The 230,686-nt window shown below is 34.2% G+C and carries 211 protein-coding genes and 9 tRNA genes (2 of these 220 only partly in view); 131 read left to right on the forward strand and 89 right to left on the reverse strand.

What is annotated here, in order from left to right:
- From E0H99_RS04765 to E0H99_RS04795, 7 genes are all read right to left on the reverse strand, one after another.
- On the reverse strand, positions 1-310 hold the 5' end (the start) of the coding sequence (locus tag E0H99_RS04765; protein ID WP_131991783.1) for a TolC family protein. Its footprint begins 1,079 nt before the window's first position; the window shows 310 of its 1,389 coding nt (coding positions 1-310); it begins with the start codon at positions 308-310; its stop codon lies off the left edge, out of view.
- A complete protein-coding gene (locus E0H99_RS04770; RefSeq protein WP_131991786.1) occupies positions 310-1,656 on the reverse strand; it encodes an HlyD family secretion protein in 1,347 nt (448 codons plus the stop codon). The genes E0H99_RS04765 and E0H99_RS04770 overlap by 1 nt, the downstream gene beginning before the upstream one ends.
- 2 nt (positions 1,657-1,658) lie before the next feature.
- Positions 1,659-3,320 (reverse strand): peptidase domain-containing ABC transporter, encoded by a 1,662-nt coding sequence (locus E0H99_RS04775; protein ID WP_131991789.1) that lies wholly within the window; start codon positions 3,318-3,320, stop codon positions 1,659-1,661.
- A gap of 15 nt (positions 3,321-3,335) precedes the next feature.
- Positions 3,336-4,007 (reverse strand): TetR/AcrR family transcriptional regulator, encoded by a 672-nt coding sequence (locus tag E0H99_RS04780; RefSeq protein WP_131991792.1) that lies wholly within the window; start codon positions 4,005-4,007, stop codon positions 3,336-3,338.
- Positions 4,008-4,130: 123 nt separating this feature from the next.
- The gene (gene gpmI / locus E0H99_RS04785; RefSeq protein ID WP_131991795.1) at positions 4,131-5,648 is read right to left on the reverse strand and encodes a 2,3-bisphosphoglycerate-independent phosphoglycerate mutase; all 1,518 of its coding nucleotides are present in this window, start codon (positions 5,646-5,648) and stop codon (positions 4,131-4,133) included.
- A gap of 141 nt (positions 5,649-5,789) precedes the next feature.
- Complete coding sequence (locus tag E0H99_RS04790) at positions 5,790-8,207, reverse strand: DUF5916 domain-containing protein (protein WP_131991798.1); 2,418 nt, start codon at positions 8,205-8,207, stop codon at positions 5,790-5,792.
- Between the two features lie 135 nt (positions 8,208-8,342).
- Positions 8,343-10,736 carry a DUF5916 domain-containing protein gene (locus E0H99_RS04795; RefSeq protein WP_131991800.1) on the reverse strand — a complete coding sequence of 798 codons (2,394 nt, stop codon included), beginning with the start codon at positions 10,734-10,736 and terminating at the stop codon, positions 8,343-8,345.
- Positions 10,737-10,923: 187 nt separating this feature from the next.
- On the opposite strand from E0H99_RS04795, the gene E0H99_RS04800 reads away from it, so the two are divergent.
- Positions 10,924-11,646: a murein L,D-transpeptidase catalytic domain family protein gene (locus E0H99_RS04800; protein ID WP_131991803.1), complete on the forward strand. Its 723-nt coding sequence runs from the start codon at positions 10,924-10,926 to the stop codon at positions 11,644-11,646.
- Here the strand turns inward: E0H99_RS04800 and E0H99_RS04805 are convergent.
- Both E0H99_RS04805 and E0H99_RS04810 read right to left on the reverse strand, forming a co-directional pair.
- Positions 11,635-13,224 carry a murein L,D-transpeptidase gene (locus E0H99_RS04805; protein WP_240723441.1) on the reverse strand — a complete coding sequence of 530 codons (1,590 nt, stop codon included), beginning with the start codon at positions 13,222-13,224 and terminating at the stop codon, positions 11,635-11,637. The genes E0H99_RS04800 and E0H99_RS04805 overlap by 12 nt on opposite strands.
- Positions 13,221-13,709 (reverse strand): GNAT family N-acetyltransferase, encoded by a 489-nt coding sequence (locus E0H99_RS04810; RefSeq protein WP_240723442.1) that lies wholly within the window; start codon positions 13,707-13,709, stop codon positions 13,221-13,223. Before E0H99_RS04810 ends, E0H99_RS04805 begins: the two co-directional genes overlap by 4 nt.
- A gap of 123 nt (positions 13,710-13,832) precedes the next feature.
- Between E0H99_RS04810 and E0H99_RS04815 the strand changes: the two genes are divergently transcribed.
- Together E0H99_RS04815 and E0H99_RS04820 are read left to right on the forward strand one after the other, a co-directional pair.
- Positions 13,833-13,905, forward strand: a tRNA-Gly gene (locus E0H99_RS04815).
- Positions 13,906-13,952: 47 nt separating this feature from the next.
- A tRNA-Gly gene (locus tag E0H99_RS04820) sits at positions 13,953-14,025 on the forward strand.
- Between the two features lie 53 nt (positions 14,026-14,078).
- Here the strand turns inward: E0H99_RS04820 and pepE are convergent.
- Entirely contained in the window at positions 14,079-14,786 is a 708-nt protein-coding gene (pepE, locus tag E0H99_RS04825) for a dipeptidase PepE (RefSeq protein WP_131991806.1), read from the reverse strand.
- A gap of 147 nt (positions 14,787-14,933) precedes the next feature.
- On the opposite strand from pepE, the gene E0H99_RS04830 reads away from it, so the two are divergent.
- From E0H99_RS04830 to E0H99_RS04865, 8 genes are all read left to right on the forward strand, one after another.
- Positions 14,934-15,689 carry a hypothetical protein gene (locus tag E0H99_RS04830; RefSeq protein ID WP_131991809.1) on the forward strand — a complete coding sequence of 252 codons (756 nt, stop codon included), beginning with the start codon at positions 14,934-14,936 and terminating at the stop codon, positions 15,687-15,689.
- Positions 15,679-16,407 carry a hypothetical protein gene (locus E0H99_RS04835; protein WP_240723443.1) on the forward strand — a complete coding sequence of 243 codons (729 nt, stop codon included), beginning with the start codon at positions 15,679-15,681 and terminating at the stop codon, positions 16,405-16,407. Before E0H99_RS04830 ends, E0H99_RS04835 begins: the two co-directional genes overlap by 11 nt.
- Before the next feature lie 25 nt (positions 16,408-16,432).
- Positions 16,433-17,158 (forward strand): hypothetical protein, encoded by a 726-nt coding sequence (locus E0H99_RS04840; RefSeq protein WP_131991812.1) that lies wholly within the window; start codon positions 16,433-16,435, stop codon positions 17,156-17,158.
- An 85-nt stretch (positions 17,159-17,243) separates the two neighbouring features.
- Positions 17,244-17,999 carry a hypothetical protein gene (locus tag E0H99_RS04845; protein ID WP_131991815.1) on the forward strand — a complete coding sequence of 252 codons (756 nt, stop codon included), beginning with the start codon at positions 17,244-17,246 and terminating at the stop codon, positions 17,997-17,999.
- Positions 17,996-18,502 carry a DUF6702 family protein gene (locus tag E0H99_RS04850; protein ID WP_131991818.1) on the forward strand — a complete coding sequence of 169 codons (507 nt, stop codon included), beginning with the start codon at positions 17,996-17,998 and terminating at the stop codon, positions 18,500-18,502. Before E0H99_RS04845 ends, E0H99_RS04850 begins: the two co-directional genes overlap by 4 nt.
- A 60-nt stretch (positions 18,503-18,562) precedes the next feature.
- Positions 18,563-20,806 (forward strand): M1 family metallopeptidase, encoded by a 2,244-nt coding sequence (locus tag E0H99_RS04855; protein ID WP_131991821.1) that lies wholly within the window; start codon positions 18,563-18,565, stop codon positions 20,804-20,806.
- 110 nt (positions 20,807-20,916) lie between these two features.
- Positions 20,917-21,318: a twin-arginine translocase TatA/TatE family subunit gene (locus E0H99_RS04860; RefSeq protein ID WP_131991824.1), complete on the forward strand. Its 402-nt coding sequence runs from the start codon at positions 20,917-20,919 to the stop codon at positions 21,316-21,318.
- Positions 21,318-21,881, forward strand: coding sequence for a phosphatase PAP2 family protein (locus E0H99_RS04865; RefSeq protein WP_131991827.1), 564 nt, complete (start codon positions 21,318-21,320; stop codon positions 21,879-21,881). The genes E0H99_RS04860 and E0H99_RS04865 overlap by 1 nt, the downstream gene beginning before the upstream one ends.
- Before the next feature lie 144 nt (positions 21,882-22,025).
- Here the strand turns inward: E0H99_RS04865 and E0H99_RS04870 are convergent, their stop codons facing one another.
- The 3 genes from E0H99_RS04870 to E0H99_RS04880 are packed head-to-tail and all read right to left on the reverse strand — an operon-like array spanning position 22,026 to position 23,210.
- Positions 22,026-22,667 carry an O-methyltransferase gene (locus E0H99_RS04870; RefSeq protein ID WP_131991830.1) on the reverse strand — a complete coding sequence of 214 codons (642 nt, stop codon included), beginning with the start codon at positions 22,665-22,667 and terminating at the stop codon, positions 22,026-22,028.
- Positions 22,667-22,966 carry a type II toxin-antitoxin system RelE/ParE family toxin gene (locus E0H99_RS04875; RefSeq protein ID WP_131991833.1) on the reverse strand — a complete coding sequence of 100 codons (300 nt, stop codon included), beginning with the start codon at positions 22,964-22,966 and terminating at the stop codon, positions 22,667-22,669. The genes E0H99_RS04870 and E0H99_RS04875 overlap by 1 nt, the downstream gene beginning before the upstream one ends.
- A complete protein-coding gene (locus E0H99_RS04880; RefSeq protein ID WP_131991836.1) occupies positions 22,959-23,210 on the reverse strand; it encodes a hypothetical protein in 252 nt (83 codons plus the stop codon). Before E0H99_RS04880 ends, E0H99_RS04875 begins: the two co-directional genes overlap by 8 nt.
- A 209-nt stretch (positions 23,211-23,419) precedes the next feature.
- On the opposite strand from E0H99_RS04880, the gene rlmN reads away from it, so the two are divergent.
- Complete coding sequence (rlmN, locus tag E0H99_RS04885) at positions 23,420-24,463, forward strand: 23S rRNA (adenine(2503)-C(2))-methyltransferase RlmN (RefSeq protein WP_131991839.1); 1,044 nt, start codon at positions 23,420-23,422, stop codon at positions 24,461-24,463.
- 72 nt (positions 24,464-24,535) lie between these two features.
- On the opposite strand, the gene E0H99_RS04890 is transcribed toward rlmN, so the two are convergent.
- Positions 24,536-25,414: a hypothetical protein gene (locus E0H99_RS04890; protein WP_131991842.1), complete on the reverse strand. Its 879-nt coding sequence runs from the start codon at positions 25,412-25,414 to the stop codon at positions 24,536-24,538.
- 257 nt (positions 25,415-25,671) lie between these two features.
- Here E0H99_RS04890 and E0H99_RS04895 point away from each other — a divergent pair, with 257 nt between their 5' ends.
- From E0H99_RS04895 to dnaG, 5 genes are all read left to right on the forward strand, one after another.
- The gene (locus tag E0H99_RS04895; RefSeq protein WP_131991845.1) at positions 25,672-26,649 is read left to right on the forward strand and encodes a polyprenyl synthetase family protein; all 978 of its coding nucleotides are present in this window, start codon (positions 25,672-25,674) and stop codon (positions 26,647-26,649) included.
- 149 nt (positions 26,650-26,798) lie between these two features.
- Complete coding sequence (locus E0H99_RS04900) at positions 26,799-27,359, forward strand: RNA polymerase sigma factor (protein ID WP_131991848.1); 561 nt, start codon at positions 26,799-26,801, stop codon at positions 27,357-27,359.
- Entirely contained in the window at positions 27,346-28,065 is a 720-nt protein-coding gene (locus E0H99_RS04905; RefSeq protein WP_131991851.1) for a hypothetical protein, read from the forward strand. The genes E0H99_RS04900 and E0H99_RS04905 overlap by 14 nt, the downstream gene beginning before the upstream one ends.
- Positions 28,066-28,106: 41 nt before the next feature.
- On the forward strand, positions 28,107-29,699 hold the full coding sequence (locus tag E0H99_RS04910; protein WP_131991854.1) for a hypothetical protein: 1,593 nt from the start codon (positions 28,107-28,109) through the stop codon (positions 29,697-29,699).
- Between the two features lie 123 nt (positions 29,700-29,822).
- Positions 29,823-31,805: a DNA primase gene (gene dnaG, locus E0H99_RS04915; protein WP_131991857.1), complete on the forward strand. Its 1,983-nt coding sequence runs from the start codon at positions 29,823-29,825 to the stop codon at positions 31,803-31,805.
- 158 nt (positions 31,806-31,963) lie between these two features.
- Here dnaG and E0H99_RS04920 read toward each other — a convergent pair whose 3' ends face one another.
- Together E0H99_RS04920 and nadE are read right to left on the reverse strand one after the other, a co-directional pair.
- The gene (locus E0H99_RS04920) at positions 31,964-32,593 is read right to left on the reverse strand and encodes a response regulator transcription factor (protein ID WP_131991860.1); all 630 of its coding nucleotides are present in this window, start codon (positions 32,591-32,593) and stop codon (positions 31,964-31,966) included.
- A gap of 94 nt (positions 32,594-32,687) precedes the next feature.
- Positions 32,688-33,488, reverse strand: a complete 801-nt coding sequence (gene nadE / locus E0H99_RS04925; RefSeq protein WP_131991863.1) for an NAD(+) synthase — start codon at positions 33,486-33,488, stop codon at positions 32,688-32,690.
- Positions 33,489-33,588: 100 nt separating this feature from the next.
- Here nadE and gldB point away from each other — a divergent pair, with 100 nt between their 5' ends.
- Positions 33,589-34,545, forward strand: coding sequence for a gliding motility lipoprotein GldB (gldB, locus tag E0H99_RS04930; protein WP_131991866.1), 957 nt, complete (start codon positions 33,589-33,591; stop codon positions 34,543-34,545).
- Positions 34,545-34,880, forward strand: coding sequence for a gliding motility protein GldC (gene gldC / locus E0H99_RS04935; protein WP_091165314.1), 336 nt, complete (start codon positions 34,545-34,547; stop codon positions 34,878-34,880). Before gldB ends, gldC begins: the two co-directional genes overlap by 1 nt.
- A 77-nt stretch (positions 34,881-34,957) precedes the next feature.
- Here the strand turns inward: gldC and yihA are convergent, their stop codons facing one another.
- On the reverse strand, positions 34,958-35,578 hold the full coding sequence (yihA, locus tag E0H99_RS04940) for a ribosome biogenesis GTP-binding protein YihA/YsxC (protein WP_131915106.1): 621 nt from the start codon (positions 35,576-35,578) through the stop codon (positions 34,958-34,960).
- 32 nt (positions 35,579-35,610) lie between these two features.
- Positions 35,611-36,384 (reverse strand): alpha/beta fold hydrolase, encoded by a 774-nt coding sequence (locus E0H99_RS04945; protein ID WP_099714437.1) that lies wholly within the window; start codon positions 36,382-36,384, stop codon positions 35,611-35,613.
- A gap of 381 nt (positions 36,385-36,765) precedes the next feature.
- Here E0H99_RS04945 and mraZ point away from each other — a divergent pair, with 381 nt between their 5' ends.
- From mraZ to E0H99_RS05030, 17 genes are all read left to right on the forward strand, one after another.
- Positions 36,766-37,239 carry a division/cell wall cluster transcriptional repressor MraZ gene (gene mraZ, locus E0H99_RS04950; RefSeq protein WP_131991869.1) on the forward strand — a complete coding sequence of 158 codons (474 nt, stop codon included), beginning with the start codon at positions 36,766-36,768 and terminating at the stop codon, positions 37,237-37,239.
- Positions 37,214-38,122 carry a 16S rRNA (cytosine(1402)-N(4))-methyltransferase RsmH gene (gene rsmH, locus E0H99_RS04955; RefSeq protein ID WP_205728671.1) on the forward strand — a complete coding sequence of 303 codons (909 nt, stop codon included), beginning with the start codon at positions 37,214-37,216 and terminating at the stop codon, positions 38,120-38,122. The genes mraZ and rsmH overlap by 26 nt, the downstream gene beginning before the upstream one ends.
- Before the next feature lie 12 nt (positions 38,123-38,134).
- Complete coding sequence (locus E0H99_RS04960) at positions 38,135-38,482, forward strand: FtsL-like putative cell division protein (RefSeq protein ID WP_131991875.1); 348 nt, start codon at positions 38,135-38,137, stop codon at positions 38,480-38,482.
- Entirely contained in the window at positions 38,473-40,476 is a 2,004-nt protein-coding gene (locus E0H99_RS04965; protein WP_131991878.1) for a penicillin-binding protein, read from the forward strand. Before E0H99_RS04960 ends, E0H99_RS04965 begins: the two co-directional genes overlap by 10 nt.
- Positions 40,473-41,936, forward strand: a complete 1,464-nt coding sequence (locus E0H99_RS04970; protein ID WP_131991881.1) for a UDP-N-acetylmuramoyl-L-alanyl-D-glutamate--2,6-diaminopimelate ligase — start codon at positions 40,473-40,475, stop codon at positions 41,934-41,936. Before E0H99_RS04965 ends, E0H99_RS04970 begins: the two co-directional genes overlap by 4 nt.
- A 6-nt stretch (positions 41,937-41,942) precedes the next feature.
- Complete coding sequence (gene mraY / locus E0H99_RS04975) at positions 41,943-43,172, forward strand: phospho-N-acetylmuramoyl-pentapeptide-transferase (RefSeq protein ID WP_131991884.1); 1,230 nt, start codon at positions 41,943-41,945, stop codon at positions 43,170-43,172.
- 1 nt (position 43,173) lies between these two features.
- Entirely contained in the window at positions 43,174-44,505 is a 1,332-nt protein-coding gene (gene murD / locus E0H99_RS04980; protein ID WP_131991887.1) for a UDP-N-acetylmuramoyl-L-alanine--D-glutamate ligase, read from the forward strand.
- A 45-nt stretch (positions 44,506-44,550) separates the two neighbouring features.
- Positions 44,551-45,837: an FtsW/RodA/SpoVE family cell cycle protein gene (locus E0H99_RS04985; protein WP_131991890.1), complete on the forward strand. Its 1,287-nt coding sequence runs from the start codon at positions 44,551-44,553 to the stop codon at positions 45,835-45,837.
- Between the two features lie 30 nt (positions 45,838-45,867).
- On the forward strand, positions 45,868-46,956 hold the full coding sequence (gene murG / locus E0H99_RS04990; RefSeq protein WP_131991893.1) for an undecaprenyldiphospho-muramoylpentapeptide beta-N-acetylglucosaminyltransferase: 1,089 nt from the start codon (positions 45,868-45,870) through the stop codon (positions 46,954-46,956).
- Between the two features lie 37 nt (positions 46,957-46,993).
- Complete coding sequence (murC, locus tag E0H99_RS04995; protein WP_131991896.1) at positions 46,994-48,343, forward strand: UDP-N-acetylmuramate--L-alanine ligase; 1,350 nt, start codon at positions 46,994-46,996, stop codon at positions 48,341-48,343.
- Positions 48,330-49,052 (forward strand): cell division protein FtsQ/DivIB, encoded by a 723-nt coding sequence (locus tag E0H99_RS05000; protein ID WP_131991899.1) that lies wholly within the window; start codon positions 48,330-48,332, stop codon positions 49,050-49,052. The genes murC and E0H99_RS05000 overlap by 14 nt, the downstream gene beginning before the upstream one ends.
- 6 nt (positions 49,053-49,058) lie before the next feature.
- Positions 49,059-50,444, forward strand: a complete 1,386-nt coding sequence (gene ftsA, locus E0H99_RS05005) for a cell division protein FtsA (protein ID WP_131991902.1) — start codon at positions 49,059-49,061, stop codon at positions 50,442-50,444.
- Between the two features lie 97 nt (positions 50,445-50,541).
- Entirely contained in the window at positions 50,542-52,485 is a 1,944-nt protein-coding gene (gene ftsZ, locus E0H99_RS05010; protein WP_131991905.1) for a cell division protein FtsZ, read from the forward strand.
- Positions 52,486-52,821: 336 nt separating this feature from the next.
- The gene (locus E0H99_RS05015; protein WP_131991908.1) at positions 52,822-53,271 is read left to right on the forward strand and encodes a GatB/YqeY domain-containing protein; all 450 of its coding nucleotides are present in this window, start codon (positions 52,822-52,824) and stop codon (positions 53,269-53,271) included.
- A 136-nt stretch (positions 53,272-53,407) separates the two neighbouring features.
- Complete coding sequence (locus E0H99_RS05020) at positions 53,408-53,653, forward strand: GIY-YIG nuclease family protein (protein WP_131991911.1); 246 nt, start codon at positions 53,408-53,410, stop codon at positions 53,651-53,653.
- Between the two features lies 1 nt (position 53,654).
- Positions 53,655-53,728 (forward strand) — tRNA-Arg (locus E0H99_RS05025).
- Positions 53,729-53,813: 85 nt separating this feature from the next.
- On the forward strand, positions 53,814-54,614 hold the full coding sequence (locus E0H99_RS05030; protein WP_131991914.1) for a zinc-dependent peptidase: 801 nt from the start codon (positions 53,814-53,816) through the stop codon (positions 54,612-54,614).
- Positions 54,615-54,650: 36 nt separating this feature from the next.
- Here the strand turns inward: E0H99_RS05030 and rpe are convergent, their stop codons facing one another.
- From rpe to E0H99_RS05060, 6 genes are all read right to left on the reverse strand, one after another.
- Positions 54,651-55,313 carry a ribulose-phosphate 3-epimerase gene (gene rpe / locus E0H99_RS05035; RefSeq protein WP_131991917.1) on the reverse strand — a complete coding sequence of 221 codons (663 nt, stop codon included), beginning with the start codon at positions 55,311-55,313 and terminating at the stop codon, positions 54,651-54,653.
- Between the two features lie 449 nt (positions 55,314-55,762).
- Positions 55,763-56,626, reverse strand: a complete 864-nt coding sequence (locus tag E0H99_RS05040) for an RNA polymerase sigma factor RpoD/SigA (RefSeq protein WP_007137700.1) — start codon at positions 56,624-56,626, stop codon at positions 55,763-55,765.
- Between the two features lie 163 nt (positions 56,627-56,789).
- On the reverse strand, positions 56,790-58,922 hold the full coding sequence (locus E0H99_RS05045) for a polyribonucleotide nucleotidyltransferase (RefSeq protein WP_131991920.1): 2,133 nt from the start codon (positions 58,920-58,922) through the stop codon (positions 56,790-56,792).
- 153 nt (positions 58,923-59,075) lie between these two features.
- Complete coding sequence (gene rpsO, locus E0H99_RS05050) at positions 59,076-59,342, reverse strand: 30S ribosomal protein S15 (protein WP_066079886.1); 267 nt, start codon at positions 59,340-59,342, stop codon at positions 59,076-59,078.
- 153 nt (positions 59,343-59,495) lie between these two features.
- Positions 59,496-60,437 carry an energy transducer TonB gene (locus E0H99_RS05055; RefSeq protein ID WP_131991923.1) on the reverse strand — a complete coding sequence of 314 codons (942 nt, stop codon included), beginning with the start codon at positions 60,435-60,437 and terminating at the stop codon, positions 59,496-59,498.
- A gap of 34 nt (positions 60,438-60,471) precedes the next feature.
- Complete coding sequence (locus tag E0H99_RS05060) at positions 60,472-60,927, reverse strand: GAF domain-containing protein (protein WP_131991926.1); 456 nt, start codon at positions 60,925-60,927, stop codon at positions 60,472-60,474.
- Between the two features lie 74 nt (positions 60,928-61,001).
- Between E0H99_RS05060 and xrtF the strand changes: the two genes are divergently transcribed.
- The 8 genes from xrtF (at position 61,002) to E0H99_RS05100 (ending at position 68,099) form a co-directional block, all read left to right on the forward strand.
- Positions 61,002-61,550 carry an exosortase family protein XrtF gene (gene xrtF, locus E0H99_RS05065; RefSeq protein ID WP_131991929.1) on the forward strand — a complete coding sequence of 183 codons (549 nt, stop codon included), beginning with the start codon at positions 61,002-61,004 and terminating at the stop codon, positions 61,548-61,550.
- The gene (locus E0H99_RS05070; RefSeq protein WP_131991932.1) at positions 61,528-61,971 is read left to right on the forward strand and encodes an exosortase F system-associated membrane protein; all 444 of its coding nucleotides are present in this window, start codon (positions 61,528-61,530) and stop codon (positions 61,969-61,971) included. The genes xrtF and E0H99_RS05070 overlap by 23 nt, the downstream gene beginning before the upstream one ends.
- A 58-nt stretch (positions 61,972-62,029) precedes the next feature.
- Positions 62,030-62,860: an ATP cone domain-containing protein gene (locus tag E0H99_RS05075; protein ID WP_131991935.1), complete on the forward strand. Its 831-nt coding sequence runs from the start codon at positions 62,030-62,032 to the stop codon at positions 62,858-62,860.
- 41 nt (positions 62,861-62,901) lie between these two features.
- Entirely contained in the window at positions 62,902-64,257 is a 1,356-nt protein-coding gene (locus E0H99_RS05080) for an MBL fold metallo-hydrolase RNA specificity domain-containing protein (RefSeq protein WP_131991938.1), read from the forward strand.
- A gap of 108 nt (positions 64,258-64,365) precedes the next feature.
- Positions 64,366-64,710: an HYC_CC_PP family protein gene (locus E0H99_RS05085; protein ID WP_131992564.1), complete on the forward strand. Its 345-nt coding sequence runs from the start codon at positions 64,366-64,368 to the stop codon at positions 64,708-64,710.
- A 71-nt stretch (positions 64,711-64,781) separates the two neighbouring features.
- Complete coding sequence (locus E0H99_RS05090) at positions 64,782-66,794, forward strand: TonB-dependent receptor plug domain-containing protein (protein ID WP_131991941.1); 2,013 nt, start codon at positions 64,782-64,784, stop codon at positions 66,792-66,794.
- Between the two features lie 8 nt (positions 66,795-66,802).
- Entirely contained in the window at positions 66,803-67,144 is a 342-nt protein-coding gene (locus tag E0H99_RS05095; RefSeq protein WP_131991944.1) for a heavy-metal-associated domain-containing protein, read from the forward strand.
- Positions 67,145-67,418: 274 nt separating this feature from the next.
- Positions 67,419-68,099 carry a DedA family protein gene (locus E0H99_RS05100; RefSeq protein WP_131991947.1) on the forward strand — a complete coding sequence of 227 codons (681 nt, stop codon included), beginning with the start codon at positions 67,419-67,421 and terminating at the stop codon, positions 68,097-68,099.
- Positions 68,100-68,172: 73 nt separating this feature from the next.
- On the opposite strand, the gene groL is transcribed toward E0H99_RS05100, so the two are convergent.
- The 8 genes from groL to E0H99_RS17150 form a co-directional block, all read right to left on the reverse strand.
- Positions 68,173-69,801 carry a chaperonin GroEL gene (gene groL / locus E0H99_RS05105; protein ID WP_131991950.1) on the reverse strand — a complete coding sequence of 543 codons (1,629 nt, stop codon included), beginning with the start codon at positions 69,799-69,801 and terminating at the stop codon, positions 68,173-68,175.
- 39 nt (positions 69,802-69,840) lie between these two features.
- Complete coding sequence (gene groES / locus E0H99_RS05110) at positions 69,841-70,116, reverse strand: co-chaperone GroES (RefSeq protein WP_035670228.1); 276 nt, start codon at positions 70,114-70,116, stop codon at positions 69,841-69,843.
- A 136-nt stretch (positions 70,117-70,252) separates the two neighbouring features.
- Positions 70,253-70,597 carry a preprotein translocase subunit SecG gene (gene secG, locus E0H99_RS05115; RefSeq protein ID WP_131991953.1) on the reverse strand — a complete coding sequence of 115 codons (345 nt, stop codon included), beginning with the start codon at positions 70,595-70,597 and terminating at the stop codon, positions 70,253-70,255.
- A gap of 3 nt (positions 70,598-70,600) precedes the next feature.
- Complete coding sequence (locus tag E0H99_RS05120) at positions 70,601-71,452, reverse strand: tetratricopeptide repeat protein (protein WP_131991956.1); 852 nt, start codon at positions 71,450-71,452, stop codon at positions 70,601-70,603.
- Positions 71,453-71,533: 81 nt separating this feature from the next.
- Positions 71,534-72,037, reverse strand: coding sequence for an LptE family protein (locus E0H99_RS05125; protein ID WP_131991959.1), 504 nt, complete (start codon positions 72,035-72,037; stop codon positions 71,534-71,536).
- Positions 72,038-72,137: 100 nt separating this feature from the next.
- Positions 72,138-73,394 (reverse strand): sigma-54 interaction domain-containing protein, encoded by a 1,257-nt coding sequence (locus E0H99_RS05130; RefSeq protein WP_131991962.1) that lies wholly within the window; start codon positions 73,392-73,394, stop codon positions 72,138-72,140.
- A gap of 90 nt (positions 73,395-73,484) precedes the next feature.
- Complete coding sequence (gene miaB / locus E0H99_RS05135) at positions 73,485-74,930, reverse strand: tRNA (N6-isopentenyl adenosine(37)-C2)-methylthiotransferase MiaB (RefSeq protein ID WP_131992567.1); 1,446 nt, start codon at positions 74,928-74,930, stop codon at positions 73,485-73,487.
- A gap of 9 nt (positions 74,931-74,939) precedes the next feature.
- Complete coding sequence (locus tag E0H99_RS17150; RefSeq protein WP_165930255.1) at positions 74,940-75,113, reverse strand: hypothetical protein; 174 nt, start codon at positions 75,111-75,113, stop codon at positions 74,940-74,942.
- A 309-nt stretch (positions 75,114-75,422) separates the two neighbouring features.
- Between E0H99_RS17150 and E0H99_RS05140 the strand changes: the two genes are divergently transcribed.
- Entirely contained in the window at positions 75,423-75,650 is a 228-nt protein-coding gene (locus E0H99_RS05140) for a hypothetical protein (RefSeq protein ID WP_131991965.1), read from the forward strand.
- Between the two features lie 56 nt (positions 75,651-75,706).
- On the opposite strand, the gene E0H99_RS17155 is transcribed toward E0H99_RS05140, so the two are convergent.
- Positions 75,707-75,877 carry a hypothetical protein gene (locus E0H99_RS17155; RefSeq protein WP_165930191.1) on the reverse strand — a complete coding sequence of 57 codons (171 nt, stop codon included), beginning with the start codon at positions 75,875-75,877 and terminating at the stop codon, positions 75,707-75,709.
- A 259-nt stretch (positions 75,878-76,136) separates the two neighbouring features.
- On the opposite strand from E0H99_RS17155, the gene topA reads away from it, so the two are divergent.
- The 7 genes from topA to E0H99_RS05175 all read left to right on the forward strand — a co-directional run bounded on the left by topA (position 76,137) and on the right by E0H99_RS05175 (position 85,848).
- On the forward strand, positions 76,137-78,638 hold the full coding sequence (gene topA / locus E0H99_RS05145; protein ID WP_131991968.1) for a type I DNA topoisomerase: 2,502 nt from the start codon (positions 76,137-76,139) through the stop codon (positions 78,636-78,638).
- 1 nt (position 78,639) lies between these two features.
- The gene (locus tag E0H99_RS05150; RefSeq protein ID WP_131991971.1) at positions 78,640-79,791 is read left to right on the forward strand and encodes a formimidoylglutamase; all 1,152 of its coding nucleotides are present in this window, start codon (positions 78,640-78,642) and stop codon (positions 79,789-79,791) included.
- Between the two features lie 267 nt (positions 79,792-80,058).
- Complete coding sequence (gene gldK / locus E0H99_RS05155) at positions 80,059-81,462, forward strand: gliding motility lipoprotein GldK (RefSeq protein ID WP_131991974.1); 1,404 nt, start codon at positions 80,059-80,061, stop codon at positions 81,460-81,462.
- A 51-nt stretch (positions 81,463-81,513) separates the two neighbouring features.
- Positions 81,514-82,161: a gliding motility protein GldL gene (gldL, locus tag E0H99_RS05160; protein ID WP_131991977.1), complete on the forward strand. Its 648-nt coding sequence runs from the start codon at positions 81,514-81,516 to the stop codon at positions 82,159-82,161.
- 45 nt (positions 82,162-82,206) lie between these two features.
- The gene (gldM, locus tag E0H99_RS05165) at positions 82,207-83,754 is read left to right on the forward strand and encodes a gliding motility protein GldM (protein ID WP_131991980.1); all 1,548 of its coding nucleotides are present in this window, start codon (positions 82,207-82,209) and stop codon (positions 83,752-83,754) included.
- 53 nt (positions 83,755-83,807) lie between these two features.
- The gene (gene gldN, locus E0H99_RS05170) at positions 83,808-84,698 is read left to right on the forward strand and encodes a gliding motility protein GldN (RefSeq protein ID WP_131992570.1); all 891 of its coding nucleotides are present in this window, start codon (positions 83,808-83,810) and stop codon (positions 84,696-84,698) included.
- Between the two features lie 100 nt (positions 84,699-84,798).
- Positions 84,799-85,848 (forward strand): NAD(P)/FAD-dependent oxidoreductase, encoded by a 1,050-nt coding sequence (locus E0H99_RS05175; RefSeq protein ID WP_131991983.1) that lies wholly within the window; start codon positions 84,799-84,801, stop codon positions 85,846-85,848.
- A 5-nt stretch (positions 85,849-85,853) separates the two neighbouring features.
- On the opposite strand, the gene E0H99_RS05180 is transcribed toward E0H99_RS05175, so the two are convergent.
- Positions 85,854-86,237, reverse strand: coding sequence for a DUF983 domain-containing protein (locus tag E0H99_RS05180; RefSeq protein ID WP_131991986.1), 384 nt, complete (start codon positions 86,235-86,237; stop codon positions 85,854-85,856).
- A 73-nt stretch (positions 86,238-86,310) separates the two neighbouring features.
- Between E0H99_RS05180 and E0H99_RS05185 the strand changes: the two genes are divergently transcribed.
- Positions 86,311-88,218 carry an ATP-binding cassette domain-containing protein gene (locus E0H99_RS05185; protein WP_131991989.1) on the forward strand — a complete coding sequence of 636 codons (1,908 nt, stop codon included), beginning with the start codon at positions 86,311-86,313 and terminating at the stop codon, positions 88,216-88,218.
- A gap of 32 nt (positions 88,219-88,250) precedes the next feature.
- On the opposite strand, the gene E0H99_RS05190 is transcribed toward E0H99_RS05185, so the two are convergent.
- Positions 88,251-89,219: an App1 family protein gene (locus E0H99_RS05190; RefSeq protein ID WP_131991992.1), complete on the reverse strand. Its 969-nt coding sequence runs from the start codon at positions 89,217-89,219 to the stop codon at positions 88,251-88,253.
- A gap of 64 nt (positions 89,220-89,283) precedes the next feature.
- Between E0H99_RS05190 and E0H99_RS05195 the strand changes: the two genes are divergently transcribed.
- Positions 89,284-90,174, forward strand: coding sequence for a diacylglycerol/lipid kinase family protein (locus E0H99_RS05195; protein WP_131991995.1), 891 nt, complete (start codon positions 89,284-89,286; stop codon positions 90,172-90,174).
- On the opposite strand, the gene E0H99_RS05200 is transcribed toward E0H99_RS05195, so the two are convergent.
- Complete coding sequence (locus E0H99_RS05200; RefSeq protein ID WP_131991998.1) at positions 90,167-91,315, reverse strand: GNAT family N-acetyltransferase; 1,149 nt, start codon at positions 91,313-91,315, stop codon at positions 90,167-90,169. The two genes, E0H99_RS05195 and E0H99_RS05200, sit on opposite strands and share 8 nt — an antisense overlap.
- 96 nt (positions 91,316-91,411) lie before the next feature.
- On the opposite strand from E0H99_RS05200, the gene E0H99_RS05205 reads away from it, so the two are divergent.
- A complete protein-coding gene (locus E0H99_RS05205; RefSeq protein WP_131992001.1) occupies positions 91,412-91,690 on the forward strand; it encodes a 4a-hydroxytetrahydrobiopterin dehydratase in 279 nt (92 codons plus the stop codon).
- Between the two features lie 58 nt (positions 91,691-91,748).
- Here the strand turns inward: E0H99_RS05205 and E0H99_RS05210 are convergent, their stop codons facing one another.
- On the reverse strand, positions 91,749-92,231 hold the full coding sequence (locus tag E0H99_RS05210) for a DUF1761 domain-containing protein (RefSeq protein WP_131992004.1): 483 nt from the start codon (positions 92,229-92,231) through the stop codon (positions 91,749-91,751).
- A gap of 182 nt (positions 92,232-92,413) precedes the next feature.
- On the opposite strand from E0H99_RS05210, the gene E0H99_RS05215 reads away from it, so the two are divergent.
- On the forward strand, positions 92,414-93,268 hold the full coding sequence (locus E0H99_RS05215) for a leucine-rich repeat domain-containing protein (protein WP_131992007.1): 855 nt from the start codon (positions 92,414-92,416) through the stop codon (positions 93,266-93,268).
- A gap of 271 nt (positions 93,269-93,539) precedes the next feature.
- Here E0H99_RS05215 and E0H99_RS05220 read toward each other — a convergent pair.
- Positions 93,540-93,612: transfer RNA gene (locus E0H99_RS05220), tRNA-Met, on the reverse strand.
- Between the two features lie 32 nt (positions 93,613-93,644).
- Positions 93,645-93,717: transfer RNA gene (locus E0H99_RS05225), tRNA-Met, on the reverse strand.
- 117 nt (positions 93,718-93,834) lie between these two features.
- Here E0H99_RS05225 and era point away from each other — a divergent pair.
- Entirely contained in the window at positions 93,835-94,716 is an 882-nt protein-coding gene (gene era, locus E0H99_RS05230) for a GTPase Era (protein WP_131992010.1), read from the forward strand.
- A 284-nt stretch (positions 94,717-95,000) separates the two neighbouring features.
- Entirely contained in the window at positions 95,001-96,311 is a 1,311-nt protein-coding gene (gene der, locus E0H99_RS05235) for a ribosome biogenesis GTPase Der (protein ID WP_131992013.1), read from the forward strand.
- 66 nt (positions 96,312-96,377) lie between these two features.
- On the opposite strand, the gene E0H99_RS05240 is transcribed toward der, so the two are convergent.
- Together E0H99_RS05240 and E0H99_RS05245 are read right to left on the reverse strand one after the other, a co-directional pair.
- Positions 96,378-96,614 carry a hypothetical protein gene (locus E0H99_RS05240; protein ID WP_131992016.1) on the reverse strand — a complete coding sequence of 79 codons (237 nt, stop codon included), beginning with the start codon at positions 96,612-96,614 and terminating at the stop codon, positions 96,378-96,380.
- Positions 96,615-96,738: 124 nt separating this feature from the next.
- Entirely contained in the window at positions 96,739-97,479 is a 741-nt protein-coding gene (locus tag E0H99_RS05245; protein ID WP_131992019.1) for a DUF2490 domain-containing protein, read from the reverse strand.
- Between the two features lie 110 nt (positions 97,480-97,589).
- On the opposite strand from E0H99_RS05245, the gene E0H99_RS05250 reads away from it, so the two are divergent.
- On the forward strand, positions 97,590-100,358 hold the full coding sequence (locus E0H99_RS05250) for an outer membrane beta-barrel protein (protein WP_131992022.1): 2,769 nt from the start codon (positions 97,590-97,592) through the stop codon (positions 100,356-100,358).
- Between the two features lie 57 nt (positions 100,359-100,415).
- Here E0H99_RS05250 and E0H99_RS05255 read toward each other — a convergent pair whose 3' ends face one another.
- The 7 genes from E0H99_RS05255 to E0H99_RS05285 all read right to left on the reverse strand — a co-directional run bounded on the left by E0H99_RS05255 (position 100,416) and on the right by E0H99_RS05285 (position 107,096).
- Positions 100,416-102,962, reverse strand: coding sequence for a TonB-dependent receptor (locus E0H99_RS05255; RefSeq protein ID WP_131992025.1), 2,547 nt, complete (start codon positions 102,960-102,962; stop codon positions 100,416-100,418).
- Between the two features lie 243 nt (positions 102,963-103,205).
- Positions 103,206-103,619 carry an RrF2 family transcriptional regulator gene (locus tag E0H99_RS05260; RefSeq protein ID WP_131992028.1) on the reverse strand — a complete coding sequence of 138 codons (414 nt, stop codon included), beginning with the start codon at positions 103,617-103,619 and terminating at the stop codon, positions 103,206-103,208.
- A gap of 155 nt (positions 103,620-103,774) precedes the next feature.
- Positions 103,775-104,584: a TPM domain-containing protein gene (locus E0H99_RS05265; protein ID WP_131992031.1), complete on the reverse strand. Its 810-nt coding sequence runs from the start codon at positions 104,582-104,584 to the stop codon at positions 103,775-103,777.
- A complete protein-coding gene (locus E0H99_RS05270; RefSeq protein WP_131992034.1) occupies positions 104,584-105,021 on the reverse strand; it encodes a TPM domain-containing protein in 438 nt (145 codons plus the stop codon). Before E0H99_RS05270 ends, E0H99_RS05265 begins: the two co-directional genes overlap by 1 nt.
- Before the next feature lie 10 nt (positions 105,022-105,031).
- Entirely contained in the window at positions 105,032-105,619 is a 588-nt protein-coding gene (locus tag E0H99_RS05275) for a LemA family protein (protein ID WP_131992037.1), read from the reverse strand.
- Between the two features lie 65 nt (positions 105,620-105,684).
- Entirely contained in the window at positions 105,685-106,017 is a 333-nt protein-coding gene (locus tag E0H99_RS05280; protein WP_091165014.1) for a MerR family transcriptional regulator, read from the reverse strand.
- 101 nt (positions 106,018-106,118) lie between these two features.
- Entirely contained in the window at positions 106,119-107,096 is a 978-nt protein-coding gene (locus E0H99_RS05285; protein ID WP_131992040.1) for a peptidoglycan DD-metalloendopeptidase family protein, read from the reverse strand.
- Positions 107,097-107,485: 389 nt separating this feature from the next.
- Between E0H99_RS05285 and alaS the strand changes: the two genes are divergently transcribed.
- The 4 genes from alaS to E0H99_RS05305 all read left to right on the forward strand — a co-directional run bounded on the left by alaS (position 107,486) and on the right by E0H99_RS05305 (position 112,854).
- Positions 107,486-110,122 (forward strand): alanine--tRNA ligase, encoded by a 2,637-nt coding sequence (alaS, locus tag E0H99_RS05290; protein WP_131992043.1) that lies wholly within the window; start codon positions 107,486-107,488, stop codon positions 110,120-110,122.
- A 224-nt stretch (positions 110,123-110,346) separates the two neighbouring features.
- Positions 110,347-111,129: a hypothetical protein gene (locus E0H99_RS05295; RefSeq protein WP_240723445.1), complete on the forward strand. Its 783-nt coding sequence runs from the start codon at positions 110,347-110,349 to the stop codon at positions 111,127-111,129.
- A 145-nt stretch (positions 111,130-111,274) separates the two neighbouring features.
- Complete coding sequence (locus tag E0H99_RS05300) at positions 111,275-112,231, forward strand: GSCFA domain-containing protein (protein WP_131992046.1); 957 nt, start codon at positions 111,275-111,277, stop codon at positions 112,229-112,231.
- Between the two features lie 2 nt (positions 112,232-112,233).
- Entirely contained in the window at positions 112,234-112,854 is a 621-nt protein-coding gene (locus E0H99_RS05305; RefSeq protein ID WP_131992049.1) for a DUF4230 domain-containing protein, read from the forward strand.
- A 73-nt stretch (positions 112,855-112,927) separates the two neighbouring features.
- Here the strand turns inward: E0H99_RS05305 and E0H99_RS05310 are convergent, their stop codons facing one another.
- The 9 genes from E0H99_RS05310 to E0H99_RS17165 form a co-directional block, all read right to left on the reverse strand.
- A complete protein-coding gene (locus E0H99_RS05310; RefSeq protein WP_131992052.1) occupies positions 112,928-114,685 on the reverse strand; it encodes an aromatic amino acid hydroxylase in 1,758 nt (585 codons plus the stop codon).
- A 45-nt stretch (positions 114,686-114,730) separates the two neighbouring features.
- Positions 114,731-114,907, reverse strand: a complete 177-nt coding sequence (locus E0H99_RS17160; RefSeq protein ID WP_165930256.1) for a hypothetical protein — start codon at positions 114,905-114,907, stop codon at positions 114,731-114,733.
- Positions 114,908-115,009: 102 nt separating this feature from the next.
- Positions 115,010-115,507, reverse strand: a complete 498-nt coding sequence (locus tag E0H99_RS05315; protein WP_131992055.1) for a hypothetical protein — start codon at positions 115,505-115,507, stop codon at positions 115,010-115,012.
- A gap of 101 nt (positions 115,508-115,608) precedes the next feature.
- Positions 115,609-116,742 (reverse strand): esterase-like activity of phytase family protein, encoded by a 1,134-nt coding sequence (locus tag E0H99_RS05320; protein ID WP_131992057.1) that lies wholly within the window; start codon positions 116,740-116,742, stop codon positions 115,609-115,611.
- A gap of 79 nt (positions 116,743-116,821) precedes the next feature.
- Entirely contained in the window at positions 116,822-117,208 is a 387-nt protein-coding gene (locus tag E0H99_RS05325; protein WP_131916735.1) for a group III truncated hemoglobin, read from the reverse strand.
- 61 nt (positions 117,209-117,269) lie between these two features.
- The gene (ilvA, locus tag E0H99_RS05330; RefSeq protein ID WP_131992060.1) at positions 117,270-118,514 is read right to left on the reverse strand and encodes a threonine ammonia-lyase IlvA; all 1,245 of its coding nucleotides are present in this window, start codon (positions 118,512-118,514) and stop codon (positions 117,270-117,272) included.
- 220 nt (positions 118,515-118,734) lie between these two features.
- Positions 118,735-119,277, reverse strand: a complete 543-nt coding sequence (locus tag E0H99_RS05335) for a DUF4136 domain-containing protein (RefSeq protein WP_131992063.1) — start codon at positions 119,275-119,277, stop codon at positions 118,735-118,737.
- Between the two features lie 50 nt (positions 119,278-119,327).
- The gene (locus E0H99_RS05340) at positions 119,328-121,310 is read right to left on the reverse strand and encodes a urocanate hydratase (RefSeq protein ID WP_131992066.1); all 1,983 of its coding nucleotides are present in this window, start codon (positions 121,308-121,310) and stop codon (positions 119,328-119,330) included.
- A 293-nt stretch (positions 121,311-121,603) separates the two neighbouring features.
- Positions 121,604-121,780: a DUF5522 domain-containing protein gene (locus tag E0H99_RS17165; protein WP_158634650.1), complete on the reverse strand. Its 177-nt coding sequence runs from the start codon at positions 121,778-121,780 to the stop codon at positions 121,604-121,606.
- 105 nt (positions 121,781-121,885) lie between these two features.
- On the opposite strand from E0H99_RS17165, the gene E0H99_RS05345 reads away from it, so the two are divergent.
- The 5 genes from E0H99_RS05345 (at position 121,886) to hemL (ending at position 127,715) form a co-directional block, all read left to right on the forward strand.
- The gene (locus E0H99_RS05345; protein WP_131992069.1) at positions 121,886-122,227 is read left to right on the forward strand and encodes a hypothetical protein; all 342 of its coding nucleotides are present in this window, start codon (positions 121,886-121,888) and stop codon (positions 122,225-122,227) included.
- Positions 122,228-122,677: 450 nt separating this feature from the next.
- Positions 122,678-124,513 carry a T9SS type A sorting domain-containing protein gene (locus tag E0H99_RS05350; RefSeq protein WP_131992072.1) on the forward strand — a complete coding sequence of 612 codons (1,836 nt, stop codon included), beginning with the start codon at positions 122,678-122,680 and terminating at the stop codon, positions 124,511-124,513.
- 86 nt (positions 124,514-124,599) lie between these two features.
- The gene (locus E0H99_RS05355) at positions 124,600-125,496 is read left to right on the forward strand and encodes a 1-aminocyclopropane-1-carboxylate deaminase/D-cysteine desulfhydrase (RefSeq protein WP_131992075.1); all 897 of its coding nucleotides are present in this window, start codon (positions 124,600-124,602) and stop codon (positions 125,494-125,496) included.
- Entirely contained in the window at positions 125,489-126,397 is a 909-nt protein-coding gene (locus E0H99_RS05360) for a glucosaminidase domain-containing protein (RefSeq protein WP_131992078.1), read from the forward strand. The genes E0H99_RS05355 and E0H99_RS05360 overlap by 8 nt, the downstream gene beginning before the upstream one ends.
- A 31-nt stretch (positions 126,398-126,428) precedes the next feature.
- Positions 126,429-127,715 (forward strand): glutamate-1-semialdehyde 2,1-aminomutase, encoded by a 1,287-nt coding sequence (gene hemL, locus E0H99_RS05365; RefSeq protein WP_131992081.1) that lies wholly within the window; start codon positions 126,429-126,431, stop codon positions 127,713-127,715.
- Positions 127,716-127,778: 63 nt separating this feature from the next.
- Here hemL and E0H99_RS05370 read toward each other — a convergent pair whose 3' ends face one another.
- Positions 127,779-128,240 (reverse strand): hypothetical protein, encoded by a 462-nt coding sequence (locus E0H99_RS05370; protein ID WP_131992084.1) that lies wholly within the window; start codon positions 128,238-128,240, stop codon positions 127,779-127,781.
- Positions 128,241-128,557: 317 nt separating this feature from the next.
- Here E0H99_RS05370 and E0H99_RS05375 point away from each other — a divergent pair, with 317 nt between their 5' ends.
- The 4 genes from E0H99_RS05375 (at position 128,558) to E0H99_RS05390 (ending at position 132,065) form a co-directional block, all read left to right on the forward strand.
- The gene (locus tag E0H99_RS05375; RefSeq protein ID WP_235832084.1) at positions 128,558-128,932 is read left to right on the forward strand and encodes a hypothetical protein; all 375 of its coding nucleotides are present in this window, start codon (positions 128,558-128,560) and stop codon (positions 128,930-128,932) included.
- A gap of 135 nt (positions 128,933-129,067) precedes the next feature.
- Positions 129,068-129,847 carry an MbnP family protein gene (locus E0H99_RS05380; RefSeq protein WP_131992087.1) on the forward strand — a complete coding sequence of 260 codons (780 nt, stop codon included), beginning with the start codon at positions 129,068-129,070 and terminating at the stop codon, positions 129,845-129,847.
- A 58-nt stretch (positions 129,848-129,905) separates the two neighbouring features.
- On the forward strand, positions 129,906-130,946 hold the full coding sequence (locus tag E0H99_RS05385; RefSeq protein WP_131992090.1) for a cytochrome-c peroxidase: 1,041 nt from the start codon (positions 129,906-129,908) through the stop codon (positions 130,944-130,946).
- Between the two features lie 159 nt (positions 130,947-131,105).
- Positions 131,106-132,065, forward strand: a complete 960-nt coding sequence (locus E0H99_RS05390) for a transporter (protein WP_131992093.1) — start codon at positions 131,106-131,108, stop codon at positions 132,063-132,065.
- Between the two features lie 61 nt (positions 132,066-132,126).
- Here the strand turns inward: E0H99_RS05390 and lysS are convergent, their stop codons facing one another.
- Complete coding sequence (lysS, locus tag E0H99_RS05395; RefSeq protein WP_131992096.1) at positions 132,127-133,836, reverse strand: lysine--tRNA ligase; 1,710 nt, start codon at positions 133,834-133,836, stop codon at positions 132,127-132,129.
- Between the two features lie 205 nt (positions 133,837-134,041).
- Between lysS and E0H99_RS05400 the strand changes: the two genes are divergently transcribed.
- Both E0H99_RS05400 and lipB read left to right on the forward strand, forming a co-directional pair.
- The gene (locus E0H99_RS05400; protein WP_240723446.1) at positions 134,042-134,773 is read left to right on the forward strand and encodes a hypothetical protein; all 732 of its coding nucleotides are present in this window, start codon (positions 134,042-134,044) and stop codon (positions 134,771-134,773) included.
- A 107-nt stretch (positions 134,774-134,880) separates the two neighbouring features.
- Complete coding sequence (gene lipB, locus E0H99_RS05405; protein WP_131992099.1) at positions 134,881-135,579, forward strand: lipoyl(octanoyl) transferase LipB; 699 nt, start codon at positions 134,881-134,883, stop codon at positions 135,577-135,579.
- A 138-nt stretch (positions 135,580-135,717) separates the two neighbouring features.
- Here lipB and E0H99_RS05410 read toward each other — a convergent pair whose 3' ends face one another.
- A complete protein-coding gene (locus E0H99_RS05410) occupies positions 135,718-136,377 on the reverse strand; it encodes a ribonuclease HII (RefSeq protein WP_131992102.1) in 660 nt (219 codons plus the stop codon).
- 201 nt (positions 136,378-136,578) lie between these two features.
- Here E0H99_RS05410 and E0H99_RS05415 point away from each other — a divergent pair, with 201 nt between their 5' ends.
- The 6 genes from E0H99_RS05415 to E0H99_RS05440 all read left to right on the forward strand — a co-directional run bounded on the left by E0H99_RS05415 (position 136,579) and on the right by E0H99_RS05440 (position 147,435).
- Positions 136,579-139,608, forward strand: coding sequence for a SusC/RagA family TonB-linked outer membrane protein (locus E0H99_RS05415; RefSeq protein WP_131992105.1), 3,030 nt, complete (start codon positions 136,579-136,581; stop codon positions 139,606-139,608).
- Positions 139,609-139,645: 37 nt separating this feature from the next.
- Positions 139,646-141,052 carry a RagB/SusD family nutrient uptake outer membrane protein gene (locus tag E0H99_RS05420; protein ID WP_165930257.1) on the forward strand — a complete coding sequence of 469 codons (1,407 nt, stop codon included), beginning with the start codon at positions 139,646-139,648 and terminating at the stop codon, positions 141,050-141,052.
- Positions 141,053-141,172: 120 nt separating this feature from the next.
- Positions 141,173-143,038 (forward strand): S8 family serine peptidase, encoded by a 1,866-nt coding sequence (locus E0H99_RS05425; RefSeq protein ID WP_131992111.1) that lies wholly within the window; start codon positions 141,173-141,175, stop codon positions 143,036-143,038.
- A gap of 126 nt (positions 143,039-143,164) precedes the next feature.
- Positions 143,165-145,120, forward strand: coding sequence for a putative porin (locus tag E0H99_RS05430; RefSeq protein ID WP_131992114.1), 1,956 nt, complete (start codon positions 143,165-143,167; stop codon positions 145,118-145,120).
- Between the two features lie 205 nt (positions 145,121-145,325).
- On the forward strand, positions 145,326-146,687 hold the full coding sequence (locus tag E0H99_RS05435) for a pyridoxal-phosphate dependent enzyme (protein ID WP_131992117.1): 1,362 nt from the start codon (positions 145,326-145,328) through the stop codon (positions 146,685-146,687).
- A 265-nt stretch (positions 146,688-146,952) separates the two neighbouring features.
- The gene (locus tag E0H99_RS05440) at positions 146,953-147,435 is read left to right on the forward strand and encodes a 3'-5' exonuclease (RefSeq protein WP_131992120.1); all 483 of its coding nucleotides are present in this window, start codon (positions 146,953-146,955) and stop codon (positions 147,433-147,435) included.
- Positions 147,436-147,477: 42 nt separating this feature from the next.
- Here the strand turns inward: E0H99_RS05440 and E0H99_RS05445 are convergent, their stop codons facing one another.
- Entirely contained in the window at positions 147,478-149,151 is a 1,674-nt protein-coding gene (locus E0H99_RS05445; protein WP_131992123.1) for a GLPGLI family protein, read from the reverse strand.
- Between the two features lie 137 nt (positions 149,152-149,288).
- Between E0H99_RS05445 and E0H99_RS05450 the strand changes: the two genes are divergently transcribed.
- A complete protein-coding gene (locus tag E0H99_RS05450; RefSeq protein ID WP_131992126.1) occupies positions 149,289-150,560 on the forward strand; it encodes a DUF2851 family protein in 1,272 nt (423 codons plus the stop codon).
- 64 nt (positions 150,561-150,624) lie between these two features.
- Positions 150,625-150,852, forward strand: coding sequence for a PspC domain-containing protein (locus tag E0H99_RS05455; protein ID WP_131992129.1), 228 nt, complete (start codon positions 150,625-150,627; stop codon positions 150,850-150,852).
- 74 nt (positions 150,853-150,926) lie between these two features.
- Here the strand turns inward: E0H99_RS05455 and E0H99_RS05460 are convergent, their stop codons facing one another.
- On the reverse strand, positions 150,927-152,378 hold the full coding sequence (locus E0H99_RS05460) for an amino acid permease (protein WP_131992131.1): 1,452 nt from the start codon (positions 152,376-152,378) through the stop codon (positions 150,927-150,929).
- A gap of 467 nt (positions 152,379-152,845) precedes the next feature.
- Between E0H99_RS05460 and E0H99_RS05465 the strand changes: the two genes are divergently transcribed.
- The 20 genes from E0H99_RS05465 to E0H99_RS05560 all read left to right on the forward strand — a co-directional run bounded on the left by E0H99_RS05465 (position 152,846) and on the right by E0H99_RS05560 (position 171,050).
- Positions 152,846-153,547, forward strand: coding sequence for a helix-hairpin-helix domain-containing protein (locus E0H99_RS05465; RefSeq protein WP_317128648.1), 702 nt, complete (start codon positions 152,846-152,848; stop codon positions 153,545-153,547).
- A 54-nt stretch (positions 153,548-153,601) separates the two neighbouring features.
- Positions 153,602-154,771 (forward strand): acyl-CoA dehydrogenase family protein, encoded by a 1,170-nt coding sequence (locus E0H99_RS05470; protein WP_131992137.1) that lies wholly within the window; start codon positions 153,602-153,604, stop codon positions 154,769-154,771.
- Between the two features lie 238 nt (positions 154,772-155,009).
- Positions 155,010-155,204 carry a 30S ribosomal protein S21 gene (gene rpsU, locus E0H99_RS05475; protein ID WP_035670421.1) on the forward strand — a complete coding sequence of 65 codons (195 nt, stop codon included), beginning with the start codon at positions 155,010-155,012 and terminating at the stop codon, positions 155,202-155,204.
- A gap of 70 nt (positions 155,205-155,274) precedes the next feature.
- On the forward strand, positions 155,275-156,171 hold the full coding sequence (locus E0H99_RS05480) for a tyrosine-type recombinase/integrase (protein ID WP_131992140.1): 897 nt from the start codon (positions 155,275-155,277) through the stop codon (positions 156,169-156,171).
- 35 nt (positions 156,172-156,206) lie between these two features.
- A complete protein-coding gene (hpf, locus tag E0H99_RS05485) occupies positions 156,207-156,509 on the forward strand; it encodes a ribosome hibernation-promoting factor, HPF/YfiA family (protein WP_131992143.1) in 303 nt (100 codons plus the stop codon).
- A 91-nt stretch (positions 156,510-156,600) separates the two neighbouring features.
- A tRNA-Thr gene (locus tag E0H99_RS05490) sits at positions 156,601-156,674 on the forward strand.
- Between the two features lie 33 nt (positions 156,675-156,707).
- Positions 156,708-156,788: transfer RNA gene (locus E0H99_RS05495), tRNA-Tyr, on the forward strand.
- Positions 156,789-156,888: 100 nt separating this feature from the next.
- A tRNA-Thr gene (locus tag E0H99_RS05500) sits at positions 156,889-156,960 on the forward strand.
- A 55-nt stretch (positions 156,961-157,015) separates the two neighbouring features.
- A complete protein-coding gene (tuf, locus tag E0H99_RS05505) occupies positions 157,016-158,203 on the forward strand; it encodes an elongation factor Tu (RefSeq protein ID WP_131992146.1) in 1,188 nt (395 codons plus the stop codon).
- Positions 158,204-158,261: 58 nt separating this feature from the next.
- Positions 158,262-158,332: transfer RNA gene (locus E0H99_RS05510), tRNA-Trp, on the forward strand.
- Positions 158,333-158,349: 17 nt separating this feature from the next.
- Positions 158,350-158,547 (forward strand): preprotein translocase subunit SecE, encoded by a 198-nt coding sequence (secE, locus tag E0H99_RS05515; RefSeq protein WP_039109059.1) that lies wholly within the window; start codon positions 158,350-158,352, stop codon positions 158,545-158,547.
- A gap of 11 nt (positions 158,548-158,558) precedes the next feature.
- A complete protein-coding gene (nusG, locus tag E0H99_RS05520) occupies positions 158,559-159,110 on the forward strand; it encodes a transcription termination/antitermination protein NusG (RefSeq protein WP_131992149.1) in 552 nt (183 codons plus the stop codon).
- 68 nt (positions 159,111-159,178) lie between these two features.
- Positions 159,179-159,616 carry a 50S ribosomal protein L11 gene (rplK, locus tag E0H99_RS05525; protein WP_131992152.1) on the forward strand — a complete coding sequence of 146 codons (438 nt, stop codon included), beginning with the start codon at positions 159,179-159,181 and terminating at the stop codon, positions 159,614-159,616.
- A gap of 13 nt (positions 159,617-159,629) precedes the next feature.
- Positions 159,630-160,319 (forward strand): 50S ribosomal protein L1, encoded by a 690-nt coding sequence (gene rplA, locus E0H99_RS05530; protein WP_131992155.1) that lies wholly within the window; start codon positions 159,630-159,632, stop codon positions 160,317-160,319.
- A gap of 22 nt (positions 160,320-160,341) precedes the next feature.
- A complete protein-coding gene (rplJ, locus tag E0H99_RS05535; RefSeq protein WP_131992158.1) occupies positions 160,342-160,854 on the forward strand; it encodes a 50S ribosomal protein L10 in 513 nt (170 codons plus the stop codon).
- Positions 160,855-160,946: 92 nt separating this feature from the next.
- Entirely contained in the window at positions 160,947-161,315 is a 369-nt protein-coding gene (rplL, locus tag E0H99_RS05540) for a 50S ribosomal protein L7/L12 (RefSeq protein ID WP_131992161.1), read from the forward strand.
- A 271-nt stretch (positions 161,316-161,586) separates the two neighbouring features.
- On the forward strand, positions 161,587-165,399 hold the full coding sequence (gene rpoB, locus E0H99_RS05545) for a DNA-directed RNA polymerase subunit beta (RefSeq protein ID WP_131992164.1): 3,813 nt from the start codon (positions 161,587-161,589) through the stop codon (positions 165,397-165,399).
- Positions 165,400-165,701: 302 nt separating this feature from the next.
- Positions 165,702-170,015 carry a DNA-directed RNA polymerase subunit beta' gene (gene rpoC, locus E0H99_RS05550; RefSeq protein WP_131992167.1) on the forward strand — a complete coding sequence of 1,438 codons (4,314 nt, stop codon included), beginning with the start codon at positions 165,702-165,704 and terminating at the stop codon, positions 170,013-170,015.
- A gap of 3 nt (positions 170,016-170,018) precedes the next feature.
- Complete coding sequence (locus E0H99_RS05555; protein ID WP_073354716.1) at positions 170,019-170,330, forward strand: DUF3467 domain-containing protein; 312 nt, start codon at positions 170,019-170,021, stop codon at positions 170,328-170,330.
- 363 nt (positions 170,331-170,693) lie between these two features.
- Complete coding sequence (locus E0H99_RS05560; protein ID WP_131992170.1) at positions 170,694-171,050, forward strand: hypothetical protein; 357 nt, start codon at positions 170,694-170,696, stop codon at positions 171,048-171,050.
- A gap of 88 nt (positions 171,051-171,138) precedes the next feature.
- Here E0H99_RS05560 and E0H99_RS05565 read toward each other — a convergent pair whose 3' ends face one another.
- Entirely contained in the window at positions 171,139-172,728 is a 1,590-nt protein-coding gene (locus E0H99_RS05565) for a peptide chain release factor 3 (protein ID WP_131992584.1), read from the reverse strand.
- Between the two features lie 188 nt (positions 172,729-172,916).
- Positions 172,917-174,359, reverse strand: coding sequence for an alpha-amylase (locus E0H99_RS05570; protein WP_131992173.1), 1,443 nt, complete (start codon positions 174,357-174,359; stop codon positions 172,917-172,919).
- A 772-nt stretch (positions 174,360-175,131) separates the two neighbouring features.
- On the opposite strand from E0H99_RS05570, the gene E0H99_RS05575 reads away from it, so the two are divergent.
- The 5 genes from E0H99_RS05575 to E0H99_RS05595 all read left to right on the forward strand — a co-directional run bounded on the left by E0H99_RS05575 (position 175,132) and on the right by E0H99_RS05595 (position 185,347).
- Entirely contained in the window at positions 175,132-176,562 is a 1,431-nt protein-coding gene (locus E0H99_RS05575; protein WP_131992176.1) for a peptidylprolyl isomerase, read from the forward strand.
- A gap of 119 nt (positions 176,563-176,681) precedes the next feature.
- Complete coding sequence (locus E0H99_RS05580) at positions 176,682-177,635, forward strand: AAA family ATPase (RefSeq protein WP_131992179.1); 954 nt, start codon at positions 176,682-176,684, stop codon at positions 177,633-177,635.
- A gap of 334 nt (positions 177,636-177,969) precedes the next feature.
- A complete protein-coding gene (locus E0H99_RS05585; RefSeq protein WP_131992587.1) occupies positions 177,970-180,741 on the forward strand; it encodes a bifunctional aconitate hydratase 2/2-methylisocitrate dehydratase in 2,772 nt (923 codons plus the stop codon).
- 122 nt (positions 180,742-180,863) lie between these two features.
- Positions 180,864-183,131, forward strand: coding sequence for an aconitate hydratase (locus E0H99_RS05590; protein ID WP_131992182.1), 2,268 nt, complete (start codon positions 180,864-180,866; stop codon positions 183,129-183,131).
- Between the two features lie 722 nt (positions 183,132-183,853).
- Positions 183,854-185,347 (forward strand): peptidoglycan endopeptidase, encoded by a 1,494-nt coding sequence (locus E0H99_RS05595; RefSeq protein ID WP_240723447.1) that lies wholly within the window; start codon positions 183,854-183,856, stop codon positions 185,345-185,347.
- A gap of 80 nt (positions 185,348-185,427) precedes the next feature.
- Here the strand turns inward: E0H99_RS05595 and E0H99_RS05600 are convergent, their stop codons facing one another.
- Positions 185,428-185,886 (reverse strand): VOC family protein, encoded by a 459-nt coding sequence (locus tag E0H99_RS05600; protein WP_131992185.1) that lies wholly within the window; start codon positions 185,884-185,886, stop codon positions 185,428-185,430.
- 54 nt (positions 185,887-185,940) lie between these two features.
- Complete coding sequence (locus E0H99_RS05605) at positions 185,941-186,993, reverse strand: glycosyltransferase family 9 protein (RefSeq protein ID WP_131992188.1); 1,053 nt, start codon at positions 186,991-186,993, stop codon at positions 185,941-185,943.
- A 460-nt stretch (positions 186,994-187,453) separates the two neighbouring features.
- Between E0H99_RS05605 and E0H99_RS05610 the strand changes: the two genes are divergently transcribed.
- Complete coding sequence (locus tag E0H99_RS05610; protein ID WP_131992191.1) at positions 187,454-187,681, forward strand: CDGSH iron-sulfur domain-containing protein; 228 nt, start codon at positions 187,454-187,456, stop codon at positions 187,679-187,681.
- Positions 187,682-187,839: 158 nt separating this feature from the next.
- On the opposite strand, the gene E0H99_RS05615 is transcribed toward E0H99_RS05610, so the two are convergent.
- The 3 genes from E0H99_RS05615 to E0H99_RS05625 form a co-directional block, all read right to left on the reverse strand.
- Complete coding sequence (locus tag E0H99_RS05615) at positions 187,840-188,184, reverse strand: hypothetical protein (protein ID WP_131992194.1); 345 nt, start codon at positions 188,182-188,184, stop codon at positions 187,840-187,842.
- 135 nt (positions 188,185-188,319) lie between these two features.
- On the reverse strand, positions 188,320-188,499 hold the full coding sequence (locus E0H99_RS05620; RefSeq protein WP_131992197.1) for a hypothetical protein: 180 nt from the start codon (positions 188,497-188,499) through the stop codon (positions 188,320-188,322).
- A gap of 9 nt (positions 188,500-188,508) precedes the next feature.
- A complete protein-coding gene (locus tag E0H99_RS05625) occupies positions 188,509-189,144 on the reverse strand; it encodes a serine protease (RefSeq protein WP_131992200.1) in 636 nt (211 codons plus the stop codon).
- A 421-nt stretch (positions 189,145-189,565) separates the two neighbouring features.
- Between E0H99_RS05625 and E0H99_RS05630 the strand changes: the two genes are divergently transcribed.
- Positions 189,566-190,972 carry an APC family permease gene (locus E0H99_RS05630; RefSeq protein WP_131992203.1) on the forward strand — a complete coding sequence of 469 codons (1,407 nt, stop codon included), beginning with the start codon at positions 189,566-189,568 and terminating at the stop codon, positions 190,970-190,972.
- Between the two features lie 285 nt (positions 190,973-191,257).
- Here E0H99_RS05630 and E0H99_RS05635 read toward each other — a convergent pair whose 3' ends face one another.
- A complete protein-coding gene (locus tag E0H99_RS05635; RefSeq protein ID WP_131992206.1) occupies positions 191,258-192,706 on the reverse strand; it encodes a glyceraldehyde-3-phosphate dehydrogenase in 1,449 nt (482 codons plus the stop codon).
- Between the two features lie 161 nt (positions 192,707-192,867).
- On the reverse strand, positions 192,868-194,268 hold the full coding sequence (locus tag E0H99_RS05640; RefSeq protein WP_131992209.1) for a trypsin-like peptidase domain-containing protein: 1,401 nt from the start codon (positions 194,266-194,268) through the stop codon (positions 192,868-192,870).
- 137 nt (positions 194,269-194,405) lie between these two features.
- Here E0H99_RS05640 and dapF point away from each other — a divergent pair, with 137 nt between their 5' ends.
- The 5 genes from dapF to E0H99_RS05665 all read left to right on the forward strand — a co-directional run bounded on the left by dapF (position 194,406) and on the right by E0H99_RS05665 (position 198,606).
- Positions 194,406-195,188: a diaminopimelate epimerase gene (gene dapF, locus E0H99_RS05645; RefSeq protein ID WP_131992212.1), complete on the forward strand. Its 783-nt coding sequence runs from the start codon at positions 194,406-194,408 to the stop codon at positions 195,186-195,188.
- Between the two features lie 88 nt (positions 195,189-195,276).
- Positions 195,277-195,810, forward strand: coding sequence for a GNAT family N-acetyltransferase (locus tag E0H99_RS05650; protein ID WP_131992215.1), 534 nt, complete (start codon positions 195,277-195,279; stop codon positions 195,808-195,810).
- Positions 195,811-195,903: 93 nt separating this feature from the next.
- Positions 195,904-196,944, forward strand: a complete 1,041-nt coding sequence (gene mltG / locus E0H99_RS05655) for an endolytic transglycosylase MltG (RefSeq protein ID WP_131992218.1) — start codon at positions 195,904-195,906, stop codon at positions 196,942-196,944.
- 2 nt (positions 196,945-196,946) lie between these two features.
- Positions 196,947-197,861, forward strand: coding sequence for a DUF2279 domain-containing protein (locus E0H99_RS05660; RefSeq protein WP_131992221.1), 915 nt, complete (start codon positions 196,947-196,949; stop codon positions 197,859-197,861).
- A gap of 97 nt (positions 197,862-197,958) precedes the next feature.
- Complete coding sequence (locus tag E0H99_RS05665; protein ID WP_131992224.1) at positions 197,959-198,606, forward strand: peptidoglycan-binding protein LysM; 648 nt, start codon at positions 197,959-197,961, stop codon at positions 198,604-198,606.
- Positions 198,607-198,675: 69 nt separating this feature from the next.
- Here E0H99_RS05665 and E0H99_RS05670 read toward each other — a convergent pair whose 3' ends face one another.
- The 7 genes from E0H99_RS05670 to udk all read right to left on the reverse strand — a co-directional run bounded on the left by E0H99_RS05670 (position 198,676) and on the right by udk (position 204,812).
- On the reverse strand, positions 198,676-199,194 hold the full coding sequence (locus tag E0H99_RS05670) for a hypothetical protein (RefSeq protein WP_131992227.1): 519 nt from the start codon (positions 199,192-199,194) through the stop codon (positions 198,676-198,678).
- A gap of 341 nt (positions 199,195-199,535) precedes the next feature.
- Positions 199,536-201,674 carry a methylmalonyl-CoA mutase gene (gene scpA / locus E0H99_RS05675; protein ID WP_131992229.1) on the reverse strand — a complete coding sequence of 713 codons (2,139 nt, stop codon included), beginning with the start codon at positions 201,672-201,674 and terminating at the stop codon, positions 199,536-199,538.
- A gap of 36 nt (positions 201,675-201,710) precedes the next feature.
- Entirely contained in the window at positions 201,711-202,007 is a 297-nt protein-coding gene (locus E0H99_RS05680; protein ID WP_131992232.1) for a type II toxin-antitoxin system RelE/ParE family toxin, read from the reverse strand.
- Positions 201,997-202,230: a hypothetical protein gene (locus E0H99_RS05685; RefSeq protein WP_131992235.1), complete on the reverse strand. Its 234-nt coding sequence runs from the start codon at positions 202,228-202,230 to the stop codon at positions 201,997-201,999. Before E0H99_RS05685 ends, E0H99_RS05680 begins: the two co-directional genes overlap by 11 nt.
- Before the next feature lie 73 nt (positions 202,231-202,303).
- Positions 202,304-203,668, reverse strand: a complete 1,365-nt coding sequence (locus E0H99_RS05690) for a methylmalonyl-CoA mutase subunit beta (protein ID WP_131992238.1) — start codon at positions 203,666-203,668, stop codon at positions 202,304-202,306.
- Between the two features lie 74 nt (positions 203,669-203,742).
- Positions 203,743-204,063, reverse strand: a complete 321-nt coding sequence (locus E0H99_RS05695; RefSeq protein ID WP_099714581.1) for an FtsB family cell division protein — start codon at positions 204,061-204,063, stop codon at positions 203,743-203,745.
- A 140-nt stretch (positions 204,064-204,203) separates the two neighbouring features.
- The gene (udk, locus tag E0H99_RS05700; protein WP_131992241.1) at positions 204,204-204,812 is read right to left on the reverse strand and encodes a uridine kinase; all 609 of its coding nucleotides are present in this window, start codon (positions 204,810-204,812) and stop codon (positions 204,204-204,206) included.
- Between the two features lie 151 nt (positions 204,813-204,963).
- Here udk and E0H99_RS05705 point away from each other — a divergent pair, with 151 nt between their 5' ends.
- The 4 genes from E0H99_RS05705 (at position 204,964) to E0H99_RS05720 (ending at position 207,350) form a co-directional block, all read left to right on the forward strand.
- Positions 204,964-205,545, forward strand: coding sequence for a Crp/Fnr family transcriptional regulator (locus E0H99_RS05705; protein ID WP_131992244.1), 582 nt, complete (start codon positions 204,964-204,966; stop codon positions 205,543-205,545).
- A gap of 90 nt (positions 205,546-205,635) precedes the next feature.
- The gene (locus E0H99_RS05710) at positions 205,636-206,388 is read left to right on the forward strand and encodes a pirin family protein (RefSeq protein ID WP_131992247.1); all 753 of its coding nucleotides are present in this window, start codon (positions 205,636-205,638) and stop codon (positions 206,386-206,388) included.
- Positions 206,389-206,434: 46 nt separating this feature from the next.
- On the forward strand, positions 206,435-206,965 hold the full coding sequence (locus E0H99_RS05715; RefSeq protein WP_131992250.1) for a YceI family protein: 531 nt from the start codon (positions 206,435-206,437) through the stop codon (positions 206,963-206,965).
- Between the two features lie 70 nt (positions 206,966-207,035).
- The gene (locus E0H99_RS05720; protein WP_131992253.1) at positions 207,036-207,350 is read left to right on the forward strand and encodes a hypothetical protein; all 315 of its coding nucleotides are present in this window, start codon (positions 207,036-207,038) and stop codon (positions 207,348-207,350) included.
- 57 nt (positions 207,351-207,407) lie between these two features.
- On the opposite strand, the gene E0H99_RS05725 is transcribed toward E0H99_RS05720, so the two are convergent.
- The 6 genes from E0H99_RS05725 to dnaA form a co-directional block, all read right to left on the reverse strand.
- The gene (locus E0H99_RS05725; protein ID WP_165930258.1) at positions 207,408-208,289 is read right to left on the reverse strand and encodes an SDR family oxidoreductase; all 882 of its coding nucleotides are present in this window, start codon (positions 208,287-208,289) and stop codon (positions 207,408-207,410) included.
- 76 nt (positions 208,290-208,365) lie between these two features.
- Positions 208,366-209,493: a methionine aminotransferase gene (locus tag E0H99_RS05730; protein ID WP_131992256.1), complete on the reverse strand. Its 1,128-nt coding sequence runs from the start codon at positions 209,491-209,493 to the stop codon at positions 208,366-208,368.
- 190 nt (positions 209,494-209,683) lie between these two features.
- On the reverse strand, positions 209,684-210,214 hold the full coding sequence (locus E0H99_RS05735; RefSeq protein WP_131992259.1) for a hypothetical protein: 531 nt from the start codon (positions 210,212-210,214) through the stop codon (positions 209,684-209,686).
- A 509-nt stretch (positions 210,215-210,723) separates the two neighbouring features.
- Positions 210,724-211,446 (reverse strand): SAM-dependent methyltransferase, encoded by a 723-nt coding sequence (locus E0H99_RS05740; RefSeq protein WP_131992262.1) that lies wholly within the window; start codon positions 211,444-211,446, stop codon positions 210,724-210,726.
- 72 nt (positions 211,447-211,518) lie between these two features.
- Positions 211,519-211,986 (reverse strand): low molecular weight protein-tyrosine-phosphatase, encoded by a 468-nt coding sequence (locus tag E0H99_RS05745; protein ID WP_131992265.1) that lies wholly within the window; start codon positions 211,984-211,986, stop codon positions 211,519-211,521.
- Between the two features lie 7 nt (positions 211,987-211,993).
- Positions 211,994-213,421 (reverse strand): chromosomal replication initiator protein DnaA, encoded by a 1,428-nt coding sequence (gene dnaA / locus E0H99_RS05750; RefSeq protein ID WP_035674283.1) that lies wholly within the window; start codon positions 213,419-213,421, stop codon positions 211,994-211,996.
- 184 nt (positions 213,422-213,605) lie between these two features.
- Here dnaA and E0H99_RS05755 point away from each other — a divergent pair, with 184 nt between their 5' ends.
- Positions 213,606-214,010, forward strand: a complete 405-nt coding sequence (locus E0H99_RS05755; RefSeq protein WP_131992268.1) for an acyl-CoA thioesterase — start codon at positions 213,606-213,608, stop codon at positions 214,008-214,010.
- 29 nt (positions 214,011-214,039) lie between these two features.
- On the opposite strand, the gene E0H99_RS05760 is transcribed toward E0H99_RS05755, so the two are convergent.
- The 3 genes from E0H99_RS05760 to ribD form a co-directional block, all read right to left on the reverse strand.
- Positions 214,040-214,669 (reverse strand): IMPACT family protein, encoded by a 630-nt coding sequence (locus E0H99_RS05760; RefSeq protein WP_131992596.1) that lies wholly within the window; start codon positions 214,667-214,669, stop codon positions 214,040-214,042.
- A 67-nt stretch (positions 214,670-214,736) separates the two neighbouring features.
- Positions 214,737-215,339, reverse strand: a complete 603-nt coding sequence (locus E0H99_RS05765) for an HAD family hydrolase (RefSeq protein ID WP_131992271.1) — start codon at positions 215,337-215,339, stop codon at positions 214,737-214,739.
- The gene (gene ribD, locus E0H99_RS05770; protein WP_131992273.1) at positions 215,332-216,375 is read right to left on the reverse strand and encodes a bifunctional diaminohydroxyphosphoribosylaminopyrimidine deaminase/5-amino-6-(5-phosphoribosylamino)uracil reductase RibD; all 1,044 of its coding nucleotides are present in this window, start codon (positions 216,373-216,375) and stop codon (positions 215,332-215,334) included. Before ribD ends, E0H99_RS05765 begins: the two co-directional genes overlap by 8 nt.
- 116 nt (positions 216,376-216,491) lie before the next feature.
- On the opposite strand from ribD, the gene E0H99_RS05775 reads away from it, so the two are divergent.
- The gene (locus E0H99_RS05775; RefSeq protein WP_131992276.1) at positions 216,492-216,977 is read left to right on the forward strand and encodes a GNAT family N-acetyltransferase; all 486 of its coding nucleotides are present in this window, start codon (positions 216,492-216,494) and stop codon (positions 216,975-216,977) included.
- 61 nt (positions 216,978-217,038) lie between these two features.
- Complete coding sequence (gene prmC / locus E0H99_RS05780) at positions 217,039-217,893, forward strand: peptide chain release factor N(5)-glutamine methyltransferase (RefSeq protein ID WP_131992279.1); 855 nt, start codon at positions 217,039-217,041, stop codon at positions 217,891-217,893.
- A 71-nt stretch (positions 217,894-217,964) separates the two neighbouring features.
- Here the strand turns inward: prmC and E0H99_RS05785 are convergent, their stop codons facing one another.
- Entirely contained in the window at positions 217,965-219,209 is a 1,245-nt protein-coding gene (locus E0H99_RS05785; protein WP_165930259.1) for an ABC transporter permease, read from the reverse strand.
- A gap of 344 nt (positions 219,210-219,553) precedes the next feature.
- Between E0H99_RS05785 and hisS the strand changes: the two genes are divergently transcribed.
- The 10 genes from hisS (at position 219,554) to mtaB (ending at position 230,180) form a co-directional block, all read left to right on the forward strand.
- Positions 219,554-220,924: a histidine--tRNA ligase gene (hisS, locus tag E0H99_RS05790; protein WP_131992282.1), complete on the forward strand. Its 1,371-nt coding sequence runs from the start codon at positions 219,554-219,556 to the stop codon at positions 220,922-220,924.
- Positions 220,925-221,234: 310 nt separating this feature from the next.
- On the forward strand, positions 221,235-221,813 hold the full coding sequence (locus tag E0H99_RS05795) for a nucleotide exchange factor GrpE (RefSeq protein WP_131992285.1): 579 nt from the start codon (positions 221,235-221,237) through the stop codon (positions 221,811-221,813).
- Positions 221,814-221,891: 78 nt separating this feature from the next.
- Positions 221,892-223,007: a molecular chaperone DnaJ gene (dnaJ, locus tag E0H99_RS05800; RefSeq protein WP_131992288.1), complete on the forward strand. Its 1,116-nt coding sequence runs from the start codon at positions 221,892-221,894 to the stop codon at positions 223,005-223,007.
- Positions 223,008-223,242: 235 nt separating this feature from the next.
- Positions 223,243-224,163 carry an ABC transporter ATP-binding protein gene (locus E0H99_RS05805; RefSeq protein ID WP_131992291.1) on the forward strand — a complete coding sequence of 307 codons (921 nt, stop codon included), beginning with the start codon at positions 223,243-223,245 and terminating at the stop codon, positions 224,161-224,163.
- A gap of 96 nt (positions 224,164-224,259) precedes the next feature.
- On the forward strand, positions 224,260-225,576 hold the full coding sequence (locus E0H99_RS05810; RefSeq protein WP_131992294.1) for an ABC transporter permease: 1,317 nt from the start codon (positions 224,260-224,262) through the stop codon (positions 225,574-225,576).
- 82 nt (positions 225,577-225,658) lie between these two features.
- Entirely contained in the window at positions 225,659-226,822 is a 1,164-nt protein-coding gene (locus tag E0H99_RS05815; RefSeq protein ID WP_131992298.1) for a sigma-54-dependent transcriptional regulator, read from the forward strand.
- Between the two features lie 95 nt (positions 226,823-226,917).
- Positions 226,918-227,625 (forward strand): DEAD/DEAH box helicase, encoded by a 708-nt coding sequence (locus tag E0H99_RS05820; protein ID WP_131992301.1) that lies wholly within the window; start codon positions 226,918-226,920, stop codon positions 227,623-227,625.
- A 14-nt stretch (positions 227,626-227,639) separates the two neighbouring features.
- Positions 227,640-227,858, forward strand: coding sequence for a putative signal transducing protein (locus E0H99_RS05825; protein ID WP_131992304.1), 219 nt, complete (start codon positions 227,640-227,642; stop codon positions 227,856-227,858).
- A 21-nt stretch (positions 227,859-227,879) separates the two neighbouring features.
- Entirely contained in the window at positions 227,880-228,677 is a 798-nt protein-coding gene (locus E0H99_RS05830; RefSeq protein WP_131992307.1) for a Cof-type HAD-IIB family hydrolase, read from the forward strand.
- Between the two features lie 174 nt (positions 228,678-228,851).
- Positions 228,852-230,180: a tRNA (N(6)-L-threonylcarbamoyladenosine(37)-C(2))-methylthiotransferase MtaB gene (gene mtaB / locus E0H99_RS05835; protein ID WP_131992310.1), complete on the forward strand. Its 1,329-nt coding sequence runs from the start codon at positions 228,852-228,854 to the stop codon at positions 230,178-230,180.
- A gap of 145 nt (positions 230,181-230,325) precedes the next feature.
- On the opposite strand, the gene E0H99_RS05840 is transcribed toward mtaB, so the two are convergent.
- A protein-coding gene (locus E0H99_RS05840) for a 3-ketoacyl-ACP reductase (protein ID WP_131992313.1) crosses the window boundary here: on the reverse strand, positions 230,326-230,686 show its 3' portion. Its footprint extends 356 nt past the window's final position; the window shows 361 of its 717 coding nt (coding positions 357-717); its start codon lies off the right edge, out of view; its stop codon occupies positions 230,326-230,328.

Raw genomic sequence — 230,686 nt, forward strand, 5'->3', positions numbered from 1 at the left:
TGTCAAAGCCCGCTTTAATCTCGATTCCATACCAAGTGGGGATTTTAAAACTGCTGTTCAAAATGGAATAATATTCCTTGTCTTTGAATTGTTTTTTGCTGAAATCGACCTCAATTTTTGGATCAAATCCACCACGGGCCATCATCAAATTAGCTTGTGCTTTATTGATTTCCAAGTTGGCATTCTTAACCAGTGGATGATATTTTTTTACATAGCCCAGAAACTCGATGTAGGTAAGTTCTTTTGATGTGATTTCTTGAGCAGTTACAGAAAAACCAAAGAATAAAAGTGCTAAAAATAGTTGTCTCATTATGTCTTTTCTTTTGTGGTTTTGGTCGTTGGTTTGTAATAATTTGGAGGAAATCCGTTTAAAGTTCTCCACAATTCAAACCAAACTGGGACGTTATCTAACAAAGCAATAGTTTGCGCTCCGGCTCCTATACTTAATTGTTTAGGCCATTTGTCTTCTTTTTTATCGGGTGCGATTAATACTCGGTATTTGCCGTTTTCACTGATGAAGTTTTCAATTGCAACAATTTCACCCCCAAAAGTTCCATAAGACATATCAGGCCATCCTGAAAATACAATCGTAGGCCATCCATCAAACCAAACCCGAACTTTTTCTCCTTTGGTTAACAACGGCAGGTCAATTGGGTTTACAAAAGTTTCTACCGCAATATCATATTCTGAGGGCATTATGGTTGCAATTGGTGTTCCTTCTTTTATGGTTTCCCCAATACCGGATTGTAGCGCCCTGTTGATGTAGCCACTTTGCGATGCTTTAATGTAATACATGCCATTACGAATGCTATAATTTGCATATTGGTTTTCGAGTTTGTTAACCTGAGCATCGGTGTCGTATTGACTGCTGAGCGCTGTAAATTTATCACTATTGGCTTTTGAAACTTTCTCTGCATATTCCGCGCTTATTCTGTTTATTTCAACTTTGGCATTGATAAACTCGTTTTTGCTAGTTAAATATTTGTTTTCCTGCGTGATAATTTTTGCTTCTACTTCTTGTAATTTTAGTCTTTTTTCTTCAATATCAGTAAGTGGTTTTAGCCCTTCTTTATTCAGCTGAACGGAACGATTGTATTGTGTATCGGCTATTTTTAGTTGGGTTTTTACGGCAACGAGATCCATACTGTCGCTCTTTATTTTCAAAAGAGATTGTTTGATTTTATTTTGTGCTTGTTCCAGTTTTAAGACTTTTTCCCTTTCAATGGCTTGAATCTGGCCGGAAAGCGAACTTACTTTTGAACCATAGGATTGTAAAGATTGTTTCTTAGCATTCATTTGGTTTTTAGTATTTTCCACTAAATTCGGGTCCATGTAATCCTCTTTTATTTCTGAGATAAACAGGATTGTATCGCCTTTATTGACAAAATCACCTTCTTGAACGTACCATTTTTCAAGTCTGCCAGAAATCACACTCTGAATAGATTGTGGTCTTTGGTCTGGTTTTAATGTGGTGACACTTCCAGTTCCTGAAATGTTTTGTGTCCAAGGCAGAAAGAGCGCAACGATACCCACTATTGAAACTCCTGCTATAATTTTATTTAAAATCTTATAATGTGGTCTATTGGTCAAGTTTCTAACTGTCTCGAAACGATCTAACGGTTGCAGTTTTGTTGTGTTATTAGATATGTTTAGCATGGCTAATTATTTTTTAAATCAAGTTGAATCGCTCCATTTTGCATAGTGATTCTTCTATTACATTTAGTTTTCCAATACGGATTTTTCGAAGAAACGATAATCGTCCATTTATTTTTTTCTGAAGTGATGAAATCAATAATTTCATTCGCCACTTTCTCATCCATCATGTCAGTTGGGTCCTCATAAAAAAGTATTTTAGGCTTATGAATGATACTCCTTGCCAACAGCATTTTTTGTGCATTGGAAGAGGATAATTGTTTTCCTTCCGGAAAAATATGTGTCTCCAGTCCTTTTGTTAAAGACTTTACGAATGACGAAAGTTGTACGCCATCAATTGCCCATTTTAAATCTTCGGTGCTTACTGATTTGTCATTGAACGTGATGTTATCTGATAGTGTTCCTTCAAATGGCGTTTCGCCTTGAATAATACTACCAATTTGTGAGCGGTATTGTTTCAAGTTGATTTTTCTAAAAGTATCATCATTTATGTAAAAAGAACCAGATATAGGTTGCAATAAACCGGATAATATTCGGATCAGCGTTGTTTTTCCGGAACCATTTTCACCTTCAATTGCTATTTTTTCTCCTTGTTCAATTTTTAGTGAAATTGTACTCAGTATTTCTTTATCTGAATCTGGGAATTTAAAAGTAAGATTTTCTGTTTCCAATGAAATATTAGTATAACAGGTATCGCTTTTGAAAGTGGTATCTTCCTCTAATTGTAAGTCAGTTACTTGTCCAATTTTTTCAATAGAAGTCAATACATCGTAGAATGTTTCCAGTCCAATTATTATTTTTTCTACCGAATTGATGACCAATAAAATAATAATTTCTGCAGCCACAAATTGCCCGATATTCATTTGCTGTGATAATACTAAAAATCCTCCTATCGATAATAAACTCGCAGTTATTATGATTTTAAAAACAATTAATTGGCTGAATTGTCTTTGGATTACTTTAAAGTGTTTTTCCCGATAATTCAAATAATCACCAACCAGATTATTGTTTTTTTGCAAGCCATAATTATAGTTAAGGTCATTTTTGAAACTGAAATTATTTCGGGCCATTTCTTGTAACCAGCTGGCCACTTTATATTTGAATTTGGATTCTTTTAAGCTGGTTTCCAGTCCTGATTTATAAGAAAATCGGAAGATAAAGTACAAAAGAAAAAACAGTAAAACTCCAAATATAATAAAGTAAGGATGGTACAAAGACAGTAAAATTACTCCGAAAACGATTTGTAATAGTGCTGCCGAAAAATCGATTAAAAGCTTCGAAGTTCCTTTTTGGATGGTCATCGTGTCAAAAAAACGATTGGCTAATTCCGGTGGATAAGAATTGTATAGTTGATCCGTTTTTATTTTTGGCAAGCGAGCCGCAAATTCAAAAGAGGAACGAACAAATATTTTTTGTTGTAAATTTTCGGTGATGCGGAGTTGCATTAAAGACAAAACTCCAACTAATGCGACACCAAAAACTACTAAAATAATTAAAACTATCCAAGAAGCGCTGACCCTTCCGGATTGTATAAAGTTTGTGATTGCTTGAATTCCCAACGGTAAAGACAAGCTTATTAATCCGGCAAAAATGGCATAAAAAAATATTTGATAAACATCTTTTTTATCTAATTCGAGTAAGTTGTAAAAACGTTTTAATGGAGTCATAGCAGTTTTTTTAGTTTATCGGAGGACATTTTTGGCTAGATTTAGATAAAATTCAGTGGTACTCACGGATTCATTACAATCGGTAATCGTTTTTAAATGCTCCGTTAGAAAATGCTGATGCAAACTTCCCTCAACAATAGTAGAAACTAGTGATTTGGGAAAAGGATATTCTGGATTAACCTCTTTTACAATGCCTACAATTCGATTAATTACCCTTTTGTAAATCAGAAAAAAACCTTCCTTGTTTTCTTGATCTACTTCTTTCGTTTGTACTGTTTTTGTGAATTCAGCAATAATAATTTTGTTCAAAATAAATTCATTGATGTGCTCTGTGTTAGCGTTATCAGTAATTTTTTCAGTAACGATAGTTATTGCTTTGTTGAGTTTTTCCTTTGGATCCACAATATTTGTCGTAGCAAAAACCAGTTTATATTCCATCCAGCTCCAGTACCAAGAGGATAAGTAAACCAATAATTTATGTTTGTTTTCAAAGTAACGATAAATGGAACTTTCATTGGAACCAATTTTTTCTCCCAACTTTTTGAATGTAAAATTATCAAATCCAATTTCGTCTATCAAAAGGATACTTTTTTCTACAATTTTTTTACCCAATGGGGACGTTTCTGGATCCTTGACATAGATTTTTTCGTTGACTTTTATCTTTAAATTTGATAGTATAGTATTCATGATCGATAATATTTATGCAAATATAATAGTATTACTATCAATAACGAGATTTTAACTTTTATTTATAAAAAAAGCTACTCGTATGGAGTAGCTTTTAATTCAAATATTGGCAGTTGATTTTGTTTAAAGTAAAGAATGACAGGTCATTACGTCGGGCTTTTCTATTCCCATTAATTCCAAAATAGTTGGAGCAATATCGCCAAGAACCCCATCGTGAATAATTCTCAAGTCTTTGTCTACTAAAATAATTGGGACTGGATTTGTAGTATGTGCTGTATTTGGACTTCCGTCAGGATTAATCATTGTTTCACAATTTCCATGATCCGCAATAACAATTGTAGTGTAATCATTTGCTAAAGCAGCCGTGATTACTCTTTCAACGCATTTATCAACTGCTTCACACGCTTGTATTGCTGCACTCATAATTCCTGTATGGCCTACCATATCACCATTGGCAAAATTAAGGCAAACAAAATCTACTTCGCCTTTATAAAGTTCTGGAACCAAAGCATCTGTCAATTCAAAGGCACTCATTTCCGGTTGTAAATCATAAGTGGCGATTTTTGGAGAATTTTTCAAGATGCGGCTTTCCCCTATAAAAGGTTGTTCTCTTCCACCGGAAAAGAAGAAAGTCACATGAGGATATTTCTCTGTTTCGGCAATACGAATTTGCTTTTTGTGGGCTTTTTCTAAAACCTCCCCAAGAGTTTCAGTAATGTTATCTTTGTTATAAACGACTTTTACATTTTGGTAGGTTTCGTCATAATTGGTAAGCGTGACATAATACAAATTGAGTTTGTGCATGTTTTGCTCATGACAATCCATTTGAGTCAATACTTCTGTTAATTCTCTTCCTCTGTCCGTTCTAAAATTGAAGAAAATAACCACATCATCATCTTCAATTGTAGCTAATGGTTTGTCACATTCATCAACTATAACCGTTGGGTGAATAAATTCATCGGTTACATTGACTTCGTAACTTTCTTCTATGGAAGCAACAGCATTCATTGAATGTGTCCCAATTCCGTTTACCAATAAATCGTAAGCGAGTTTTACTCTTTCCCAGCGTCTGTCACGGTCCATCGCATAATAACGTCCCACAACCGAAGCCAGTTTCACGGTAGTATTGGCAATGTAATCTTGTAAATCCTGAATGTAATGTTTGCCGGATTTTGGATCCACATCACGACCGTCAGTGAAGGCGTGAACGAAAACTTTTTGTAATCCGTGTTGTTGTGTCGCGTCAATCAAGCCGCGTAAATGAGAAGTATGAGAGTGTACACCTCCATCTGAAACTAATCCTAAAAAGTGTACTTTTTTATTGTTTATTCGGGCATAAGTAAAGGCATCAACTAAAACTTGTTCTTTTGCTAAAGTGTCATGTGCAACGGCAAGGTTAATTTTGGCTAAATCCTGATATACAATTCTACCAGCACCAAGATTCATGTGTCCTACTTCGCTGTTTCCCATTTGTCCCTCAGGAAGACCAACATTTAGTCCGTCAGTTCGAAGTTGAGCGCTTGGATAATTTCTATACAGACTGTTAATAAAAGGTACATTGGCATTATCAATAGCAGAAACTTTTGGGTCAGGTGATTTTCCCCAACCGTCCAAAATCATAAGTATTACTTTTTTATTCATTGCAAATTTGTTTTAAGCAAAGATAAAGTATTTCTAAAAATGTTCGAATGAAAGGAAATCACTATTATACATTCGGAAGCGAACCATAACAAATAATGATTATTTTGTTGTGGAACGTTGTCTTTTTTAAAATTAATGCATTTAGAATTTATTCTTAACTTGATTATAATCTATAAAATAACGCACACTTATCGAGAAAACATGGCTCAGTGCATCGTTATTCAATAAATTAGTGACATTGTCCGTAAACTCTTTATTGATGTTTCTTTCGAAGGCACCAGCATTATTTCGATATAAAACAGAAACTTGACTTCCGGGTGCAAACCACCAAGAATAGGATAAGTCAGCATTCCAGGAATAAAAACTCGAATTTTTATTGGCTGTATATCCTGCAAAATCATCAAGTCTTCCGTTTTGTTGTAATGATAAAGTGTTTTTATTTTCGGCATACGACCAATATTGACGCAACGAAATATTAAACGTCATTTGGCTGTTCAGTGAGTATTTTCCAGAAAGCGTATTGGAATACGTAATTACATTTCTATTGGCGAAAATTATAGTATTTGGCGTAGCCGAATTCATGTCATCATTAATACTGTCAATGTAACCTTTATTATTGTTTTGTCTGAAAAAATTGAAGTTGTAATTTAGGGATAATTTATCATTAAAACGATATCTAGGACCAACAGAAAAACCGTAGGAATTTCTTCCTGATTCGTCAAAAAAAGCATAAGAAGGATTTACATCAATGGCAAAACTATTATTGTAATTGGTCGAAACATAAAGATAACCCCCAATTTTTGTTGGTTTTATTACATATCTGTCGGCAGTTCTGGGTTCGTAATAATCAAATGTTTCTAATGCATTGGCGTCAATACCAAGTCCGAAAAAGTGATTTTTTTTGTTCTTAGAATTTATCTCAAAATTGATATTGCTGGATTGAATTTTACCAGTTTCTTTTTGAAATTGTGAATAGACATTAAGGTAAGCACTAAAGCTGTTAAAGTATTTCGTTGGATTGAGGATTCTATAACTGGTATTACCATATAAACTGTAATAGTTAGTTTCAAAATTGATTCCTAAATCATTGTTATCGAAATCTTTAGTGACTATATTAGTACCAATGCTATAACGGTATTTTCCGCTGGTTTCAGATAGATTTAATTGGGAATTAATTCCTTTTTTATCTTCAATAGCATTGATATAGCTGTATTTAAAATCCCCGGAAAGACTGTAGGTGTTTTTCTTGGTGTTCAGATCCCAAACTAAAGCCGTAACATTTCCATCCCTGAAACTTCCGTTTCGAGTTACATTCGTATTTACAAACGCAATTGAGGAATTTTTGCGAAAGCGCTGGTCTAAAACCAAGACATTGTAATTTGCGAGTGGTTCAACTATTTCTTTTCGGACTTCTTGTGTGTCGTTATTTCGAATAGTTGCTGAAGTTTTTTCGGTCACGGCATTCAATATTCCTATTCCCAACCCATTTTTGGTTCTTCCAGAAATTTTTAAAGCATTGATAAGATTTACACTTGCCGGATTATCTATGATTTCTTCATTGGCTGCAGGGGTTGGATAATTGATTGGGTTTCCTCCAATTCTTCTTGAATAAACCAAATTTCCTTTGCTGAACAAATCGGTTCCCTCTGTAAAAAAAGGTCTGTTTTCGTTAAATTGTTGTTCGAATGGTCCTAAATTCAGAATTTGATCATCGTATTTTGTTTGTCCAAAATCAGGAATAAGAATCATATCCAGCGTAAAAGCATCATTTATTCCATACTTTAAATCCAATCCGCCTTTGAGTGTTCCGTATGTTTTTTGTTGCGCATTCGCATTTACATAAAAGGAAGAATACGGCAAAAGGAAAAGTCGAGTAGGTGGTTTTATGTTTTCAATTCCTTCCAAAACTCCAGTCTGTTGGGTGAAAGTCCCTAGTTTTGAATCGATGAAATTCCAAGTATATTTATGACGATCTCGTCTAATTTCTCTAAAAAAATTAAGTCCCCAAGTTTGTTTGTTTTCATTGGAAAAGCGTAGTGCAGCGTATGGAATTCTCATTTCTACAACCCAGCCTTTGTCCGTAATTACGGCTTTACTTTTCCAAACGGCATCCCAGGAATAATCCTCGCCATTGGTGTCAGTGGTAATACAATCTGCCTGTCCATCTGCAGCATTGACAAAAAACTGAAAATCTTGTTGTCCATCATTAAAGCCATTTATAAAAACACCAAAAAGGTCAGAAGTCCCAAAATTATCCCGTTGGGTAATTTCTCTTAAAATTTTATCGGGACTTTCATCATACATGATAGCTCCTATATATATGGCGTCATTATCGTATAAAACTTTTACTTCTGTTTTTTTATTTTCTGGAATCGCTTTGCCGTTGTCTGGATCAAACATGATAAAATCATTGGCTATTGAAGCCGTCTGCCATGTGTTCTCATCTAATTTTCCGTTGATTTCAATTTTTTCCGAAATGAATTTCGTTTGTAAGACTTTTTTTTGGCTGTAGCCAAAAACACTTATTAATAGAAAACAAAACAATAAATGATTTTTCATAAAACGATTGATTGGTTGATTGATGTATAATAAAAAAAACCAAAATAGCTTCAAAGGGAGTAATCACCAATCCACTGAATAGTTTGAATTAATAGACTCACTTTTCAATCGAATGTTACAGTTTGATTTGAAAAATTAAAATTTATTTTTCACTGCATTGTAATCAATAAAATAACGAATGCTTATGGAAAGCACATTGGTGAGGTCACTGTTAAAAATACTTTTAAGATTTTTTGACAGATCTTTTTGAACCATGTCAGTCCTTTCTAAACCATAATTACGATACAAAATAGAGATTTCGCTTCCTGGAGCAAACCACCAAGAATACGATAAATCGAAGTTCCAAGAATTAAAATTCCTGTCTTTGTTCTTTGCGTAAATACTGTTTGGAGTTAAATAACCGCTGTTTTGTAAGGTGAAGAATTCATGGTTTTTTGAATATGACCAATAATAACGCGCTGTTAAGTTAATCGTCATTTTATTATTCAACGAATATTTTCCGGTAAGGTCATTTTGAAGTATTTCTCGATTACGTTCTGCAAAAATGATTCCCGTTTCATTAGAATCAACCCAGCCTCGATAGTTAGTTTGGTTGATGTAATCCATTGCGAACGCAATAGAAAGCCTATCGTTGAATCGGTATTTTGGGCCTAAATAAAGACCGTAATTACCCCGGCCGTCCTCATTGTATTTTGTGAATGAAGGTTGAATAATTATCGAAAAAGCATTGTTTTCATTTGATGTGAAATTTATTGCAGTAAAAACTTTTTCAGGAATAAAGACATATCTTTCATATTCACGAGGTTCATAAAAATCGAAAGTTTTGAATGGTGAAAATTCAACTACAAACTCTAAATAGTCATTGCGTAATGTTGTTGCTTTTATTTCTGTTCCAAATGCACCAGTTTGTAATTTTTTGGAGGTGTTTTCAATCTCAAAATTAATATATTGATTCAGCTTGAAAGTATTAAAAATTTTAGTTGGATTTACAATTCTATAACTTCCATTCGCATAGGCGTTATGATAATTAGTGTAAAAATTAATTCCTAAATCATTTACATCGTAGTTTTTTGAAACATATTTCCCAGAAAATAAATACCGGTATTTTCCACTGGTTTTTCTGAAATTCAATTCTGCTTTATAACCATCGTAATCTTCAATGGTATTGATAGTACTGTATTTAAAATCTCCGTATAAGTTATACGTATTTTTTTTTGTGTTTAAATCGAATAGTAATCCAGAAACATTCGCATCTCTAAAACTTCCATTTCTGGTGGTATTTGCATTAACAAATGTAACGGATGAGTTTTGGTTGAAACGCTGATCTAAAACCAACATGTTATAATTGGCTAGTGGTTCAATGACCTCTTTTCTAACCTCGCCAGTGTCATTGTTTAAAATAGTAGCTTTTGTCTTTTCAGTAACGGCATTCAAAAATCCAATACCCAGCCCTTTTTCAGTACGGCCAGATATTTTCACGGCATTCAACAAATCTACAGTACTTGGATAATTGGTTATTTCTTCATTTTCAGCCGTTGCGGGTTCAGTGCTTGGAGCGCCGCCAATTCTTCGGGAATAGAATAGATTTCCTTTGCTGAACAAATCAGTTCCTTCGGTAAAAAACGGTCTATTTTCTTCTAACTGTTGTTCGAAAGGCTCTAGATTTAAAATAGCATTATCAAATTTTGTCTGCCCAAAATCAGGGACCAAAATAGCATCCAGTGTAAAGGAATCGTTGATACCGTATTTTATATCCAACCCAGCTTTTAAAGTCGTGTCAGAACCAATATCACTTTGTTGATAGTAAGCAGATGAATATGGAATCAGGAAAAGTCGGGTAGGCGTTTCTATGCTTTCAATTCCTTCAAGAATTCCAGCTTGCGGAATTACAGCGCCAATTTTAGTATCGATCCTATTCCAAGTATATTTTTGTACATCGCGTTTGATTTCACGCATGAAGTTTAAACCCCAAGTTTGTTTGTCAGCTTTTGAAAATCGTAAAGCGGCATAAGGAATTTTCATCTCCACAACCCAACCAAATTCAGTGAGTGTTACTTCGCTGTCCCAGATGGCATCCCAGGTAAAATCTTCAGAATCTTCAGTTGCTAAACAATCCATTTGGACTCCCGAAGCACTTACAAAAAAGCGAAAATCTTGTTGACCATCATTAAATCCATTAATGTAAACCGAAAAATGATCTGAAACTCCAAAAACATCTCGATTTGTTATTTCTTTCTGAATTTTTTCTGGCTCATTATCATAAAGCAATGCCGAAATGTAAATGGCATTGTTGTCATACAGTACTTTTACTTCTGTTTTTTTATCATGGCTTATTGGTTTTCCATTATCAGGTTCAAACATTATAAAATCGGAAGCAACTGAAGCTGTTTCCCAAATTTTCTCGTTTATCTTCCCATCGATTGTTATGTTTTCTGTTATGGATTTTGCTTGAAGCGTTTTTTTTTGACTAAAAACAGCATGGCTAAAGAATATTAAAAAAAATAGAGCTGTAGAATGTAATTTTGACATAAATTGGGATTAAATCTAAACAAAAATAATAAAATTAACATAGAAAATGTATTTTTTTTGATTATTCACTCAATAATTAGGCATGGTTTTCGTTATAGCAAGACTAAAGTTTTGTTAAATGCAATTTGAATCGTGTTTTTTACTGTACGTTTGCAACCCGAATTAATTTATAACTTAAAGATAATCAATGATTTATACGATACTTCCTACTGTTTTATTTATGCTTGCTTCCTTCTCTCCGAATGAAACAAGTTTTTCTGAACCAAAGAATGTTAAACCAATAGTTTATGCCAAAACGCTAGAAACTAGCGATGAGGCTAAAATTGAAATAGCATACAATAATTTACATTCCGATAAATTTGCTTTACCAAAACTAGAGAGTTTTTCTGTAGCTTTGAAAGGATATTATTCGTTGAAAGAAAAAGGATTGATTAAGAAAGACATTTTAACTTTAATCGACTTTAGTTTATCATCTAATACCAAAAGACTTTGGGTAATTGATTTAATTACTGGAGATGTACTGTTTCATTCTCTTGTTGCCCACGGAAGAAATACTGGCGAAGAATTTGCTTCTAATTTCTCCAATGCTTCAGAGTCCTATAAAAGCAGCTTAGGGTTTTACTCCACAGGTGAAATGTACAATGGTAAACACGGAATGTCACTTCGTTTAGACGGTTTAGAAAAAGGAGTGAATGATAATGCAAGAGCAAGAGGTGTAGTGATGCACGCAGCTGATTATGTTTCTAATTCATTTATAAAAAACAATCACAGGCTGGGAAGAAGTCAAGGTTGTCCAGCTGTGCCGGTAGAATTGTCTAAAGAAATTATCAGTACAATAAAAAACAAATCATGTTTCTTTATTTATCATCCATCAAGGGTTTCTAAATTTGGGGCGGAATCAATTTCTTAGTTTAGAATATAAATTGGCATCTAGATTGTAAATATCATCTCTAAAAATCAGTTTGTTGTTTTCGCTCCAAGCGGTCCAATATAAGAGATGGAAGGAAACTTCTTTTTTGATTTTTATAAATTTTGTTTTTTCGTTTTGTAGGATTTCTGTAATTTTCTCCAGATTCCAATTGAAGGCATCGTCCAATAAATATTCGGTTAATTCTAATGGATCATCTACTCTGACGCAACCCGAACTCAGCGAACGATCTATTTTGTCGAAATAATCCCTGTGATTGGTATCGTGTAAATAAACAGAAAAGCGGTTTGGAAAAATAATTTTAACCATTCCCAACGAATTAAAAGTTCCCGGACTTTGTACATAACGATAACTTCTTGCGTTTGATAATTGCCATTCGTAAGGACTTACGATTCTTCCGTTACTATCGTATACCTTAATATTTGATTCAGATAAATAGCTTATGCTTTTTAAAATGGCTGGAATAACATCTTCCCGCAAAATCGTGGGAGGAACAGTCCAAGTTGGGTTAAAAACAACCTGAGTTAATTTAGACGATAAGATTGGTGTTTTTCTTTTGGCTCTTCCCACTATTACTCTGTGCGTTCTCAACGTATCTCTATCTTTGACTAACGTCAATCTGTAGTCAGGAATATTAATGATCACATATTCCTTTCCCATTTCTTTTGGATACCATTTCCAACGTTCCAGATTTACGATAATTTGTTGTGTTCGTTGTTTTTTAGAAAAATTGAGTGAAGCTATTGTTGCGGGTCCAATTATCGCGTCTACAGCTAAGCCATGACGATTTTGAAATTTTTCTATGGCAAGTACCGTTTCTTCGTCGTAAATAGATGTTAAGCTATCTTTATATTGCAGCTCTTTCCAGTAAGTCAATCTTTTTTTAATGTCAATTATGGAAGGGTTGGTGTCGTTTGGAGAAATTATTTGCTCGATTTTTAATGCTTTAAAATTATCTTTAGGAAAAGTATTGATCAATCTCAGTGCTTTTTTTAATCTTTTATAAACAATATGATTGGGTTTCAATTGCTCTATTTTATCTGCTAAGGAATCACTGTCCAGTAAATCGGTCAAGGTCTCATTTATGTCAATATAGTTTCCTTTTAAATCCCAGTTTTTATATAGTTTTCTGGGATTTAGTGTTCCGTTAGTCAAATGTGAAATATATTTTTGAAGACTCGAGGTCAATAAAATGTCATATTTGGATAAATCAGAATCGTCCAGTTTAGCTGATTTTTTTTCAAAATCACTTAATGTTTTTACTTTGTAATCGGCTGGATTTAAACCCTCTTCGTCAGATTTAAGGAGTTCTGCTAAAATTATTTTTCTGTTATCCTTAGAGTGCCAAATTGTTCTGTAATTAGTGGATTTATAAAAATCGGAAAGTGTTTTACTGTTAAAAGAAATTAGTAAAGTAGAATCAATTCTAATAGATTTGTCTTCGGGTAGAACAGGAGGATTTGAAATATTTTTTTTCAAAATTACCTCACTTTTTAGTTCTGCCTTTTTGCAACCAATAGTTACACAGATTAATAGTATTAGAAATAACGCGTTCATCATTCATTTTTTTTAAACATGACAATGTGTTCTCCGACATCTTTTATTTCAAAAGGCAATCCTTTGACTTGATATCCCATTTTTTTATAAAAACCAACAGCCTCTTTTCGGGCATTAAACCAAATTAAATTTGAATTTTGGTCCATGCAATATTTCTCTGAATTTATAATGAGTTTTTCTCCAAAACCCTTTCTTTGATGTTGCTTTAAAACTGCCATTCCCCGAATTTGAAACTGCTTTTCTGCATCAAATAAATCGTTTTTTTCTTCGAATAATGAAATGACACCTGCCAGATTTTTGTTTTCATACAATCCAAAATGGAGGGTGGTTTCTAAAATGTCTCCATCAAAATGACAACTTTCAATTGGTTTTTCAGCACGAAGTACGGGATGTCTTACTGGAAATGTTTCTAAAGCGGTAATTTTTTTGATATTTTGGATCATTTTTTTTAATGTTTTTTCAACATAATAAAGGTATAATAATTTCATAATAAATTCTTTATGATTTTTATATGCTTTATTAAAAAAGGTTGTGGGTGTAAGTTTGTGATTTTTTAAGAAAAAAACTTGCATTGAAGCAAACTTATTAATTATATTTGCACCGTTGTTAATGCGAAAGTAGCTCAGTTGGTAGAGCTCCAGCCTTCCAAGCTGGTTGTCGCGAGTTCGAGCCTCGTCTTTCGCTCTAAGCCTCAAATTTAGGTTTGAGGTTTTTTATTTTACTGTTTTAATGCGAAAGTAGCTCAGTTGGTAGAGCTCCAGCCTTCCAAGCTGGTTGTCGCGAGTTCGAGCCTCGTCTTTCGCTCTTCAAAGCCGAAACTTAATTGTTTCGGCTTTTTTTTGTCATTTATTTTAGAATTACTTTATAAAACTTAAATCAGTTCCACTTTCCAGTTCTTCGGGTGCTTGTTTTTGTTTAAACAAGCGTGCTGTCAAATTCCCTTTCAAAGTAATTTTATCGCCTTTTACATCCAACCAGCTTCCTTCTCTTAATCCTAAAACGGGTACAGAATTATAAGCGTGGAACTCTTTTATTCTGGTTTCACGAGTTTCTCCCATGTGTTTTGAATTGGTGTCGGGATCTAAATAATGCGGATTTAAATTAAAAGGAATTAATCCCAGAGTTTTAAAACTTGGAGGATAAACAATTGGCATATCATTTGTCGTTTGCATCGTTAATCCACAAATGTTACTTCCTGCACTTGTTCCTAAATACGGAGTTCCATTTTTTACAACTTCAGAGAGAATTTCCATACAATTGTTTTTGTATAATTGTGATACTAAAACAAATGTGCTTCCTCCTCCAGTAAAAATTCCTTCTGCATTTTTCATAGCCAGTGCGGCATCCTCAAATTCATGTATTCCGATTACTTTTTTATTTATTTTGGCAAAAGCCAAGCTTACCATTGCGGTATATTCCTCATGAGAAATGCCACCGGGTCTTGCATAAGGAACAAAAAGGATAGTATTGCAATTTTGAAAATGCAATTGTAATTCAGGTAATAAATAGTCGAGATAATTCTGGTTGGCAAGCGTAGAAGTGCTTGCGATTAGTATATTTTTCATTTTTGGTGCATAATTTGTGCTAAAGGTATTAAATCAGTCTTTTTTATTTCACATTTTTAATTAACATTTTTTTACCAACCTATTAGTAATTAATTTGGAACGCATTAAGATACTTTTACGAGGCGTGAATAACGGATTTAAAAACGGATGATTAGAATTGTGTACTTATATTTGGCTTTTGTAGCAACGAATGTTGTAGCACAAGAAACTTCTCGAATAAAATTGAAAGGAAAAGTGACCTCTGATGTTTCTGTTTTAGAAGGGATTTATGTGATAAATTTAAAAAGTGAGCAAGCATTAGTTACAGATAAAGAAGGAAATTTTTCTATATTGGCTAAAGTCGGGGATACATTGCTATTCACTGAAGCGCAGTTTAAAGAGGTTAGAATTGGCTTAACACAAAAGGATTTTGAGCAAGAAATGCTTACTATTAAAATGATGCCCATAGTAAATCAATTGCGTGAAGTTATTGTGAGAAACGGTATCAATGCGGTTTCAATGGGGATAATTCCAAAGGGACAAAAAACATACACTCCAGCAGAACGAAAGTTATATACTGCCAGTAATCTTAATGCCTCTGCTAATGCGGGCACTATGATGGGTGGGTCAATCTCAGCAGATCCATTATTAAATTGGATTTCAGGAAGAACTAAAATGCTTAAAAAAGAAGTTGAAGTAGAAAAGAAAGAATCGTATTTGAGGCAATTAGAGAATATGTTTACCATCGATTATTTTGTAAGTAAATTAAAAATACCTTCTGAATATGTCAAAGGATTTGAATATTATATCGTAGAAAACGAAAGATTTGTAACCATTTTGAAATCTAAAAATGTGACAATGACTACTTTCTTGATTGGAGAATTAGCCACTAAATACAAAGAAATAATCGCCAGTGAAAATTAAAAGTACCCTACAGTTTGTCATTTTTTTGTTAGTTCAAGTTGCCTTTGGCCAAACGGACAACGGAAAGGAACTTCGAGGAAAAATTATCGCCGATTCTGTTGCGGTTGATCGCATTACGATTGAGAATGTAACAACAGATAAAACTGCTTTTTCGGATGTGAATGGTTTCTTTACTATAGCTGTAAAAGAAAGCGATGTTTTGGTATTTACTGCAGTTCATTTAGAAGGTCTCCGTAGGAAAATTAACAAGCAGGATCTGTTACAGGAAGTTATTACAGTGAGGATGCTTCCCAAAAGCATTATTTTGAATGAAGTTATAGTGAATGAATCTACCATTACTGCGGAGAGTTTAGGAATTATACCTTATGGGCAAAAAAAATACACACCAGCCGAGAGAAAATTATACACTGCAACCTCTGGTGGAGGTATCGATGGATTGCTGAATGCAATTTCAGGTCGTAAAGCCATGCTTAAAAAAGAGATTGTAATTGAGAAAAAAGAACAATTATTAGCTAGAATCGAAGTTCTTTTTGAAGATAAATATTACGTGGAAACCTTGAAAATACCCACAGATTATATTAAAGGATTTCAATATTACTGTATTGATGATACTGGTTTTGCAAATGCATTACGATCTAAAAACAAGACAATGGTTATGTTTCTAATTGTAAGGCTTGCCGAAAATTACAATGAAATTATTACTGGTGAAAACAAATAGACTTCTATCGGTAATTTTATTTTTAATGTGTCAAATTTCCTTTTGCCAAACTGCTGGTGAAAAGTTGCTTCATGGTAAAATTAGAGTGGATTCGGGCTATATAAGTGGAATAAATGTCTTAAATTTAGTAAACGAAAAAACAGCCGTCACAAATAGTGACGGACAATTTTTTATTTTGGCAAAAGCCAATGATGTACTGGTTTTTACAGCGGTTAATTTAGAACTTCACAGGAAGTTAATAGATGAAAAAGATTTCATTTTAGATGTATTAAACATAAAAATGGTTTCGAAAGTAACGGAGTTAAAAGAGGTAATTGTTAATGAGAATTCAATTAATGCAGTTTCACAGAGGATTTTAGCTAAAGAGCCTACGAAATATACTCCTGCAGAAAGGCGACTGAGGACGGCAGGAGATTTTAAACCCATTATGTTGTTAGGTTTGTTAGGTGGGTCAATGCCACTTGATCCGCTTATAAACAAGATTAATGGAAGGACAAAACGGCTGAAAAAACTCGTTATTCTCGAGAAAAAAGAACAATACATCAAATTGATTTCGGAATTGTATGATAAAGAATATTTTACAATTAAACTGGGTATACCTTCTGTATATGTGATTGGATTCAAATATTTCATTGTGGAGGATGAAATATTTTTGAAGGTCTTGGAGTCCAAAAACGAACAAAGGACTTCTTTTTTTATGATAGCTTTAGCGCAAGAGTATAAAGCTTTAATAGCTGGTAAAAATAAATGATTTTTTGTAGACTGTTTTATTCATAATCCTTAGCAAAAATCAATTGCCATGTTTGAAAAAAATAATACTTATAAAATAATCCAAGATGAAAACGAAAATAAGAATCCTTTGTTTGCTTTTCTTTTACCAATTTTCTTTTGGTCAAAATGAAAATAGAAAGTCATTACACGGTCAATTTACAAATGAATCCGCTTTGGTGGACAATGGATATGTTTTTAATTTGAATTCAAAAACGAGAACCTTTATAAGTAATCAAGGTTTTTTTGATATTTTGGCGAAAGCCAAAGATACATTGCTAGTCTCAAGCGCTTCTTTTAAGTCTAAAAAAATTGTGATTCAGGAGAAAGATTTTTCAAAACCTTTGTTTGTGGTTAATTTAGAAACGCAGACTACGCTGTTGAAGGAAGTAATTGTGAAGCGCAAAGCGGAGATAAAACCAATAACTGGCGGTTCGCAGGGTATTGTTGATATGCAGTTTTTTGATGATGCGAAATCCTCACCTATTAATAGAACCATGCCCTCAGATGGAACCATAGAAAATGGAATGGATTTTGTTAGAATATATAAAATGGTTTCTAAATTATTTAAGAATGATTCGGCAAAAAGAACCGATTTGAATCCTGATGTGGATTTTTCTGATGTGGTTTCTAAAGGGATTGATACTTATTTCTTTACAAATACATTGAAGTTGAAAAACGATGAAATTGGGCTTTTTCTGGATTATTGCGAGAATGATCCAAAATCAAAAAGCCTTTTGAAACAAGAAGATGAATTTTTACTAATTGATTTTTTAATCACCAAGAACGAAGAGTTTAAAAGAATTACTACTTTTGAAAAATGAAAAAAACAATTTTAATTACTTTTTTTGGGTTATTATTTTTAACGTTAACGTCCTTTAGTGTGCATAAATTTTATGTATCCTTATACCAAGTAAATTACGCTCCTCAAAAGAAAATGCTTCAAATCACCGCTCGTATTTTTGTTGATGATTTGAATAGTACAGTTGGGAAAAAGTATAGTAAAAAAATCAATTTAGGTTCCGAAAAAGAAACAGAGGAAGATTTGATTTTATTGAAAAAGTATTTAAGCGAAAAATTCTCAATAAAAATAAATGGAAAATCTAAGTCCATGAATTTTTTAAGCAAAGAAATGGAAGGGGATGTACTTATTTGTTATTTAAGTATGAAGGAAATCCCTAAGATTAATTCACTCGAAATTTACAATACAGTTATCATAGAAGGAAATTCAGAGCAACAGAATATTATGCATTTTAATGTATCTGGAATAAAAAACACCTTGCTATTTACAGAATCCACGCCAAAAGGAATGTTAAATTATGAATAAGTGTAGAAACATCTGTTTTAAATTATTATTTTCACGCACTGAATAACCAGATTTTCACCTATGAAAAAATTTACTTTATTATTACTTCTTCCTGCAATTTTATTTGCTCAAGAAAAAACTACTCCTGTTACACCAAAACAAACAGGAAAGTACGATACCAATAAGTTTAGCCAAATGTATGATTTGTTAGCAACGCCTAACATGTTTCGTACTGCTTCTGGGGCTCCGGGCCCGGCTTATTATCAGCAACAGGCTGACTACAAGATAAATATAGAGCTTGATGACAAGAAATCTAAATTGACTGGGTCAGAAACGGTTACTTATTATAACAATTCTCCAGATACTTTAGAGTATTTATGGGTTCAGTTAGACCAAAATCAAGCTGCTAAAACTTCGCAGACTCCATTGGCTGAAAGCCAAAAAATGGAACAGGTTTTTCCTGCTGGAAACTTTGCAAACAAGTTTTTAAAACAGGAACAAGAGCGTGGTTTTAACATTGAATTTGTGAAAGATGTAAAAGGAAATCCTTTGTCATATTCGATCAATCAAACCATGATGCGTATTAATTTATTAACTCCAATGAAACCTGGCGAGAAATTTACTTTTTCAATCAATTGGTGGTATAATATTAACAATTACAGACAAGATGGTGGTCGTTCAGGCTATGAATTATTCGAAAAAGAAGGAAACAAATTATATGTAATTGCTCAGTTCTATCCTAGAATGGCAGTTTATAATGATGTTGAAGGATGGCAAAATATGCAATTTTGGGGAACAGGAGAATTTACGTTGCCTTTTGGGAATTTTGATGTAAATATCACTGTGCCGGCAGATCACGTTATGGAAGCTACTGGTGAATTGATGAATAGAAGCGAAGTATTTACTGCAGAGCAAGTAAAAAGATACGAACTGGCTCAAAAATCATTTGATAAACCAGTTGTAATTGTTACTCAAGCGGAAGCTGAATCTAGTGAAAAAGGGTTTTCAGAGAAGAAAAAAACGTGGAAATTTAGCGCTAAAAACGTAAGGGATTTTGGTATTGCTACTTCTAGAAAATTTATTCTTGATGCAATGGCAGTTCAATTGACTAACAAAACAGTTATGGCTATTTCGGTTTATCCTAAAGAAAGTAATCCACTTTGGGGAGAAACTTCTACCAAAACTGTGGCGCATACTTTAAAAAGTTACTCATCTCACACATTTGATTATCCTTATCCAAAAGCAGTTTCTGTATCAGCAGAAGATCAAGGAATGGAATATCCAATGATTTGTTGGAATTATGGTCGTCCTGACGAAAAAGGAGTGACAAGTGAACGTACTAAAAACGGAATGATTGGTGTAGTAATACATGAAGTAGGGCATAATTTCTTTCCTATGATTGTAAATTCTGACGAGCGACAATGGTCTTGGATGGATGAGGGTCTTAATACTTTTATGCAATATATGGCTGAACAAGAAATGGGTACAAATTTCCCTTCCAGTCGTGGGCCAGCAAGTAAAATTGTTCCTTACATGAGTGGAGATCAAAAATTCTTGGAGCCTATTATGTCAAACTCTGAAACGATAGTTCAATTTGGTGCTAATGCTTATAGTAAGCCAGCAACAGGTTTAAATATTCTTAGAGAAACTATCATGGGAAGAGAGTTATTTGACCATGCTTTCAAAGTATATGCTAACAGATGGAAATTCAAGCATCCTACACCAGAAGACTTTTTTAGAACTATGGAAGATGCATCAGCAGTTGATTTAGATTGGTTTTTCAGAGGATGGTTTTATTCGACTGATTTTGTTGACATCGGAGTGAAAGAAGTAAAACAATATTATGTATCTGAGACTGCAACTGCAGCATTAAAAGATGCTGTAGTAAGAAGAGGACGTTTTGGTCAAGAAAAAGGACCTTTCGTTTATTTAGTTCCTGGAACAAGTGAAGAATTGTCATCAAAAGATAAGAAGGCATTGGCAATTGCAGATGTAAATTTATTATCTGAGTATGTAAACCAAAATTTTTCTGCTGACGAAAAATTAAAATTAAAATCACCTAAGTATTTCTACGAAGTAGAGTTTAACAAACCAGGAGGAATGTTAATGCCAATTATCGTTGAATTGACGTACGAAGATGATACGAAAGAAACCTTCAAGTATCCAGCTCAAATCTGGAGAAAAAATAATGATACAGCTAAGAAAGTTTACGCAACTGAGAAAGCAGTCAAAAAAATTCAGATAGATCCAAAATTAGAAACTGCTGATATTGATGTAACCAATAACGCATGGCCTAAAGAAGAAGTAAAGTCTAAATTTGATTAAATAAAGACATAAAATTAAAAAAGACTCTGAAAAGAGTCTTTTTTTTATGAAAAAATTAAAAGTCAAGGATTCAAAATTAGGTATCTTTGCAACAATAAAAAAGAAGAAATATGTTTGGCATAGGAGGAGGCGAATTAATTTTTATCATGTTTATAGTACTCATGCTTTTTGGGTCGGATAAAGTACCAGAAATAGCCCGCACCATGGGTAAAGCAATGGCACAATTAAAACATGCTACGAATGACATAAAAAGTGAGATTCAAAAAGGAGCAGAGGCTAATGGATTTGATACACAGACATTAACTGATTTAAGAGGGAATATTACATCAGAGATTAATAAAGCTAAGGAAAACCTATTGGGAGATACGTCTCAAATTAGCGATATAACCGGAAATATCACCTCAGAAATCAATAAAGCCAAGGACAATTTACTGGGCGAAACAACCACTCCAATCGAAACAGTTAAAGAAGTTATAGAAGATGTTGCAGGACCTATAAAACGTCAGATGTAATGTTGGAAAAATTACTGTCTTTAGATACGGAATTGTTTGTTTATTTGAATGGGTTAGGTTCGGAAACGTATGATGGACTTTGGTTATTTATTACCAGGCAAAGCAACTGGACTCCTCTTTTTTTACTGCTTTTGTATGTTATTTATAAAAAATTAGGAGTTAAACAAACCTTATATTTATTGCTATTTGTAGCAGCTTTAATCACAATTACAGATCAAACAACAAACTTGTTTAAAAACGGATTTCAAAGATTACGCCCTTGTAATAATTCTGAAATCAATTCCTTTATACGTGTAGTTCAAGAACGCAAATCATTCAGTTTTTTCTCAGGACACGCCGCAAATTCTATGGCAGTTGTAACATTTTTGTATTATAATTTTAAGGACAAAATTAAATTTTTTGGCTTCCTGTTCTTATGGCCGCTCATCTTCGCTTTCAGTAGAATCTATCTGGGATTGCATTATCCATTGGACATTCTTACAGGCTATTTCTTCGGATTTGCTTTTGGTTTTTTGATGTTCAAAGGCTACAAAATAGCACAACAAAAGTATTTTCCACAATAATAATTTTAGAATTATTTAGGAGCTATTTCCTGCTAATCGCTGTATCTTTTTCTTTTCCTTCTTCTTTATCAGTCAGAATTACAAGAAAAAGGATGCCGCTTTTATCAGGGCTAAGGTATTTGTTTTCAAAAGAAATATCCTAAACTAAAGAACTCTGCTCACTGTCAGTCCATCACGAATAGGCAACAAGACTGTTTCTACTCTTGGATCAGTTGCTAATGACTTATTGTATTCCAGCAATACTTTTGTACTCAAATCATTGGGTTGTAAAGGCTCTAGAACTTTACCGCTCCATAACACATTATCTGATAAAATAATCCCACCTTTATTCATTTTTGGAACAATTAATTCAAAATAGTTGCTGTAATTTTCTTTATCAGCATCGATGAAAACCAAATCAAATTTTAAGTCAAGCGTTGGAATAATGTCAATTGCTTCTCCTAAATGCTGAAAAATTTGCTTTCCCCAAGGTGATTTGTCAAAATGTTTGCGTTGAAAATCAACCAACTCTTCTTTGATGTCAATCGTGTGCAATTGTCCGGTTTCCTGCATGCCTTCGCACAAACACAACGCTGAATAACCTGTATACGTACCAATTTCCAGAATATTTACCGGCCGAATCAATTTAGACAACATACTCAAAACCCGACCTTGAAAATGCCCGCTCAACATTCGCGGCAGCAGAATTTTTTGGTAAGTTTCCTTATTCAGAGCTGCCAGTAAAGCCGGTTCTTTTTCAGAATGTTGCTCGATATAATCTTCTAATTCTTGGGAAATGAAATGCATTATTTTAAACTTTTTATCGGGTCTTGAAAAGTATTGAATATTCTAACGATATGAATTGTGTTTAGATTGAATTGATAAAGTATTTTGTAGTTTCTAGTGATAATTCTTCTACAATCAATTCGGTTTTCGTCAATCTGAAATTGCTCGGGAAAAGTAATTAAGTGTATACTTCTAAAAATTTCATCTGTTATTTTAGTAGCAACAAGGGGAGAAATATTTTTTTCTAATGAAAGATAAATGTCTTTTAAATCAAGCTTCGCATTATTAGTCCAGAAAATGGCATAATTAGTATTATTCATTTTTCCAGGTTTTCATTTCTTCGATAAGATTTTCTTGAGAAATTACTCTATTGTGTTTAATATCTTCTAATCCTTCTTCAACCTTATTATTATATTCCGAAAGTGTTAAGGTATTTCCTTTGGTATCGTAAGAAACAATTTCATTCAAATAATTATCAAATACCGACGATACAATACGAAGTACTCTTTCGTCTGCTAAGTCCAATTGAAGTTGAATTTTTTGTTTTAATTCTTGAAGTCCCATTTTGCTAATTTATATACAAATTTACAAAATTTTATAATACGTTTCATTATTGTGTCCGGTCAGCTACTTAGACTCTTTTTTACAATTTCCCTCGATACAATCTTCTAATTCTTGGGAAATGAAATACATTTTTTTAAATTTTTCACAAAATTACAAATAACCAAATTCACAAATAACCAAAACCTCAAAATACTTGCTAACTTTGCACCATGGAAATCGATAAAAAAGACATAAGAGCTTTATCAAAAGAACAATTACGTGATTTTTTTGTCGCTAATAAGGACAAAGCCTTTCGTGGAAATCAAGTTTACGAATGGTTGTGGAGCAAAGGCGCACATAGTTTTGAGGATATGACCAATGTTTCGAAAGGAACACGCACTATGCTGGAAACGCATTTTGTTATCAATCACATCAAAGTGGATACGATGCAGCGCAGTGAAGACGGAACCGTGAAAAATGCTGTTCGTTTGCATGATGGTTTGGTAGTGGAATCGGTTTTGATACCTACAAATACAAGAACTACAGCTTGTGTTTCCAGTCAAGTAGGGTGTAGTTTGGATTGCAACTTTTGCGCTACAGCGCGATTAAAAAGAATGCGAAATCTGGAACCGGCTGAAATCTATGATCAAGTAATTGCCATTGATAAAGAAAGCCGTTTGTATTACAATCATCCGTTGTCGAATATTGTTTTCATGGGAATGGGAGAACCGCTCATGAATTACAACAATGTTTTGAAGGCAATCGAAATGATTACTTCTTCGGAAGGTTTAGGAATGTCGCCTAAACGTATTATGGTTTCTACATCGGGAGTTCCTAAAATGATTAAGAAATTAGCAGATGATGACGTGAAATTCAAATTAGCAGTTTCGCTACACTCAGCAATCGATGAAATTCGTTCTAGGATTATGCCTTTTAGTGCTAATTTTCCTTTGGCGGATTTACGCGAATCATTGGAATATTGGTACCGAAAAACTAAAAGTAAAATCTCCTACGAATATGTCGTTTGGAAAGATATCAATGACAATAAAGCTTCCATAGATGCTTTGGTGAAGTTCTGTAAATACGTTCCTTGCAAAGTGAATCTTATCGAATACAATCCAATCGATGATGGAGAATTTCAACAAGCTTCCGAAGAATCAATTAATGCATATATAAAAGCACTTGAAGCTAGCGGAATTGTTGTAAAAGTACGAAGAAGCCGTGGAAAAGATATTGATGCTGCTTGCGGACAACTGGCCAATAAAGAGATGTAATCTCAAAAAAAGCATTAAAAAGCAAATGAGTATTTTGCTTTTTAATGCTTTTGTAATTTACAGAAAAGAAGTTTATTTCTCTAAATGGATTTCTTTAATAACACCATTTATTGTGATAGTTGCAAGATTATCACAACCACCTTTCCCGAAATCTAAAATCGCTTCAGCTTTATTTAATCCTTGAGAATTTGTTTTAGTATTGGTAATTGTTCCTTTTACGGGGAAAGGTAATTTACAACCCATAGAGAAACGAAGCGGGTTTGCTTTGATAGTACTTGTGTATATATCTCCATTCGGTAATTTTGTAATGCTATATCCCCAAACTAAGAAAACATTGTCTTCCCAAACAGTTAGTGTACTAAATCCTTCTATCATTTCTCTAACTCTTGTGCCGGTTCTACTCAGAACTTTGCCGTTTTCAAAAGTAATCGTTAAGTTAATAGTAAATGTTGAAACGGGATGAATTGCTGCTAATAAATCGGTGCTTTTTAGGGATCTAGTTATGGTTTCTGTACCATTAATTTTTTTGCCATTATGGTAGAATCCATCTAAACGGTAGGTAATCTTATGCTCTAAACTAGTGAAATTATTAGAAAAAGTAATAAAAATTTTTCCTTTCAGCACATTTCCATTAGGAAGAGCGCAACCTTGAGTGCCAAAATCGATTGTTCTTTTCCAAATCCCATCTGTTAATACCGTAGTGACTGTTGCGCAGTCAGGCAAAATGCTTTTAATGGTAGTAGTGCTTTTACTTACGGACCCTTTTTGGACTGAGAATTGATCATCAGCAATGTTTGCAATATCATCAACTGCTATGTCAATATTCGAATCCGCAGTGATTTCTTCCGTTTCAATTGTGGCAATTGGGTCTTGAACTTTTTCATTTGAATCACAACTAATAAAAAAGGATAGCGCTACGAATGCTCCAAGTAATAAAATTTTTGTTTTCATAATAAATAGTTTTTTTAGGTTAAAGTTTTGATTGGTAAACTAATAAAAAGTTTAATTGGGGCTCAATTAAGTCATAAATATATAAAAAAAATCAATTCAAAAGAGGATGGTTTTAAATGAATCATAATTAACCTGAAAAGCTATTAGATACCATGTTAGGCAATACTTTTTTTGAATTTCAAAGATTGTATATTAAAACACATACTTAAAGGAAATAAACGAATTTTTTTATTAAAAATAGTATCTTTGATTTCTAAATGAATGTCACTTCTAAAATAAAACAGCCCATTTTTAACGAAATGGAACTTTTTGAAAAAAAGTTCTACGAATCGATGACTTCAAAAGTGGCTTTGTTAAATAGAATTACCTATTATATCGTAAACAGAAAGGGAAAGCAAATGCGCCCTATGTTTGTTTTTCTGACGGCCAAAATGGTTTCAACCGGAATAGTAAATGAGCGAACGTATCGCGGAGCTTGTGTTATCGAACTGATTCATACCGCAACATTAGTTCACGATGATGTAGTGGATGACAGCAACCGCAGAAGAGGTTTTTTCTCCCTTAATGCGCTTTGGAAAAATAAAATTGCGGTACTTGTAGGTGATTATTTATTGTCCAAAGGATTATTGCTTTCTATTGATAATGGAGATTTCGATTTACTTCGAATTATTTCTGTCGCTGTACGCGAAATGAGTGAAGGCGAATTACTTCAGATTGAAAAAGCCCGAAGACTTGACATCACAGAGGATATTTACTATGAAATCATTCGAAAAAAGACAGCGACACTTATTGCTGCCTGTTGTGCTCTTGGTGCAAGATCCGTTATTGAAGATGAAGTTCAGGTAGAAAACATGCGCAAGTTTGGAGAACTCATCGGGATGGCTTTCCAAATAAAAGATGATTTATTCGATTATACCGAAGATGCTATTGGTAAACCTACTGGAATTGACATCAAAGAACAAAAAATGACTTTGCCTCTTATTCACGTCTTGAATACGTGTACTTCAAAAGAGAAAACATGGCTTATCAATTCCATTAAAAACCATAATAAAGATAAAAAACGCGTCAAAGAAGTTATTGCTTTTGTGAAAAACAATAATGGATTGCTTTATGCAGAACAAAAAATGATAGAATTCCAGCAAGAAGCCCTTTTGCTTTTAGATAATTATTCGGATTCTGAGTTTAAAGATGCGCTGATTTTGATGGTAAATTATGTGATTGAAAGAAAAAAATAATTTTTTTTAAAATATTTTTCTTTCGTTAACTATTGATTTTATTGACTTTTTTTGGTTTTAATTTTTTAGAATCAAAAAATTTTCTATCTAAGATGCAACCTTTTTGCATTGTCAATCGTCTATACTTATAGAAACACTTTATAAAAATTTTGAAAGTAATCAACTTACATCAGGAGGAAAATGAATTAATCGAGTTAGCTGTCGAGAATAATCGGCATGCACAACAAAAGATTTATACCCAGTTTTCTCCAAAAATGTTAAGCGTTTGCCGTCAATATATAAAAGACATTCATCAGGCCGAAGATATCATGATTACTGCTTTTATGAAAGTGTTTACGAATCTGAAAAATTTTCAACACAAAGGAAGTTTTGAAGGTTGGATTAGAAGAATCATGGTCAATGAATGTATTTCTTATATCCGAGTTGAAAAAAAGCTAAAATATATTGAAGATGAAACCTACTTTGAAGAAAGTTTTAATAACATCGAAAGCCAATTTTCAATAGACGATATTCAATTTTTGATTGACAGTTTGCCGGATGGCTATAAAATGGTTTTCAATTTATATGCTATCGAAGGATTCAAACATCACGAAATTGCAACTATGTTAGGGATTAATGAAGGAACATCAAAATCGCAATTGTCACATGCCAGAAAAATGTTGCAAGGACAGATTAATAAGCTAAAAAATTACAGTAATGGAACCGAATAAATTAGAAACACAGTTCAAAGAGCAATTAAATTCTCGGGAAATCAAACCATCAGAAATGGCTTGGAGCAAATTGGATGCCATGCTTACGGTTGCTGAAAAACCAAGAGCCAAATTTCCTTGGTTGTTTATAGCGGCAAGTTTTGTTGGATTTCTATTGATAGGAACGGTTTATTTTAATGGTTTTAAAACTATAAAAATAGATAAGGGAAATCCAGTAGTTCTAGAAGAAAAAATAGATAGGAATAATTTAGAAGAGCCAGAAATAGTCAGTGAAACTGTTTTGCCTAACCGAATTAAAAAAACAACAATAAAGGTACATAAAATTGTTGCTGACAATAATAATCTAAAAAAGCAGCCAAAGCAACTTAATAATAAAGAGGAAGAGGTTTTAATCATCAATCAATCAAAAGAAAATGGTGCTGTAGTTAATTCTTCTGAAAACAAGAATAGCCAATCAACAAGTGTAAATAAATATATTTCAGCAGAAAAATTATTAGCAGAAGTTACGAATACTAAATTTGAACCTAAAGCTATTGATAAAACACATGAAAAAACTAGGAAAGCTATTGCGGTTAATCCAAACAGTTTACTGGCAAATGCTGAAACTGAATTAAATCAATCATTTAGAGAATCTGCATTGGACAAATTCAATAAAAATTTTAATGCTATAAAAACAGTTTTAGTTAATAGAAATTACGAAGAATAAATAAAAATCAATCATCAATCATCAATCAAAAAACGAAAATCATGCAAAAAATTATTTTATTCACAGCAATTGTGTTGCTTTCTTTACTATGTAAGGTAAACGCTCAAGGAGTAGATGCCATAAAAAATAGTTCAGACTGGCACTATAGAGGTTCAAAGCCGGATAGTTATGAAATGGGATTAGATGCAGGGGCTGAAAAAAACAATCAAATGGTTTACAAAATTAAATCGATTCAAAGTAAAACGAATGGTTTTGGTACTATAATGAAAACCATACAATCGGATGCATTTTTGGGAAAAACAGTCAAAATGACTGCGTATGTAAAAAGTGAAAATGTAAAGTCATGGGCAGGGTTGTGGATGCGAGTAGATTATTATACTGCAGCAGTTTTAGCTTTTGATAATATGCAAAGAAGACCCATCAAAGGAACTAAGGATTGGACTAAATATGAGGTGGTTTTATATGTTCCAACTGAGGCAACAGCTATTTCGTATGGTGTTTTATTAAATGAAACAGGACAAATTTGGTTTAAGGATGTAGTAATAGAAATAGTTGATGACTCCCTTGAAGAAACCGGACAAAATAAAGGAAGAGACCATAAAGTAATTTCCTTTGAAACCAAAGCCAAAGCTATTAGTAACGAAATTAAAGCCATTACAGATAATGAAAAAAATGCCCTAAAAGTGGCTGTGGAATTAATTGACAGGGACTTAGAAAAAGGTGTTGTCACTAAGGAGCAAGCAAGTGACCTTAAAATGCAAAAAGCAAAAATTCATGCTGCAGTCATTGAGGCAAAAGTGAGTGTTGAACAAGCAAAGTTAAATCAATTGGTACAAGATAAAGTTGATGGAAAAGTTGCAGATGAAAAGGAGCATAGAAGCGGAGGCCGAACGATTATTCTAGGTAACAATTCAAATTCAATTGGTTCTCAAACCGAAATTAATATCACTTCTATGAAGGTTTATAATGGTCAGGAAGATAAGGAAGAGCGCCAATCCAAAAGAACTACTTCACAATTTGTATTCGCTACTGGATTGAATAATGTAGTGACTGATGGCTCAATACAAAAATCAGATTTTAGGTATTTAGGGTCGCATTTTTACGAGTGGGGATTGAGTTACAATACCAGAATTTTACAAAATGACAATCTATTGCATGTAAAATATGGATTTTCAGTCACCTACAATAACTTGAGAGCTACGGATAATAGGTATTTTGTAGCTGATGGAAACCAAACAAAACTTGAGGTAAATCCAATTCATCAGGATGATTCTCGTTTCAAGAATGTAAATTTAGTATTTCCAATGCACTTAGAATTTGACTTCACAAAATCCAAAGAAAGAGATGGGAAGACCTATTTTAAAACACACGATAGTTTCCGTATTGGTTTAGGAGGGTACGTTGGTACAAATCTAAAATCGAAGCAATATATAAATTATGATATTGATGGGTATAAGTCAAGAGAAATAACTAAAGGTGATTTTAATGTTGATAGTTTTATATATGGATTAAGCACTTATGTAGGATATAAATCTACCAGTTTGTACTTGAAATATGACTTGAATCCTTTATTCAAAGACAATACAGTGAAACAAAATAACGTTTCCTTAGGAGTGCGTTTCGATTTTAATTAAAGTCTAGTTGAGTTAGTTTTTATACTTTTTTAAGAGCCCTTTCAGAGTTTCAAACTCTGAAAGGGTTTATATCTTTAAAAACTTTGTAACTTTGACCTTTTGCAACTTTGACCCTATATTAAATTGATTTCAAAAGCCACTATAGATACTGTTTTCGAAACTGCTCGTGTTGAGGAGGTAATTGGTGATTTTGTACTATTGAAACGTGCAGGAAGTAACTTCAAAGGGCTAAGCCCGTTTTCTGAAGAGCGCTCTCCATCGTTTATGGTTTCTCCTGCCAAAGGAATTTGGAAAGATTTTAGTTCTGGAAAAGGGGGAAATTCTGTGGCTTTCTTGATGGAACACGAAAAGTTTACGTATCCGGAAGCTATTCGCTATTTAGCCAAAAAATATAATATTGAAATTGAAGAAACCGAGCAAACAGATGAAGAAAAAGCCAATACTGATGTTCGAGAAAGTATGTATTTGGTTTCAGAATTTGCAAAAACCTATTTCCATGATACACTTTTAAATTCGGAAGAAGGAAAAGCAATTGGCTATTCTTATTTCAAAGAAAGAGGTTTTACCAATGAAACCATAAAGAAATTTGGATTGGGTTATTCCCCTGAAGCTTGGGATGCTTTTACAAAAGAAGCTTTAGGAAAAGGATATAAATTAGAATTTCTGGAAAGTACAGGACTCACAATTCCCAGAGATGACAGGCCTTTTGACCGTTTCAAAAGTCGTGTGATGTTCCCAATACAAAGTATGTCGGGAAGAGTACTTGGTTTTGGAGGAAGGATTCTTACCAATGATAAAAAAGCGGCAAAATACCTGAATTCACCAGAGAGTGAAATTTATCACAAGAGCAAAGTATTGTATGGTATTTTTCAAGCCAAACAATCCATTGCTAAACTCAATAATTGTTATTTAGTCGAAGGATATACGGATGTAATTCAGTTCAATCAATCTGGAATTGAAAATGTTGTAGCTTCTTCAGGGACAGCTTTGACGCCAGATCAAATCCGATTAGTAAATAGACTGACAAAGAATATTACCGTTCTTTTTGATGGAGATGCCGCCGGTTTGCGCGCTTCAATTCGAGGAATCGATTTGATTCTTGAAGAAGGAATGAATGTAAAAGTATGTACATTTCCTGACGGAGAAGATCCGGATAGTTTTGCCAGAAAAACGTCTTACGATGATTTAGTTTTATATCTCGAAAATAATGCTAAAGATTTTATTCAGTTCAAAGCATCACTTTTGATGAATGAGGCCAAGAATGATCCAATCAAAAAAGCGGATTTAATTCGGGATATGGTAGTCAGTATTTCGAAAATTCCGGATAGAATTCAACGCGAAATTTACATTCAGGAATGTTCCCGAATTATGGATATTTCGGAGCAAGTGCTTGTGAGTACCTTGGCACAATTAGTTCAAAAAGATGTTGGTGAAGTTGGAAAAAAACAAAAACAAGAGTTAGTGCAAAAGGCTTTTGACTTTGTTAAAAATGAAGGGATAGGAGATAGCGAAAAGGTAGATTCACTTTATTTATTTGAAAGGAAAATTATTGAAATTTTGGTGCTTTATGGTAATTTAACAAAGGAGTTTGAAGATGTGTTTTTAAAATCAAATGAAGATGGAGAAATTATAGATGTTACTGAAATTAAAGAATTAAAAGTTTTTCAGAAAATATATTTGAGTTTGCAAGATGATGAAGTAGAATTTGCAAGTCCAATATTTAGAGAGATTTATAAAAATTTAATAGATTATTATTTGCAAAATGAGGATTCTGGGCTTGAAAAATATATAAACCATTTTCAGTCAGGTATTCCAGATGAAGTAACTAATATTATAATGGAGGATGAGAAAAATGTATTGCATAATTGGATAGGTCAAAATATTTTTCCTAAAACCAAAGAGGAAATGTTAAATCAGGATGTTTCGGATACATTACTTACTTTAAGATGGTTTTTAATTAGTGAAATTATAGAAGAGTTAAAAAATTCAGTCTCTAATGAGCCAGACTCAGATAATATGGAGTCATTGTCTTTAGTCATGAATTATATAGAGTTAAGAGGAAAATTTTCAAAAAAATTAGGAAGAGTTGTGGTACGTTATCATTAAAGGGATATGATTTTTTTACGTCACAATATTGACAAATTAAAAAGCTCTGTATCATCTGAATTAGTTTCAGATGATACAGAGCTTTTGTTTATGGTGATGGATTACAATGTATTAATCCATTTTTTTTAAAAATTAGGGAGAGTTATGTCGTGGTATTCTTAAACGATCTCTAAAGTTTTTGCTTTGTTTACCAAGTCTACTAAATTGGTAACATTTAGTTTTGTTAGTAATCGTAATTTGTACGTACTAATTGTTTTTTCGTTTAGTTTCAGAATGTCAGCTATCTCATGATTTTTCTTCCCATCACTTAGATAACGTAAAACTTCTACTTCTCGATTGGAAAGCTTACGGTATAAACGCTCGCTCTTACTTTGTTTTGCAATTAATGCTAGATTTTTCTTTACGGTTTCATTCATGATTATCTTGCCTTGGTGGACTTTGATAATCGATTGGCCCAAAGTTTCTAACTTTTCTTTTTTGTGGATAAACCCGGAAACTCCCGCTTTAATAGCATTGGGTGCGTAAATTTGTTCTGAAAGACCACTGAAGATAATAATTTTAGTTTTCGGAAAATTTTTCAAGAGTGCTTTAACCTCGAAAATACTGGAAAGACCTTCCAGCTCCAAATCTAAAATCAATACATCAATTTCTTTAGTTAAAAGTATATCCCGCACCATCAAAAAATTACCTACATTGGCAACTATTGATATGTCTGCATTGTCTTTAAAGTAAGATTTTACTCCAAAATGCACAACAGGATAATTATCGGCTATACATACTTTAATCATGATTTTAAATTTTTAGAATTAATTGTTATTGGAAATGTAAAATTAATAAATAAATTCTGTAATTAATTGTAAATCAATATAAAATGTGACTTCTTTATTTTTTTGGGATAAAACAAACAGGAATTGCTGTCATTTTATGTTGATTGATCGTATTTAATCGCTTATAAATTTCGAAAACAACTTTTTCTCTTCCTGAAAAAGCATTCGAAGATTTTCCGGCTTCATTTTGGGCCATTGCCCATTCCAGCTCGTCATAACTGGCTCCTAATTGATCTTCATCTGTTCTTTCGTCACCAAATAATCCATCAGTAGGGGATGCATTTAAAATAGAATCCGGGACTTTTAAGTAACTGCCTAAAAGAAAGACTTCTGACTTCATTAAATCAGCAATAGGGCTCAAATCAACCCCACCATCACCATATTTTGTATAAAAACCCACTCCAAAATCTTCTACTTTGTTTCCAGTTCCTGCAACTAATAAGCCATGAATGCCAGCAAAGTAGTAAAGTGTTGTCATTCTTAACCGTGCCCGGGTATTGGCAAGTGATAAATGAACTTTATCGCTATCTGAAATATCGGGTACAGCTTTCTTGAAAGTTTCGAAAACGGAGCTCAAATCAGCTTCAATACTGGATACATTAGGAAATCTTTTTTTTAATTGTTCGATATGTTCCTGTCCACGGGTTACGTGACTTTGTGCCTGATGGATGGGCATTTCAACGCATAAAACTTTTAATCCTGTTTGCGCACATAATGTTGAGGTAACTGCCGAATCTACTCCTCCTGAAACCCCAATTACAAAACCATTTACTTTTGCATTTTCTGCATATTTTTTTAACCAATTTACAATATGAGTATTCACTTTTTCAACAGGTAATGTGCTTTTTTTAGTCATAATAGTTTACATTTTAAAAATCAGGAATGTATATTTGCAAAATCAATTTGTTGCGCATTCGTTTCCTTAGATTCTTTGGACGCAAATTTAATTAATATATATGAAAAAATATCTGTTTCTTGTAGTCTTTTGTCTCTTTCTTTTATCCTGTGATAAGAAAAATAAAGTTGAAAGTGCCGTTACAGCAATTCCTTTGGAAGTAAAAGTGGAACGCTTTGATAAAATATTTTTTGAAACTCCACCGCAGGATTTAGAAAAAGTAAAAAAAGAATTTCCGTTTTTTTTTCCTCCAAGAAATGATAATAGTGTTTGGTTGAATAAAATGCAGGATCCGTTGTGGAGAGAATTGTACACCGAAGTTCAAAAAAAATATAGTGATTTTGGACCAGTAAAAGTGGAGTTAGAGTCACTTTTTAAACACATCAAATATTATTTTCCTAAGACAAAAACACCCAAAGTAATCACTGTAATCTCTGAAATGGATTATAAAAATAAGGCTATTTATGCGGATAGTTTGGTTGTTATTTCGCTTGAATTGTATTTAGGAAAGGATCATAAATTTTATCAGTTTCCAAATTATTTGAAACAAAATTTTGAGGAAAGACAAATCGCGCCAGATGTAGTTTCGAGTTTTTCGGAACGTCAAATTCCGCCTGTTTTGGACAAAAATTTACTTAGTGAAATGATTTATTATGGAAAGCAATTGTATTTAAAAGACTTACTTTTGCCGGATTATACCGATGCCGAAAAGATGGGATATACTCCAGAACAGATAACATGGTGTCAAGAAAATGAAAGTTATATGTGGCGTTATTTTATTGAAAAAGAAATGCTTTACAGTAATGATCAAAAGTTAATTTCCCGGTTTATAAACCCGGCACCATTTTCTAAATTTTATTTGGAAATTGATAATGAATCACCAGGGCAGGTTGGTGCCTGGATAGGATGGCAAATGGTACGCTCTTATATGAAAAATAATGAAGTGCCTATCGCAGATTTATTAAAAACCAATGCAAAAGAAATATTTGAAATATCTAAATACAAACCCAAAAAGTAATGTCGAATAAAAATACATCAGAAATTAAGTTTCTAATTGAATTAGATGAAAACCGAGTTCCGGAAAAGTTAATGTGGTCTGCTAAAGACGGTGGAGTCGAACAAGAAGAGGCAAAAGCAATTATGTTGTCTATCTGGGACAGCAAGGCAAAAGAAAGTATGCGAATTGATTTATGGACTAAAGATATGCCGGTTGATGAAATGAAAATTTTCTTTCACCAAACTTTAGTGGCAATGTCCGAAACCTTCAAACGCGCTACAGATGATGAAAAAATGGCAGATACCATGAAAGATTTCTGCGATTATTTTGCCGAGAAATTAGAGTTGACAAAATAGAATAGATTGTATGCTAAAAAATAAAATCCCAAAACTAAATTTTAGTTTTGGGATTTTTTATATAATAAATTTAGTTCTTAAAACTGACTATTATTTTTGAAAACTTCTTGATTCACTTCGTCAATATAAGAAAGTAATTCTTCTTTTCCAGTCGATTCTGTTGCTGAAGTAACAAAGTAATGCGGCATTTCGGCCCAATTGTTAGCAAACATTTTCTTCTTGTACGCTGCAATATGAGAATCAATTTTTACTTTACTGATTTTATCTGCTTTGGTGAAAACGATACAAAAAGGAATTTCACTTTCGCCCATATAAGACATGAATTCAATATCTATGGTTTGTGCTTCATGACGAATATCAATCAGAACAAAAGCACAAACTAATTGCTCTCTAGTTTCAAAATAATCAGTAATAAATTCTTGAAAAATTGATTTCGTTTTTTTAGAAACTTTTGCATAACCGTAACCTGGTAAATCGACAAGAAACCAATTGTTGTTAATCAAAAAGTGATTAATCAATTGTGTTTTTCCCGGTCTTCCTGATGTTTTAGCTAATTTTTTTTGATTCGTTAGCATGTTAATCAAAGAGGATTTTCCAACATTTGATCGGCCAATAAAAGCATATTCCGGCAAAAAGTCTTTGGGACATTTGGCTACATCGGAGTTGCTGATAACAAATTCGGCAGTATTAATTTTCATTTTTTCTAGGTGTAAAATTCTCCTTTTTAGGATTAGTGCACTGATAAATGCGTGTGTGTTAACCAGTCTTCTAATAAACGATTAAATTCATCAGGATGCTCCATCATGGCAGCATGGCCACATTTATCTATCCAGTATAAGGTAGAATTAGGTAATAATTTATTGAATTCTTCTGCAACATCCGGCGGTGTAACTTTGTCGTTTTTTCCCCAGATTATACAAGTTTGAACATGCATTTTTGGCAAATCTTTTGCCATATTATGACGAATGGCACTTTTGGCAATTGTCAGTGTTTTTATCAATTTTATTCTGTCATTTACAGATTCGTAAACTTCATCAATAAGTTCTTTGGTAGCTACTTTTGGATCATAAAATACATCTTCAGCTTTTTTCTTAATGTATTCATAGTCTCCTCTTTTAGGATAACTATCACCCATTGCGCTTTCATAAAGCCCAGAACTTCCAGTTATTACAAGTCCGGCTACTTTTTCAGGATACATTTTAGTGTGGTACAAAGCAATATGACCACCTAATGAATTTCCTAAAAGAATTACCCTGTCTAACCCTTTGAATGTGATGAAATCTTTAACATATTTTGCAAAACTTTTTACATTCGTTTTTAAAATGTTTTGAGTGTATATCGGTAAATCTGGGATTATTATTTTATAACCTTTTGTAGAGAAGTAACTTGCAACAGCATCAAAGTTGCTAAGTCCACCCATGAGTCCATGTAAAATGACAATTGGAGTTCCTTCGCCAGCTTCATAATAGCTATATCTACCTTCTTTTTTATAGTGTTTTTCCATTTTTTTTGAATGCGGATTTTCAATTTTGACAAATATAGGATTTAATAAATAAAAATGAATTTTTACAACAATTTTTAATTGTAAAATTATACATGTTGCTGTGAAAACAGGCTTCTCTTTTTGTCGTATTTGAGTTTTAAAATTTGATTATTTCGGAATTGGTTGTAAGATTTTAAATTGAAATTTTATTGTATTTCATCTCCTTTTTTTTATAACATTACCTTTCTTACAAATAAAATAAAAGAGAGCTAACGTCTTGATTGTCCAAAAATTAAGGGTTTTTGACCAAAAGTGGTTAAACTTATTAACAAAGTGGTATATAGTGGTAAATTGTGGTAATATTTTTTATATTTTTGCTCAACATCATTTAAAACTTTTTGCTTGGATACAATTATAGGAACATATGAATGTAAAGTCGATGCTAAAGGGAGGTTGCTGTTGCCAGCGCCTTTGAAAAAGCAATTGGCTGCTTCACTTCAAAACGGATTCGTTTTGAAGCGTTCCGTTTTTCAACCTTGTTTGGAATTATATCCTATGAGTGAGTGGGATTTGATGATGCAGAAAATCAATAAACTGAATCGATTCGTGAAGAAAAACAATGATTTTATCCGCAGGTTTACTGCTGGGGTTAAAGTGGTTGAAATAGATGCTTTAGGTAGATTATTGGTTCCGAAAGATTTAGTAATGTTTGCGAGTATTGCTAAAGAGGTGGTGTTCTCATCGGCAGTGAATATTGTTGAGATTTGGGATAAAGATTTATACGAAAAATCAATAAACGGGGAAGATGTTGATTTTGCAGATTTGGCAGAAGAAGTAATGGGAAATATAAATGACGACGACAATGGAATATCATAATCCGGTTTTGCTTCAGGCATCAGTAGATGGTTTAAATATTAGGCCTGACGGCATTTATGTAGATGTGACTTTTGGCGGTGGAGGACATTCAAAAGAAATTTTGAAAAGACTCGGGCCAAACGGAAAGTTGTTTGCTTTCGATCAGGATGAAGATGCTTTGGCAAATGCCCTGCCAGATGAAAGATTTACGCTTATTAATGAGAATTTCCGTTTTATAAAACGGTTTTTGCGTTTTTATGGGGTGAAAAGTGTCAATGGAATCTTGGCCGATTTAGGGGTTTCATCTCATCAATTTGATGTTCCGGAAAGAGGTTTTTCTACTCGCTTTGATGCAGGATTAGATATGAGAATGAGTCAGAAAAATGATTTGAATGCCTATCGGGTTGTCAATGAATATGATGATGCGAATTTGAAAAGGGTGTTTTTGGATTATGGTGAATTGAAAAATGCACCTGCTTTGGCAAGAACAATTATAGAGGCCAGAGAGGAGCAGCCAATCAAAACAACCGATGAATTGAAAGAGGTTTTGGCGAGATATTTACCGGAAAGAGTTAGAAATAAAATATTGGCTCAAATCTATCAGGCTATTCGAATTGAAGTGAATCAGGAAATGGATGTTTTGAAAGAGTTTTTGGAACAATCCTTAGAAATATTGAATCCGGGCGGAAGATTAAGTGTGATCTCGTATCACTCATTAGAAGATCGATTGGTGAAAAGATTTGTAAAAAACGGAATGTTTGAAGGGGAACCTGAACGTGACTTTTTTGGTAATTTTTCAGTGCCATTTAAAACAGTTGGAAAATTAATTGTTCCGGATAATGCTGAAATAAAAGAGAACAATAGAGCAAGAAGTGCCAAATTAAGAATTGCTGAAAAGATATAATTAGTCATAAAAATGAAAAACGGAGTTTACAGCCTATTGAAAGCGCGGTTTCTTATCAATGATGATGCAGTAAAAAACTGGCGGTTTATTGTTTTTGTAATTCTACTGGCAATCGTTATGATTGCTAATACTCAGCGATTTGAACAAAAAGTGTTTCAGATTGCCGAGTTGACAAATCAGGTTAAAGAGTTGCGTTCGGAATTTGTGGACAGACGCTCAGAATTAATGAAATTAAAAATGGAATCAACTGTTTCTGAAAAAATGATAGAAAAAGAAATTTTTCCGTCAACAGTTCCTCCAGTTAAAATAAAAGTTAAAAAAGAAGAAGAAAAAAGCTTTTTCAAAAAAATATGGCAGTAGAAGATAAATACATATCGTACAGAATTTATCTGGTTGCATTCGCTATCTTTTTGATGGCTATTGCGATTGCTGTAAAATTGACAAATATTCAATGGGTTGAGGGAGATTATTATAGAAAATTAGCCAAGGAAAGAACCGTTAAGAATTTTATCATTCCTGCTAATAAAGGAAATATTTATTCTGCCGATGGGAGCCTTTTAGCTACTTCCATTCCTAATTATGAAATACGTTTTGACGCTGTGGCTCCAAAAGCCGAAGCATTTGAAAAAAATGTGAAGTCGTTATCAGATTCATTGGCATCAGTTTTAGGAAAACCATCTAATTTTTTTGAAAACGAATTAAGAAAAGCCAGAGCTAATAAAAACAGGTATTATTTAGTTGCCCGTAAATTAAGTTATACCCAGTATTCTAAAATAAAAGGTTTTCCATTATTCAATTTGGGTGCTTACAAGGGCGGAATTATAATTGAACAAGAAACAGTACGAGAACATCCAATAGGGAAAATTGCAGAGCGCACTGTTGGTTATGAAAGGACTACAGAATCTGGATCATTTGATGGAAAAGGAATTGAATGGGCCTTTAGAAAATATTTGAACGGTAAAGACGGTAAGATTTTAAAGCAAAAAATAGCAAAAGGGCAGTGGAAACCCATTCGTGATATTAATGAAGTTGAACCTCAGGATGGATATGATGTGATATCCACAATCGATGTTTATGTTCAGGATATCGCACATCACGCGTTATTGAAACAGTTGGAATTGTATGAAGCAGATCACGGCTGTGTAGTGGTTATGGAAACTAAAACGGGTCATGTAAAAGCAATTTCAAATTTAGGAAGAGCAGATGACGGAACCTATTATGAAACTACAAACTATGCAGTTGCCGAATCGCATGAACCTGGATCTACTTATAAATTAGCAGGTTTAATGGCGCTTCTTGAAGATAAAAAAACGGATACCAGTACTGTTTATGACAGTAAAGGTGGAGTTGTGGTTTATTCAGGAAAAAAAGTAAACGATTCCCATACAGGAGGCTACGGAAAAATTTCTCTGGCAAGAGGTTTTGAACTTTCTTCTAATACGGTTTTGGTTCAGGCAGTTTACAATGGGTACAAAAATGAGCCTTCAAAATTTGTAAATCATCTTAATAATTTTGGATTAAATAGAACTTTAGGACTTTCGATTAAAGGGGAAGGAATACCTTATATTCCGCAGCCAAGAGATAAAAATTGGTCAAATATTTCACTGCCCTGGATGGCCTTTGGATATGGAGTTCATATTACACCGTTGCAAACATTAGCTTTTTATAACGCGGTTGCCAATGATGGTGAAATGGTAAAGCCTCAGTTTGTTTCTGAAATTAAAGAATGGAACAGAACCATCAAAAAATATGAGAAAGAAGTATTGAATCCAAGAATTTGCTCTCCAGAAACGATTTCAAAATTAAAAGCTGTTCTGGCAAATGTTGTTAAAAAGGGAACGGGGTCAAAACTCTATTCGAAAGATTTTTCTATGGCGGGAAAAACAGGTACAGCTCAGGTTAATTATGGAAAAAGTGGTAGATCTGGAATGTATTATGCTTCTTCATTTGTAGGGTATTTTCCGGCAGATAAACCTATGTATTCTTGCATAGTTGTAGTTCATAGACCTAATACTGCGCTTAATAATTTTTATGGTGTTGATGTGGCAGGTCCTGTTTTTAAGAGAATTGCTCAAAAGATTTTTACAGATGCGCCCTCAACAAATGAGATTAAAAACCTAAATAGAAAGATTACAAAGCAAGAAAATAATTATGATTCTTACTTTGTAAAATCAGAAAAGAAATTGCAATTAATCCCAAATGTGAAAGGAATGTCTGGAATGGATGCGGTTGCTTTATTGGAGAATTTAGGTGTAAAAGTAAAGGCTGTTGGAGTTGGTAAGGTGAAAAAACAATCGCTTGCTGCGGGTCAGAATATTGTGAAAAATACAACTATACTATTGGAATTATCATGAGTATATTAAAAGATATATTGTACAAAGTAGCTATCGAAGCCGTAAAAGGTTCGACGGATATCGCTATCAATAAAATGGATTTTGATTCTAGAAAAATCGAGTCAAATGATGTTTTTATTGCTATTCGTGGCTCCATTTCTGATGGTCACGATTTTATAGAAAAAGCAATTGAGCAAGGTGCTGTAGCAGTTATTTGCGATACATTTCCGGTGAATATTGCTAAAGGAATAACATACGTTCAAGTAAAAGACACGAATTCAGCCCTTGCATTTATGGCTGCAAATTATTTTGGAGATCCTTCTCAAAACTTGAAATTGGTTGGGATTACAGGGACAAACGGTAAAACTACTATTGCTTCTTTGTTGTACCAATTGTTTAAAAAAGCAGGTTTTAAAGTTGGATTACTTTCGACAGTAAAAATTTTAGTTGATGACGTTGAATACAAAGCGACTCACACGACTCCAGATTCGATTACGATAAATCATTATCTAAAAGAAATGGTAGAAAACGGTATTGAATACTGTTTTATGGAAGTGAGTTCTCATGGGATTCATCAAAAAAGAACCGAAGCATTGCATTTTGTTGGCGGTATTTTTACCAATTTGTCTCACGATCATTTGGATTATCATCCAACGTTTGCAGAATACAGGGATGTAAAAAAATCATTTTTCGATAATTTGCCAAAAACAGCCTTTGCGTTGTCCAATATTGATGATAAAAATGGGCAAGTGATGTTGCAGAACACCGCTGCAAAAAAACTGACCTATGCCTTAAAATCGTATGCCGATTATAAAGCGCAAATCCTGGAAAATCAATTGTCAGGTTTGTTGTTGAAAATAAACGGAAATGAAGTTTGGGTGAAGCTGATAGGAACATTTAATGCCTATAATTTATTGGCTATTTATGGAACTGCGATTGAACTTGGAATGGAAAGTTTGGAAGTACTTCGGTTACTGTCAGATTTAGAAAGTGTTTCGGGACGTTTTCAATTTATTGTTTCCGCATCAAATATTACTGCGATTGTGGATTATGCGCATACACCGGATGCATTAGAAAATGTGCTGAGAACTATCAATGACATTCGTACAAAAAACGAGCAATTAATCACGGTTGTAGGTTGTGGAGGAAATAGAGATAAAACCAAGCGACCAATTATGGCTGGAATTGCAGCTGATCTGAGCGACAAAGCAATTTTCACTTCGGATAATCCAAGAAACGAAGATCCGGAAGTTATCATTGCTGAAATGGAGCTAGGTGTTGGCTCTCAGAATTATAAAAAAATGTTGACCATAACTGATAGAAAACAAGCCATAAAAACGGCATGTCAATTGGCTCAGCCCAATGATATTATTTTAATTGCTGGGAAAGGGCATGAGACGTATCAGGAAATAAATGGAATACGTCATGATTTTGACGATATGAAAATAGTTAAAGAAATATTAGACCAACTCCATAAATAGAAAAATATGCTGTATTACTTATTTGAATATTTAGACAAGATATTGGATGTGCCTGGAACGGGTGTTTTTCAGTACATCACTTTTAGATCCGCGTTAGCATTGATGCTTTCTTTACTATTGTCTACAATTTATGGTAAAAGAATAATCCGTTTTCTGCAAAAACAGCAAGTGGGAGAAACCGTTCGTGAACTTGGTTTAGCAGGTCAGAACGAAAAAGCGGGTACGCCAACAATGGGAGGGTTAATTATCATATTTGCCACTTTGGTTCCAGTTGTACTTTTTGCAAAACTGCATAACATTTACATCGTTTTGTTGATTGTGACTACACTTTGGATGGGAATAATTGGTTTTATAGATGACTATATTAAAATTTTCAAGAAAGATAAAGAAGGTTTAAAAGGAATATTTAAAGTTGTAGGGCAAGTAGGTCTTGGTTTAATAGTAGGAACTGTTCTTTATTTTAGTCCGGCGGTTACCGTGCGTACCGATACTTCTACATCAGATATTTTTAGAGTCCCAACAGAAACGGTGATTTTGCCAGCGCCAGTTGAAGAAAAATCTACTGCTACGACGATTCCTTTCTTTAAAAATAATGAATTTGATTATGCTGAATTACTAGCATGGACTGGCGAAGGATATGAAAAGTGGGCTTGGTTAATTTTTATTCCAGTTGTTATTTTTATTATAACGGCAGTGTCTAACGGTGCTAATTTAACGGATGGTATTGATGGACTTGCTGCAGGGACTTCTGCTGTTTCAGTTCTGGCATTAGGAATATTTACGTTCGTTTCAGGGAATATAATTTTCTCCAATTATTTGAATATTATGTATATTCCTAATTCGGGGGAAATGACGGTTTTTATTGCCGCATTTGTAGGATCATTGATTGGATTTCTTTGGTACAACTCGTATCCGGCTTCAGTTTTTATGGGCGATACAGGGAGTTTGACAATTGGAGGTATTATTGCAGTTCTGGCAATTGCCGTTCGAAAAGAAATGCTGATTCCTTTATTGTGCGGAATTTTTCTTGTCGAAAATTTATCTGTGGTTTTACAAGTAAGTTATTTCAAATATACCAAGAAACGCTTTGGCGAAGGCCGAAGAATCTTTCTAATGTCGCCATTGCATCATCATTATCAGAAGAAAGGATATCACGAAAGTAAAATTGTAACACGATTCTGGATTGTTGCCATAATGCTGGCCATATTATCAATTGTTACTTTAAAATTAAGATAGCATGAGGCTAGTAATCTTAGGCGGCGGAGAAAGTGGTATAGGTACTGCTATTCTGGGTAAGAAAAAAGGATATGAAGTTTTTGTATCTGATTTTGGAAAGATAAAAGGAAATTACAAAGAGGTTCTTATCATTAATGGAATAGTTTGGGAAGAAGAAAAGCATACCGAAGATTTGATTTTGAATGCTGATGTGGTCATGAAAAGCCCAGGAATTCCAGACAAATCTCCAATAGTAAAAAAGCTTATCGAAAAAGGAATTCCAGTATTATCTGAAATTGAGTTTGCGGCACCTTTTACGGATGCAACCATAATAGGGATTACTGGTAGTAATGGAAAGACGACTACCACAATGCTTACATATCATTTGCTGAAATCAGCAGGATTAAATGTAGGACTGGGAGGAAATATTGGAAAGAGTTTTGCCTGGCAAATAGCGGAGAATAAATACGATTCTTATGTGCTGGAGTTGAGTAGTTTTCAATTGGACGGAATCATAAATTTTAAGCCACATATTGCCATTATTACAAATATTAGTCCAGATCATTTAGATCGATACGATTACAAATATGAAAATTATATTGATGCGAAGTTTAGAATTACGATGAATCAAACCGAGGAAGATTACCTCATTTATGATGCCGACGATGAAGCCATTGCAGAATGGTTTAAAACACATACAACAAAAGCCAAATTAATTCCTTTTTCATTGACAAAAACTTTCAGCGAAGGAGCTTATATAAAAAACAACAAAATGGAAATTTCAATCAATCAGGAAGAGCTTTCAATGGACACAGAACACATTGCCTTAGAAGGAAAACATAACATGAAAAACGCAATGGCAGCAACCTCTGTGGCAAAATTGATGCAGATTAGAAAATCTACAATACGTGAAAGTTTATCTAATTTTCAGGGAGTGGAACACCGTCTTGAAAAAGTATTGAAAATTCAAAACGTACAATACATCAATGATTCAAAAGCAACTAATGTAAACGCTACTTTTTTTGCATTAGACAGCATGAATACACCTACCGTTTGGATTGTGGGAGGTGTTGATAAAGGAAATGATTACAATGAATTGATGTCATTAGTTCGTGAAAAAGTAAAAGCTATTATTTGTCTTGGTGTAGATAATAAAAAAATTATTGATGTTTTTGGAAATGTAGTTGATATGATGATTGAAGTTGATAACATGAATGATGCTGTGAGAATGGCGCAACGATTATCAGAAAAAGGAGATACAGTTTTATTGTCACCTGCTTGTGCCAGTTTTGATTTATTCGAAAGCTACGAAGACAGAGGGAATCAGTTCAAACAAGCAGTTAAAAATTTATAGTAAGTCTAATTTATTAAGACTTTAAGCTTTAATAAAAATCAAAAAATGAAACAACTAGTCAACAAATTAAAGGGAGATAAAGGGATTTGGTCATTCGTGGCCTTATTGGCCTTGTTTTCATTTATGCCTGTTTTTAGTGCTAGTAGTAATTTGGCCTATATTGGTCAAGGAAACGGAAATACATTAGGCTATTTAGTAAAACACATAGCACACATATGTATTGGTTTTCTAATTATATTTTGGGTTCATAAAGTGCCCTATCATTATTTTAAAGCAATTTCTAAAGGGGCCTTGTATATTGTTTGGCTATTATTGGCATATACATTGATCAAAGGGACCGTTATCGCTGGTGCTAATGCCAGTCGATGGATTCAGGTGCCATTTATTGGGATTACATTTCAAACGTCAACATTGGCAGCAATGGTGTTGTTTATTTTTGTAGCCCGTTATTTATCTAAAACCAGAGAAGTTCCTATTTCTTTTAAGTCCTCTATTTGGGAGCTTTGGTTGCCGGTATTCATTACGTTAATATTTATTCTTCCAGCCAATTTTTCCACTACGGCATTAATTTTCTCCATGGTGCTGATGTTGGTTTTCATTGGGAAATATCCGTTGCGATATATCGGAATTGTAGTAGGTTCAGGAATTGTGTTTCTGGCATTTTTTATTTTGATTGCTAAAGCTTTTCCGGATGCTTTTCCTAACCGTGTCGATACTTGGATTAGTCGTATTGATAATTTTACCAGTGATAAACCGGATGAGGATGATTATCAAATAGAGAAAGCTAAAATCGCCATAGCTTCCGGAAAAATATACGGATTAGGCCCAGGGAAAAGTGTCCAGAAGAACTTTTTGCCTCAATCTTCCTCCGATTTTATTTTTGCCATAATCGTGGAAGAATATGGACTTATAGGAGGTTTGGGAGTATTGACATTATATTTATTGTTGTTGTTTCGATTTGTGATAGCATCGCACAAAGCCAATTCACTATTCGGAAAATTAGTAGTGGTGGGATTGGGTTTTCCCATGATATTTCAGGCAATGGTAAATATGGCTGTAGCGGTTGAATTATTACCCGTTACGGGACAAACATTGCCCTTAATCAGTAGTGGAGGAAGTTCAATCTGGATGACTTGTTTTGCGCTTGGAATCATCATTAGTGTTACGAAAAAAGAAGAAGAAATTGCGCAGGAATTAAAAGATACTGCCAAAAGAGAAGAAGCACTTCAAAAATTAATTGACAGGGAATTAGAAGAGGAAGAGGTAGCAGCTGAGAATTATTCGATTGAAGATAAAGCTAAGAATCCGATACATGCAGTTTTGAATAAATAAGTCGTTTTAGAGAATTAGAAATTAATAAAAATGAAACAGTATAAATTCATATTAAGTGGTGGCGGAACGGGAGGACATATCTATCCGGCAATTGCTATTGCAAATGAATTAAAATCTCGTTTTCCTGATGCCGAATTTCTTTTTGTAGGTGCCAAAGACAAAATGGAAATGCAAAAAGTACCTCAGGCAGGTTACAATATTAAAGGACTTTGGATATCTGGCTTGCAGCGTAGACTGACATTAGACAATGCTCTTTTTCCAGTGAAGTTGCTTTCAAGTTTATTAAAATCCAGAGCAATAATCAAACAGTTCAAACCGGATGTGGTTATTGGAACAGGTGGTTTTGCAAGTGGTCCGTTATTGCAAGTAGCGGCAATTGCAGGAATTCCAACAGTGATTCAAGAGCAAAATTCCTTTCCGGGAATTACCAATAAACTGTTGAGTAAAAAAGCAAACAAAATATGTGTTGCTTATGAAAATCTGGAACGCTTTTTTCCAAAAGAAAAAATGATTTTGACTGGAAATCCAGTGCGTCAGGATTTAATTGATATCGAAAGCAAAAGAGAAGAAGCTATTCAATTTTTTAATTTGGATCCAAATAAAAAAACATTGTTGGTTCTCGGAGGAAGTCTTGGAGCAAGAAGGGTAAACCAATTAATCGAAAAAGAGTTAGCCAATATGCTTTCTCAAAATGTTCAGGTGATTTGGCAATGCGGAAAGTTGTATTTAGAAGATTATAAAAAATACAATTCAGCAAATGTTCAGGTTGTCGCTTTTATTGAAAGAATGGATTTAGTTTATGCAGCAGCAGATATTGTTATTTCACGCGCTGGTGCATCATCTGTTTCGGAATTATGTATTGTGGGGAAACCAGTGATTTTTATTCCTTCACCTAATGTAGCTGAAGATCATCAGACTAAAAATGCACAAGCGATAGTCGATAAAAAAGGCGCTTTAATGTTGAAAGAATCCGAGCTTGATTCACAATTCAGTCTTGTTTTTGAAGTCTTACTGAAAGATCTGGGAAAGCAAAATCAGCTGAGTGAAAATATAAAATTATTGGCTATGCCAGAAGCAACAAAACAAATTGTTGACGAAATTGTAAAGCTAATTAGATAGAAATAAAAAAGATAATATACCAAAGACTCAAAATAAAATGAACTTAAATCAAATACATAACGTCTATTTTATCGGAATCGGAGGCATTGGGATGAGTAACTTGGCTCGTTATTTCAAGAATCTGGGCAAGAGTGTCTCAGGTTATGATAAAACGCCATCGGCTCTTACCAGTGAATTAATAGAAAGTGGAATTCCAATTCATTTTGAAGACAGTATTGATGCGATTCCGAAAGATTTTTACATAGAAAACACTTTGGTCGTTATTACGCCGGCTGTTCCTAAGACGCATTCAGAGTGGAATTATTTCTTGGAGAGAGATTTTCAAGTAAAAAAAAGAGCAGAGGTTTTAGGAATAATTACAAAAGATACTTTTTGTTTTGCAGTTGCCGGAACACATGGAAAAACAACTACATCAGGAATTTTAGGACATATTTTACAGGAAAGCGGTGCTGATGTTACTGCTTTTATTGGTGGAATTGTTGAGAATTACAATTCGAATTTAATAGGAAGCGGGAAAACAGTAACTGTTGTTGAAGCGGATGAATTTGATCGTTCATTCCTGCATTTACATCCTAATATTGCCTGCATAACTTCTATGGACGCAGATCATTTGGATATTTATGGAACCAGTGAGGCAATAGAAGAATCTTTCCTTGAATTTGCATCAAAAATAGAAGATAAGAGTAATCTTTTTATAACAAAAGAATTACCAATTGAAGGTGTAACTTGTGCTGTGAATGAAGATGCAGTTTTTAAAGCTTTTAATGTTAGAATTGAAAATGCAAGCTATGTTTTTGATGTACAAACGCCTACGGAAGTAATCAAAGATTTACATTTTGGTTTACCTGGAAGACATAATTTAATGAATGCATTAATGGCTATCGCAATGGCAAAATTATTCGGCACCCCAACCGATGCCATTGCAAAAGCCATTGCATCATTTAAGGGAATTAAAAGAAGATTTTCATACCAAATAAAAACAGGAGCTAAGGTTTATATCGATGATTACGCCCATCACCCAACGGAGATAAATGCAGTGCATCAGGCGGTTCGAGAATTGTATCCAAACCAAAAAGTTTTGGCCGTTTTTCAACCCCATTTATTTAGTAGAACGAGAGATTTTGCTGATGATTTTGCCAAAAGTTTATCGGCTTTTGATGATGTTGTTTTACTGGATATTTATCCGGCCCGTGAATTACCAATGGAAGGAATAAACTCACAATGGTTGATGGATAAAATGGCGAATAATAAAAGAAAAATTGTAAGTAAAGGCGATTTGATTGCGACAATTTTAGCAAGTGACGCATCGATTATAGTAACAATTGGAGCTGGAGATATTGGAGAATTAGTACCATCAATTAAAAAAGCGATAAATGAAACTCTTTAACTGGACAAATATTCGATTATTACTGATGTTTGTGTTGGTGATTTTTCTGTTTTCGTTTACGTCAAATCGTAATGCAAATAGAAAATTGTCCAAATCTATAGTTATTTTTGTAGGAGATAACGCTCCTTTTGTGAAGCAAGAAACGGTTAATAAATTGTTAATAGAAAATAAAAAAGATGCATCAAGCATTCAAAAAGTTAATCTAGATTTGAATAAGCTGGAAACAAGTCTCAATGCACAAGAAATGATTGAAAAATCAGATGTATTTGTGAGTATTGATGGAGTGTTAAAAGCAGTGGTGAAACAAAAGACTCCTATTGCTAGAGTTTTTGACAAAAATGGTTCTTTTTATATTGATTACGAAGGAAATAGAATGCCCTTGTCAACTAATTTTACAGCTAGAGTTCCACTTGTTTCAGGAGGAATAAATAAAAAAAATAACGAAGATTTATCCGATTTATTTCGCTTAATCTATGACGATGCGTTTTTGAAAAAAAACATCATCGGAATTCAAATTATGCCTAATGGAAGCTTAAAAATGCTCAATAGAAATTTTGAATATCAAATTGATTTTGGTAGAATGATAAATGTGGAGCGTAAATTCAAGAATTATAAAGCTTTTTTTCAAAAAGCGGTTTTAGATAGTTCGTTGTATAAATATAAAAAAATTGACCTCCGATTTACGGAACAAGTAGTTTGCACTAAATAATAGATAATGGAAAAAGAGAATATTGCAGTAGGTCTAGATATTGGGACAACTAAAATAGTTGCCATGATAGGCAAGAAGAATGAATATGGGAAACTAGAAATTTTAGGTGTAGGAAAATCTAAAAGTTTAGGAGTGGCTAGAGGTGTGGTAAATAACATCACTCAAACCATACAATCAATACAGCAAGCGATTCAAGAAGCCGAAAATAATTCAGGCTATAAAATAAAAGATGTAGTCGTAGGAATTGCGGGACAACACATCCGTAGTATTCAACATACAGATTACATCAGCAGAAACAACCCCGAAGAAGTAATCGGTGGGAATGATATTCAGCTTTTGATTGACCAAGTGAATAAATTGGCGATGTTACCCGGCGAAGAAATTATACATGTTTTGCCACAAGAATTTAAAATTGACGGACAATCTGAAATCAAAGAGCCTATAGGAATGTATGGTGGAAGATTAGAGTCTAGTTTTCATGTTGTAGTAGGGCAAGCTTCATCGATTCGTAATGTAGGCAGATGTATTCAAAGTTCTGGAATCGAATTATCAGGGTTGACATTGGAACCATTGGCTTCAGCTGATGCCGTTTTGAGTCAGGAAGAAAAAGAAGCTGGAGTTGCGCTTATCGATATTGGTGGTGGAACAACAGATTTGGCTATTTTCAAAGATGGTATTATTCGTCACACTGCGGTAATTCCTTTTGGAGGAAATGTGATTACAGATGATATCAAAGAAGGATGTTCGATCATTGAAAAACAAGCGGAATTATTGAAAGTTAAATTTGGATCTGCTTGGCCAGGAGAAAATAAAGACAACGAAATTGTTTCTATTCCAGGATTAAGAGGTAGAGAGCCTAAAGAGATTTCTTTGAAAAATCTATCTAAAATAATCCATGCGCGTGTTGTAGAAATTGTAGATCAGGTGTTTACTGAAGTTAAAGCTTATGGACATGAAGATCCTCGTAAAAAACTAATTGCAGGAATTGTACTTACTGGTGGTGGTGCGCAATTGAAACACATCAAGCAGTTAGTAGAATATATTACAGGAATGGATACGAGAATAGGATATCCAAACGAACATTTAGCTGGGAATTCTGATGAGGAGATTTCAAGTCCTTTATATGCAACTGCAGTTGGATTGGTAATGAAAAGCATTGAGAATAAAACACAGAGTGCGGTAAGAATGGATGCCATTGAACAACCTAAAGCTGCGGTATACAGACAGGCAGTTGTTCAAAATCCGGTGGTGAATGAGATTCTTGAGAAAGAGGAAGACGAAGAGGATCAAAACTCAAATGAGAAACATAATTCTACCGTAAATAGGATACAAAGAAATTTCTTTGACCGTTATGTTGACAAGATTAAGGATTTCTTAGATAATGCAGAATAATTTAGAAGTAATAAAAAATATTGTTTTTTTTCCTTTTTGCCCCAAGTAAAAAGAATTAAAAATCAAAAAATAATATAAATATCAAAAACCAAATAAAATGATGAGCAACTCAGAATTTGGAAGTATTTCATTTGATTTACCAAAGAACCAATCAAATGTAATAAAAGTTATTGGTGTAGGTGGAGGCGGAAGTAACGCCATAAATCACATGTTTAAACAAGGAATTAAAGGGGTGGATTTCATCGTATGTAATACGGATTCTCAAGCCTTACAAAGCAGTTCTGTGCCTAACAAAATTCAGTTAGGAGTACATTTAACTGAAGGACTTGGTGCTGGAGCAAATCCAGATGTAGGACAGCAATCCGCTATTGAAAGTATTTCCGAGATTGAAAAAATGTTGGATAGAAATACTAAAATGGTATTCATCACTGCCGGAATGGGTGGTGGAACTGGAACTGGAGCTGCACCCGTAATTGCACAATTGGCTAAAGAAAGAGACATTCTTACTGTAGGGATTGTGACATTGCCTTTCTTGTTTGAAGGGAAAGTGCGTCAGGAACAAGCTTTAATTGGTATAGAAAAATTACGCAAACAAGTTGACTCTTTAATTGTTATCAACAACAATAAATTAAGAGAAGTGTATGGTAATCTTGGCTTTAAAGCTGGATTTTCAAAAGCGGATGAAGTTTTGGCTACAGCCTCAAGAGGTATTGCCGAAGTAATTACGCATCACTATACTCAAAATATCGATTTAAGAGATGCTAAAACGGTATTGTATAATAGCGGAACAGCTATTATGGGATCTTCTGTTTCTTCAGGTGAAAATAGAGCTAAGGAAGCCATTATTGCTGCTTTAGATTCTCCTTTGTTAAATGATAATAAAATTACAGGTGCCAAAAACGTATTGTTGCTTATCGTTTCTGGAACTAATGAAATTACAATTGACGAAATTGGAGAAATCAACGATCATATTCAAGTTGAAGCGGGGCATAATGCAAATATTATCATGGGGGTTGGTGAAGACGAATCACTTGGAGATGCTATTGCAGTGACTATAATCGCTACAGGTTTTGATATTGAACAACAAAACGAAATAGTAAATACTGAGCCAAAAAAAATTATACACACATTAGAAGATGAACAAAGAAGTGTTCATAATCTAAGTAATAAAACGGTAGCTGCTTTTGATTTAAATGCGGAATCTCCAGCATCTAATTCAAACGAAAGAATAGTTTTTGATTTATTGGAAGATACTGTTGTTGCTCCTGAGCCAGTGGTAACGACACCAACTATTAATAAGGAAGAATTGATGGTGATGTCTGAGTTTATTAAAAATTTAGACGTGACTTTCGAAATTGTTTCTCCTATTACTGACATTGATTTTACAATTTCAACACCTGTTTCTGAAGTTAATGAAGTAAAAGCAGTTCAGCCAAAAGTTATTGAAAGACAAGAACAAACTGCTTTCTCTTTTGATTTACCACTTTTCAAAGCAGAACCGGTAGCTCAAGTTGAAGAGAGCAAAGTGATGTTTGAATTGACGAATGAAACCCGTGATATCAAAGTAAACGAAGCGGTTCAATTTGTTCCCGTAACAGAATTGACTGACAATGGAATTATCAAATATTCTCTTGAAGAGTTCATGGAACCAGAGCATGATTTCATGGCTAAACCAGTTGCTAAAACTCCGGAAGTTGTTATTCCGGCGGAATTAAACATCACAATGAAACAAGTTGATACATCAGTAAATACATCTGTTGACTTTGAAGCTATTTCTCCTATGGAAATGACAATCGAGGAATCATTGCGAATGAGAGCTGATGAAAGAAGAAAGAAATTAAAAGAATTCAATTATAAGTTTCATAACAATGTTTCTAAAATTGATGAATATGAAAAAGAACCAGCTTACAAAAGATTGGGAATAGATATTTCAAACAATCAAGCCAATAATACAAATTCGAGAATTTCTGTGGGAACAGACAGCAACAACGATCTACAGTTGCGTTCTAACAACTCGTATTTACATGACAACGTAGATTAACTAACTCAAACCAAAATGAGGTAGCCCGAAAATTCATTTAATTTTCGGGTTATTTTTTTGTAGTTTTGAGCAACAAAGCAATCTATTGTTAATTACAGTAAATTTCTTTAATTTTGTCGGGCCTTAATCCAGCTGTCGTTTCAAGTTTTTTGTCAAAAATGTTTTTTCATGCACTTAAAAGAGCTTCTAAAGTCGCTTTTTAAGTGCATGAAAAAATACATTTTCTCCTAAAAGGCTTTGCACTAGCATCTGGGGCAAAAAAGAATCGTTTTCATAATTAGCATTTTAACAATCGATTAAACAAATAGTCGATTAATCAAATTAACAATAAAGAATATGAGTTTATCAGTACAAATCATGGACGATATTAAAACAGCCATGAGAGCCAAAGATACAGTAGCATTAGAAGCTTTAAGAGCTATTAAATCTGAAATCCTATTAGCGCAAACTGCAACAGGATCAAAAGAAGAAATCTCAGCAGATGATGAAATGAAATTGTTGCAAAAATTAGTAAAAACACGTAAGGAAAGCGCTAAGATTTTTACAGAGCAAAATCGTTTGGATTTAGCTGAACCAGAATTGGCACAAATCGCAGTAATAGAAAAATTCTTGCCGGCACAATTAAGCGAAGCAGAAGTTGAAGTTGTGATTGCAAAAATTATTGCAGAAACAGGTGCGTCAGGAATTGCTTCAATGGGGAAAGTGATGGGATTAGCGGCAGCACAATTAGGTGGAACTGCCGAAGGAAAAACGATATCTACTATAGTTAAAAAACTATTGACATAAATTTGTATGATTTAAGGTTAACGATTTTACACCATAAATCTAAAATCGTTAATCAATAATCTTAAATCAAATGGCTGCGTAGTTCAACTGGATTCCTGCCTGCCGGCAGGCAGGGAATATCAGATTTCGACAATAAATGGAATATTTTGTATATATTTTAGAGAGTGAGATTGATGGAAGGCTTTATAAAGGTCAGACAAGTGATATAGATAAAAGAATAATAGAACATAATTCAGGTAAGACAAAATCTACCAAAGGTTTTAAGCCCTGGAAATTGGTTTATTTAGAAACTTTTGGTACAAGAGAAGAAGCAGTTCTTCGTGAAAAATATTTTAAAACAGGAAGTGGAAGAGAATTTTTAAAAGAAAAAATAACAAAATAATGGCTGCGTAGTTCAACTGGATAGAATATCAGATTTCGACTCTGAGGGTTGCAGGTTCGAACCCTGTCGCGGCCACAAACACAAATAAAAATGCTTCAAAAAAATCAAGTTTGCTTGAAATTATTTTGGAGCATTTTTTATTTTAAAGCGGTTATAAAATATGTCATTACAACTTTTTATTTCAGTATTGTTTGGAATATTATTTCTTCTAATAATTGTTTTTAGAGTTCTGGAGCCTGCCTATCTCTTACTATTTAATAAACCATTTTACATCCATTGGTATCCTTTCTCCAAAAAATTAAAATCAAGCCAACGCCAAATTTTAGTAAACGACTTTCCGTTTTATAGCAGGCTTTCTTCTAAAAGGAAAGCGTATTTTGAACATCGAGTAAGTGAGTTTATTGCTAAATATGAGTTTATAGGCAAGGAAGTTGTTATTACGGAACAAATGAAAATACTGATTGCGGGAACGTATGTGATGTTGACTTTTGGGATGAGAAATTATCTTGTTCGTTTATTCAATAAAATAATAATTTATCCTTCCAGTTATTTTTCTACCGTAAATGAAGCGTATCATAAAGGAGAATTTAATCCCAGAATGAAAGCGGTAGTTTTTTCGTGGGAAGATTTTTTATTGGGACATTTAACATCAAGCGATAATATTAATCTTGGTTTACATGAGTTCTCTCATGTGTTGCATTTTCATTGCTTAAAAAGTAATGATCCAAGTGCCATTATCTTTTTTGATGAATTTAATGAAGTGCTAAAATATTATACCGATCCAGTTTTAAATAATGAGTTGACTCAGAAAGATTATTTTAGATTGTATGCTTATGAAAATCAATTCGAATTTTTATCAGTAATCTTGGAACATTTTTTTGAAACTCCTCATGTATTCAAAAGAAAACATCCGGAATTATATGCGCACATTTCAAGAATGATTAATTTTAAAGAAGAATAGTTAAAATAAAAAATGGCGCTTTAAGCGCCATTTCTTTTAGAAGTTTGTTAGCTTCTTTAAATCTTGTATCGTTTGGGTTGGATTTTCCGCTTTGAAAACAAAGCTTCCGGCTACCAGAACATCAGCTCCGGCTTCCACTAATTGTTTTGCATTTTTATTGGTTACACCACCGTCAATTTCAATGATTGTAGTTGCTCCTTTTTTAGTGATTAACGCTTTTAGCTTTTCGATTTTAGCATACGTATTTTCAATAAAAGATTGTCCTCCAAAACCTGGATTCACACTCATGATACAAACCAAATCAATGTCATTGATTACATCTTCGAGTAAGTCAATATTAGTGTGTGGATTGATTGCAACTCCAGCTTTCATTCCTTCCGCTTTGATGGCTTGTAGTGTTCTGTGAAGGTGTGTACAGGCTTCATAGTGTACACTTAGAATATTAGCTCCTAATTCAGCAAAAGTTTTAATGTAACGATCCGGATCTACAATCATCAAGTGAACGTCAATTGTTTTTTTTGCATGTCGGTTAATGGCTTCCAGAACTGGCATTCCATAAGAGATGTTAGGAACAAAAACGCCATCCATGATATCGATATGAAACCAATCGGCTTCACTGTTGTTGATCATTTCGATGTCGCGTTGCAGATTGCCAAAATCGGCAGCAAGCACTGATGGTGCAATAAGTGTATTCTTCATTGTGTAGTTGTTACGTTGAGACGCACAGCAGTGCGTCTTTACAGTTGTATTGTTTGTGCAAAAGTAGTTTTTTTACAGCAATTGGCGAAAGTTTTTTTATAGGGACAACTCGCGAGTTGTCTGTACTATGAAATTGCGTAAGGGATTGTAGTGGAAATCCTTTTTATTTTTTTTTATTTTTTTCTAAAATAAAAAGATTGCAACGGAAAGCCCGACCCGAAGTTTTTACGGAGGGTTACGCCTAAATGATTTTAAACAGAAATAGGTGAGAGAATCTGAAATGAATTCAGATTAAAAAGCAAAACTCCGGTAATCAACCGGAGTTTCAATCATCAATCAAAAAACGAACAGTTAATCAGACCGTCGTTACTTATTAGTCTAAAGCCGAAAGTCAAAAATCATAATGTTGTTGGACTTTATGACTTTTGACTTTTAGACATTTGACTGTTTTATCCTAAATAAGTTTTTAGTATTTTACTTCTTGAAGTGTGTTTTAATCTGCGGATTGCTTTTTCCTTGATTTGACGCACACGCTCACGAGTTAGGTCGAAAGTTTCTCCAATTTCCTCTAAGGTCATTGGGTGTTGGTCACCAAGACCAAAATATAAACGAACTACATCAGCTTCTCTTGGAGTCAATGTTTCTAGGGAACGCTCAATCTCCGTACGCAATGATTCATGGATTAATTCTCTGTCTGGATTTGGAGATTCACCAGAACGCAATACGTCGTAAAGGTTAGAATCTTCTCCTTCTACAAGAGGTGCATCCATTGATAAGTGACGACCGGAGTTTTTCATGCTCTCTTTTACGTCATTTACGGTCATGTCTAGCTCTTTTGCAATTTCCTCAGCAGATGGTGGACGCTCGTTAGATTGCTCTAATAAAGCGTACATTTTGTTGATTTTATTGATAGAACCAATTTTGTTCAAAGGCAAACGAACGATACGGGATTGTTCAGCCAATGCTTGTAATATAGATTGACGAATCCACCAAACGGCATACGAGATGAATTTGAAACCACGTGTTTCATCAAAACGTTGTGCTGCTTTTATCAATCCTAAATTTCCTTCGTTGATCAAATCGGGAAGTGTTAATCCTTGATTTTGGTATTGTTTTGCTACCGAAACTACGAAACGTAAATTGGCTTTTGTCAATTTCTCTAATGCTTTCTGGTCACCGGCTTTAATCTTTTGTGCTAATTCTACCTCTTCGTCAGCGGTAATAAGGTCAACTTTTCCAATTTCTTGTAAATACTTGTCTAATGAAGCAGTTTCACGATTGGTTACCTGCTTGGTGATTTTTAGTTGTCTCATGTTTTTTTGTCTCCTAAATTTTAAGTGTACAAATGGTTATACGTATAGAGTCTCAAAAAAGTTACAATAGTTTCTAAAATAATTTAATTTAAAACAAAAATCCCGTTTCAAATAAATGAAACGGGATTTTCTATAAATAAACCTTTAGTAAACTAAGATCTGATTACTCTTTTCTTTCCTCACGTGGAGGTCTTGGCATAAGTGCTTTTCTTGACACTTTTTCTTTTCTTGTTTTTGGATCCATACCTAAGTATTTCACTTGAAAAGTATCGCCCATATTAACAACATCAGAAACGTTTTCAGTACGTTCCCAAGCTAACTCAGATACGTGAAGTAATACTTCATTTCCGGGTGCTGCAAGGTATTCTACTACAGCTCCAAAATCAAGCATTTTGATTACTTTCACATCATAAGCTTCTCCCATCTGTGGTTTGAAAGTAATGGACTGAATTTTAGCCAATACCGCTTCAATTCCAGCAGGATCTGTACCAAGAATCTCGATGACTCCTTGTTCGTCAACTTCGTTGATAACGATTGTAGTTCCGGTAGCTTTTTGTAATTCTTGAATTACTTTTCCACCAGGTCCGATCAAAGCACCAATGAAATTACCAGGAATAGTTCTTGTAATAATTTTTGGAGCATATGCTTTAACATCTGCTTTAGGCGTTGCTAAAACTTCAGTTATTTTTCCAAGAATGTGCAAACGACCATCACGAGCTTGAGCTAATGCTGATTCCATGATGTTGTATGCCAACCCTTCGATTTTGATGTCCATTTGACAAGCAGTGATTCCATCAGCAGTTCCGGTTACTTTAAAGTCCATGTCTCCTAAGTGATCCTCATCACCAAGAATATCAGATAATACAGCAAAACGATCTCCGTCAGTAATTAATCCCATAGCAATACCAGAAACTGGTTTGATCATTTGGATACCTGCGTCCATAAGCGCTAATGTACCAGCACAAACGGTAGCCATAGAAGAAGAACCGTTAGATTCTAATACTTCTGATACAATACGAATGGTGTAAGGACAATCAGCAGGAATCATGTTTTTCAAAGCACGTTGTGCTAAGTTTCCGTGACCTACTTCTCTTCTTGAAGTTCCTCTTAATGGTTTTGCTTCACCTGTAGAGAAAGGAGGGAAGTTGTAATGTAAGTAGAATTTCTCTTCACCTTGTTGAGATGGAGAATCAATTTGGTTTGCTTCTCTAGAAGTTCCTAAAGTCGCTGTTGCTAATGCTTGAGTCTCTCCTCTTGTAAACAATGCCGATCCGTGAACAGATGGTAAATAATCTACTTCAGCCCAGATAGGTCTGATTTCTGTAGTTTTTCTACCGTCTAAACGTGTCCCTAAATCTAGGGTTACGTTACGAACGGCTTCTTTATTGGCTTTGTAGAAATATTTAGAAACTAAATCCCCGTTTTCAGCTAATTCTTCTTCTGTAAATAAAGATTTTACGAGTTCTTTTACTTCAGCAAATTGGGCTGTTCTTTCATGCTTTGCTGTTCCTTCTTTTGCAATAGCGTAACACAAATCGTAAGATGCCGCCTTTACTTTGTCATAAATGGCGCAGTCTTCTTTTTCTTGCTCGTATGTTCTTACTTCTTTTTTACCAAAAGCAGCAACTAATCTCTCTTGCGCTTCGATTTGAATTTTGATGGCTTCGTGAGCAAATTTAATGGCTTCCACCATTTCGTGTTCTGAAATTTCTTTCATCTCACCTTCTACCATTGCGATAGAATCTTTAGAAGCACCAATCATCATGTCAATATCAGATAATTCTAATTGTGCGCGACTTGGGTTAATAACGAATTTTCCGTCAACACGAGCTACACGAGCTTCCGAAATTAAAGTTGAAAAAGGAATGTCAGATAAAGCAAGTGCTGCCGAAGCTGCTAAACCGGCTAATGCATCTGGCATTACGTTTTCGTCATGAGACATCAACTGAATCATCACTTGCGTTTCTGCGTGGTAATCACTTGGAAAAAGTGGACGTAATACACGGTCAACTAATCTCATTGTCAAAACTTCGCTATCGCTTGGTCTTGCTTCTCTTTTGAAAAATCCACCAGGAAAACGACCTGCTGCTGCAAATTTTTCACGATAATCTACCGTTAAAGGCAAAAAATCTACTGGGCTTGCTTTTCTGGCAGATACAACTGTTGCAAGCAACATCGCATTTCCCATTTGTACTACTACTGAACCGTCAGCTTGTTTGGCTAGTTTTCCGGTCTCGATTGAGATGCTTCTGCCATCTCCTAAATCGATAATTTCTTTTGAAACTTTTGGAATCATAATTTGAATTCTCTTTAGATTAAACAATGGGTTCTAGTTGTGTTGTAGTTGTTGTTGTGCGTAGTTAATGCCTAAAACCCAATGAAAAACCAAACTTTTTTATTATTGTATATAAAAACAAAAAGAGGCACTTTCGCACCTCTTTACTATTGATTATTTTCTGATATTCAATACTTTGATAATTTCACGGTATCTGTTGATTTCTGTTTTCTTCAAGTAATCCAACAAAGATCTTCTTTTACCTACAAGCAATACTAATGAACGCTCTGTGTTATAATCGTGACGATTTTTTTTCAAGTGCTCCGTTAAGTGGCTAATTCTGAAAGTGAACAAAGCAATTTGAGCTTCTGATTTTCCAGTGTTTGTTTTTTCTCCGTGTTTAGCGAAGATTTCTTCTTTAATCTCTTTAGTTAAATACATTCCAATATTTGTTTAATGATTTTTATGTATGTCGTACATCTATTGTAAGACGGGTGCAAAAATAGTATTTATTTTTTGGAAGAACAAGTTTTTAATTAGGATTAATAGAAGATTGTTGATTTTATAAATGATGGGTGGAATATTAGTAAGGTTTTATTTAATTGTTATTGGGATATAATATTGTACTTTATAACCAATTCCTCTGCTTTTGGCAGGCTCCCAACCTTTATAGCTTTTGATTACTCGAATAGCTTCTTCGTCTAATCCGTAACCTAAGCCCTTTACCACTTTTATCTCAGCTACACCTCCATCTCCCTCTATGTTGAAATTTAATGCCATATTTCCAGTAATATTATTTATCCTAGCTTCATTTGTTATTTTAAAATTAGTGCCAAAAAATTGATAGAAGTGTTTTAAACCCTTTTTTGGGCCAGGCATAGTTGATGCTGAGGTGTATTCGTATTTTATATTTTGAGAATCGGTAGTCACTCCTAAAAGGAGTGTTCCGTTTTCGTAGTTTTCTTTGTAATTAAGATTTAATGATTTAATGTTACCTTCCCATATTCCATGTTTTAAGCCATTTGCCATTTTGCCGGTTTCATAGAAATTGTCAGTTTTCGTTTCATATTCACCATTACCGTCAATTATTTTTTGGTTACCATTTATGTCCCAAAATTGAATTATTTTATAACTAGGATATCTGGTGTTGTTATCGATAAAATATTCAGTCTCTGATTTTTTCTGACCATTTTGATACCAATTATATTTTTTCCCAGTTTGCGAACCGTTTGTATAACTCGCCATGGATTCTTTGTTACCATTTTCATAATAATAAACAAACTGACCTTCTTTCTGTAGACGATCTTTGGTCTTTGAGGTTCCAGCCATTTGTAAGCTTCCTGATTTGTAGTAATCGCATACTGTATAGCTGTCTTTGTCGGAATAATAATCCTTGATTATTCTGTAATATTTATGCTTCGCTTCCGTAGTTTCATTCCATGTCGAATCTAAAAATATTTTTGCGCTTTTTGACGTTTGAGAGAAGGACAAAGCGGACACTAGAAGTAATAATGCTGAAAATAAATTTGATTTCATAAATGGTTTTAATTGAAAACCAAATGTATCAATTTTAGTACAATTCCGCAATTTCCTGATTCACAAACTCCAAAAATAACTCATCCTCTTTAGTAAATGGATCCAAGACATGGCTGTCAATATCAATTTGTCCTATGTTTTCTCCGTTTACAAAAAGGGGCACTACGATTTCTGATTTTACAGTAAAACTACAAGCGATATAATTATCTTGTGCTGCAACGTCAGGAACTACGAAGTTTTCGTTAGAAACCGCCACTTGCCCGCAAATTCCTTTTCCGAAAGGGATTACAGTATGATCTGTTTCTGCGCCTACGTAAGGACCTAAGTGTAGTGTTTTAGTTTCTTGATTTGCAAAATAAAATCCAACCCAATTGTAATATGCAATAGAGTCGCTAAGTAATTGACAAATAGACAAGAGTTTTTCGTCTCTTGACAGCGTTTTGTTTAATGTGATTTCGGTAATTTTTGGTTGTAATTCTTGAAATGTCATGTTTTTAATTTTATTTATGCAAAAGTATTTAAAGCAGGTTTCAAAAATTACATAAATTTGTTAAAAAATAGATCTTGAAAAAATATTTTATTCTGTATAAACCTTTTTTGCTTTTTCTGGCAACTTTTTTTCTGGCTTATATCGTGCTGACTTTTTTGTATCAACGCTATCTTATGAGTTTTGAAGAAAATGAAATAGATTTAATTACAAGAATGGTGGGAAAAAATACGGCGCAAGTGTTGAAACTATTTAATGATGGGTCTTCGATTGAAGAAAGTGTTGCGCATCCTTATATGAAGTTGTTTTATAGTCAAAAATATGTAGCCCGAATTGTAGAAGGTTGTAATGCAATCAGTGTAATTATTTTGTTTATTTCATTTGTGGTAGCTTTTTCAGGAAAACTAAAGACGACGCTACTTTTTATCTTTGGAGGAAGTTTACTGATTTATGTGTTGAATATTTTGAGAATAGCAGCTTTAAGTGCGCTTATTTTTTATTTTCCAAAACAAGAACCATTTTTACACGGAGTCCTTTTTCCTTTGTATATTTATGGAGTCGTTTTTATTTTGTGGTTAATTTGGGTTCGTAAATTTTCAAGATATGCTTCAAAAGATATTAAATAACAAGCTAAGATTCATACAATTCCTTTTTTTAGTTGTATTATTAGTGCTTGTTCGCGCTTTTGAAAATCAGTTGTTTTATGACCCTTTTCTGGATTTTTTCAAAAAAGATTTTACTAAGTTAAGGTTGCCAAGTTTCAATTCAACCCAATTGTTTTTAGGGTTATTGTTCCGTTATACAGTGAATACTACTATTTCATTGGGTATTATTTATGTTCTTTTCAAAGACGTGGCAATGGTTAAATTTGCTTTCGTACTCTATTATTTTTTCTTCATGATTTTAATTGTTGCTTTTTTCTACGTTGTCTACTTCGCGAATGAGCATAGTAATTGGGTTTTATTTTACGTTCGCAGGTTTTTGATTCAACCTATTTTTGTCTTATTATTTGTTCCGGGATTTTATTATCAAAAACAAAATAAATAGTCTTTTTTCTTTATCTTTAATGTTGATTTAAGTTCCTGTTTATTAAATAAATAAGGATATGAAAATAATAAAACATTCTGGAGATATTGTCGAATTTAATTCTGATAAACTCAAAAAATCACTTTTAAAATCCGGAGCAAGTGCTATTGCGGTCGACAACATACTTTATACGATAAAAAAACAAATGTATGAAGGTATTTCTACGAAGCAAATCTATAAAATGGCTTTTTCATTATTGAAAAAAACAGCTAATTCCCATGCAGCACGTTATAATTTAAGAGAAGCAATACGATTGTTAGGTCCTGCAGGTTTCTTTTTCGAAAAATACATTGCCCGTCTTTTTGCTTCGGAACAGTATCAAACGGTAACAAATATAACCTTGCAGGGCAAATGTGTCTTGCATGAAATTGATGTTTTAGTAAAGAAGAATGAGGATATTTCCATGGTTGAATGCAAATATCATGTGGGTAGAGACGCCGCTTCGGATGTGAAAGTTCCCATGTATATTTTGTCGCGTTTTAATGATTTGAAGGAAAGACAGCATGCTATTTTCGAAAAAAAAGATAGTATTTCAAATTGTTGGATCGTCACAAACAACAGATTTACAACAGATGCGGTCGATTTTGCAAAATGTTCTGGATTGAATTTATTAAGTTGGAATTATCCGGAAGACAATAATCTAAAAACGAAAAACGACACGAGTTATCTTTATCCGGTAACTTGCTTAACCACGTTATCAATAGCTGAAAAAGATAAGTTATTGATATTGGATGTGATTTTGGTAAAAGAAATAATAAACCATTCCGATTGCTTGGAGAAAATTGGATTAAGCCCAAACCGGATAAAAAACGTATTAAAAGAAGCATCAGAATTATGTAGTTATATTTAAAATGATAGGTTTTGGATTGTTTAATTTTAAATTCAAATCAAATGAAAGTTAAATTTATTGGTGGAGCAGGTATAGTGACCGGTTCTAAAACATTAATTGAAAGTAATGGGATTCGGATTTTGATAGATTGCGGGTTGTTCCAAGGCATTAAACCTTTGCGGGAACTCAATTGGGAACCTTTGCCTATTTTGCCCTCCACGATAGACTTTGTTTTACTCACTCATGGTCATTTAGATCATTGTGGTTGGTTGCCAAGACTGGTGAATCAGGGCTTTGACGGTAAAATTTATTGCACGAGTCCCACAAAAGATATTACTAAGCTCATCCTTCTGGATAGTGCTAAAATTCAGGAGGAAGAAGCTAAAAAAGCAAATGAAGGAAAATATTCCAAACATGAAATTGCCGAACCACTTTATACGGTAGAACAGGCTGAAAAAGTTTTTCCGTTTTTTAGAGTAATTAAAACCAATGAGCCTGTTCCTTTGGATGCTCAAATTGAAGCTATTTATACCAATGCAGGTCATATTTTAGGCGCGTGCAGTATTGCATTGACACTTGAAAATAAAACCTTAGTTTTTTCCGGAGACATTGGCCGTGATAATGATGTGTTGATGTATCCGCCAACTAAACCCAAAAAAGCTGATTATGTTTTTCTAGAAAGCACCTATGGTGATCGATTACATCCTCAAACTGATACCAAATTAGAACTGGAAACTTACATCAACAATACAGTTGAGAAAGGCGGAACGATTATTATTCCAAGTTTTGCAGTAGAGCGTGCCCAGACAATCATGTATCTGATATGGCAACTTAGAGAAGAAGACAGGATTCCCAATATTCCTTATATTATTGATACCCCAATGGGAATTAATGCACTGAATATTTTTTCGAATAATAAAAAATGGCACAAGTTATCGCTGGAAGAATGTGCCGAAATGAGTAAAATGTTTTCATTGGTTTCTGATTATCAGGAAACAATTGAAGTGATTTTTGATCAAAAGCCTAAAGTGGTGATTGCGGCTAGCGGAATGGTTACAGGCGGAAGAGTGTTGAGTTATCTCGAACATTATATTGGCCTTCCGGAAACTACTGTAATCATTGTAGGATATCAGGCCGAAGGAACACGTGGAAGAAAATTATTAGAAGGAGCAGAAGAAATTAAAATTCATGGTCGGTATTATCCCGTAAAAGCAAATATTTTGGAAATACAAGGTTTGTCAGCGCATGGAGATCAAAAGGATTTGCTTAACTGGCTGTCAGCGCTGGAAAATAAACCGACAAGAGTTTTTCTCGTGCATGGAGAGAATCAGCCGATGGATGAACTTCGGATAAAAATTCATGAAAAATATGGTTTTGATTGTAAAATTCCTTTAATGGGACAAGAATTTGAGTTGTAAATTTTTCAGGAATTTGATTTTTTGATTTGATAAAATCACTAATTTTGCAATGTGAAATTTAATAAACATATAAGTTTACTTTTGGCTATTTTTATATTGGTTTCCAATATGGGATTAGCATTTAATGTTCGTTATTGCGGGAACGAGATTGCTTCGGTTACTCTTAAAACTCCTGCTCAGGATCAAAATTTAGAAAAAGATTGTTGTGGGGTTGTTGAAAAAAAATCACATTGTTGCAAAGACAAAGAGGTTAATTTTCAAAAGAAAACAGATAATTTAATTCAAAAAATAGTTTCTCTCCATACGGATTTTACATTTTCAATAGAGGAATGGAATCCTTCTGTGTTATCATTTGTTTCAAATTTTAAAAGCAGCCCATTTATTTCGTATTACTACGATGCAAATGCGCCTCCTTTTTTTAAATTATACCACCAATATATTTTCTACGCGTAGTTTTAATGTTTTAATAAAAACTTGAATCACACCTTTGTGATTTTACATTTTTTAAACATTAAAAAACAATCATGCAAAAACAAATTTCAATACTTTTATTACTCTTCTTTTGTGCTTTTAATTCTTATTCGCAAGATACTTTGCAGGAGATAAAAGTAAAAGGCAACAGTAAAAGTTTAAAAAAATCATATAGCCTAACGGCTAATACTACAACGCTGACAAGCAAAGAATTACTTAAAGCCGCCTGTTGTAATCTGGCAGAAAGTTTCGAAACAAATCCTTCAATTGATGTCAATTTTTCGGACGCTTTGACAGGAACGAAACAAATAAAAATGCTGGGATTGACGAGTCCTTATTTGATGATTACGGAGGAAAACATTCCTTCGGTTCGTGGTGCTTCTCAAGCCTACGGATTGTCTTTCACGCCGGGAACTTGGGTAGAAAGCATCCAAATTACAAAAGGTGCAGGAAGTGTAGTCAATGGCTTCGAAAGTATTTCGGGACAAATCAATACCGAATTAATAAAGCCAATCAGCGATATTCCGTTTTTTCTGAATGCCTATGGTTCAACAGATTCTCGGTTTGAATTAAATACGCATTTCAATACCAAAATTTCTGATAAATGGAGTAGTAGTTTGTTTGTTCACGGAAACACAAGAGTTTCAAAAAACGATATGAATGACGATGGTTTTCTGGACAATCCATTGGCAAAACAAATCAATGTTTTAAATCGTTGGCAATATACCAATGCCGAAAAAGGTTGGGTGAGTTTCATTAACTTCCGGTATATGAATGATCAAAAACAAACAGGAGAATTAAATTTTGACCCAGATAGAGATAAGGGGACGACTAATTATTGGGGTTCCGAAATCAATACGGAACGTTTTGATGTTTCCACTAAATTAGGCTATGTTTTTCCAGATATGCCGTATCAGAGTATTGGTTTTCAGAATGCTTTTAACAGTCATGATCAAAACTCTTATTTTGGCTTAAATCAATATAATATTAAACAAAAAAGTTATTATTCGAACTTAATTTTCAATTCGATTATCAATAATACGAAACATAAATTTTCAACGGGTTTGAATTTCACGTATGATAAATACGGAGAGTTTGTCAATGTGAATGATTACAGCCGAATTGATAATTCGGTGGGTGCTTTTTTCGAATATACCTATGATAATACAGAGAATTTTAGCGTAGTTCTTGGCGGTAGGATTGACAATCATAATCGTTTGGGGACTTTTGCTACGCCAAGATTACACGTGCGATACAATCCTTGGGAAAAAGGTGTCTTGCGATTTTCAGCAGGAAGAGGGAAACGAAGCGCTAATGTTTTTGCTGAAAACCAACAGCTTCTGGCAAGTTCAAGAACCTTTGAATTTTTAGATACCAATGGAAAAATATACGGTTTGAATCCTGAAATTGCATGGAATTATGGGTTGAGTTTTATGCAGGGTTTTTTGCTTTTTGGCAAGAGTGCCGATGTTGGATTTGATTTATACAGAACCGATTTTCAAAATCAGGCAGTTGTTGATGTATTGCAAAGTCAGCAACAGGTATTGTTTTACAACTTAAAAGGGAAATCGTATGCGAATAGTTTGCAAGTAGAGTTCAATTATGAATTAGCCAAACATTTTAATTTGAGAACAGCCTACAAATACTATGATATTAAAACGGATTATTTATCAGGAACATATCAAAGGCCATTGCAGGCAAAACATCGTTTCTTTGGGAATTTAGGATATGAAACTCATATTTTAGATAAAGGAAAACAATGGAAGTTTGATTATACTTTCAACTGGCTTGGAAAACAACAATTGCCCAATACTTCAACAAATCCCGAAGAAGACAGGCTGCCTGAATTTTCGCCTTCATTTTCTGTGATGAATATACAAGTTACCAGAACTTTTTCTTCTACTTTTGAAGTATATATTGGCGGTGAAAATATTGGGAATTACAAACAAGATAATGTTATCTTGGGTAATGAGAATCCATTTGGACCTACTTTTGATGCATCGATAGTTTATGGTCCGGTTTTTGGACAAATGTATTATGCGGGTTTGCGTTTTAAAATTAAATAATATAAATAATGAAAAATATAATAGTAGTAATATTGCTGACATTTGCTGGATTTACAGTTCAGGCTCAAGTGGCGAAAAATAAAAATGCTAAGGTTGAATTTCATGTGAGCGGGAATTGTGAAATGTGTAAAAAGAGAATTGAAAAAACGGCATTAAGTGTTTCGGGTGTGAAATCTGCCGATTGGCATATGGATTGTGGTACTTTATATTTGATTGTAAACGAACAGAAAACGAATGTCCCAACAATTCAAAAAGCTATTGCAAAAGTTGGTCATGATACAGGTGAAGTCAAGGCATTAAAGGAAGATTATGACAGTCTGCATACTTGTTGCCAATATGAACGAAAATGATTTTTAAAAAAAACCAAAGTGAAAGCTTTGGTTTTTTTAATGCCATAGTTTAATAAATTTTTTGAGTGAAATGGAGGCTGTTAACTATAAAAAATCATGTTTTTAAGGAACTAGAATTGTGATTATTAAAAATAACATTTGATTGTTGGTAATGTAAAGTTAATTTGGTTAATTTAAATAGTTAATAAAACTTTAAAGTAGTACCATAAATTGTGGTTAAGATATATTATCCGTACTTTCACGCACGAATAATTTTAGCATAAAACACCGTAGAATGAACGATTTTGATTGGAAGAATTTGATTGACCCGCTTTTTTATATTCATTTTGATATTAATGGAATTAAATTGGGTATTTATATAGTTTTATTTATTGTTTTTGCAGAAACAGGTCTTTTTGCAGGTTTCTTTTTACCGGGAGATAGTTTATTGTTTTTAGCAGGGATTTACAGCCGGGAATTAATAGAGAATATTTTATTCATTGATAATGATTTTATAAATGTTGTTCTTTTAGCAACACTTGTGGCTTTATCAGGAATTTTAGGGAATATTGTAGGATACTGGTTTGGTTCAAAAAGCGGATACTATTTGTACAACAAGGAAGATAGCTTTTGGTTTAAGAAAAAGTATTTAGTTCAATCAAAAGATTTCTTTGAAAAATATGGAGGAAAAGCAATTATTTTTGCTCGATTCCTTCCAATATTTAGAACTTTTGCACCAATAGTAGCTGGGATTGTTTCTATGGAGAAAAAGAAGTTTATGTTTTACAATATTCTAAGTTCTTTCATTTGGTCATTCACCTTGATTTTCGCAGGACATTATTTATATGGTTTCCTACTTGAAAATTATCAGATTGATTTGAAAGAGCACATAGAAATAATTGTTATCGCTTTAGTTGGAATTACTGTTTTGCCGGTAATTTATAAGTTCAGCAGAAAATCTAAAGTTAAAGAATAAATCAATAATTTATAATCCATAAAAAAACCGTCTCATGTAAATGAGACGGTTTTTTGTTTATAGTGGATTGCTATTACATCATTCCTGGCATACCGCCACCCATTGGGTTTCCTCCACCATTATCTTCTTTAATATCAATCAAAGCACATTCAGTAGTCAATATCATTCCAGCAACCGAAGCTGCGTTTTCTAATGCTACACGCGTTACTTTTTTAGGATCAATAATACCTGCTTTAAGCATGTCAACATATTCGTCAGTTTTTGCGTTGTATCCAAAATCACCTTTACCTTCGGCAACTTTTGCAACAACAACTGAACCTTCAAGACCTGCATTTTCAACAATAGTTCTCAATGGAGACTCTACTGCACGAGATACAATTTGAATTCCGGTAGCTTCATCAGCATTATCAGCTTTAATAGTGCTAAGTGCGTTTTTAGCTCTTAGAAGCGCAACACCACCACCAGCAACAATTCCTTCTTCAACAGCTGCACGAGTTGCGTGAAGAGCATCATCAACTCTGTCTTTTTTCTCTTTCATTTCTACTTCTGAAGCAGCACCTACATAAAGGACAGCAACTCCACCAGCTAATTTAGCCAAACGTTCTTGTAGTTTTTCTTTGTCATAATCAGAAGTTGTAGCTTCCATTTGACCTTTAATTTGGTTGACACGATTTTTGATCATATCAGCTTCACCTGCGCCACTTACAATTGTTGTATTGTCTTTATCGATAGTCACTTTTTTAGCAGTTCCTAACATTTCGATAGTGGTGTTTTCTAAAGTATACCCTCTTTCTTCTGAGATTACAGTTCCTCCGGTTAAGATTGCGATATCTTCCAACATTGCTTTTCTTCTATCTCCAAAACCAGGTGCTTTTACGGCTGCGATTTTTAAGGCTCCACGTAATTTATTTACTACCAATGTAGATAATGCTTCACCATCAACATCTTCAGCAATAATTAATAATGGTTTTCCAGATTGAGCAACTGGTTCCAAAACTGGTAATAATTCTTTTAATGAAGAAACTTTTTTGTCATATAAAAGGATGTAAGGATTTTCCAATTCTACTTCCATTTTCTCTGAATTAGTAACAAAATATGGAGAAAGATATCCTCTGTCAAATTGCATACCTTCCACAACATCTACGTAAGTGTCAGTTCCTTTGGCTTCTTCAACAGTGATAACCCCTTCTTTTCCAACTTTTGCGAAAGCTGCAGCGATTAACTCACCAATTACTTCGTCATTGTTAGCAGAAATTGAAGCAATTTGTTTTATTTTTTCAGAATCACTTCCTACTACTTTTGCTTGTTTAGCTAAGTCAGCTACAATAGCTTCAACCGCTTTGTCAATACCACGTTTCAAATCCATAGGATTTGCTCCTGCGGCAACGTTTTTCAATCCTTCTTTCACAATTGCTTGTGCCAAAACAGTTGCAGTTGTAGTTCCGTCTCCAGCTAAATCATTCGTTTTAGAGGCAACTTCTTTAACCATCTGAGCACCCATATTTTCCAATGGGTCTTTTAATTCAATTTCTTTTGCAACAGTAACACCATCTTTAGTAACAGTTGGTCCACCAAAAGCTTTTCCAATAATTACATTACGACCTTTTGGTCCAAGAGTTACTTTTACTGCATTAGCTAATGCATCAACGCCACGTTTTAATCCATCACGTGCTTCAATATCAAATTTTATATCTTTTGCCATTTTTATTTTATTTGTTAATTCGTTTATTTGTTAATTCGATTATATTATTGCTAAAATATCGTCTTCACGCATGATCAAATAGTCTTTACCTTCTAGTTTTAATTCAGTTCCAGCGTATTTTCCGTAAAGAACAGAATCGCCAATTTTTACAGTCATTGTGTGGTCTTTTGTTCCGTTTCCAACAGCAACAACAGTTCCTTTTTGTGGTTTTTCTTTAGCTGTATCTGGAATGAAAATCCCTGAAGCTGTTTTTGTTTCAGCTGCAACGGGTTCGATAAGAACTCTGTCTGAAAGTGGTTTAATGTTTAAAGCCATGATTTTATATTTTTATATTATTTATTTTAACGTCTATAAAGATTTCAGAAATTGTGCCATCCTAATGAAACTGACATAATTTCTTATAAAAAATGCCAGCTTTGACAGGCTGGCATCTAGAATATGTTGTAATAATTTATTTTGCTGGATTTGGTTCAGCAGGTGTGTTTTGAGCAGGAGCAACTGGCGTGTTTGTAGCTGGTGCTGCACTTCCTGTGTTTTCAATGATTTTAGAATCAGTATCACTTAATGTTCCTGTAAAGCTTAAGCTTGAAAGTAGTATAAGTGCAATTAGTATAGTTGCTAATGTCCAAGTGCTTTTGTCTAAAAAATCAGTTGTTTTTTGTACTCCACCTAGCATTTGAGAACCACCTATTGTAGATGATAATCCACCACCTTTAGGGTTTTGAACCATTATAACTACGATTAATAGAAAACAAACTATAGTTATTAAAACTAAAAAAATTGAAAATGTGCTCATTGTTTAATTATTATTATGTTGTAAAATCTTAATATCCGATATGCGGTCTGCAAAGAAACTACTTTTTTCTGGATATTTCAAAATTAATATTTCATAAGCTTGAATCGCTTTTTGATATTTCTTTTGTTCCAAATAGACTCTGGCCAAAGTTTCCGTCATCAAGAAGGAATTGTCGGCTGCATTTAAGTCAAAAGTAACGGTTGAAGCAACTCCGTGTTTTACCGGAGAAATCTTAGGACTCGCTTCAATAAATTTGTCTATTAATTCTAATTTCTTTCTTTTATCAGCATCTATTATAGGATGCGGTGGATTAGTAGGACTCTCTTTTTCTCTTTCGATAGGTTTAGTGCGCGAAAGTTGAAGCCATTCTTGGAAGGAATGTTGTTCGCTTTTAGAGAAATCTAAGGGCTTACCAATTGCCAGTTTCTCTTCGGTAGTTTTTGAAGCATCATCAACATCGATTGTTGAAGCTTCTTTTATTGAAGTGAGTATGGATCTTTCTAAAGAATTTATTTTGGATTCCGGTTTTTCTTCAGTAACAATAATTTCACTGTCGACTACTTTTATATCAAGAATTTCTAACGCTTTTTTATCGTAAAGACCTTTTTGAATCGAAGTGAACGTATCTGATGTAATGAAATCAAATAAAATAGATCGATCAGTTGAATGTGCTGCAGTAATTTTTAAAGCAGTATTGTATTTAAAACTGTTTTGATTGTAAAGACCTTTTAATTGAATCGCTCTGGCACTTTGGAAATAAGGAAACTCGGCGAGCACTTTTTCTAATGCTTCCGTTTGCTTCTCATGAATAGCATCAGGTTTATTAATCAAATAAGTATAATCGGTTACGTTCATAAAGGGTATTCGTTTATTTGGTTATCCGTTTATTTGTTTTCGACTAACCGAATCAACAAATAACCGAATCAACACTTCAATTTACCATTTTGCGAGTGACTCATTAAAGATGTCCTGTGTAATTCTTTCAAAAATTTCCTTTAAAGCGCTGTTTAAAGTTGCTCCTGTCAATTGTTGCTGAGCGGGATAGTCATAGAAAAAAGTAAATGGTTTTTCAAAATCATCTGCTTCTTTTTTCTTATTGGTAAAACGAACATTAACCCTGATTGTCAAACGGTTTTGAGATGCTTGTTGATCTGCAGTAGCCGTCATTGGGCTTATTCTGTAATCTACAATTTCTCCTTCGTAAGTCAAATCAGCACCATTTTTGACCAAGTTTAAATTGGTTTGGTTCTGGATTAAATCTTGAAGTTCTAATGTAAATGTTCTGTCAATACCAGGTTCAATCAATTCAGCATTATTCTGAAAAAAACCAACTTGAAATGTTTCGGCATCAATTTTACCAGTTCCAGTAAAGTTATAAACCGAGCAACTGTTGATGCTTACTATAATTATTGAAAGAAGAATAAATTTTATATGTTTCATTTTCTATTTTAAAAATTGCTTCGTCAGTTTGCTAACGGCTGGGTCAAAGATATTCATTTTGAATTAAATCATTTATGTCTTAGTGTTTTTGTGGTAAAAACTACAAGTCAAATTGCTTAATTTTTCTATATAAAGTCCTTTCAGAAATGCCCAGCTCATCTGCTGCTGCTTTTCGTTTTCCTTTGTTTTTTTCTAATGATTTCTTAATCATTTCGATTTCTTTTTGTTCTAAACGCAATGTTTCTTCTTCTTCGATTGTTTCTGCAAAAAGATAACTATCATCATGTTCCTGATACAGCTCTTGATTGTTTTGGGTAGTGATTAAGGCTGATCTTGGTTCTTCTTCAAAATCGATTTCACTGTCATTTTCTTTCGAACCATATATTTTTTTTATCAAATTCTGATTGGTTTCCTGTACTTTGGACACGCCATTTTGAATCAATTCCAAAGTTAATTTTTTCAAATCATTCAAATCACTTTTCATATCAAAAAGGACTTTGTACAAAATTTCTCTTTCGGTACTAAAATCACTTTCGCTTTTCTTATCCTTTATGACAGATGGCAAATTGTTCCCCAAAACCGGCAAATACGATTGTAAAGTCACTGCGGATATATCGCGATTCGTTTCCAAAACGGAGATTTGTTCCGCTACATTTCGCAATTGTCTGATATTACCACTCCAACGAAATTTCTGTAATAATTGGATAGCATTTTCGTCCAGTTTTAAAGGAGGCATTTTATATTTATGGGCAAAATCAGCAACGAATTTCCTGAATAACAAATGGATGTCATCTTTTCGATCGCGCAAAGGCGGCAAAGTAATATCCACCGTACTCAAGCGATAATACAAATCCTCACGAAATTTTCCTTTTTCGATAGCGTCAAATAAATTGACATTCGTAGCGGCAACAATTCGCACATCTGTTTTTTGAACCTGTGAAGAACCCACTTTTATAAACTCGCCATTTTCAAGAACACGTAACAAGCGCACTTGAGTGGTAAGTGGTAATTCACCTACTTCATCCAAGAAAATTGTTCCGCCATCAGCTACTTCAAAATAGCCTTCACGTGTATTGGTTGCACCAGTAAATGCCCCTTTTTCATGCCCAAAAAGTTCACTGTCAATCGTTCCTTCTGGAATGGCTCCACAGTTTACGGCAATGTATTTCCCATGTTTTCTGTGCGAAAGTGAATGAATAATTCTAGGAATATTCTCTTTTCCCACACCGCTTTCTCCCGCTACTAAAACGGTAATATCAGTAGGAGCTACCTGTATGGCTTTTTCTATCGCACGATTAAGCTTCGGATCATTTCCGATAATCTCAAATCGTTGTTTTATAGCTTGAACTGTTTCCATATTGTCATTGCGAGGCACGAAGCAATCTCATTAATAATTACTTAAAACTCTTTTTATTTTTAATGAATTAAAAATTAGTGGCTAATTTTTCTAATTCATCTCACTCAATCCAACTGCTTTTCCTTTTAAGGTTCCGCTGGTACAAGAAATAATTCTCACATTTACAAAATCCCCAATCTTGTAATTTTCCTTTGGAAAAACCACCGTAATACTTTGTGAATTTCTTCCAGAAAATTCTTCCGTTGATTTTTTTGAAACTTTCTCTACCAAAACTTCTACGGTTTGTTCAATGAATTCCTCAGAGCGGAACCAAGCGTGTTTTTGTTGTAAATCGACAATTTCCTGTAATCTTCTGGCTTTAGTTTTTTCGGTAACGTCATCCTCCATTTTTCTTCCTGCCAATGTTCCCGGACGTTCGGAATACGAATACATATAACCAAAATTATATTTTACATATTCCATTAAACTTAAGGTATCTTGATGATCTTCTTCGGTTTCTGTTGGAAAACCAGTAATCATATCTTGCGAAATCGAACCATTTGGAATAATAGTTCTGATTTTATCAATCAAAGTCATGTACTCTTCACGCGTGTGCAAACGGTTCATTTCTTTTAGGATTCTATTGCTTCCAGATTGGACAGGCAAGTGAATGTGTTTGCAAATATTAGGATGTTTCGCAATAACGTGCAAAACACTTTCATGCATGTCTTGTGGATTAGAGGTTGAAAATCGGATTCTCATTTTAGGAAAACCAACAGCCACCATTTCCAGTAATTGGTCAAAATCAACAGCTGTTGCTTTTTGCATTTCGGTAGCATTTTCAAAATCTTTTTTCAATCCGCCGCCGTACCAAAGGAAACTATCCACGTTTTGTCCCAAAAGCGTAATCTCTTTAAACCCTTTGTCCCACAAATCTTGAATTTCCTTCATGATACTCTGAGGTTCACGGCTGCGTTCGCGTCCGCGGGTAAAAGGTACCACACAAAACGTACACATATTATCACAACCACGAGTAATTGAAACCAAAGCGGTGATTCCGTTGCTCATCAATCGAACTGGAGAAATATCTCCATAGGTTTCATCCTTTGACAAAATCACGTTAATCGCATCGCGCCCTTCTTCCACTTCTTGTAAAAGGTTCGGTAAATCTTTATATGCATCAGGACCGACAACAAGGTCAACGATTTTTTCTTCTTCCAAAAACTGACTTTTCAAACGCTCGGCCATACAGCCTAAAACACCTACTTTCATTTTTGGATTAATGCGTTTTACAGCATTGTATTTTTCCAAACGTTTTCGAATAGTTTGCTCAGCCTTGTCCCGAATAGAACAGGTATTGACTAAAACCAAATCGGCTTCCTCCAGAACTTGCGTTGTATTGTATCCGTTTCCAGACAATATGGAAGCTACAATTTCACTGTCCGAAAAATTCATCGCACAGCCGTAACTTTCTATAAATAGTTTTTTTGTATTCTCAGGTTTATTTTCTAAAACAAGACTTTCTCCCTGCTTACTTTCTTCAATAATCTTTTCCATCATGTATTTTCAAAGCACAAAGATAACGCAATTCAAATAAATATGACAAGATGTCAGATGAAGAATTAACAATGTTTTAGAATAATGCTTATCAGCAGCCAATCCCGCTTTTCCGCTACAATCCACATCCTTCTGGACTCGCAAAGAAAGTAAAGTTTCCAAAGTTCTAAACAGAGCTTCCATTGGTCGTTTTTTTAGAACAGGAAATTTCTGCTTTTTTCTTTCCGTTTTTTTACTTCAGCCGGCGCTGGTAGAAAAATTATTTACAAGTTTTTAAAATAGAATCTCAAAAATAAAGGATGCATAAAATTATTAAAAACACAGCCAATTGAACTGAAATAAAAATATATTATCTTATTTTAAGGTTAAATTATGTGAATTATGTATTCTTTTTGTTTAATTATGAAACATTTAGTAAATATAATTTCGCTACCTTTGGTAGGTTAAAACTCCTAAAATAATATTTATCATTAATTTTAAAAACGATTTAACATGAAACAATTACAGAACATCAGCGTAATGTCAAAAAAGTGTTTAGCAATTAGTGCATTTTTCTTTTTTCATAGTCTTTTGAGGGCGCAAAATGAAGAGGTGGATGTAAATTTGACAGTGGGTGAGGAAGGAACTGATTGGTTTGCACAACCATGGGTTTGGGTAGTAGGGGGAGCGGTTTTTATAATAATAATAATAGCTCTTGTAAGGGGTAAAAGTGAAAGCTAATCATTTATTCCTTATTTATATAAATGATTCGGCATATAAAATCGATTATTATCGGTTTAGTTCTCTAAAACCCATTCAAAGAGACCAAACTCTTGAATGGGTTTTTGACACGCTGTTGAAATTCTGCCGTTAGCATGGAGTTGGGAAATATTAAACTTAAACTTCAATTCCATACTGATTTCAAAATCATAAAACACATCTTTAGTATTATATTTGAACCCATACATCTACTTGGATGTAATTTTGCATGTAATTGCTGAAATCATTTCCTAAGAAAGTTTCTTTTCTTGTTTAGATTTTATTTGCCCAACTTCTTAATAATCCATCTTGTCATAAACCGTAATAATTTTTGTAGAGTTAATTCGTAAAAACGGCTATAATTCACAACAGTTTAAATCTTTTGTTCAACGATAAAAATTACTTTTAGAAATACAAAAGCGCAATATTTAAAAAAAAAAGATACTTTTGTCTCAGAAAAATAGAGCAATGGCAAAGAATTTAGTTATAGTTGAGTCCCCTGCAAAGGCAAAAACAATCGAGAAATTTCTAGGAAGTGATTTTCAAGTCGAATCGAGTTATGGGCATATTGCCGACTTGCCTTCTAAGGAAATTGGAGTAGATGTAGAAAATGGTTTTAAACCCAAATACGAAGTTTCTGCTGATAAAAAAGCGTTGGTAAGCAAATTAAAGACTTTAGCCAAGAATGCCGAAATGGTTTGGTTAGCAAGTGATGAGGATCGCGAGGGTGAGGCTATTTCTTGGCATTTAGCCGAAGAATTAAAATTAGATAAGAAGAAAACCAAGCGTATTGTTTTTCACGAAATCACCAAAACTGCGATTCTAAAAGCAATTGATAATCCACGTGAAATCGATTATAATTTGGTCAACGCACAACAAGCACGTCGTGTTTTGGACAGGTTGGTTGGTTATGAATTGTCGCCTGTACTTTGGAGAAAAATTAAAGGCGGACTTTCTGCGGGTCGTGTACAATCGGTTTCTGTTCGTTTGATTGTAGAGCGTGAAAGAGAAATTCAAAACTTTAATGCAATTGCAACATATTCCGTTGTGGCAGAATTCACTAACGAATCAGGGAAATCATTTAAAGCCAAACTGCCTAAGAATTTCAATACTAAAAAAGAAGCCGAAGATTTTTTAAACAAGAATATCGGTTCAACGTATAAGGTATCAGATTTAGAAACGAAACCTACCAAAAAATCACCTACAGGTCCTTTTACGACTTCGACTTTACAACAAGAAGCTGCGCGTAAATTGTATTTGCCTGTTGGAATTACGATGCAACTCGCACAACGTTTGTACGAAGCTGGACTCATTACTTATATGAGAACGGATAGTGTGAACTTATCCAAGGATGCGATGGAAGCTGCTCAAGCTGAAATCATCAAATCGTACGGAAAAGAGTTTTCAAAACCTCGAACTTTTGTCAATAAAAGCAAAGGCGCGCAGGAAGCACACGAAGCAATTCGTCCTACAGATATGTCACAACACACGGTAAATATCGACAGAGATCAAGCCCGTTTGTATGATTTGATTTGGAAAAGAACGTTGGCTTCGCAAATGAGTGACGCACAATTGGAGCGTACTAACGTGAAAATTGAAGCGAACAATCACGGTGAAATATTCACAGCATCTGGAGAAGTTTTGCTTTTTGAAGGTTTCCTGAAAGTGTATCTTGAAGGCCATGATGACGATGAAGAAGAGCAAGAAGGGATGTTGCCCGCAATGAAAGTCAATGAAAAATTACAAAACAATTACATCACCGCGACCGAAAGATATTCTCGAGCTGCTGCAAGATATACCGAAGCTTCTTTGGTAAAAAAATTAGAGGAATTGGGTATTGGTCGTCCTTCTACTTATGCGCCAACGATTTCTACGATTATCAACAGAAATTATGTAGAGAAAGGAAATCTTGACGGTCAGGAACGTAATTATACGCAACTGATTTTGCAATCCGGGAAAGTAGGAGAGAAGTTGTTGAAAGAAAATACAGGTTCTGATAAAGGGAAATTAGTCCCTACAGATATTGGAACGATTGTTACCGATTTCTTGGTAAAGAATTTCGGAAACATTTTAGATTATAATTTCACTGCAAAAGTGGAGCAGGATTTTGATGAAATTGCAGAAGGAAATATCGTTTGGACAAAAATGATGCAGGAATTCTACGATAAATTTCACCCAACAGTGAAAGACGTAGAAGCCAATGCAGAAAGAGAAAGCGGTGAAAGAATTTTGGGAACTGATCCAAAAACAGGGAAACCGGTTTCGGTGCGTTTAGGGAAATTTGGACCAATGGCTCAAATTGGAGCTGCTGATGATGAAGAGAAAAAATTTGCCAGTTTAATGGCAGATCAAAATATTGGGAACATCACTTTAGAGGAAACGTTGAATTTGTTTTTGTTGCCAAAAAATCTTGGAGAATATAAAGGAGAAGAAGTTGAAGTAAGTAATGGTCGTTATGGTCCTTATATTCGTCACGGAGCAGCTTTTGTCTCTTTACCAAAAGGAGAAAATCCTCTAGATGTAGATTTTGAAAGAGCCCAGGAATTAATCGAAGAAAAAGCCGCCGCCGATGCGCCGATTGCAGTTTACAAAGGGGAAGGCGTTCAGAAAGGTGTGGGTCGTTTTGGTCCTTTTATCAAATGGAACGGTTTGTTTATAAATGTAAGTAAAAAATACGATTTTGATAATTTGTCTCAATCAGATATTGAAGCGTTGATTGAAGATAAGTTGCAAAAAAATATTGATAAGGTTTTGCATAATTGGGAAGACGAAGGAATTTTGGTTGAAAAAGCCCGTTGGGGACGTTCTGTTATCACTAAAGGAAAAATCAAAATTGAATTAAGTAAAGATGTTGATGCTACAAAATTAACATTGGCTGAAGTTCAGGAAATGATTGCCAAGAAAACGCCAGCTAAAAAAGCACCAGCGAAGAAAGCCGTAGTAAAGAAACCAGTAGCAAAAAAGAAATAAAATGGAATTTGATTTTCTGAAACCCGTAGATGATGAAATCCTTAGCTATATAAACGGATTGACTTCTCAGCAATTAGGAAGTAAAATTGTATTGCATACAGAAAAACAGTTCCCAGATTTAAATAAGATTAAAATTGCTGTAATTGGCGTTTTAGAAAACCGAGGAAATAAAAAAGCTGTTTCTGATGTAGATTTAGTGCCACTGAGAAAAGAGTTATATGGATTGTTTCCGGGAAACTGGGACGCTTCTATTGCTGATTTAGGTGATATTCTTGCAGGAAATTCTGTTGAGGATACTTATTTTGCAGTAAAAAAAGTTGTTGCAAGTCTAGTTAAGAAAAAAATTACTCCTATAGTTATTGGAGGTTCCCAAGACTTAACATATGCGCTTTACAGAGCTTATGATGATTTGGAACAAATGGTCAACTTGGTTTCCATTGATAATAAATTTGATTTTGGTAAGGAAGAAGAGCAGGTTTCGGCTTCTTCCTATTTGACAAAAATAATTGTAGACGAACCTAATAATCTTTTCAACTATTGTAATATTGGGTATCAAACGTATTTTAATTCGCAGGAAGAAATAGATTTGATAGAGAAATTGTTTTTCGACGCCTATAGATTAGGAGAGGTTTCTAATAATATCTCTATTTCGGAACCTGTTTTTAGAGATGCTGATTTGGTAAGTATTGATCTGAATTCGGTTAAATCATCTGATTCAGGAAATTTTATTTCGTTTGCACCAAATGGTTTTAATGGAAAAGAGATTTGTTCTTTGTCACGGTATGCAGGAATAAGTGATAAAGTATCTTCTTTTGGGATATTCAATCATAATAATTCGGCACAAGAATCTGTCATCATAGCGCAGATAATTTGGTATTTCATAGAAGGGTTTCATTATCGTTCTAATGAGTATCCTTTTGGAAGTAAAGAAAACTATTTGAAATACATTGTCCCATTGGAGGAAGAGGAACTTGTCTTTTATAAAAGTGATAAAACGGATCGCTGGTGGATAGAAATTCCTTTTATTTCAAATGTTAATAATAAACTAAAAAGAAATACGTTATTACCATGTTCATATGACGAATATTTATTGGCATGCAACCAAGAATTGCCTGAAAGATGGTGGAAAGCACAACGTAAGAATATTTTATAATTATTATTTAATGTTTACAATTTTTGCCCTGAAAATTGTTTAAAAATTAATATGATTTATAAGCTTAACATTATAAAATACATAAAAAAAATCAATTTTTATGTATTTTATCGATTATTTTGGCATTTTATCGACAAAATATTTTTTTTGTATTTTATTTAACATTATTTTTGGACTCAAATTAATTCATAACAAAAATATTGTTTTATTAATAAATAATAAATAGGTTTACACACTTAAAAATAATGAATAGATAACCAAATTTATATGAAGAAGTTCATTGCATATACGTCAATTTTAGCCCTTTTGATCGGCTGTGGTAAATCAAGCGATAAAGGAGAATTAGTTGGTATTAATGGAGGTAAATGGCATCCTGAAAAGCCCTTTGGAATGGCTTTAATTCCTGGTGGTGCCTTTATTATGGGTAAATCAGACGCTGATTTAGCTAATGTGGAAGATGCTCCTACTAAAACTGTTACTGTTCGTTCATTTTACATGGATGAAACTGAAATTACCAATAGTGAATACCGTCAATTTGTAGAATGGGTAAAAGACTCTACAATGAGAGTTCGATTGGCAATTATGGCTGATATGAGCGGGCAAACAGCTGATCCAGGAGCTGCTAAAGGTAAAAATGCCGGAAGTATTGGTGATTTTGCTTTTAATGATTCTGATCCTGAAAAGATGACCGCCTATGATAAATACATGTATGATAATTATTATAGTATAGGTACGGCTGACGATCAATATGCCGGAAGAAAATTGAACAGAAAAGTGAAGCTAATCAAAGATACTAAGTTGTATCCGGATGCAGATTATACTGAAGTGATGGATTCTATGTATTTGCCAATAGAGGCTTCATACAATGGATTACGAACTATAGATGTAGATAAATTAAAATTCCGTTACTCTTGGATGGATATTCAGGCTGCTGCAAAAGCTAAAGTAGGAAATAGAAAAAATTTCATCAGAACAGAAGAAGTAAAGGTATATCCTGATACAACGGTTTGGATTAAGGATTATGCTTATTCTTATAATGAGCCTATGCATAATGATTATTTCTGGCATAAAGCGTATGGAGACTATCCAGTTGTAGGTGTAAAATGGACTCAGGCAAAAGCTTTTTGTGCTTGGAGAACTTTAAATAAAAACACCTACATAAAATCTAAAAAGAAAGGTCGTGATTTGATAAACTCTTTCAGATTGCCAACAGAAGCGGAATGGGAATATTCAGCAAGAGGCGGTTTAGAATCAGCTACTTATCCTTGGGGTGGGCCTTATACTAAAAATGACAGAGGTTGTTTTTTAGCTAATTTTAAACCTAATAGAGGTGATTATGCGGCAGATGAAGCTTTGTATACTGTAGAGGCAAAATCGTATGAGCCTAATGGTTATAATCTTTATAATATGGCAGGAAATGTTTCTGAATGGACGGATTCATCCTATGATCCAAATGCTTACGAATATGTTTCTTCTATGAATCCGAATGTTCAGGATTATAAAAATCAAAGAAAAGTAGTTCGAGGTGGTTCATGGAAAGATGTTGCTTATTTTCTTCAAGTAAGTACTCGTGATCATGAATATGCTGATTCTGCAAGAAGTTATATAGGTTTTAGAACTGTTCAAGATTATATGGGACTTCAAACCACTGGAAACGGTAAAAAGAAATAAATAAACAAAAAATAAACCAATCGACATCTATTAAAACTAAAAAAAACTATTATGGCATTACTAAGTAAAAAACAAATGAATTTCGCATACGGTATGGGAGCTGCGGTTGTAATTATTGGTGCATTATTTAAAATAACTCACATTGAATTTGGTATTATTACTGGGAATTTAATGCTTACAATTGGTCTTGTAGTTGAAGCTTTAATTTTTGCTCTTTCTGCTTTTGAACCGGTTGATGATGATTTAGATTGGACATTGGTTTATCCCGAATTGGCAAATGGAGTAAAAGGAGAACCAAAGAAAAAAGTTGAAACGCCTTCAGATGCTCAAGGATTATTGTCCCAAAAATTGGACGCGATGTTGAAAGACGCTAAAATTGATGGAGAATTAATGGCAAGCTTAGGAAATAGCATTAAAAATTTCGAAGGAGCTGCTAAAGCAATTTCACCAACGGTAGATTCTATCACTGCAACCAAAAAATACAGCGAAGAATTATCTATGGCTGCGGCACAGATGGAATCTTTAAACAGCTTATACAAAGTACAATTAGAAAGTGCTTCAAGAAATGCTGAAGCAAATAAAGAAATTGCTGAAAATGCAGGAAAATTAAAAGAGCAAATGCAATCTATGACTGCAAATATTGCTTCATTGAACAATGTTTATGGTGGTATGCTTTCTGCAATGGGTAATAAAGGATAATTAGTTTCAAACTATAAAAAAATAATAAACTAATTAGTAGAAAATATGGCAGGAGGAAAACTAACCCCTAGACAGAAGATGATTAACCTAATGTACCTGGTTTTTATCGCGATGTTAGCATTAAATATGTCCAAAGAGGTATTATCAGCTTTTGGGATTTTGAATAATAAAATAGTAGAGTCTAACTCTATCACTGATACTAGAAATGAAAGTTCATTTCAACAATTAGCTCAAAAAGCAGTGGATCAACCAGGGCAATTTGGGGATAAAAAAGCCAAAGTTGAAAAAATTAGAGCTTTGTCTAAAGATTTTAATGACTATTTAGAAAACATCAAGACGACTGTTACCAAAAAATTTGAAAGAGATGCTGAAGGAAATTTGCCATACGAGCAAATGGATAAAGGAGATTTAATTGACAGAATGTTCTTTACTGGAGATAGAGTTTCTAAACAAGGAAAAGAGTTCTTAGATAAGATTAATAATTTCTCAACTCAGATAAAAGCAATTGGGGGTAGTTCAATTGCGGAATCTGAAATGAAAAAGATTGAAGCCAGATTTGCTACAAAACCAGTTTATTCTGAAAAAGCAGGTGCTAAATTAGATTGGATCGATTACAATTATAAAGGATATCCTCTTATTGCGACTATTACTAAATTATCGCAATTGCAAGCAGATATCAAAACGACGGAGAGCGATGTAATGACAGGAATGTTTCAATCGGATTTAGTGGCTGCAGCGTCACTTACAGCTTACCAGCCTATTGTAGTTCTTGATAAATCTGTTTTCTTTCAAGGAGAAGCGGTAACAGGAAAAATTATTTTAGGTAAATTTGATCCATCATTAAAAGCAAAATCTGTTATTGTCAATGGATCTAGTGTACAAGCGCAAGCGGGTCAAGCTAAATTCTCTTTTGGAGCAGGCAATATTGGAGAACATGCTATTGGCGGTTCCTTTAATTTTGATGAAAATGGGAAAGTGGTTAGCTTGCCTATTAAAGATAAATATGTTGTTGTTGCGAGACCAAAGTCGGCTACTATTTCTGCAGATAAGATGAATGTAGTTTATAGAGGTGTTGTAAACCCAATGACTATTTCTTTTGCAGGTGTTACTGCAGATAAAGTTTCAGCTAGTGCTCCAGGATTAAGTTCTGCGGGTGGTGGTAAATATAACATGAGCCCAGGTTCAGGTTCAGAAGTGGTTATTAATGTAACTGGTACACTTCCTGACGGTTCTAAAGTTTCGGATAAGAAAAACTTTAGAATAAAAGGTATTCCTGGTCCAACAGGAACTATTAGAGGAGAAATGGGCGTTGTTAAAGGGCCTAAATCAAATTTACAAATTGCGACAATTGGAGCTAAATTAGTTGATTTCGACTTTGAAGTTGGTTTAAATGTAGTTGGATTTAATTTAAAAGTAACAGGTCAACCTACTGTTGTTGTTCAAGGAAATAAATTAAATGCACAGTGTAATGCTGTTCTTTCAAAAGCAGTTAGAGGAGATCAAGTTACTATTTCTGAAATAAAAACAAAACTTGTAGGTGCAGGTAGTTATTTATTACCAAGAACAGCTCCAGTAATTTTTGAAATACAATAAATAATAAGTAAGTTTATATTTGACCTACTTCAATATCTTATTATGATACCATGATGAATCTAAGAAATTTTTTAATCGCTATTGTCTCTATTACAGGAAGTTTCGCCTCTTTTGGACAGTCTAATTTGCTTAATGCAAAAACTCCTGACCAAATAGGACTTAAAACTGCGGCACAACTCATTTCAGATAATGATAAACCATTAGTCTATGGTTATGTGCATGATAGAGATGTTTTAATGGGTAAGACTACATGGGAAATTATTGACTTAAGTGAAAAAATTAATTTTGCTTTGTATTTCCCAATTGATACCGCAAATATTGGGTCTGATAGAAGATCTTTGTATGATGTGCTTACGAAAGCTTTGAAAAATGGTAAAATTACTGAGGTCTATACCGATAGTTATTTTAATACCAAAAAATCGATGCAAGACATTCAAACATCATTGACTCGTATTGATACAACTGATGCAGGTAGAGAACAAATTAATGCAGGAAATCAAATATCTGACGAGTATATTTTAAAACAAGACTTAGCAGCTCAAGATGTAACCCAATATAAAATTAAAGGATACTGGTATTTTGACAAGCGCCAGAGTGAATTGAAATATCGTTTATTGGGAATTTGTCCCGTGACGCCAGATGTTTATACCATGAACAGTGATGAAAAAGATTATATCGAATTGTTCTGGGTATTCTTCCCGGCAGCAAGAGATGTTTTACATGAAGCAAAAGCGTTCAATGATAAAAATTCAGCGATGCCAGTTTCATTTGATCAAATATTAAATTCCAGGCGTTTTAACAGTGTTATTTACAAAGAAGAAAATGTATATGGTGATAGAACTATTGATGAATACATGAAGGATAACGCTCAAAATCAATTATTAGAATCGGAAAGAGTAAAAGAAAAAATTCGCAATTTCGAACAAGATATGTGGAATTATTAATGCCGATTTTATAATATAATAAAAAACTCTTACTGTAATGGTAAGAGTTTTTTTGTTTTAATGTGTTTACTTTGCACTTATTTAAAAGGTGTTATTTCAAATGATTGATTATTTAATTATTGGTTCTGGTTTAGCAGGTATTTCATTCGCAGAGATTGCTTTGCGTAATGACAAATCTATTTTTGTATTGGATAATAATTCTCAAAATTCATCCAAAATTGCAGGAGGTTTGTATAATCCGGTTATTTTAAAACGTTTCAGCGAGGTGTGGCAAGCTCAAGAGCAATTAGTATTGATGAACGAATTTTATACTTTTTTAGAAGAAAAACTAAATTGCAAAGTTGATTTCAAAAGTCCTATTTTAAGAAAATTCTTTTCCGTTGAAGAACAGAATAATTGGTTTGCTGCTTCGGACAAAATAGCGCTGGCTCCTTTTTTATGTACACAATTAATTTCTAAAAAATATATAGGAATTGATTCCCCTTACGGGTATGGCGAAGTTTTACAAACGGGTTATGTGGACACCGCTTTGCTTTTAAATAAATACAGGGAATACCTGAAACAAAACAATCTCTTTCAAGAGGAAGCATTTGATTATGATGCTTTAAAAATCGAATCGGATAGTATTCAATATAAAAATATTCGAGCTAAGCATATCATTTTTGCGGAAGGTTTTGGTCTGCATGCAAATCCTTATTTTAATTACTTGCCTTTAGACGGAACCAAAGGAGAGCTTTTTATTATTAAAGTACCTCAGTTGGATTTAGATGTAATTGTAAATACGAGTGTGTTTATTTTGCCTCTTGGGAATGATTTATTCAAAGTTGGAGCAACGTATAATTGGAAGGATAAAACAGATCTGCCTACTGAGGAAGGAAAAACAGAATTAGTAGCAAGAATAAAAGAAATTATTAGCTGTGATTTTGAAATTGTGGAGCATTTTGCTGGCGTTCGACCTACAGTCAAAGACAGAAGACCATTAGTGGGAACACATCAAAATTATGAATCAATACATATTTTGAATGGTTTGGGAACTAGAGGGGTTATGCTTGGGCCAGCAATGGCAAAAGTATTATTTGAAAATATAGAACATCAGATTCCTTTAAATAGGGAAATTGACATTGACAGATTTCTATCTAAAGGGCAGTAATACTATTATTTTAGTTTGGTTTTTGGATCATAGGAAACAAACATATTGATGTATATGTTTCTGGACCAGCGCAAGACAAATGGAAACAAGACAATAAGTGACGCTATTATAGCAATAAAAGCCACTTTAAGGCTGGAGCCAAAGATTACAAATGAGATTATAAAGGCTGCTATTCCAACGGCGACATTCAATCCGTAACTGACATACATGGCACCATAAAAAAACGAAGGTTCAATTTGATACCTCAAACCACAATGGCCGCAATTTTCATGCATTTTCAAGATTTTATTGAAATGTAACGGATTTTTATCCAAATACATACTCTCATTCTGACATTTAGGACAAGTTCCTGTTAAAATGCTATATAATTTGGATCCTTTTTTTAACATTTGCAAAAAATTTAATTTTTCCTTTTTTAGAGTTACAAATTTACGCATTCAAAAAGGAATAAAATAACAATACATGCTTAATATACACAATTTATCCGTTTCGTTTGGTGGTACTTATTTATTTGAAGAAGTTACCTTTCGATTGGGTGCCGGAGACCGTGTGGGTCTTGTAGGGAAGAACGGAGCGGGAAAATCTACCATGCTTAAAATGTTGGCAAAAGATTTTGCTCCTGATTCAGGTGTTATTTCTCAAGAGAAAGATCTTCGTATGGGATTCTTGCGTCAGGATATCGATTTTGAACAAGGAAGAACAGTTCTTGAAGAAGCGTATGAAGCTTTTACTGAGATTAAAATTGTTGAGAAAAAGCTCGAAGAAATTAATCACTTGTTAGTTACAAGAACTGATTATGAAAGTGACGAATACAGCCAAATTATTGAAGACTTATCTGATTATACGCACCGTTTTGAATTATTGGGCGGTTATAATTATGTGGGTGATACTGAGAAAATTTTACTTGGTTTAGGATTTAAAAGAGACGTATTCGATAATCAAACCGAAACTTTTTCTGGTGGATGGAGAATGCGTATCGAATTGGCCAAATTATTATTACAGGCCAATGATGTTTTGTTGCTGGATGAGCCTACGAATCACTTGGATATAGAAAGTATCATTTGGTTAGAAAGTTTCCTTCGTAATTATCCTGGTGTTGTTGTGATTGTTTCGCACGATAAAATGTTTTTGGATAACGTTACCAATAGAACTATCGAAATTTCACTTGGTAAAGCCTATGATTTCAATAAACCCTATTCTCAATATTTAGAATTGCGTCATGAAATTCGTGAAAAGCAATTGGCAACGCAAAAAAACCAAGCCAAAAAAATTGAAGAAACGGAAAAATTAATCGAAAAATTCCGTGCCAAAGCTTCCAAAGCTTCGATGGCGCAGTCATTAATCAAAAAATTAGATAAAGTAGAACGTATCGAAGTTGATGAAGATGATAATTCGGTGATGAACATTACTTTTCCAGTTTCAAAAGAACCGGGAAGAGTCGTGATTGAAGCCGAAAATGTAACTAAAAGCTACGGTGACAAAACAATTTTGAAAGACATCAATCTGTTAGTGGAGCGCGGAAGTAAAATTGCATTCGTTGGACAAAACGGTCAAGGAAAGTCAACTTTCATTAAAGCTATTGTTGACGAATTCGAATATAAAGGAAATATCAAGTTAGGGCATAATGTACAGTTGGGATATTTTGCGCAAAATCAGGCTGAATATCTGGATGGCGAAATCACTCTGTTGCAAACAATGGAAGATGCCGCTGCAGATACAAACCGAATGAAAGTACGCGATATGCTAGGTTCTTTCTTGTTTCGTGGCGATGATGTAGAGAAAAAGGTAAAAGTCCTTTCAGGAGGCGAAAGAAACCGTTTGGCGTTATGTAAATTATTGTTGCAGCCCATTAATGTTCTGCTGATGGATGAGCCTACAAATCACTTGGATATTAAATCTAAGAATGTTTTGAAAGCCGCGTTACAAAAATTTGGAGGTACTTTATTGCTGGTTTCTCACGATAGGGATTTCTTGCAGGGAATGTCAAATTTAGTGTATGAATTCAAAGATCAAAAAATAAAAGAATATTTAGGGGATATCAACTATTTCTTGGAACAACGCAATATGGAAAATATGCGTGAAGTAGAGAAAAAAGATGCACAGAAAGCGGCTGCACCTAAAGAAAGTAATAAAGCTTCTTATGAAGATCAGAAAAAAGGCAAAGCGTTACAGAATAAGTTGAGCAAAGTGGAGAGTCAAATTAAGCAATTAGAAAAGGACATTCAGCATGATGATAAAATGCTTGCTTCTAATTATGATAAACACATTGAAGACGCTAAATTTTTCACGGCATACAATAAGAAAAAAGCAGAACTGGACAAACTTCTCTCAGATTGGGAAATAGTTCAGGAAGAAATAGATAATTTATAAAAACGAGAGTTCCATTTTTTGGAACTCTTTTTTTATACAATGATTCCAATTGATTTTGAGTGCGCAATGGCTTCGCTGCTGTTTTTGAAATAACAAACAGAAACTTTCAGGGTTTCTAGATTTTTCAAAATAGCTGTTACTTTTTCTTTTTTAGAATCACTAGTTTGTCTAATATAGACTGCTTTTACGGTTACGGGGAAAATTTTACAAATGGCTTCGTACAAAAATGCATCGTGTTGCGAATCGTCTCCAAGAAGTACATATTCTAAGTTTGGGTAAAATTCTAAAATGTGTTTTATTTTGTCAAACTTATGATTGTGGTTGCCTCTGCCGGTCAAGAAAAAATCAGTGAGACTCGTTTTAATATCTTTTAATAGCAAAACTGCTTTTGGTAGTTGATGAAGTTCTGTAAATTTTATAATAAAGCGATATAAATTCCATTCGCTGCTCGAAACATAGAAAAAAGCATTAAACTCCTCTTTATTTTCCCTTCCGGCGGTACTTAAAGCTTGATAATGGGTGACAACATCTTCGTATATTTTTCTCTTGTTTACGTTTTTAAATAATAAAACATACAATTTTTTCAAAGGATTCAATGTGTGAGAAACTAAAAAAGTGTCGTCTATGTCAGATATGATTCCTAAATTTCCTTTGTGTGGTCGAATGTAACTGTCTCGTGTTGAAATGGACTCATTTTTGTAAACAATACTTACCTCATAATCAATCCAGCCATAATTAGTGTTTTGGTCTAATGGGACACAGAATTTAAAATAACCGTCGATTAATGTTCTGGTATGAATTTTGGCATTGTTATGTTCTAAATAGACATCGGCGTTTGCTTCTGTTTTTATTTGAAACATTTTAATTACAGAAGTAGCATTTTTCAGATTCTTTTTTTGAAAATTATACTCTTTAATTGTTGTTGGTTTAAAAACATGTCCCATGACAATTAATTCCTGTTCATTAGCGTAGCCACGATATAATTTTAAAATTGGTTTCATTTATTATAGTACTTTTGAGTGTTGTTGAAATTAATTATTTTTAGTCAATAAAAGAAGAAAAATTTTGAAAAAAAATATTATGCTCGTTGTAAATCCTGTTTCTGGGAATGTTGATAAATCAGATTTGGTTGATGCGGCGACAAATTTTGCCGGAAAAGAGAATTTGAACCTTGTGATTTATAATACTTCTGGAGCATCAGATATTGAGAATATAAAAGTACTCTATAAAACCTATAATCCAGAAAGAATTGTTGTAGCAGGAGGTGATGGAACTATAAAAATGGTTGCTGAAGCGATGGAAAACCATGATGTTATTATTGGGATTTTACCGGCTGGTTCTGCCAATGGTTTAGCGGTAGATTTAAATTTGCCATCTACAATCGAAGAAAACTTAGAAATCGCTTTTCATAATGATTATATGGAAATAGACATGATTTCTATCAATGGTAAAAAAAGCATTCATTTAAGTGACTTGGGCGTAAATGCGGAAATGATTAAGAACTATGAAAGTAGTAGTATTCGAGGAAAATGGGGTTATTTTTTGCAAACTTTCAGTACTTTAATTGATTTAGATGACCCTTTTACAGCAACAATTACTGGCGATTTTGAAACAATTGAATGTATGGCAAGAATGATTGTCATTGCGAATTCTCAAAAATATGGTACAGGAGTTTCTATAAATCCTAATGGTGTTATGGACGATGGAAAGTTTGAATTAGTTATTTTGAAAAATTTAGATTTGGTAGTGCTTGGAAAAATTATTTCTGGAAATATGCCGATAGATTCCGAGGATGTTGAGATAATTTCTATAGAAAAAGCAATCGTTAAGACAAATGTTCCGGTTAGTTTTCAAATCGATGGAGAATATTGCGGTACTGAGACAAAACTGGATATTAAAATTTTGCCCAAACAAATGAAAGTAGCGGTTCCAAAATTAAATAGTGAAGTTATTTAAAAGGGTTTCGTTCTTGCCAATTAGTTTCAGGCTCCAGATATCTAAATATTTTTGGCATGTACGAATTGACTATTGGATTGCTATGCGCGATGAATCCATACATTTTTAAAGGTTTTGCGCCAACAGAACTTTTAATTTCCAATGCTGTTCTTGCAAACACAATTTCCTTAAACCCTTTATTAATAGAATACGCTATCATATCATACAGCATGTTCAAATACAGCATTTTTTCACGTTGAATATTTTCGTCGTACCCCAGAAAATAAGTGTCCATTACGGAACCATTTTTTATTAAAGTATTAAATCCAATTAATTTTTCATCAATAAAATAGCCATAAAAAAGAAATTTGTCTTTAAAGATTTCTTTAAAAATTCTGAAGTGGTTCTTTGGTAGAAAAAAAGTATTGAAAGGAGCGTTTTTGGCTACATGAAAATACAAATCATAAATGGTTTCTTCTAAAGCTATGATGTCCTCCAAATGCATTTTTCTTTTCTCAATAATTGCTGCTTTTTTTCGGGCTCTTTTATACTGATCTCTATATTTTTTTGAAAGTGAGTCGATGTAATCTTGTTCTGATCTCCAGCTTTCATCAATGTGAAAAACCATATTCGGTTGTGTCGAAAACTGATAATCATTTTTGAATTCCGGAATGGCAAAGTTCGTAATGTCTTCTTTGTGAAAATCTTTATAAGTGGTAATATGAATTTTTTTTCCTTTAGATTGAAACAATTTTTTCAATGCTAATGCCGCTGATTTCAACGCTTGCAACGCTTTCTTTTTATCAATAGATTCTGATAATGCAAAAGCGTTTTGTCCAGTCAGCATATTGTTTCCAATTACGAGAACATGAGAACCTAAATTTCTGAAAACTAAATTTCGAACAGTGGTTTTAATGCATTTATCCCGATCTCCAAAAGACTCCAGTTGATTTAAATCTAAAAATTGAGAAAGTGCAATGCCTATTAAAGTTTCATTTTCGAATAGTCCAATAAAATGACAAACCATATTTTCCGGAGATGATTTTTCTAAAATCTCCAAATATTTTTTGGATAAAAAAATGGTTGAAACCGCTAAATCATCCCAGTTTAAAGGGAGTTGCGATGTAGTACTATAAATTTTAAAGGAATAAGGTGTATTCAACTTGAAGTGTAATTTTTTTCAAAATTAGTTAATAAAGTTAAAGTATTTCTCAATGTCTCGAAATTAACTAACTTTATATAAATTAAAAAGTAGATTATGAAAACCTATTCAGCAGAGACAATTCAATCAGAGTTAAAAGGGCTTAAAGACTGGCATTTTGCTGCCAATGGAATGGAGAAAAAATTTGTTTTTTCAGATTTTACGCAAGCATTAGGTTTTATAGTGCAAGTAGGAGTGATGGCCGAAAAAAGAAATCACCATCCGGAATTATTCAATGTGTATAATAAAGTGACAATTAGGCTGACTACACATGATGCAAATGGTGTTACTGATAAAGATTTAGATTTAGCCAAAGCTATTGAGGGAATTAAATAAAAAAAATTTCGTCTTGATATTATTCGAAGACGAAATTCATTTTAATATTTTTTTGTAATTATTTCCAAGCGCAAATAATTCCACCCATAATCATAAAGCATACTATCCAAAAACCACCGGTAACGAGTGTGTATTTGAAACTTCTTCTTTCGTATAATGCATTTGTACCTATAATTGGTAATGCTAAAAATAGTCCAGTCATAAAACCGTGTAAAGCTCCATGCTTGAAAGTTCTAAATGCTAATCCATAATCTGCCATGAAAGCTTCGTAAGAAGGTTTTGCGATAGTAGGATCTCCGCCAACCATTCCTAATGCACCAAATTGATGTATAGTTAGCATTTGAAGGACAAAGCTTATGAAAAAAGCGTAAAGTAATGATACTCCAAATGTCAGGAGCATATTTCCTCCTTTCATTTTTTCTTCAGTCATGCCGGATTCTTTCATCCAGATTGTTCCAAAAACTTTTGGATTGTACCAAACAAATCCTACTACAAGTGTAGACAATGCTGCAACAAAAAGTGCTAAAAAATTGATTTCCATAAAATTGGGTTTAAAGATTAGTTAATCAAATTTAACAAATTAATATTTAATTAAGAAAATTAAATATTTCTGTAAGATATAACTCTCTAAAAAATAAAAAAGAGTGTATTTCGTCGATTTTATTTGCTGATTGGCTTCGTTGTGCGTAGTTTTATAGGTATCAAAGATATAAATCCAACGTTATGAAAAATATAACTACTCTATTTTTAACCCTTTTCTTTTCGTTTTCAATGTTTGCAGATGTGTCTCAGTCAGAGAAAGATGCGTTGGTAAAACTGTATCAATCTACAAATGGAAATCAGTGGACAGTAAAATGGGATTTGTCATCGCCAATTTCTACTTGGCATGGTGTTACTTTACAAGACGATAAAGTAATTTCTATTAATTTAGACAATAACAATTTGGTTGGTGAAATCCCGGAAGAAATTTTAAACTTAGTAAGTTTACAAGAATTGGATTTGCACAAAAATAAAATATCAGGTACGATTCCTTCTGCTATCGGAAAATTAAAAGAAATGAAAGTATTGGATCTTTCTTTTAATAAAATTTCTGGGACAATTCCTTCTTCTATTTGTGAAATGAGCAATTTGAAAAATTTAGAATTGTATATGAACATGCTTTCAGGAGAATTACCAATGCAAATAGGTGCTTTGAATCAACTAGAAATCCTGTCTTTATTTAATAATGAAATAGTAGGGCAAATACCAAGTTCTTTATATGAAATAAAAACGCTAAAAACATTACTCTTAAACAGTAATAAACTTTCGGGAGGATTAAGTCGTGAAGTGGCAAATATGGCGTCACTTGAGAATCTTAGTTTATTTGATAATAAGATGAATGGTCAAGTGCCTTTTGAGCTTGAAAAATTAGATGAATTAAAAGAAATGAATATTTCTTATAATATGTTTAATGGATTAATATCTAAAGACTTGGCAATTTTAGATACGCTGAATATGACAATGATAAATGATAAGGGAGTAGCGGTTTTATTAGAAGTAAATACTGGTAAAAATACAGCTATTGCTTCTGAAGATTAGTTTTGAAATAAAAAAGAGATTGCACTAACGCTCTTTTATGTTATCGGTTAGTAGATTTTAATACCTTAGTTTTAATGAATATAGTTGTTTAAACCTGTGAAGCTTGCTTCACAGGTTTTTTTATTTAGATTCCTTTCCGAAATAATACTATTATGAAAGTTGGTTTTTTAGGATTGATACTACTTTAAGAGGGATTTGTATGTAGTTAATGTTATTGCATCCTCAAATTCATTCCATAAAAAAAGCTCCAGATTTCTCTGAAGCTTTCTAGTAGCGGGAACAGGACTCGAACCTGTGACCTTCGGGTTATGAGCCCGACGAGCTGCCTACTGCTCTATCCCGCGATGTGCGTTTGTAATTTCAATAAAATTCTTAGTAGCGGGAACAGGACTCGAACCTGTGACCTTCGGGTTATGAGCCCGACGAGCTGCCTACTGCTCTATCCCGCGTTGTTTCGGGTGCAAATGTACGACGAAATATCGTATTTCCAATAAAAACTTTAAAAAATGTTTTATTTCGTCTATTGACTTGATATGCCTACCTTTGCAAAATAAATTATAATAAAAATGTCACATAAAGCAGGTTTTGTAAACATCATAGGGAATCCAAACGTCGGGAAATCAACGTTGATGAACGCCTTTGTTGGAGAAAGATTATCAATTATTACTTCAAAAGCACAAACAACACGTCATAGAATTCTTGGAATTGTAAACGGAGAAGATTTTCAAATGATCTTATCGGATACACCTGGAATCATCAAGCCGGCCTACGAAATGCAGGAATCGATGATGAATTTCGTTAAATCCGCTTTTGAAGATGCTGATGTGCTGATTTATATGGTGGAAATTGGAGAACAAGAGTTGAAAGACGAAGCGTTTTTCAATAAAATAATCCATGCCAAAATTCCTGTTCTATTGTTGTTGAATAAAATTGACAATTCAAACCAAGCTCAGTTGGAAGAACAAGTGGCTTTCTGGACTGCCAAAGTTCCTAATGCGGAAATTTTTCCAATATCGGCATTACAGAATTTTAATGTGCCGGAAGTTTTTGGAAGAATCATTGAATTGTTACCAGAATCTCCTGCGTATTACCCAAAAGATCAATTGACAGATAAACCGGAACGTTTCTTTGTTAATGAAACTATCCGTGAGAAGATCCTGTTGAATTACAGCAAAGAAATCCCATACGCAGTAGAAATTGTTACCGAAGAGTTTTTTGAAGATGAAAACATCATTAGAATACGTTCTTTGATTATGGTGGAGCGCGATACCCAAAAAGGAATCATTATAGGGCATAAAGGAGCCGCTTTGAAAAAAGTAGGAATTGAAGCCCGTGTTGATTTAGAGAAGTTTTTTGGAAAGCAAATTCATATTGAGTTGGTGGTGAAAGTGAATAAAAACTGGAGAAGCAACGCTAATATGTTGAAACGTTTTGGATACAATCAGTAAGAAAGTGTTCGGTAATCAGTGTACAGTCGCAGTTTTTATTTTGAAAAATTAAGATTGATGTTGTTTAGAAACGCAATGTCCTAGCCCTGATAGCAGTGAAAATCCTTTTTCTGGCTTTTTTAGCAAGGAAAAGATTGTAACGAATAGCAGGAAACAGCTCCAAAAAAGAGTTTTCGGTTGGCAGTTTACAGTCGCTGTTTTAATGTCTTAAAACTGAATACTTAAAACTGGCCACTGCTAACTAAAAAAAAGACTACCTTTGCAAAATATTTGAAAAAAGGATTATGAATAACATTGTTGCGATAGTAGGAAGACCTAATGTAGGGAAATCAACCCTTTTTAATAGGCTGATACAAAGAAGAGAAGCGATCGTAGATTCGGTTTCGGGTGTGACCCGTGATAGAAACTACGGTAAGAGCGAGTGGAACGGAAAAGAATTTTCTGTAATTGATACGGGTGGATATGTTCGTGGATCGGATGATGTTTTTGAAGCCGAAATCCGTAAACAAGTAGAATTAGCTATTGACGAAGCCGATGTAATTATTTTTGTGGTAGATGTCGAAGAAGGTATTACGCCTATGGATGATGCTGTAGCGAGATTGTTGCGTAAAGTGACGAAACCGGTTTTACTTGCTGTAAATAAGGTGGATAACGCCATGCGTGAGAAAGATGCAATTGAGTTTTACAACCTTGGTTTAGGAGAGTATTACACATTTGCCAGTATTTCTGGAAGTGGAACAGGTGATTTATTGGATGCATTGATTGATGCTTTTCCAATTAAACCAGAACCAACACAAGAAGAAGTGGTATTGCCACGTTTTGCAGTTGTAGGTCGTCCTAATGCAGGGAAATCAAGTTTTATCAATGCATTGATTGGTAAAGACAGATATATTGTTACTGATATTGCGGGTACAACCCGTGATTCTATTGATACAAAATTTGACCGTTTTGGGTTTGAATTTAACTTAGTTGATACGGCAGGAATTCGTCGTAAAGCGAAAGTAAAGGAAGATTTAGAGTTTTACTCGGTAATGCGTTCCGTTCGTGCGATTGAGCATGCTGATATTTGTATCTTGATTATTGATGCCACTCGTGGATTTGAAGGTCAGGATCAAAGTATTTTTTGGTTGGCTGAGAAAAACCGTAAAGGTGTTGTTATCTTAGTGAATAAATGGGATTTAGTTGAAAAAGAAACGATGTCAACCCGTGATTATGAAGCTAAAATTAGAGAAGAATTAATGCCATTTACTGATGTGCCTATTCTTTTTGTTTCGGCATTAACAAAACAACGTTTGTTGAAAGCACTAGAAGCGACGGTGAAAGTTTTTGAAAACAGACAACAGCGTATTGCAACTTCAAAATTTAACGAATTTATGTTGAAAGTCATTGAAGCCTATCCGCCGCCAGCGACAAAAGGGAAATATGTAAAAATTAAATATTGCATGCAGTTGCCAACGCCAACGCCACAGTTTGTGTTTTTTGCCAATATGCCACAATATGTAAAAGAACCTTACAAACGTTACCTTGAAAATAAAATTAGAGAAAACTGGGACTTTTCAGGAGTGCCAATCGATATTTATATCAGAGAGAAATAATATGAAAGTCCCGAGAAATCGGGACTTTTTTTGGTTAAAATCGATATTTAATAGTAAAGAGTATTCCTAATTTTCTTCCTCTTCTAAAGTTTCCATTGGATGATCGCCGTACCAATCTTTAAATGTTTTTGGGGTTTTATAATCATCATATAGTACGGTATAAACCATAAACAGGATTAATGGTATACCAATGCAGTATAGGGTCATTATTACCGGCAAAGCAACGTTAGTTTGACATAAACCGGCAAATACAAAAACATAAATGGTGGTGAACCACACGAGTTTAATTGCAAAATTTTTCATGGCTATATCTTTTTAATAAAGTTACGGCAGGAATTTTAAATTTTAAGTTAATGTATTGATAATCAATATTTAAAATACAATTAATTATTTGTTTTTCTTATCAATGAAAAGTCATAAATTGTGTTTAAACCTTTTTTTGGACTTTTATTTTGTGGAAAATACTGAATCTGATAATATCTCTGTTGAAATAATCGATTCCATTAGCTCGTCGTTGAAAACTGTTTAAATAGCCCAATTCAAATGCAATATTTTTGGTTATGCCGTATTGTATCGCGGCATAAATTCTATTTTGGTCAAAAGTATTTTTGATGATAGTTTTTCCCGCATTGAACATTATTTCATCTGAAAGAATAGTTTTTAAATATTGATTTTCTTTTTTCCAAAAAGTATAATCGGCTTGAAGTCTGTATCTGAATCTCCAAGAAAATGTTGTGCCAGGTAATAATGATTCTTTATTGGCATTATGTATAAATCGTTCTTCTGCCTGAAACCGTTGATTCAATGTGACTTTACCAACATTTTGTTTCCATGTAATGTCTTGTTGTCCTCTGTATTCCGGGGTTTTAAAAGTATAGGATACTTCAGGTTCTTGTGTAGCAACGGAGAAATGAGTAAAGCCAATTCCTGTTTCTAAATGTTCATTGATTTTATAGCGGCCTTGAACTCGTATGACATATAAATTTTCTTTTACGGGTTTTAAAAAAAGCCTATTGTCAAATTCTGTATGTAAAGACCATTTTTCATTTAATAGCAATTGATTGTAATAGCGTGTCCAAAGAATGCTTTGATGATCTATGTTTTTCTCCGTTTGAGCTCGGGATATAAAGCAGACTAAGAAAAAGAAAAGGATTTTGGCTATTTTCATGAAGTTTCATTCAATTTTCGGTAAATTTAAGCAAACGTTTTAAAAAGAATCACATAGGTTAAACCTTTTATTTATTTCGGGGTCTTACCCTTTTCTAAACAAAGTTTTATATGTCTAAATTGTTCTTTTTTTTACTTTTTTTGCTTTTTTGTTTTTCTGCCATTGCACAAGAAGAATATATTATTAAAGGAACTGTTCTTGATGTGAATACCCAAATTCCTTTAGAGGCGGCAACGGTTTATTTTTCCAATGTAAAAGATTCTACGGTATTAGAATATACAACCACGGATAAAAACGGTCTTTTTAAAATGAGTTCCAAAAAATATGAAAAACCTGTTTTTTTGAAGATATCCTATTTGGGATATCAAACCTATGTTGAGGAACAAAAAGGGATTTTGGAGAATAAAGATTTTGGAAGACTCTATTTGTTAGAAAATGCAAATGCTTTAGCCGGTGTGACTATAAAAAGCGAAGCACCTCCAATCCGTGTAAAAAAAGACACACTGGAGTTTCATGCAGGATCTTTTAAGGTTCGTCCTGATTCTAATGTAGAAACTTTGTTGAAGCAATTACCCGGTTTTGAAGTTGATAATGATGGGAAAATTACGGTAAATGGTAAAGAAGTGACCCAGTTTTTAGTAAATGGTAAAACTTTTTTTGATAAAGACGGGGCAATGGCTTTGAAAAACTTGCCAGCCGAAATCATTAATAAAGTTCAGGTTTCGGATTTCAAGACTAAAAAAGAAGAATTGTCTAAACAAGAGTCAACTTCAGATTTCTCGAGTATCAATTTGACTATTGATGAAAAAAAAAATAAAGGGTTTTTTGGAAAATTCTTAGGAGGCTATGGTACTGATAATCGTTATGAAAGTAGTATGGTAATGAACTTTTTTAATAACAAACAAAAAATAAGTGTTTTAGCTTCTTCCAACAATATTAATTCTACAGGTTTTTCTATGGATGAGGTATTTGATAGTATGGGTGGAGGAAGAAACAGTAGAGGAGGTAATATTTCTTCAGTAAGGGGAAAAGGAATTACACAGTCTAATTTGGCGGGATTTAATTATACCGATGAGTGGTACAAAGATTTCAATGCTACTGCAAACTATAATTTTTCGAATACCAATACCCAAAATGACAGTAAGTCCAAACAAATCAATTTATTGCCTACCGGTAGTTTCTCCACCGAATCGGAGTCGAAGTCAAGAGACGAAAATACCGGAAATAAAGCAAATCTGGAGTTTGAATATAAAATTAATCCAACAATGAGACTTGTAGTTACTCCAAAATTGAATCTATCAAATTCTAATAGTAATTCTAGTGCTGAAAGCTTCTCCAGAGATGAAGATGAAGAACTTTTAAACGAAAGCATATCAAAATCATATAGAGAAAACAAATCGACTAATTTTTGGAACACGATAAATTTTAATAAAGCGTTCCAAAAAAAATCTCGTAATCTAAGTTTTGTTTTTACTAATAATAATACCAATAGTGATTCAGATGCTTTAACGGAATCTAAAACTATTTTTTATCAAAATGGTCAATCCGATGATGAGAGAAATCAAAAGAGTAAAAATGAAAATACCTATGATTCGTACTCGGCTGATATTGAATATACAGAACCAATAACCGATTCTATACGAGTTCGTTTTGGTGCCGATTTTGATTGGACGAATGACGTAAAAGATTTGAAAACTTTCGATTTTGAGGGTAATTCTCAATCATATTCTGTACTAAATGAGTCTTTGACTAATTTTATCACTTCCAGACAAAATTCAGTTAGTCCCAAAGTTGGAATCACTTTCGAAAAAAATAAATTTACTTTTAATTTGAATTCCAGTACTTCCATTATTGATTTTGATAATCATTCGCTATACTTAAATAAAGTAACCGATTTGAATAAAAAATATGTGCTGCCTTATGGAAGAGCACAAATTAGATACAAGTTGGATCGTTCAAAATTTATTACTTTGAGATATGATTATTCCAATAGTCTGCCTTCGTCAAGTCAATTGCTGCCAGTAGAAAATCTGGCTAATCCTTTGAATACGATAATAGGAAATCCTAATTTAAATCCTAATGAAAAACATAGTGCCAATATCAATTTCAGGAATTTTGATTTCCGTACCCGTTCCGGTTATACTTTGTTTGTAAGGGGAGATTATAATAATAGTGAAGTGGTTTCCATTTCGGAATACGATGCCAGTAGAAAAAGGACTACGACTTATGAAAATATTTCAGGAACGTACTCTACTGCTATAGGGGGAAATTGGAATCAATCCATAAAAAGTGAAGCACATGTGTTACGATATGGGATTGGTTTGAACAGTAGTTATTCTTTGGATAAAGGGTTTACCAATGGTGTTTTGTATAGTGCTAAATCATTGGGAATTACTCCGAGGGTATATTTGAATTATGATTATGGCGAAGTGTTGACCATTGCGCCATCGTATAGTTTATCTTATAACGAATCAAAATATTCAAATTATGTAACCAATGGAAGTGCTAATGTTGTACACCGGATTAATCTGCAAACCACCAGTTATTGGCCTAAAAACTGGATATTCGGAAATGATTTTGGATATACGTACAACTCCAGAATCGCAAGTGGTTTTAAAAAAGATTTTTATCTGTGGAATACCAGTTTGTCTTATAGCTTTTTTAATAAAAACATGATTGCCAAAGTAAAAGTCTATGATGCCCTGAATCAGAATCAGAATTTTTCCAGAACTATTTCGGCGACTACTATTCGCGATGAAGAAAACACCATTTTAAAACGATATGCTATGTTTTCGCTAACTTATAAAATTCAAGATTTTTCGGACATGAAGAAGCTTCCAAGAGGAGAAAATAGGAGAGAAGGTATGGGAGAAAATTAAAAGAAGCGATTGTGATTCACAACCGCTTTTTTATGGGATTATTTCAGTTTGGAACTATTATAATGAATATTTCAATGTAATTCCATACGTTCTTTGATCGCCTATTACACCAGCATATTGTCCTGTATTTCCACCAGCAGGCAATAGTTGTTCGTAGTAATCCTTATTTAAAAGGTTACGTCCCCAGAATTGTACCGAGAAACCATCTGTTGCACGGAAACCTAGACGAGCATTAAATAAGGCATAACCCTGAACTATTAAATATTTTGAAGCAGATGGACTTGAGGAGAACTCAGAACGAGCATAAGAATCAACGGCAATGAATATTTTTCCTGAATTCCCAAAGAATTTTGCATTGTCAGAAAGCTCACCTCCTAAAGATCCAGCCCATTTTGATGCGCCAGGTAAATTAGTTCCTGAAACATCTTTGAAAGCTACAGAAGCTCCTGTTTCTTCTAATGGAAGTGGAGCATTTGTAAATTTAATATACTTTCCGTCAGTATAAGTTACAGCTCCGTTTATGGTTAGGTGATTGTTAACTATAATGCTAGCATCTAGCTCTGCACCACTTACACGTACTTTATCTGCATTAGCAAGATATCCACGGTTAACACCTAATTCGGCAGCTTGAACATTGGTTTGAAAATCTTTGATATCTGTATTAAAGAATGTCAAATTCAATATTGAGTTTTTAAACGGTGATGTTTTTACTCCTATTTCATAATGATTTACTTTTTCTGGCTTAATTACCGCAAGATCAAGTAAAGGCTGCCCTGACGAATTAGTTGGAAGTCCAGCTACATTCACACCAACTGGTTTGTAGCTTTTTGCATAAGTTGCATACGCATTAATCTTGTCAGTAGCTTTAAAAGACACGGTTAAATTTCCAGAAAAGTCCGTATTATCAGTATTTGATGTAAAAGCTTGGTCAGAATAAACTAGTTTTTTTAAAGCAAGTAGTGCAGGGTCGGTAGTTTGAAGGCCTCCGTATGTTTTTCGGCTGTAATCTGCATCTTTTTTGTCAAAATTGTATCGCAAACCTGGTAATACATGCAAACGATCTGTTATTGCCCAGTCTAATTGACCGAACACTGCCGCACTGGAAGATCTGATACTGGCATCGGTTTTTATTCCGTATCCTTCAAAAAGACCTGGAGTTTTCCATAATGCGCTGGTAGTACTTTGTGCAAATCGCCATTGCGCATTACCGGATTCTTCTGTACCGTCTGTTTTTGATGTTTGGTCAATAAAAAATACACCCACAACACCACTCACTTTTGATATAAGCTGACCTGCATAACGAACTTCTTGCGTTATTTGTGTCTGTCTGGTAGGATTTTGAGATTTTGCCAATACTTGTAATCCTGTAAAGTCTCTGTCATTGGATGGATCCCAATTCCAAAAGCGCCAAGCAGTGGTTGAGGTAAGCGTCCCGTTTCCAATTTTTGTATCAATATTCAGGGATATACCACCTAAATCTTGTCCAGAACGCCATGGCGTATCGTGGTCAATTTTACGATCAAAGGCATTTAAGCTTGGAAGTTGATAATTCAAATCGGCAATAATTGCATTAAACTGACGGTAAGCAGCTCTTTGCGTAGGAGCTACGCCTGCAACGACTTGAGCGTATCCGTCCGGACGTTGCGTTGTAATATCAGCCGCCAATATAATATTTGTTCTTTCTGTTGGCGTATAAAGTAATTGTCCTCTGATTCCTTGATTATTGAGGGTGTTTGTAGATTTTCCTGTTGCTACATTGTCTATTAAGCCGTCACGCTGTGTACCAGAAAAAGAGATACGACCTGCTATTTTTTTGCTTAATGCTCCTGTAATTGAAGCCTTGGCTTGTAGGAATGCATAATTTCCGTAACTCACTTCAAAGTCAGCACCTGAAGTAAAGCTTGGCTTACGAGTTGTGATGTTAAAGGCTCCCGAAGTTGTGTTTTTGCCAAACAATGATCCTTGCGGGCCACGTAATATCTCAATTTGTTCTACATCGATAAAATCTAAAGTTGTTGCTGCTGGACGTGCATAGTAAACACCATCAACATAGAAACCAACACCCGGATCGATACCATCATTTGTAAGTCCAAAGGGAGAACCTAGGCTTCGAATATTAATACCTGTATTTCTTGGGTTTGACGAATATAATTGAACTGATGGAACAAGTTCTTTTATGCGATTTACGTTAAAAGCTCCAGTTTGTTCTGCCTGTTTTCCTGTTATTACTGATATAGCGATTGGCACATCTTGTACTTTTTCTATTCTGCGTCTTGAGGAAACTACAACCTCGACCAAAGCATTTTCTTCATTAAGTGTTATTTGTAATGAAGGTATTGAAAAAGAAGTAATTTCTATTTCTGCAGTTTTGTATCCTACATATTGTGCTAAAAGAGTTAGAGGGAGTTTTCCTTTGGTGTCTATTATAAATTTCCCTCTAGAATCTGAAATTGTGTTAGAGGTTGTTCCTTTTATTACAATATTTACGGCTTCTAACGGAATGTTTTGGTTTGTTGTAACTAGACCTTCAATGTTTTGTCCAAATGATATTGAGAAAGTTAAAACTGATACTATTGTAAGTTTATTTTTTATAGAATTTTTCATTTATATTAAGTATATGTAATTAGTAGAATTTAAATTAAATTTTTTTACTAACACATGCACATCATTTGTGAACTCTTTTTTTCAATTACAATTAGTTCATTTTTTCGGGATTGCCTATTCAAAAAAGCAAACTTACTTCGGTACGTTTTCATACGTTTAAATTTGGATTATTAATGATTTATTAAATTCGAAGCAAATATATAATTAATTCTATAAAATTAGTAGAGTTTAAAAAATATTTTTTTATTTTTTTACTAACGAAGCTATAGTAATGCCTTCCATTGCTTTTAAAGTTTCTTCTCTAATGGTAATTAATCCGTGTCTTAACAGGCATTCCGATTCGTCGGCACAATCAGAACAGCGTTCGTAAAAATTCAGTGATGCGCAGGGAAGCAAAGCAATTGCACCATCAAAAAGTCTGTGAATGTCGGCTAAAGTAATGTCGTTTTTAGATTTTAAAAGATAATAACCACCAAATTTTCCTTGTTTACTTCCTACGAAATGGCCTCGTTTTAGATCCAATAAAATCTGTTCCAAAAACTTTTTTGGAATAGTGGCCGCTTCGGCAATTTCGATAGTTCGAGAAACATGGGTTTCTTCTTGTTGCGCTAAATATAACAGAGCTTTTAGTGCGTATTTGGCTTTATGTGAAAGCATTTAATGTGATTGATTTATATTTTTTTGAATAGATTAAACGCTGCAAATGTTTAAAAGAGTCTTTAATTTTTTGAAAGTTGATTATAAATCTCGGATGTACTTGTTTTATCAAGATGGGAACTGAATACTGCGACTGAGCACTGAATACTAAAAATCTACCAATCTCCACTTGATCCACCGCCAGAGAAACCTCCGCCACCAAATCCACCGCCGAAACCACCGCCACCAAATCCACCACCAGATGAACCTCCGCCGAAACCACCTCCGCCACTGTTTCTTCCAAGGCTACTTAGTATGATAACATCCAATAAACTAGGTCCTATACCACTGCCTCTGTTACCGGAATTTCCACCACCACCTTTGTTTCTTGAAATCAGCACGAGTATAATGATTACAATAACGATTAAGGGTAAAATGGGGAATCCTTTATCTTTGGTTTTTTTTACCCGTTCTCCTTTGTATTTTCCTTTGAAAACATCAAATAAAGCATCCGCTCCTTTATCAAGTCCTTTGTAATAACTTCCTGCTTTAAATTCCGGAATAATAATGTTTCTGATTATTTCTCCCCCAATACCGGCAGTCAATCGATCTTCTAATCCGTAACCTGGGTTTATTGCAATTTTTGTTTCGGCTTTAGCCAATAAAATAATGACACCGTTGTCTTCTTTTGCCTGGCCTATACCCCAAGTATGTGCCCATTTTGTCGCTAATTGACTTATATCTTCCCCTTTAAGGCTTTCTACAGTAATTACAACAATTTGGGTTGTAGTGGAATCAGAATATTTAATCAGTTTTTCTTCTAATTGTGCTTTTTCTGTTGCGCTTAAAACATTTGCATAATCATAAACAGAAGTTTGTAAAGTTGGTTTTTCAGGAATGGTAAATTGCGCAAAGCCAATTTGTGTGAATAACAAACAAACAAACAGCTTTAGGGAAATTAGGGTACTCTTTTTTTGTAATAGCATTATCCTCTAGATATTTCGTTTGATAATTCATTTGTATCGCCTTCCAGCCAAGGAAAATAATGCTGTAATTGTTCTCCGGCTCTGGTGATTCCATCAATTAGACCTTGCTTGAAATCTCCTTTTTTGAACTCAACCACCATAATATCGCGGGTGCAATTCCAAAAATCATCTTGAACTACATCATTAATGCCTTTATCTCCACAAATTACAAAATTGCGGTCTTCTACAGCTAAGTAAATTAAAACACCATTTTGAAGTTCGGTTTCATCCATTTTTAGTTCATGAAAAACTTCCATGGCGCGATCATACGCATCCATGGAAGTTGTTTTTTCTATATGAACTCTAATCTCGCCAGAAGTATTTTTTTCAGCCATGCGAATAGCTTCAACAATTTCTCGTTCATCTTCTTTGGTTAAAAAATCTTCTACTTTTGACATTGTTTTTAAATTAGAATTTTACTTCAACTGGTTTGTCTGCACCTTCAACTGCATTAAAGTATGCTTTCTCTTTGAATCCAAACATTCCAGCAAATAGGCTATTTGGGAACGTTTTGATATGAGAATTATATGGTTTAACAGCTTCGTTGAAACGAGTTCTCGCCGTTAGGATTTGATTTTCAGTACTCGCCAATTCATCTTGTAATTTTAAGAAATTTTGGTTTGCTTTCAATTCAGGATATGCCTCGACAGTTACTAATAACCTTGATAATGCTGATGAAACTCCACTTTGTGCTTTATTGAATTCCGCTAATTGTTCCGGAGTAATATTTGTAGGGTCAACATTTACTGATGTTGCTTTAGAACGTGCTTCAATAACAGCTGTCAAAGTACTTTTTTCGAAATCTGCGGCACCTTTTACAGTATTTACTAAATTTCCAATAAGGTCATTTCTTCTTTGATACGCTGTTTGAACATCACCCCAAGATTGTTCTACATTTTGGTTTAAAGTTACTGCGGTATTATTAATTCCTTTAACCCAGCTGTAGATTACAAAAATCACAACTGCTCCGATAATCCAAGGCAAAAATCTTTTCATGTTTATTTAATTTAAGTTTAGTATTTAATTGTTTAAAAATTTCAATCAGTGAGAAGTCGTGTTGATTATAATTCGTTTTTTATATTTGTTAATTGTGTGCGTATCGTTTCTAATTTTCGAATGATTTCAAACTTATCCAATGTTTTCTTTTGTCCTTCTTTTAAATGGGTTTTGGCACCTTCCAATGTAAAACCTCTTTCTTTTACTAAATGATAGATCAATTGTAAATTAGTGATGTCTTCCGGAGTAAACATTCGATTGCCTTTAGCGTTCTTTTTTGGTTTCAGAATATCAAATTCATTGTCCCAAAAGCGAATCAGCGATGCATTCACGTCAAATGCTTTGGCTACTTCGCCAATGCTGTAATATCTTTTGTCTTTAGATAATTCAATATGCATATCTATTTTTTATTTTTTGTCCAGTTGAATTAATCACTGAACACTATTTTTTCTTCTTCTATCTGAACACTGCCAACCGAACACAGAACACTATTTTTGTGTTAGTCTAATGATTGATTCTCCTGATTCGCCAATTGTGCAATGGCAAGATACTCCACTGCCGAAATATTCCCGTAATAAAAATTAAGCGGATTCACCACATTATTACCCTTGTGGACCTCATAATGTAAATGCGGTCCTTCGGATCTTCCCGTGCTCCCTACATATCCTATGACATCTCCTCGTTTCACACGTTGTCCTGCTCTAGCTTTGTATTTGCTCAAATGTGCGTATAAAGTTTCGTATCCAAATCCATGCCGAATAACAATATGATTTCCATATCCTGAGGCGGTATTGTCTGCTTTTGATACCACTCCGTCGCCGGTGGCATAAATGGGAGATCCTGTTTTAGCTGTAAAATCCATGCCTTTATGCATTTTTCTTACTTTTGTAAAAGGATCAGTCCGGTATCCAAAACCTGATGCCATTTGTTTTAAATTTTCATTTCGTACTGGCTGAATAGCTGGAATAGCTGATAAAAAATCACTTTTGGCTTCTGCCAATTTCAAAATAGCATCCAATGATTTTGACTGAACCGCTAATTCCTTGCTAAGGACATCAATCCTTTTTGTGGTATTCATTACCAACTGGGAATTGTCATAACCTTCTAATACTTTATACCTATTTTTTCCGGGTAATCCCGCTTTTCGAATAGAATCAGGAATCGCCGATTTGTTGAAATATACACGATACAAATTATTATCCCGGTCTTCAATAGCTTCAATAACACTATTTACTTGATCCATTTTTTTGTTCAGCAGTGCATAATTCAATCTTAAATTTTCAATTTCACGCGCTTGCAAACGGTCTTTTGGCGTTTCAAAATAAGGAGTGTTCAATAAAACAATAAAACTTAAGAAACCAAACAAAGCCGACGCCAATAAAAACAGAATAATAACACCAAATTTTCTTCTTTTTCGTGTTTTTATTTTTCTATAGGCTAGATTTTCGGAATCGTAATAATATTTTACTTTCGACATATTTTAAAATACCCTATTTTTGCACACTGTAAAAGGTTAGACGAACAAATTTAATAAATGTTTCATTTGTTACACCCTTTTTTCAATAATAAATAAAATAATGTGCCTATTCCAGCTATTCGTTACAAGTTCTCGTTTATGAATCTTTTTTTCTAATGAGCCAGCAGGAGCTTCCTCCGGTCGCTCTGCCACCTCAAGAAAAAATAAATCTATAAATCTCGAAGCTTTTCACTGCAAACACTAAGTGTTCAGTGAACTCCGCTGAAAATAAGAGCGTGTGAGATAATCTGGGGCAAAAGAAATTAAAAGATTGAATGATTAAAAGATTGAAAAATTCAGTTCTAGCTAATCTTTAAATTTTTGAATCTTTAAATATTTAAATTAAAAAAATGAAATCACAAGACGTACGTAAACAATTTCTGGATTTTTTCGCATCAAATGGACACTTAATTGTTCCATCAGCACCCATAGTTCTTAAGGATGATCCAACCCTGATGTTCAACAACTCAGGAATGGCACAGTTCAAAGAATATTTTCTGGGTAACGCCACGCCAAAAAGCAATAGAATTGCCGATACACAAAAATGTCTTCGTGTTTCAGGAAAACATAACGACTTAGAAGATGTAGGTTTTGATACCTACCACCACACCATGTTTGAAATGCTTGGTAACTGGTCTTTTGGTGATTATTTCAAAAAAGAAGCCATCAACTGGGCTTGGCAACTTTTGACAGAAGTGTATAAAATCCCAAAAGAAAATTTATACGTTTCCGTTTTCGAAGGAAACCCAGATGAAAACGTACCGTTCGATCAGGAAGCTTGGGACATTTGGAAGGAATTGATTGACGAAGACCGAATCATTCTTGGAAACAAGAAAGACAATTTCTGGGAAATGGGAGATCAAGGACCTTGTGGGCCGTGTTCAGAAATTCACGTTGACATTCGTTCTGCGGAAGAGAAAGCTTTAGTTTCAGGAAAAAGTTTAGTAAATAATGACCATCCACAAGTAGTAGAAATTTGGAACAACGTATTTATGGAGTTCAATCGTAAAGCTGATGGTTCTTTAGAAAAATTGCCTGCGCAACATGTTGATACCGGAATGGGATTTGAGCGTTTGTGTATGGCATTGCAAGGAAAAACGTCTAATTATGACACTGATGTTTTTACGCCGCTTATTCAAAAAGTAGAACAAATTACTGGATTAAAATACACTTCAAACGAAGTTTTAAATATCAGCGAAGAGCAAAACAAAACCAATATCGCTATTCGTGTAGTGGTAGATCACGTTCGTGCGGTGGCTTTCGCTATTGCTGACGGACAATTGCCATCAAACACAGGTGCTGGTTATGTAATTCGTAGAATTTTGCGTCGAGCAATCCGTTACGGATTTACCTTCTTGAATACCAAAGAACCGTTCATCAATCAATTGGTAGCCGTTTTAGCGAATCAAATGGGTGAATTTTTCCCGGAAATCAAATCGCAACAACAATTGGTTACGAATGTGATTCGTGAAGAAGAGGCTTCTTTCTTGAGAACATTAGACCAAGGATTACAATTACTGGAAAATGTAGTTGCCGACACTAAAGGAGCAACTGTTTCAGGTGCAAAAGCATTTGAATTATACGATACTTTTGGATTTCCAATTGACTTAACGGCATTAATTCTTAGAGAAAAAGGATTCGAACTGGACGAAGCTGGTTTTAATGCTGCGATGCAAGAACAAAAAAATCGTTCCCGTGCCGCATCAGAAGTTTCTACCGAAGATTGGTCCGTATTAATTCCTGGAAATGTAGAAACATTTGTAGGGTACGATCAATCAGAAAGTGACGTAAAAATCACTCGCATCCGTAAAGTTGACAGTAAAAAGGACGGTATTTTATACCAAATCGTTTTAGACAATACGCCATTCTATCCAGAAGGTGGTGGACAAGTGGGTGATAAAGGAACCTTGTTTTCTGCAAATGAAACTATCGAAATCATCGATACCAAAAAAGAAAATAACCTGATTTTGCATTTTGCAAAAAAATTACCGGAAAATGTAAATGCTGGTTTTACAGCTAAAGTAAATCAGGATTTGAGAAGTCTGTCTTCCAGAAATCACTCGGCTACGCACTTAATGCACCAAGCGTTGAGAAGTATTTTAGGAACACACGTAGAACAAAAAGGATCCTTGGTAAATCCAAACTACTTGCGTTTTGATTTTTCGCATTTTACTAAAATGACAGAATCTGAATTACAACAAGTGGAAGATTTTGTAAACACAAGAATTCAAGAGCAATTGCCATTAATAGAAAGAAGAAATATTCCTTTTGCGCAAGCAGTTCAAGAAGGAGCGATGGCTTTGTTTGGAGAAAAATATGGAGATGAGGTTCGTGCTATTAAATTTGGCGAAAGCATGGAATTATGCGGTGGAATCCACGTAAAAAATACCGCTGAAATCTGGCATTTCAAAATCGTTTCTGAAGGAGCGGTTGCTGCAGGAATCCGTCGTATTGAGGCGATTACAAGTGATGCCGTTAAAGCACATTTCGCTTCGTATGAAAACACATTGAATGAAGTAAAAACAGCATTGAAAAATCCTCAGGATATTTTGAAAGCCGTTCATTCGATGCAAGAAGAAAATACCAAACTGGCCAAACAAATTGAGGCTTTGGTAAAAGATAAAGTCAAAAATTTGAAAGCGAGTTTAATCGCTGAAATTCAGGAAATAAACGGCATACAATTCCTAGCGAAACAAGTGGATTTGAATCCGGAAGGAGCAAAGGATTTGGCTTATGAATTAGGGAATTTAGGGAATAACTTATTTCTAGTTTTGGCTACAGCCGACGAAGAAAAACCAATGTTAACTTGTTATATCTCTAAAGAATTAGTAGCGGAGAAAAACCTAAATGCTGGACAAGTAGTTCGCGAATTGGGTAAATTTATCCAAGGTGGTGGTGGCGGACAACCGTTTTTTGCTACAGCAGGAGGGAAGAATGTTGCAGGAATTCAACAAGCTTTGGAGAAAGCGATAGAGTTTGTAAAGTAAAACAAATTTATTTTTTATAATAGAAACCCTTTTAGGACATAAGTTCTAAAAGGGTTTATTTTTTTTGTTCAATACACTATTTGTAGGGTTATGGTGAGGTTAAAAAAAAGTAGTTTAACCGAAATATAGGGATTGTAACGATGAATATTGTCGCTTTTACTTTATTTTTTTAGGTTTGATTGATGTAGCCCCAAAAGGTTTAGTAAAGGAGTACACGATTTATTATGATGAAAATAAATAAATATATATATTGGGTTTTATCAATTTTTTTATTGACACTTTATTCGTGTTCAACTGATACTGACGGTAGTGCAAAATTGCTAAAGAAGGTTGTTGAGACTTCAGCGCAAGGTACTGTAGGAACAACGTTATTTACTTATAATGGAACTGAAATAGTTAGTATTGAAGGAGCTCAGAAACGTACTGATTTTACATACACGGATGGTTTAATCACAAAAAGTGTAACGCTAAATAAAACATATCAGCTTATTGAGACTATTGAATATAGTTATCTGGAGGGTAAATTGGTTGAAGCGGAGTCTTTAGGGAATTACAGAATAAATTACATTTATAATTCAGATAAAACCGTTTCTTATCAAAAATTCACCATTGGTTCAGGGAATCAGGAAGTAAAAGAATTTCACGGAACATTGTATTTTGAAAACGAAAATCTCATCAAAGAGGAAAGGATATTCGATAATACCGCATCAGGTGTTTTGTCAAAATATAGTGTGAGTTTTGATTATGATTCTAAGCATAATCCGCTGTATAATATATTGGGATACAAAAAACTATTGGAATATAATGAAGGAATTTCGTCAAATAATAGTTTAATAAGTACAGTAATTACAAGTGTTTCTAAAGACAATCAAATAACATCCTCCGCTAATTTTTATAAAAGTTCTTTTAAATACGATTTAGATAATTACCCAACGGAACAGGTTTCAGAAAATGCTATTGCTACTAATGGAAATGTCGGTTATCTGAAATCAGAATACTTCTACTAAGAAAATATTTATTTTATAACAACCCTTTCAGCAAATTAAACTCTGAAAGGGTTTTTTAATTTAAAATGTGTCTGATGAATGAAAAAAGAGTGAAAGAGTATTTAATTCGCTAAAATTATTCAAATTTGTAGTAAATAAAATAAAAATGCAATTCAGGACCCCAATACCCATTTCTAAAAGTAATCATCCTTTAGATTACAATTCAAAGATTGTCTCTTTAGGTTCTTGTTTTGCAGAAAATATTTCTGAAAAATTCCAATATTTTAAATTTCAAAACGCCACAAATCCTTTCGGGATAATTTTTAATCCGGTTTCTATGGAGAAAATTATCGATAAAGCCATACATGCAACTTTATTCACGGAAGAAGATGTTTTTTTCTATAACGAACGATGGCATTGTTTTGATGTGCATTCGGATTTGAGTAATTCAAATAAAGAGGATTTATTAGCATCTTTAAACACAATACTTGAATCAACAAAACTGCAATTACATCAAGCTTCTCATGTTATTATCACATATGGAACATCATGGGTCTATCGAAATATTGAAAGCGATTCTATTGTGGCCAATTGTCATAAAGTGCCACAAAAGAAGTTTCAGAAAGAATTGCTTTCGTTTGAAACGATAAAAGAAAGTCTGGTAAAGACAACCAAATTAATTCACTCGGTAAATCCTGATTGCAACATCATTTTCACGGTTTCGCCGGTACGTCACTTAAAAGACGGTTTTGTCGAAAATCAAGTAAGTAAAGCGCATTTAATTGCTGCAATTCATAGTTTTCTGAATTCTGATCACTGCAAACTGATCACTGAATGCTTTCCTTCTTATGAAATCATGATGGATGAACTTCGGGATTATCGGTTTTATGCCGAAGATATGTTGCATCCCAATCAAGTGGCGATAGACTATATTTGGAAACGTTTCAAGGAAGCTTTTATTTCTGAGACTGCTTTTGCTACGATGGAAGAAGTGGAGAATATTCAAAAAAGTTTGTCTCACAGACCTTTTAACCCTGATTCAGAAAGTCACCTGAAGTTCGAATCGAAATTGAAAGAAAAAATCACTAAATTGGTTTCACAATATTCATTCATGAAATTTTAATTATGCTTAGAAGAATACTTATTGGAATAGGAATTATGGTTGGAATATTTTTATTGTTCAAATTTTGCGACTTTAAGAAAAACGATGATGACGATATCAGTTACAACACGAATCTCATTCAGCAACAAATTGTAAACGTAGGGAAATTGGTGGTTACGGAAGGCCACTTCTCAGAAGTGATAACCTATAAGAACCAGCAGAAATACCTGTTAGACATGATTTCTTTCGAGAAAAAAGCACTCATTGTAGTCAATGCTGATGTAACGGTGGCTTATGATTTGCACAAAATGAAATACGATATCGATGAAAAAAATAAAACTATCACAATTATTAGTATTCCAAAAGAAGAAATAAAAATAAGTCCGGATATTCAGTTTTATAATGTGGAACAAAGCAAATTGAACCCTTTTACCGGTGATGATTACAATAAAATAAACAAATCGGTAAAAGCGAATTTGGCCAAGAAAATTGAAAAATCGTCCTTGAAAACAAATGCTCAAAACCGACTAATAAGTGAATTGTCTAAAATATTAATTCTGACCAATACGATGGGTTGGAAATTACAATACGATGGAAAAGTAATCGAAAGCGAAAAAGATTTCGGTCAGCAAATAAAATTATAATTTAAGAAATGAACCGCAGATTAACAGATTTTAGATAACTCTACTAATTTGCGAATCTGCGATTCATTTTTTTTTAAGCTTTCTCTTTATCGAAAATCAAATCCAAACCTCCAGTTATCAAATGGGCTACTTCGGGTCTTTTTTCTTTTAATTGATCAAGATAGGCCATTATTTCCTGTAGTAATTGTGGTTCGTTTCTGTCTTTCAAAAGTTCCGTGATTTCAACAGCTAACAACCAATCGTTTGGATGATTGTTACATAATTTATCAAAAATTGGTGCCAAAGAAGTTTCTGTGTCCTTGGTTTCTCTACTATTTCTAACCGTTTGGTATAAAACCTCTAAATCATCACGTTCCGCGGTATGTTTCGCCTTGATTGTTTTGCTTGTAGGAACATGTGAAATCAAATCAAAACTATTCACATCAGCAGGGCCTGAAAAAGCAGAAACCACTTTTTTACCAACAGCCATGTCATAAATTCCCCATTGCGGTTGAAACAAAATAGTTTCTCCATGGGTTACGGTACAATTTTTTAAACTGATCAGAATAATTTCTCCGTGCAGGTTTCTCGATCCGGTAATAATTTCCCCTTTCACGGTAATTTCCCCTTCAAATTCCAGCGTTACAATTTGATTTTCAGTAATTGAATAGGCACTTAAATCTCTAGGACTCATGTCTTCAATCGCAAGATTTATTCCTTTTAGTTTTCCAATAGGACTTCCAAAACCTTCTGTATGTTTGATTGTTCCATGACCCACTAACTCTTTTTCTCTATATGATAAAGCTGTTTTGCCCGTTGTTTGGATATAAACGGGTTTTCCTTCTTCTTCGATAACATTGGTGAATACTCCTGAAATTTGAATCCCGGTGCTCAATTCAATTGTGCCTAAAGCATTTGAATGGATCAATTTATTAATTCCTGATAATCCTCCGGTACGCAACGCCATTTTATTGGCAAATTCCTCTAAAACCAAGCTTAAATAAGCAAAATCTGGAGTGACGTAAAGTTGCGGTTGCAGTTTAGTAATGTCAAAACTTTGGTTAGCTGCCGATAGGTCGTAAGGGATTTTCTTTACATTATCCGTCATGCACCAGGCACTTTCCCCAATAGACGAAAGCAGTCCGGCACCGTATATTTTTGGATTGTCAATAGTTCCAATCAAACCATATTCCACGGTCCACCAATGTAGGTTTCTGATTTGCGCCATTTCCGATAATTCACCCATATTGTTCTGCAAATCTTCCACTGCTTTTTCGGCAGCATCAATATCGGCTTGTGGGGTATCTTCGGCTTCTTTCAGGATAGAAAGCAGTCGGATGGCTTCATACATTTGGTAATCTTTGTGCGAAGAAATCGCTTTGCAGCCTATCTCCCCAAAACGACGCAGGTATTCCGCATATTCAGGATTGGCAATAATGGGCGCGTGACCGGCACCTTCGTGAATAATATCCGGTGCAGGCGTGTATTCTATGTGTTCGAGTTGGCGAATATCAGAGGCAATTACAAGGACATTATATGCCTGAAATTCCATGAAAGCATTTGGTGGAATAAATCCGTCAACCGCCACAGCAGCCCAACCAATTTCGGTCAGAATACGATTCATGCCGTACATGCTGGGAATGTTGTCGACTTCGATTCCCGTTTTTTTCAAACCTTCCAAGTAGGAACTATGTGCCACTTTTGATAAATAATCTACATTTTTGCGCATCACATAACGCCAAACCGCTTGGTTTATGGGCGTGTAATCGCTATAATCCTGAGGTTTAATGAATTGTTTTAAGTGCTTTGGCAATCGGTCTAATAACGGATTGCTTTCTATGGTTGAGTTCATATCGAAAACGTTGTAGTTCAACTGCAAAAGTACGAATTTCAGGAGCTATTTCCCGCTTTTCATTGCAAGTTTTTGTGAACTCGTTTGTTTTTCTACTGTTGTGGCAAGAGCTTCCTCTGGTCGCTTTGCCACAACAAGAAAAACTAAAACGGCTTTCACAAAAAGCTTTTCATTGCAATCTGGGCTAGGGACGTAGTGGTGTAATTTAAGATTAGGTTTCATTTAAGTTGAATTCAGCAGCATTCAGTCATTGCGAGGAACGAAGCAATCACACTAAAATATTTCTCAAAGAAATTCCGCTCAGTTTTTCATTCCCGTTTAGGCCTATAAAAATTTTAAAGCTGTTAGTACAGCAATAGAAATTGCTATAGCAATCCAATTTTTTTTGGTTGGGTTGTATTTTTGCTTGAATTCTATATTATTTAATAGTACTACGATTGTTGTAATAGCAACTGCAATTATCCCTAAAATAAATTTAGAAATCAAATCCAACTCATTAGGATTGCTTTGGTTTAATCTGTAAGAATTGATTATTAATATAATTGTAAACATACACCAAGTTGTAACGCTCATAACCCAGCCTTTCGATAGGTTTTTGATTAAAAGTATTGCTGATGAAATGGCAATAAGTGATACAATTACTAGAGTTCCATTTTTTCTAAAGGCCATTTGAACAATACTCTGATGGTCCACTAATGGGTTTCTCCATAAAAAACTATAATATTCAGTACATGTTATGTAGACAAAAAACAATATCAGAAATCCACAACAAATCTGAATTCCTGATAGAATAAGTTCAAATACTCTCCAATTATGTTTCATTGAGTTCCGCTAAATTAAACATTTTGTATTCTCATTTTTGTTGGCACAGAATACAATCCTGCGCCAACGGTATTGTGGATTAAAAAATCTTTTTGGATTTACTATTTCACCAACTCAAACACCAAAATTTGCGTTTTCTGTTTGTCTGAAAAATTATTATCCGAAACAAAAATTATCGAGCGGTTGCCATTGGCTAAATTTGGTCCAAAAGTAAGTCCTTCGATATTATCAATAAAAATTCCCAAATCATCCATGTTTAGAATCAGTTTTTTAGAAGCTAATTCCAATTTTTGGATTTGGAATGAAGGATGATTTTTAACATTAGTTGCTTTTTTCAAATCACACAGAAATACTTTTATCGTGCAAGCTTGCGTACCGGTAGAGTAGGAACGTTCCACAACCAGCAATTGGTTTTTACCATAATACTGTATCGCTGAAACTCCATTTACAGCAAAAGAGCCTTTTGGGTCGGGCTCATGTGCAATGGGTTCCGGTTGGTACCCGTATTGGGCGGTGTTCTTTTTTGTTTTTGCATTAAATTGATACAATCTAATCAAACCTCCTATGCTGGTATTGGCTTTGTCGCCATCTTCAAATAAAGGTTCTTCAATGTTGGTATAGATTTTTTTATACTTTTTGTCAAAAGTAATTCCTTCTAAAGTTCCATTATTTCTCGGACCTTTTTCCAGTTTCTGCATTTTTAAATTTTCCGATAATGTGACATTGCCAAGAAAATCACCTTTTAAATCCATGAAATTTATTGATGGATTTTGTAAAACTTCTTTATCTGCAGTAATCACTCGAGCACCTTCGCTACTCCAAACCAAAGTGTTCGTTTTTGGATTGAATCGGATATCTTCTGGATCTGCTGAAGTAGTTGGTGTTGTGGTCCAATTGCCATACACTTTTCCGATTTCATTTTTTAAAGTACTAACACTTTGGAAATGGATACTTTCTAATTTATTTTCGACCAAACGAATTTTTGCGGTGTAAAATCGGGAATCATTAGTCTTGGATCTGTCATCACTTATCAAGTAATACAAATCGTTTTTTGCATCATAATCGATTCCGGATAAACCGCCCACTTTTGTATTCTGAAAAGTTTCATCAAAGGGAATTTCAATCGAACTGATTAGTTTTAAACTGGGAATTTGTTTGTTTTCAGCGGTCTGTTTTAGATTAGAGCAAGAAAGAAGAACAGCTTGTAAAACAACAAGAAATAAAAATTTACGCATGAAAGAATGTGTTACTATTTGCAAAAGTGAACTGATGTATTGATTAAAAAGCTGCTGTAAAAACTACGGATTGTTAATTTTATTTTTTTTCGGCATTGCGGAAATACTCAATTTTGTAGTTGAACATTTCAGCCATATTTTTGGCGCGTAGTTTCGCTTCTTCGGCCAATGGACCTGCAAATAAACTATCAGTAGTTTCCGTGAAAATTTCCATCCAACGCTCAAAATGTTCTTTGGCAACCGGCAATTGTTTGTGTGGTGGAAATGGGCTTCCGGAATAAGAGTGTACTTCGAGTAAAATAGTTTGCCAGAAACGATACATTTTTTCCAGATGATCGGGCCAGTTATTGCCTATTTTTTCGTTGAATATGGGTCCAATAAAGCTGTCTTTTTGAACTTTAGAATAAAAAGTGTCAACAAGTAATTTGATGTCTTCCAAGTTGGTAATATCCGTGAGTGTTGTCATGATTGGGTGTAAAAAAGCCTACACAAAGGTAGGCCTTTATGCTGAAAATGGATAATTCTTTTTACCCAATTAAATGCGTAAATAAATCTTGTTTTTCGTTGAGGTATTTAAACTCAAAACCTTTGTTCATCATCTGGGATTTGATGGATAAAATGTCATTTTTGTTTTTTAGTTCTAATCCAACTACTGCGGGGCCTACCTCACGACTGTTCTTTTTGGTAAACTGAAAATAGGTAATGTCATCATCAGGGCCTAAAATATCATTTACAAATTCCTTTAATGCACCAGGACGTTGCGGAAATTGAATCATGAAATAATGCATTAATCCTTCATACAGCAAAGAGCGTTCCTTTATTTCGGCAGTTCTTTCAATGTCATTGTTACTTCCACTGACGATGCAAACTACAGTTTTGCCTTTTATTTGGTCTTTATAAAAGTCCAAAGCAGCAATGGTTAACGCCCCGGCAGGTTCAACAACCATGGCTTCTTCATTATACAATCGCAAAATGGTGGTGCATACTTTCCCTTCAGGAACCAGAATGATATCATCTAAATTTTTACGGCAAATTTCAAAAGTGAGGTCACCTACCTGTTTTACCGCTGCGCCATCCACAAATTTGTCAATAGTTTCCAGAGGTGTGTTTTTGCCATTGGCAATTGCCGTTTTCATCGAGGGCGCACCTTCGGGTTCTACACCAATAATTTTGGTATTGGAGCTCAACTGTTTAAAAACCTCCGAAAGTCCAGCCGCCAATCCGCCACCGCCAATAGGGATAAATACATAATCGATAGGGTCCTTAAACGATTCTAGAATCTCTAATCCGACTGTACCTTGACCTGCAATGACTTTTACGTCATCAAACGGGTGAATAAAAGCTTTGTTGCTTTGCGTTGCGTCTGCTACTGCTTTTGCATAAGCGTCATCAAAAGTATCTCCTGTTAAAACAATTTCTACGTATGATTTTCCAAACAACTGCACTTGTTTTACTTTTTGCTTAGGCGTTGTTTTAGGCATGTAAATCTTGCCCATTATTTTTAGCAGATTACAAGAATAAGCCACTCCTTGTGCATGGTTCCCTGCGCTGGCACAAACAATACCTTGTTTTTTTTCCTGTTCTGTAAGAGCACTCATTTTGTTGTAGGCTCCCCTGATTTTGTAGGAACGAACGATTTGTAAATCTTCACGTTTTAACAGGATGGTTGATTCGAATTCATCGGAAAGATTCAGGTTTTCTGTCAATGGAGTAGCAGGAACCACTCCTTGTAACTGATTTTTTGCCGCTACTACTTCTTTAAATATATTCATGGTCGTTGTTTTCTAGTCTTTAATTTTTTTTTTGATATAAAAAAACCTCCCGATGTGGGAGGTTTGATAAATTGTATATTGCTTACTTATTTATATAACACCTCGCCATTATTGTTGAATTACAATAATGTTAATAGCGATAATAATGTTATTTAAGTTGTTCATTGTTTTTGTTTGAGCTGCAAATATATAGATTGTCTGATAAGATCATATCAAATGTTTATTTTTTTGAAGCCGAAGGTGGGAATTGTTCTAAAATTTTTGCCACAAATTCATTGATTTGTTTTTCTTTTTCATTGCGGTTTTCAGTCAAATATCCAACTCCTTCTCCTTGCCAAACCAATTCTTTTTTCTTGGCATCTATTAAATCAATATACAATGTTCCTTCGGTTGAAGACGAAACATACGTACTGCGTCCTCCCCAGAAATAAGGATTCCATCCGTAACCCCATCCATAACCCCAACCGGCATTGTATTGGTTCACGTCAATTTTTTCTCTTTCTTTGGTGAGAATGTTAATCAGCAAATCTGGATTTTCACTTTTGGTCATCCCTTTTCTGCTAAGTTCTCGGTCGATAGCATTAAGTATTCTTTTCTTATCCAATTCTGAAATTTCAACTCGATCGATGCCTTTTTTATGAAAAGCATACGTTTTATATTGACTGAAATCTACATTATTATCATAATCTGAATATACTTTTACGGAACTGCAAGAGGCAATTACGAAAAGTAGAAATACGGGAAGGAATTTTATTGCTTTCATGGTGTGATTATTTGATTACTATATGTTTACTAAAGATACACTCAAATTTTTTAAAAATCCAACAAATTGTCGGCTACTATATTAGGGATGGTCACTTTCAATAAAGGTTGCGTCTCCATCGCTCTTTTTATGGCAAATAGTGCTCCGTCATTTCTAGCCCAGCTTCTTCTGGATATTCCGTTATTGACATCCCAGAAAAGCATTGATGCTAAACGTCTCGAAGCTTCTTTAGATCCATCAAGAACCATACCAAATCCACCGTTAATTACCTCGCCCCAGCCAACACCACCGCCATTGTGAATGGATACCCAAGTGGCACCTCTAAAGCTGTCACCAATAACATTTTGTATCGCCATATCAGCCGTAAAACGGGAGCCGTCATAAATATTAGAAGTCTCTCTGTACGGGGAATCCGTGCCGGAAACATCGTGGTGATCCCTGCCCAAAACTACTGTTCCTATTTCGCCTTTGGCAATAGCCTGATTAAAAGCTTCGGCAATTTTTACACGACCTTCGGCATCAGCATAAAGAATTCGGGCTTGTGAGCCTACGACCAGTTTGTTTTCCTGAGCACCTTTTATCCAGTGAATGTTATCCTGCATTTGCTGCTGTATTTCTTCAGGAGCCGTTTTTGCCATTTCTTCCAAAACTTGACAAGCAATAGCATCTGTTTTGGCTAAATCGTCCGGTTTTCCCGAAGCACAAACCCAACGGAAAGGTCCAAAGCCGTAATCAAAACACATAGGTCCCATAATATCCTGTACATAACTTGGATACCTGAAATCGATATAATTTTCGGCCATAATATCGGCACCGGCACGGGAAGCTTCTAGCAAGAAAGCATTTCCATAATCGAAGAAATAGGTTCCTTTTGCAGTGTGTTTGTTAATTGCAGTTGTGTGTCTGCGTAACGTTTCCTGTACTTTTTCTTTGAATAAATCTGGATTGTTGGCCATCATTTCGTTGGCTTCTTCAAACGAAATACCAATTGGATAATAGCCTCCAGCCCAAGGATTATGCAAAGAGGTTTGATCCGATCCTAAATCAATATGAATATTTTCCTGATCAAATTTTTCCCAAATATCGACCACGTTTCCTAGATACCCGATAGAAACGATTTCTTTATTGGCTTGTGCCGAAGCGACTCGTTGCACCAATTCATCTATGTCTTCAACCACTTCGTTTATCCAGCCTTGACTGCGGCGAATATGCGTTATTTTTGCATTTACTTCGGCACAAACGGTGATGCAACCGGCAATATTTCCGGCTTTCGGTTGTGCGCCACTCATTCCGCCCAAACCAGAGGTTACAAATAAACCACCTTTTGGACTGCGTTTTATTTTACGAAAACCATTCAAAACGGTAATGGTTGTTCCGTGTACGATTCCTTGCGGACCGATATACATGTAACTTCCGGCAGTCATTTGTCCGTATTGCGAAACACCCAATGCATTCATTTTTTCCCAATCGTCCGGTTTAGAATAATTAGGGATTACCATTCCGTTGGTTACTACTACTCTAGGAGCTTCTTTATGTGATGGAAACAATCCCATCGGATGTCCGGAATACATCGTCAAGGTTTGCTCATCGGTCATTTCCGATAAGTATTGCATCGTCAAAAGATATTGTGCCCAGTTTTGAAAAACAGCTCCATTCCCGCCGTATGTAATCAATTCATGCGGATGTTGCGCCACAGCATAATCGAGATTATTTTGAATCATCAGCATGATGGCTTTGGATTGCTCACATTTTCCGGGATATTCGGCAATAGGTCTTGCGTACATTTTATAATCCGGACGCAAGCGGTACATATAAATACGACCATACGTTTCCAATTCTTCCGAGAATTCTTTTATTAATTCAGCGTGGTGATGTGGTTCAAAATAGCGTAGGGCGTTTCGTAACGCTAGTTTTTTCTCTTCGTTCGAAAGGATTTCTTTCCGTTTTGGAGCGTGATTGATGTCTACTTCGTATGGTTTCGGTTTTGGTAAAACCGATGGAATTCCTTGTTGTATTTGTTCTTGAAAAGTCATGTTTTTTTATTGAAAAATTTAAATATTGAAAAATTTAAAGAAATAGCAATGTTTTCTACATTTTTATGTCTTCAAATTAACTCATTTTCGAATTGTATTTATACTCGATTCGCATTTTGTTCCTTATTTTAGTTAAGGAATACAGCCAATAAAAAAAACGACTATGGATAACGGATATCCGATCTATGGTAGGATTTGTATATTTTAATCCTATACTTTAATGATTGATTATCCATGTTTTAGGGTTAGTTGATTTTGTGATTGAATACTGTAAACTGCTATCTGAAAACTGTTTACTTTTTATTCGTTCCTGTTTTTTTATCAAATCCATAAGGACAATGACGACAACCACTCTTACAGCAATAACCACGTTTTAAATGGTGTTTTTCAGTAAAACATTTATAGCCTTCAGGTGTGTAATAGAAATCTTCGCCTTCTATTAATTTATTTTCATTACTTTGGTCAATCATATTTGGGATTATTCGATTGTAAAATTCATGAAATCAACTCAAACGATTGAGTTTTTCATTAAATAGAACCATTTTATTATTACAAATTTATAAATTTTATAGCGAATGTTTCTGATTGTTGCTAAATATTTAATTCCTAAAGGCTATCACGGACTAACTGTATTTCCTTTTGTGTTTGTAAAATATGGTATAGATAAAGAGAATGCTATTTTTATCAACCATGAAAAAATTCATCTTCGGCAACAACTGGAGCTTTTAATACTACCTTTTTTTGCTTGGTATCTGTTAGAATATTTTGTTCGCTTGTTTCAGTATAAAAACACCAATTTGGCCTATAGTAATATCAGTTTTGAAAGAGAAGCTTACGCTAATGAATCTAATTTTGAATATCTAAAAAGCAGACCCTTTTTAGGTTTTGTGAAATATTTATACTTAAAAAATAAGTAGTGCTTGTCAAAACCATTTTAGAACTTAATGTATTTTGATGTTACCTTCGATTGCATTTTGCTGTCTCGTATTTATTGACCTAAAACAATTATACAGTATTAACTTATAGGTTGTTAAATGCTTTTTATTTAAAATCCTGAAGTATTTAATCATTTTTGCTTAATTTTTTAATTATAGGAAATAACATATTTAAAACATTAAAAACATGTATTTAGTCGGTTATTTATACTTTTTGTCGACATTTATGTTGACTCCTATCCTGTTTTTTTGTAGTTTTAGTGAAATTAACTCAAAACAGATTTTTTTGACTAAAATCCTTGATTAAGAATATTTTTTTTAGACCTTTTTAAAGTTCAAGAGATTTCATTTTTTATAATTAAAATAATATTACTAAAATAAAATGTCTCATAAAAAAATGTGATTTTAGATGAAAATTTAATAAGCAAGCTTATGAATTCAAAATTACTTAAAATAGCATTGTTGATTGTTACTGGATTCTTTTTACAGAACGGTGCCAATGCCCAGATGTATATAAGTCCTAATAGTTACGTTTTTGCGAATAACGAAGTCGTTTTTATAAAACAGCAATTAGAGTTAAATGCTGCCAACAGTAATTTCTATTTAAGGAAGGATGCCCAGTTGGTTCAAGGTTCTACGTCAGCCGGAGCAAATAAAGGACTTGGGAGTTTATCTGTTTTTCAAGAAGGAACTACAAACAATTTTCAATTTGATTATTGGTGTTCTCCAGTTGGAGGCAGTAATGCAACTGCAGGAAACACTGCTTTTGGAATTACTCAGCTTAAAGATATTGTAAACTTGACAAATAGTAATAATTCAACACCTTTGGCAATGAACAATTATAATGGGACGGCCAGCCCATTTGCAATTGCACCTTATTGGATTTTTAAGTTAACCGCCACGTCCAGTTATTCAGATTGGATTCAGGTAGGAGCAACTTCAGGTGTAAATGCAGGAGAAGGATTTACGATGAAAGGGAGTTCAGGAACTAATTTAACTACAGTAAATGGAGTTCAAAATAATCCTGGAGGCAAACAGAGATATGATTTTAGAGGTAAGCCAAATGATGGAACTATTTCTATTCCAGTTGCATTTGAGCAATTTACATTGACAGGAAATCCCTATCCATCTGCCATAGATTTATCTGCTTTTTTAATTGCACAAACACATTGCACCGGAATTGCTTATTTCTGGGAACAGGATGGAACAGTTGATTCTCATTACATTGCAAATTACAAAGGCGGATATGGCGCTTTTTCTCCAGGTGATATTACTACTAATGGTATATACGTACCGGCTACTTTTTATTCGTACGATGGTTCTGGAAATGAAGGATCGGCTTCCGGTACAGGAGGAAGTTATGAAAGACGTTTTTCTCCTATTGGGCAAGGATTCATGATTGATGGACTTGTAAATGGAACTGTAGAAATGAAAAATAGCTACAGGGTTTTTGTTAAAGAAGATGTTTTGAATTATTCTCAATTTGAAAAAAATATAAATTCAAATAAAACAAAGACCACTTCTACTTACATGTCAGATATTGCATCAGTATCCGGATTTGATTATAAAACGGTAAGTACTGCACCAACGCCGCAAATACGATTTAATACCTTATTGAACAATCAAGGAATTCGTCAAATTGTTTTGGCATTTATTCCTGGAGCTACTGATGGGGTTGATCGTGCAATGGATGCAATATCTTCCAGTGATGATAGTCCGGCCGATGTTTACTTTGTAATAGACGATGAAGAATATCTTATAAACGCAGTGAATTTTGATATTGATAAAAAAATTCCAATAGGTTTTAAAAATACTGATCAAGCCAATTTTAAGATTACAGTAAAAGGAATGTTGAATTTCACAGGTACCAATGCCGTTTATTTACACGATAAAGCAACTGATTTATATCATGACATCAAAAACGATTTTTATGATTTGACATTGCCGGCAGGAGTAAACAACGCACAGTTTGAAATTACGTTTAAAAACAATACTACTTTAGGATTTGACGAAACATCACGTCAAAGTTTTGTGGTTTATCAAAATAATACCACTAAAAACCTAATAATTAGTAATCCTTTATTAGTGGATCTTGCTTCTTGTAATTTATATGATGTTGCCGGAAAATTAATTTTCAATAAAAAAGATTTAGGTTCAAATTCCTCTTATACTTTTTCTACTTCGGGACTTAGTGATGGGATTTATATCGTTAAAATAGCCACTAAAGATAAAAATGAAGTTGGTCAAAAAATAATTATCAGAAAATAGAGTGAATATAAAAGAAACGAAATGCAATCTTTAGAGGTTGCATTTTTATTAGATATAATTTTACCTTTGTGCCAAAATCACTTAGCTTGAATCAACATCTAACAACTCTGTTTCCAAACGCCATTTCAGTAGCCATCAAACGGGAAGATTTGATTCATCCTTTTGTTTCCGGAAATAAATTCAGAAAGCTGAAATACAATTTGCTGCAAGCAAAAACGGAGCATTATGAAACGCTGCTTACTTTTGGAGGTGCTTTTTCGAATCATATAGCGGCAGTGGCTTTTGCAGGAAAAGAGAAAGGATTTAAAACCATCGGAATTATTCGTGGGGATGAGTTAGGGAGTAAAATATCGGAGAATCCCACATTGTCATTCGCTCAAAATTGCGGAATGCAACTGGAATTTATTTCAAGGGAGAAGTACCGATTGAAAAGCGAACTTTCTTTTTTAGAGAACTTAAAACAGCAATTTGGGGACTTTTATCTAATACCTGAAGGCGGGACAAATGCGTTAGCCATCAAAGGTTGTCAAGAGATTCTAACTCCGGGAGACGCTGAATTTGATTATATTTGTTGCTCAATAGGAACTGGCGGAACCATTTCAGGAATTATTAACAGTGTTTTGCCTCACCAAAAAGTTTTAGGATTTCCCGCTTTGAAAGGTGATTTTTTGAAAGAGGAAATTCGTAATTTTGCCCAAAATGAAAACTGGGAGTTAATTACCGAGTATCATTTTGGAGGTTACGGAAAAGTAAATGAAGCCTTAATCGAATTTATCAATCAGTTTTACAAGGAAAATCAAATTCCCTTGGATCCTATTTATACGGGAAAGATGGTTTTTGGCGTTATAGATTTAATTCAAAAAAACTATTTTCCTGCCAAATCAAAAATTTTACTAATTCATACGGGTGGAATTCAGGGAATTCAAGGAATGAATGTGAAATTAAGAAACAAACAATTACCAACAATAGATATCTATGTTTAAAAAAATCCTACTGCTTCTTACCATAATTACTTTGATAGGTTGTAATGCCACAAAACCTGTTATTGTAACAAAGAAATCTCCTTTAAAACCAAAATCAGAAGTCGTTCGCACGATTAAAAAAATAGCTGCGTCAAGCTCTAATACAGCAAAAACAACTGTTGCAAAACCTGTAAAAAAAGAACAAAGTAATCGTGAAACAGAAGTAATCGTTTCAACATCAAAAACAGTAGTCACAAATGATGTTGTCGTATCTTATATTTCTAAATTTAAAGAAATTGCGATGGGAAACATGAAGAATTATGGGATTCCCGCAAGTATTATTTTAGCTCAGGGGATTTTAGAATCAGGTGCAGGAAGAGGAGATTTAGCAATAAGTGCTAATAATCATTTTGGAATAAAATGTCATGCAGGATGGACAGGAGAAAGCGTTAAGCACGACGATGATGCTGATCAGGAATGCTTTAGAAAATACGATAATCCTTCAGAATCATTCAAAGATCACGCTTTATTTTTAACGGGAAGAAGCAGGTATTCTAAACTATTCGGATTCTCAAAAGGCGATTATAAAGCTTGGGCAAAAGGCTTAAGAGCGGCAGGGTATGCCACAGATCCTAAATATCCAGATAAGTTGATTTCTTATATTGAGCGCTACAATTTGCACGAGTATGACAATCAGGTTTTAGATGTTAATTATGTGTCTAATGAAAAAGAGATGGTTGAGGAATTAACTATAGAATCCAGAAAGACAATCAGTCAAGACTTATTTTCATACGTTGTTCAAAAAGGGGATACGCTTTATTCCATTTCAAAAAAATTCGATTTAAAAGTCGATGATTTAAAACAAAAAAATAATCTTTCTGACAGTATATTATCGATTGGACAGAGATTGGTAGTAAAATAATTAAAAAATAACTATAACTCATAATTCATAAATGTTGTATAAAAGAAGCAGTCAGCTTTTTGCTGAAGCAGAAAAAGTAATTCCGGGAGGTGTAAATTCACCAGTGAGAGCTTTTAAAGCAGTGGGTGGAACTCCAATTTTTGTCAAAAGTGCTAAAGGTGCTTATTTGTATGATGAAGATGGAAACCGTTTGATTGACTATATCAATTCTTGGGGTCCAATGATTTTAGGACACGCTTACGAACCGGTAGTACAAGCCGTGATTGAGAAAGCAAAATTAGGAACCTCTTTTGGGATGCCAACAGAATTGGAAACTCAAATTGCAGCTTTGGCTGTTGCTATGGTTCCGAATATCGATAAAATCAGATTTGTAAACTCAGGTACTGAAGCATGTATGAGCGCTGTAAGGCTGGCTCGTGGATTTACTAAAAGAGACAAAATAATAAAATTTGCAGGTTGTTACCATGGTCATTCGGATTCGTTTTTAATCCAAGCGGGAAGTGGAGCAATTACTTTTGGTTCACCAAACAGTCCGGGAGTAACAGCAGGAACGGCAAAGGATACTTTACTTGCAAAATACAATGATTTAGATAATGTAGCCACTTTAATTGAAGCGAATAAAAATGAAATTGCAGCCATAATCGTGGAGCCTGTTGCGGGGAACATGGGCTGTATTCCACCAAATAAAGGCTTTTTGGAAGGCTTGCGCCAATTGTGTACCGATAACGGAATTCTATTGATTTTTGATGAGGTGATGACTGGATTCAGACTCGCAAGAGGCGGTGTTCAGGAATTATTTAATATAACTGCTGATATTGTTTGCTTCGGGAAAGTAATCGGTGGAGGATTGCCTGTTGGTGCTTTTGCCGCCCGTGCAGAAATTATGAATTATCTGGCTCCGTTAGGTCCCGTTTATCAAGCAGGAACATTGTCAGGAAATCCATTGGCAATGGCAGCAGGATTAGCGATGTTACAAGCATTAGATGCTGATCGTGCTATTTTTAAAAGATTAGAAGAGAAAACAGCATATTTGGCTGCAGGAATTGATAAAGTTTTAAAAGCAAATGATGTTGCATTTACAATCAACAGCATTGGATCTATGATTTCGGTTCATTTTGATGCCGCTCCGGTTGTAGACTTTCAAACAGCTGCAAATGGCGATAATGAAACCTTCAAGAAATTCTTTCACGGATTATTGCAAGAAGGAATTTATATTGCGCCGTCTGCTTATGAAACATGGTTTATAACCGATGCATTAACGTATGAGGATTTAGATTTCACCATTCGAGCTATAGATAAAGTATCGAAAACATTTTAAATAAAAAAAGCCCCAATTGGGGCTTTTTTTATGAAATAAGATGAAATATTTCAAGTGAATGGATTATTTTTTATCACCCATTTCTGCTGGTTTTCTATCTTTATGATGTATCATTCTTTTTTTTATTCCGTGATGTTTTTTTCCTTTCATGTCATCCCATTTTTTATATTGTTCTGATGTAAGAATTTTTTTCATTCTTTCTTTCATAACAATTTGTTCGTCTAACATTTTGTTTTTTTTAGCAAAAAGTTCGTCAGAAGTTAGTTTTTTAGCCGAATCTTTAGTTGCTTTTCGTTCTGCCATTCTAGCTTCTCTTTTGGCACTTTGTTCTGCAATGATTGTACTCATTTCTTTTTGTTGTGAAGCATTCAAATCTAATTCCAGAGTCATTTTTTTTAACTGCAATTGATTTCTTTGCTCAGGTGTCAATTGCTCCATTTGGGTGCGCTCTGGTCTTGCTTTTTTTTCTTGTGCAAAGCTTGTCATTCCGACAACTAATAATGCAGTGATAAATAATTTTTTCATTTGTATTGTTTTAAGTTTTATGCATATAGGACAAGAATAGTCATAAAAAGTTTAATCGTTAACAAAAAATTATCGTTTGGATTTAATAGTAAATGAATATTTGTAGTAGCTATTTTTGTATAGAAAATACCAAAAAAGTAGCTTTTATTGTTGCTAAAACATGATATTTATTAGTTTTTATAAAGTTTAATTTTTCAACTTTTTGATGTTATTTATTTAAATTATTTTGGATGACAATACTTTATTTTGAATTTGGTAAACAAGATTATTCTATTTAAAACATTTTTTATGACCTAATGATTTAGTAAATTCGCACCGTGAAAAAAATCGTATTCATAATTGTATTAATCATGCTTGTAAAGCCAATTCTACCGGTTTTAGAGTATGTCGTGAATTATGAATATATTTCGAAAGTACTTTGTATCAATAAGGACAAACCTAAAATGCAATGTAACGGAAAATGTCATTTGATGAAAGAATTGGCTAAAGCTTCTGATGCTGAAAAGCCTCTTTCTTCCAATAAAAAAGGAACTTCTCAAATACTTGACGTACTCATTTTTGAGGAAATCAAATCTTTCGTAATTACACCCGTTTGTTTTGGTAACAAAGAAAAAATAAACTCATACTATTCTAATTTATACTTTCACTTGAATAGTGCTTCAGTATTTCATCCACCCCCTTTCATTTCTTAAATTTTTATGCACGTAGTGTGCTTTTCTTGTCTGTTTTATGCAACGGATGAGATTCTGTTTGCTTTTTTTGGAAAAAAATCGTCCAAAAAAGGCATGCAAATCAATACCTAAATTTAAAATAAAAAAACTAAAGAAATGAAATTTCAATTAAAAAATATACTAGCTGTACTAGCTATTGCCATAACAATGTTTTCTTGTTCAAATGATGATAATGAAGCGATTACTGGTGAAGGAAACCTTAAATTAGAATTTGACAATACCTATAAAACGGCTGATTTTGCCATGAATACTAATTATACAAATTCTAATGCTGAGGTTGTTGCTGTTTCGAAAGCGATGTATATTGTGAGTAACATTGTCTTGACAAAAGAAGATGGGACAACCTTTACCTATCCAAAAAGCCAAAGCTATTTTATCGTGGATGAAGCAACGCCTGCAACATTAGTATTGAATCTTTCCAATATTCCTGCAGGAAATTATACTAAAGTAAAATACGGAATAGGAGTTGATAAAACGCAATGGGAAGCGGGAGCAACCGGTCAAGGGGACTTTTTGGCGAAAGCCCAAACCGCAGGAATGATGTGGTCATGGAGTGCCGGCTATAAGTTTGTGGCTTTCGAAGGAACTTTTACTTCATCCACTGTGTCAACAGCAAAACAATTTAAAGTGCACACCGGACAAACTGGAACAGATTATAATTACACCGAAGTGACGCTAGATTTTCCTAAAATTGCTTTGGTAAGAACTACAATTACACCTCAGGTTCACATTATGGCCGACTTGTCTCAGCTTATTGATGGTGCCAATAAAATCAGTCTTTCAGAAGCCGCAACTGTTATGGGCGGGGCTAAATTAGCATTGGTTACTGCTAATGTTTCCTCTATGTTTACAATAGACCATGTGCATAACGACTAAATTTTAATGCAATAGCGGTTGGTTTTTTGCCTGACCGCTTTTTATAAAAATATAAAAAATGAAAGCACAATATATACTGTTGCTCATTTTGCCGTTGCTGTGGTCTTGCTCTAATGATAATGCCGAGGAATATCAGAATCTTCCATTAGACTTTCAAGTGCCGTCTAATTTTCCGGTTTTGGCGTATGATTTAGCAAATAATCCACCAACAGAAAAAGGATTCGAACTCGGAAAAAAGCTTTTTTATGACGGGCGTTTGGCTTCGGATGGAATTGTTTCCTGCGGATTTTGTCACATTCAGGAAGACGCTTTTACGCATCATGGACACACTTTTAGTCATGGTGTTGATGACGCTATTGGAACACGAAACACGCCACCAATTCAGAATTTGGCTTATCAAACCACTTTTATGTATGATGGAGCAACGACACATTTAGATCTGCAGCCTATTATTCCGTTTACGAGTCCCATTGAAATGAATGGCGATTTTGCGAATGCCATCACTATGATGAAAGACGATCCAGCGTACCAAAAGCTATTTAAAAATGCTTTCACCGATGGACAAATCAATTCCGAAAACATGCTCAAAGCCTTGGGACAATTTATGGTTATGGTCACGTCCTCGAATTCCCGTTTTGACAAGTACCGCCGCAACGAATCTGGCGGAACACTAACCCAAGACGAAAGAGATGGATACGCAATTTTTAATCAAAAATGTGCCAGCTGTCACGCTACGGATTTGTTTACTGATAATTCTTTCAGAAATAACGGTTTGCAAGTGAATCCTGCTATCGATGATGTCGGTCGTTTTCGTGTAACTGAGCTACCTCAGGACAAGTACAAATTTAAAGTACCAAGTCTTAGAAACATAGAAAAAACGGCGCCTTATATGCATGATGGACGGCTATTTACGCTGGAAGCCGTCATAGAGCATTACAATTCCGGAGTAGTGAATTCAGCTACTTTAGACCCAATTTTATATAAAAACGGGTCACTCGGCATTCCTTTAACAACAAATGAAAAAATAAAAATAATCGCTTTTCTAAAAACATTGACGGACACGCAATATCTAACGGATAAACGTTTTTCCGAATATTAATTTCCGAAGCTATTTCCTGCTGTACACTACAAGTCCTCGCGAAAAAAGCCGTTTTTCTAAGTTCTGAAAAGGGCTTCCTTTGGTCGCTTTTTCAGGACAAGGAAAACAAGCTTTTTCGCTCTGGGCTTTCCGTTTCCATCAGGGCTAAAAACAACAAATATGAAAAAATACGCACTACTATTTCTGCTGCTTTTTCAATTGGCAAACGCCACCGAAAAAGACAGTTTAAACACTGTTAATCCATTTGTAAAATACCATTCGTTTCTTGAAGAAGAGGATTTTTGTGATGCTTGCGGTTGCTCAGCCAGCGGTGGAAGCATGGGATTTACATCGATGTTAAATTCTAATTTTGTCGGGATACGGTATTTCAATCAACAGTACAAATCCATGGATGGTTTGTACAGCAATTCGCCTTGGTACAAGGAAAATTTCAACACCGTTCAGGCTTGGGGCAGAATTCCAGTTAGCGAGACTGTTCAGGTTTCGGCTTTAATTCCGTATCATTTTCATGAGAGAGAAACGGCAACAGGCAATAAAAGTATAAATGGAATTGGTGATATTACGGTTTTGGCGATGTATCGTTTGTATCAAACCCACAAAGACAGTACTTTTTTGGTGCATACGTTGCAATTAGGAGGTGGGATAAAAGCGCCAACGGGAAAATTTAACGAAGCTAATTCCGGAAGTATAAATCCAAGTTTTCAGGTAGGAACGGGAAGTTGGGATTATCTTTTGGCTACCGAATATGTCGTTAAAAGAAAGCAGTTTGGTTTGAATTTCATGCTAAATTATGTGATAAAAACCGAAAATCAAAAGAACTACCGTTTTGGAAATCAGTTGAATTATGCAGGAACTTTTTTCTATTTATACGAGAAAAATAGCTTTTCTATAGTTCCACAACTTGGTTTTGCGGGCGAAGTCTATGAAAGCAATTATCAGCACAATCAAAAATTGAAAAACACAAATGGAGATATTCTTTTCGGGAAAATTGGTTTAGAAGTAGGGAAGGAAAGACTTTCTTTTGGAGCCAATGCCATGTTACCTATCAATCAAAACCTTACGGGTGGCAATGTAGAAGCTAATTATCGTTGGAGTATCAATTTGAATTACAGTTTGTAAAATAGAAAAAGGAGTTTCGATTGAAACTCCTTTTTTTATAAATATATTTTATCGAATAAAATTATTCTTTCAGTCGACACGCTTTGCTATCGCCATTAACGACAACTTCAGTCAATCCTAAAGAAGATAAATTTTTCATGGCTTTGTCCCATTTTTTACCGCTCAATTCCGATTTTATTTTTAAAAGACCAAAATCCATTTGGTTTTCATTTCCTTGTAATAGCGAGACAATTAATTTCTCATCCTCTTCCAGTTCAATTTTAACTTGAGTTTTCTCTGGTCGCATTTGTGGGAACAACAATACTTCTTGAATAGAAGCATTATTTGTCAAATACATAATCAATCGGTCCATTCCAATTCCCATTCCAGATGTTGGAGGCATTCCGTATTCTAAAGCTCTCAAGAAATCCTCATCAATAGTTCCGGTAGCTTCATCATCTCCTTTTTCAGCCAATCTCATTTGGTCTTCAAAACGTTCTCTTTGGTCAATTGGGTCATTCAATTCAGAATAGGCGTTTGCAACTTCTTTACCGCAAATCATTAGCTCAAAACGCTCTGTCAATTCCGGGTTGTCACGGTGTTGTTTACAAAGCGGAGACATTTCTTTTGGATAATCCGTGATGTAAGTAGGCTGAATATAATTTCCTTCGCATTTAGCGCCAAAGATTTCATCAATCAGTTTTCCTTTCCCCATGGTTTTATCCACGTCAATTCCCATTCCTCTGGCAGCGTCAAATAACTCTGTTTCACTTTTTCCTGAAATATCAAATCCTGTAAAATGTTTGATGGAGTCCGTCATTGTAACGCGAGCATAAGGCGCTTTAAAATTGATGGTATGTTCCCCAAAAATTACTTCTGAACTTCCATTTACGGCAATTGCGCAATGTTCCAAAAGGTCTTCGGCAAATTTCATCATCCAGTTGTAGTCTTTGTAGGCTACATATATTTCCATGGCGGTAAATTCCGGGTTGTGTGTACGGTCCATCCCTTCATTACGGAAGTTTTTTGAAAACTCATAAACCCCTTCAAAACCACCAACAATTAATCTTTTTAAGTACAATTCGTTTGCAATACGCATATAAAGCGGGATGTCAAGCGAGTTGTGGTGCGTGATAAAAGGGCGCGCTGCAGCTCCACCGGGAATCGGTTGCAGGACAGGCGTTTCTACCTCTAAATAACCTTTATCGTTAAAGAAAGAACGCATCGCATTAAACAATTTAGTTCTTTTGATAAAGGTTTGTTTCACGTGATCGTTCACGGTCAAATCCACGTAACGACGACGGTATCTTTGTTCTGGATCAGCAAAAGCATCGTGTGTTTTTCCATCAGCATCCGTTTTTACTACTGGAAGTGGTTTTAAGGCTTTCGCCAAAACCGTCAATCCATAAACATGAACCGAGATTTCACCTACTTGCGTTTTAAAAACTGTTCCACGAACCCCAATAAAATCTCCAATGTCCAATAGTTTTTTGAAAACTACATTGTACATCGTTTTCTCCTCATCAGTCGAAATATCATCTCTAGAAACATATACTTGAATGCGTCCTTCAGCATCTTTCAATTCCGCAAATGAGGCCTTTCCCATGATACGTTTACCCATCAAACGACCTGCTAAGACAACCTCTTTTCCTTCGTATTTCTCGAAATCAGCAAGGATTTCGCTGGAATATGCTGTTGTGATAAATTCGGCTGCAGGATAAGGTTCGATGCCTAAATTGCGTAATTCTGTAAGTGCTTCTCTACGTAGAGTTTCTTGTTCGGATAATGCCATTTTATTCTGATTTTAAGAGCGCAAAGATACTGTATAAGTAGCAAAGTAGCAAAGTGCTAACCGTTTTTTGGAGCTATTTCCAGCTTTGCGCTACAATCTTTTTATTTTTAAAGTAAAAATAAAAAGGATTTTCACTGTACTCTGGGCTAGGGATTGTAGTTCTTAATTTACATTTGGTGAAAATCACGATTCAAAATTATAGAAATTGAAAAATAAAATTTACGCTTTGTTGTTTTTAGGATTACTCGCTACAAGTTGTCAAATCACCGAAACCATCCATTTAAATCAGGACGGAACGGGGAAAATAGAAACCGAATCACTTCGAGACGAACACAGTTATATGCAAGTAGCGGGTGAAAATTATTCGAAAGAAGAAAAATTCGAGGATACAACTTACGTTTTCAAGGATTTTATAACGAAATATTCGGAAACATTTTCAAAACTTCCAGCATCCGAAAAAGCTATTTTTCAAAAATATGCAACCGTTAACGTTCACATCAAGAAAAGTTCTTACGAGAAAGAATTTCGAACAACAATCAGTCAAAATTTTAATACAATAGAGGAAGTTGCGGATTTATACAAAACCGAAGAATATGCAGATGATATAGAAAATAATTATGCATTGGTTGCCGAAGAGCATTATTATTCAGTCAGCTACACTTTTGACGGAAGTCTTTTTAAAAGGACAGTGGAAATTACAGATGCAGTTGAGCTAAAAAAACAGCAGGATAAAATTGAAGGATACAAAACTCAAATTTCTAAATCTAAAATCACGCAGCTTTATGTTTTAAAGTATCATTTTCCCAGAAAAATAAAGACAGTGTCAAATACAAAAGCAAAAATCAGTGTGGACAAAAAATCATTGGAATTGCAATTTTTAATAATGGATTTTTTGGTAAATCCGGAGAGTACTAATCTGGAAGTTATTTTAGAGTAACTTCATTGGAAGTTTTTCTTGACTGTAACTTCTCTTAAAAACTTTGTACCTTTGTCATTCAAAAATAAGTGAACGAAATAGGATTGCTTCGTTCCTCGCAATGACAAATGAATAAAACCATCCAACTTCAAGATTTAGGGACTAAAGATTACAAAGAAACTTGGGAATACCAAGAGGAATTGTTCAAAGGAATCGTTGACTTGAAAATTCGAAATCGCAGAGAAGAACTCGAATTAGAAACTCCAAATTACTTTCTTTTTGTGGAGCATCCACATGTTTATACATTAGGTAAAAGTGGTGATTTGAGTAATTTGCTTTTATCTGAAAAACAACTGGAAGCCAAAGGAGCTACTTTTTATAAAATCAATCGTGGTGGTGATATTACGTATCACGGACCGGGACAAATTGTAGGCTATCCAATTATAGACTTAGAAAATTTCTTTACGGATATTCATAAATACTTGCGTCTTCTGGAAGAAGCCATTATTCTTACCCTTCAGGAATATGGAATCGTTTGCGGTAGAAGCGAAGGTGAAACCGGTGTTTGGTTGGGTGCAGGAACTCCATTTGCCAGAAAAATTTGTGCTATGGGCGTTCGTGCTTCCCGTTGGGTAACCATGCATGGATTTGCTTTAAACGTAAATGCTGATTTGGGTTATTTTGATAATATCATTCCGTGTGGGATCCGCGGTAAAGCTGTAACTTCATTAAACGTAGAGCTTGGAGTTGAAAAAGTAAACGAAGCAGAAGTGAAAGAAAAAATCCTGAAACATTTTGCAGATTTGTTTGAAGCTAAGTTCGATTGAAGATTTTAGATTAACGATTTTTGATTTCAGATTTGTGTCAGACTTATGAATTTCATTATTATTGAATATTAAAAAAAAAACAATTTTTAATGTAATCGATTTCCTTTAAATCTGAAATCAAAAATCGTTAATCTTTATTCAAAAATCAAAAGAATACTGCTCTGGTAACAATCGAAATGTCATTCGGTGGTATTTAGTCACGCCATATTTTCGTATCGCTTCCCTGTGTTCTTTGGTAGGATATCCTTTGTTTTGTTTCCAATTGTACATCGGGAATTCCTCATGAATTCGGTTCATGTATTCATCTCTATACGTTTTTGCTAACACAGAAGCGGCAGCAATACTCATAAATTTTGCATCTCCTTTTATGATACTGGCACTCGGAATCGAATTTAGGATTTCGATTTCAGCAGCTGTAAAGATCTTTCCTCCTCGATTTTTAATTCCTCCTTTAGGAATTAAAGGACTATTTCCATCTACAATAATAGATTCAGGTCTTGGATCCAGTTTTAGAATACTTTCCTGCATTGCTTTTATAGAGGCATTCAGAATGTTTATTTCGTCAATTATCAAAGGTTCAAGATGTGTTACTGCAAACGTAACGGCTTGTTGTTCTATTAAAGGTTTTAATTTTTCTCTGGCTTTTTCAGATAACTGCTTGCTGTCATTTAAAATATCATTTTGAAAATCAAATGGCAATATTACAGCAGCGGCAGTAACCGGTCCGGCAAGACAGCCTCGGCCGGCTTCGTCAGTTCCGGTTTCTAAATTTGGTGTTAAAAAAAATAGGTTTAGCATTAAAAGTGATTTTGGCAAAAATATAGTTTTATGTATAACTATCAGTAAATAATTGATGATAAATAAGATGAATGATGAGTTAATCTATTTTTTTCGAGTAGAAATTTTAACAAATGTTAATTTCGTTATTTATGAAATAAATTTGTTTTTTTAAGATTTTATTATGATTTTTGTGAAATAACTAATTCAAAACAAATTAATATGAGATCAAAATTCAAATGGATTTTTTCATTGCTATTGGCATTGTCAATGCAATTTGCATTTGCGCAAGAGAAGACAGTGGCAGGTGTTGTTACCGATGCCACTGGACCTTTACCAGGTGTTAATGTTTTAATAAAAGGTACGAAGACAGGGGTGCAGACCGATTTCGATGGTAAGTATTCGATCAAAGCGAAAACTGGAGATGTTTTAGTTTTTTCTTTTGTTGGGATGACTGAAACCACAAAAACTGTTGGAGCATCAAATACAGTGAATGTTACAATGAAAGATGGAGTAAGTTTAAATGAGGTAATCGTTCAGACAAATTTAGGATACTTCTCTAGAGATTCTAAAAAACTATCTTCTTCTATTTCTACGGTATCAGCTGAGGAAATTGAAAAGCAGTCTCCTGCATTGACGATTCAAAATGCATTACAAGGTCAGGCGGCAGGTGTACAGGTTACTGGTGCTAACGGAAAACCAGGTGCTGCAGCGTTTGTTACTGTTCGTGGAGCAGTAAGTATTACGGGTGGTTCGGCTCAGGCAATTTACGTAGTAGATGGTGCATTTGTTAGCGGAACTGAAGCTTCTGCTTTGAGTGCTAATGATGTTGAGTCAGTGTCAGTTCTTAAAGATGGTGCTTCTGCAGCTATCTACGGAGTACGTGGAGGAAATGGAGTTATTGTGATTACCACCAAGAAAGGTAAGAATGCAAAAGCTAAATTTACATTTAATAACACAATTGGTTTTTCTCAAAAAATAAAGGATCCGTTTACTATGATGAACGCGGATGATAAAATTAGATATGAAGGTTTAATCGGTGTAGGAGGGTCAATCGGTAAAACACCTGCACAAGTTGCTTTGTTAAGATCGTACAATCACAACTGGCAAGATGACTTGCTTAGAAAAGGTTTTATTCAAAATAATAACTTCTCTTATTCGGGAGGTAACGATCAGTTTACTAACTATATGTCAGTAGGATATACGGAAGATACCGGTATTATCGATAAGTTGAAAGGGTTTAATAGAATAACAGCAAGATACAATAGCGAATATAAAGCGAACGAAAGTGTGAAGTTTGGATTTAACATTGGTGGATCTTACGAGAAATTCAATGATTCAAGAGACCGTAATAATGCACAAAGTCCAATTAGAGCGATGTATGATTACAACCCATATGAGCCTTTTTATGCGAGAGATGCAAATGGAAATATCATTAATGATGTGTTAGGTAATCCTACTTTTAATACAAATTTAGCAGCTGGTTTTCCTATTCAAGAGGCTATCATTAATAATACAGAGCAACGTCGTTTTTTCAGATTATACGGTCGTCCGTATGTTGAAATTGGTATTGTAAAAGATTTGAAATTCAAAACGCAAATGAACATGAATTATGAGCGTTATCAGAGAGAGTCATTTACTAAACCAGGCTCTTTCTTGGATTTAATTGTTGGGGATCCAGCAGCAAGAGGTTCAAAAACGGATAATGGTTCGGACGCTCTAGAGTATCAGTTAACAAACAGTTTGACGTATAAGTATAGTATAAATAATAAGCATAATTTTGATGCTACTGTTTTATACGAATATTTCAAGTCTAACTTTAGATCATATTCTTTAACTAGAAAAGGATATGTGAATGGAGATTTACCTACAGCAGGTACTGCAGTAGTAGGTGTTCCTTCTACAGGAAGAACGGAAAATGCTCAAGTAAGTATGTTCGGGAATATTAATTACGACTTTGATGGTAAGTATTTAGTGTCATTGTACGGAAGAAGAGATGGTTCATCTGTTTTAGGTGCAAACAATAAATATGAATTTGCAAAAGGAGCTTCTATTGGGTGGAATGTAACTCGTGAGTCTTTCATGAGTAATGTGAAATGGCTTAATAACTTAAAATTAAGAGCTTCTTACGGTGAATTAAATTCTACTAATGGTATTGGTAGTTATGATGCTCAAAACTTGTTCTCAACGTCACCTTACGGTGGAGGTATTGGTACAATATTGACAAATTCAACTGTAGGAAATCCTAACTTAAAGTTTGAAAAAGCGAGAAAATCTGAAATTGGTCTTGAATCTGCACTTTTTAACAACTGGTTAACTTTTAGCTCTTCAGTGTTTAAAGATGTAAGAAAAGATTTCATCTATAGCGATAATACAACTGATGGTGCTGCGTTTGGAACTCAAATTAATGCAGGAGACTGGACCTCTAAAGGTGCAGAGGTTGAATTGAAAGCTTTTGCAATTAAAAGTGCAAGTACTACATTGTCATTTTATGTAAATGCAGCAGTTTTTGATAGAAAAATTAATACACTAAACCGTCCTGGAGACCCTAATAACCAACTTTCTCGTGGTTTAACATGGAATAAAGTTGGTCATTCTCCTGATGATTTCTTCTTGGTTAATTATGCTGGTGTAGACCCTGCAAATGGTCACGCTTTGTACACAAAGTTAGATGGTACTACTACAGATGTATATAGTGCTGGAGACAGAGTATTTACAGGAAAAACTCCTTATGCAAAATATGAAGGTGGTTTTGGAATGCAATTTGCTTACAAAGGATTTGATCTTTCTACTGATTTTGTATTCAAGCAAGGAAATTACACTTATAACTACATGTGGTCTAACATGAATGCGGACGGTAATGCGCCTACAAGAAATCAAGCAGTGAATGCTTTTGATTATTGGACTTCTTCTAATACTACTGCTTCTAGACCTGTTCCTAGACAAATATCTGGAATCAATTCTAACGTGGAATCAGATCGTTATTTAGAAGATGCAAGTTTTATTAGATTTAGAAACCTTAATGTTGGATATAAATTCACTAAAAAAGCGTTTAATAATTTACCAGTAGACGATATTAGATTTTATGTTCAAATGCAAAACTTGTTCACATGGACTAAGTTTAATGGTGATCCAGAAGTAGGTATCGGTAGTGCAGAGAGCCAAACAGGTTTATTAGTACCTGGTCAATTTGCTTTGTATTCTTACCCTACAGTACAATCATTCCTTTTTGGACTATCAATTAATTTATAATTAAAGAATTATGAAAAAAATAATATACCTTTTTGCTTTGTCCATCGCATTGAATTCTTGCGATGATAAAGATATAACCTTCGCGCCATACAATGCGGTTAGTGAATCTATTGTATTGCGTAATATAGGTGATTTTGAAAATGCAGTTACCGGTGCTTATGCATACATGATTAAGGCTGGTGGTGCTGGCGGTTACGGATCTGAATTTGTAATCGATTCAGAGATCATGACAGACAACTTGATACTGAATCAAGAAGGACGTCAATCTAACGCTAATGGTTTTAGATTGCTTTCAGTACCTAATAGTACTCACTTTGATTACTTTAACAGTGCTAACAGAGCTGCTGTTGCTGCAAGCAGAGTAATTAATAACCTAGATGTGGTTCCTCAGGATGCAGTTAGAGATAATATCGAAGGCCAAGCACGTTTTATTAGAGCGTTAAACATGTTTGATCTAGTTAGAATCTATTCTAAGATTCCTACTCAATCAGCAGATGCTAATGCTTCTTTAGGAATGTATTATCTAGATACAGTTGATCCTTTTGCTAAAAACAGTAGACCAACTGTTGCAGATACTTATGGAAAAATTTTAGCTGATTTATTAATTGCTAAGGACAAAATAGGTGCAACTAACACTTTGGCTCAAGGTAAAGCAACTAAGGCTTCTGTGTACGCTTTATTATCTAGAGTATATTTATACCTTGGGGATTATCCAAATGTAATTACTTACGGTAATCTTGCTATAGCTGGAAATACTGTTTGCCCTAGAGCTAACATGGTTGGTTTATGGGATGACGCAAACTCTTCTGGAGTTTTATTCAAATTGAGAATTGATCAAGTTGATGGAGTTACTCCTGGAGTTGTTTTTTCTCAAACTGTAACTGGTGGTATTCGTTCAGAGTATGTAGTTCCTAAAAGTTTCGCTGACTTGTTCAGTACTACTGATATTAGAAAAGCTGCTTACATGAAAACTAGTGCTTACAACGGTAAAATGCAGAATCACGTAATTAAGTACGACGGTAGATTAACAGGAAACCCTGCTATTGTAGATATTAAAGTTATACGTTTAGAGGAAGTATATTTAAATATGGCTGAAGCACAGTACAGAATTAATGGTGGTGGTTTAGCTTTCCTAAATGCGGTACGTTCTCAAAGATATTTACCGTTTGTTAGTGGAGGTGAGACAGGTGTGGCATTGTTAAATGCTATTCTTTTAGAAAGAAGGTTAGAGTTAGCATTTGAAATGGACCGTTTCTTTACACTAAAAAGACTAGGTTTATCAATGGTAAGAAATGCTGTCGAAGGAGATTTAGCAGATGGAACGGGTCAAAAAGTAGAAACTAACGCTTTGACTATTCCTGCAGGTAACTTCTTATGGCAACTTCCTATTCCACAATCTGAAAGAGATTTGAATAGTAACTTACAACAAAATCCAGGTTACTAGTTAAGTAAATACGAACAATTTAATACAACCTCCCTTTTTTAATCATTTGGGAGGTTTTTTATTTTTGTATTGATTGTTAAAACCACTTCATCATCTAAATTAATTACTAATTTTTGTAAAATGAAAAAAATATTATTTTGTATATTTATATTTCAACTATCCATAGCTCAAAATCTACAAGAACGTAATAAGATTAAACAATCTTACAACAAAGAAAAGATTAATAATTTTATAGTTCATTTAATAGAATCTCAAAAAGAACAAAAAAATAAAATAAAAGCCTATAAACTTAAGTATAGGTTGATAGATGTAGAGACGAATTCTCTTCAACGTATTTATGATGGTCTGCCCTTTTTTTATACTATTGAAAATGATGAGTCTATAGTAACTATTCGTGCAAATTCTTTACAGCCAAATGGTGATTTAGGACTTAATCTAACTGGTTCTGGTATTACTGCTGGAGTTTGGGACGGGGGAAAAGTTAGGGAAACACATCAGGAATTATCAGGATCAAAGATACAATTCGGTGATGGGGCATCTTCTTTTAGTGCTCATTCTACGCATGTTACGGGTACCATTTGTGCTAAAGGTTTTGTTGCTAGAGCAAGAGGTTTTGCTTATCAAGCTAATGCAAAAACTTATTTTTGGGATAGTGATGTTGAAGAAATGACAACTTTTGGAGCTGAAGGATATTTAGTATCAAATCATTCATACGGTTATGGTATTTCAAATTCTTTTCAGGCTTCTAGATTTGGTTATTATGATCAAACTTCAGCTGATTTTGATAAAATTTCTGAAGTATTCCCTTATTATCAAATTGTTATTGCAGCAGGAAATTCAAGAAATAGTTCGCATCCACAAATAAATGCTAAAGGTGGTTTTGACATGCTTACCGGGAGCGCAGTTTCTAAAAACACTATTGTAGTAGCAGCTGTAAATTCTGTTCCATCGTACACTGGTCCTTCAAGTATTACAATGAGTTCATTTAGTAATTATGGCCCAACTGATGACGGACGAATAAAACCAGATATTAGCGCTAAAGGTGTTGGAGTATATTCTTGTAATTTTTTGACAGATACGACATATGAGACTTTAAGTGGTACTTCAATGGCAGCTCCTGCAATTACTGGATTAATAGTATTGTTGCAACAGCATTATAATAATTTATATAATGTATTTATGAAGGCAGCCACTGTCAGGGGGTTATTATGTCACACAGCGGATGAAGCAGGTGTTTCAAAAGGACCAGATTATGAATATGGTTGGGGTTTAGCTAATGGTAAAGAAGCGGCAAAATTGATAAGTTCGAACGGTAAATCTTCATTAATTTTAGAAACAACATTGAATGACAAGGTCGTCTTTACTAAACAAGTTACTGTTTCTAGTATACGATCGTTAGGGATTTCAATAGCTTGGACTGATCCTGTTGGTTTTGGAGCTGTAGTTACTCCTATAACTGAAGACAATAGAGCCACAAATTTAGTTAATAATTTAGATCTAAAAGTAATCGATAATAGTGGTAAAATTTATTATCCATGGAAATTAGATCCTACATCTCTAAACATAGCAGCTACTCAAAATTCTGACAATAATGTTGATAACATAGAGAAAGTATTTATTGAAAATGCTCCTGTTGGAACTTATACAATTCAAGTAACAAATAAGGGAACTTTGTCTGGCAGTACTCAAGATTTTTCTCTGATAGGAGAGGGATTTGATAGTTTGAATTTAACTTCTTCTGATTTTGAAATAAATGATGCTATTAAATTGTATCCTAATCCTACTCAAGAAATTCTGTTTTTTGATTTACCAATCGCCTTCTCACCAACTGATATTGCGATTTATGATTTAACAGGTAAAGTGATTCGTAGTTTTAAATACGATCAAAAAAATAATATAAAAGTTTCTGATTTGACTTCTGGGATGTATTTTATTAAATTTACTAGCGCGGATAAAACGATCAACTTAAAGTTTGTAAAAAAATAGAGGGTATGATTTTTCATATTATAAAAAAACATCCAATTCCATTGGATGTTTTTTTATTTATAGGTTTTTATAATTTACCTTTGCTTGATAAATTTGTTTCCAATCGGTTAATTAGATTATTTGTCAATGAGAAAATTATTTTTATTCTATTTTATAGCAATTCCATTTATAGTACTTTCTCAAGAAAAAACAAGAAAGATTTTAGATTTTAATAGTAAGTACAATAGTTCTGATTCTATTAAAAAGAAAAATGAAAAAATCGCCACCATTGACATGTATCGATTTATTACAATCGATAACGATACAACTTACATTGATACCTCTCTTACCATTCAAAAAGAATACAGTCACAATTATTTGCGAAAAGATATTTTTGGACTTTTACCTTTTGCAAATGATGGACAAACCTATAATACGTTGCAGTATAGTTTGACTGATTTTTCACCCTATCCAGAATTTGGTTTTAAAGCAAAACATTTCAATTTTTTAGAGGCTAATCAAATAAAATACAGTTCTGTAGCTACTCCTGTAACCGAATTATATTTTAAAACTACTGTTGGAAAAGGACAATCTGTAGATGCATTTATAACCTTGAATACTTCTGAGAATCTTAATTTTTCTATTGCATACAAAGGGTTGCGTTCTGAAGGAGAATATATTAATCAGTTATCCAGTACAGGTAATTTTAGATTTACTACAAATTATAATACCAAAAGTAAGCGCTATTTTGCTAAAGCACATTATACTTTTCAAGATATTCTGAATGAGGAAAATGGAGGGATAACAACAATAGAAGATTTTGAAAGTGAAGATCCCAACTATAATAATCGCCAAAGATTTGAAGTTTATTTTTCAGACGCGAAGTCATTTCTAAAAGGAAAAAGAATATTTCTGGATCATAATTTTAGAATAAATTCAGAAAAGGGTGATAATAACCTGTATTTAACCCATCAGTTCAATTATGAAAATAAATTTTTTGAATACAACCAGGCTACTGTTCCATCTATCGTTGGTACTGAGACAGTATATCGTTTTGGAGATTCATTCCAGGACAGCGGGATAAATGATCAAACCCGTTATAACAAAATGTACAATAGAGTAGGGCTAGTTTATGAGAACACCACTTTAGGAAAATTTCAATTTTTTGCAGATGATTTTAGATCGAATTATCATTACAATCAGATATTAATTTTTGATGATAAAACAATTCCTAGCTCATTCAGTCAGGAAATTAATAGTGTTGGTGGTCAATATGAATACCGACAAAGTAAATGGAATGGTAAATTTTTATACTCAAGAGCTGTAACGGCACAATCGTTATCAAATCTAGATGCTAAATTAGAATATGATCTTAATGATGAAACACAATTCTCATTTCGGTACCAAAACATAAACAAACTGCCAAATAATAATTATAATTTGCATCAGAGTAGCTATGTGCAATACAACTGGTCAAATGATTTTAAGAACGAAAAAATAAATTCAATTAGTGCTAATGCGATTACTCCATGGGTTGATGCGGAACTGCAATTTTCGGTTTTAAAAGATCATCTGTATTTTAATAATGTGTCAAATTCTGAACAAACACTGGCAAAAACACAAATAGTGGCGCCGTCACAGTATGATGGGACAATAAATTACTTGTCTGTAAAAGTAAGTAGAGAATTAAAATTCGGAAAATTTGCTTTAGATAACACCATTCTATATCAAAAAGTGGATCAACAAGATGCAATTTTAAATGTTCCGGAAATTGTCACAAGAAACACATTTTATTATTCCAATTATTTATTCAAACGTGCTTTGTTTTTGCAAACAGGAATAGTGCTAAATTATTTTACGACCTATTATGCAAACGATTATAATCCGGTTATTGGAGAGTTTTTTGTGCAAAACGAAAAACAAATTGGAAACCATCCAAATTTTGATTTTTTTATAAACGCAAAAATCCAAAGAACCCGGATTTATTTCAAAGCAGAGCATTTTAACTCTTCTCTTACTGGTAATAATTTTTATGCTTCACCAAATAATCCATCGCGTGATTTCACCATTCGATTCGGTTTAATTTGGAACTTCTTTAATTAATTTGCGACAAATAGTTTAGGCTTTAAATGCTCTTTTTTGGGCGTTTTATCGTGCTATCCGCTATATCTTTACTCGCTTAAAGGAAGCAAGTAAAGGATGCCGCTTTTATCACGAACGCAAAATTCCGTAAACAAGAATATTTTATAACAAAATACTATCTTTGCACCAGTATTTACAACAAATCACAATCTTAAATTCACGAAAAATGCGCTACGCAGAAAATATATTAGGCACAATAGGAAATACACCCTTGGTAAAACTGAATAAAGTAACTGCAGAAGTAGATGCTTTGGTACTTGCTAAGGTGGAAACTTTCAACCCAGGAAATTCTGTAAAGGATAGAATGGCAGTAAAAATGATTGAAGATGCCGAAGCTGATGGAAGATTAAAACCGGGCGGAACCATTATTGAAGGAACTTCAGGTAATACAGGAATGGGATTGGCATTGGTAGCCATCATAAAAGGCTACAAGCTGATTTGTGTGATTTCAGATAAACAGTCCAAAGAAAAGATGGACATCCTTCGTGCAGTAGGTGCTAAAGTGGTAGTTTGTCCTACTGATGTAGAGCCTACAGATCCACGATCGTATTATTCAGTTTCCAAAAGATTAGCGGAAGAAACATCTAATTCCTGGTATGTGAATCAATACGATAATCCTTCAAATGCGATTGCACATTACGAGCAAACGGGTCCAGAAATTTGGGAGCAAACGGGAGGTAAAATTACACATTTTGTTTCTGGAGTTGGTACTGGAGGAACAATTTCAGGAGTTGGGAAATATTTGAAAGAGAAAAATCCGAATATTAAAATCTGGGGAATTGATACCTATGGTTCTGTGTTTAAAAAATACCATGAAACAGGTATTTTCGATGAAAATGAAATCTATTCCTATATCACTGAAGGAATCGGTGAAGACATATTGCCAAAAAATGTTGATTTCTCTTTAATAGATGGATTCACAAAAGTAACGGATAAAGACGCCGCCGTTTATACCCGTAAAATAGCACTTGAAGAAGGAATATTTGTTGGGAATTCAGCAGGTGCAGCCGTAAAAGGATTGTTGCAACTCAAAGAGCATTTTAAACCGGAAGATGTTGTTGTGGTATTATTTCACGATTCTGGAAGTCGTTATGTAGGTAAAATGTACAATGACGATTGGATGCGCGAACGCGGTTTTCTGGACGAAGAAATTACAAAAGCAGAAGACGTTATCAAAGACCATATCGATAAACCATTGATTGTAGTTCGTACGGAAGAATTAGTTTCACACGCTATCGAAAGAATGCGTAAATACAAAATTTCTCAAATTCCGGTTATTGATGTTACGGGATTCGTTGGTTCTGTTGATGAAAGTGACTTGTTCCAAAGTTATGTGCATGACAAAAATTCAGCAGAAAGACCTATTAGAGAAATCATGGGGCAACCCTATCCGATTGTGAAATTAGGTACGCCAATAGAAAAAGTTTCTAAATTATTTACCAAAGAAAATGAAGCGGTACTCATTGATTTAGGAAATGGGAGACACCACATTATTACCAAATATGATATTATTGGGTCGATAAAGTAAGATTTAAGTACAAATTTATTTTTATACTATATACTCCTGCAAGGTTTTTTTTAACCTTGTAGGTTTTTTAGATTAAGTACTTTGATTTTGCAAAACTTGAGGAATCTGTAATTGCTCTTCATCAGTGCAGAAGTAAAAGTTTTAGAACCCAAAAGTTTACAAGAAGAAATGAAAAGAAAGTTGTTGAATGCTTTGAACTTGTATAATTGATAGTATTTTTGTAAATCTGAAATCAAAAATCGTTAATCCTAAATCTGAAATCAAATTGACCTTCACCGCTATAGATTTTGAAACCGCAACCGCATTCCATCCATGTTCTGTGGGAATTGTTACCGTAGAAAACGGAATAATTGTAGATGAATTTGTTAGTTTAATTAAGCCTCCAAATAATTTATATTCTCCCTTTACCATTCAAGTACATGGGATATATCCACGAGATACGGTTCATGCAAAATCATTTGCACAAGTGTATCCTGAAATACAAAAACGCCTTCAAAATAGAGTAATTGTGGCTCATAATGAGAGTTTTGATAGAAATGTTCTGGCCAAATCAATGGCGCTTTATGGTTTGGATTATGCTGATCTGAATATCGCTTCGCGTTGGGAATGTACCGTTAAAATTTACAAATCCAAAGGATTAAAACCAACAAAATTAAGTGATTGTTGCCGGGAAATGAATATTAAACTAAACCACCACGAAGCATTATCTGATGCTCGGGCTTGTGCCAAATTGTATTTGTTGAGATAAATTAGCTGTTTCTTTATTTGGTACAAATCCGAATATCATTATTTATTCTCCGATTAAACAGCCAGAGACATTCCAAGAGCTAAAGCTGGTTCCTTCTGATTGACCTTGAGGGATTTTTATTTGTATCGTATGTTTTCCGGGTGAAAGATTTCCTAAATCAATATAAATTGGATTAGTTACTGTTCCAGGACACCAGTTGGAACGACTTAAATCGGATGAGGATAATCCGTCGCTGAAATTTCCCGATGCGGGATTACTCAATCGATAAGAACCACAATCTGTTCGCCAAGGTGTGAAAGCAAAAACTTCTTTAGAGTCAACTAGAATGGTGTTTTTCTTGGGAACAAACTCATCCCCATTTCCCCAGCCTCCGTGACCGGTGGTGATGTATCGCAATTTGAAATTTTTGTACCCTTCAGGAACTTCAAAAGTCACTTCCAATCCTTTTTCGTTGTTAAACATGGTTGCGTATTGCTGACCAGCCATTTCCATGACATTATTAGTATTGAAAACAGGCAATAACCACATGTTTTCTTTGTTATCTTCTCCGGGATGAATGGTAATATTCAGGCTGGCTTTGTGTCCGCCTTTGTCGTAATTACCAATGTTCATACCAATCCAAACTTCTTGATTGCTCAAAGCAGGAAGCATTTCAGAAATATCCTGACGGTAAGAAACGCTGTCTTGCCAGACTTTGTTTTTCAATTGAAGAGTGTTGAATTGCTTTACGCCAAAAGGAGTAAAAAAGCGCATCAATTCTAGTAGCGGAGCATAATTTTGAGTTCGAACCACACCTTGGTATTTTTCGCCATTTCCATTTTCGTAAACAGGCAATTCTTTGGCTCCATTTTTCAAACCATCAAGAAAAGAAATGTTTTTGTCCGTAGGAATTAAAAACACGGAACCGGTTCTGTCATAAGCATCACCATTGGATTGTTCCGTTACATCGACAAAAATGCGATTTCCTTTTTTGATTTCCGGGATTTTTACTTTTTTAAGAATTATGGTTCCATTCGCAAATCGCAAGATGCTGTCATTGGATTTGGATGCATCCGAAAAGTTGATAATTTCTTTTTCGAAAACAGCAATATTGGTAAAACGACTTTTCCAGATTAAATCCTTATAGGTTAATTGGTCTACCGTTTTAGGCAAAGGATTTGGCAATGCTAGGAGAGCTGGAACAGACTTTAATTGTTCTATTTTGGTGGCTGTAACTTTAAAATTTCCGTTGCGGACCATTTCAAGAACCAAACCCAAATCATGTCCTAAGACAGTTGGGGCGCCTTTTATATTCAATTCATTGGTGTACCATAATTCAATCAAGTTAGAATTTACCGTAGTTTTGGCTTTTTTGCAGGTGTAACCCAGTATTTTTTTGGTGTCATCCGTAAGTACAAAAGTTTGTTTTCCTAAAGCCAAACTGTCAATGTTTAGTATCGACTTTCCGTTTTTAAATTGTGCGAATTGTGCAATGGATTTTGATTGAGAATCCACGAAAAATTGTTCAATAGGGAAATTGGCTTTTTCTAAGGTTATTTTCTCCGAAGTGATTAAACTGGTTTTGCCGGTAGCAAAAACGAAAATCGGGTCTTGGTTTTCAATAAGTTTACCGTTTGAACTTTTGAGATAGGTTACTTTTATTGATTTGACATTTTTTTGGGCTAGAGTTGAAAAGACAAAACAGAAAACAAATAATAAAATGAAGTGGTTTTTCATAGTAATGGGAGTTAAAAGAGCAAATATAAAAAAATTAGGTTAGGATTTATTTGAGGTTATTTTTTTTCAGGCTATCTCGATGTATTTCGGCGTGATAATTTTCATTACTTTAGTATCTTATCTTGAAATTTAAAAAAATGAAAGAAGATTTTCTCCATTACCTCTGGAAGTTTAAGAAATTTGATACTTTGAATTTAAAAATTTTCAATAATGAGGAAATCACAATTGTTAATGCGGGCCAATATCTTGGATTGGCAGGGCCTGATTTTTTTAATGGTCAGATCGTTATTGGTACTCAAAAATGGGCTGGAAACGTTGAAATTCATCTTAAATCTTCTGATTGGTATGTGCATCATCACGAAAAGGATAAAGGGTATGAAAATGTAATTTTGCACGTGGTTTGGGAGCATGACATGGCGGTTTTTAGAAGTGATAATTCTGAAGTTCCAGTTTTAGAATTAAAAAAATACGTTGAAAAAGCGACTTTTGAAAATTACCGGTCTTTAATGGCTCCAAAATCATGGATTTTTTGTGAAAAACAGTTGAAAGAAGTTGACGTATTTATATTGCGAAACTGGCAAGAGCGTTTGTTTTTTGAACGGTTGGAAAGAAAATCTCAATCTATATTTGATTTATTGGAACAAAGCAATCAAGATTGGGAAGGAGTTTTGTTCTGCTTGTTAGCTAAAAATTTTGGTTTAAACACAAACGGAGAAATCTTTTATAAAATCGCGCAATCTATTCCTTTTTCAATAATTAGAAAGGAAAGTTTTGAAGTCGAAAACTTGGAAGCTTTGATTTTTGGAGCTGCTGGATTATTGGATTCTGAAAAAGAGGACAACTATTTCAAGGACTTAAAATTTAGGTATTTCTATTTGTTGCATAAGTATCAAATAGAGAAAATTTGTATAGAACCAGTTCAGTTTTTCAAGCATCGTCCTGATAATTTCCCAACAATACGATTGTCACAATTAGCTAATTTATACCACAGTCAGCAGAACTTATTTTCGAAAATAAGCAGTTTAAATTCATTAAAAAGCACTTACGAATTGTTTCAAATTACTGCTTCTGAATATTGGCAAAACCATTATCAGTTTGATAAAGAAAGTCCGAAGAAAAATAAAACGCTCTCTAAATCTTTCATTGATTTAATTGTAGTAAACACCATAATTCCGATTCAATTTGCTTTTGCAAAAAGTCAAGGGAAAGAAATTTCGGAGGATTTAATCTGTTTGTTAAATGAAGTTGCTGCAGAGAAAAATGCCATTGTAGAAAAATTTACTTCTTTTGGAATACAATCAAAAAATGCTTTTGAAACACAATCTTTGTTGCAACTCAAGAATGAATATTGCAATAAAAGTAAGTGTTTAGAATGTGCTATAGGTACAGAATTAATGAAAAAATGTTGATTCGTTAATTCGGTTATTGGTTTATTCGAAAAATTCGTAATTTTGCTCATAATCCATGACTAAAATGAGAACAGTAATAAAACTCAAATATTTTTTTGAAAAACACGGTTTCCATGTGTCTTCACGTCTGGCAGATAAATTAGGGATGCGAGTAACAAGCGTGCGGTTGTTTTTTATCTATATATCGTTTGTTACGGCTGGATTGGGGTTTGGGGTGTATTTGACCTTGGCTTTTTGGATTCGTTTGAAGGATTTAATTCGGGCCAAACGAAGTTCGGTTTTTGATTTGTAAATAACTGTAAATGAAAAAAGGGATTATAAAGTATTTAAGCACTTTATAATCCCTTTTCTATTTATGATAAAATTCTATTTATCTGGATTGTTTAATTTACTGTTTTTCTTTCCATAGATAAAATAGATAACAACACCTAATGCCATCCATACTACAAGTCTCGCCCAGCTTTCATTTGGCAATGAATACATCAAGGCCAAACAGATTAGGATTCCTGCAATTGGTACAAATGGTACCCAAGGAGTACGGAAAGATCTTGGTGCATCTGGCATTTTTTTACGCATTACCAATACTCCAATACATACTAAAACAAAGGCTAATAATGTTCCAATACTTACCATGTGACCTAAATCACTTACTGGTACAAAACCTGCAAAAAGACTCACAAATACCATAAAGAAAATATTTGTTTTCCATGGTGTTCTGAATTTTGCGTGAATATCACTAAAGAAAGAAGGCAATAGACCATCTTTACTCATCGTGTAGAAAACACGACTTTGTCCCATTAACATTACAAGCATTACTGAAGTATAACCCGCTAAAATAGCTACGATTAATCCGGTTTGTAAAAATGTATATCCAGTTCTTGCAAATGCAGTTGCTGCTGGTTTAGCATCGCCTGCAAATTCATTGTAAGGAACAAGACCTGTCATTACATGTGCAAACAATACATATAAAATAGTACAAATAACAAGAGATCCTAAAATACCAATTGGCATCCCTTTTTGTGGATTTTTTGCTTCTTGAGCAGCTGTAGAAACAGCGTCAAAACCAATGAAAGCAAAGAATACAGTTCCAGCTCCTGCAGCAATTCCTGACCATCCAAACTCTCCAAAAACTCCTGTATTTTCAGGAATGTAAGGCGTGTAATTTGCAGTGTCAATAAAGCTCCAGCCTAAAACGATAAACATAATAACTACTATTACTTTTACTACAACAAGAAAGTTATTTATAGATGCAGATTCTTTAGTTCCTCTTATCAATAATAATGATAGCATTGAAACGATAAAAATAGCAGGAAGATTAATGATTCCTCCCTCTATAATAGTTCCGTCACTTAATTTTAATGTTTCCCAGGGAGAACATATTAAATCATGTGGAAGATGTATTCCGTATTTGTTTAATAATTCGAGTAAATAGCGAGACCAACTTACACCTACTGTAGCGGCTCCTAATGCGTATTCAAGAACTAAATCCCAACCGATAATCCAAGCCATAAATTCTCCCATAGTAGCATAAGAGTACGTGTAAGCACTACCTGCTACGGGTATCATTGATGCGAACTCAGCATAGCAAAGTCCCGCAAAAGCACATCCTACAGCGGCTAAAATAAATGAAAGTGTAACTGCTGGGCCGGCATGTTCTGCGGCAGCAATACCTGTTAATGAGAATAATCCTGCTCCAATAATTGCTCCAACTCCAAGTGCTACTAATGAACGTGAAGACAAAGTCCTTTTTAATCCTTTTTCGGATTCTGATGCTTCATTTAGCAGTACCGACAGTGGTTTAGTTTTCCAAATTGACATGGGTTATATGGTTTTGTTTGTTATTAAGCTCCAAATGTATAGTTTTTTATAAAAAATAAAAACAATAATTGAATTTTAAGTTCTAAAAAATTAATTTAATCGTTTTTATTAGGGTTTAATCTATGGGAAAACTTTTTTGGAGTGTGTTTAATAGATATGTTGCTTTGTTTTTGGCATCATAAATTTTACTTTTTTCGAATGTTTTTCTTTAGAAAGGGATACATCTTGATTTTAATTTATAAATTTAGGATTCTTATATAAATTTACTAACCCAGAATTGTCAAATGAGTTTTAAAACGATTTACACTTATTTTAAGTTCACACGGGATCAAAGGACGGGTGTGTTTTTGTTATTTGCAATCATTATTGTTTTACAGTTCATTTATTTTTTTGTTGACTTTAATGCAGTAATAAAAGAGTATCCTGATAGACAAAAATGGCTTTCCCTTCAGTCTAAAGTTGACTCCATGAAAATAGATGATAATAGGAAGTCACCTAAAATATATCTTTTTAATCCTAATTTCATAACCGATTATAAGGGATATAAGTTAGGAATGTCAGTGGAGGAAATTGACCGCTTGTTCGCTTTTAGAAATGAAAATAAATACGTTAATTCACCTAAGGAGTTTCAAAACGTGACTAAAATTTCGGATTCATTGTTAAACGTGATAGCTCCTTATTTTAAATTTCCGGATTGGGTAAATAATAAGAAAGAATATAAAGAATTTAAAAAGTATCCAAATCAGGCTTTCGCCAAAAAAGAAAAAATTGCTTTAATCGACATCAATCAGGCATCCAAGGAGGATTTGATAAAAATTTACGGAATAGGTGAGGCAATTTCTTTGCGAATTTTGAAACAAAAAGAAAGTTTAGGCGGATTTGTTTCCATGGAACAAATGAAAGATGTTTGGGGATTATCGCCCGAAGTGATTGAGAATTTGAATACTCATTTTAAAGTTTCGGTACTTCCGAATTTTAAGAAAATTGAGATTAATAATGCTTCTTTAAAAGAGCTTTCCCAGTTTTATTATTTCAGATATGCTTTGGCAAAAGAAATTGTGACTTATAGAAGTATGCGGGGAAACATTAACAATATTGAGGATTTAACAAAAATTAAGGGATTTCCTGTTGATAAAGCAAATATAATTGGCTTATATTTGGACTTTTAATTTGAAGGACACCTTTCAGTTTATTAAAAATTAATAAAAAAATTAATTAATTATATGAATTCAATATATTTCACAGAAGAACATCAATTATTTAGAGCAAGTTTGCAAGATTTTTTACAAAAAGAAGTTGTGCCTCATATTGAAAAATGGGAGAAAACTGGTACAATTGAGCGTTTTATATGGAAAAAATTTGGAGAAATGGGCTTTTTCGGAATACGATATCCTGAGGCTTATGGCGGATTGAATTTAGATTTATTTTACACAGTTATTTTTTTAGAAGAACTTCAAAAAATAAAATCATCTGGTTTTGCAGCTGCTATGTGGGCGCATTCTTATTTAGCAATGACACATTTAAATGCGGAAGGCGATGAGCGAATTAAACAAGAATATTTGGCACCGAGTATTTCTGGTGATAAAATAGGAGCTTTGTGTATTACAGAGCCTTTTGGTGGAAGTGATGTTGCAGGTATGCGTACTACAGCTATAAAAAAAGGAGATAAATATATTATTAATGGTTCTAAAACATTCATAACTAACGGCATTTATGGCGATTATTATGTAGTTGCTGCGAAAACAAGTCCAGAACTTGGAAACAAAGGAATAAGTATGTTTTTGATGGATAGTAACCTTAAAGGAATTTCCACTACAAAACTTGATAAATTAGGTTGGAGAGCTTCAGATACAGCAGAAATTGCATTTGATGATGTAGAAATTCCTGTAGAAAATTTAATGGGTGAAGAAGGGAAAGGATTCCCTTATATTATGCAACATTTTGCCTTAGAGCGTTTGATTATGGCTATAAATGCTCATGCAAGAGCTGAATATGCAATTGAGTATACAATCGAATACATGTCACAACGAGAAGCATTTGGGAGAACAATAGATAAGTTTCAGGCGTTAAGACATACATTAGTAGAGCACGCAACAGATGTTGAGCATTGTAAAGTGTTTAATTATGCTGCCGTAGCCCGATTAGACAAAGGAGAATATGTGGTTAAGGAGGCTACTATGGCCAAATTAAAATCTACAAAAGTGGCTGATGAAACAATTTATAGTTGTTTGCAAATGTTGGGAGGTTATGGCTACATGGAAGATTATCCATTAGCACGTTTATTTAGAGATAGTCGTTTGGGGCCAATAGGAGGTGGAACTTCAGAAATCCTTAAGGAGATTTTATCGAAAATGATAATTGACAAACAAAATTATAAGCCAGCTGTGAAATAATAACTTTTTAGAATATAGAGAATAGAATATTGAGCCAAGAAACAAGTAGTGTGACTTGGCTTTTTTTAGCTATTATAACAACTAAAAAACGTCTTTGTATTACAAATAATTCATTAGTCTAACAATCTAAAGATCGAATAGTCTAAAAATCTAATTAAAAAATAATTCGTAATTTATAACTCGTAACTCGTAATTAATACATACTTTTGCACACTTAAAGAAAGGGGGTGTCTATATTATGTTAATTATACCAATTAAAGACGGAGAAAATATCGATAGAGCGTTAAAACGTTACAAAAGAAAATTTGATAAAACAGGAACTGTTCGTCAACTAAGAGCACGTACTGCTTTTATTAAGCCTTCAGTTACCAATAGAATCAAAATTCAAAAAGCGGCTTATATCCAAAATATGAGAGATAACTTAGAGAGTTAGTCAATATCTATTAGAATAAATTACCGTTAGTCATTAAAAGTTTTATAACTTTGATGCTAACGGTTTTTTTATGGCTACTAATAAAGATGCATTTCGAGATTATCTACAGTTGGAGAAAAAATACTCTTCACATACCGTTACGGCGTATTGTAATGATATTACTTCTTTTGAATCATTCAATACTATTCATTTCTATCAAGAGAATCTAGAGCAAGTCAATTATGGTCAAATTAGAGCTTGGATTGTCTCTCTTGTTGATAATGACATATCAAATGCCTCAGTTAATAGAAAAATGGCGTCCTTAAAAGCATTTTATAGGTTTTTGTTAAAAACAAAGCAAATAGAAGCGAGTCCGTTGTTAAAACACAAAGCCTTAAAGACTCCGAAGTTGTTGCAGATTCCTTTTTCTGAAAAGGAGGTTGCTGATGTTTTAGGTGTAATGCAAGGTGCGATAGGATTTGAGGAGATTAGAAATAAGCTCATAATTGATTTGCTTTACACTACAGGGATGAGGAGAGCGGAATTAATAAGTTTAAAAATAGCGAATGTTGATTTGTCCGGCAGTGCAATCAAAGTGTTGGGAAAGCGAAATAAAGAGCGTATACTTCCTGTTTTGCCAATAATAAAAGAACAGTTCACTTTGTACTTAGGAGGGCGAGAGGGTTTGTTATCTATTGTGGATCATGATTATTTATTTCTCACAAAAAAAGGGTTAAAATTAAATGATTCCTTTGTGTATCGATTAATAAATTCTTACTTTAGTACTGTCTCCGAAAAAGTAAAAAAGAGCCCCCATATATTGAGACATACTTTTGCAACGCATTTGTTAAATAATGGAGCGGATTTAAATTCAGTCAAAGAATTATTAGGGCATTCTAGTCTGGCGTCGACGCAAATATATACGCACAGTAGTTTGTCAGAACTGAAAAGCGTATATAAAGAGGCGCACCCACGGGGTCAGAAGTAATTTTGAGAAATGTTTAACTATTAAAAAAAATGATTATGAAGGTAAGTGTTCATGCAGTTAACTTTACTGTTGACAAAAAGCTAGTGGATTTTGTTCAAGAAAGAATGGACAAGTTGGAAAAGTATTATGACAAAGTAGTATCAGCGGATGTTTTTTTGAAAGTTGAAAAGACAAGTGACAAAGAAAATAAAATTGCCGAGGTAAAAATCAATGTTCCGGGAGATGATTTTTTGGTAAAAAAGCAATGCAAAACTTTTGAAGAAGCGGTTGAGCTTTCGGCGGAATCCTTACAGAGAATGTTGGTTAAAAGGAAAGAAAAAATAAGTTCTCACATTTAATATGAATTTTTTTTAAAAAATGTTTTGATTGAGAGATAAAATCTATACATTTGCAGTCCGTTAGAAATAGCGGACTTTTTTTATAGATATTGCCAGCGTAGCTCAGTTGGCTAGAGCAGCTGATTTGTAATCAGCAGGTCGTGGGTTCGAGTCCCTCCGCCGGCTCAAAGCTGTAAAGGTTTGATAATAGAAAAAGTAGGGGAGATACTCAAGCGGCCAACGAGGGCAGACTGTAAATCTGCTGTGTGAACTTCGCAGGTTCGAATCCTGCTCTCCCCACAAGGATGAATTTTAGATTGTGAATTTCAGATTGTAGATTTGAAAAGTCTAAAATTAGAAGTCTATCCGGATAGCTATCGGGACTAAAATCAAGGATTCTGCCGACTTAGCTCAGAGGTAGAGTGCTTCCTTGGTAAGGAAGAGGTCACGGGTTCAATTCCCGTAGTTGGCTCAAGATTAGTAAGAAATTGAAATAAATATATAAACTAGATTAAAAATTAAGTAAAATGGCAAAAGAAACCTTTAACCGTAACAAGCCCCACTTAAACATTGGTACAATTGGGCACGTGGATCACGGAAAAACTACATTAACTGCAGCAATCACAAAAGTGTTATCTGATGCAGGTTACTGTCAAGCAAAATCATTTGATCAAATTGATAATGCTCCTGAAGAAAAAGAAAGAGGTATTACAATTAATACATCTCACGTTGAGTACGAAACTGCTAACCGTCATTACGCACACGTTGACTGTCCAGGTCACGCGGATTACGTAAAAAACATGGTTACTGGTGCTGCTCAAATGGACGGTGCTATCCTTGTTGTAGCTGCTACAGACGGACCAATGCCACAAACTCGTGAGCATATCCTTTTAGGTCGCCAAGTAGGTATTCCTAGAATGGTAGTATTCATGAACAAAGTGGATATGGTTGATGATGAGGAATTATTGGAACTTGTTGAAATGGAAATTAGAGACTTATTGTCTTTCTATGAATATGATGGAGATAATTGTCCAGTTATTCAAGGGTCTGCTCTTGGAGGATTGAATAATGATCCAGCTTGGGTACCAAAAATTATTGAATTAATGGCTGCTTGTGATTCATGGATTGAAGAACCAATTCGTGATACTGCAAAACCATTTTTGATGCCAGTTGAAGATGTATTTACAATTACTGGTCGTGGAACTGTTGCTACAGGTCGTATCGAAACTGGTATTGCTAATACAGGAGATGCTGTTGAAATCATTGGTATGGGAGCTGAAAAATTGACTTCTACTATTACAGGAGTTGAAATGTTCCGTAAAATCCTTGATAGAGGTGAAGCAGGAGATAACGTAGGTTTATTGTTGCGTGGTGTTGATAAAGAATCTATCAAAAGAGGAATGGTTATCATTAAGCCAGGTTCAGTTAAACCACACGCTACTTTCAAAGCAGAGGTTTATATCTTGAAAAAAGAAGAAGGTGGTCGTCACACACCATTCCATAATAACTACCGTCCACAGTTTTACGTACGTACAACTGACGTAACAGGAGTTATTACTTTACCAGAAGGTGTAGAGATGGTAATGCCAGGAGACAACTTAACTATCAATGTTGCTTTGTTAAGCCCAATCGCAATGAGCGTTGGTTTACGTTTCGCTATCCGTGAAGGTGGTAGAACAGTAGGTGCTGGTCAAGTAACTGAAATTGTAGGATAATCTACTAAAATAAATTCAAAAAATAGTGTCGTTTAACGATGACACTATTTTTTATTCTACGGGCGTAGTTCAAGGGTAGAATAGCGGTCTCCAAAACCGTTGATGGGGGTTCGAATCCCTCCGCCCGTGCAAAAAAATAAATCATAATGACAAAAGTTGTTAATTACATATCAGAAGCATTTGAGGAATTAAAGTCAAATGTTACTTGGCCAGCTTGGGCTGAGGTACAACGTCTAACGATTGTTGTTGCTGTTTTTTCAGTATTATTCGCTTTGGCAACTTGGGGAGTGGATGAAATTTTCGCAAAAGCTTTGGCTGGATTTTTTAACTGGATAAAAGCATAATTTTTTTTGTTATGGCAGATAATAATATTAAGAAGTGGTATGTCGTTAGAGCGGTAAGCGGACAAGAAAATAAAGTGAAAGCTTATATTGAAACCGAAATTGCGCGACTAGGAATGGGTGATTATGTTTCGCAAGTTTTAGTGCCTACTGAAAAAGTAGTGACAGTAAAAGAGGGAAAAAAAATAATCAAAGACAAAGTTTATTTTCCTGGTTATGTTGTGATTGAAGCTAATCTTATTGGTGAGATACCTCATATTATTAAGTCTATAACAAGTGTTATTGGTTTTCTAGGTGAAATCAAAGGTGGAGAGCCTGTGCCATTGAGAATTTCAGAAGTAAACAGAATGTTAGGTAAGGTAGATGAGTTAGCTGTGAATACAGATACTCGTTCTATTCCTTTTAACATCGGTGAGACTATTAAGGTTGTTGATGGACCTTTTAATGGTTTTAACGGTACTGTTGAAAAAATTAATGAAGAAAAGCGTAAACTGGAAGTGATGGTTAAGATTTTCGGAAGAAAAACACCATTAGAATTGAGTTTTATGCAAGTTGAAAAAGTATAATTTTTTGTTACATCTATAATATCCATTACAATCGCTTCCAATGATTGTGGTGTTAAATTTTTTAAAAAATGGCTAAAGAAATTAGTAAGGTAGTTAAACTACAAGTTAAGGGAGGTGCTGCGAACCCGTCGCCACCGGTTGGACCTGCTTTAGGAGCTGCTGGGGTAAACATCATGGAGTTCTGTAAGCAATTTAATGCTAGAACTCAAGATAAACCCGGCAAAATATGCCCAGTACAAATTACTGTGTATAAAGACAAATCATTTGATTTTGTTGTAAAAACTCCTCCAGCGGCAGTCCAGTTATTGGAAGCTGCAAAGCTAAAGTCCGGATCTGGTGAACCAAATCGTAAAAAAGTAGCTAGCGTTACTTGGGATGTTATTAGAACAATCGCCGACGACAAAATGGTAGATCTAAATGCATTCACAATCGAATCTGCTATGAGCATGATTGCTGGAACAGCTAGATCTATGGGTATAACTGTATCAGGAGATTCTCCTTTTTAATTAAGAGAAAGACATGGCAAAATTGACAAAAAAGCAAAAAGAGGCTGCTTCAAAAATTGAAAAGAACAAACTATATTCTCTTAAAGATGCTGCGGCATTAATAAAAGTTTTAGCTTCTGCAAAATTTGATGAGTCTGTTGATATCGCAGTTCGATTGGGTGTAGATCCAAGAAAAGCGAATCAAATGGTAAGAGGTGTGGTAACATTACCTCATGGAACTGGTAAAGATGTTAAAGTATTAGCATTAGTTACTCCAGATAAAGAAGCGGAAGCTTTGGCAGCTGGTGCAGACTATGTTGGTCTTGATGATTACCTTCAAAAAATTAAAGACGGTTGGACAGATGTTGATGTTATCATCACTATGCCTGCTGTAATGGGTAAATTAGGTCCATTAGGTCGTATATTAGGACCTAGAGGTTTGATGCCAAACCCTAAAACAGGTACTGTAACTATGGATGTTGCTAAAGCTGTTGCAGAGGTTAAAGCTGGTAAAATTGACTTTAAAGTTGATAAAACTGGTATTGTACATGCAGGAATTGGTAAAGTTTCTTTTGGAGCTGAGCAAATTTATGACAATGCACACGAAATTATTCAAACATTAATCAAACTTAAACCAACTGCTGCTAAAGGTACCTATATTAAAGGGATTCACCTTACAAGCACTATGAGTCCTGCAATTGCATTGGACCCAAAAGCAGTATAATTGGTAGTTAATAATTTTTAGTATGACTAGAGAAGAAAAATCAATCGCGATTGAAGAATTAACTGCACAGTTAGCTGGTACAAATATCATTTATGTATCTGATATTTCTGGACTTAATGCAGAAACGACTTCAAGCTTGAGAAGAGCTTGTTTTAAAGCAGGTATAAAATTAGAGGTTGTAAAAAATACTTTGCTTGCAAAAGCAATGGAAGCTTCTGCTAATGATTATGGTGATTTACCATCTGTATTGACAGGTAACAGCGCTATATTTATTTCAGACGTTGCAAATGCACCTGGAAAAATAATTAAAGATTTCAGAAAAAAATCAGCTAAACCTGTATTAAAGGGAGCTTATATTAACTCTGAAATTTATATTGGAGATGATCAATTAGATGCATTAGCAACTATTAAATCTAAAGAAGAGCTTATCGGCGAAATCATTGGATTGCTTCAATCACCAGCTCAAAGAGTTATTTCTGCTCTTCAAAACCAATTCGCAAAAAGCGAAGAGGCTACAGAAGAAGTAGAAGCATAATAAAACCGACTTTAATAGTCTAAGTTTTATTTTAAAAAGCGCACAATAAATAAATTATATTTTTACAAATCATTTTAAAAACGATAGAAAAAATGGCAGATTTGAAACAATTCGCAGAACAATTAGTTAACCTAACAGTAAAAGAAGTTAACGAATTAGCAACAATATTAAAAGATGAGTACGGAATCGAACCAGCTGCTGCAGCTGTAGTAGTTTCAGGTGGTGGAGAAGCTGCTGCTGAAGAAGCTCAAACTGAATTTACAGTTGTATTGAAAGAAGCTGGTTCTTCTAAATTAGCAGTTGTAAAATTAGTTAAAGAACTTACAGGTTTAGGTTTGAAAGAAGCTAAAGATGTAGTTGATAGCGCTCCAAGTAACGTTAAAGAAGGTGTAACTAAAGAAGAAGCTGAAGGGCTTAAAAAATCTTTAGAAGAAGCTGGAGCTGTTGTTGAGCTTAAATAGTTAAACTCAGTTTAAAGAATTAGGTTTAGGTCTTGGGTTTCCCAATGACCTAAACCATTTTTCGTATAACAAAAGTCTACCTTGTATAATTACATAATAGTCTTTGAAAACAAATTCATTTTACCCATTACGAGGAAAAAAAATTAACAGATAATAAGAAAGTAGTTATCTTAAATTGGTTTTTAAAGATGTAATGGTTGTAAAAGAAAAGTATAAATAGATCAATATTTGTACAAAAAAATTACTTTTTTAATCAAAATTTTGTCCATTGATGATAACAAATCAGACCGAAAGATTGAATTTTGCCTCTACAAAAAATATTCCTGATTATCCAGATTTTCTAGATGTTCAGGTTAAATCGTTTAAAGATTTTTTTCAATTAGAAACTAAATCTGACGAAAGAGGCGACGAAGGGCTTTACAATACCTTCATGGAAAACTTCCCAATTACTGATACAAGAAATAACTTTGTATTAGAATTTCTTGATTATTTTGTAGATCCACCACGTTATACAATTCAAGAATGTATAGAAAGAGGTCTTACCTATAGTGTGCCTTTAAAAGCAAGGTTAAAACTATATTGTACAGATCCAGAACATGAAGATTTTGAAACGATTGTTCAAGATGTTTATCTTGGTACAATTCCGTATATGACACCGAGCGGTACCTTTGTTATTAATGGTGCTGAGCGTGTAGTTGTTTCTCAATTACACAGATCTCCAGGTGTTTTCTTTGGTCAATCATTCCATGCAAATGGTACAAAATTATATTCTGCGAGAGTAATTCCTTTTAAAGGTTCTTGGATAGAATTTTCTACAGATATTAATAGTGTAATGTACGCTTATATCGACAGAAAGAAAAAATTACCAGTTACCACTCTTTTTAGAGCAATTGGTTTTGAAAGAGATAAAGATATTCTAGAAATTTTTGATCTTGCGGAAGAAATTAAGGTTTCTAAAACAGGTCTAAAAAAATATATCGGTAGAAAATTAGCTGCCCGTGTATTGAATACATGGCACGAAGATTTCGTAGATGAAGACACTGGTGAAGTAGTTTCTATCGAACGTAACGAAATAATCCTTGATAGAGATACTATTATCGACAAAGATAATGTGGAAGAAATCATTGATTCTAACGTTAAATCTATTTTGTTGCACAAAGAAGATGCTAATCAAGGCGATTATGCTATCATTCATAATACATTGCAAAAAGATCCAACTAACTCTGAAAAAGAGGCTGTTGAACATATCTACAGACAATTACGTAACGCTGAACCGCCTGATGAAGAAACGGCTCGTGGTATTATTGATAAATTGTTCTTTTCTGACCAACGTTACAACTTAGGTGAAGTAGGTCGTTATAGAATAAATAAAAAATTAGGTTTAGATACTCCAATGGAAAAGCAAGTCTTGACCAAAGAAGATATCATAACTATTGTGAAATATTTGATCGAATTGATCAACTCTAAAGCAGAGATTGATGATATTGATCACTTATCAAACCGTCGTGTTAGAACAGTTGGAGAACAATTGTCTCAACAATTTGGTGTTGGTTTAGCGCGTATGGCTAGAACTATCCGTGAGAGAATGAACGTTAGAGATAACGAGGTGTTTACACCAATAGATTTGATTAATGCTAAAACATTATCTTCTGTTATCAACTCTTTCTTTGGAACGAACCAGTTGTCTCAGTTTATGGATCAAACGAATCCACTTGCCGAGATTACGCACAAGAGAAGATTATCTGCACTAGGACCAGGTGGACTTTCGAGAGAGAGAGCAGGTTTTGAGGTACGTGACGTTCACTATACGCATTACGGACGTTTATGTCCAATTGAAACTCCAGAGGGACCAAACATTGGTTTGATATCTTCTCTTGGTGTTTATGCTAAAGTAAACGGAATGGGTTTCATTGAGACACCTTACCGTAAAGTAACTAACGGAACTGTAGATTTAGTTTCTACTCCGGTATACTTAAGCGCTGAAGAAGAAGAAGGAATGATGATTGCTCAGGCAAACATTCAAATGGATGCTACAGGAAAAATAACTGCCGAAGACGTAATTGCACGTCAAGAAGGTGATTTCCCGGTTATTGAACCAACGCGAGTTGATTATACGGATGTAGCTCCAAATCAAATTGCTTCTATCTCCGCTTCTTTGATTCCTTTCTTAGAACATGATGATGCGAATAGAGCCTTGATGGGATCTAACATGATGCGTCAGGCCGTACCATTAATTCGTCCTGAAGCTCCAATTGTTGGAACTGGTTTAGAGCGTCAAGTTGCTTCTGATTCCAGAGTATTGATTAATGCTGAAGGAGATGGAGTTATAGAATATGTAGATGCAAATATCATCACTATCAAATACGATCGTTCTGAGGAAGAAAGAATGGTGAGTTTTGAGCCAGATGAAAAAACATACAATCTAATTAAATTTAGAAAAACCAATCAAGGTACAAGTATCAACCTTAAACCTATCGTAAGAAAAGGGGATAGAGTGGTTCCTGGACAAGTATTATCTGAAGGGTATGCGACTCAAAATGGTGAATTAGCTTTAGGTCGTAACCTAAAAGTTGCATTTATGCCATGGAAAGGATACAACTTCGAGGATGCGATTGTAATTTCTGAAAAAGTAGTTCGTGACGATATTTTTACCTCTATTCACGTTGATGATTATTCATTAGAAGTTAGAGATACTAAATTAGGTAACGAAGAATTGACGAACGATATTCCAAACGTTTCTGAAGAAGCTACTAAAGATTTAGATGAAAATGGTATGATCAGAATTGGAGCCGAGGTTAAACCTGGCGACATTCTTATCGGAAAAATTACTCCAAAAGGAGAATCAGATCCTACTCCAGAAGAGAAATTGCTTCGTGCAATCTTCGGGGACAAAGCAGGTGATGTAAAAGATGCTTCATTGAAAGCGTCTCCTTCTTTACATGGTGTTGTCTTAGATAAAAAATTGTTCGCAAGAGCAGTAAAAGATAAACGTAAACGTACTCAGGACAAGGATGCTTTAGGAGCACTTGAAATGGAATTTGAAGTTAAATTTGTTGAATTAAAAGACAAATTAGTGGAAAAACTTTTCTTGATCGTAAACGGAAAAACATCTCAAGGTGTAATGAATGATTTGGGTGAAGAAGTTTTACCAAAAGGTAAAAAATACACTCAGAAAATGCTTTATGCAGTGGAAGATTTTGCTCACTTAAGTAAAGGTCAATGGGTTGCAGATGATGCAACTAATAAAATGGTTAATGATTTAATTCATAACTATAAAATTAAATTGAACGATTTACAAGGGGCATTACGTAGAGAGAAATTCACTATTACTGTTGGAGATGAATTGCCAGCAGGAATCTTGAAATTAGCGAAAGTATATATTGCCAAAAAACGTAAACTGAAAGTTGGGGATAAAATGGCGGGACGTCACGGTAACAAAGGTATTGTTGCTCGTATCGTTCGTCATGAAGATATGCCTTTCCTTGAAGACGGAACGCCAGTTGATATCGTGTTGAACCCACTTGGAGTACCTTCACGTATGAATATTGGTCAAATTTATGAAACTGTTCTTGGTTGGGCTGGACAAAACTTGGGTAGAAAATTTGCTACACCAATTTTTGACGGAGCAACTTTAGACCAAATCAATGAATTGACTGACGAAGCTGGAATACCACGTTTTGGACATACACATTTATATGATGGTGGTACAGGAGAACGTTTCCATCAAGCTGCAACAGTAGGAGTTATCTACATGTTGAAACTTGGACACATGGTTGACGATAAAATGCACGCACGTTCTATAGGTCCATACTCGTTGATTACACAACAACCACTTGGAGGTAAAGCTCAATTTGGAGGTCAGCGTTTTGGAGAGATGGAGGTTTGGGCACTTGAAGCTTATGGAGCATCAAGTACACTTAGAGAAATCTTGACTGTGAAGTCTGATGATGTTATCGGTAGAGCTAAAACTTACGAAGCAATCGTTAAAGGTGAATCTATGCCAGAACCAGGATTACCGGAATCATTCAATGTATTAATGCATGAATTGAAAGGTCTTGGACTTGACATTCGTTTAGAAGAATAAATAATAATTTGTCACAGGTAGAGACGTTGTATTGCAACGTCTCTACTTTGGCATTTATATAAGTTTTTAGGATTTATACCCGTAACCCGTTCCGATTTTTTATGGAGACCCAATCGGTTTTATAAATAGCACTTCAAAAATTTTATTTGAAGCTTAGAGAAGTAATTCGAGGTAGTGTTTAAGTCGAAAGTTTGAAAGTCCAAAGTCTAAAGTCATCCGTGGCTTTAAAAACTTTATGACATTTGACTTAAGACTGAAATAAAATTAATTTTTTAATTGCAAATAAATCAATAGTAAAAACTATGATGAATAATAGAAATAATAACAATAAGGATAAAAACCCTGTAAAAAGGTTTAATAAAATCTCAATAGGACTTGCTTCTCCTGAATCGATCTTGAAAGAATCAAGAGGTGAAGTATTAAAGCCTGAAACGATCAACTACAGAACGCACAAGCCAGAGCGTGATGGTCTTTTCTGCGAACGTATTTTCGGACCAGTAAAAGATTTTGAATGTGCTTGTGGTAAGTATAAAAGAATACGTTACAAAGGAATCATCTGTGACCGTTGTGGTGTTGAAGTAACAGAGAAAAAAGTACGTAGAGACAGAGTAGGTCACATCAATCTTGTTGTGCCAATTGCTCATATCTGGTATTTCCGTTCTCTTCCAAACAAAATTGGTTATATCCTTGGTCTTCCATCTAAGAAATTAGATATGATTATTTACTACGAAAGATACGTAGTAATCCAAGCTGGTATCGCTAAAAATGCAGAAGGTGAATCGTTGCAAAGACTAGACTTTTTGACAGAAGAAGAATATTTAAATATTTTAGATACACTTCCTGCTGACAATCAGTATCTTGATGATTTTGATCCTAATAAATTTGTTGCCAAAATGGGAGCAGAGTGTATTATGGATTTATTAGCAAGAATTGATCTTGACGCATTGTCTTACCAATTGAGACACAATGCTAACAATGAAACGTCTAAACAACGTAAAACAGAAGCATTAAAAAGATTACAAGTTGTTGAATCTTTCCGTGAGTCTAACTTGAACCGTGAGAATCGTCCAGAATGGATGATTATGAAAGTCGTACCAGTTATTCCACCAGAATTACGTCCGCTTGTGCCACTTGATGGAGGTCGTTTTGCAACTTCAGATTTAAATGATTTATACCGTCGTGTAATTATACGTAACAACCGTTTGAAAAGATTGATGGAGATTAAAGCTCCTGAAGTTATCTTGAGAAATGAAAAACGTATGTTGCAGGAATCTGTAGATTCACTTTTCGATAATACGCGTAAAGCTTCTGCAGTAAAAACAGAATCAAACAGACCATTAAAATCATTATCTGATTCCCTTAAAGGTAAACAAGGACGTTTCCGTCAAAATTTACTTGGAAAACGTGTGGATTATTCCGCTCGTTCGGTAATTGTTGTTGGACCAGAATTGAAATTATCTGAATGTGGTATCCCAAAAGATATGGCAGCAGAATTATACAAACCTTTTGTTATCCGTAAATTGATAGAAAGAGGAATTGTAAAAACTGTAAAATCAGCTAAGAAAATAATAGATAAGAAAGAGCCTGTAGTTTGGGATATCCTTGAAAATGTAATCAAAGGTCACCCAATATTACTGAATCGTGCTCCTACTTTGCATAGATTAGGTATCCAAGCATTCCAACCAAAATTAATTGAAGGAAAAGCAATCCAGTTGCACCCTTTAGTTTGTACTGCATTTAATGCGGATTTTGATGGGGATCAAATGGCAGTTCACTTACCGTTAGGTCCAGAAGCTATTTTGGAAGCACAACTATTAATGTTGGGTTCACATAATATTCTGAATCCTGCAAATGGTGCGCCAATAACGGTACCTTCTCAGGATATGGTTTTGGGTCTATACTATATGACCAAAGAACGTTTGTCAACTCCTGAGCTTAAAATTTTAGGAGAAGGAATCACTTTTTATTCTGCTGAAGAAGTAAATATTGCTTTGAATGAAGGTAGATTAGAATTGAATGCTTCTGTGAAAATTAGAGCAAAACACTTTAATGAAGCAGGTGACTTGGTTTACCAAATCATAAAAACTACTGCGGGTCGTGTATTATTTAATGAAGTAGTACCGGAAGCAGCTGGATATATCAATGATGTATTGACTAAGAAAAACCTTAGAGATATTATTGGACACGTTTTAAGTTCTACTGATGTACCTACAACAGCGGCTTTCTTGGATAACATGAAAGACATGGGGTACAAATTTGCCTTCAAAGGTGGATTGTCATTCTCTCTTGGAGATATTAGAATTCCAGATCAAAAACCTAAATTAATTGCTGACGCCAGAGAACAAGTTCAAGGTATTTCTGCTAATTATAACATGGGTCTTATCACTAATAACGAACGTTACAACCAAGTTATTGATGTATGGACTTCAGCAAATGCACAGCTTACAGAGTTAGCAATGAAAAACATTAGAGAAGACCAACAAGGATTCAACTCTGTGTATATGATGCTTGATTCTGGAGCAAGGGGTTCCAAAGAACAAATTCGTCAGTTAACTGGTATGCGTGGTTTGATGGCTAAGCCTAAAAAATCAACTGCTGGTGGTGGTGAGATTATTGAAAACCCGATTCTTTCTAACTTTAAAGAAGGTCTTTCTATCCTTGAGTACTTTATTTCTACTCACGGTGCGCGTAAAGGTCTTGCGGATACGGCATTGAAAACTGCCGATGCAGGATATTTAACAAGAAGATTGCATGATGTATCTCAAGATGTTATTGTTAACATCGAAGATTGTGGTACACTTAGAGGTGTTGAAGTTTCAGCATTGAAGAAAAATGAGGAAATTGTTGAATCATTAGGAGAAAGAATTTTAGGACGTGTTGTTTTACAAGACGTAATTAATCCTTTAAACAATGAAGTTTTAATTCAATCTGGACAACAAATCACTGAAGTTATAATGAAAGCAATTGACGCTTCTCCAATCGAGAAAGTGGAAGTGCGTTCACCATTAACTTGTGAAGCGTTAAAAGGTATTTGTGCAAAATGTTACGGTAGAAATTTAGCTACTGGTAAAATGACACAAAGAGGTGAAGCAGTTGGTGTTATTGCAGCACAATCTATTGGAGAGCCTGGTACACAGTTAACATTACGTACATTCCACGTTGGTGGGGTTGCGGGTGGTATTTCTGAAGAATCAAGCATCGTTACGAAATTTAATGGTAAACTTGAAATCGAAGATTTAAAAACGGTTAAAGGTGAAGATAGTGAAGGAAATGCAGTTGATATTGTTGTATCTCGTTCTACTGAATTGAAATTAATTGATGAAAGAACAGGTATCTTGTTAAGTACCAATAATATTCCTTACGGTTCAAGTATTTTCGTTAAAGACGGTCAATCTGTCGCTAAAGGAGATGTGATTTGTAAATGGGATCCATATAATGGGGTTATCGTTTCTGAATTTACCGGTAAAATTGCTTACGAAGATTTAGAGCAAGGTCAATCATTCATGGTTGAAATTGATGAGCAAACTGGTTTCCAAGAAAAAGTAATTTCTGAATCTAGAGCTAAAAAATTAATTCCAACTTTATTGGTTTACGGTAAAGAAGGGGAACTAATTCGTTCTTATAACTTACCAGTTGGAGCCCACTTGATGGTTGAAAACGGTGAGAAAATTAAAGCAGGTAAAGTATTGGTAAAAATCCCGCGTCGTTCTTCTAAATCAGGAGATATTACAGGAGGTTTACCTAGAATTACAGAGTTGTTAGAGGCTCGTAATCCTTCAAACCCAGCTGTTGTTTCTGAAATCGATGGTGTTGTTTCTTTTGGAAAAATCAAAAGAGGTAACCGTGAGATTGTTATCGAATCTAAATTTGGTGACGTTAGAAAATACTTGGTTAAATTATCAAGCCAAATTCTAGTTCAAGAAAATGACTTCGTAAGAGCAGGGGTGCCTTTATCTGATGGTGCAATTACTCCGGATGATATTTTAAGAATTCAAGGACCAGCAGCTGTTCAACAGTATTTGGTAAATGAAATTCAAGAAGTATACCGTTTACAAGGGGTAAAAATCAACGACAAACACTTTGAAGTAGTCATACGTCAAATGATGCGTAAAGTAAGAGTACAAGATCCAGGTGATACTTTATTCTTAGAAGATCAATTGATTCACACTAAAGACTTTATCGTTCAAAATGATAAATTATATGGTATGAAAGTAGTTGAAGATGCTGGAGATTCTAGTGCTTTAAAAGAAGGTCAAATTATTACGCCTCGTGAGTTGCGTGATGAAAACTCTCTTTTGAAACGTACAGATAAAAATCTTGTTGTAGCTCGTGATGTTGTTACTGCAACAGCAACACCAGTTTTACAAGGTATTACAAGAGCATCGCTTCAAACTAAATCGTTTATTTCTGCTGCATCTTTCCAAGAAACTACTAAAGTATTGAACGAAGCTGCTGTTGCAGGTAAAATCGATTACTTAGAAGGATTGAAAGAAAATGTAATTGTAGGACATAGAATCCCTGCCGGAACAGGTATGAGAGAATATGATCATACAATTGTAGGTTCAAAAGAAGATTATAACGATATGATGGCTAACAAAGAAGAATATATTTATTAAAATATGAGTAATTCTAATCAACAACAAGAGCAAATTAATATTGAGCTTGATGAAAAAATTGCCGAAGGAATTTATTCCAATTTGGCAATAATAAATCACTCTTCATCAGAGTTTGTTTTAGATTTTGTAAGCATCATGCCTGGTATTCCTAAAGCTAAGGTGAAATCAAGAATTGTCTTGACGCCACAACATGCTAAAAGATTGTTGAAAGCAATAGGAGAAAATATTCACCGTTTTGAAGTCGCTCATGGCGAAATAAAAGACACTGAACAAGCACCGATTCCGCTTAATTTTGGTCCTGCGGGACAAGCATAATATTCTTTAAAAAGGCTCCAGAAATGGAGCCTTTTTTTGTTTATAGATTAATACTTTCTTTTGTAGCCTCTTAATTGTCAGCTGCGCATTTTTGATTTTTAAGATGTATGTCAGAACTAGTTCTATATTCTTCTGTCAACGGTTCCCGAAATTTTGAATTTCTAAAAAAAAATCAAGCGATACCTTTTATTTGATAAATTGACATTAAGAAACTATTAAATTCAGAGTATTGATAACAAGTTTGTGCTTTAAACGATTATTATTGTGCTTCATCGAAAATATTTTTTGCTGGTAATTAAATGATATACTTTCGTGCTCGAGATGGGGAAGCAAATCCTATCCATCATAAAAAAACGAATTGTTATGAAATATTTTTCTTTAAAAGCGGACACTAAAGGGATTTCTAATCTCTTGATAATATTCGTTTTTATGTTAATGTCAAACGTATCTGTATTTGGTCAATCTGCTCAAAAGCTAGTTGATGCTAATGCTGTAGAAGTTAACAGTAATGCAAAAAAAGAAAATGTTTCAGCAACTTCTTCAAATAGTATGAATTTCGTACTATGGTTTATGGGTACAAAACAAGGTCCAAACGGTACAATTTCTAAAGAAAGTACAAGCGCAAAAATACAGGTTATAACATCTGGTTCTGCTCCAAATCGTTTGTTGATTAAAGCTTTTTTAAAGAAAGCGGTAGATTCTGACAGTATGATTTCGTAAATGAAGATTTATTTTAAAAGGGATATAAAAAAAACGCTAATTTTTAAATTAGCGTTTTTTTTATGCAACGTTTTATGAGGACGTAATTTTACTCAAATTCTGAAGTAAAATATAATTTCACATTTGGATATTTATTCTGTGTCATTTGGATCGTAAAGTCAGAATCAGCTAAAAACACTAATTGTCCATATTTATCATGCGCCAAGAATTTTTGTTTGATTCTTCGGAATTCTTTAAATTCATCACTTTTCACATCATTTGGTTTTACCCAACATGCTTTGTGTACCGGAAAGTTTTCATACGTACATTTTGCGCCATATTCATGCTCTAAACGGTATTGGATAACCTCGTATTGAAGTGCGCCAACCGTTCCAATGATTTTTCTGTTGTTCATTTCCAGCGTAAATAATTGTGCTACACCTTCGTCCATTAACTGATCAATTCCTTTGTCCAATTGTTTGGATTTCATTGGATCAGCATTATTAATATATCTGAAATGCTCCGGAGAGAAACTTGGAATCCCTTTGAAACTCATGATTTCTCCTTCGGTCAAAGTATCTCCGATTTTAAAATTTCCGGTATCATGCAAGCCTACAATGTCACCTGGATAAGAAATGTCTACAATTTCTTTCTTTTCTGCAAAAAAGGCATTCGGACTCGAAAATTTTAAGTTTTTCTTCTGGCGAACGTGATAATACGGTTTGTTTCTTTCGAAAGTTCCAGAAACAATTTTTATAAAGGCCAGACGGTCTCTGTGTTTTGGATCCATATTGGCGTGGATTTTAAAAACAAATCCAGTCATTTTTTCTTCTTTGGGATCTACTAATCGTGTTTCAGAATCTTTTGGTCTTGGAGATGGAGCAATTTGGACAAAACAATCCAATAATTCTCGTACTCCAAAATTATTCAATGCCGAACCAAAAAATACAGGTTGCAATTTCCCATCTAAATAATCCTGACGATCAAATTTTGGATATACTTCGTCAATAAGTTCCAATTCTTCACGTAATCTGTCAGCAGGTTTTTGCCCAATAATTTTCTCTAATTCTGGATTTTGAACATCGGAAAAAGCGATTGTTTCTTCAATGTTTTTGCGGCTGTCACCACTAAACAAGTTGATATTTTGTTCCCATAAATTATAAATTCCTTGAAAATCATAACCCATTCCTATCGGGAAACTTAATGGAGTAACAGTTAAGCCTAGTTTTTGTTCCACTTCATCCATCAAGTCAAAAGCATCTTTTCCTTCTCTGTCTAATTTATTGATAAACACGATAATTGGAATTTTTCGCATTCTACAAACAGCTACTAATTTTTCCGTTTGTTCCTCAACACCTTTGGCAACGTCAATTACAACAATAACGCTGTCAACAGCGGTTAAGGTTCTAAAAGTGTCCTCAGCAAAATCCTTGTGTCCGGGAGTATCGAGAATATTTATTTTTTTATCTTTATAATTGAATGCTAAAACCGAAGTAGAAACCGAAATTCCTCTCTGGCGTTCAATTTCCATAAAGTCACTGGTAGCACCTTTTTTAATTTTATTATTCTTTACAGCACCAGCTTCTTGAATCGCACCACCAAAAAGGAGGAGTTTCTCAGTAAGTGTTGTTTTTCCGGCATCAGGATGTGAAATAATCCCGAAAGTTCTTCTGCGTTGTATTTCTTCTAAAAAGCCCATATTTGTATAAATAGTTTGCAAAAGTACTATTTATAAATGCCAATTAAAAAAATTGTATACTCTAAATGGAGTAGGCGAGTTTTGAAGTTGTAATTCATGTGGTTTTAAACCAGTATTAAAATTACGAATATGTAACAGCTGATAAAAAGAAGGCTGCCCTTTCAGACAGCCTTTATGATATTTATGTGTTACATATTGATTGACCAAACAGAATATCCATTTGGTGGACATTGAATTTTAACCCATTTGTCACCTTGGGTTGTCGGAAGCCAAGTTGAATTTCCTGTGAAATCTTTGATTTGCGCATTTGCCCAATTCGTTTGAATCCATCTTTCTTGCCAAGTTGATGAGTTATTAATGTAAACCACTAAACCAGGATTTCCATTATAGCCATTTCTTCGTGCGATATATTCATCAGTATCGGTGTATAAAATAGATGTAGTTCCGGTTCCTTTATTGTTGTGAATCCAAATAAGGTTGTCCATTTTTGTTTTATTCAACCATTCTTCATAATCTCTATAAAAAATAGTTGGATATCCTTCGTGAGTTAAAATATAAGCGTATGCTAACTCTTTTTTCCAAATTTCATCAGTGTCATGATTGGAAACGAAAGTAACCGCTTTATAAGGATTTCTTTTCCACATCATATCATCATTCAAAAGATTTAAATTATTTCCATCAAATGCGTCGTTCATTTTATAGTAACAGGCAAAATCAAAAACAGAACTATTTGCATTATTAGCCCACCATTCTAATGTATTTACGTTTGAATCCCAATATTCTCCGACAGAAAATCCGCCAACATTAGCATTCCAATCATTCACAACCCAAGGAGCAAAACCTTTCACGTAATCAAATCTCCAGCCATCAAACTTCATAGTGTTTTTATAATATTTACCTACTCCGTCTGCTCTTTTCCAAAGCCAGTCTTGTACATTTGGTACCACATGAGCTAAGTCAGGAAAACCTCCAAAAGCACCTTCGTCGTTATTTCCATATGAATTTTTATAAAAATCAGCACTTGTTCTAGGGAATTTGCCTGAAGCGACACCAGTAAAATTAGTATACGTTTGAGTTCCCGTAAAAGGATTGTTTTCTAATTGTCCGCCGCTATTATGATTTAGTACCATATCAGCATATACTTGCATGTTTTCGGCGTGTACTTTTGTTATCAGACTTTCTAATTCTGTGCGGGAACCAAATCTTGTTTCCACAGTACCATTTTGATTGTAATTTCCAAAATCGAAATAATCAGTAGGGTCGTAACCCATAGAAAATGGTCCGTTTTGAGCTTTTGAAACTGGTGGGAGCCAAATGGAACCAATACCGGCATTTGACCAAGCGGTTATTTTCGTATTAATGGTATTCCACCACGTTCCACCCGCTGGTACATCCCAATAAAAAGCCTGCATCATAACACCTCCTCCAGGGTTTGCAGCATATCTTCCAGTTGTGGAATTAGTCGATTTTCCAGTACTGAATGGATGTCCATCGTGATGTGTAACATTGATTACTTTGAATTGTGAAGCTGCAGCAGCTGAATCGGTTACCAGGTCATCATTCGAATTACAGGAATACATACCAACTAATAAAGCTGATAATAGATAAATTTTAAAATTTCGTTTTTTCATAAAAAAAATAAATTAGGTTAAGTAATAGATTTTGGAGTAACAATTGAAAGCAGAATGTAAAATAAATTCTAGAAATTTAATTTTTATTTATTGTTTTTTGTTAGATTAGAAAGAACAGTACGTTTTATTAAAATCAAAATAAATAAATTAAATAATTATTATAAATTTATTTTTATGTTTAATATTTTGATAAAAAATTACTTTTTTAGCTAATTTATACAAATTCTTACGTGATGAACATGGGAATTTTTTTAATCCCTAACGAAAACGTTGTAGTGTTTACAACTTTTTAAATAGTGAGCTAAAAATGAGAATTTTAAGCCTTTATTTTTTTGTTTAGGCACGTGATTTTTTAATTATAACTCCATTTAGAATAAATGAAATGTTAGAAAATGGAAAACAGATCTCACGAAAAAGGAGAATATTTGAAAAAGAGAAATAGAATTATGCTATTGCAATACAAGAATGTATAATGAAGATTTTAATTTTTTGACTTCTAACGTTCAGTTTCTTTACGATTTAAGAGCTAAACATCACAATAAATAAATGCGTTTATAATTTTTTGTTAATAGTAGGTAGGAAACTTGTATTATGTAATTGAATTGTTATTTTTGTTCGTTTTAAATTTAAAGAATGGTAAGGAATTGTATTATAAATTCAATTCACTTCTTGATTCTTAAAGTGTATATTTGCCAAAATTATTCTGGCCTTTATTAAATAGATTTAAAGACAATTGAATAAGGATGTTTTACAATAAATATAAATTATAATAATGCCAATAAATAAAATACAAATGAGATCCATCAATAATAGAATTGCACTTATTTTTTTTGTTTTGCTTTTTTCCAGTGTTGTAGCAAGTGCTCAAGAAATTATTAAGGATAGTGTCATTATTCCGGTTAAGAAAATACAATCTACTGGGAAACAAAAGATTGACGGTGTTATTGCCACTGTAGGAGACTATATTATATTAGATTCAGATATTGACAAGTCGTATCTTGAAATTTCAGCAGGGGGAGGTTCTGTAAAAGACATCACAAGATGTCAAATGTTAGGGAAATTACTCGAAGATAAATTATATGCTCATCAAGCAATACAAGATAGTATTGTAGTGACAGATGCTGAAGTTAAAGGCATGATGGAAGAGCGTTTGAACTATATGATAGAGCAAATAGGGTCTTTGGACAAAGTGGTGAAGTACTATAAAAAAGATTCTGAAGAAGAATTTAGAACTTATTTCTCAGATATTTTGAAAGAAGGTAAGTTAAGTTCAGAAATGCAAAAGAAAATTGTTGATGCTGTAGAAATTACTCCTGAAGAAGTTCGTAATTATTTTAAAACAATCCCTACAGCAGATCTTCCTTTTTTTGGTGTAGAATTAGAAGTAGCACAAATTGTTGTTACTCCTAAAGTTTCGGCAGAGGATAAGCAAAAAGTTATTGACAGATTGAATGGTTTTAAAAAGGAAATAGAAGAAGGTTCTAGTTTTTCAACTAAAGCCGTTTTATATTCTCAAGATCCAGGATCGAGATCAAATGGGGGGTTTTATAAAATGAATCGCAAAACACCATTTGTAAAAGAGTTTAAAGATGTTGCTTTTAGTCTTGCTGAAGGAGAAATATCGGCTCCTTTTGAAACAGATTTTGGTTTTCATATTATATATGTTGAAAAAATTAAAGGACAAGAAATAGAATTGCGTCATATATTATTGTCGCCAACTGTTACAGAAGCAGCTTTGAATGAGGCGAAAGAAAAAATCACTTTGATTAAAAAAAGAATTGAAGATAAAGAAATCACTTTTGCAGATGCGGCCAGAACACTATCTGATGAGAAAGAAACAAGAGCCAATGGTGGCGCTTTAATCAATCCAAAAACACAAGATACTCGTTTTGAGTTGACGAAAATGGATCCGGCTTTCTATAGCCAAGTTTCTAATTTGAAAGAGGGTGAAGTTTCTGCTCCGTTATTAGAACAAGGCGAAGAAGGAAAGAAAAAGTTCAAATTAATTACCGTAACCAATAGAATAGATGAGCATGCGGCAGATTATGCTAAAGATTACATCAAAATTAAAGATTTGGCTTTAAAAAGCAAACAAATTACTACTATTGGGAAATGGTTTGATGAAAAGATTAAAGAAACATACATTAAAATCATTGGAGAATATAGAGATTGTAGTTTTACAAACAATTGGCTTAAAAAATAGTATTTCCTATTCCTTTACCAGATTAGAATTAGGAATGAAAAATTTTCGATAAATAAATAAAAAGAGTTAGTTTTATGATTTCATAATGCTAACTCTTTTTAATTTTAAATATTTAATACATGTCAGACGTAGCAGCAATACATAACTTAGTTCAAAAAAGGAATGAGCTAAAAGCGGAGATAGCAAAAATCATTGTAGGTCAAAATGATGTGGTAGATCAAATTTTGCTTTGTATATTTTCTGGAGGCCATGCATTATTGGTTGGAGTTCCTGGATTGGCCAAAACATTGATGGTAAATACACTTGCGCAAGCATTGGGACTTGATTTTAAAAGAATTCAGTTTACTCCGGATTTGATGCCGTCAGATATACTTGGAAGTGAAATACTGGATGAAAATCGCCATTTCAAATTTATTAAAGGACCTATTTTTTCGAATATTATTCTGGCCGATGAGATCAACAGAACGCCTCCGAAAACACAAGCTGCTTTGCTGGAAGCCATGCAGGAACGTTCCGTTACTATTGCTGGTGAAAATTATAAACTAGACTTGCCTTATTTTGTTTTGGCAACTCAAAATCCTATTGAGCAAGAAGGAACGTATCCTTTGCCTGAAGCGCAGTTAGACCGTTTTATGTTTGCTATAAAATTGGAATATCCTTCTTTTGAAGAAGAAGTTCAGGTAGTAAAAAGAACAACATCAGATATAAAAAACACTATAAATCCATTATTTACAGCACAAGAAATTATTGATTTCCAACAATTAATCCGCAGAATACCTGTCGCTGATAATGTAATTGAATATGCAGTAACATTGGTAAGCAAAACAAGACCGGACAATTCTTTGTCGAACGAGTTTGTGAAAAATTATCTGGATTGGGGAGCAGGACCGAGAGCCTCTCAAAATTTAATTTTGGCTGCCAAAGCGAACGCTGCTTTCAATGGGAAATTTTCTCCGGATATTGAAGATGTAAAAGCTGTGGCAATCGGAATTTTACGTCATAGAATCATCAAAAATTATAAAGCTGATGCCGAAGGAATTACGGAAGAAATGATTATTGCGAAATTAATTTAATTGAAAAAGCTAATTTAGAAAGGTTCTTTATTCAATTGCGAATAAAGAACCTTTTTGTTTTTAGGGATGAATTTCGACTTTGCTGGGAAAAAGATCTTATATTATTGATTGTTTAGTTTTTTAATAAAAATTCGTGTTTTTATTAATATAAAGCAATAAAAACGATTATTTTACAATAATAATTTTTCAAAAGACGACTTCTATTAAATTTTTTTTATTCTCATCTTTAATTGTTAAATTTGCTCCACAAAATAAACTAACACCTATTTATTATGGCTTTTGTTATTGAAATGATCAATGAAATCTGCCTTTAAAATTGAAAAATACTTCTATTATGAATACTTATAAGGATTACATTCAAGAAATTGAAGAACGAAAAGGCCAGGGACTTAACCCAAAGCCAATTGATGGTACTGAATTGCTAAGCGAAATCATTGCACAAATCAAAGATTTGAGTAACGAGTACAGAGAGGATTCTCTTAACTTCTTTATTTATAATGTTGTTCCAGGAACTACTCCTGCTGCTAATGTGAAAGCTAAGTTTTTAAAGGAAATCGTTTTGGGTCGATCAGTAGTTGCTGAAATTACGCCTGCTTTTGCTTTAGAGCTATTATCACATATGAAAGGTGGAACTTCTATAGAGGTATTACTTGATTTAGCTTTAGGTAATGATGTTGCTACTGCAAAAGATGCTGCGGAAGTTTTAAAGACACAAGTTTTTCTTTATGAAGCAGATACAGATCGTTTAGAAGCTGCTTTCAAAGATGATAATGAAATTGCCGCAGCAATTCTAGAGAGCTATGCAAAGGCTGAGTTCTTTACTAAATTACCAGAAATAGCAGAAGAAATTAAGGTAGTTACTTTTATTGCTGGTGAAGGAGATATTTCAACTGATTTACTTTCTCCAGGAAACCAAGCGCACTCAAGATCAGATCGTGAACTTCATGGTAAATGTTTAATTTCTTCTGAAGCACAAGCTGAAATCAAAGCATTAGCTGAAGCGAATCCTGATAAGAGCGTGATGTTAATCGCTGAAAAAGGAACTATGGGTGTGGGGTCTTCAAGAATGTCAGGTGTAAACAACGTGGCGCTTTGGAGTGGTAAACAAGCAAGTCCATATGTTCCATTTATTAATATTGCTCCAATCGTTGCAGGAACAAATGGTATTTCTCCAATTTTCCTAACAACTGTTGATGTTACTGGTGGTATTGGTCTTGACCTTAAAAACTGGACAAAAAAATTAGATGAAAATGGTAACGTTCTTCGTAATGAAAGCGGTGATCCTATTCTTGAGGAAGTTTATTCTGTTGCTACTGGTACTGTTCTTACAATCAACACAAAGACGAAGAAACTTTATAATGACGATAAGGAATTAATTGATATTTCTAAGGCATTCACACCTCAGAAAATTGAATTTATAAAAGCTGGTGGATCGTATGCTATTGTATTTGGAAAAAAACTTCAAACATTTGCATCAAAGACTCTTGGTATTGATATTGTACCTGTATATGCTCCGTCAAAAGAGGTTTCTGTTGAAGGACAAGGTCTTACAGCTGTAGAAAAAATATTTAATAAAAACGCAGTTGGTTCAACTCCGGGTAAAGTTTTACACGCTGGTTCAGATGTTCGTGTTACCGTAAATATTGTTGGTTCGCAAGATACAACTGGTTTGATGACTTCTCAGGAATTAGAGTCTATGGCTGCTACTGTGATTTCGCCAATCGTTGATGGTGCTTACCAATCAGGTTGTCACACTGCTTCTGTTTGGGATAATAAATCTAAAGCAAATATTCCAAGATTAATGAAATTCATGAACGACTTCGGCTTGATTACAGCTCGTGACCCGAAAGGCGTTTATCACTCAATGACTGATGTTATTCACAAAGTACTTAATGATATTACTGTAAACGAGTGGGCTATCATCATCGGTGGTGACTCTCATACAAGAATGTCTAAAGGAGTCGCTTTTGGTGCTGACTCAGGAACGGTTGCTCTTGCTCTTGCTACTGGTGAAGCTTCAATGCCAATTCCTGAATCTGTAAAGGTAACATTCAAAGGAGATATGAAAGGGTACATGGATTTCCGTGATGTAGTACATGCTACGCAATCTCAGATGCTTAAAACATTTGGTGGAGAGAATGTATTCCAAGGAAGAATTATTGAGGTTCACTTAGGAACTCTTAATGCGGATCAAGCCTTTACGTTTACGGACTGGACTGCAGAAATGAAAGCAAAAGCTTCGATCTGTATTTCTGAGGATTATACCTTGATCGAATCACTAGAGATTGCGAAGGGTAGAATTCAGATCATGATTGATAAGGGAATGGATAACAAAAATCAAGTTCTTAAAGGACTGATTGCTATAGCTGATAAGCGAATAACTGAGATCAAAACAGGTGTGAAACCAGCTTTGACTCCGGACGCAGATGCTAAGTATTATGCTGAAGTTGTTGTTGATCTTGATGTGATTGCTGAACCAATGATTGCAGATCCAGATGTTAATAATGCTGATGTTTCTAAGCGATATACTCACGACACCATCAGACCGCTATCTTTCTATGGAGGTGTTAAAAAAGTAGATCTTGGATTTATCGGTTCTTGCATGGTTCATAAAGGAGATATGAAAATTTTAGCTCAAATGCTTAAGAATATAGATGCACAACAAGGCAAGGTGGAGTTCAAAGCACCACTAGTTGTGGCTCCTCCAACCTATAACATCGTGGATGAACTTAAGGCTGAAGGAGACTGGGAGATTTTACAAAAGTACTCTGGTTTTGAATTTGATGATAGCATACCTAAAGCAGTAGCGCGTACATCATATGAGAAAATGTTGTATTTAGAGCGTCCAGGATGTAACCTATGTATGGGTAATCAGGAAAAAGCAGCCAAAGGAGATACTGTAATGGCAACTTCTACACGTCTTTTCCAAGGAAGAGTTGTTGAGGATACTGAAGGTAAAAAAGGAGAGTCGTTGCTTTCTTCTACACCTGTTGTAGTTTTATCTACAATCTTAGGTAGAACTCCAACAATAGAGGAATATAAAACGGCAGTGAAAGGTATCAATCTAACTAAGTTTGCACCTTCTCATAAGTTATTAGTTAAATAATTCACATAATTAGTTAATTATAATTTAAAAGCCTGAGTCTAATGACTCAGGCTTTTTTTATACTCTATTTTTTTGTATCTTGTATGTTTAAAATAGAATAGTAACAATTATATATAAATCTTATGGCTTTTGATATTGAAATGATTAAAAAAGTGTACGACAACATGACAACTCGTGTTGATAAAGCACGTGAGATAGTTGGTCGCCCACTTACTTTAACAGAGAAAATTTTGTACAATCACCTTTGGGACGGAACTCCATCTGTCGCTTTTACAAGAGGTGCTGATTATGTTGATTTTGCTCCGGATAGAGTTGCTTGTCAAGATGCAACGGCTCAAATGGCATTATTGCAATTTATGCATGCAGGTAAAAAGAAAGTTGCAGTTCCTACAACAGTACATTGTGATCACTTGATTCAAGCTAAAGTTGATGCTGCAACCGATTTGGCCAGAGCAAAAACACAAAGCAATGAAGTATTTGAATTTCTTTCTTCAGTATCAAATAAATACGGAATTGGTTTCTGGAAACCAGGAGCGGGAATTATTCATCAAGTAGTTCTTGAGAACTACGCATTCCCAGGTGGAATGATGATTGGTACTGATTCTCACACTGTAAATGCAGGGGGTTTGGGAATGGTAGCGATTGGTGTTGGTGGTGCTGATGCGGTTGATGTTATGTCAGGAATGGCTTGGGAATTGAAATTTCCTAAATTAATTGGAGTAAAATTGACTGGAAAACTTTCCGGTTGGACAGCTCCAAAAGATGTTATCCTTAAAGTTGCTGGTATTCTTACTGTAAAAGGAGGAACAGGTGCGATCGTTGAATATTTTGGTGAGGGTGCTACTTCTATGTCTTGTACAGGAAAAGGAACTATCTGTAATATGGGTGCCGAAATTGGTGCTACTACATCTACTTTTGGTTACGATGCTTCAATGGGACGTTATTTGCGTTCTACAAATAGAGCTGATGTTGCTGATGCAGCTGATAAAATTGCTCCTTATTTAACAGGTGATGCTGAAGTATATGCAAATCCAGAATTGTATTTTGACCAAGTAATCGAAATCAACTTAGACGAATTAGAGCCGCATTTAAATGGACCTTATACACCGGATTTAGCTACGCCAATTTCTAAAATGAAAGAAGAAGCAATCAAAAATAACTGGCCTTTAAAAATTGAAGTAGCTTTGATCGGCTCTTGTACGAACTCTTCTTATGAAGATATTGCTCGTGCGGCTTCATTAGCGAAACAAGTTACCGATAAAAATTTAAAAATAAAATCTCAATTCACCATTACTCCAGGTTCTGAAGTAGTGCGTTATACAATAGAGCGTGACGGATTTATCGATATTTTCGATAAAATGGGAGCAACTGTTTTTGCTAATGCTTGCGGACCATGTATCGGAATGTGGGACAGAGAAGGTGCTGAAAAAGAAGAACGCAATACAATCGTTCATTCTTTCAATCGTAATTTTTCTAAGCGTGCCGACGGAAATCCAAATACTTTGGCTTTCGTAGGTTCACCTGAATTGGTAACGGCACTTGCTATTGCTGGAGATTTAGGTTTCAATCCATTGACTGATACGTTAATCAATGAAAATGGTGAAGAAGTAAAATTAGACGCTCCAACAGGAAACGAATTGCCTCCAAAAGGTTTTGATGCTGAAGACCCAGGTTTTCAAGCGCCTGCCGAGGATGGTTCAGATGTTCAAATCGCGGTTAGTGAAACTTCAGAAAGATTACAATTATTAGCTCCGTTCTTACCTTGGGATGGAAAAAACATCACAGGTGCTAAATTGCTTATCAAAGCTTTCGGAAAATGCACAACAGATCACATCTCTATGGCTGGACCATGGTTGCGTTTCCGTGGACATTTAGATAATATTTCTAATAATATGTTGATAGGTGCGATTAATGCATTCAACCAAAAATCAAATGCAGTTAAAAACCAGTTGACGGGTATTTATGATGCAGTTCCTGCTGTAGCGCGCGCTTACAAAGCTGCTGGTGTTCCTTCGATTGTTGTTGGAGACCATAACTACGGAGAAGGATCTTCTCGTGAACATGCAGCTATGGAACCTCGTTTCTTAGGTGTAAAAGCAGTACTGGTAAAATCATTTGCTCGTATCCACGAAACAAACCTTAAAAAACAAGGTCTTTTAGGATTGACATTTGCTACTGAAGCTGATTACGATAAAATCCAGGAAGATGATACTATCAACTTCATTGATTTAGTTGATTTTGCTCCAGGAAAACCATTAACTCTAGAATTCGTTCACGCAGATGGAACCAAAGATATCATCTTGGCAAACCATACGTACAACGAAGGACAAATTGGTTGGTTCGTTGCCGGTTCAGCATTAAACTTGATCGCTGTTGCTGGAAAAGCATAAGTAAATTATATAGTTTATATTCAAAACTCTCAAGGAAACTTGGGAGTTTTTTTATTCATTCCCAATTTATTTCAGGAGCTGTTTCCTGCTGACCGTTTCAAGCTTTTTCGCAGAATTGCTTTTTTCCAAGATAAAAAAGGAGCTTCTTTTAGTCGCTCTTTTTTCTTAGGAAAAATGGGCAATTCCGCTTCAAGAGGCTTTCCATTTTCATCAGGGCTACAAATCAGAAATTAGAATTTCAATTTCTATTTATTGATTTGGAACAATTTTTTTTTTGAAAAGCAAAAGAGCTTTAAGCCTAAAATAGAGGCAAAATTCAAAAAACAGGGCAAAATTTTATTTTTTGAACGTTAAAATTTAAAAAAAGACTATGTTTTTTGATTAAATCACTTATATTAGCCTTTTTGGAAAATTAAATTTTAAAAGAAGCTTTTTTGATTGTTTTTAAAATCAACCTTCTTTAGAATTTTTATTTTCAACGCAACAATACATTAGGATTGTAAGGCGTTACTGTTTCAGCTGCTTTTACAATTGAAATAAAAAATCAACTAGAATTTAAAATGAACACATTCTGAACCTCTTTTTTTTGAAAGAGACAAGGATTATTTTTACAATTTTTTAAATAAAAAAGTAAAAAAGCAAACCATAGCGAGATTTAATAATTATATCCCGAAATCGCTGTGTAGAATAAAAAAGGGGTAAGTAATTTGAAATAAATGAATATGAGTTTAAGATTAATTGTAACATTGTTTTTATTGAATAGTATCGTTCTTTTTTCTCAGGAAAATAACATGAAACACACCATAGTAAAAGGAGAAACAATTTCTAGTATTGCTGAAAAATATGATGTAAAACAAAGCGCTATTTTTAAACTAAATCCAAACGCAAAAAATCTTTTAAAACTCAATTCCATTTTATTAATTCCTGTAGCATCCTCAAAGAAAACAAATACTAAATCCAAGGTCGCAACAAATTCTTCCGCAAAAGAACACGAAGTACTTGCCAAAGAAACGCTTTACGGAATTGCAAAACAATACGGAATCTCTCTAAAAGAATTAAATGAGCTCAATCCAACATTAGAATCTACAGGACTGAAAATTGGCCAAAAAATTATAATTTCAGCGAACACATCTTCAACAGAAGTAGCTGTTGCTCCTCAAGCCAATAAGGTTTCTCAAAAACCTGAATTATTAGTTATCCCACAAATAATTGAAACTGAAAAATCCACTACGGAACAAACCACGGTTGAAGTGCTGTCAAAAGAATCAAAATATTCTATCGCAAGAAAATACGGAATTACGGTTAAAGAATTAGACAAAGCCAATCCAACTTTAGGAACCAAAGTACTTAGAGTAGGTCAAAAAATAACGATTCCAGGAAATGGAATACCAGTGACTGAAATAGCAATTGTACCACAACAAAACAAAGAATTAACAAGCGAAGCAGTGGTAGTTATTGCTGAAACGGTTAAAGTTGTACCCAAAATAGAAGAAGTAGTTTCTCAGCCGAAAATAGATTTACCGAAATCAGAAGTTGCAACTGTTTCTCAATCAAATGAAACAGTAAGCGCAACTTCAGAGAATATTGTTCGTGAAGTTTTGCCAAAAGAAACTAAATATGGTATCGCTAAACAATATGGAATTACGGTTCAGGAATTAGAAAAACAAAATCCAGAAATTAAAAACGGACTTCGTGTAGGAAATAAATTGAACATTCGGGCGAATAATGTACCACTAGAAAACAATGTTGTTGTTAGCGCTGATAGTAACAATACTACTATTGAAAACACTAAAATTGATTTTAACAATTCAATAAAACCTACTTTCAGTCATGATTTTCTTGATCAATTGATAGAACGCGCTTCAGAAAATATAGGAACCAGATACCGTACAGGAGGAACTTCAAAAGCAGGATTTGACTGTTCCGGTTTAATGTGTACTACTTTTGGGGCATTTGACATAAAGCTACCAAGAACATCAAGAGAGCAATCAGGTATTGGAACTAAAATAAATACCGAAGAAGCTCAAAAAGGGGATTTAATTTTCTTTAAAACCAACGGTAGAAGCCAAATTAATCATGTAGGTATGGTTGTAGAAGTTTGTGAGGGAGAAATAAAATTTATTCACTCTTCAGTGAGTAATGGAGTTATTATTTCCTCAACAAAGGAGAAATACTATGAGAAAAATTTCTCCCAAATAAATAGAGTTTTACAGTAATTGTAATTGGTGAAATTCAAAAATATAAGAACTAAAAAAGCGAAACTCCTCAGGCAACTGAGGAGTTTCGCTTTTTTAGTTTAGTGTTGTTCTGCACTATTTATTTCAATCCAATAGCCATCTGGATCCTGTATGTATATTTGTTTGATTCCATCTGCTCTAACGGTTATAGTATCCAGTTTTCCCGGCCAGTCAGAATAAGTAATGTGTAGTGCTTTAAGTACTTGAATCAGTGCCTCAAAATTAGCCGATTTAAACGCAAGATGTACCGCTTTGTTTATCGTAACAGGCCCTTTAATAGTGGAAACTAAGTGTAATTCTTTGCCATCACCCAATGAAACCCAACGAATGCCTTCCTTTCTTGTAAGATTGGTAATTTCAGAAAGTTTTAAAACGTTAGTGTAAAAATCAACTGAACGATCCAAGTCTTTTACTGAAAGTGCCATGTGATCCAACTTCAAAGCAAATAAGTTGGTCTTCTGGGCGCAAAGTGTTCCGGTGAATAGAAATACAATTAGGAATGCGATTATTTTTTTCATGAGTAATTTGATTTACATTTCACTAAAGTAGTATTTGTTGTTTTGTATTTAAAATCAATTCTTGCAAAGAATGTTATTTATTACCTTAATTGATTCTTCAGTTGTGCTAGTATTGGTATTTATAGCCACACTATTATTGTTGTAGGGTTCATATTTGTTTTGATTTGAGCGAGAAAATAAACCCACTGTAGGTGTTAATGAAGCACTGGCCAAATGCATAATTCCACTGTCAGCGCCAATGAAAATTTCAGTATTTGCAATTACAGACCCAATTTCTCGAATGTCTTTACTATAAAAAGTAGGTGCTTTAAATCCTATTTTTGAAATATTTTCAACTGGTAAAACTTCTATAATATTGTAGTCTTCATATTCTATTTTTAATCGGCCATAAAATTCTTCCCACCACGTTTCGGAATAGCATTTGTCATCAGTTGCATAGGTAAAAATAGAAATGGTTTTTTTGTCATCAGGAACTATTTTGTCTACTATTTTTTTGCCTTCAGCAAGTTCAGCAAGGCTTAACTTAAGGTCTAAGGATGGAACTGGATTCTCGTTTTCCTGAAATCCTAATTTGGTTAAAAAACTCCTAAATTCATATACCGGATATTTTGCAATATGATCATAATCTGCATGTTTTAGCTGAATTGTTTCGTCAGCCTCACCAAAAAATTTATATTTTGCATCCGCAAATTGTGCGGATAATCTCCCAGATGAAGAGTTTTTATCAACATTAATAACAATGTCATAGTGTTGTCTTTTAATTTTTATCCAAACTTGAAAATAAGCGATTAGATGTTTAAAGGGTTTTTTGGGAAGTTCAATGATGTAATCGATATTCGTATAATTTTTAAATACAATAGGTGTTAAACCACCTTTTACAAACAAATCAATTTTACACTCAGGAAAAGTAGTTATTACATCTTGAACCAGTGGCGTAATTAATAATAGGTTTCCCAATCTATGATTTGGTCTGGAAATTAAAACCCTTTTGATTTCAATTTTTTGAGTCAAATCTATATCTTGATTTTTTTGAGAACTGCCGATATTTTTAGTTAGGCTGTGCGTTAAAATCCTTCGAAATACATTTACTTTTTTTAAGATACTCATGCTTTTAAAATATTATATAGTATTGAATTTATTTTTAATTATAAAATTGAAAAGGTCTGTTTTTATTCTTTTTCACAGAATATAGAATAACTAAGATGAACCAAAACGTATCAGCTAACAGGCAAATATACAATATAGAAGCTAATAATATTTGTAGCCCTTTATTATATACCTTAATTTTAAAGGTGGCTTAATCTTAAAGTGTTTTTCAAGGCTATATTAAAATCAGAAAGATTAAGATCAGGATATGCAAATAAAAACACCTTCTTTCTCGATTATCCAAATTTCAATATTTAAAGACTTCTAGTTTCTTTCAGTTAATTACTTTTGCTCCTAATTTAAGCTTTACATAATATAGAATTAGTGTAAATTAGGATTTGGAATCATAAAAAAGCACATCAATGCTAAACGGTGATAATATATTTTGCAATCTTTGAACTCTAAAAAATTAAACAGCATTATGAATAAGACGAAACTAACAATTAATCGCAACGGATCTATAAAAATAGAAGGCGATTTCGAAATAACAGACAGCGAAGGAAAAGTATACGGATTAGAGGGAAGAACTGCTTTGGGTCTTTGCCGTTGTGGATTATCAGTAAACAAACCTTTTTGTGACGGCTCACACCGCAATGGTTTTGAGCATGAATCAGCTGCATTTGATTTGCCGCCTGTAAAAACGAAGTAATATAATTTTCTGATTCGATTAAACAAGAAAAGCTAAATCTTTATGGATTTAGCTTTTTTTGTTTTTAGATCTTTTTCGTTGTGGATATTGAAAAAAATTTCCGCGCAATTATTCTAGTAATGATTGTAATCAGACTGATCAGAGTGGGTTTTATTAATTTACGTACTCCAATAGAAGAAATTTAGAAGTTTAAAGAGTGCAATTCCTGTAGCTACTCCAATTAACATCCAAAAAAATCTTTGCTTTTTGTCTATTTTTACAAATTGTTCCTTGAGTAATACGCCATTTTCTTTCAATTCGAGTTTGATTTCTTTTTTGTCGAATTGTTTGTATTTGGATTCTAATATTAAATCTCTGGCGTGTAGTTTTATTTCGTGGGTAATTCCAGAAAAAGAAAACTTTTTAGAAATTATTTTTCCATTCAATAAAACGCTTTCAATTCCAAAAATAGAGTTCCAGAATTCTATTTTATTCGAGTCAATGTTAAATTCAGCGTATTTCATTTTTGGTTTGGTTTTTTTATAATGTTTTGCAGCTTTGAGATTGTGTTAGGTTCGTAACCTTTTAATTTTTGGCTTTGCATAAAATTGAAGCGAAGCGGTTGTTCAACTAAATCATGCAATAGCTCAAAATAGCTGTTATGAGAAACTTCTATAATTTAATTCTGTTTTTTGTGATGTAACTTTGTAAAAACGAAATGTTCCTTGCATATCCAATTCCAGTGCTGATATATTGATCCAAAATGGTAATTGTTTCTTTTGTTGCTTGTAAAGGATCAATTCCCATAAGTTGTACACTTCCTTGAGATTCTGTTTCATTTATTTTTTTTAGATAATCTTGAAGTCCTGCAGATATACCATACCACCTTCTCTCAAACTAACAATACCAATTACTTCCCCACTATTATTTAGTAAAGCACCACCAGAATTCCCTTTATTAGTTGATGCTTGAACACAGATTAAAGATTTGTCTTTTGTAATTCCTGAAATTGTTCCCATATAACTAACCATTACTGGTGTTCCCAAAGGATAGCCAGAAAATATAACAGGTTCGCCAATCTTATGATCAATATTTAATGCTAAAGGTAAAATGGCTTTGTCTTTGATTATTTTACTAGTTTTTAGTATAGCGAAATCTTGAAACAGAGGCTCAGAAGACATATTATTAGGTATACTAATGCAAGTAACAGAAACATTTTCGCCATTTTCAGTAATTGCAATAAGGTCCTGAAAAATAGACCAATTTACATTTGTTCCATTCACTTCTAACTTAGCAATAACGTGAAAGCATGTTACAATCAATTCATCTGAAATAAAAAAACCAGTTCCTATACTTTTCCCAAGTTGACTATAAATTTTCACACAACTTTTTCGAGAGTTATTAATAATTGTTGGGTCAATAGAGTTTTGTCCAAAATTTAAATTTGACATAAGTAGAAGAATTACAATTAATAAATGTTTCATGTTGTACGTTTTGTTTTGAAGTGTTGATGAACTTATATATGTTCTCTATTAAATAGCGCATGTACACCCAAAATCAGGTAGATAGTCGCTATTGATTGTATTTTTTTTAGATTTCTCAAATATACTCAATTTTTCTTACAAATTTTATTGAAAGGAATAAATACGATAGTTATTGCGGTTTGCGTGAGGGAGGGAAGCGGCATCCTTTATTTTCTTTCTTTAAGAAAATAAAGATACAGCGTACCGCCCGACCCAAAGTGGCGAGGAGGAACGACGAAGCTAGCTGCAGGGTCACGCCCAAATGAAAAATCGGTTAGTCAATTCTCACTCTTCGCTTTTCACTTTTCTTCTTCAATTTATGAAATTTCCAAAAAAAGTATATCTTTAGCCAACTAAAACCAAAACCCCAAAACCAAAAAATATGGAAGACCATAAACCAGACGATTTTAAAAGAGAATTAGGATTACTCGACGGAACCATGCTTGTGGTGGGTTCTATGATAGGTTCCGGGATATTTATTGTAAGCTCCGATATGGTTCGCCAGTTGGGATCTGCCGGTTGGTTGATTGCTATGTGGGTCCTTACGGGAACGATTACCGTGATTGCTGCCGTGAGTTATGGTGAGTTGAGCGCGATGTTTCCTAAAGCGGGTGGTCAATATGTGTACATTAAGGAAGCTTACGGGAAACTGGTGGGTTTCTTGTACGGTTGGAGTTTCTTTGCCGTGATACAAACGGGGACAATTGCTGCCGTGGGTGTGGCTTTTGCTAAATTTGCCGCCTATTTGTACGCGCCTTTAAGTGATAAGAATATTTTATATGAAATAGGGGATTTCAAACTCAATGCGGCTCAGATTGTTTCTATTTTTACCATTATTTTACTGAGTTACATCAATAGTCGCGGTGTGAAAAACTCGAAGATTTTACAAACGGTTCTGACGGTTATCAAAATTCTATCGTTGGCAGGTTTGATTATTTTTGGTTTTATGGCTGCCAAAGCTGAGGTTTGGGACGCTAACTGTACCAATGCCTGGACGTCACAATCACTGAATGTGGAAACTGGTTCTTGGTTACCCATCAGTGGAACGGCTTTGATATCTGGAATTTCGGCTGCCTTAGTGGGTTCAATGTTCTCCAGTGTGGCTTGGGAAGGAGTAACTTTTATAGCTGGTGAAATTAAAAATCCAAAACGCAATGTGGGATTGAGTTTGTTCTTAGGAACCTTGATTGTGAGTGTGATTTATATTTTGGCTAATATTATGTACTTGGCCGTGGTGCCTTTGTATGATATAGCAACGGCAGAATCAGATCGTGTGGCTGTAGTGGCCTCGCAAAGTATTTTTGGATCGGTGGGAACATTGATTATTGCTGTGATGATTATGATTTCGACTTTTGCCTGTAACAACGGATTGATTATGGCGGGTGCCAGAGTCTATTATACGATGGCGCAAGATGGTGTTTTCTTCAAGAAAGCAGCTGAATTGAATAAAGCCAGTGTTCCTGCTTGGTCTATCTGGGCGCAGTGTATCTGGGCTTCGGCGTTGTGTTTGACAGGGAAATATGGTGATTTATTGGATTTTGTAGTCATCATCGTCTTGATATTTTATATCTTGACTATCTTAGGAATATTTATTCTTCGCAGGAAAATGCCCAATGCCGAAAGACCGTATAAAGCTTTTGGATATCCATTTTTGCCGGGGCTTTACCTTATTATCGCCAGTGCGATTTGTATTGCTTTACTGTATACGAAAACAAGTACAAGTGGTTGGGGTGTTTTGATTATGCTTATTGGTATACCAGTGTATTATTTGACTAAAACAAAGGAGTAGTTTTTTTAAGTTATGAATTGTGAGTTATGAATTATGAATTTGCGATGTATTACTTTCATGACTTTTAAAAAATCCGTGGAAATCGGATTGATCTGAGTCGTCTGCGTGCCAATTCGGTATAAAGACTCTTATAAAACTTAAATAAATAAAAAAAATCCGTCTCGTTTTGATAACGCGACGGATTTTCTATTTAATTCAGGTTGGGTTGCTGCTTTCTTCAATCTAAAACTAAAAACTAAAAAACTAAAAATTACAATCTGCAACCAACAACCTGTAATCTAAAGGCTAGTAATATGTAAAACGTCTTACTTTGGCAATGTATTTTGCTAATCGGATTACTTGGTGGCTGTATCCGTATTCGTTATCGTACCAAATATATAACACGATATTTTTTCCGTCGGCAGAAACGATTGTGGCGTTACTGTCATAAATTGCAGGAGCTGATGTTCCCACGATATCCGAAGAAACCAATTCGTTATTCAAAGAATATTTAATTTGCTCAACTAATTCGCCTTCCAATGCATATTTTTTCATGATGGCATTGATTTCTAAAAGCGATGTTTCTCTGGACACTTCAAGATTCAAGACTACCAATGAACCATTAGGAACTGGTACCCGAATCGCATTTGAAGTTAATTTTCCGGCAAGGCTCGGCAATGCTTTTGCAACAGCACTTCCGGCACCAGTTTCGGTAATCACCATATTCAAAGCAGCGGCTCTTCCACGACGGTATTTTTTGTGCATATTATCCACAAGATTCTGGTCGTTCGTATACGCATGGATCGTTTCTAAATGTCCTTTGACAACTCCTAATGTGTCTTCAACAGCTTTCAATATTGGCGTAATGGCATTCGTAGTACACGACGCAGCCGAAAAAATATTGATTTCGTCAGGATTGTATTCGTTTTGGTTTACGCCATGAACAATATTAGGAACTCCTTTTCCCGGAGCGGTAAGCAATACTTTATCCGCACCTTTGGAAACTAAATGTCGGCTTAACGCTTCGTGTGTCGTAAAAGCACCTGTGTTGTCAATTACCAATGCATTGTCGATTCCAAAAAGCGTGTAATCAATTTCTTCAGGTCCGTTGGCGGTAATGACGTGAACGGTAGTTCCGTTGATAATCAAAGCATTATTTTCAGGGTCAGCAGTTACCGAGCCTTGAAAATCGCCGTGAATAGAATCGTATCGTAATAATGAAGCTCTTTTTTCAAGTGAAGTGGCGTCATTTTTATCGCGTGTCACGATAGCGCGCAATCGCAATTGACTTCCTTTTCCGGTTTTTGACATTAATTCTCTGGCCAATAAGCGGCCAATTCGACCAAAACCATATAGTACAACATCTTTCGGTTGAATTTCCTCAGAGTCTTTTGCGTATTTTAATTTATCAATTACAAAATATTTGGCATCAGGATATTTTTCATCTTCCAAACGATATTCGTAAGTCAGTTTACCGATGTCGAGTTTAGAAGGTGGTAAATCCAATTCTAAAATAGCTCTGGCTATTTCTACAGAATCGAATACCGAAATAGGTTTGCTCACAAATTCTCCCGCATATTCATGTAGGTTGATGATGTCGCTTACATTTCTATCAATTAATTGATTTCTAAATAAGACCATTTCTATAGATTTATCATACCATAGATCGCTGATAATTTTAATCAATTCTACTCCTGCACGTCGCCTGTCGGCTTGAAAAGTAACTTCCTTTTCGTATAAAGTTGTGGTTGCCATGTTGAAAATTTAATGAAAATAAGTGATTGTATTTTTTACAAATTTTGCGCAAAAGTACCTATTTCAATCGATTTCGTAACACATTTCATGAATTATTTATAAAATAAAAAAGCCACCTTGTTTTTTCAAGATGGCTTTGGTTTTTTTTTAAACAGGATGCGTTAGAGAATCACGCGCATTACTTCTCCGTTTTTATTAATCATTTCGATGCGTACCGTTTGGTTTTCCTCTTTTTTACTTAAAAGTTTAGAAACCGTTTCCACATCTGTAGCTTTTACATTGTCAATACTCAAGATAATATTTCCTATTAACTCCTCTTCGTACTGTTTCAGGTTTTCGCTGGTAATTGATTTAATTCGTACACCGTAATCAATTTTAAATTTCTTCTTGTCAGCTGCCTCAATGTTTTCTAATTCGATGCCTTTAAATTCAGCATTGAAAAACTCATTTTTACTTAAGATTACAGGAACCGCTCTGGTTTTCCCATCTCTGATATAGGTAACCTGTACTTTGTCATTAGGTCTTTTCGTATTGATGTACTTGGAAAGATCAGCAAAAGTGACCACATTTTGCTCATCTAATTTGATGATGACATCGCCTTTTCCAAGTCCTGATTTTTCGGCACCGGAATTTTTGGTTACTTTATTAATGTAGAATCCTTGCGTTTGCGTTATTCCTAATTCCTTGGAAGTAATACTGTTCAATTCGCCTCCTTCAACCCCAAGAATTCCACGTTGTACATTCCCAAACTCCATAAGATCTTCAATGATTTTTCGGGTAATATTCGAAGGAACCGCAAAGGAATAGCCTACGTAAGAACCCGTCATGGATGAAATCATCGTGTTGATTCCTATCAGTTCACCACGCGTATTGACTAAAGCACCACCACTGTTTCCAGGGTTTACCGCAGCATCTGTTTGTATGAAAGACTGGATTCCGCTGGAGTCTAAATCTCTGGCTTTCGCCGAAACAATTCCGGCGGTTACCGTAGAAGTTAAATTGTACGGATTTCCAACTGCCAAAACCCATTCGCCAATTTTCACCGAATCAGAATTGGCAAAAACAGTATACGGTAATTTCTCCTCCGTGTCAATTTTCAATAAGGCAATATCCATTTTAGAATCAGTTCCAATGAGTTTTGCCACATATGATTTTTTGTTATTTAAGGTAATTTCAATTTCTGATGCGCCTTTAATCACGTGATTATTGGTCACAATATAACCGTCTTCAGAAATGATTACTCCAGAACCCGTTCCTACTTGTTCCTGGGATTGTCCTCCTTTATAACCATAAAAATATTCTAAAATGGGATTCGTAATAGTTCTGCGGGAAACGTTTTTTACGTGCACAACTGTATGGACAGTTTTTTCTGCAGCTTCAGTAAAATCAAGTACATCCGATGACAATCCTACTTTCTTTCCGTAAGAATAGGGTGCAGTTGTGACTCCTGAATTTTTATCATTAGAAAAATATCCATTGGTGTCAAATAATAATTTGTATGAACCTAGTGTTACTACTCCGCTCAACAGGGAAACCAAAAAAAGTGTTGAAAATTTTTTCATAATTAAATTCGTTTATTAAGATATTTACTCGTAAAAATAAAACTAATTTAGCTTCGTAAAATACAGTTTAACGCTCTTTAACAATGATTAACATTTCATTAATAGTTCGTACTTTTGTATAACTCAATTCAATTAAAATGCAACTAGAATTTTATAAATACCAAGGAACAGGAAATGATTTTGTCATAATTGATAATCGTTTGGATTTTTTTCCAAAGGAGAATACACAACTCATTGCGCATTTATGCGACAGACGTTTTGGAATAGGAGGCGACGGTCTTATTTTACTGGAAAATGACACGACTACTGATTTTAAAATGGTCTACTACAACTCTGATGGAAACCAAAGTTCCATGTGTGGCAACGGTGGAAGATGTTTAGTGGCTTTCGCCAAAAAGCTGAACGTAATCAAAAACAGTACTACTTTTATTGCGACAGATGGTTTGCATCACGCGACAATTGAGGAAGACGGATTGGTTGCGCTACAAATGATAGATGTTGCTGAGGTAAAAGTAAGTTCAGATCATGTGTTTCTAAATACGGGTTCGCCGCATCATGTGCAACTGGTAGATGATTTAGAAAATTACAATATAAAGGAAAACGGAGCAGCTATTCGATACGGAGATTTGTATGGAAAAGTAGGAAGCAACATCAATTTTGTAAAACAAATTAACGATACCACTTTTTCGTTAAGAACGTATGAAAGAGGGGTGGAAGACGAAACACTTTCTTGCGGAACAGGCGCGACAGCAGTTGCAATTGCGATGAACGTTTTAGGAAAAACAGATTCTTCTTCTATTGATTTGAATGTAGAAGGCGGAAAATTAGTCGTTTCTTTTGATAAAAATGAAGGGCAGTTTACCCATGTTTTTCTCAAAGGACCAGCGGAATTTGTATTTAAAGGAACGATTGAGATTTAAAAAATAATCACTCTGAAACTTGAGGAGTCGATTTGACAACTCAAGCCTTTAACCCCTAACCTATAACTTCTAACCCCTAACTTCCAAAATGAAAACATTAAAAGGCGATAACATCTATATTCGTGCATTAGAACCCAATGATTTGGAGTTTGTATATGCCATAGAAAACGACCAGAGCATTTGGGAAGTCAGTAATACGCATACGCCTTACAGCCGGTTTTTAGTCAAACAGTATTTAGAAAATGCCCATCAGGATATTTATGAAGCCAAGCAATTGCGATTGGCTATTTGTCAAGATCAGGATTTTCCAGCCTTAGGTCTAATCGATTTATTTGATTTTGATCCAAAGAATAATAGGGCAGGAGTGGGTATCGTTATCCAAGACAACGAAAACCGAAAACAGAATATTGGTTCAGAAGCTTTGGGGTTATTAATCGAATATGCTTTTTGTAATCTTAATTTACATCAATTATATGCAAATATAGGAACCGAAAATGAAGCTAGTAAAGCTCTTTTTACTAAATTTGGATTCGAAATGATAGGCGTAAAAAAAGATTGGACCTTTGTGAACGGCGTTTATAAAGACGAAGCTATTTTTCAATTAATCAATACTAAATTGTAAATTTTTTAGTTTTGAATCATTACCATTTCAAAATCAAATAAATAGGAATAATGGTTGTATCATGATTCCACAAAAAAACAAATAATACCATCTATGAATATTAAGAAAATCATCACCATTGCTTCTGTTGTTTTAATATCAATATTAATGATTTACGGATTAATACTATTAAAACAGATTTTTTCTGCCAACACAAAATTTACGGATAAAGAAGTTTATATCTACGTTCCAACCGATTCTAAATACGAAGATGTCAAGAAGATAATCGCACCGTACATAGAGAATATGGATCGTTTTGAAATGGTAGCAAATAAAAGAGGCTATTCTGATAATGTAATCCCGGGTCGTTTTCTATTCACAAAAGGGATGAACAGTTATGAATTGGTAAAAACCTTGAGACTTAATTCGCCTGTGAAATTGGCATTCAATAATCAGGAACGAGTGGAAAATTTGGCTGGACGTGTAGGTTCTCAAATAGAAGCCGACAGTTTATCATTATTGACTTCGTTTAAAGATTCTATTTTCTTGAAAGAAAACGGGTTCAATGAAGAAAATGTTTTGGTTATGTTTATTCCTAATACGTATGAGATTTATTGGAATACTACGGCTGAAAAGTTTCGCGATAAAATGATAAAAGAATACCGTAATTTTTGGAATAAAGAAAGAGTTGCCAAAGCACAAAAACAAGGGTTAAGTCCAATTGAAGCAACGATTCTGGCTTCAATCGTACACAAAGAATCCGTTAAAAAAGACGAGAGACCTAGAATTGCAGGCGTGTATTTGAATCGTTTAAGAGCGGAAATGCCATTGCAAGCTGATCCAACTGTTATTTTTGCGATGAAAAAGAAATCGAATGATTTTGACCAAGTCATCAAAAGGGTTTTTTACAATGATTTGACGATGAGTCATCCCTACAATACGTATATGAATGTAGGACTTCCTCCTGGGCCTATCGCCATGCCTGATATTACAGCATTAGAAGCTGTTTTAGATCCTGAGAAAAATAATTTCATTTACTTCTGTGCCAGTGTGGAGCGTTTTGGATACCACGAGTTTGCAGCTACATTAGAGGAACACAATAAAAACGCCAAAAAATATTCGGATTGGATCAACAGTCAAGGCGTAAAAAGGTAGTTTTGGGATTTAAAGTATTCCTTATATTTTTACTCTTAGTTGGATTTCAAAGTGGCCATTCACAAAATAAATCAGATAGTTTCTTTAAGCCATCCGATTCTTTACACCTAAAAAGGCAAAATACAGTTATCATTTCGGAAGCTGTTTTGGCTACGGGGACTTTAATAGGTTTAAACCAAGTTTGGTACACCGATTATCCCAAATCTGATTTTCATTTTATAAATGACAATTCAGAGTGGCTTCAAATGGATAAAGCCGGTCATGTATTTTCGTCGTATCATTTGGGGCGATTTGGTGCCGAAATGCTACAATGGAGTGGTGTCAATAAAAAAAATCAAATGCTGTACGGAGCGGGCTTAGGCTTTGCGTTTTTAACTGCAGTTGAGGTTTTAGATGGATATTCCTCTGAATGGGGCGCTTCATTAGGGGATGTTGTTGCTAATGCCTCCGGGACAGCTTTATATGTTTCACAAGAATTAATATGGAAGGAACAGCGTATTACACCTAAATTTTCTTTTCATACTACAAAATATGCGGGATACAGACCAGAGGTTTTAGGAAGTTCATTTACAGAGGAAATTCTAAAAGACTATAATGGACAAACGTATTGGCTTTCGGTCAATTTACATTCTTTTGCTAAAGGCTCAAAAATACCAAAATGGCTCAACTTGGCTTTGGGATATGGGGCCGACGGTATGATAACTGGAAATAAAGAAGATACTTCCCCCGTTTTAACGTCTAATCCACGAAGAGTCAGACAATTTTACTTGAGTTTAGATGTCGATTTGACAAAAATTAAGACGAAATCTCGTTTTTTAAAGACTGTTTTTTCCATTTTTAATACCGTTAAAATTCCTGCGCCGACAATCGAATTTGTGCGTTTTAACGATATAAAATACCACTTAATCTATTTTTAGAAAAGTTTAACTTGCTGATTATCAGTATAATTATTTTTATTGTATCTTTGCGCATAGAAATTTCTTAACGGGACAGCGTTTTGAAGAAAAACAATTTATGATAAAGAAGTGGTATTTTTACACTAGTCTGACTGTAATTACAGTTTTTTTAAGCTCAGGTTTTAAACCGTTTAACTTAGAAACCAGCCCTTGGTTTCTTATCAATGAAGAAGAGGGAACGCACTACTTATTTCCTTCTGAAAAGCAAGAAGATTACACCAATCTGAACATCCCTTTTACTGGAAATTTTTTCGTTGGCTTTAAAGAAGCAATCGGATACAGAGAATCTGAAAGTAAATATAAAAAAATCAATTCTTTAGGATATTTAGGCAAATACCAATTTGGTATTGAGACCTTAAAGTCTGTTGGAGTTCGCAATAGTTCTACTTTTTTAAATAGTCCTGAGTTACAGGAAAAAGCATTTATCGCACTTTTGGCTAAAAATAAATGGGAGCTGAAAAAGGAAATTGAAAAATACGAAGGAACAATACTCAACGGAATACATGTTACTGAATCTGGGATTTTAGCAGCTGCTCATCTTGGTGGTGCAGGATCAGTAAAAAAGTACTTTAAAAATAAGGGTAAACGTTATTTTAGAGATGCTTACGGAACTTCCATAAGAACTTATATGAAACTATTTGGCGGTTATGATACTTCGTCTATTGTTGCGGATAGCAATGCAAACGTAAAAAACATACAGATCTAATAGTCAAAAATAAAATAAAAAAGGCTGTCTGAATTATTTTTGGCAGCCTTTTTTTTATTCTAAATCGAATTATTTCGCTTTAAGAATTTCCCCATTGGGACGTACCACTAATTTCATGGTTTCTTTATCTTTTTTGATTTTAATGTTATATTGTTTTTTGATAATATCCCCTTCTTCCTGTGAATAAAGAAAAGTGTCATTTACAATTGACCAACCGGGATATGTTCTGTAAATAGAATAGATAACCTCACTGGGAAGCTTTACGTTTTTGAATTCTTCCACAACGCGTATTAATTTTCCGTTTTCATTATAAGTAGCGGTCAAAGAACCGTTTTTCACTTCCATTACGACAAGGTATTCTTCAAATCCTTCAGCATCTTTACCTAAATCATAGGCAATAAATTTTTCTTCTACGGTTCTTACTCTTTGGTCAGGATTATTATCAGGAATATAAACAGAAAAATCTGTTCCAACTCTCTTAATAACCACACCGGGTAGTTCTTCGATTTTAATTTTACCTTTTTCAGTTACTTGGGAATATGATGCTATAGTAACACTTAAAAAAAGTAAAATAATAAGAGATTTCATAATATTTAGTTTTAAATTAATAAATGAGTTTTTATAATTCCAATAAACAAATAAATCATTAAGGCATATTGTTTTACTTCCCCTTTTTTTTAGATTTAACTATCTATATATCAATGTTTTGAAATTTGTATTTTTAAAAAATAAATAAATATGCTTATGTAAATTTAGCTTTTTAATTTAGTTTTTAGCGTTAATTTATACCATAAGTTATGTTAATAAAATTAGTTAAATTGCCTCTTTTTTAATAGGAATAGTATATTTTTAATCTGTAAAATAAAACAAAAAAGCACCAATCTTTTGATTAGTGCTTTAGATAGAATTGACAATTATAGTGTCCTTTTTTATTCGAAACTGTCTATTAAAATTTCTAATATTTTAATGGCAGCTTCGCTGATTTTTGTTCCAGGTCCAAATACGGCAACTGCACCGGCATCAAACAAAAATTGGTAATCTTGCGTAGGAATTACTCCGCCCACAACCACCATTATATCTTCTCGACCGTATTTTTTTAGCTCTTCGATTACTTGCGGCACAAGGGTTTTGTGCCCTGCCGCGAGTGATGAAACGCCCAGAATGTGAACGTCGTTTTCTACCGCTTGTTTCGCAGCTTCAGCCGGTGTTTGAAAAAGTGGACCTATGTCAACATCAAAACCTACATCAGCATAACCTGTAGCCACAACTTTAGCACCACGATCGTGCCCGTCTTGCCCCATTTTGGCAATCATTATTCGAGGGCGACGTCCTTCTTTTTCAGCAAATTCATCTGCTAACTGTTTTGCTTTTTCAAAACTTTTGTCGTCTTTTATTTCTTTACTATACACACCGCTAAAGGATTTAATTTGTGCTTTGTATCTTCCAAAAACCGCTTCCAGTGCATCACTGATTTCTCCTAATGTTGTTCGGTTTCTAGCCGCTTCTACGGCAATTTCCAGTAAATTACCTTCTCCTGTTTGAGCACAAAGGGTTAGTTTTTTTAGTGAATTTTGGACTTTTTCTGTATCTCTGGTTGCTTTAATTCTATCCAATTGTTCCAATTGTTGCTTGCGAACCATTTGGTTGTCTACATCCAGTATCTGTAAAGGATCTTCTTTTTCTAATCGGTATTGATTTACGCCCACAATAATATCCTGACCGCTGTCTATTCTCGCTTGTTTTCTGGCCGCCGCTTCCTCTATTCTAAGTTTTGGAATTCCAGATTCAATGGCTTTGGTCATTCCGCCCAGTTCTTCGACTTCTTCAATAAGTTTCCAAGCATTTTTGGCTATTTCATTCGTCAAGCTTTCTACATAATAACTGCCGGCCCAAGGATCAACGGTTTTTGTGATTTTAGTTTCTTCTTGTAAATATAGCTGTGTGTTTCTGGCAATTCTTGCAGAGAAATCTGTTGGTAAAGCTATGGCTTCATCCAAAGCATTGGTATGTAAGGATTGTGTTCCTCCAAAAGCAGCTGCGGCAGCTTCAATACAGGTTCGGGCTACATTGTTAAAAGGATCTTGCTCCGTTAAGCTCCAACCCGAAGTTTGACAATGGGTTCGCAAGGCTAATGATTTATCGTCTTTTGGTTCAAATTGTTTTACCAGTTTTGCCCATATCATTCTTCCCGCACGCATTTTGGCAATTTCCATAAAATGGTTCATTCCAATCGCCCAGAAAAATGATAATCGTGGAGCAAACTCATCAATTTTCATTCCGGTCGCTAATCCAGTTCTAATGTATTCCAATCCATCAGCTAGTGTGTAAGCCAATTCGATATCAGCAGTGGCTCCCGCTTCCTGCATGTGATAACCAGAAATGGAAATAGAATTGAATTTCGGCATTTTTTTGCTGGTAAATTCAAAAATATCAGCGATTATTTTCATTGAAGGAGTTGGAGGATAAATATACGTGTTGCGCACCATGAACTCTTTCAGAATATCATTTTGTATCGTACCGGAAAGTAATTCGGGTTTTACACCTTGTTCTTCAGCAGCGACAATGTAGAAAGCCATAATAGGCAAAACAGCACCATTCATCGTCATGGAAACTGACATTTCATCCAACGGAATTTGGTCGAATAATACTTTCATATCTTCGACGGAGTCAATCGCAACTCCCGCTTTTCCTACATCGCCTACTACACGTTCATGATCAGAGTCATAACCGCGATGTGTAGGTAAATCAAAAGCTATGGAAAGTCCTTTTTGACCCGCAGCCAGATTTCTTCTGTAAAAAGCATTGCTTTCTTCAGCAGTTGAAAATCCTGCATATTGGCGAACGGTCCAAGGTCGGCGAACGTACATCGTAGCGTAAGGTCCGCGTAAATTTGGTGCAAAACCGGCGCCAAAATCAAGATGAGTAAGATTCTCAATGTCTTGTTCCGAGTACGTTGGTTTTAGTTCGATTCCTTCTGCTGTTAGAAATGAAGCAGCCAAAGAATTTTCATTCTCCACTTTTAACGGCGTATTTTCTAATTTTATATGTTGTAAATCTTTTCTTTTCATTTGTTTTAGCACAAAGATTATAGTTTTTTGAAATTTTTAATTCCTTTCAATCCATATTTCAGCATTTCTTGAAGTATGAAAAATAGCTTTAATTACAATTATGTTATCGTAACTATTGAAATGAATTAAGTATGGAAAATTTTCAATTAAAGCCACTCTGGAATTGTCATATCTTATTTGAAACAGTAGCGGATTTAACTTAATTATTTTTAAACTTTCTCTAAAAGACTTGGTGAACCTTTCTCCTAGTTTAGGCTGAATGCTTTTGTACCAATCCAAAGTTGTTTTGAAATCAAGTTTAGCTTCCTCTACAATTACAATTTTATATTTCACCGTCAATTTCTTTTAGAAAATCATCAATGTCTTGAGCTGAAGAAGGATTTTTAAGATATTTCTCCGTTCTTTCTCTAACTTGGTCTATTTGCCATTGAGGGATTTCTACATTATTCGATATAGGAAGAATAATCACTTCTACTTCATCAGCATTAAAATCATCGGGCAGTGTGATATTTATTTTGTGATTTCTCACCTTAACGATTTGTCTTATGGCTTCCATTATTTTGTTTTTTTTAGTAAAGTAAATATACTCTTTTGCAATGGTATTAAATCAAATAACAAAATCTGACTGACTATTCAAGATCCAATCGCTCTTGTTCTATTTTTTCTGCCAATCGTTTTTCGATTATGGGTGTAATCAATGTTTTTCTTGGTTTGACTTTTACAAAAGGGAACAGCTCTAAATCATGTTTCATGGTATCCTGTTTGTTGGGATGTTTGTTTGTTCCCAATAAAATTTCTTTACCATTGTCAAATAATGCTTGAGCCGTATCTGCACTTTCCTGAATTTTTCTTTTGATGATTCCATCGTTAAGTTGTTTCAAGAAACCGCCATTTGCCTCAATATCTTTGAATAAAGCCAATGATTTTTCAGCTAATTGATTGGTAAGATTTTCGATATAATAACTGCCGTCAGCTGGATTATTAACTTTGTCAAAATAACTTTCATTTTTGAGAATCAACAATTGATTTCTCGCGATTCGGTCTCCAAATTCATTGTCTTTGTGGTACAACGCATCGTAAGGTAAGTTTGCAATAGCATCTGCCCCGCCAATAATAGCACTCATACACTCGGTAGTGGTTCGCAACATATTTACGTTAAAATCGTATAATGTTTTGTTTCGTTTTGTAGGCGAAACGATGATGTTGCAATCTAAGTTGTGGTTGTATTCTTTGGCAATCACATTAAAAAGTAATCGTAAGGCACGCAGTTTTGCAATTTCAAAAAAGTAATTTGTCCCAACGGCAACTTCAAAAACAATGGGTTTATTTATGGCTTCAATTCTATTGAAATATTCATTGGCATGTCCTAAACTATAGGCAATTTGCTGCACCATGTTGGCTCCGGCATTTTGATACAATGACGCATTGATGCTTATTAACGATACAGATGTTGTTGCTGCCGAAAGTAAATTCAGGGTGTCAAAATTGCTTTTTTCTTTGGTTGTAAACCAGTTTCCATCTTTGGCTAATTGCCCGATTGGATCCAGATTACAGAAAATAGTAGTATTGTTTTTCTTTGCAAAAGCATCAATTTTTTTGACGAAATCGATTGAGATAAAATCCAAATGAAAGTAAACGGTAACTTTTTCTAAAGGTAATTTCTCCAATAGATTGGTAACATCGATAGACTCGTTTTCTATTGTAAAACGAAGACTATCAGCACCACGACTCAAGGAATCTAATGCTCTTTCGATTGATTTTTCAATATCGTAAACAAATACGTTTTGGCAAATTCTGAAATTTGTCGCTTTTGTAGTTACCGAAAAAACTTTTGAGAACTCATCTTTGTGATAAAAAGGTTTCACTTGGATGTCTTCGGGAGAATTCCAAACTAAGGTTTCATTATAATCAGCTCCATTGAGTTCAAACTGAATTTTTTGTTTCCATTGTTTGGAAGAAATGGGATTGAAATCATCGAAAAGATTTGTTGTCATTTTGTTTATGGTTTTTCTAATCCCAGCCTTCTCCGTCCCGAAGTTTCGGGGGAGAGTGAGCTGAACTTTGTGTTTTATTTTTCAATCGTGTCGCCTTCGAATTCAATGATATAAATATCTTCACTATCTTTTTTCATATAGTATTTCTCTCGGGCGTATTTTTCTATCTGTTCTGAATTTTTTAATTGCTTGATATTCTCTTGGTCCTTTTTTATTTCTTCCTTATAATAATTTGCATTGTCTTCCAATTCGTTGATTTGTTTGTCTAAAACACGATGTCCGAAATAGGAATAGTTATCCAGAAAAATCATCCAAGTAGCAAAAAATAACAAGACCCAGACATATTTGTTACTTAAAAATTTAAACCAAGGTTTGTCTTTATATGGATTTGTCATTTTTTATTTTTTTTAGCCCCGATTAAAGTGAAAATCCTTTTAGTAGGTGATGATGACGAAGGAAGATTCACCTACTAAAAGATTGCAACGGAAAGCGGGAAGTAGCTCCTAATAATTATTACTCTAAAATTACAACTAAATTATAGAATTTTTTGATTTATTACCGCACGAACTACATCAATGGCGACTGTGTTGTATTTGTCGTTTGGTATAATAATGTCTGCAAATGCTTTGGTTGGTTCTATAAATTGTTCGTGCATTGGCTTTAATGTTGTTTGGTATCTGTTGATTACTTCATGCATATCTCGGCCACGTTCAGCGATATCGCGCTTCATACGACGGATTAATCGTTCGTCAGAATCAGCATGGACATAAATTTTCACATCGAATAATTCTCTTAATTCGGGGTTTGCCAAAATTAAAATTCCTTCTACAATCATTACTTTTCTAGGATGTGTGAAAACCGTATCGTCCGTTCTATTGTGCGTTACAAACGAATAAACGGGTTGATGAATGTTGTTTCCTTCTTTTAAATCTTTAAGGTGAGTTACCAATAATTCGAAATCAATAGCACGCGGATGATCAAAATTAATTAATGCTCTTTCATCAAATGACAGTCCGTGATTTTCTTTATAATACGAGTCTTGCGAAATAATTCCTACTTCGGTTTCTGGTAATTCATTCATAATTTGATGTACAACGGTTGTTTTTCCGCTTCCTGTACCACCTGCAATTCCTATAATGAGCATAATTTTTTTGTTATGTATTTTATCCCGACAAAAATAGGAATTTAATTGGGAGTGGATTTTGTTTTTTGAGGAAATCTTGCTAATTTAATATATTTATGGGTCGTTATTAATTGACATTTTTTTCTATCTTTAGTTTCTAAAACTGACTATTTTGTATACACAAATCAATAAAAACATAAGTCGCTATGTCACTTTTGAACTGAAAGAATTAGAAATTTTCAATTCTTTATTGGAATATAAAACGGTTCCTAAGAAAACGATTTTACTTCATGAAGGCGAAATGTGCAATTTTGAAGCTTTTGTAATCAAAGGTTGTGTCCGGAAATATTATATTGATGCCAATGGTTTTGAAGTCATTTTACAATTTGCCATCGAAAATGCTTGGGTGAGCGATATTTCTTTTAGTATTTATGAAGAGAAACCAAGTAGGGTGTATATCGAAACATTGGAAGATTGTGAGTTTTTTATGTTCAGCCCAGACACTAAAGAAGAATTATTCGTCAGAGCACCTAAGTTTGAACGCGCTTTCCGTATCCTAATGCAAAGGAGTCTTGCGGTTACTCAAGATCGTTTATTTAATACTATTTCTAAAACTGCCACCGAGAAATATTTAGAGTTTCTCGACCATTATCCCACACTTTCTCAGCGCGTTGCCCAGCATTATATTGCTTCTTATTTGGGTATTTCTGCCGAATTTCTAAGTAAAATAAGAACTAAAATCGCCAAACACTAAATTCTAGTTATTTTTCATTTCTTGTCCTAGTTCAATGCATGCGCTTTTTTTTTGACGCAACTTTGTACCACAATATTAAAGAACACGACAATGGAAAATACAGATAAAATAATAGACAGTGCAATTACGAATTCAGTTTTGCATAAAGCGGATACTCGCGGTCATGCCAATCACGGTTGGTTAGAATCCTATCACACTTTTAGTTTTGCAAATTACCACAATCCAGAACGTATGAATTTTGGTGTGCTGCGCGTTTTGAATGATGACAGAGTCAATCAAGGAATGGGTTTTGGTAAACATCCGCATGATAATATGGAAATTATTTCTATTCCGCTCGAAGGTGATTTAGAACACCAAGACAGTATGGGAAATACTACCGTAATCAAGGAAGGAGATATTCAAGCGATGAGCGCCGGTACGGGGATTTTTCACAGCGAGTACAACAAAAACAAAGATCAGTTGGTTAAGTTTTTGCAGATTTGGATTTATCCGAATCAGAAAAATGTAACGCCTCGTTATGATCAAATTACTTTAGATTTAAACGATCGTCACAATAAATTACAGCAAATTTTATCACCAAATCCAGAAGATGAAGGCGTTTGGATTCATCAAGATGCTTGGTTTCATATTGGGAAGTTTGACAACGATTTTTCTACTTCGTATGAATTGAAAAAACCAGGAAATGGAATTTATGCTTTTGTTTTAAAAGGGGATTTCACGATAGGAAACATTGCTTTAAATGAACGTGACGGATTAGGAATTTGGGATACCAATGCAATTAAAATTACCGCTAATTCAGCCAATGCCGAAATCTTATTGATGGAAGTGCCAATGAAATTGTAATTAAATAAACGAATAATAGCAATAACTAATAATAAATAAGAATACTATGTCAACAACAAAATGGGTAATTGACCCAACACACTCAGAAATTGGTTTTAAAGTGAAACACATGATGTTCACTAATGTTTCAGGTAAATTTTCAAAATTTGATGCAACAATTGAAGCAGAAGACCACGATTTTGAAAATGCAAAAATTGAATTTACCGGAGCAATTGATTCGATAACAACTGGAAATGCTGATAGAGATACTCATTTATTGAGCCCAGATTTTTTTGATGCTGCACAGTTTCAAGAAATTAAATTTAGCGCTACTTCTTTCACCAAAATTAATGAGGGTGAATATGAATTGGTTGGTGATTTAAGCTTACACGGTGTTACAAAATCAGTGAAATTAGCTGTAGAATATGGAGGATTAATGAAAGATCCATGGGGAAATACTAAAATGGCACTTGCATTAGAAGGAAAAATCAACAGAAAAGATTGGGGATTAAATTGGAATTCGGCTCTTGAAACTGGCGGTGTTTTAGTAAGCGAAGAAGTTCGCTTGAATATCGAATTGCAATTTGTGCAACAATAATTTTAAAATAAATTAAGCACAAATCTCAAAGAATTATTTCTCTTGAGGTTTGTGTTTTTTAAAAATTGGAATGATGGAAACCATAAATATTTTATACATAGGAAGACATCTCGAAATTTTGGCAACTGTAGTCCGATTAATAAATGCAAATGAGAATTGGAGTGGAGTAGGCGTTATGAACGATGAGGAAGCTAAGGAGATTTTTATAAGAAAAGATTTTTCACTTGTATTGTTAGGTTCCGGAATTCAAGAAAAAAGTGAAACTAATTTGTGCACTTTTTTCAATAAACAGAATCCAAATATAATTATTGTTCAGCATTATGGCGGTGGAAGTGGTTTGCTGAAAAGTGAAATTTTACTTGCCTTGGAAAACAATAAAAATTAGCAGAAACAAAAAAGAGAGCCGTATGAATGACTCTCTTTTTTTATTTTATAAAAACTATTATTTATTCTTCTTTGCTTTAATCATCATTTCCAACTGATCCCAAAGTTCTTCTGGAATAGCTTCCAGAATATTAAATTGACCGGCGCCTTTCAGCCATTCACCGCCATCAATGACAACTACTTCGCCATTTACATATGCTGAAAAATCAGAAACTAAATAAGCCGCTAAATTGGCTAATTCCTGATGATCTCCCACACGTTTTAACGGTACTTTTTTAGCCATATCAAATTTTTCAGCTAAATCTCCGGGTAACAATCGGTCCCATGCTCCTTTAGTTGGGAATGGTCCGGGTGCAATCGCATTAGAACGAATTCCGTATTTTGCCCATTCTACCGCAAGACTTCGTGTCATGGCCAAAACTCCAGCTTTTGCAGTAGCACTAGGCACTACATAAGCAGAACCCGTCCAGGCATAAGTCGTTACAATATTCAAAATGGTAGATGATTTCTGTTTGGTGTCAATCCAATGTTTTCCAAAAGCAAGTGTACAGTTTTTGGTGCCTTTTAAAACAATATCAATTACAGTATCAAAAGCATTTGCAGATAATCTTTCGGTTGGAGAAATAAAATTTCCGGCAGCATTATTAAGCAAAACATCAACTTTGCCAAAAGCTTTCAAAACTTCTTGGAGCATATTTTCCACTTCTTGATAATGACGCACATCACATTGAACTGGTAGACATTCTCCACCCGTTTCCGTTTCCAGTTCTGCAGCAGTATTTTTTAGTTTTTCTAAATCTCTGGACGTAATGGCAACTTGTGCACCTAATTCCAAGAAATATTTAGTCATTGCTTTTCCTAAACCGCTTCCGCCTCCGGTTACGACAATCACTTTGCCTTTTAGAGCATCGTCACGCAACATTTTATCTGTATAACTCATATGTTTTATTTTTTTATTGTAAATATAATAAATTAAATAGTATGCATGCATAATAAAAAAAACAAAATCGTTTCTTTTAAATAGTAGACAGTCTTTTAGCAGCTTCTTCCAGCGTAGCATTGTCTTTGGCAAAACAGAAACGTATTAATTTGAGGTCTTTTCCATCGGCATAAAAAGTAGAAATAGGAATTGCAGCCACGCCATGTTCCATAATGAGGCGTTTGCAAAAATCAACATCATTCTCATTTGAAATAGTAGCATACGAAGCTACCTGAAAATAAGTTCCCTCGCACGGCATGAGTTCGAAGCGGCTGTCTTTTAATAATTGTCTAAAGTAATCCCGTTTTTCCTGATATAATTTTCCGATTTCAGCTATTGAAACGATGTCTAGATACTCGCTAATGGCAACCTGACAAATGCTATTTACGCTAAAAACTAAAAACTGATGGACTTTTTTGATTTCTGTCATTAAGTATTCTGGAGCTACCAGATAGCCCACTTTCCATCCTGTTACGTGGAACGATTTTCCAAAAGAGGAAACCATCACACAACGATTTAATAATTTTTTACGGGTATGTGCCGAAATATGTTTTTCTTCAAAAGTGATGTATTCATAGACTTCATCAGAAAGAAGTACGATGTCAGGATATTTTTCCAGCAGGATTTGCAATGATTCAAAATCAGATTCAGTTAAAATTTTCCCCGTTGGATTATGCGGATTATTAATGATAATCATTTTGGTTTTTGAAGTACATGCTTTTTCGATAATTACCCAATTTGGAGTATAATCATCGTTTAGTGCTACCCGAACAGGATTTGCGTTGCATAGTAATACGGGCGCTTCATAGCAATCATAACTCGGATCTAAGATAATTACGTCATCATTGTTTTTTACTAAAGCCGTTATGGTGGTAAAAATGGCTTGCGTCGCTCCTGCGGTAACTAATAATTCCGTTTCAGGATGAACAGTTCTACCATAGGAATTATTGACTAGTGTCGCTATTTTTGATAATAACGGCGCGTAGCCTGACATCGGTATATATTGATGAACATTTTCTTTCGCCAGTTTGGCAACAATATCAGTCAATCTTTCATCAACAGGAAAGTTTGGAAAGCCTTGTGAAAGATTGATGGCGTTATATTCAGCTGCCATTTTTGACATAACCGTAAAAATACTGGTGCTGATATTTGGTAGTTTACTCATAAAATGATTTCATTTATTACGTGATAAAAATAGTAGTTTTATCCTAATTCCAATTTTTTACGGGCTGGTAATTATCAAAAAATTAAGTTCTTACCTTTCTTATTAATTTAGAGTTAAAAAGAAATTGCTAAATCGTATTCTAAAAAAAAGCCACCGGAATGGCAGCTTTTTCTTTATGGTTAGTATCAGTTTAATCTTCTTTAACAATTTCACCATCTGGTTTAACAACTAATTTACGAACTTCGTTGCCTTTTTTTATTTTAAGGTTGTACTCTTTTTTAGTGATGTCACCTTCTTTTTGAGAATATAAATACTTGTCATTTACAATCTGCCAACCGGGGAAATTTTTATAAATGGAATAAATTACACTATTGGGAAGTTTTATATTTTTATAATTTTCAATTACACTAGTCAATTTACCATTTTCATTATATGTTGCAGTCAATGATCCTTTACTGGTTTCCATAATCACCAAATAATTCTCAAATCCTTCATAATCCCTCCCTAAATCATAGGCTATGAATTTTTCCTCTAGTGCTCTTACACTTTTATCTGGGTTTCTATCAGGTATGTATATAGAAAAATCTTTTCCGGCACTTTTAATTACAACTCCCGGTAAATTCTCCATTTTAATATTCCCTTGCCCTGAATTAATTTCTTTATCCTGGGAATAAATTGTGCTTATACTTAAAAAAAATAAAACAATTATATATGATTTCATGATATTTTGCTTTTAAATTAATGATTTTATACACAATGCATTAATGATTAAATTAACTGTTAAGGCTTACTTCATTTCTTCCCCTTTTTGTTTTTTTCAATTTATTTACATCATTATAATTCATAACATCAGTAGTTTTATTTTTTTTGAATTTTGAATCAAAAAACGACTGTGGGCAGTAGTAAAATTACCTTTTTTTCATAGGTACACGGGTTAATTTTTTTGTAAATAATGTTAATGTAAACAGGAATTTTGTTCGAATATTTTAGCAGGAAAATCCATTTGCTATATCGAATAAATAACGGAGTATTTGCTATTTCGAAATAAAAAAGAACCTTTTAGTAAGCAATTCTTTAGTTTATTTAATAGACATGAGGGAATCTTTCAAAAAGTTTAATTTTGAAATGAAATTATAGCACTAAAAAAGAAGTGTTTTAGGATTGTTATGATAGCGATTGGTTTCTAAATAAGATTTAGAATTCGGTTTTTAAATTCCAAAATACGAAATATTACATTTTGTGAATGATGAAAATTGTAGGGCGGTTGTGTAAATCTACTTTTGTTTTTTTCCAATCAGAAGCTCGCATGGTTTTGATATATTCTGTAGGTAAAGTAATATCCGTTGCAATACAAAGGTGAGTTGCGAGATTAATAGCCTGTAAAATGTCCTCGAGCATTTTATTATTTCGATACGGAGTTTCAATGAAAATTTGAGATTGGTTTTTCTCCTGAGATAGTTTTTCCAGATTTTTCAGAGCTGTCTTTTTTTCACCTTTTTCAATAGGCAAGTAACCATTAAACGTAAAACTTTGTCCGTTCATTCCTGAAGCCATCATCGCCAAAAGAATAGAAGAAGGTCCAACCAACGGTACAACTTGGATTCCTTTTTCATGTGCCAATTTCACAATAACTGCGCCAGGATCAGCAACACCTGGGCAACCAGCTTCACTCATTAATCCCATGTTTTTACCTTCTAATAAAGGTTTAATGAAATCTAAATGCTCTTTGGTTTCGGTATGTTTGTTTAATACAAAAAGTTTTAGCTCCGATTGTTTCTTTTCAGGATTTACGCCTTTAATAGATTTACGGGCTGTTTTTTCGTTTTCAACAATATAATAATCAATGAAATCAATGCTTCTTTTTACGGTTTGAGGCAACACATCCATTGGATCGCAATCGCCCATGGTAGTAGGGATTAAATATAATTTTCCTAATAAAGTAGTTGTTTGCATTGCTATAGTTTTACGTTTCTAGAGTAAATTTCTGTTAATTTTTCTTCTGAAAAATTTTAAATTCAAAGAGAGTTATTGATGTTTGTCTATTAATTTTTTTGCAATTACATCGCAAACTTCATCAAGCATATTATAAACTATTTCAAATCCATTGGGTAAACCAAAATAAGGATCCGGAACATCTACTTTTTCGTTGGGAAATAATTCATTTAAAATTAATTGTACTTTTTGTTTTTGTTCTTGACTTTCGGCAAGCTGAATAACATCATCATAATTAGAATTATCCATTACATAGATGTAATCAAATGAATCGAAATCAGATTTACTAAATTGTCTTCCTTTTTGATCTGAAATGCTTATTTTATTCTTTTTAGCTACAGCAATGGAACGGTAATCTGGTTTATGGCCAACGTGCCAAGCACCAGTTCCTGCTGAATCAACTTTGAATTTATTTTTTGGAAGCTTTGAGGCTAATATACCTTCGGCCAAGGGTGACCGACAAATATTACCTAAACAGATCATTAAAATTTTTACGGACATGATGCGTTTACAACGTTAATTTTTTATTGATGTCTTCAACAAATTTTTTGAATTGTTTGTCGGTAGCAACTAAATTATCAACGGTTTTACAAGCATGTAATACGGTAGCGTGATCTCTGTCTCCAATTTGAGAACCTATATTTGCCAAAGAAGCTTTAGTGAATTTTTTTGCAAAAAACATTGCCAACTGTCTGGCTTGAACAACGTGCCTTTTTCTGGTTTTTGATTGAAGTGTTTCTAAATCCAATTGAAAGTAATCAGAAACAATTTTTTGAATGTAATCGATAGAAATTTCTCGCTTTACATTTTTAACAAATTTTTCAACAACACTTTTAGCAAGTTCCAGTGTAACTTCTTTTTTATTGAATGAAGATTGTGCAATCAAGGAAATGATGGCTCCTTCCAGTTCTCTAACATTCGATTTGATATTACGGGCAACATACTCTATTATTTCTTCAGGGATTTCAACACCATCTCTGTACAATATGTTTTTTAGGATAGAAATTCTGGTTTCATAATCCGGTTGGTGCAATTCAGCAGACAATCCCCATTTGAAACGAGATAATAACCGTTGTTCAATATCTTGCATGTCAACTGGCGCCTTGTCAGATGTCAAGATTACCTGTTTACCATTTTGGTGTAGATAATTGAAAATATGGAAAAAAACATCCTGCGTTCCAGATTTTCCGGAAAGGAACTGAACATCATCAATAATTAAAACGTCAATTAATTGATAGAAGTGTATGAAATCATTTCGATTGTTTTTCTTTACCGAGTCAATATATTGTTGCGTGAAAATCTCAGCTGAAATGTATAAAACTGTTTTTTCCGGGTATTTGTCTTTTATTTCTACACCAATAGCATGCGCTAAATGTGTTTTTCCCAGACCAACTCCTCCAAAAATCAACAACGGATTAAAGGAAGTTCCTCCAGGTTTATTGGCAACAGCCATACCTGCTGAACGGGCTAATCGATTAGAATCTCCTTCTAAAAAATTATCAAAACTGTAATTTGCATTAAGTTGAGATTCAATTTTTAAATTTCGGATTCCCGGGATTACAAATGGATTTTTTAATTCTGGGTTTAAGTTCTTGAATGGAGCATCAACTTCTTGAGGTTTCATAGGAACTCTATTAGCACTTGGCAATTGCTCCGTAAACGGTTGTTTGTTGCCATAAGTGTTTTCCATTCTAATTTTATAAAGTAACTTAGCGTTTTTTCCAAGTTCTTTGGTAAGCGCCACTTTTAATAATTTCACATAGTGTTCTTCTAACCATTCATAGAAAAATTTACTTGGAACTTGAATATATAATGCGTTATCGGTAAGTTCAACTGATTTGATTGGTTCGAACCAAGTTTTGTAAGCTTGATCCTGAATGTTGTCTTTTATAAAAGACAAACAGTTTTCCCATACTGATTGAGCAGTTTTGTTCATATATTCTATTAAATTATTTTTAATTGGTAATTGTTATCTTACAAAAAAAAAGGTGTTTTCCTATTATTTATCGGGTTAACAAATATGTGAACAAATTTCTGTAAAAAAAAATATATTGGACAATAATTTTCCGAATTATTGTTGTAAGGAGCTTTTTGAATTTAAAAATTTTAATACATAATTAATGAAAGATCATCAAATACAAGTTAGGGTGCGTTACTCTGAAACGGATCAAATGGGTGTTGTATATCATGGAAATTACATCCCTTATTTTGAGATAGGAAGAGTGGAATGGCTTAGAGACAAAGGGATTTCGTATAAAAGCATGGAAGAAAGTGGGATTGCGCTTCCTATTGTTTCCATGAATATAAATTATAAAAAATCAGCTCGCTATGATGAGTTGCTTACGGTTCACACTGTTTTCAAAAGTCAGACTTCTGTCAAGATAGAATTTGATTGCGCTATTTATAATGAGTCTGATGAGTTATTAACAACTGCCCAATTTATTCTTGTTTTTGTGTCCTTAAAAACAGGTCGTCCTATTGCTCCGCCCGATTATATTTTGGAACTCTTAAAAACTATAGAATAAATTATAAAAAAAGCAATTTTGAGCAGAAATTAGAGTCGTTTTATATCGATTTCAAACATTGAATTAAAAATGTCGAATACCATTTCGGCATTTTTTTTTCGGGTTTTTATTTCGATTTTGCCTATCGGAAGTCCTGAATCTTCATTTATTTCCATTTCTTGACTTATAATTTCCAGTTTTTTTTCCTTGATTACCCGCATAACTTTATTCATATTTTTATAATCAAATGCGATTGTAAAATGAATATCTATTGTTTTTTCGACAATTTTACAGGCCTCAAGAACCAGTTGTGAAGTCGTTTTATAAGCGGAGATTAATCCTCCAACACCTAATTTCACGCCACCAAATATTCGGACTATAACAATAAGTATATTGGTTACAGAAAAAGACTGAATTTGTCCGTAAATAGGCATTCCTGCACTATTACTGGGTTCGCCGTCATCATTTGCTCTATAAGTTACAGTATCAGCGCCTATTTGATACGCATAACAAAAATGTCCTGCATTGGGGTGTTGTTTTCGTAAGGTTTCGATTAACAGTTTTACTTCTTCTTCTGATTGAATTGGAAATGCATAACCAAAAAATTTACTGTTTTTTTCTTTGAATAATACTTCTTCAGAGGGAAATTCAATAGTGTTGTAGGTGTCTTTCAAGTTCAATGGCAATTTCAAAAATCAATTTCAATTTCAAAACGTCATTGTTATTGATTTTTTTAAATTATTTTTTTTAAATTATTTTTTTGTCAAATAAATGAACTACATCTTCTTTTCCCACTTGTAGATTCCAAACTTGAAATCCTAATGCAAGTGCTGCATCTGTATTTTCTTTTTTGTCATCAATAAATAAAGTGCGTTTTGGAGTTAACTCATGTTGCTTTACCAAGTATTTGAAAATTTCGGCTTCAGGTTTTCGCATACCTAACTCAAAAGAAAAATAAACCCTTTCAAAACATTGATAAAATTCTCTGTAAAAAGTTATTCCGGCTTTGTGCTGAAATCTATCGATGTGGATTGCATCGGTATTACTTAACAAAAACAAACGGTATTTTTGCGAAAGCATTTGCAAAAATTCAAGTCTGTACAATGGAAAATCCAATAAAATGGTATTCCATGCATTCCTGATCTCATCTATTGAAGCTTTAGGCATATGTTTCTGGAAGCCTTCAATGAATTGAAGTTCAGAAATTTTTCCTTTTTCAAATGATAGGTTTAGTTCATCTAAATCCTCAGTCCATTCTTTTAAACCTAATTTAGAAAACTCGACAATGGGAGCTTCTTTGTCTAAATTGATGAAAATATCTCCAAAATCAAAAATTATAGTATTAATCATAGTTTCTAGATAGTATTAATTCATCATTACCAATCGATTGCTTTTTGAACTGGTTTTTATCTAGTATTGGGGCTTTAATTCCTTCTTTAAATACTACGTTTCCAACAAATATCCTAGCTTCGTCCCAAAGATTGGCATCAATAAATGTCTGTAAAGTTTGTCGTCCCCCTTCAATAATAATGGATTGAATTTGATGTTGATATAGCGATTGTATTATTTGGGTTGCTATATTTTGTTCAAAATCAATATACTCAAAGATACTATTTTCTTTTTTAATAGGCTGTTTTGATTTAGAAAATAGGATTGTTTTTGCTTGATTGTCAAATACATGATTGTCTTCAGGAATGCGATTGTTTTGGTCTAAAACTACTCTAATCGGATTGTTTCCTGACCAATCCCGTGCGTCTAATTTTGGATTATCATCAATTGCAGTTTGAGTTCCCACCAGAATAGCTTGCTCTTCTGTTCGCCATTTATGTACCAATTGTCTAGAATACCGATTTGTAATCCAGACCGGTTTTTTTTCTGATTTCTCCTTAGGCGCGATAAAACCATCTTGACTTTCGGCCCATTTCAAAATAATATATGGTCTTTTCTTTTCGTGAAAAGTAAAGAACCTTTTATTAAGTTCATGACATTCTTCTTCAAGAATCCCTACGGTAACATGTATTCCGGCTTCTATTAGTTTTTTGATTCCGTTTCCTGCCACTTTTACATTAGGGTCAACAGTTCCTATAACGACATTTGGGATTTTATTTTTGATAATCAAATCACAACAAGGCGGCGTTTTGCCAAAATGACTACACGGTTCTAAACTCACATAAATAGTCGCTTTTTTCAATAACGATTTGTCTTTTACGGAATTTACAGCGTTTACCTCGGCGTGTGGTTCTCCCGATTTTTTATGCCAGCCTTCGCCAATGATTTTGTCTTCATAAACAATAACACAGCCTACCAAAGGATTTGGATACGTTGTTCCCAAACCATTTCTGGCTAATTCGATGCACCGTCGGATGTATTTTTCATGTATTTTCACAACACAAAAGTAGTTATTTTGGGTTTAGCCCCGAAACTTCGAGATTAGTTTTAAAACTTTCTAAAATAACACTAAACAATTTTTACTTTTGCATAAAAAATTAGTTTTTGATAAAAATGGAAAATTACAGCATTAGAAAAATAAAAAAAGAGGACAATCAAGCAGTTGCACAATTGATAAGAGCAGTTTTTGACGAATTAAACATTCCAAAAGTTGGAACAGCCTATGAAGATCCATATTTGGATTTAATGTTTGAGGAATACAGTAAGCCAAAATCGGTTTATTTTGTTGTGGAAAAGGATGGAAAAATCATTGGTTCTGCCGGTGTTGCGCCACTTGAAAATGAAGCGGAAACCATTTGCGAACTTCAAAAAATGTATTTTCTACCGGAAACCAGAGGTCTTGGAATAGGAAGCCAAATGATGGCCAAGTGCTTGCAAAGTGCCAAAGAATTTGGTTTTGAAAAATGCTATTTGGAAACAATGCCTTTTATGCTTGATGCTCAAAAACTGTACAAGAAAGTAGGTTTTGAATACATTTGTTCTCCTATGGGAAGCACGGGGCATACCAGTTGTCCTGTTTGGATGCTGAAAGAGTTATAAGTTTTGAATGATGAGTTATGAACTGAGAGTGTTTAATTCATAGAATCGATAACCCAATAAAATGAAAATAAAAGAATACAGAACCCAATTTATTCAAGAACTGACTCCAATTTATGATGCTGGAGAAGCGGAGAGTTTTTTCTATTTAATTTTAGAAGAAAAACATCAATTGAAAAGAATAGACTTGGCGTTGCATCCTGATTTGGTTTTTTCGGAAGCAGAAATTGTAGTTTGGAATTCGATTTCAGAACAATTGAAACAGGAAATTCCAGTACAATATCTTTTAGGGAAAACGAGTTTTTATGGATTGGATTTTGAAGTCAATGAGAACGTTTTGATTCCAAGACCAGAGACCGAAGAACTAGTTGAATGGATTTTAGAAAGTCAAAAGTCAAAAGCCGAAAGTCAAAAAGTAAAGATTCTAGATATTGGAACTGGAAGTGGCTGTATCGCCATTTCATTAGCAAAAAAACTTCCAAATGCACGGGTTTTTGCAATTGATGTTTCTGAAAAGGCTTTGGCTACAGCCCAAAAAAATGCAGAAAATAATTCCGTAAATGTTACTTTTATCAATCAAAACATTCTTGAAACGGAAGATTTAATGCAACAATTTGATATTATTGTTTCTAATCCGCCATATGTTCGCAATTTAGAAAAGGAGGAAATCAAGAAAAATGTATTGGAGAATGAACCGCATTTGGCACTTTTTGTAGAAGATAATGATGCGTTGATTTTTTATAAAAAAATAGTCGAATTGGCCCAGAAAAACCTATCTGAAAACGGAGAATTGTATTTTGAAATCAATCAGTATTTAGGAAAAGAAATGGTCGATTTACTCGAAAAAATGAATTTTAAAAACATCGAATTACGAAAAGATATTTACGGGAGTGACAGGATGGTTTTTGGTAAAAAGTGAGATGTGAAAAGTAAAAAACGAATATCTCGATTCACTTTTTACTTTTCACATCTCACCCTTAAGACTCTAATCTACTCATATCGTAATGCCTCAATTGGGTCCAGTTTCGCAGCTTTTACAGCTGGATATAGACCGGAAACGATTGCCACGATAAAACTGGTTATAAACGCGGACATAATGGCGCCCCAGGGAATTACAAAATCGAAACTCATTGCTGTTGCAATACCAAAACCAATTAAGATTCCAAAAATTATACCGACTAATCCACCTAATTGACCAATAAGTAATGTTTCTATAAAAAACTGAAAGGCAATTGTCGTTTTTTTGGCTCCCAAGGCTTTCCGAACCCCTATTTCCCTTGTGCGCTCGGTTACCGAAACAATCATAATATTCATCAAGGCAATTGAAGATCCAAGAACGGTGATGATGCCGATAAGCCAAGATGCAAGCCCCAGATATTGTGTGATTCCAAGGATTTTGTTGATGAGGTCATCGCTACGAACTACTCCAAAATTATTGTCTTTTACCGGACTTAATTTACGAACTCGGCGCATAGTACTTGTCGCGTTGTCTATTGCCTTATCTAAAAATTCTTTTTTAGAAACCATGACGCTCATGGTGTAATTTATGTTTGGTGCAGTAAACAAGGAACGTGCCACTTGAATAGGTGTTAAAATCCTTAAATCTTGACTGTTCCCAAAGGTTGATCCTTTCTCTTTTAGGACTCCAATAACTTTAAATTTGGCTCCTCGAATCGAGATAATTTTATCAATAGGATTTACATCTTTTAATAATTCTTTTTCAAAATCAGAACCTACAATACACACATAGGCATTGTTATCGATGTCAAATCCCGTAAAATTACGTCCGGAGCTGATTTCTAACCCGGAGTTGGTAACAAAAAATTCATCGACACCAACAACCGTGTTTTCGGGATCCGTTTTAGAAGATTCATATTTTACTTCGGCAGCAGTAGTTGCGGTAAAAGAAAGCGAAGTTTCAGTAAAAGGATATTTATATTTATTTTTAAAAGCGACCGCTTCAGGGTAAGAAATGATTGGATTTATTATTTCTCTTTCTCCGCTACCACGATTTCGAGTTGTGTTTTCGTATTGATTGATATTAAAGGTATTGGCTCCCATTGATGCGAAATCAGAGGAAATAGTATTTTCCAAAGCAGAAACAACAGTAAGAATACTAACTAAAGCCGTGATTCCAATAGCTATAATCAGCACGGTAAGAACGGTTCTCAACAATTGTGTTCTGATGGAACCGAATGCAATTCGAATATTTTCTTTGAATAATTTTAACATCATAGCAGTTTGACACGAAAATACAATTTTTGTTACAAATTTCCTTTTCAAAAAGTCTAATTTATTTTTTAGGAACTATCTCCAGCTTTCCGCTACAACCTGTCAGTGAAAATAATTTGTTTTAAATTGCCTAAAAGGAGCTTCCTTTGGTCGCTCTTTCAGGCAAGAAAACAATATTATTTTTCACTTCCCTATTTCCGCTGTAATCTGGGCTAGACATCGGGTAATAAAATGCTGAAATTTGTAAACAGATTTATTTTAAAAATAAGATATTTGCAAAGAATTAGAATTTGGAATTTTTTCAACAATTCCTAAATCTGAAAAACTAAAAATCCAATAATCAAAAAATGGCATCAAAACCGAGCATTCCAAAAGGAACCAGAGATTTTTCACCAACTGAGGTGGCAAAACGTCAATATATCATTCAGATTATAAAAAGTAATTTCGAGAAATTTGGTTTCCAACCCATAGAAACGCCTTCATTCGAAAACTCCGAAACCTTAATGGGGAAATACGGAGAAGAAGGCGATCGTTTGATTTTTAAAATATTAAATTCAGGAGATTATTTGGCGAAAGCCAATGCGACTCATTTAGAAAATAAAGACAGTACTAAATTAACGTCAAGTATTTCTGAGAAAGCCTTGCGTTATGACTTAACGGTTCCGTTTGCGCGTTATGTGGTACAACATCAAAATGATATAGAATTCCCATTCAAAAGATACCAAATTCAACCCGTTTGGAGAGCAGACCGCCCACAAAAAGGACGTTTCAGAGAGTTTTTTCAATGTGATGCTGATGTGGTAGGTTCTAAATCATTGTGGCAAGAAGTAGAATTGATTCAATTGTACGACACTGTTTTTTCTGCTTTAGGTTTAGAAGGTGTAACCATCAAAATCAATAATAGAAAGATATTATCTGGGATTGCTGAAGTGATTGGCGCATCAGATAAATTAATAGATTTTACCGTTGCGTTGGATAAACTCGATAAGATTGGGGAAGATGGCGTTAAAAAAGAAATGATGGAGAAGGGAATTTCGGAAGAAGCGATTCTGAAAGTACAGCCGTTATTTAATTTCACAGGAACAATTTCAGAGAAAATAAATCAACTTTCGGTTTTGCTTGCGGAGTCTAATGAAGGAATGAAAGGAGTTGAAGAACTGCGTTTTATTTGTGACAATGTTACTGAATTGGGATTGTCAACAGCAATTTTAGATTTGGATGTAACCTTGGCCAGAGGATTGAATTATTATACGGGTGCTATTTTTGAAGTGGCTCCGCCAAAATCAGTTGCCATGGGATCCATAGGTGGCGGTGGAAGATATGATGATTTGACCGGAATTTTCGGATTGAAAAACATGAGCGGAGTGGGAATTTCTTTTGGGTTGGATCGAATTTATTTGGTTATCGAAGAATTGAATTTATTTCCTGAAACCGTAACCGCAACATCCAAAGCGTTGTTTGTTAATTATGGTGATACAGAAGCTTTTTACGCGATGAAAGCGATAAAAGAATTAAGGAATTCAGGGGTAAAAGTAGAATTGTATCCGGATAATGCGAAAGTAGCGAAGCAGTTTCAACATGCTGATAAAAGAGGGATTCCTTTTGCGGTAATCGCAGGGGAACAAGAAATGGCTTCCAATTCTTTTTCGCTTAAAAATTTAGTGAGCGGAGAACAGACTTCAGTGGATTTTGAAGGTTTAAAAAACGCATTATTATAGTTTTATTTTAAAAGCATAAAAAAAGCTTCGTCTACTAGACGAAGCTTTTTTTAATATAAGACAATGGTGAATTAATAATTTGTAGGTAAACTTTAGTTTTTTCATTTACAGAAAAATAACGGTAAACAATTGAAACAAATTTATATAAACTATTTCGAGATAGTCTTAAAATTATATTAAATTTTTGAGAAGGAAAATTTGTTTTAAAGAGTGTAAAATTTAAAAAGAATTATAAATTCAATAAAAAGATGACAATTTGACATTTTATAAGATTTGGCAGTACTTTTGCAATCCATAGAAAAGAATAAAAATGAAGTTTAAGAATATTTTTAAAAATACAAGTACTATGACTACTGAAAATACAGAAATCGATCAAGAAATAGATGAGGCAACATTAGAGAATAATGCCAATGGAGAGCAGCTTATTATTGAGGAATTGGGTGTAGAAGAGCAATTAACACAAGATTTAGCCAAAGAGAAAGACAAGTATTTACGATTATTTGCTGAATTTGAAAATTATAAACGTAGAACTTCAAAAGAGCGTATCGAGTTGTTTAAAACCGCTAATCAAGAAGTTTTGCTTGCCATGTTACCTGTTTTAGATGATTTCGACAGAGCGATTGTAGAAATAAGCAAATCAGAAGATGAACTTCTTTTAAAAGGAGTGGAGCTTATTCATGAAAAATTAAAAAACACTTTAGTTTCTAAAGGGTTAGAGCAAGTTGAGGTAAAGGCTGGAGATGCTTTTGACGCTGATTTTGCTGAAGCAATAACTCAAATTCCTGCGCCTTCAGACAAAATGAAAGGGAAAATTGTTGATGTTCTTGAAAAAGGATATAAATTAGGAGACAAGATCATTCGTTTTCCAAAAGTTGTTATAGGGCAGTAATAGATTCGTGATTAATCGCGTATTTATATCACGCGTAGAGGCGCATTGCAGTGCGATTCAACAAAAGAAAAAATAAAAATGAAAAAAGATTTTTACGAAATATTAGGCATTTCAAAAAATGCTGATGCTGCTGAAATTAAAAAAGCATATAGAAAACAAGCAATAGCACATCATCCTGACAAAAATCCTGGAGACAAATCGGCAGAAGATAAATTCAAATTAGCTGCTGAAGCTTACGAAGTATTAAGTGATCCTCAGAAAAAAGCAAAATACGACCAATATGGTCATCAAGCTTTTGATGGTTCTGGCGGTTTTGGCGGAGGTGGTCACGGCGGAATGAATATGGACGACATTTTTAGTCAGTTTGGTGATATTTTCGGAGGCGGTTTTGGTGGTTTCGGAGGCGGTGGAGGCGGCGGAGTTCGTCGTGCTAAAGGAAGCAACCTTCGTATCAAAGTAAAATTAACATTGGAAGAAATTGCCAATGGCGTGGAGAAAAAAGTAAAAGTAAAGCGTAAAGTTCAAGCACCTGGAGTTACTTATAAAACATGTTCTACATGTAACGGTCAAGGACAAGTGATGCGCGTTACGAATACAATTTTGGGCAGAATGCAATCTGCTTCTACATGTCCAACATGTAGTGGTTCAGGTCAAATTTTAGATAGAAAACCATCAGAAGCAGATTCACAAGGAATGATTCTTGAAGATGAAACGGTTTCGATAAAAATACCTGCGGGTGTCGTGGATGGAATGCAGTTGAAAGTTTCTAATAAAGGAAACGATGCTCCGGGAAACAGTATTCCAGGAGATTTAATTGTTGCTATTGAAGAATTAGAGCATGAGTTCTTGAAACGAGAAGGGGAGAATTTACATTACGATTTATACATCAGTTTCGCTGAAGCTGTTCTTGGAATTTCAAAAGACATCGAAGCTATAAATGGAAAAGTGAGAATCAAACTGGAAGAAGGAATTCAGTCCGGTAAAATTCTGAGATTAAAAGGAAAAGGAATTCCTAGTATCAATGGATACGGAAACGGTGATTTATTGGTGCATGTGAATGTTTGGACTCCAAAAACGTTAAACAAAGACCAAAAACAGTTTTTCGAAAAAAATCTTACCGACGAGAATTTTATTCCAAATCCGGAAAAATCAGACAAGTCATTTTTTGAGAAAGTGAAAGACATGTTTTCATAATAAAAAGTTAGATGCTATTTATAGCGTCTAATTTAAAAAATATATTCCCCATCCTTGTTAAAATAAGGATGGGTTTTTTATGAAATCGCCACTAAGAATTTGTTTGTTGCAAACAGACACCAATAAATATAAGGCGATAACATATAGACCGCTAAAAATTAAATGCTACATATATGAAACTATTCTAAGTATTTCGGCACTAATTATTTACTTTTACACCAATTAAAAAATAAGCATGAGTAATATTCTTGAAGTGAATAAAGTTGTCAAGCAATACGGTGATTATGTGGCGCTTAACGAGGTTTCATTAACTGTTCCAAAAGGAAGTATCTACGGACTTTTAGGTCCAAATGGAGCCGGAAAAACATCACTTATCCGAATTATAAATCAAATTACATTGCCTGACAGTGGTGAAATTATTTTGGATGGTGAAAAACTGCAACCCAAACATGTTCAATATATAGGCTATTTACCGGAAGAAAGAGGATTGTACAACACGATGAAAGTAGGAGAACAATGCTTGTATTTGGCTCAAATGAAAGGACTTTCTAAGGCTGAAGCCAAAAAACAACTGGAGTATTGGTTCGAAAGATTAGAGATTCAAGGCTGGTGGAACAAGAAAATTCAAGAACTTTCTAAAGGAATGGCGCAGAAAATTCAGTTTGTGGTATGTGTTTTGCACAAGCCAAAGTTGTTGATTTTTGATGAACCTTTTTCTGGTTTTGATCCCGTAAATGCCAATATTATCAAAGATGAAATCCTTGCCTTGAGGGAAGAAGGAGCTACCATAATTTTCTCGACACACCGCATGGAAAGTGTTGAAGAATTATGTGATCATATTGCGCTGATTCACAAATCTAATAAACTGATTGAAGGAAAACTGGACGATGTAAAAAGACAATTTAAAACCAATAGTTTTGAAGTGGGTATTTTATCTGAGAATGTAGAAGGTTTGATGTATGCTATTACGCAGAAATTTACCGTTGGTCCAGCTAATTTTAAATCACTGAACAACGAATTAAAACTGGAAATTCAACTCGGGAATGCATCGCCAAATGAGTTATTGAATATCCTGACACAATGCGGTCAAGTAACGCATTTTGTAGAAAAAATACCAAGTGTTAACGACATTTTTATTCAAACAGTAACACAATAAGATTGTTAGACTTCTTAGATTGTTAGACTTTTTACAGTCTTCTAATCTAATCGTTCTAAAAAATCTATATAATCTAAAAATCTAAGCAGTCTAAAAATGAGCATCATATCATTAATTATAAAAAGAGAGTTTATTGCCAAAGTGCGCAATAAATCTTTTATTGTTATGACTTTTTTAAGTCCGTTACTATTTGTGGGAATAGCCGTTTTTGTAGCGTATTTAAGTTCCATGAAAGCAGACACCAAACAAATTGCTATTCATGATGAATCGGGTATGTTCATAAAGGAATTTACGTCGCAAAACAATAAAAATCAAGCGTACAAATACCTTGATTTGTCTTTAATAGATTTAAAATCCCTGAAAGATAGTATCACAAATGAAAGCTACCAAGGATTGTTGTACATTCCAAAAGTGAGTAATTCCAAGGATTTCGAAAGTAAAATCCAATTTATTTCAAACAGTAGTCCAAGTATTTCATTCATTGAAAATGTTCAGGATGTAATTGCAAGTAAACTGACCAAAAACAATTTAGAAAAAGCACATTTGGATACATTGGCAATTAAAAATGCCCAATCAAAAGTGAATATCAGCTTAACAAAAGCATCTGGTGAAGAAAGTGTCAAAGGTCTTAACGAAATCAAAATCGGGATTGGAGGAGCATTTGGATATCTTATTATGATGTTCATAATCATATACGGAAACATGGTGATGCGAAGCGTGATCGAAGAAAAAACCAGCCGAATCGTAGAAATTATAATTTCCTCGGTGAAACCATTTCAATTGATGATGGGAAAAATCATAGGAACTTCATTAGCTGGATTGCTGCAATTCTTTATATGGGCAATGATTGGAATGTCATTAATGTTTGCTGCCTCCGTCTTTTTTGGAGTAAATGTGGGACCAACAGCTAGAGTTTCACCTGAATTGATGCATACTGCACAGCAGGAAATGACTGGAACTGCCCAAATGTATATTAAAGAATTATGGAATTTGCCCATTGCAAGTATTCTTATTGGATTTGTGATTTATTTCATAGGCGGTTATTTTTTGTACAGTTCATTTTACGCGGCAATTGGAGCTGCAGTCGATAATCAAACGGATTCACAGCAGTTTTTGTTGCCTATCATTATGCCATTAATGTTGAGCGTTTACGTTGGCTTTTTCACTGTTATAAATGATCCCCACGGGACAATTGCAGTCGTTTTTTCAATGATTCCGCTTACCTCACCCATCGTTATGCTGATGCGAATTCCGTTTGGTGTACCTTTGTGGCAAATTGCAATATCAGTTACATTATTGTTCGGAAGCTTCTTTTTTGTAGTTTGGTTTGCCGCAAAAATATACCGAATAGGAATACTCATGTACGGCAAGAAACCGACGTGGAGTGAAATGTACCGATGGTTGAAATATTAAATAAAGGTTAATTCGGTTATTTGATTATTCGTTTAATCGATTAAATAAATAACCGAATTAACAAATTAACAAATTAACAAAAATGAGCAAAATACTAATCATAGAAGACGAAGCCGCCATTCGAAGAGTACTTACAAAAATACTCTCTGAAGAAAACGACACCTATCAGGTTGAAGAAGCCGAAGATGGTGTTGCAGGTTTTGAAAAAATAAAAAACAACGATTACGATTTGGTTTTGTGTGATATCAAAATGCCAAAAATGGATGGTGTTGAGGTTCTGGAAGCAGTCAAAAAAATCAAACCCGAAATTCCTATGGTGATGATTTCCGGTCATGGCGATATGGAAACGGCTATCAATACGATGCGTTTGGGAGCGTTTGATTACATCTCAAAACCGCCCGATTTAAATCGATTATTGAATACGGTTCGCAACGCTTTAGACAAAAAGCAATTGGTGGTTGAAAATAAAATTCTGAAGAAAAAAGTCAGTAAAAACTATGAAATGATTGGCGAAAGTGAAGCTATCAATCACATCAAAGTAATGATTGATAAGGTTGCACAAACCGAAGCCAGAGTTTTAATCACCGGACCAAACGGAACCGGAAAAGAATTGGTTGCGCATCAATTACACGAAAAAAGCGAACGTGCCAATTTCCCTTTGATCGAAGTGAACTGCGCCGCTATTCCATCTGAATTGATAGAAAGTGAATTATTCGGTCACGTAAAAGGGGCGTTTACATCGGCAGTAAAAGACCGCGCAGGAAAATTTGAAGCGGCTGATAAGGGAACTATTTTCTTGGATGAAATTGGTGACATGAGTCTTTCGGCGCAAGCCAAAGTATTACGTGCTTTACAGGAAAGTATGATTACCAGAGTAGGAGCAGACAAAGACATCAAAGTTGATGTTCGTGTTGTTGCTGCTACTAATAAAGATTTGAAAAAAGAAATTGCCGAAGGTCGTTTCCGTGAGGATTTATACCATCGTTTGGCAGTAATTTTGATTAAAGTTCCATCATTGAATGATAGACGAGATGACATTCCGATGTTGATTTCACATTTTGCAGATAAAATTGCTTCTGAGCAAGGGAATGCAGTGAAAAAGTTCTCTGCGGCAGCGATTCATTTATTACAAGAATACGATTGGACAGGAAATATCCGTGAATTGCGAAATGTAGTGGAGCGCTTGATTATCCTTGGCGGAAGCGAAATTTCCGAGAATGATGTGAAGTTATTCGCATCGAAATAAAATTAATTTAATGATTTGAAAATTTAATGATTTAAAGATTTGGCAATAGTTTTAATCTTTTAATTTTTCAATTTTTAATCTTTCAATCATAAAAAATGAAACTAAAAAAAATAAACGAAGAGTTGCAACAAGCTCTGATTGAAAACGGTTTAACCGAGGCCAATGCAATGCAAAAAGAAACATTTTCAACAATGAAAAGTGGTTCAGATTGTATTATTATTGCACCAAAAGGAAGCGGGAAATCAACTACAATTGTGCTGAATGTAATTCAGAGATTGGCAGGCGCAACCGAAGAATCACCAAGGGCTTTGATTATTGTCGAAGACAAAGCCAAAGTGTTGGAAATGGAATCACTTTTTGAAAAATACGGAAAAAATTCTAATTTAGAAGTTTATGGTGTTCATGATAAAGGAGATATGGAATACGATAAAAATTATATTTCTAGCGGAGTAGACGTGTTGATTGGGACTCCAAATAAGTTAAGTGAAATGTTTACCACAGCTGGATTTAATGTAAACCGATTGAAAATGTTTATTTTGGATGATGCAGATCCAATCTTGAAATTGCGTCATGAAACAAAAATCATGCGTATTTCGAATAGCATTGTCAGAACCCAACGTGTTATTTTCTCGGAACAATTTACAGAACGTATAGAAGTCCTTGCTGAAAAAATGCTAGTAGAACCTTTTGAATTCGATTTTGATGGAGTCGAAGAAGATTTTGAAGAGGAAGAAAACTTTGAGGCAGATGGAGATGATGATTTTGAGGAATTAGAAGGTGATGAAGAAAGCGGTAATAAATAATAAAATACAATAAGATGGGATTAATGAAAGTGTTTTCGGGAAGTGAAATTTTAGCTTTAGCATTACAAGAAAGAATTGAAGCAATAGGAGTAGAAACCGTTTTAAAAAACAATATACAGTCTGCTCGATTAGGAGGATTTGGAGAATTAGGCCAAGCTGTGGAATTGTTTATTCAGGAAACAGAGTTTTCTAAAGCTAATCCTGTTATTGAAGAATTCAGAATGAGTATTTAACGCATTCGAAAAAAAAATAGTATGAAATATAAAATGTTGGTTTTGGACATGGATGACACTTTGTTGACTGATGATCATACCATTTCAAACGAGAATAAAGAGATGTTGTCTAAGGCGCAGGAACTTGGTGTTTATGTTATTCTGGCATCCGGAAGACCAACGCCTGCAATGACTGCTTATGCCAAAGAATTGCAATTAGATAATTCCTATATGATATCGTATAACGGCGCTGTCATTACAGATTTAAAGGAAGATAAAGTCATTTTTGAGCAAACGTTAACTCAAGAACAAATTCATGAATTGTATGATTACAGTTTAAAAAGTAATACACATATTATTACTTATCTTGATGGGAAAATTGTGAGCGAGACAAATTCTGAATTTATCGAAATCGAAAAAAACATCACAGGTTTAGCGCATAATAAAGTTGTGAGTTTTAAAGATGAGGTTCAGTCTTCAGCTGTAAAATGTATTTTATTAGAAGATCCAATTTATCTTAAAGAAGTAGAAAAAGACTTGAAAGTAGCTATGCCACACCTTAGTGTCAGCATGTCAAAACCCTTTTTTCTTGAAGTAGCACAAAATGGAATTGATAAAGGTGCCAGTATAAAATTTTTAGCTGAAAAACTGAATATTCTTCAAAGCGAGATTATAGCTGTAGGAAATGCTGGAAATGATTTAACCATGATCGAATATGCAGGATTGGGGGTTTGGGTCGATAATGTAGATCCTGAATTGAGAGATAAAGGAGATTTTATCGTAGCTTCAAATAATAATCATGGCGTGGCTGAGGTTGTGAGACGATTTATCTTGAACTAAGATTTTAATTCAAAAAATAATAATTTATTATCCGATACTTAATCTTCTAAAAGAGCCTGAGTGTCGGGTTTAGTTTTTAATTAAATGGGTGTTATCTGAAAATTTATAGATTTTAGTTCGTAAATTTGCGGACTTAAATTTTTTGACAACGATTTCATTAGTTTAAGACAAATTATGGAAAACAGAAAAAAAGTTGCTTTTTATACGCTGGGTTGCAAGCTGAATTTTTCAGAAACCTCTACTATTGCCCGTAATCTTCAAGATGAGGGTTTTGATCGTGTCGATTTTGAGGAAGTGGCTGATATGTATGTGATTAATACGTGTTCGGTGACGGAAAATGCAGATAAGCAGTTCAAGCAAGTCGTGCGAAAAGCGATGAAATTGAATGATAAGGCATTTGTTGCGGCAGTAGGTTGTTATGCACAATTGAAACCGGAGGAATTAGCAGCAGTTGATGGCGTGGATTTAGTTCTTGGTGCAACAGAAAAATTTAAGCTTGCTGATTATATTAATGATTTGTCCAAAAATGATTTTGGTGAAGTACATTCCTGTGAGATTGCCGAAGCTGATTTCTACGTAGGAAGTTATTCTATAGGTGACAGAACCCGAGCTTTCTTGAAAGTTCAGGACGGTTGTGATTACAAATGTACCTATTGTACCATTCCGTTAGCAAGAGGAATTTCGAGAAGTGATGAATTGGAGAATGTATTGAAAAACGCCTCTGAGATTTCGAAACAAAATATTAAAGAAATTGTTCTTACCGGAGTAAATATTGGCGATTACGGTAAAGGGGAATTTGGAAATAAAAAACACGAACATACTTTCTTAGAATTAATCCAGGAATTGGATAAAGTGGAAGGTATCGAAAGATTACGAATTTCGTCTATTGAACCGAATTTATTGAAAAATGAAACGATAGAATTTGTATCAAAAAGCAGAACATTTGTACCGCATTTTCACATTCCGTTGCAATCCGGAAGTAACGATATCCTCAAGTTGATGAAACGTCGCTACCAACGCGAAATATATACTGAAAGAGTGAATAAAATTAGGGAAGTGATGCCACACGCTTGTATTGGTGTGGATGTGATTGTTGGTTTTCCTGGCGAAACAGATGAACATTTTCTGGAAACTTATCATTTCTTGAATGATATGGATATTTCATATTTGCATGTTTTCACGTATTCAGAGCGTGATAATACCGAAGCTGCTGTGATGGAAGGTGTTGTTCCTGCTAATGTTCGTGCAAAACGCAGCAAAATGTTACGCGGTTTGTCGGTTAAAAAGCGCCGTGCTTTTTACGAAAGTCAATTGGGAACCAATAGAACCGTTTTATTTGAAAGTGAAAATAAAGAAGGGTACATTCACGGGTTTACCGAAAACTATGTGAAAGTAAAAACACCTTGGAATCCAGAATTAGTAAATACATTGCACGAGATCAATTTGACAAAAATCGATGAAGATGGAAGTGTTCGAATGGAATTTGCTTCAGCTGTGGTTTAGTTTTTAACATATAAGTCATATAAGTTTTTAAACCATTAAGAGATTAAGAAAATTAAGCGCAAAACTTAATGAACCTTGATTCCTTAATGGTTTTTACAGTACCTATCTTTCATTCGACTTTAAGACTTTTGACTTTCGACTACTATTAAGGATTCGTTGACCAAATACTACTATTTTTGATAAAAACGCGTCGGTTTAATTTGAGTTGCGCGATGATTAATTCGGCCATGTCTTCTGCTTGCATGACTTTTTCCGGATTTCCATCAGTCAGTTTTAGTTCTTTGGCCATGTCAGTCGCAACAGTGCTTGGCGTTAAAGCCGTAACACGAATATTATGTTTTCGCACTTCCTGCATCAACGATTCTGTTAATCCTAAAACAGCAAATTTAGAAGCACTATAAGCACTCGTTAAAGCATTTCCGCTTAATCCTGCTGTAGAAGAAATATTAATGATATCGCCCGTTTGTCTTTCTATCATATTTGGCAAAACGGCACGTGTCACATAA

Source organism: Flavobacterium sp. GT3P67 (assembly GCF_004349155.1).
Taxonomy (GTDB): Bacteria; Bacteroidota; Bacteroidia; order Flavobacteriales; family Flavobacteriaceae; genus Flavobacterium; species Flavobacterium ranwuense.

Bases quoted from the DNA above. Each gene is read 5' to 3' on its own strand.
- E0H99_RS05340 (WP_131992066.1), bottom strand. From the start codon at position 121,310: ATGACTTTTCAAGAACAAATACAACAAGGAATTCCATCGGTTTTACCA.
- murC (WP_131991896.1), top strand. From the start codon at position 46,994: ATGAACTTAAATCAAATACATAACGTCTATTTTATCGGAATCGGAGGC.
- E0H99_RS05045 (WP_131991920.1), bottom strand. From the start codon at position 58,922: ATGATTCCAAAAGTTTCAAAAGAAATTATCGATTTAGGAGATGGCAGA.
- E0H99_RS05075 (WP_131991935.1), top strand. From the start codon at position 62,030: ATGAAAATAATAAAACATTCTGGAGATATTGTCGAATTTAATTCTGAT.
- E0H99_RS05625 (WP_131992200.1), bottom strand. From the start codon at position 189,144: ATGAAACATTTATTAATTGTAATTCTTCTACTTATGTCAAATTTAAAT.
- dnaJ (WP_131992288.1), top strand. From the start codon at position 221,892: ATGAAAAAAGATTTTTACGAAATATTAGGCATTTCAAAAAATGCTGAT.
- gpmI (WP_131991795.1), bottom strand. From the start codon at position 5,648: ATGAATAAAAAAGTAATACTTATGATTTTGGACGGTTGGGGAAAATCA.
- E0H99_RS05455 (WP_131992129.1), top strand. From the start codon at position 150,625: ATGAGAACAGTAATAAAACTCAAATATTTTTTTGAAAAACACGGTTTC.
- E0H99_RS05085 (WP_131992564.1), top strand. From the start codon at position 64,366: ATGGGATTAGCATTTAATGTTCGTTATTGCGGGAACGAGATTGCTTCG.
- E0H99_RS05245 (WP_131992019.1), bottom strand. From the start codon at position 97,479: ATGAAAATAGCCAAAATCCTTTTCTTTTTCTTAGTCTGCTTTATATCC.
- E0H99_RS05040 (WP_007137700.1), bottom strand. From the start codon at position 56,626: ATGAGACAACTAAAAATCACCAAGCAGGTAACCAATCGTGAAACTGCT.
- E0H99_RS05710 (WP_131992247.1), top strand. From the start codon at position 205,636: ATGGAAAATACAGATAAAATAATAGACAGTGCAATTACGAATTCAGTT.
- E0H99_RS05310 (WP_131992052.1), bottom strand. From the start codon at position 114,685: ATGAACTCAACCATAGAAAGCAATCCGTTATTAGACCGATTGCCAAAG.
- rplA (WP_131992155.1), top strand. From the start codon at position 159,630: ATGGCAAAATTGACAAAAAAGCAAAAAGAGGCTGCTTCAAAAATTGAA.
- E0H99_RS05425 (WP_131992111.1), top strand. From the start codon at position 141,173: ATGAAAAAAATATTATTTTGTATATTTATATTTCAACTATCCATAGCT.
- E0H99_RS05690 (WP_131992238.1), bottom strand. From the start codon at position 203,668: ATGACAACAAATCTTTTCGATGATTTCAATCCCATTTCTTCCAAACAA.
- udk (WP_131992241.1), bottom strand. From the start codon at position 204,812: ATGCTCATTATAGGAATTGCAGGTGGTACAGGAAGCGGAAAAACAACC.
- E0H99_RS04965 (WP_131991878.1), top strand. From the start codon at position 38,473: ATGGCAGTAGAAGATAAATACATATCGTACAGAATTTATCTGGTTGCA.
- E0H99_RS05300 (WP_131992046.1), top strand. From the start codon at position 111,275: ATGCAATTCAGGACCCCAATACCCATTTCTAAAAGTAATCATCCTTTA.
- E0H99_RS05730 (WP_131992256.1), bottom strand. From the start codon at position 209,493: ATGAGTAAACTACCAAATATCAGCACCAGTATTTTTACGGTTATGTCA.
- E0H99_RS04985 (WP_131991890.1), top strand. From the start codon at position 44,551: ATGAAACAACTAGTCAACAAATTAAAGGGAGATAAAGGGATTTGGTCA.
- E0H99_RS05390 (WP_131992093.1), top strand. From the start codon at position 131,106: ATGAAAAAATACGCACTACTATTTCTGCTGCTTTTTCAATTGGCAAAC.
- E0H99_RS04945 (WP_099714437.1), bottom strand. From the start codon at position 36,384: ATGGAAAAACACTATAAAAAAGAAGGTAGATATAGCTATTATGAAGCT.
- E0H99_RS05740 (WP_131992262.1), bottom strand. From the start codon at position 211,446: ATGCAAACAACTACTTTATTAGGAAAATTATATTTAATCCCTACTACC.
- ftsA (WP_131991902.1), top strand. From the start codon at position 49,059: ATGGAAAAAGAGAATATTGCAGTAGGTCTAGATATTGGGACAACTAAA.
- E0H99_RS05630 (WP_131992203.1), top strand. From the start codon at position 189,566: ATGGAAGACCATAAACCAGACGATTTTAAAAGAGAATTAGGATTACTC.
- E0H99_RS05210 (WP_131992004.1), bottom strand. From the start codon at position 92,231: ATGGAAATCAATTTTTTAGCACTTTTTGTTGCAGCATTGTCTACACTT.
- mtaB (WP_131992310.1), top strand. From the start codon at position 228,852: ATGGAAAACAGAAAAAAAGTTGCTTTTTATACGCTGGGTTGCAAGCTG.
- E0H99_RS04800 (WP_131991803.1), top strand. From the start codon at position 10,924: ATGATTTATACGATACTTCCTACTGTTTTATTTATGCTTGCTTCCTTC.
- tuf (WP_131992146.1), top strand. From the start codon at position 157,016: ATGGCAAAAGAAACCTTTAACCGTAACAAGCCCCACTTAAACATTGGT.
- E0H99_RS04790 (WP_131991798.1), bottom strand. From the start codon at position 8,207: ATGAAAAATCATTTATTGTTTTGTTTTCTATTAATAAGTGTTTTTGGC.
- E0H99_RS05560 (WP_131992170.1), top strand. From the start codon at position 170,694: ATGAAATATTTTTCTTTAAAAGCGGACACTAAAGGGATTTCTAATCTC.
- yihA (WP_131915106.1), bottom strand. From the start codon at position 35,578: ATGAAAATTAATACTGCCGAATTTGTTATCAGCAACTCCGATGTAGCC.
- E0H99_RS04970 (WP_131991881.1), top strand. From the start codon at position 40,473: ATGAGTATATTAAAAGATATATTGTACAAAGTAGCTATCGAAGCCGTA.
- E0H99_RS04775 (WP_131991789.1), bottom strand. From the start codon at position 3,320: ATGACTCCATTAAAACGTTTTTACAACTTACTCGAATTAGATAAAAAA.
- E0H99_RS05055 (WP_131991923.1), bottom strand. From the start codon at position 60,437: ATGAAATCAAATTTATTTTCAGCATTATTACTTCTAGTGTCCGCTTTG.
- E0H99_RS17150 (WP_165930255.1), bottom strand. From the start codon at position 75,113: ATGGAAGCTCTGTTTAGAACTTTGGAAACTTTACTTTCTTTGCGAGTC.
- E0H99_RS05775 (WP_131992276.1), top strand. From the start codon at position 216,492: ATGGAAAATTACAGCATTAGAAAAATAAAAAAAGAGGACAATCAAGCA.
- E0H99_RS17165 (WP_158634650.1), bottom strand. From the start codon at position 121,780: ATGATTGACCAAAGTAATGAAAATAAATTAATAGAAGGCGAAGATTTC.
- E0H99_RS05250 (WP_131992022.1), top strand. From the start codon at position 97,590: ATGTCTAAATTGTTCTTTTTTTTACTTTTTTTGCTTTTTTGTTTTTCT.
- secG (WP_131991953.1), bottom strand. From the start codon at position 70,597: ATGAGCACATTTTCAATTTTTTTAGTTTTAATAACTATAGTTTGTTTT.
- E0H99_RS05270 (WP_131992034.1), bottom strand. From the start codon at position 105,021: ATGTCAAAAGTAGAAGATTTTTTAACCAAAGAAGATGAACGAGAAATT.
- E0H99_RS05465 (WP_317128648.1), top strand. From the start codon at position 152,846: ATGAAAATAGATGATAATAGGAAGTCACCTAAAATATATCTTTTTAAT.
- E0H99_RS04870 (WP_131991830.1), bottom strand. From the start codon at position 22,667: ATGCATTTCATTTCCCAAGAATTAGAAGATTATATCGAGCAACATTCT.
- E0H99_RS04840 (WP_131991812.1), top strand. From the start codon at position 16,433: ATGTGTCAAATTTCCTTTTGCCAAACTGCTGGTGAAAAGTTGCTTCAT.
- E0H99_RS04845 (WP_131991815.1), top strand. From the start codon at position 17,244: ATGAAAACGAAAATAAGAATCCTTTGTTTGCTTTTCTTTTACCAATTT.
- E0H99_RS04865 (WP_131991827.1), top strand. From the start codon at position 21,318: ATGTTGGAAAAATTACTGTCTTTAGATACGGAATTGTTTGTTTATTTG.
- E0H99_RS05285 (WP_131992040.1), bottom strand. From the start codon at position 107,096: ATGTCGAAAGTAAAATATTATTACGATTCCGAAAATCTAGCCTATAGA.
- murG (WP_131991893.1), top strand. From the start codon at position 45,868: ATGAAACAGTATAAATTCATATTAAGTGGTGGCGGAACGGGAGGACAT.
- E0H99_RS05785 (WP_165930259.1), bottom strand. From the start codon at position 219,209: ATGATGTTAAAATTATTCAAAGAAAATATTCGAATTGCATTCGGTTCC.
- E0H99_RS05725 (WP_165930258.1), bottom strand. From the start codon at position 208,289: ATGAGTTATACAGATAAAATGTTGCGTGACGATGCTCTAAAAGGCAAA.
- gldM (WP_131991980.1), top strand. From the start codon at position 82,207: ATGGCAGGAGGAAAACTAACCCCTAGACAGAAGATGATTAACCTAATG.
- E0H99_RS05820 (WP_131992301.1), top strand. From the start codon at position 226,918: ATGAAACTAAAAAAAATAAACGAAGAGTTGCAACAAGCTCTGATTGAA.
- E0H99_RS05460 (WP_131992131.1), bottom strand. From the start codon at position 152,378: ATGTCAATTTGGAAAACTAAACCACTGTCGGTACTGCTAAATGAAGCA.
- E0H99_RS05385 (WP_131992090.1), top strand. From the start codon at position 129,906: ATGAAAGCACAATATATACTGTTGCTCATTTTGCCGTTGCTGTGGTCT.
- E0H99_RS05430 (WP_131992114.1), top strand. From the start codon at position 143,165: ATGAGAAAATTATTTTTATTCTATTTTATAGCAATTCCATTTATAGTA.
- E0H99_RS04860 (WP_131991824.1), top strand. From the start codon at position 20,917: ATGTTTGGCATAGGAGGAGGCGAATTAATTTTTATCATGTTTATAGTA.
- E0H99_RS04960 (WP_131991875.1), top strand. From the start codon at position 38,135: ATGAAAAACGGAGTTTACAGCCTATTGAAAGCGCGGTTTCTTATCAAT.
- rlmN (WP_131991839.1), top strand. From the start codon at position 23,420: ATGGAAATCGATAAAAAAGACATAAGAGCTTTATCAAAAGAACAATTA.
- E0H99_RS05565 (WP_131992584.1), bottom strand. From the start codon at position 172,728: ATGGGCTTTTTAGAAGAAATACAACGCAGAAGAACTTTCGGGATTATT.
- gldL (WP_131991977.1), top strand. From the start codon at position 81,514: ATGGCATTACTAAGTAAAAAACAAATGAATTTCGCATACGGTATGGGA.
- mltG (WP_131992218.1), top strand. From the start codon at position 195,904: ATGAATATTAAGAAAATCATCACCATTGCTTCTGTTGTTTTAATATCA.
- E0H99_RS05575 (WP_131992176.1), top strand. From the start codon at position 175,132: ATGCCAATAAATAAAATACAAATGAGATCCATCAATAATAGAATTGCA.
- E0H99_RS17155 (WP_165930191.1), bottom strand. From the start codon at position 75,877: ATGTATGGGTTCAAATATAATACTAAAGATGTGTTTTATGATTTTGAA.
- hisS (WP_131992282.1), top strand. From the start codon at position 219,554: ATGGCATCAAAACCGAGCATTCCAAAAGGAACCAGAGATTTTTCACCA.
- E0H99_RS05100 (WP_131991947.1), top strand. From the start codon at position 67,419: ATGAACGATTTTGATTGGAAGAATTTGATTGACCCGCTTTTTTATATT.
- rplJ (WP_131992158.1), top strand. From the start codon at position 160,342: ATGACTAGAGAAGAAAAATCAATCGCGATTGAAGAATTAACTGCACAG.
- E0H99_RS05185 (WP_131991989.1), top strand. From the start codon at position 86,311: ATGCTTAATATACACAATTTATCCGTTTCGTTTGGTGGTACTTATTTA.
- rpsU (WP_035670421.1), top strand. From the start codon at position 155,010: ATGTTAATTATACCAATTAAAGACGGAGAAAATATCGATAGAGCGTTA.
- topA (WP_131991968.1), top strand. From the start codon at position 76,137: ATGGCAAAGAATTTAGTTATAGTTGAGTCCCCTGCAAAGGCAAAAACA.
- murD (WP_131991887.1), top strand. From the start codon at position 43,174: ATGAGGCTAGTAATCTTAGGCGGCGGAGAAAGTGGTATAGGTACTGCT.
- E0H99_RS05815 (WP_131992298.1), top strand. From the start codon at position 225,659: ATGAGCAAAATACTAATCATAGAAGACGAAGCCGCCATTCGAAGAGTA.
- E0H99_RS05295 (WP_240723445.1), top strand. From the start codon at position 110,347: ATGATGAAAATAAATAAATATATATATTGGGTTTTATCAATTTTTTTA.
- E0H99_RS05745 (WP_131992265.1), bottom strand. From the start codon at position 211,986: ATGTCCGTAAAAATTTTAATGATCTGTTTAGGTAATATTTGTCGGTCA.
- pepE (WP_131991806.1), bottom strand. From the start codon at position 14,786: ATGAAAAATATACTAATCGCAAGCACTTCTACGCTTGCCAACCAGAAT.
- E0H99_RS04770 (WP_131991786.1), bottom strand. From the start codon at position 1,656: ATGCTAAACATATCTAATAACACAACAAAACTGCAACCGTTAGATCGT.
- E0H99_RS05335 (WP_131992063.1), bottom strand. From the start codon at position 119,277: ATGAAAGCAATAAAATTCCTTCCCGTATTTCTACTTTTCGTAATTGCC.
- E0H99_RS05265 (WP_131992031.1), bottom strand. From the start codon at position 104,584: ATGCTATTACAAAAAAAGAGTACCCTAATTTCCCTAAAGCTGTTTGTT.
- rpe (WP_131991917.1), bottom strand. From the start codon at position 55,313: ATGAAGAATACACTTATTGCACCATCAGTGCTTGCTGCCGATTTTGGC.
- E0H99_RS05255 (WP_131992025.1), bottom strand. From the start codon at position 102,962: ATGAAAAATTCTATAAAAAATAAACTTACAATAGTATCAGTTTTAACT.
- mraY (WP_131991884.1), top strand. From the start codon at position 41,943: ATGCTGTATTACTTATTTGAATATTTAGACAAGATATTGGATGTGCCT.
- E0H99_RS05470 (WP_131992137.1), top strand. From the start codon at position 153,602: ATGAATTCAATATATTTCACAGAAGAACATCAATTATTTAGAGCAAGT.
- E0H99_RS05320 (WP_131992057.1), bottom strand. From the start codon at position 116,742: ATGCGTAAATTTTTATTTCTTGTTGTTTTACAAGCTGTTCTTCTTTCT.
- gldB (WP_131991866.1), top strand. From the start codon at position 33,589: ATGAAAAAATATCTGTTTCTTGTAGTCTTTTGTCTCTTTCTTTTATCC.
- E0H99_RS05305 (WP_131992049.1), top strand. From the start codon at position 112,234: ATGCTTAGAAGAATACTTATTGGAATAGGAATTATGGTTGGAATATTT.
- E0H99_RS05685 (WP_131992235.1), bottom strand. From the start codon at position 202,230: ATGGAAGCCATAAGACAAATCGTTAAGGTGAGAAATCACAAAATAAAT.
- gldC (WP_091165314.1), top strand. From the start codon at position 34,545: ATGTCGAATAAAAATACATCAGAAATTAAGTTTCTAATTGAATTAGAT.
- gldK (WP_131991974.1), top strand. From the start codon at position 80,059: ATGAAGAAGTTCATTGCATATACGTCAATTTTAGCCCTTTTGATCGGC.
- E0H99_RS05600 (WP_131992185.1), bottom strand. From the start codon at position 185,886: ATGAAAAAAATAATCGCATTCCTAATTGTATTTCTATTCACCGGAACA.
- dnaA (WP_035674283.1), bottom strand. From the start codon at position 213,421: ATGAACAAAACTGCTCAATCAGTATGGGAAAACTGTTTGTCTTTTATA.
- E0H99_RS05070 (WP_131991932.1), top strand. From the start codon at position 61,528: ATGCTTCAAAAGATATTAAATAACAAGCTAAGATTCATACAATTCCTT.
- E0H99_RS05445 (WP_131992123.1), bottom strand. From the start codon at position 149,151: ATGAAAAACCACTTCATTTTATTATTTGTTTTCTGTTTTGTCTTTTCA.
- hemL (WP_131992081.1), top strand. From the start codon at position 126,429: ATGTTGTATAAAAGAAGCAGTCAGCTTTTTGCTGAAGCAGAAAAAGTA.
- E0H99_RS04920 (WP_131991860.1), bottom strand. From the start codon at position 32,593: ATGATTAAAGTATGTATAGCCGATAATTATCCTGTTGTGCATTTTGGA.
- secE (WP_039109059.1), top strand. From the start codon at position 158,350: ATGACAAAAGTTGTTAATTACATATCAGAAGCATTTGAGGAATTAAAG.
- dapF (WP_131992212.1), top strand. From the start codon at position 194,406: ATGCAACTAGAATTTTATAAATACCAAGGAACAGGAAATGATTTTGTC.
- E0H99_RS05585 (WP_131992587.1), top strand. From the start codon at position 177,970: ATGAATACTTATAAGGATTACATTCAAGAAATTGAAGAACGAAAAGGC.
- lipB (WP_131992099.1), top strand. From the start codon at position 134,881: ATGAATAAAACCATCCAACTTCAAGATTTAGGGACTAAAGATTACAAA.
- E0H99_RS05720 (WP_131992253.1), top strand. From the start codon at position 207,036: ATGATGGAAACCATAAATATTTTATACATAGGAAGACATCTCGAAATT.
- E0H99_RS05175 (WP_131991983.1), top strand. From the start codon at position 84,799: ATGATTGATTATTTAATTATTGGTTCTGGTTTAGCAGGTATTTCATTC.
- E0H99_RS05715 (WP_131992250.1), top strand. From the start codon at position 206,435: ATGTCAACAACAAAATGGGTAATTGACCCAACACACTCAGAAATTGGT.
- rplL (WP_131992161.1), top strand. From the start codon at position 160,947: ATGGCAGATTTGAAACAATTCGCAGAACAATTAGTTAACCTAACAGTA.
- E0H99_RS05435 (WP_131992117.1), top strand. From the start codon at position 145,326: ATGCGCTACGCAGAAAATATATTAGGCACAATAGGAAATACACCCTTG.
- E0H99_RS04805 (WP_240723441.1), bottom strand. From the start codon at position 13,224: ATGATGAACGCGTTATTTCTAATACTATTAATCTGTGTAACTATTGGT.
- lysS (WP_131992096.1), bottom strand. From the start codon at position 133,836: ATGGCATTATCCGAACAAGAAACTCTACGTAGAGAAGCACTTACAGAA.
- E0H99_RS05410 (WP_131992102.1), bottom strand. From the start codon at position 136,377: ATGCTAAACCTATTTTTTTTAACACCAAATTTAGAAACCGGAACTGAC.
- E0H99_RS04830 (WP_131991809.1), top strand. From the start codon at position 14,934: ATGATTAGAATTGTGTACTTATATTTGGCTTTTGTAGCAACGAATGTT.
- E0H99_RS05580 (WP_131992179.1), top strand. From the start codon at position 176,682: ATGTCAGACGTAGCAGCAATACATAACTTAGTTCAAAAAAGGAATGAG.
- E0H99_RS05480 (WP_131992140.1), top strand. From the start codon at position 155,275: ATGGCTACTAATAAAGATGCATTTCGAGATTATCTACAGTTGGAGAAA.
- E0H99_RS04855 (WP_131991821.1), top strand. From the start codon at position 18,563: ATGAAAAAATTTACTTTATTATTACTTCTTCCTGCAATTTTATTTGCT.
- E0H99_RS05805 (WP_131992291.1), top strand. From the start codon at position 223,243: ATGAGTAATATTCTTGAAGTGAATAAAGTTGTCAAGCAATACGGTGAT.
- gldN (WP_131992570.1), top strand. From the start codon at position 83,808: ATGAATCTAAGAAATTTTTTAATCGCTATTGTCTCTATTACAGGAAGT.
- E0H99_RS05450 (WP_131992126.1), top strand. From the start codon at position 149,289: ATGAAAGAAGATTTTCTCCATTACCTCTGGAAGTTTAAGAAATTTGAT.
- E0H99_RS05325 (WP_131916735.1), bottom strand. From the start codon at position 117,208: ATGACAACACTCACGGATATTACCAACTTGGAAGACATCAAATTACTT.
- rpoB (WP_131992164.1), top strand. From the start codon at position 161,587: ATGATAACAAATCAGACCGAAAGATTGAATTTTGCCTCTACAAAAAAT.
- E0H99_RS05595 (WP_240723447.1), top strand. From the start codon at position 183,854: ATGAGTTTAAGATTAATTGTAACATTGTTTTTATTGAATAGTATCGTT.
- E0H99_RS05130 (WP_131991962.1), bottom strand. From the start codon at position 73,394: ATGGAAACAGTTCAAGCTATAAAACAACGATTTGAGATTATCGGAAAT.
- E0H99_RS04905 (WP_131991851.1), top strand. From the start codon at position 27,346: ATGGAACCGAATAAATTAGAAACACAGTTCAAAGAGCAATTAAATTCT.
- rpsO (WP_066079886.1), bottom strand. From the start codon at position 59,342: ATGTATTTAACTAAAGAGATTAAAGAAGAAATCTTCGCTAAACACGGA.
- ftsZ (WP_131991905.1), top strand. From the start codon at position 50,542: ATGATGAGCAACTCAGAATTTGGAAGTATTTCATTTGATTTACCAAAG.
- E0H99_RS05280 (WP_091165014.1), bottom strand. From the start codon at position 106,017: ATGCATATTGAATTATCTAAAGACAAAAGATATTACAGCATTGGCGAA.
- E0H99_RS04890 (WP_131991842.1), bottom strand. From the start codon at position 25,414: ATGAAAACAAAAATTTTATTACTTGGAGCATTCGTAGCGCTATCCTTT.
- E0H99_RS05090 (WP_131991941.1), top strand. From the start codon at position 64,782: ATGCAAAAACAAATTTCAATACTTTTATTACTCTTCTTTTGTGCTTTT.
- E0H99_RS05650 (WP_131992215.1), top strand. From the start codon at position 195,277: ATGAAAACATTAAAAGGCGATAACATCTATATTCGTGCATTAGAACCC.
- E0H99_RS05830 (WP_131992307.1), top strand. From the start codon at position 227,880: ATGAAATATAAAATGTTGGTTTTGGACATGGATGACACTTTGTTGACT.
- E0H99_RS05735 (WP_131992259.1), bottom strand. From the start codon at position 210,214: ATGAAATCATATATAATTGTTTTATTTTTTTTAAGTATAAGCACAATT.
- E0H99_RS05555 (WP_073354716.1), top strand. From the start codon at position 170,019: ATGAGTAATTCTAATCAACAACAAGAGCAAATTAATATTGAGCTTGAT.
- E0H99_RS04910 (WP_131991854.1), top strand. From the start codon at position 28,107: ATGCAAAAAATTATTTTATTCACAGCAATTGTGTTGCTTTCTTTACTA.
- rsmH (WP_205728671.1), top strand. From the start codon at position 37,214: ATGACGACGACAATGGAATATCATAATCCGGTTTTGCTTCAGGCATCA.
- E0H99_RS05380 (WP_131992087.1), top strand. From the start codon at position 129,068: ATGAAATTTCAATTAAAAAATATACTAGCTGTACTAGCTATTGCCATA.
- E0H99_RS05240 (WP_131992016.1), bottom strand. From the start codon at position 96,614: ATGAAAAATTTTGCAATTAAACTCGTGTGGTTCACCACCATTTATGTT.
- E0H99_RS05825 (WP_131992304.1), top strand. From the start codon at position 227,640: ATGGGATTAATGAAAGTGTTTTCGGGAAGTGAAATTTTAGCTTTAGCA.
- E0H99_RS05360 (WP_131992078.1), top strand. From the start codon at position 125,489: ATGTTTAAAAAAATCCTACTGCTTCTTACCATAATTACTTTGATAGGT.
- E0H99_RS05060 (WP_131991926.1), bottom strand. From the start codon at position 60,927: ATGACATTTCAAGAATTACAACCAAAAATTACCGAAATCACATTAAAC.
- E0H99_RS05140 (WP_131991965.1), top strand. From the start codon at position 75,423: ATGAAACAATTACAGAACATCAGCGTAATGTCAAAAAAGTGTTTAGCA.
- ilvA (WP_131992060.1), bottom strand. From the start codon at position 118,514: ATGAATATATTTAAAGAAGTAGTAGCGGCAAAAAATCAGTTACAAGGA.
- alaS (WP_131992043.1), top strand. From the start codon at position 107,486: ATGAAATCACAAGACGTACGTAAACAATTTCTGGATTTTTTCGCATCA.
- E0H99_RS05125 (WP_131991959.1), bottom strand. From the start codon at position 72,037: ATGAAACATATAAAATTTATTCTTCTTTCAATAATTATAGTAAGCATC.
- E0H99_RS04795 (WP_131991800.1), bottom strand. From the start codon at position 10,736: ATGTCAAAATTACATTCTACAGCTCTATTTTTTTTAATATTCTTTAGC.
- E0H99_RS05190 (WP_131991992.1), bottom strand. From the start codon at position 89,219: ATGAAACCAATTTTAAAATTATATCGTGGCTACGCTAATGAACAGGAA.
- E0H99_RS05415 (WP_131992105.1), top strand. From the start codon at position 136,579: ATGAGATCAAAATTCAAATGGATTTTTTCATTGCTATTGGCATTGTCA.
- E0H99_RS05665 (WP_131992224.1), top strand. From the start codon at position 197,959: ATGATAAAGAAGTGGTATTTTTACACTAGTCTGACTGTAATTACAGTT.
- E0H99_RS05345 (WP_131992069.1), top strand. From the start codon at position 121,886: ATGTTTCTGATTGTTGCTAAATATTTAATTCCTAAAGGCTATCACGGA.
- der (WP_131992013.1), top strand. From the start codon at position 95,001: ATGAATAACATTGTTGCGATAGTAGGAAGACCTAATGTAGGGAAATCA.
- E0H99_RS05150 (WP_131991971.1), top strand. From the start codon at position 78,640: ATGGAATTTGATTTTCTGAAACCCGTAGATGATGAAATCCTTAGCTAT.
- E0H99_RS04850 (WP_131991818.1), top strand. From the start codon at position 17,996: ATGAAAAAAACAATTTTAATTACTTTTTTTGGGTTATTATTTTTAACG.
- E0H99_RS05020 (WP_131991911.1), top strand. From the start codon at position 53,408: ATGGAATATTTTGTATATATTTTAGAGAGTGAGATTGATGGAAGGCTT.
- E0H99_RS05000 (WP_131991899.1), top strand. From the start codon at position 48,330: ATGAAACTCTTTAACTGGACAAATATTCGATTATTACTGATGTTTGTG.
- E0H99_RS05765 (WP_131992271.1), bottom strand. From the start codon at position 215,339: ATGATTAATACTATAATTTTTGATTTTGGAGATATTTTCATCAATTTA.
- E0H99_RS05260 (WP_131992028.1), bottom strand. From the start codon at position 103,619: ATGCTTTCACATAAAGCCAAATACGCACTAAAAGCTCTGTTATATTTA.
- E0H99_RS05095 (WP_131991944.1), top strand. From the start codon at position 66,803: ATGAAAAATATAATAGTAGTAATATTGCTGACATTTGCTGGATTTACA.
- E0H99_RS04895 (WP_131991845.1), top strand. From the start codon at position 25,672: ATGAATGTCACTTCTAAAATAAAACAGCCCATTTTTAACGAAATGGAA.
- hpf (WP_131992143.1), top strand. From the start codon at position 156,207: ATGAAGGTAAGTGTTCATGCAGTTAACTTTACTGTTGACAAAAAGCTA.
- E0H99_RS05795 (WP_131992285.1), top strand. From the start codon at position 221,235: ATGAAGTTTAAGAATATTTTTAAAAATACAAGTACTATGACTACTGAA.
- groL (WP_131991950.1), bottom strand. From the start codon at position 69,801: ATGGCAAAAGATATAAAATTTGATATTGAAGCACGTGATGGATTAAAA.
- E0H99_RS05275 (WP_131992037.1), bottom strand. From the start codon at position 105,619: ATGAAAAGATTTTTGCCTTGGATTATCGGAGCAGTTGTGATTTTTGTA.
- E0H99_RS05615 (WP_131992194.1), bottom strand. From the start codon at position 188,184: ATGAAATACGCTGAATTTAACATTGACTCGAATAAAATAGAATTCTGG.
- E0H99_RS04875 (WP_131991833.1), bottom strand. From the start codon at position 22,966: ATGAATAATACTAATTATGCCATTTTCTGGACTAATAATGCGAAGCTT.
- rpoC (WP_131992167.1), top strand. From the start codon at position 165,702: ATGATGAATAATAGAAATAATAACAATAAGGATAAAAACCCTGTAAAA.
- E0H99_RS05080 (WP_131991938.1), top strand. From the start codon at position 62,902: ATGAAAGTTAAATTTATTGGTGGAGCAGGTATAGTGACCGGTTCTAAA.
- E0H99_RS05205 (WP_131992001.1), top strand. From the start codon at position 91,412: ATGAAAACCTATTCAGCAGAGACAATTCAATCAGAGTTAAAAGGGCTT.
- E0H99_RS05755 (WP_131992268.1), top strand. From the start codon at position 213,606: ATGAAAGATCATCAAATACAAGTTAGGGTGCGTTACTCTGAAACGGAT.
- E0H99_RS05370 (WP_131992084.1), bottom strand. From the start codon at position 128,240: ATGAAAAAATTATTTATCACTGCATTATTAGTTGTCGGAATGACAAGC.
- E0H99_RS05570 (WP_131992173.1), bottom strand. From the start codon at position 174,359: ATGAAAAAACGAAATTTTAAAATTTATCTATTATCAGCTTTATTAGTT.
- prmC (WP_131992279.1), top strand. From the start codon at position 217,039: ATGAAAATAAAAGAATACAGAACCCAATTTATTCAAGAACTGACTCCA.
- nadE (WP_131991863.1), bottom strand. From the start codon at position 33,488: ATGACTAAAAAAAGCACATTACCTGTTGAAAAAGTGAATACTCATATT.
- E0H99_RS04780 (WP_131991792.1), bottom strand. From the start codon at position 4,007: ATGAATACTATACTATCAAATTTAAAGATAAAAGTCAACGAAAAAATC.
- groES (WP_035670228.1), bottom strand. From the start codon at position 70,116: ATGGCTTTAAACATTAAACCACTTTCAGACAGAGTTCTTATCGAACCC.
- nusG (WP_131992149.1), top strand. From the start codon at position 158,559: ATGGCAGATAATAATATTAAGAAGTGGTATGTCGTTAGAGCGGTAAGC.
- E0H99_RS05620 (WP_131992197.1), bottom strand. From the start codon at position 188,499: ATGAAACAGAATCTCAAGGAAGTGTACAACTTATGGGAATTGATCCTT.
- E0H99_RS05015 (WP_131991908.1), top strand. From the start codon at position 52,822: ATGAGTTTATCAGTACAAATCATGGACGATATTAAAACAGCCATGAGA.
- scpA (WP_131992229.1), bottom strand. From the start codon at position 201,674: ATGAAAAGAAAAGATTTACAACATATAAAATTAGAAAATACGCCGTTA.
- E0H99_RS05810 (WP_131992294.1), top strand. From the start codon at position 224,260: ATGAGCATCATATCATTAATTATAAAAAGAGAGTTTATTGCCAAAGTG.
- E0H99_RS17160 (WP_165930256.1), bottom strand. From the start codon at position 114,907: ATGAAACCTAATCTTAAATTACACCACTACGTCCCTAGCCCAGATTGC.
- E0H99_RS05030 (WP_131991914.1), top strand. From the start codon at position 53,814: ATGTCATTACAACTTTTTATTTCAGTATTGTTTGGAATATTATTTCTT.
- E0H99_RS05605 (WP_131992188.1), bottom strand. From the start codon at position 186,993: ATGAGTATCTTAAAAAAAGTAAATGTATTTCGAAGGATTTTAACGCAC.
- E0H99_RS04880 (WP_131991836.1), bottom strand. From the start codon at position 23,210: ATGGGACTTCAAGAATTAAAACAAAAAATTCAACTTCAATTGGACTTA.
- E0H99_RS05590 (WP_131992182.1), top strand. From the start codon at position 180,864: ATGGCTTTTGATATTGAAATGATTAAAAAAGTGTACGACAACATGACA.
- E0H99_RS05695 (WP_099714581.1), bottom strand. From the start codon at position 204,063: ATGACAAATCCATATAAAGACAAACCTTGGTTTAAATTTTTAAGTAAC.
- era (WP_131992010.1), top strand. From the start codon at position 93,835: ATGTCACATAAAGCAGGTTTTGTAAACATCATAGGGAATCCAAACGTC.
- E0H99_RS04810 (WP_240723442.1), bottom strand. From the start codon at position 13,709: ATGAAATTATTATACCTTTATTATGTTGAAAAAACATTAAAAAAAATG.
- E0H99_RS05635 (WP_131992206.1), bottom strand. From the start codon at position 192,706: ATGGCAACCACAACTTTATACGAAAAGGAAGTTACTTTTCAAGCCGAC.
- E0H99_RS05215 (WP_131992007.1), top strand. From the start codon at position 92,414: ATGAAAAATATAACTACTCTATTTTTAACCCTTTTCTTTTCGTTTTCA.
- rplK (WP_131992152.1), top strand. From the start codon at position 159,179: ATGGCTAAAGAAATTAGTAAGGTAGTTAAACTACAAGTTAAGGGAGGT.
- miaB (WP_131992567.1), bottom strand. From the start codon at position 74,930: ATGGAAAAGATTATTGAAGAAAGTAAGCAGGGAGAAAGTCTTGTTTTA.
- E0H99_RS05610 (WP_131992191.1), top strand. From the start codon at position 187,454: ATGAATAAGACGAAACTAACAATTAATCGCAACGGATCTATAAAAATA.
- E0H99_RS05120 (WP_131991956.1), bottom strand. From the start codon at position 71,452: ATGAACGTAACCGATTATACTTATTTGATTAATAAACCTGATGCTATT.
- E0H99_RS05670 (WP_131992227.1), bottom strand. From the start codon at position 199,194: ATGAAATCTCTTATTATTTTACTTTTTTTAAGTGTTACTATAGCATCA.
- E0H99_RS05315 (WP_131992055.1), bottom strand. From the start codon at position 115,507: ATGAAACATAATTGGAGAGTATTTGAACTTATTCTATCAGGAATTCAG.
- E0H99_RS05640 (WP_131992209.1), bottom strand. From the start codon at position 194,268: ATGAAAAAATTTTCAACACTTTTTTTGGTTTCCCTGTTGAGCGGAGTA.
- E0H99_RS05180 (WP_131991986.1), bottom strand. From the start codon at position 86,237: ATGTTAAAAAAAGGATCCAAATTATATAGCATTTTAACAGGAACTTGT.
- E0H99_RS05350 (WP_131992072.1), top strand. From the start codon at position 122,678: ATGAATTCAAAATTACTTAAAATAGCATTGTTGATTGTTACTGGATTC.